Source organism: Streptomyces sp. NPDC031497, assembly GCF_055580905.1.
On record NZ_JBVIKO010000002.1, the window covers coordinates 115,344 to 341,168 of the forward strand.

Annotated in this window: 197 protein-coding genes, 3 tRNA genes and 6 pseudogenes (2 of these 206 running past the window's edge); 100 read left to right on the top strand and 106 right to left on the bottom strand. The window is 71.4% G+C overall.

The window, feature by feature from the left end:
• The 6 genes from ACZ5K7_RS03800 to ACZ5K7_RS03825 all read left to right on the top strand — a co-directional run.
• Window positions 1-329, top strand: partial view of a carbohydrate ABC transporter permease gene (locus ACZ5K7_RS03800; RefSeq protein ID WP_468910066.1) — the end only. The gene continues 568 nt to the left of window position 1, outside the view; the window shows 329 of its 897 coding nt (coding positions 569-897); its start codon lies off the left edge, out of view; its stop codon occupies window positions 327-329.
• Window positions 330-335: 6 nt separating this feature from the next.
• Window positions 336-1,604: a 6-phospho-beta-glucosidase gene (locus ACZ5K7_RS03805; RefSeq protein WP_351690967.1), complete on the top strand. Its 1,269-nt coding sequence runs from the start codon at window positions 336-338 to the stop codon at window positions 1,602-1,604.
• A complete protein-coding gene (locus ACZ5K7_RS03810) occupies window positions 1,595-2,566 on the top strand; it encodes an N-acetylglucosamine kinase (protein ID WP_468910069.1) in 972 nt (323 codons plus the stop codon). The genes ACZ5K7_RS03805 and ACZ5K7_RS03810 overlap by 10 nt, the downstream gene beginning before the upstream one ends.
• Before the next feature lie 264 nt (window positions 2,567-2,830).
• Complete coding sequence (locus tag ACZ5K7_RS03815) at window positions 2,831-4,243, top strand: hypothetical protein (RefSeq protein ID WP_450971623.1); 1,413 nt, start codon at window positions 2,831-2,833, stop codon at window positions 4,241-4,243.
• A gap of 68 nt (window positions 4,244-4,311) precedes the next feature.
• Entirely contained in the window at window positions 4,312-5,298 is a 987-nt protein-coding gene (locus ACZ5K7_RS03820; RefSeq protein ID WP_351692791.1) for a glutamate ABC transporter substrate-binding protein, read from the top strand.
• Window positions 5,299-5,343: 45 nt separating this feature from the next.
• Window positions 5,344-6,672, top strand: coding sequence for a hypothetical protein (locus tag ACZ5K7_RS03825; protein ID WP_468910072.1), 1,329 nt, complete (start codon window positions 5,344-5,346; stop codon window positions 6,670-6,672).
• 7 nt (window positions 6,673-6,679) lie between these two features.
• Here the strand turns inward: ACZ5K7_RS03825 and ACZ5K7_RS03830 are convergent, their stop codons facing one another.
• Window positions 6,680-7,039 (bottom strand): hypothetical protein, encoded by a 360-nt coding sequence (locus ACZ5K7_RS03830; RefSeq protein WP_468910075.1) that lies wholly within the window; start codon window positions 7,037-7,039, stop codon window positions 6,680-6,682.
• 10 nt (window positions 7,040-7,049) lie between these two features.
• On the opposite strand from ACZ5K7_RS03830, the gene ACZ5K7_RS03835 reads away from it, so the two are divergent.
• The 4 genes from ACZ5K7_RS03835 to ACZ5K7_RS03850 all read left to right on the top strand — a co-directional run bounded on the left by ACZ5K7_RS03835 (window position 7,050) and on the right by ACZ5K7_RS03850 (window position 13,784).
• Window positions 7,050-9,182 carry a serine/threonine-protein kinase gene (locus tag ACZ5K7_RS03835; RefSeq protein WP_468910078.1) on the top strand — a complete coding sequence of 711 codons (2,133 nt, stop codon included), beginning with the start codon at window positions 7,050-7,052 and terminating at the stop codon, window positions 9,180-9,182.
• The gene (locus ACZ5K7_RS03840; RefSeq protein WP_468910081.1) at window positions 9,183-10,553 is read left to right on the top strand and encodes a PP2C family serine/threonine-protein phosphatase; all 1,371 of its coding nucleotides are present in this window, start codon (window positions 9,183-9,185) and stop codon (window positions 10,551-10,553) included.
• 138 nt (window positions 10,554-10,691) lie between these two features.
• On the top strand, window positions 10,692-12,032 hold the full coding sequence (locus ACZ5K7_RS03845) for a vWA domain-containing protein (protein WP_351690957.1): 1,341 nt from the start codon (window positions 10,692-10,694) through the stop codon (window positions 12,030-12,032).
• Window positions 12,033-12,098: 66 nt separating this feature from the next.
• Window positions 12,099-13,784, top strand: coding sequence for an FHA domain-containing protein (locus ACZ5K7_RS03850; RefSeq protein WP_468910085.1), 1,686 nt, complete (start codon window positions 12,099-12,101; stop codon window positions 13,782-13,784).
• A 97-nt stretch (window positions 13,785-13,881) separates the two neighbouring features.
• Here ACZ5K7_RS03850 and ACZ5K7_RS03855 read toward each other — a convergent pair whose 3' ends face one another.
• Window positions 13,882-14,910 carry a methyltransferase domain-containing protein gene (locus tag ACZ5K7_RS03855; protein WP_351690953.1) on the bottom strand — a complete coding sequence of 343 codons (1,029 nt, stop codon included), beginning with the start codon at window positions 14,908-14,910 and terminating at the stop codon, window positions 13,882-13,884.
• Window positions 14,911-14,989: 79 nt separating this feature from the next.
• Between ACZ5K7_RS03855 and ACZ5K7_RS03860 the strand changes: the two genes are divergently transcribed.
• Window positions 14,990-15,394, top strand: coding sequence for a globin (locus tag ACZ5K7_RS03860; protein ID WP_351690951.1), 405 nt, complete (start codon window positions 14,990-14,992; stop codon window positions 15,392-15,394).
• A gap of 33 nt (window positions 15,395-15,427) precedes the next feature.
• Here ACZ5K7_RS03860 and ACZ5K7_RS03865 read toward each other — a convergent pair whose 3' ends face one another.
• The 4 genes from ACZ5K7_RS03865 to ACZ5K7_RS03880 form a co-directional block, all read right to left on the bottom strand.
• Window positions 15,428-16,096 (bottom strand): DUF8010 domain-containing protein, encoded by a 669-nt coding sequence (locus tag ACZ5K7_RS03865; RefSeq protein ID WP_351690949.1) that lies wholly within the window; start codon window positions 16,094-16,096, stop codon window positions 15,428-15,430.
• The gene (locus tag ACZ5K7_RS03870; RefSeq protein WP_351690947.1) at window positions 16,093-16,503 is read right to left on the bottom strand and encodes an acyl-CoA thioesterase; all 411 of its coding nucleotides are present in this window, start codon (window positions 16,501-16,503) and stop codon (window positions 16,093-16,095) included. The genes ACZ5K7_RS03865 and ACZ5K7_RS03870 overlap by 4 nt, the downstream gene beginning before the upstream one ends.
• Window positions 16,504-16,509: 6 nt before the next feature.
• A complete protein-coding gene (ettA, locus tag ACZ5K7_RS03875) occupies window positions 16,510-18,174 on the bottom strand; it encodes an energy-dependent translational throttle protein EttA (protein ID WP_351690945.1) in 1,665 nt (554 codons plus the stop codon).
• A 147-nt stretch (window positions 18,175-18,321) separates the two neighbouring features.
• Window positions 18,322-18,462, bottom strand: coding sequence for a hypothetical protein (locus ACZ5K7_RS03880; RefSeq protein WP_468910091.1), 141 nt, complete (start codon window positions 18,460-18,462; stop codon window positions 18,322-18,324).
• A gap of 135 nt (window positions 18,463-18,597) precedes the next feature.
• On the opposite strand from ACZ5K7_RS03880, the gene ACZ5K7_RS03885 reads away from it, so the two are divergent.
• A complete protein-coding gene (locus ACZ5K7_RS03885) occupies window positions 18,598-18,846 on the top strand; it encodes an SCO4226 family nickel-binding protein (protein ID WP_351690943.1) in 249 nt (82 codons plus the stop codon).
• A gap of 134 nt (window positions 18,847-18,980) precedes the next feature.
• On the opposite strand, the gene ACZ5K7_RS03890 is transcribed toward ACZ5K7_RS03885, so the two are convergent.
• From ACZ5K7_RS03890 to ACZ5K7_RS03910, 5 genes are all read right to left on the bottom strand, one after another.
• Window positions 18,981-19,352 carry a hypothetical protein gene (locus ACZ5K7_RS03890; RefSeq protein WP_468910094.1) on the bottom strand — a complete coding sequence of 124 codons (372 nt, stop codon included), beginning with the start codon at window positions 19,350-19,352 and terminating at the stop codon, window positions 18,981-18,983.
• Between the two features lie 36 nt (window positions 19,353-19,388).
• On the bottom strand, window positions 19,389-20,780 hold the full coding sequence (locus ACZ5K7_RS03895) for a Cys-Gln thioester bond-forming surface protein (protein WP_468910097.1): 1,392 nt from the start codon (window positions 20,778-20,780) through the stop codon (window positions 19,389-19,391).
• A gap of 371 nt (window positions 20,781-21,151) precedes the next feature.
• Window positions 21,152-21,619 carry a single-stranded DNA-binding protein gene (locus ACZ5K7_RS03900; RefSeq protein ID WP_468910100.1) on the bottom strand — a complete coding sequence of 156 codons (468 nt, stop codon included), beginning with the start codon at window positions 21,617-21,619 and terminating at the stop codon, window positions 21,152-21,154.
• A 599-nt stretch (window positions 21,620-22,218) separates the two neighbouring features.
• Window positions 22,219-24,201, bottom strand: coding sequence for a YfjP family GTPase (locus ACZ5K7_RS03905; RefSeq protein ID WP_468910103.1), 1,983 nt, complete (start codon window positions 24,199-24,201; stop codon window positions 22,219-22,221).
• Window positions 24,202-24,723: 522 nt separating this feature from the next.
• Window positions 24,724-26,331 carry a dynamin family protein gene (locus tag ACZ5K7_RS03910; RefSeq protein ID WP_468910106.1) on the bottom strand — a complete coding sequence of 536 codons (1,608 nt, stop codon included), beginning with the start codon at window positions 26,329-26,331 and terminating at the stop codon, window positions 24,724-24,726.
• Between the two features lie 320 nt (window positions 26,332-26,651).
• Here ACZ5K7_RS03910 and ACZ5K7_RS03915 point away from each other — a divergent pair.
• A tRNA-Arg gene (locus ACZ5K7_RS03915) sits at window positions 26,652-26,724 on the top strand.
• Between the two features lie 172 nt (window positions 26,725-26,896).
• On the opposite strand, the gene ACZ5K7_RS03920 is transcribed toward ACZ5K7_RS03915, so the two are convergent.
• The 4 genes from ACZ5K7_RS03920 to ACZ5K7_RS03935 form a co-directional block, all read right to left on the bottom strand.
• Entirely contained in the window at window positions 26,897-27,586 is a 690-nt protein-coding gene (locus ACZ5K7_RS03920; protein WP_351690930.1) for a GAF and ANTAR domain-containing protein, read from the bottom strand.
• Between the two features lie 192 nt (window positions 27,587-27,778).
• Complete coding sequence (locus tag ACZ5K7_RS03925; protein ID WP_351690928.1) at window positions 27,779-28,699, bottom strand: MarR family winged helix-turn-helix transcriptional regulator; 921 nt, start codon at window positions 28,697-28,699, stop codon at window positions 27,779-27,781.
• Window positions 28,700-28,875: 176 nt separating this feature from the next.
• Entirely contained in the window at window positions 28,876-30,348 is a 1,473-nt protein-coding gene (locus tag ACZ5K7_RS03930; RefSeq protein ID WP_468910110.1) for an MFS transporter, read from the bottom strand.
• Window positions 30,349-30,405: 57 nt separating this feature from the next.
• Complete coding sequence (locus ACZ5K7_RS03935) at window positions 30,406-31,065, bottom strand: hemerythrin domain-containing protein (RefSeq protein ID WP_351690924.1); 660 nt, start codon at window positions 31,063-31,065, stop codon at window positions 30,406-30,408.
• Between the two features lie 261 nt (window positions 31,066-31,326).
• Here ACZ5K7_RS03935 and ACZ5K7_RS03940 point away from each other — a divergent pair, with 261 nt between their 5' ends.
• Together ACZ5K7_RS03940 and ACZ5K7_RS03945 are read left to right on the top strand one after the other, a co-directional pair.
• Complete coding sequence (locus tag ACZ5K7_RS03940) at window positions 31,327-31,563, top strand: hypothetical protein (RefSeq protein WP_468910114.1); 237 nt, start codon at window positions 31,327-31,329, stop codon at window positions 31,561-31,563.
• A 103-nt stretch (window positions 31,564-31,666) separates the two neighbouring features.
• A complete protein-coding gene (locus tag ACZ5K7_RS03945; protein WP_468910117.1) occupies window positions 31,667-31,981 on the top strand; it encodes a chaplin in 315 nt (104 codons plus the stop codon).
• Window positions 31,982-32,062: 81 nt separating this feature from the next.
• On the opposite strand, the gene ACZ5K7_RS03950 is transcribed toward ACZ5K7_RS03945, so the two are convergent.
• The 8 genes from ACZ5K7_RS03950 to ACZ5K7_RS03985 all read right to left on the bottom strand — a co-directional run bounded on the left by ACZ5K7_RS03950 (window position 32,063) and on the right by ACZ5K7_RS03985 (window position 37,397).
• Window positions 32,063-32,929: a tyrosinase family protein gene (locus ACZ5K7_RS03950; RefSeq protein WP_351690920.1), complete on the bottom strand. Its 867-nt coding sequence runs from the start codon at window positions 32,927-32,929 to the stop codon at window positions 32,063-32,065.
• Window positions 32,913-33,407, bottom strand: a complete 495-nt coding sequence (locus ACZ5K7_RS03955) for a tyrosinase family oxidase copper chaperone (RefSeq protein WP_351690918.1) — start codon at window positions 33,405-33,407, stop codon at window positions 32,913-32,915. The genes ACZ5K7_RS03950 and ACZ5K7_RS03955 overlap by 17 nt, the downstream gene beginning before the upstream one ends.
• 139 nt (window positions 33,408-33,546) lie before the next feature.
• The gene (locus ACZ5K7_RS03960) at window positions 33,547-34,071 is read right to left on the bottom strand and encodes a hypothetical protein (RefSeq protein WP_468910121.1); all 525 of its coding nucleotides are present in this window, start codon (window positions 34,069-34,071) and stop codon (window positions 33,547-33,549) included.
• A gap of 140 nt (window positions 34,072-34,211) precedes the next feature.
• Window positions 34,212-34,796, bottom strand: coding sequence for a vitamin K epoxide reductase family protein (locus tag ACZ5K7_RS03965; protein WP_351690914.1), 585 nt, complete (start codon window positions 34,794-34,796; stop codon window positions 34,212-34,214).
• Entirely contained in the window at window positions 34,796-35,296 is a 501-nt protein-coding gene (locus ACZ5K7_RS03970) for a DUF5949 family protein (protein WP_351690912.1), read from the bottom strand. The genes ACZ5K7_RS03965 and ACZ5K7_RS03970 overlap by 1 nt, the downstream gene beginning before the upstream one ends.
• Before the next feature lie 128 nt (window positions 35,297-35,424).
• Window positions 35,425-35,718, bottom strand: a complete 294-nt coding sequence (locus tag ACZ5K7_RS03975; RefSeq protein ID WP_351690910.1) for a hypothetical protein — start codon at window positions 35,716-35,718, stop codon at window positions 35,425-35,427.
• Between the two features lie 252 nt (window positions 35,719-35,970).
• Complete coding sequence (locus tag ACZ5K7_RS03980) at window positions 35,971-36,873, bottom strand: hypothetical protein (RefSeq protein WP_468910125.1); 903 nt, start codon at window positions 36,871-36,873, stop codon at window positions 35,971-35,973.
• A gap of 284 nt (window positions 36,874-37,157) precedes the next feature.
• A complete protein-coding gene (locus ACZ5K7_RS03985) occupies window positions 37,158-37,397 on the bottom strand; it encodes a chaplin (RefSeq protein WP_351690906.1) in 240 nt (79 codons plus the stop codon).
• A 267-nt stretch (window positions 37,398-37,664) separates the two neighbouring features.
• Here ACZ5K7_RS03985 and ACZ5K7_RS03990 point away from each other — a divergent pair, with 267 nt between their 5' ends.
• The 9 genes from ACZ5K7_RS03990 to ACZ5K7_RS04030 are packed head-to-tail and all read left to right on the top strand — an operon-like array spanning window position 37,665 to window position 48,034.
• On the top strand, window positions 37,665-38,765 hold the full coding sequence (locus ACZ5K7_RS03990; RefSeq protein ID WP_468910128.1) for a DUF3344 domain-containing protein: 1,101 nt from the start codon (window positions 37,665-37,667) through the stop codon (window positions 38,763-38,765).
• A 57-nt stretch (window positions 38,766-38,822) separates the two neighbouring features.
• Window positions 38,823-39,992, top strand: a complete 1,170-nt coding sequence (locus ACZ5K7_RS03995; RefSeq protein WP_468910131.1) for a glycosyltransferase — start codon at window positions 38,823-38,825, stop codon at window positions 39,990-39,992.
• Complete coding sequence (locus ACZ5K7_RS04000) at window positions 39,989-41,410, top strand: exopolysaccharide biosynthesis polyprenyl glycosylphosphotransferase (RefSeq protein WP_468910133.1); 1,422 nt, start codon at window positions 39,989-39,991, stop codon at window positions 41,408-41,410. The genes ACZ5K7_RS03995 and ACZ5K7_RS04000 overlap by 4 nt, the downstream gene beginning before the upstream one ends.
• Window positions 41,411-41,412: 2 nt before the next feature.
• Window positions 41,413-42,708, top strand: coding sequence for an O-antigen ligase family protein (locus ACZ5K7_RS04005; RefSeq protein ID WP_351690898.1), 1,296 nt, complete (start codon window positions 41,413-41,415; stop codon window positions 42,706-42,708).
• A complete protein-coding gene (gene murJ, locus ACZ5K7_RS04010; RefSeq protein ID WP_468910137.1) occupies window positions 42,705-44,393 on the top strand; it encodes a murein biosynthesis integral membrane protein MurJ in 1,689 nt (562 codons plus the stop codon). The genes ACZ5K7_RS04005 and murJ overlap by 4 nt, the downstream gene beginning before the upstream one ends.
• Window positions 44,377-45,132, top strand: coding sequence for a polysaccharide deacetylase family protein (locus tag ACZ5K7_RS04015; RefSeq protein ID WP_351690894.1), 756 nt, complete (start codon window positions 44,377-44,379; stop codon window positions 45,130-45,132). The genes murJ and ACZ5K7_RS04015 overlap by 17 nt, the downstream gene beginning before the upstream one ends.
• Complete coding sequence (locus ACZ5K7_RS04020) at window positions 45,133-46,272, top strand: glycosyltransferase (RefSeq protein WP_351690892.1); 1,140 nt, start codon at window positions 45,133-45,135, stop codon at window positions 46,270-46,272.
• Entirely contained in the window at window positions 46,269-46,916 is a 648-nt protein-coding gene (locus ACZ5K7_RS04025; RefSeq protein WP_351690890.1) for a YveK family protein, read from the top strand. Before ACZ5K7_RS04020 ends, ACZ5K7_RS04025 begins: the two co-directional genes overlap by 4 nt.
• On the top strand, window positions 46,913-48,034 hold the full coding sequence (locus tag ACZ5K7_RS04030) for a GNAT family N-acetyltransferase (protein ID WP_468910142.1): 1,122 nt from the start codon (window positions 46,913-46,915) through the stop codon (window positions 48,032-48,034). The genes ACZ5K7_RS04025 and ACZ5K7_RS04030 overlap by 4 nt, the downstream gene beginning before the upstream one ends.
• Here the strand turns inward: ACZ5K7_RS04030 and ACZ5K7_RS04035 are convergent.
• Window positions 48,031-49,353, bottom strand: coding sequence for a glycoside hydrolase family 26 protein (locus ACZ5K7_RS04035; protein ID WP_468910145.1), 1,323 nt, complete (start codon window positions 49,351-49,353; stop codon window positions 48,031-48,033). The genes ACZ5K7_RS04030 and ACZ5K7_RS04035 overlap by 4 nt on opposite strands.
• A gap of 174 nt (window positions 49,354-49,527) precedes the next feature.
• Here ACZ5K7_RS04035 and ACZ5K7_RS04040 point away from each other — a divergent pair, with 174 nt between their 5' ends.
• Both ACZ5K7_RS04040 and ACZ5K7_RS04045 read left to right on the top strand, forming a co-directional pair.
• Window positions 49,528-50,871, top strand: coding sequence for a carboxylate--amine ligase (locus ACZ5K7_RS04040; protein WP_351690884.1), 1,344 nt, complete (start codon window positions 49,528-49,530; stop codon window positions 50,869-50,871).
• Entirely contained in the window at window positions 50,871-52,127 is a 1,257-nt protein-coding gene (locus ACZ5K7_RS04045) for an FAD-dependent oxidoreductase (RefSeq protein WP_468910148.1), read from the top strand. Before ACZ5K7_RS04040 ends, ACZ5K7_RS04045 begins: the two co-directional genes overlap by 1 nt.
• A gap of 222 nt (window positions 52,128-52,349) precedes the next feature.
• Here ACZ5K7_RS04045 and ACZ5K7_RS04050 read toward each other — a convergent pair whose 3' ends face one another.
• From ACZ5K7_RS04050 to ACZ5K7_RS04060, 3 genes are all read right to left on the bottom strand, one after another.
• A complete protein-coding gene (locus ACZ5K7_RS04050) occupies window positions 52,350-53,021 on the bottom strand; it encodes a chaplin (RefSeq protein WP_450971631.1) in 672 nt (223 codons plus the stop codon).
• 148 nt (window positions 53,022-53,169) lie between these two features.
• A complete protein-coding gene (locus ACZ5K7_RS04055; RefSeq protein WP_450971632.1) occupies window positions 53,170-53,421 on the bottom strand; it encodes a chaplin in 252 nt (83 codons plus the stop codon).
• Between the two features lie 220 nt (window positions 53,422-53,641).
• Complete coding sequence (locus ACZ5K7_RS04060) at window positions 53,642-54,052, bottom strand: rodlin (protein ID WP_468910152.1); 411 nt, start codon at window positions 54,050-54,052, stop codon at window positions 53,642-53,644.
• Window positions 54,053-54,320: 268 nt separating this feature from the next.
• Here ACZ5K7_RS04060 and ACZ5K7_RS04065 point away from each other — a divergent pair, with 268 nt between their 5' ends.
• Both ACZ5K7_RS04065 and ACZ5K7_RS04070 read left to right on the top strand, forming a co-directional pair.
• On the top strand, window positions 54,321-54,731 hold the full coding sequence (locus tag ACZ5K7_RS04065; protein ID WP_351690876.1) for a rodlin: 411 nt from the start codon (window positions 54,321-54,323) through the stop codon (window positions 54,729-54,731).
• Window positions 54,732-54,963: 232 nt separating this feature from the next.
• On the top strand, window positions 54,964-55,371 hold the full coding sequence (locus ACZ5K7_RS04070; RefSeq protein ID WP_453031814.1) for a rodlin: 408 nt from the start codon (window positions 54,964-54,966) through the stop codon (window positions 55,369-55,371).
• Between the two features lie 71 nt (window positions 55,372-55,442).
• Here the strand turns inward: ACZ5K7_RS04070 and ACZ5K7_RS04075 are convergent, their stop codons facing one another.
• From ACZ5K7_RS04075 to iolC, 12 genes are all read right to left on the bottom strand, one after another.
• Window positions 55,443-57,377: an AMP-dependent synthetase/ligase gene (locus ACZ5K7_RS04075; protein ID WP_468910155.1), complete on the bottom strand. Its 1,935-nt coding sequence runs from the start codon at window positions 57,375-57,377 to the stop codon at window positions 55,443-55,445.
• A 67-nt stretch (window positions 57,378-57,444) separates the two neighbouring features.
• Window positions 57,445-58,581, bottom strand: coding sequence for an LLM class flavin-dependent oxidoreductase (locus tag ACZ5K7_RS04080; protein WP_351690870.1), 1,137 nt, complete (start codon window positions 58,579-58,581; stop codon window positions 57,445-57,447).
• A 148-nt stretch (window positions 58,582-58,729) separates the two neighbouring features.
• Window positions 58,730-59,461 carry a CE1759 family FMN reductase gene (locus ACZ5K7_RS04085; RefSeq protein ID WP_468910158.1) on the bottom strand — a complete coding sequence of 244 codons (732 nt, stop codon included), beginning with the start codon at window positions 59,459-59,461 and terminating at the stop codon, window positions 58,730-58,732.
• Window positions 59,462-59,643: 182 nt separating this feature from the next.
• Window positions 59,644-61,149 (bottom strand): vWA domain-containing protein, encoded by a 1,506-nt coding sequence (locus tag ACZ5K7_RS04090; RefSeq protein ID WP_468910161.1) that lies wholly within the window; start codon window positions 61,147-61,149, stop codon window positions 59,644-59,646.
• A gap of 165 nt (window positions 61,150-61,314) precedes the next feature.
• On the bottom strand, window positions 61,315-62,169 hold the full coding sequence (locus ACZ5K7_RS04095; RefSeq protein ID WP_351690865.1) for an ABC transporter permease: 855 nt from the start codon (window positions 62,167-62,169) through the stop codon (window positions 61,315-61,317).
• Entirely contained in the window at window positions 62,166-64,814 is a 2,649-nt protein-coding gene (locus ACZ5K7_RS04100; RefSeq protein ID WP_468910164.1) for a CocE/NonD family hydrolase, read from the bottom strand. The genes ACZ5K7_RS04095 and ACZ5K7_RS04100 overlap by 4 nt, the downstream gene beginning before the upstream one ends.
• A 486-nt stretch (window positions 64,815-65,300) precedes the next feature.
• On the bottom strand, window positions 65,301-66,698 hold the full coding sequence (locus ACZ5K7_RS04105) for an APC family permease (protein ID WP_468910167.1): 1,398 nt from the start codon (window positions 66,696-66,698) through the stop codon (window positions 65,301-65,303).
• Window positions 66,699-67,028: 330 nt separating this feature from the next.
• On the bottom strand, window positions 67,029-68,531 hold the full coding sequence (mmsA, locus tag ACZ5K7_RS04110; RefSeq protein WP_351690859.1) for a CoA-acylating methylmalonate-semialdehyde dehydrogenase: 1,503 nt from the start codon (window positions 68,529-68,531) through the stop codon (window positions 67,029-67,031).
• Window positions 68,528-70,417 carry a 3D-(3,5/4)-trihydroxycyclohexane-1,2-dione acylhydrolase (decyclizing) gene (iolD, locus tag ACZ5K7_RS04115; protein WP_468910171.1) on the bottom strand — a complete coding sequence of 630 codons (1,890 nt, stop codon included), beginning with the start codon at window positions 70,415-70,417 and terminating at the stop codon, window positions 68,528-68,530. The genes mmsA and iolD overlap by 4 nt, the downstream gene beginning before the upstream one ends.
• A complete protein-coding gene (gene iolB, locus ACZ5K7_RS04120) occupies window positions 70,414-71,238 on the bottom strand; it encodes a 5-deoxy-glucuronate isomerase (protein ID WP_450971635.1) in 825 nt (274 codons plus the stop codon). The genes iolD and iolB overlap by 4 nt, the downstream gene beginning before the upstream one ends.
• Before the next feature lie 7 nt (window positions 71,239-71,245).
• Entirely contained in the window at window positions 71,246-72,121 is an 876-nt protein-coding gene (locus ACZ5K7_RS04125; RefSeq protein ID WP_468910891.1) for a Cgl0159 family (beta/alpha)8-fold protein, read from the bottom strand.
• 59 nt (window positions 72,122-72,180) lie between these two features.
• The gene (gene iolC, locus ACZ5K7_RS04130; protein ID WP_351690853.1) at window positions 72,181-73,131 is read right to left on the bottom strand and encodes a 5-dehydro-2-deoxygluconokinase; all 951 of its coding nucleotides are present in this window, start codon (window positions 73,129-73,131) and stop codon (window positions 72,181-72,183) included.
• Window positions 73,132-73,519: 388 nt separating this feature from the next.
• On the opposite strand from iolC, the gene ACZ5K7_RS04135 reads away from it, so the two are divergent.
• The gene (locus ACZ5K7_RS04135) at window positions 73,520-73,720 is read left to right on the top strand and encodes a helix-turn-helix transcriptional regulator (protein ID WP_351690851.1); all 201 of its coding nucleotides are present in this window, start codon (window positions 73,520-73,522) and stop codon (window positions 73,718-73,720) included.
• A gap of 19 nt (window positions 73,721-73,739) precedes the next feature.
• Here ACZ5K7_RS04135 and ACZ5K7_RS04140 read toward each other — a convergent pair whose 3' ends face one another.
• Window positions 73,740-74,783: a zinc-binding dehydrogenase gene (locus tag ACZ5K7_RS04140; RefSeq protein WP_468910177.1), complete on the bottom strand. Its 1,044-nt coding sequence runs from the start codon at window positions 74,781-74,783 to the stop codon at window positions 73,740-73,742.
• 351 nt (window positions 74,784-75,134) lie between these two features.
• On the opposite strand from ACZ5K7_RS04140, the gene ACZ5K7_RS04145 reads away from it, so the two are divergent.
• The 3 genes from ACZ5K7_RS04145 (at window position 75,135) to ACZ5K7_RS04155 (ending at window position 78,811) form a co-directional block, all read left to right on the top strand.
• A complete protein-coding gene (locus tag ACZ5K7_RS04145) occupies window positions 75,135-76,085 on the top strand; it encodes a PrsW family intramembrane metalloprotease (RefSeq protein ID WP_468910180.1) in 951 nt (316 codons plus the stop codon).
• Between the two features lie 73 nt (window positions 76,086-76,158).
• A complete protein-coding gene (locus ACZ5K7_RS04150) occupies window positions 76,159-76,398 on the top strand; it encodes a heavy-metal-associated domain-containing protein (RefSeq protein ID WP_351690844.1) in 240 nt (79 codons plus the stop codon).
• A gap of 139 nt (window positions 76,399-76,537) precedes the next feature.
• On the top strand, window positions 76,538-78,811 hold the full coding sequence (locus tag ACZ5K7_RS04155; RefSeq protein WP_468910183.1) for a heavy metal translocating P-type ATPase: 2,274 nt from the start codon (window positions 76,538-76,540) through the stop codon (window positions 78,809-78,811).
• 655 nt (window positions 78,812-79,466) lie between these two features.
• On the opposite strand, the gene ACZ5K7_RS04160 is transcribed toward ACZ5K7_RS04155, so the two are convergent.
• The 5 genes from ACZ5K7_RS04160 to ACZ5K7_RS04180 form a co-directional block, all read right to left on the bottom strand.
• Entirely contained in the window at window positions 79,467-80,756 is a 1,290-nt protein-coding gene (locus ACZ5K7_RS04160) for a citrate synthase (protein ID WP_351690840.1), read from the bottom strand.
• 238 nt (window positions 80,757-80,994) lie between these two features.
• Complete coding sequence (gene recD2, locus ACZ5K7_RS04165) at window positions 80,995-83,253, bottom strand: SF1B family DNA helicase RecD2 (protein WP_468910188.1); 2,259 nt, start codon at window positions 83,251-83,253, stop codon at window positions 80,995-80,997.
• Window positions 83,254-83,362: 109 nt separating this feature from the next.
• Window positions 83,363-84,214, bottom strand: a complete 852-nt coding sequence (locus ACZ5K7_RS04170; protein ID WP_468910191.1) for a methyltransferase domain-containing protein — start codon at window positions 84,212-84,214, stop codon at window positions 83,363-83,365.
• Window positions 84,215-84,381: 167 nt separating this feature from the next.
• Complete coding sequence (locus ACZ5K7_RS04175) at window positions 84,382-84,576, bottom strand: DUF397 domain-containing protein (RefSeq protein ID WP_468910194.1); 195 nt, start codon at window positions 84,574-84,576, stop codon at window positions 84,382-84,384.
• Between the two features lie 8 nt (window positions 84,577-84,584).
• Window positions 84,585-85,436, bottom strand: a complete 852-nt coding sequence (locus ACZ5K7_RS04180; protein WP_468910196.1) for a helix-turn-helix domain-containing protein — start codon at window positions 85,434-85,436, stop codon at window positions 84,585-84,587.
• Between the two features lie 205 nt (window positions 85,437-85,641).
• Between ACZ5K7_RS04180 and ACZ5K7_RS04185 the strand changes: the two genes are divergently transcribed.
• Entirely contained in the window at window positions 85,642-86,046 is a 405-nt protein-coding gene (locus ACZ5K7_RS04185) for an ATP-binding protein (RefSeq protein WP_468910199.1), read from the top strand.
• A 144-nt stretch (window positions 86,047-86,190) separates the two neighbouring features.
• Here the strand turns inward: ACZ5K7_RS04185 and ACZ5K7_RS04190 are convergent.
• Window positions 86,191-87,328, bottom strand: a pseudogene (locus ACZ5K7_RS04190) (alpha/beta fold hydrolase).
• 203 nt (window positions 87,329-87,531) lie between these two features.
• Here ACZ5K7_RS04190 and ACZ5K7_RS04195 point away from each other — a divergent pair.
• The 8 genes from ACZ5K7_RS04195 to rbsD all read left to right on the top strand — a co-directional run bounded on the left by ACZ5K7_RS04195 (window position 87,532) and on the right by rbsD (window position 95,927).
• Window positions 87,532-87,669: an alpha/beta fold hydrolase gene (locus ACZ5K7_RS04195; RefSeq protein ID WP_351690830.1), complete on the top strand. Its 138-nt coding sequence runs from the start codon at window positions 87,532-87,534 to the stop codon at window positions 87,667-87,669.
• Between the two features lie 172 nt (window positions 87,670-87,841).
• Entirely contained in the window at window positions 87,842-88,624 is a 783-nt protein-coding gene (locus ACZ5K7_RS04200; protein ID WP_351690828.1) for a VOC family protein, read from the top strand.
• Between the two features lie 192 nt (window positions 88,625-88,816).
• Window positions 88,817-89,674: a PhzF family phenazine biosynthesis protein gene (locus ACZ5K7_RS04205; RefSeq protein WP_468910203.1), complete on the top strand. Its 858-nt coding sequence runs from the start codon at window positions 88,817-88,819 to the stop codon at window positions 89,672-89,674.
• 235 nt (window positions 89,675-89,909) lie between these two features.
• Complete coding sequence (locus tag ACZ5K7_RS04210; RefSeq protein WP_450973595.1) at window positions 89,910-90,995, top strand: LacI family DNA-binding transcriptional regulator; 1,086 nt, start codon at window positions 89,910-89,912, stop codon at window positions 90,993-90,995.
• Complete coding sequence (locus tag ACZ5K7_RS04215) at window positions 90,992-92,518, top strand: sugar ABC transporter ATP-binding protein (RefSeq protein ID WP_468910207.1); 1,527 nt, start codon at window positions 90,992-90,994, stop codon at window positions 92,516-92,518. Before ACZ5K7_RS04210 ends, ACZ5K7_RS04215 begins: the two co-directional genes overlap by 4 nt.
• Entirely contained in the window at window positions 92,508-94,454 is a 1,947-nt protein-coding gene (locus ACZ5K7_RS04220) for an ABC transporter permease/substrate-binding protein (protein ID WP_351690820.1), read from the top strand. Before ACZ5K7_RS04215 ends, ACZ5K7_RS04220 begins: the two co-directional genes overlap by 11 nt.
• A gap of 73 nt (window positions 94,455-94,527) precedes the next feature.
• Window positions 94,528-95,541 (top strand): ribokinase, encoded by a 1,014-nt coding sequence (locus ACZ5K7_RS04225; protein WP_468910211.1) that lies wholly within the window; start codon window positions 94,528-94,530, stop codon window positions 95,539-95,541.
• Window positions 95,538-95,927: a D-ribose pyranase gene (gene rbsD / locus ACZ5K7_RS04230; RefSeq protein WP_468910214.1), complete on the top strand. Its 390-nt coding sequence runs from the start codon at window positions 95,538-95,540 to the stop codon at window positions 95,925-95,927. The genes ACZ5K7_RS04225 and rbsD overlap by 4 nt, the downstream gene beginning before the upstream one ends.
• 95 nt (window positions 95,928-96,022) lie before the next feature.
• On the opposite strand, the gene ACZ5K7_RS04235 is transcribed toward rbsD, so the two are convergent.
• A complete protein-coding gene (locus ACZ5K7_RS04235) occupies window positions 96,023-96,469 on the bottom strand; it encodes a peptidase inhibitor family I36 protein (protein ID WP_468910217.1) in 447 nt (148 codons plus the stop codon).
• Window positions 96,470-96,608: 139 nt separating this feature from the next.
• Here ACZ5K7_RS04235 and ACZ5K7_RS04240 point away from each other — a divergent pair, with 139 nt between their 5' ends.
• Entirely contained in the window at window positions 96,609-97,592 is a 984-nt protein-coding gene (locus tag ACZ5K7_RS04240; protein ID WP_468910220.1) for an ArsR/SmtB family transcription factor, read from the top strand.
• A 423-nt stretch (window positions 97,593-98,015) separates the two neighbouring features.
• On the opposite strand, the gene ACZ5K7_RS04245 is transcribed toward ACZ5K7_RS04240, so the two are convergent.
• From ACZ5K7_RS04245 to ACZ5K7_RS04265, 5 genes and pseudogenes are all read right to left on the bottom strand, one after another.
• A complete protein-coding gene (locus ACZ5K7_RS04245; protein WP_468910917.1) occupies window positions 98,016-98,366 on the bottom strand; it encodes a hypothetical protein in 351 nt (116 codons plus the stop codon).
• A 233-nt stretch (window positions 98,367-98,599) separates the two neighbouring features.
• Window positions 98,600-98,722 (bottom strand): annotated as a pseudogene (locus tag ACZ5K7_RS04250) (DNA polymerase III subunit beta); the annotation flags it as partial.
• Between the two features lie 70 nt (window positions 98,723-98,792).
• Complete coding sequence (locus ACZ5K7_RS04255; RefSeq protein ID WP_351692779.1) at window positions 98,793-99,593, bottom strand: sugar phosphate isomerase/epimerase family protein; 801 nt, start codon at window positions 99,591-99,593, stop codon at window positions 98,793-98,795.
• Between the two features lie 32 nt (window positions 99,594-99,625).
• Window positions 99,626-100,777, bottom strand: a complete 1,152-nt coding sequence (locus ACZ5K7_RS04260) for a dihydrodipicolinate synthase family protein (RefSeq protein WP_468910222.1) — start codon at window positions 100,775-100,777, stop codon at window positions 99,626-99,628.
• Window positions 100,774-101,931 (bottom strand): Gfo/Idh/MocA family protein, encoded by a 1,158-nt coding sequence (locus tag ACZ5K7_RS04265; protein ID WP_351690808.1) that lies wholly within the window; start codon window positions 101,929-101,931, stop codon window positions 100,774-100,776. The genes ACZ5K7_RS04260 and ACZ5K7_RS04265 overlap by 4 nt, the downstream gene beginning before the upstream one ends.
• Before the next feature lie 227 nt (window positions 101,932-102,158).
• On the opposite strand from ACZ5K7_RS04265, the gene ACZ5K7_RS04270 reads away from it, so the two are divergent.
• A complete protein-coding gene (locus ACZ5K7_RS04270; protein WP_351690806.1) occupies window positions 102,159-103,205 on the top strand; it encodes a LacI family DNA-binding transcriptional regulator in 1,047 nt (348 codons plus the stop codon).
• Between the two features lie 245 nt (window positions 103,206-103,450).
• On the opposite strand, the gene ACZ5K7_RS04275 is transcribed toward ACZ5K7_RS04270, so the two are convergent.
• Together ACZ5K7_RS04275 and ACZ5K7_RS04280 are read right to left on the bottom strand one after the other, a co-directional pair.
• A complete protein-coding gene (locus ACZ5K7_RS04275) occupies window positions 103,451-104,695 on the bottom strand; it encodes an FAD-dependent monooxygenase (RefSeq protein WP_468910225.1) in 1,245 nt (414 codons plus the stop codon).
• A 131-nt stretch (window positions 104,696-104,826) separates the two neighbouring features.
• The gene (locus ACZ5K7_RS04280) at window positions 104,827-105,198 is read right to left on the bottom strand and encodes a hypothetical protein (RefSeq protein WP_351690803.1); all 372 of its coding nucleotides are present in this window, start codon (window positions 105,196-105,198) and stop codon (window positions 104,827-104,829) included.
• Window positions 105,199-105,580: 382 nt separating this feature from the next.
• Between ACZ5K7_RS04280 and ACZ5K7_RS04285 the strand changes: the two genes are divergently transcribed.
• Both ACZ5K7_RS04285 and ACZ5K7_RS04290 read left to right on the top strand, forming a co-directional pair.
• Window positions 105,581-106,516 (top strand): bifunctional helix-turn-helix transcriptional regulator/GNAT family N-acetyltransferase, encoded by a 936-nt coding sequence (locus tag ACZ5K7_RS04285; RefSeq protein ID WP_468910228.1) that lies wholly within the window; start codon window positions 105,581-105,583, stop codon window positions 106,514-106,516.
• 17 nt (window positions 106,517-106,533) lie between these two features.
• Window positions 106,534-107,334, top strand: coding sequence for a sugar phosphate isomerase/epimerase family protein (locus tag ACZ5K7_RS04290; RefSeq protein ID WP_351690798.1), 801 nt, complete (start codon window positions 106,534-106,536; stop codon window positions 107,332-107,334).
• A 71-nt stretch (window positions 107,335-107,405) separates the two neighbouring features.
• Here the strand turns inward: ACZ5K7_RS04290 and aroA are convergent, their stop codons facing one another.
• Complete coding sequence (gene aroA / locus ACZ5K7_RS04295; RefSeq protein WP_468910231.1) at window positions 107,406-108,665, bottom strand: 3-phosphoshikimate 1-carboxyvinyltransferase; 1,260 nt, start codon at window positions 108,663-108,665, stop codon at window positions 107,406-107,408.
• 443 nt (window positions 108,666-109,108) lie between these two features.
• Between aroA and ACZ5K7_RS04300 the strand changes: the two genes are divergently transcribed.
• The 3 genes from ACZ5K7_RS04300 to ACZ5K7_RS04310 all read left to right on the top strand — a co-directional run bounded on the left by ACZ5K7_RS04300 (window position 109,109) and on the right by ACZ5K7_RS04310 (window position 112,712).
• A complete protein-coding gene (locus ACZ5K7_RS04300) occupies window positions 109,109-110,932 on the top strand; it encodes a glycoside hydrolase family 3 protein (RefSeq protein ID WP_468910234.1) in 1,824 nt (607 codons plus the stop codon).
• A 101-nt stretch (window positions 110,933-111,033) separates the two neighbouring features.
• Window positions 111,034-111,651 (top strand): hypothetical protein, encoded by a 618-nt coding sequence (locus tag ACZ5K7_RS04305; RefSeq protein WP_468910237.1) that lies wholly within the window; start codon window positions 111,034-111,036, stop codon window positions 111,649-111,651.
• A gap of 53 nt (window positions 111,652-111,704) precedes the next feature.
• Window positions 111,705-112,712, top strand: a complete 1,008-nt coding sequence (locus tag ACZ5K7_RS04310) for a LacI family DNA-binding transcriptional regulator (protein WP_468910240.1) — start codon at window positions 111,705-111,707, stop codon at window positions 112,710-112,712.
• A gap of 149 nt (window positions 112,713-112,861) precedes the next feature.
• Here ACZ5K7_RS04310 and ACZ5K7_RS04315 read toward each other — a convergent pair whose 3' ends face one another.
• The 7 genes from ACZ5K7_RS04315 to ACZ5K7_RS04345 all read right to left on the bottom strand — a co-directional run bounded on the left by ACZ5K7_RS04315 (window position 112,862) and on the right by ACZ5K7_RS04345 (window position 121,637).
• On the bottom strand, window positions 112,862-113,674 hold the full coding sequence (locus ACZ5K7_RS04315) for a carbohydrate ABC transporter permease (RefSeq protein ID WP_468910242.1): 813 nt from the start codon (window positions 113,672-113,674) through the stop codon (window positions 112,862-112,864).
• A complete protein-coding gene (locus tag ACZ5K7_RS04320; RefSeq protein WP_468910245.1) occupies window positions 113,671-114,564 on the bottom strand; it encodes a carbohydrate ABC transporter permease in 894 nt (297 codons plus the stop codon). Before ACZ5K7_RS04320 ends, ACZ5K7_RS04315 begins: the two co-directional genes overlap by 4 nt.
• The gene (locus ACZ5K7_RS04325) at window positions 114,539-115,852 is read right to left on the bottom strand and encodes an ABC transporter substrate-binding protein (RefSeq protein WP_468910248.1); all 1,314 of its coding nucleotides are present in this window, start codon (window positions 115,850-115,852) and stop codon (window positions 114,539-114,541) included. The genes ACZ5K7_RS04320 and ACZ5K7_RS04325 overlap by 26 nt, the downstream gene beginning before the upstream one ends.
• A gap of 124 nt (window positions 115,853-115,976) precedes the next feature.
• A complete protein-coding gene (locus tag ACZ5K7_RS04330; RefSeq protein ID WP_351690747.1) occupies window positions 115,977-117,068 on the bottom strand; it encodes an LLM class flavin-dependent oxidoreductase in 1,092 nt (363 codons plus the stop codon).
• 124 nt (window positions 117,069-117,192) lie between these two features.
• Complete coding sequence (locus ACZ5K7_RS04335; RefSeq protein ID WP_350780434.1) at window positions 117,193-117,267, bottom strand: putative leader peptide; 75 nt, start codon at window positions 117,265-117,267, stop codon at window positions 117,193-117,195.
• Window positions 117,268-117,354: 87 nt separating this feature from the next.
• Entirely contained in the window at window positions 117,355-117,747 is a 393-nt protein-coding gene (locus tag ACZ5K7_RS04340; RefSeq protein WP_351690745.1) for a hypothetical protein, read from the bottom strand.
• Window positions 117,748-117,893: 146 nt separating this feature from the next.
• On the bottom strand, window positions 117,894-121,637 hold the full coding sequence (locus tag ACZ5K7_RS04345) for an ABC transporter ATP-binding protein (protein ID WP_468910253.1): 3,744 nt from the start codon (window positions 121,635-121,637) through the stop codon (window positions 117,894-117,896).
• 383 nt (window positions 121,638-122,020) lie between these two features.
• On the opposite strand from ACZ5K7_RS04345, the gene ACZ5K7_RS04350 reads away from it, so the two are divergent.
• The 6 genes from ACZ5K7_RS04350 (at window position 122,021) to ACZ5K7_RS04375 (ending at window position 129,847) form a co-directional block, all read left to right on the top strand.
• A complete protein-coding gene (locus tag ACZ5K7_RS04350; RefSeq protein ID WP_468910256.1) occupies window positions 122,021-123,736 on the top strand; it encodes an MOSC domain-containing protein in 1,716 nt (571 codons plus the stop codon).
• A gap of 126 nt (window positions 123,737-123,862) precedes the next feature.
• Window positions 123,863-124,708, top strand: coding sequence for a serine hydrolase (locus tag ACZ5K7_RS04355; RefSeq protein WP_468910258.1), 846 nt, complete (start codon window positions 123,863-123,865; stop codon window positions 124,706-124,708).
• Window positions 124,709-124,907: 199 nt separating this feature from the next.
• Window positions 124,908-125,945 (top strand): esterase-like activity of phytase family protein, encoded by a 1,038-nt coding sequence (locus ACZ5K7_RS04360; RefSeq protein ID WP_468910261.1) that lies wholly within the window; start codon window positions 124,908-124,910, stop codon window positions 125,943-125,945.
• Between the two features lie 118 nt (window positions 125,946-126,063).
• The gene (locus ACZ5K7_RS04365) at window positions 126,064-128,406 is read left to right on the top strand and encodes an ArnT family glycosyltransferase (RefSeq protein WP_468910264.1); all 2,343 of its coding nucleotides are present in this window, start codon (window positions 126,064-126,066) and stop codon (window positions 128,404-128,406) included.
• A gap of 137 nt (window positions 128,407-128,543) precedes the next feature.
• Window positions 128,544-129,350, top strand: coding sequence for an endonuclease I family protein (locus ACZ5K7_RS04370; RefSeq protein ID WP_351690734.1), 807 nt, complete (start codon window positions 128,544-128,546; stop codon window positions 129,348-129,350).
• Between the two features lie 140 nt (window positions 129,351-129,490).
• Window positions 129,491-129,847, top strand: coding sequence for a peptidase inhibitor family I36 protein (locus ACZ5K7_RS04375; RefSeq protein ID WP_468910267.1), 357 nt, complete (start codon window positions 129,491-129,493; stop codon window positions 129,845-129,847).
• 37 nt (window positions 129,848-129,884) lie between these two features.
• Here ACZ5K7_RS04375 and ACZ5K7_RS04380 read toward each other — a convergent pair whose 3' ends face one another.
• From ACZ5K7_RS04380 to ACZ5K7_RS04390, 3 genes are read right to left on the bottom strand one after another with little or no spacing between them, the layout of a single operon-like run.
• Entirely contained in the window at window positions 129,885-131,570 is a 1,686-nt protein-coding gene (locus ACZ5K7_RS04380) for a thiamine pyrophosphate-binding protein (RefSeq protein ID WP_468910269.1), read from the bottom strand.
• Window positions 131,567-132,535: an agmatinase gene (speB, locus tag ACZ5K7_RS04385; protein ID WP_351690728.1), complete on the bottom strand. Its 969-nt coding sequence runs from the start codon at window positions 132,533-132,535 to the stop codon at window positions 131,567-131,569. The genes ACZ5K7_RS04380 and speB overlap by 4 nt, the downstream gene beginning before the upstream one ends.
• A gap of 57 nt (window positions 132,536-132,592) precedes the next feature.
• Window positions 132,593-134,050, bottom strand: a complete 1,458-nt coding sequence (locus tag ACZ5K7_RS04390; RefSeq protein ID WP_468910274.1) for a sodium:solute symporter family protein — start codon at window positions 134,048-134,050, stop codon at window positions 132,593-132,595.
• Between the two features lie 124 nt (window positions 134,051-134,174).
• Between ACZ5K7_RS04390 and ACZ5K7_RS04395 the strand changes: the two genes are divergently transcribed.
• Both ACZ5K7_RS04395 and ACZ5K7_RS04400 read left to right on the top strand, forming a co-directional pair.
• On the top strand, window positions 134,175-135,722 hold the full coding sequence (locus ACZ5K7_RS04395) for a PucR family transcriptional regulator (RefSeq protein WP_468910277.1): 1,548 nt from the start codon (window positions 134,175-134,177) through the stop codon (window positions 135,720-135,722).
• A 65-nt stretch (window positions 135,723-135,787) separates the two neighbouring features.
• Window positions 135,788-136,576, top strand: coding sequence for a phosphatase (locus ACZ5K7_RS04400; protein WP_351690722.1), 789 nt, complete (start codon window positions 135,788-135,790; stop codon window positions 136,574-136,576).
• A gap of 103 nt (window positions 136,577-136,679) precedes the next feature.
• Here the strand turns inward: ACZ5K7_RS04400 and ACZ5K7_RS04405 are convergent, their stop codons facing one another.
• The 5 genes from ACZ5K7_RS04405 to ACZ5K7_RS04425 form a co-directional block, all read right to left on the bottom strand.
• Complete coding sequence (locus ACZ5K7_RS04405) at window positions 136,680-137,009, bottom strand: hypothetical protein (protein WP_351690720.1); 330 nt, start codon at window positions 137,007-137,009, stop codon at window positions 136,680-136,682.
• Between the two features lie 123 nt (window positions 137,010-137,132).
• Complete coding sequence (locus ACZ5K7_RS04410) at window positions 137,133-138,176, bottom strand: cation diffusion facilitator family transporter (protein WP_468910280.1); 1,044 nt, start codon at window positions 138,174-138,176, stop codon at window positions 137,133-137,135.
• A gap of 10 nt (window positions 138,177-138,186) precedes the next feature.
• Window positions 138,187-139,053 carry an acyl-CoA thioesterase gene (locus ACZ5K7_RS04415; RefSeq protein WP_351690716.1) on the bottom strand — a complete coding sequence of 289 codons (867 nt, stop codon included), beginning with the start codon at window positions 139,051-139,053 and terminating at the stop codon, window positions 138,187-138,189.
• A 35-nt stretch (window positions 139,054-139,088) separates the two neighbouring features.
• The gene (locus tag ACZ5K7_RS04420) at window positions 139,089-140,246 is read right to left on the bottom strand and encodes an acyl-CoA dehydrogenase family protein (RefSeq protein WP_351690714.1); all 1,158 of its coding nucleotides are present in this window, start codon (window positions 140,244-140,246) and stop codon (window positions 139,089-139,091) included.
• A gap of 114 nt (window positions 140,247-140,360) precedes the next feature.
• Entirely contained in the window at window positions 140,361-140,957 is a 597-nt protein-coding gene (locus tag ACZ5K7_RS04425; RefSeq protein WP_351690712.1) for an SACE_7040 family transcriptional regulator, read from the bottom strand.
• 87 nt (window positions 140,958-141,044) lie between these two features.
• Between ACZ5K7_RS04425 and ACZ5K7_RS04430 the strand changes: the two genes are divergently transcribed.
• The 5 genes from ACZ5K7_RS04430 to snpA all read left to right on the top strand — a co-directional run bounded on the left by ACZ5K7_RS04430 (window position 141,045) and on the right by snpA (window position 148,032).
• On the top strand, window positions 141,045-142,661 hold the full coding sequence (locus ACZ5K7_RS04430) for a carboxyl transferase domain-containing protein (RefSeq protein WP_468910286.1): 1,617 nt from the start codon (window positions 141,045-141,047) through the stop codon (window positions 142,659-142,661).
• Between the two features lie 11 nt (window positions 142,662-142,672).
• Entirely contained in the window at window positions 142,673-144,592 is a 1,920-nt protein-coding gene (locus tag ACZ5K7_RS04435) for an acetyl/propionyl/methylcrotonyl-CoA carboxylase subunit alpha (protein ID WP_468910288.1), read from the top strand.
• Window positions 144,589-145,536 carry a hydroxymethylglutaryl-CoA lyase gene (locus ACZ5K7_RS04440; RefSeq protein WP_351690706.1) on the top strand — a complete coding sequence of 316 codons (948 nt, stop codon included), beginning with the start codon at window positions 144,589-144,591 and terminating at the stop codon, window positions 145,534-145,536. Before ACZ5K7_RS04435 ends, ACZ5K7_RS04440 begins: the two co-directional genes overlap by 4 nt.
• A gap of 5 nt (window positions 145,537-145,541) precedes the next feature.
• Entirely contained in the window at window positions 145,542-146,702 is a 1,161-nt protein-coding gene (locus tag ACZ5K7_RS04445; protein WP_468910290.1) for an acyl-CoA dehydrogenase family protein, read from the top strand.
• A gap of 547 nt (window positions 146,703-147,249) precedes the next feature.
• Window positions 147,250-148,032 carry a snapalysin gene (gene snpA, locus ACZ5K7_RS04450; RefSeq protein ID WP_468910293.1) on the top strand — a complete coding sequence of 261 codons (783 nt, stop codon included), beginning with the start codon at window positions 147,250-147,252 and terminating at the stop codon, window positions 148,030-148,032.
• A 164-nt stretch (window positions 148,033-148,196) separates the two neighbouring features.
• Here snpA and ACZ5K7_RS04455 read toward each other — a convergent pair whose 3' ends face one another.
• The 3 genes and pseudogenes from ACZ5K7_RS04455 to ACZ5K7_RS04465 all read right to left on the bottom strand — a co-directional run bounded on the left by ACZ5K7_RS04455 (window position 148,197) and on the right by ACZ5K7_RS04465 (window position 150,148).
• Entirely contained in the window at window positions 148,197-148,721 is a 525-nt protein-coding gene (locus ACZ5K7_RS04455; protein WP_468910296.1) for a hypothetical protein, read from the bottom strand.
• A 53-nt stretch (window positions 148,722-148,774) separates the two neighbouring features.
• A pseudogene (locus ACZ5K7_RS04460) lies at window positions 148,775-149,779 on the bottom strand (IS5 family transposase).
• A gap of 81 nt (window positions 149,780-149,860) precedes the next feature.
• Window positions 149,861-150,148 (bottom strand): hypothetical protein, encoded by a 288-nt coding sequence (locus tag ACZ5K7_RS04465; RefSeq protein WP_468910298.1) that lies wholly within the window; start codon window positions 150,146-150,148, stop codon window positions 149,861-149,863.
• 939 nt (window positions 150,149-151,087) lie between these two features.
• On the opposite strand from ACZ5K7_RS04465, the pseudogene ACZ5K7_RS04470 reads away from it, so the two are divergent.
• Window positions 151,088-151,330, top strand: a pseudogene (locus ACZ5K7_RS04470) (IS481 family transposase); the annotation flags it as partial.
• A gap of 167 nt (window positions 151,331-151,497) precedes the next feature.
• Window positions 151,498-151,737 (top strand): annotated as a pseudogene (locus ACZ5K7_RS04475) (tyrosine-type recombinase/integrase); the annotation flags it as partial.
• Between the two features lie 644 nt (window positions 151,738-152,381).
• On the opposite strand, the gene ACZ5K7_RS04480 reads toward ACZ5K7_RS04475, so the two are convergent.
• Window positions 152,382-153,236: a tetratricopeptide repeat protein gene (locus ACZ5K7_RS04480; RefSeq protein WP_468910301.1), complete on the bottom strand. Its 855-nt coding sequence runs from the start codon at window positions 153,234-153,236 to the stop codon at window positions 152,382-152,384.
• A gap of 39 nt (window positions 153,237-153,275) precedes the next feature.
• Between ACZ5K7_RS04480 and ACZ5K7_RS04485 the strand changes: the two are divergent.
• The 3 genes and pseudogenes from ACZ5K7_RS04485 to ACZ5K7_RS04495 form a co-directional block, all read left to right on the top strand.
• Window positions 153,276-153,803, top strand: a pseudogene (locus ACZ5K7_RS04485) (DDE-type integrase/transposase/recombinase); the annotation flags it as partial.
• A complete protein-coding gene (locus ACZ5K7_RS04490; RefSeq protein ID WP_468910935.1) occupies window positions 153,798-154,112 on the top strand; it encodes a DUF6415 family natural product biosynthesis protein in 315 nt (104 codons plus the stop codon). The pseudogene ACZ5K7_RS04485 and the gene ACZ5K7_RS04490, both read left to right, overlap by 6 nt.
• Window positions 154,109-154,324 carry a hypothetical protein gene (locus ACZ5K7_RS04495; RefSeq protein ID WP_468910303.1) on the top strand — a complete coding sequence of 72 codons (216 nt, stop codon included), beginning with the start codon at window positions 154,109-154,111 and terminating at the stop codon, window positions 154,322-154,324. The genes ACZ5K7_RS04490 and ACZ5K7_RS04495 overlap by 4 nt, the downstream gene beginning before the upstream one ends.
• A gap of 79 nt (window positions 154,325-154,403) precedes the next feature.
• On the opposite strand, the gene ACZ5K7_RS04500 is transcribed toward ACZ5K7_RS04495, so the two are convergent.
• Entirely contained in the window at window positions 154,404-154,598 is a 195-nt protein-coding gene (locus tag ACZ5K7_RS04500) for a hypothetical protein (RefSeq protein ID WP_468910988.1), read from the bottom strand.
• Window positions 154,599-154,853: 255 nt separating this feature from the next.
• On the opposite strand from ACZ5K7_RS04500, the gene ACZ5K7_RS04505 reads away from it, so the two are divergent.
• Window positions 154,854-156,191 carry an NAD(P)/FAD-dependent oxidoreductase gene (locus ACZ5K7_RS04505; protein WP_468910305.1) on the top strand — a complete coding sequence of 446 codons (1,338 nt, stop codon included), beginning with the start codon at window positions 154,854-154,856 and terminating at the stop codon, window positions 156,189-156,191.
• Window positions 156,192-156,724: 533 nt separating this feature from the next.
• On the opposite strand, the gene ACZ5K7_RS04510 is transcribed toward ACZ5K7_RS04505, so the two are convergent.
• Window positions 156,725-157,078, bottom strand: coding sequence for a hypothetical protein (locus tag ACZ5K7_RS04510; RefSeq protein WP_468910991.1), 354 nt, complete (start codon window positions 157,076-157,078; stop codon window positions 156,725-156,727).
• Window positions 157,079-157,482: 404 nt separating this feature from the next.
• Between ACZ5K7_RS04510 and ACZ5K7_RS04515 the strand changes: the two genes are divergently transcribed.
• Window positions 157,483-157,707 carry a hypothetical protein gene (locus ACZ5K7_RS04515; RefSeq protein WP_468910308.1) on the top strand — a complete coding sequence of 75 codons (225 nt, stop codon included), beginning with the start codon at window positions 157,483-157,485 and terminating at the stop codon, window positions 157,705-157,707.
• Window positions 157,708-157,807: 100 nt separating this feature from the next.
• On the opposite strand, the gene ACZ5K7_RS04520 is transcribed toward ACZ5K7_RS04515, so the two are convergent.
• Together ACZ5K7_RS04520 and ACZ5K7_RS04525 are read right to left on the bottom strand one after the other, a co-directional pair.
• The gene (locus tag ACZ5K7_RS04520) at window positions 157,808-158,416 is read right to left on the bottom strand and encodes a YdeI/OmpD-associated family protein (RefSeq protein WP_450973766.1); all 609 of its coding nucleotides are present in this window, start codon (window positions 158,414-158,416) and stop codon (window positions 157,808-157,810) included.
• Window positions 158,417-158,815: 399 nt separating this feature from the next.
• Window positions 158,816-159,325 (bottom strand): winged helix-turn-helix transcriptional regulator, encoded by a 510-nt coding sequence (locus ACZ5K7_RS04525; protein ID WP_468910311.1) that lies wholly within the window; start codon window positions 159,323-159,325, stop codon window positions 158,816-158,818.
• A gap of 108 nt (window positions 159,326-159,433) precedes the next feature.
• Here ACZ5K7_RS04525 and ACZ5K7_RS04530 point away from each other — a divergent pair, with 108 nt between their 5' ends.
• On the top strand, window positions 159,434-160,219 hold the full coding sequence (locus ACZ5K7_RS04530; RefSeq protein WP_351700750.1) for an SDR family oxidoreductase: 786 nt from the start codon (window positions 159,434-159,436) through the stop codon (window positions 160,217-160,219).
• 25 nt (window positions 160,220-160,244) lie between these two features.
• Window positions 160,245-160,604: a nuclear transport factor 2-like protein gene (locus ACZ5K7_RS04535; RefSeq protein WP_468910315.1), complete on the top strand. Its 360-nt coding sequence runs from the start codon at window positions 160,245-160,247 to the stop codon at window positions 160,602-160,604.
• 251 nt (window positions 160,605-160,855) lie between these two features.
• Here the strand turns inward: ACZ5K7_RS04535 and ACZ5K7_RS04540 are convergent, their stop codons facing one another.
• From ACZ5K7_RS04540 to ACZ5K7_RS04550, 3 genes are read right to left on the bottom strand one after another with little or no spacing between them, the layout of a single operon-like run.
• Window positions 160,856-161,890, bottom strand: coding sequence for an SDR family oxidoreductase (locus ACZ5K7_RS04540; RefSeq protein WP_468910318.1), 1,035 nt, complete (start codon window positions 161,888-161,890; stop codon window positions 160,856-160,858).
• Between the two features lie 10 nt (window positions 161,891-161,900).
• On the bottom strand, window positions 161,901-162,623 hold the full coding sequence (locus ACZ5K7_RS04545) for a DUF998 domain-containing protein (protein ID WP_468910321.1): 723 nt from the start codon (window positions 162,621-162,623) through the stop codon (window positions 161,901-161,903).
• A complete protein-coding gene (locus ACZ5K7_RS04550) occupies window positions 162,620-163,669 on the bottom strand; it encodes an aldo/keto reductase (RefSeq protein ID WP_468910324.1) in 1,050 nt (349 codons plus the stop codon). Before ACZ5K7_RS04550 ends, ACZ5K7_RS04545 begins: the two co-directional genes overlap by 4 nt.
• 75 nt (window positions 163,670-163,744) lie before the next feature.
• Between ACZ5K7_RS04550 and ACZ5K7_RS04555 the strand changes: the two genes are divergently transcribed.
• Window positions 163,745-164,281 carry a TetR/AcrR family transcriptional regulator gene (locus ACZ5K7_RS04555; RefSeq protein WP_351700765.1) on the top strand — a complete coding sequence of 179 codons (537 nt, stop codon included), beginning with the start codon at window positions 163,745-163,747 and terminating at the stop codon, window positions 164,279-164,281.
• A gap of 146 nt (window positions 164,282-164,427) precedes the next feature.
• On the opposite strand, the gene ACZ5K7_RS04560 is transcribed toward ACZ5K7_RS04555, so the two are convergent.
• Window positions 164,428-164,889, bottom strand: a complete 462-nt coding sequence (locus ACZ5K7_RS04560) for a hypothetical protein (RefSeq protein ID WP_468910327.1) — start codon at window positions 164,887-164,889, stop codon at window positions 164,428-164,430.
• 269 nt (window positions 164,890-165,158) lie between these two features.
• Between ACZ5K7_RS04560 and ACZ5K7_RS04565 the strand changes: the two genes are divergently transcribed.
• From ACZ5K7_RS04565 to ACZ5K7_RS04590, 6 genes are all read left to right on the top strand, one after another.
• Complete coding sequence (locus ACZ5K7_RS04565; protein ID WP_468910329.1) at window positions 165,159-166,208, top strand: ABC transporter substrate-binding protein; 1,050 nt, start codon at window positions 165,159-165,161, stop codon at window positions 166,206-166,208.
• 50 nt (window positions 166,209-166,258) lie between these two features.
• Complete coding sequence (locus ACZ5K7_RS04570) at window positions 166,259-167,128, top strand: siderophore-interacting protein (protein ID WP_450973762.1); 870 nt, start codon at window positions 166,259-166,261, stop codon at window positions 167,126-167,128.
• A 126-nt stretch (window positions 167,129-167,254) separates the two neighbouring features.
• Complete coding sequence (gene desA, locus ACZ5K7_RS04575; protein WP_468910334.1) at window positions 167,255-168,697, top strand: lysine decarboxylase DesA; 1,443 nt, start codon at window positions 167,255-167,257, stop codon at window positions 168,695-168,697.
• Window positions 168,681-169,958 (top strand): lysine N(6)-hydroxylase/L-ornithine N(5)-oxygenase family protein, encoded by a 1,278-nt coding sequence (locus ACZ5K7_RS04580; RefSeq protein ID WP_468910336.1) that lies wholly within the window; start codon window positions 168,681-168,683, stop codon window positions 169,956-169,958. The genes desA and ACZ5K7_RS04580 overlap by 17 nt, the downstream gene beginning before the upstream one ends.
• On the top strand, window positions 169,955-170,500 hold the full coding sequence (locus tag ACZ5K7_RS04585) for a GNAT family N-acetyltransferase (protein ID WP_468910339.1): 546 nt from the start codon (window positions 169,955-169,957) through the stop codon (window positions 170,498-170,500). Before ACZ5K7_RS04580 ends, ACZ5K7_RS04585 begins: the two co-directional genes overlap by 4 nt.
• Window positions 170,497-172,266 (top strand): IucA/IucC family protein, encoded by a 1,770-nt coding sequence (locus ACZ5K7_RS04590; RefSeq protein WP_468910342.1) that lies wholly within the window; start codon window positions 170,497-170,499, stop codon window positions 172,264-172,266. The genes ACZ5K7_RS04585 and ACZ5K7_RS04590 overlap by 4 nt, the downstream gene beginning before the upstream one ends.
• 64 nt (window positions 172,267-172,330) lie before the next feature.
• On the opposite strand, the gene ACZ5K7_RS04595 is transcribed toward ACZ5K7_RS04590, so the two are convergent.
• Window positions 172,331-173,959: a beta-N-acetylhexosaminidase gene (locus tag ACZ5K7_RS04595; RefSeq protein ID WP_468910345.1), complete on the bottom strand. Its 1,629-nt coding sequence runs from the start codon at window positions 173,957-173,959 to the stop codon at window positions 172,331-172,333.
• Window positions 173,960-174,070: 111 nt separating this feature from the next.
• On the opposite strand from ACZ5K7_RS04595, the gene ACZ5K7_RS04600 reads away from it, so the two are divergent.
• Window positions 174,071-174,928 (top strand): DUF4429 domain-containing protein, encoded by an 858-nt coding sequence (locus ACZ5K7_RS04600; protein ID WP_468910348.1) that lies wholly within the window; start codon window positions 174,071-174,073, stop codon window positions 174,926-174,928.
• Window positions 174,929-175,017: 89 nt separating this feature from the next.
• Here the strand turns inward: ACZ5K7_RS04600 and ACZ5K7_RS04605 are convergent, their stop codons facing one another.
• On the bottom strand, window positions 175,018-176,583 hold the full coding sequence (locus ACZ5K7_RS04605; protein WP_351700795.1) for a purple acid phosphatase family protein: 1,566 nt from the start codon (window positions 176,581-176,583) through the stop codon (window positions 175,018-175,020).
• 165 nt (window positions 176,584-176,748) lie between these two features.
• Here ACZ5K7_RS04605 and ACZ5K7_RS04610 point away from each other — a divergent pair, with 165 nt between their 5' ends.
• Together ACZ5K7_RS04610 and glmS are read left to right on the top strand one after the other, a co-directional pair.
• The gene (locus tag ACZ5K7_RS04610; protein WP_468910352.1) at window positions 176,749-177,006 is read left to right on the top strand and encodes a hypothetical protein; all 258 of its coding nucleotides are present in this window, start codon (window positions 176,749-176,751) and stop codon (window positions 177,004-177,006) included.
• Window positions 177,007-177,026: 20 nt separating this feature from the next.
• A complete protein-coding gene (gene glmS / locus ACZ5K7_RS04615) occupies window positions 177,027-178,844 on the top strand; it encodes a glutamine--fructose-6-phosphate transaminase (isomerizing) (RefSeq protein ID WP_351700801.1) in 1,818 nt (605 codons plus the stop codon).
• 206 nt (window positions 178,845-179,050) lie between these two features.
• Here the strand turns inward: glmS and ACZ5K7_RS04620 are convergent, their stop codons facing one another.
• Together ACZ5K7_RS04620 and ACZ5K7_RS04625 are read right to left on the bottom strand one after the other, a co-directional pair.
• On the bottom strand, window positions 179,051-179,617 hold the full coding sequence (locus tag ACZ5K7_RS04620) for a GPR1/FUN34/YaaH family transporter (RefSeq protein ID WP_351700804.1): 567 nt from the start codon (window positions 179,615-179,617) through the stop codon (window positions 179,051-179,053).
• A 154-nt stretch (window positions 179,618-179,771) separates the two neighbouring features.
• A complete protein-coding gene (locus tag ACZ5K7_RS04625) occupies window positions 179,772-180,299 on the bottom strand; it encodes a universal stress protein (protein WP_351700807.1) in 528 nt (175 codons plus the stop codon).
• Between the two features lie 1,100 nt (window positions 180,300-181,399).
• On the opposite strand from ACZ5K7_RS04625, the gene ACZ5K7_RS04630 reads away from it, so the two are divergent.
• From ACZ5K7_RS04630 to ACZ5K7_RS04650, 5 genes are all read left to right on the top strand, one after another.
• Complete coding sequence (locus ACZ5K7_RS04630) at window positions 181,400-182,572, top strand: helix-turn-helix domain-containing protein (RefSeq protein ID WP_351700813.1); 1,173 nt, start codon at window positions 181,400-181,402, stop codon at window positions 182,570-182,572.
• Between the two features lie 233 nt (window positions 182,573-182,805).
• Entirely contained in the window at window positions 182,806-183,408 is a 603-nt protein-coding gene (orn, locus tag ACZ5K7_RS04635; protein ID WP_351700816.1) for an oligoribonuclease, read from the top strand.
• Window positions 183,409-183,522: 114 nt separating this feature from the next.
• Window positions 183,523-183,595, top strand: a tRNA-His gene (locus ACZ5K7_RS04640).
• 413 nt (window positions 183,596-184,008) lie between these two features.
• Window positions 184,009-184,584 (top strand): TetR/AcrR family transcriptional regulator, encoded by a 576-nt coding sequence (locus ACZ5K7_RS04645; protein ID WP_468910359.1) that lies wholly within the window; start codon window positions 184,009-184,011, stop codon window positions 184,582-184,584.
• Window positions 184,585-184,669: 85 nt separating this feature from the next.
• A complete protein-coding gene (locus ACZ5K7_RS04650) occupies window positions 184,670-185,464 on the top strand; it encodes an SDR family NAD(P)-dependent oxidoreductase (RefSeq protein ID WP_468910361.1) in 795 nt (264 codons plus the stop codon).
• Between the two features lie 125 nt (window positions 185,465-185,589).
• On the opposite strand, the gene ACZ5K7_RS04655 is transcribed toward ACZ5K7_RS04650, so the two are convergent.
• The 10 genes from ACZ5K7_RS04655 to ACZ5K7_RS04700 form a co-directional block, all read right to left on the bottom strand.
• Window positions 185,590-186,441, bottom strand: coding sequence for an endo alpha-1,4 polygalactosaminidase (locus ACZ5K7_RS04655; RefSeq protein ID WP_468910364.1), 852 nt, complete (start codon window positions 186,439-186,441; stop codon window positions 185,590-185,592).
• Entirely contained in the window at window positions 186,438-187,106 is a 669-nt protein-coding gene (locus ACZ5K7_RS04660) for a spherulation-specific family 4 protein (protein ID WP_468910367.1), read from the bottom strand. The genes ACZ5K7_RS04655 and ACZ5K7_RS04660 overlap by 4 nt, the downstream gene beginning before the upstream one ends.
• On the bottom strand, window positions 187,103-188,014 hold the full coding sequence (locus tag ACZ5K7_RS04665; RefSeq protein WP_351700831.1) for an NAD-dependent epimerase/dehydratase family protein: 912 nt from the start codon (window positions 188,012-188,014) through the stop codon (window positions 187,103-187,105). The genes ACZ5K7_RS04660 and ACZ5K7_RS04665 overlap by 4 nt, the downstream gene beginning before the upstream one ends.
• Window positions 188,015-188,018: 4 nt before the next feature.
• A complete protein-coding gene (locus ACZ5K7_RS04670; RefSeq protein ID WP_351700834.1) occupies window positions 188,019-188,732 on the bottom strand; it encodes a nucleotidyltransferase family protein in 714 nt (237 codons plus the stop codon).
• A 106-nt stretch (window positions 188,733-188,838) separates the two neighbouring features.
• Window positions 188,839-189,846, bottom strand: a complete 1,008-nt coding sequence (locus ACZ5K7_RS04675; protein ID WP_351700837.1) for an SDR family NAD(P)-dependent oxidoreductase — start codon at window positions 189,844-189,846, stop codon at window positions 188,839-188,841.
• Between the two features lie 118 nt (window positions 189,847-189,964).
• Window positions 189,965-191,314, bottom strand: a complete 1,350-nt coding sequence (locus tag ACZ5K7_RS04680) for a hypothetical protein (protein WP_468910372.1) — start codon at window positions 191,312-191,314, stop codon at window positions 189,965-189,967.
• Entirely contained in the window at window positions 191,311-192,933 is a 1,623-nt protein-coding gene (gene pelF / locus ACZ5K7_RS04685; protein ID WP_468910374.1) for a GT4 family glycosyltransferase PelF, read from the bottom strand. The genes ACZ5K7_RS04680 and pelF overlap by 4 nt, the downstream gene beginning before the upstream one ends.
• Before the next feature lie 116 nt (window positions 192,934-193,049).
• Window positions 193,050-195,233: a hypothetical protein gene (locus ACZ5K7_RS04690; RefSeq protein ID WP_468910377.1), complete on the bottom strand. Its 2,184-nt coding sequence runs from the start codon at window positions 195,231-195,233 to the stop codon at window positions 193,050-193,052.
• A 633-nt stretch (window positions 195,234-195,866) separates the two neighbouring features.
• Window positions 195,867-196,004, bottom strand: a complete 138-nt coding sequence (locus tag ACZ5K7_RS04695) for a hypothetical protein (protein WP_468910380.1) — start codon at window positions 196,002-196,004, stop codon at window positions 195,867-195,869.
• Window positions 196,005-196,094: 90 nt separating this feature from the next.
• Window positions 196,095-197,150 carry a LacI family DNA-binding transcriptional regulator gene (locus tag ACZ5K7_RS04700; RefSeq protein ID WP_351700847.1) on the bottom strand — a complete coding sequence of 352 codons (1,056 nt, stop codon included), beginning with the start codon at window positions 197,148-197,150 and terminating at the stop codon, window positions 196,095-196,097.
• Window positions 197,151-197,557: 407 nt separating this feature from the next.
• Here ACZ5K7_RS04700 and ACZ5K7_RS04705 point away from each other — a divergent pair, with 407 nt between their 5' ends.
• The 4 genes from ACZ5K7_RS04705 (at window position 197,558) to ACZ5K7_RS04720 (ending at window position 202,362) form a co-directional block, all read left to right on the top strand.
• The gene (locus tag ACZ5K7_RS04705) at window positions 197,558-198,883 is read left to right on the top strand and encodes an ABC transporter substrate-binding protein (protein WP_351700850.1); all 1,326 of its coding nucleotides are present in this window, start codon (window positions 197,558-197,560) and stop codon (window positions 198,881-198,883) included.
• Between the two features lie 5 nt (window positions 198,884-198,888).
• The gene (locus tag ACZ5K7_RS04710) at window positions 198,889-199,899 is read left to right on the top strand and encodes a carbohydrate ABC transporter permease (protein WP_351701548.1); all 1,011 of its coding nucleotides are present in this window, start codon (window positions 198,889-198,891) and stop codon (window positions 199,897-199,899) included.
• Window positions 199,900-199,909: 10 nt separating this feature from the next.
• On the top strand, window positions 199,910-200,812 hold the full coding sequence (locus ACZ5K7_RS04715) for a carbohydrate ABC transporter permease (RefSeq protein ID WP_351700853.1): 903 nt from the start codon (window positions 199,910-199,912) through the stop codon (window positions 200,810-200,812).
• Between the two features lie 131 nt (window positions 200,813-200,943).
• The gene (locus tag ACZ5K7_RS04720) at window positions 200,944-202,362 is read left to right on the top strand and encodes a GH1 family beta-glucosidase (protein ID WP_468910384.1); all 1,419 of its coding nucleotides are present in this window, start codon (window positions 200,944-200,946) and stop codon (window positions 202,360-202,362) included.
• A gap of 54 nt (window positions 202,363-202,416) precedes the next feature.
• On the opposite strand, the gene ACZ5K7_RS04725 is transcribed toward ACZ5K7_RS04720, so the two are convergent.
• The 3 genes from ACZ5K7_RS04725 to ACZ5K7_RS04735 form a co-directional block, all read right to left on the bottom strand.
• On the bottom strand, window positions 202,417-203,910 hold the full coding sequence (locus tag ACZ5K7_RS04725; RefSeq protein ID WP_468910387.1) for a glycoside hydrolase family 18 protein: 1,494 nt from the start codon (window positions 203,908-203,910) through the stop codon (window positions 202,417-202,419).
• Between the two features lie 130 nt (window positions 203,911-204,040).
• On the bottom strand, window positions 204,041-205,468 hold the full coding sequence (locus tag ACZ5K7_RS04730; RefSeq protein ID WP_351700862.1) for a sensor histidine kinase: 1,428 nt from the start codon (window positions 205,466-205,468) through the stop codon (window positions 204,041-204,043).
• Window positions 205,465-206,175, bottom strand: a complete 711-nt coding sequence (locus ACZ5K7_RS04735; RefSeq protein WP_351700865.1) for a response regulator transcription factor — start codon at window positions 206,173-206,175, stop codon at window positions 205,465-205,467. The genes ACZ5K7_RS04730 and ACZ5K7_RS04735 overlap by 4 nt, the downstream gene beginning before the upstream one ends.
• Window positions 206,176-206,273: 98 nt before the next feature.
• Here ACZ5K7_RS04735 and ACZ5K7_RS04740 point away from each other — a divergent pair, with 98 nt between their 5' ends.
• Window positions 206,274-206,804, top strand: a complete 531-nt coding sequence (locus ACZ5K7_RS04740) for a hypothetical protein (protein WP_468910391.1) — start codon at window positions 206,274-206,276, stop codon at window positions 206,802-206,804.
• 153 nt (window positions 206,805-206,957) lie between these two features.
• On the opposite strand, the gene ACZ5K7_RS04745 is transcribed toward ACZ5K7_RS04740, so the two are convergent.
• Both ACZ5K7_RS04745 and ACZ5K7_RS04750 read right to left on the bottom strand, forming a co-directional pair.
• On the bottom strand, window positions 206,958-209,570 hold the full coding sequence (locus tag ACZ5K7_RS04745; RefSeq protein WP_468910393.1) for an FUSC family protein: 2,613 nt from the start codon (window positions 209,568-209,570) through the stop codon (window positions 206,958-206,960).
• A gap of 228 nt (window positions 209,571-209,798) precedes the next feature.
• The gene (locus ACZ5K7_RS04750) at window positions 209,799-210,764 is read right to left on the bottom strand and encodes a zinc-binding dehydrogenase (RefSeq protein ID WP_351700874.1); all 966 of its coding nucleotides are present in this window, start codon (window positions 210,762-210,764) and stop codon (window positions 209,799-209,801) included.
• A gap of 210 nt (window positions 210,765-210,974) precedes the next feature.
• Here ACZ5K7_RS04750 and ACZ5K7_RS04755 point away from each other — a divergent pair, with 210 nt between their 5' ends.
• Window positions 210,975-211,406, top strand: a complete 432-nt coding sequence (locus ACZ5K7_RS04755; protein ID WP_351700877.1) for a MarR family winged helix-turn-helix transcriptional regulator — start codon at window positions 210,975-210,977, stop codon at window positions 211,404-211,406.
• Window positions 211,407-211,550: 144 nt separating this feature from the next.
• On the opposite strand, the gene ACZ5K7_RS04760 is transcribed toward ACZ5K7_RS04755, so the two are convergent.
• Both ACZ5K7_RS04760 and ACZ5K7_RS04765 read right to left on the bottom strand, forming a co-directional pair.
• Window positions 211,551-212,423 (bottom strand): spermidine synthase, encoded by an 873-nt coding sequence (locus tag ACZ5K7_RS04760; protein ID WP_468910398.1) that lies wholly within the window; start codon window positions 212,421-212,423, stop codon window positions 211,551-211,553.
• Window positions 212,424-212,459: 36 nt separating this feature from the next.
• The gene (locus ACZ5K7_RS04765) at window positions 212,460-212,864 is read right to left on the bottom strand and encodes a hypothetical protein (RefSeq protein WP_351700883.1); all 405 of its coding nucleotides are present in this window, start codon (window positions 212,862-212,864) and stop codon (window positions 212,460-212,462) included.
• A gap of 255 nt (window positions 212,865-213,119) precedes the next feature.
• Here ACZ5K7_RS04765 and ACZ5K7_RS04770 point away from each other — a divergent pair, with 255 nt between their 5' ends.
• Entirely contained in the window at window positions 213,120-214,580 is a 1,461-nt protein-coding gene (locus ACZ5K7_RS04770) for a hypothetical protein (RefSeq protein WP_351700886.1), read from the top strand.
• A 227-nt stretch (window positions 214,581-214,807) separates the two neighbouring features.
• Here ACZ5K7_RS04770 and ACZ5K7_RS04775 read toward each other — a convergent pair whose 3' ends face one another.
• The gene (locus tag ACZ5K7_RS04775; RefSeq protein WP_351700889.1) at window positions 214,808-215,404 is read right to left on the bottom strand and encodes a histidine phosphatase family protein; all 597 of its coding nucleotides are present in this window, start codon (window positions 215,402-215,404) and stop codon (window positions 214,808-214,810) included.
• Between the two features lie 211 nt (window positions 215,405-215,615).
• Here ACZ5K7_RS04775 and ACZ5K7_RS04780 point away from each other — a divergent pair, with 211 nt between their 5' ends.
• The 7 genes from ACZ5K7_RS04780 to ACZ5K7_RS04810 all read left to right on the top strand — a co-directional run bounded on the left by ACZ5K7_RS04780 (window position 215,616) and on the right by ACZ5K7_RS04810 (window position 222,005).
• Window positions 215,616-216,569 (top strand): phosphatase PAP2 family protein, encoded by a 954-nt coding sequence (locus ACZ5K7_RS04780; RefSeq protein ID WP_351700891.1) that lies wholly within the window; start codon window positions 215,616-215,618, stop codon window positions 216,567-216,569.
• On the top strand, window positions 216,466-217,647 hold the full coding sequence (locus tag ACZ5K7_RS04785) for a hypothetical protein (protein ID WP_468910403.1): 1,182 nt from the start codon (window positions 216,466-216,468) through the stop codon (window positions 217,645-217,647). The genes ACZ5K7_RS04780 and ACZ5K7_RS04785 overlap by 104 nt, the downstream gene beginning before the upstream one ends.
• A complete protein-coding gene (locus ACZ5K7_RS04790; protein WP_468910426.1) occupies window positions 217,638-219,227 on the top strand; it encodes a hypothetical protein in 1,590 nt (529 codons plus the stop codon). Before ACZ5K7_RS04785 ends, ACZ5K7_RS04790 begins: the two co-directional genes overlap by 10 nt.
• Window positions 219,224-220,564 carry an AAA domain-containing protein gene (locus ACZ5K7_RS04795; RefSeq protein WP_351700899.1) on the top strand — a complete coding sequence of 447 codons (1,341 nt, stop codon included), beginning with the start codon at window positions 219,224-219,226 and terminating at the stop codon, window positions 220,562-220,564. Before ACZ5K7_RS04790 ends, ACZ5K7_RS04795 begins: the two co-directional genes overlap by 4 nt.
• A gap of 263 nt (window positions 220,565-220,827) precedes the next feature.
• Window positions 220,828-221,193 (top strand): hypothetical protein, encoded by a 366-nt coding sequence (locus tag ACZ5K7_RS04800; protein WP_351700902.1) that lies wholly within the window; start codon window positions 220,828-220,830, stop codon window positions 221,191-221,193.
• A gap of 139 nt (window positions 221,194-221,332) precedes the next feature.
• Window positions 221,333-221,941: a bifunctional DNA primase/polymerase gene (locus ACZ5K7_RS04805; protein WP_450972514.1), complete on the top strand. Its 609-nt coding sequence runs from the start codon at window positions 221,333-221,335 to the stop codon at window positions 221,939-221,941.
• Window positions 221,932-222,005 (top strand) — tRNA-Lys (locus ACZ5K7_RS04810). Before ACZ5K7_RS04805 ends, ACZ5K7_RS04810 begins: the two co-directional genes overlap by 10 nt.
• 118 nt (window positions 222,006-222,123) lie before the next feature.
• Here ACZ5K7_RS04810 and ACZ5K7_RS04815 read toward each other — a convergent pair.
• Window positions 222,124-223,338, bottom strand: a complete 1,215-nt coding sequence (locus ACZ5K7_RS04815) for a M6 family metalloprotease domain-containing protein (RefSeq protein WP_468910940.1) — start codon at window positions 223,336-223,338, stop codon at window positions 222,124-222,126.
• Window positions 223,339-223,688: 350 nt separating this feature from the next.
• Here ACZ5K7_RS04815 and ACZ5K7_RS04820 point away from each other — a divergent pair, with 350 nt between their 5' ends.
• The gene (locus tag ACZ5K7_RS04820) at window positions 223,689-225,614 is read left to right on the top strand and encodes a putative bifunctional diguanylate cyclase/phosphodiesterase (protein WP_468910432.1); all 1,926 of its coding nucleotides are present in this window, start codon (window positions 223,689-223,691) and stop codon (window positions 225,612-225,614) included.
• Here ACZ5K7_RS04820 and ACZ5K7_RS04825 read toward each other — a convergent pair.
• A protein-coding gene (locus ACZ5K7_RS04825) for an LLM class flavin-dependent oxidoreductase (protein WP_468910434.1) crosses the window boundary here: on the bottom strand, window positions 225,584-225,825 show its end. The gene runs 883 nt beyond the window's last position; 242 of the gene's 1,125 nt are visible here — the last part of the coding sequence; its start codon lies beyond the right edge, outside the window — the gene reads right to left on this strand; the stop codon is at window positions 225,584-225,586. The two genes, ACZ5K7_RS04820 and ACZ5K7_RS04825, sit on opposite strands and share 31 nt — an antisense overlap.

Genomic DNA, 225,825 nt, shown 5'->3' on the forward strand with positions numbered 1-225,825 from the left:
TGGACGCGGCGAAGGTGGACGGCTGCGGGGATCTGCGGACCCTGCTGCGGGTGGTGGTCCCGATGGCGAAACCGGGAATCGCCGCCGTGGCCCTCTTCCAGTTCTTCTACGCCTGGAACGACTACTTCGGACCCCAGATCTACGCCTCGGAGAACCCGGGCGCCTGGACGCTGTCCTACGGCCTGGAGTCGTTCAAGGGCATGCATCACACCGACTGGAATCTCACCATGGCCGCGACCGTACTGGTCATGGCCCCCGTGATCCTCGTGTTCTTCTTCGCCCAGAAGGCGTTCGTCGAGGGCGTCACGCTCACCGGAGTGAAGGGTTAACCACGTATGAAACTCACTGTGGTCGGCGGAGGCTCGACCTACACCCCCGAACTCATCGACGGCTTCGCGCGGCTCAGGGACACCCTGCCCATCGAGGAACTGGTCCTGGTGGACCCGGCCGCCGAACGCCTGGAACTGGTGGGCGGACTGGCCCGCCGTATCTTCGCCAAGCAGGGCCACGACGGCCGTATCGTCACCACCTCCGACCTGGACGCCGGTGTCGAGGGCGCCGACGCGGTGCTGCTCCAGCTGCGCGTCGGCGGTCAGGCGGCCCGGCAGCAGGACGAGACCTGGCCGCTGGAGTGCGGCTGCATCGGCCAGGAGACGACCGGCGCCGGCGGCCTCGCCAAGGCCCTGCGGACCGTCCCCGTCGTCCTGGACATCGCCGAACGCGTCCGCCGGGCCAACCCGAACGCCTGGATCATCGACTTCACCAACCCGGTGGGGATCGTCACCCGCGCCCTGCTGCAGGCCGGGCACCGGGCGGTCGGGCTGTGCAACGTGGCGATCGGCTTCCAGCGGAAGTTCGCGAACCTGCTCGGTGTCACGCCGTCCGAGATCCACCTGGACCACCTCGGCCTCAACCACCTCACCTGGGAGACGGCGGTCCGCCTCGGCGGCCCCGAGGGCGAGAACGTGCTGCCCAAGCTGCTCGGGGAACACGGCGACGTCATCGCCGCCGACCTGAAGCTGCCGGCGGCCCTCCTCGACCGCCTGGGCGGTGTCATCCCGTCCTACTACCTGCGCTACTACTACGCGCACGACGAGGTCGTACGGGAGCTGCGCACCAAGCCGTCCCGCGCCGCCGAAGTGGCCGCGATGGAGAAGCAGCTGCTGGAGATGTACGGCGACCCGGCGCTCGACGAGAAGCCGGAGCTGCTCGCCAAGCGGGGCGGCGCGTACTACTCGGAGGCGGCGGTGGACCTGGCGGCGGCGCTGCTGGGCGGTGCCGGAAACCCCTACCAGGTGGTGAACACCTACAACGGCGGCACGCTCCCCTTCCTCCCCGACGACGCGGTGATCGAGGTGCAGGCGGCGGTCGGCGCGGGCGGACCCGTGCCGCTGTCCGTCCCGGACGCCGACCCGCTCTTCGCCGGCCTGGTGGCGAACGTGACGGCGTACGAGGAGCTGGCGCTGGAGGCGGCGCTGCGCGGCGGCCGCGACCGCGTCTACAAGGCCCTTCTCTCGCATCCCCTCGTCGGCCAGTACGAGTACGCCGAGGCCCTGACCGACCGACTGATCGCGCACAACCGGGAGCACCTCGCGTGGGCCTGACCGCAAGTGTCCTCGCCATCGACGCGGGCAACAGCAAGACCGACGTCGCGGTGGTGGCGGCGGACGGCGAGGTCCTCGCCACCGCCCGCGGCGGCGGCTTCCGGCCGCCGGTGGTGGGCGTGGAGCAGGCCGTGGACGAGGTGGCGGCGGCGGTCGCCGAGGCGTACACCGCCGCCGGCGTCACCTCGGTCGCCCATGTCTTCGCGTGCCTGGCCAACGCCGATCTGCCGGTGGAGGAGGAGCAGTTGGCGGCCGCGCTGGCCGCCCGCGAGTGGGGCGGTTCGGTGACCGTCCGCAACGACACCTTCGCGATCCTGCGGGCGGGCGTGGCCGAGCCCCGGGGCGTGGCCGTGGTGTGCGGGGCGGGCATCAACTGCGTCGGCATGCGCCCCGACGGCCGTACCGCCCGGTTCCCCGCGATAGGGCGTATCTCCGGTGACTGGGGCGGCGGTTGGGGACTGGCCGAGGAGGCGCTCTGGCACGCGGCGCGGGCGGAGGACGGCCGCGGCGGGCCGACGGCCCTGGCCGACACCCTCCCGGCGCACTTCGGGCTGACGTCCATGTACGCGCTGATCGAGGCGCTGCACCTGGAGCACGTCGAGTACGGCCGTCGGCACGAGCTGACGCCGGTGCTGTTCGCGACGGCGGCCGACGGCGACCCGATCGCCCGCTCGGTGGTGGACCGGCTGGCCCAGGAGGTCGCGACGATGGCCACGGTCGCCCTGACCCGCCTCGACCTGCTGGACGAGGAGACGCCGGTGCTGCTGGGAGGCGGCGTGCTGACGGGCGGTCACCCGCAACTGGACGACGGCGTACGGGAGCTGCTGACGGCGCGTGCGCCCAAGGCGGTACCGAGAGTGGTGACGGCGCGGCCGGTACTGGGGGCGGCGCTGCTGGGGCTGGACGCGGTGGGGGCGGGGGTGGCTGTGCAGGGGAGGGTGCGGTCGTACTTCGAGGGGTGACCCGGGGCCCGGGCGGGGGGGCAGCTGGATGGTTACGGCTGGGGCAGCGCCCCTTCAGGGGCGCGGGGAACTGCGCGTTCGGCCCCCACCCGCCCGCGCCCCGAACACAACCGGTTCACCCCTCCGGAACCGAACCGATTCCCCCGGCGTATTCATGGGCAGGGGTTCCGCTGCGATCGGATCAAGATCCAGTGACGGCCGGTGCCGAATGTCAGTCCGGGCAGCGATACTGGGCGGCGACCGGATGACCATGGGGGAGGTCAAGTGACACACCCGCCGACGAAGAGCGCGGCACCGCCAGGAGCAGGCACCGCCCTGCCCGCACAGCGGGCCGGCTCCCCCGCGCCCGAGGCAACGCCCCCGCGCCGCAGCGCCTTCGCGGAGGGCGTCGAGCAGGTGCGCGCCGCCGTCACCACCGAGCCCGGCCGGCTCCGGCTCATCGGCGCGATCCTGGCCGTCCTGATCGTCGCCTTCGGTGCCGTCACCGCCTGGCAGATGACCGACCGCGCGGCCGCCGCCGACGACGTGCTGCACCGCAGCCAGCCGCTCAGCTCGGGCGCGGCCGACATCTACCGTTCGCTGGCGGACGCCAACACCGCGGCCTCCAGCGGCTTCCTGGCGGGCGGCCAGGAAACGGCGGCCTCCCGCGCGCGGTACGAGAAGGACATCCAGACCGCCGCCGCCAAACTCGTCACCGCCGCCGCCAACTCCGAGCCCGGTTCCCCCTCCGAGGCGGCCGTGGCGAAACTGAACAAGCTGCTCCCTGAGTACAAGGGGCTCGTCGAGCGGGCCAGCGTCTACAACCGGCAGGGCTACCCGGTCGGCGGCGCCTATCTGCGATACGCGAACGAGAAGATGCAGAAGGAGATGCTCCCGGCGGCGGAGGATCTCTACACGAAGGAGAACGCGCGGCTGTCGTCCGACTACGCGGACGCGACCCCGTACCCGTGGGCGGCGATAGTCCTCGGCCTCCTCGCCCTCGCCGCGCTCGCCTGGGCCCAGTTGCGCCACTACCGCCGTACCAACCGGCTGCTCAACCACGGCCTGGTGGCGGCCTCCGCGGCCACCGTCGTCACGCTGTTGTGGCTGGTCGTCGGCCACACCTTCGCCCGCGCCGGCCTGGACGGCTCCTACGACCACGGCGTCCGCTCGCTGAACGTGCTGCACGACGCCCGGATCGCCTCCCTGAAGGCCCGCGGGAACGAGAACCTCAGCCTGGTCGCGCGGGGCGCGGAGACGGTCACGGTCGACGGCGAGACGTACGACGCGTACTACTACGACTTCGACCAGGACATGGCCGCCCTCGGCAAGGGCCTCACCCAGGCCGCGGCGCTCGCCGACGACTCGGCGGGCAGCAAGCCCGTGCAGGCGGCCGAGGGGAACATGAAGGTGTGGAAGGAGCGGCACGCCGACGCCCGCGCCGAGGACGAGAACGGCGACTACCAGGCGGCGCTGGACAAGGTGATCGGCGCCGACGGCGCGACCGCCGAGTGCTTCGACAGCGTCGACACGAACCTGAAGAACGCTCTGGCCCACGAGGAGTCCGAGTTCCAGGAGCGGGCAACCGACGGGCGGGACGCGATGTCCGGGCTGCCGATCGGTGCCGCCATGCTGGGTGTGGCGGCGGCGTCGGGCGCACTGTTCGGCATCGGGCGCAGGCTTTCGGAGTACCGGTGAGAGGGGGCGTGGCGGTGTTCGTGCAGAGGGTGCGGGCCTCCCTGCGCGGCTGGGGCGGAGTGGGCGCGATGGCGGTCGGCTGCGCTCTGGCGCTGGCGTTCGTCCTGCTGCTGCCTCTCACCCAGTCCGCCGGGGGGAGCGGTACGGGCGAGGGGCTCGGCGGTCCGGGACTGGCCACCGCCAGCCCGGCGAAGGCCGGCAACTGTGTCGACTCGCAGGCGCAGAACGAGACCTGGTCGCCGTCGAGCGCGGACGGTACGACGATCGACGCCATCAAGGCCCGGACCGGCGCCAAGCGGAAGCTGATCGTCGGTGTGGACCAGAACAGTTACCGCTGGGGCTACCGCAATCCGAACAACTCGGCCGCGGAGCTGGAGGGTTTCGACATCGACCTGGTGCACCGGATCGCCCAGGACATCCTCGGCGACCCGAACGCGGTGCAGTTCAAGGCGATCCCGACCAGCCAGCGGATAACGGCGATCCAGGACGGCCGCGTCGACATGGTCGTCCGCACGATGACCATCAACTGCAAACGGCTCGACGATGTCGCGTTCTCCGCGCCGTACTTCAAGACGGGGCAGCAGGTCCTCGCCCCCAAGTCGTCGACGATCACCGGCTACAACGACACACTGGCGCACAAGAAGATCTGCACGGCGACCGGTTCGACGGCGTACACGAAGCTGGACGCCGACAAGAAGTCCGGGAAGCTGGCCGCCTCGGCGGACATCTCCACCACCGTCGCCAACCAACTCGACTGCCTGGTGCGGCTGCAGCTCGGCGAGGTCGACGCGGTGGTCACCGACGGCGCGCTGGCCGCCAGCCAGGCCGCGCAGGATCCGACGGTCGAGCTGAAGGGCGCCGCCTTCACGACCGAGTACTACGGCGTGGCGATGAAGCAGGGTGCGACCGATCTGGTACGCCGGGTCAATCACATTCTGGTCGACTACCGGGACGACGGCTGGCAGGCGTCGTACGACAAGTGGCTGTCGGCGACACTGGGAGCGGACTCGGCGGCGTCGAAACCGCCCGTGCCGCAGTACCTGCGCACAAGCTGACCCGCATCCGAGGGCCGGTCCCGACAAGCAAGCGAGAGGTGATCGATGGGCGTCACGGACCCCGCCGGGCCGGTGATGGACCGGGACGAGGTGGACCGTGCGCTGGCGCGGCTCGGCGCGGAGCACGAGGCGATCGAGACCTCGCTGCTCGCCCTGCAGGACCACGCGGGCCGCAGGCTCCTCGAAGGCGCCGAGCTGACCGGGACCACCCGGGTGCGGTGGACGACCGCCGACGCGTCGATCACCCTGCTGTGGGCGTACTTCGACGCGTACACGGACGCGTTGCGCAGCGCCCGGGAGATCAGGGCGCGGCGCCGCTGGTCCAGCCGGGAGGACCTGGTGGAGCTGACCGAGCTGCTGCGCGGCGAGTCGGTGACGGTGGCGGGCAGCGCCACGGCGACGGCGAACGCGCCGACGCTGCTGTCGGCGGCCGGCCGGCTCAGCGAGCGCTTCTCGCTGGTGACCCTGGTCGACCGGATGAACGAGCTGTACGCGACCTCGCTGGACATGGTCGTCACCGCCGACGCGGTGTGGTCGGCGCTGCCCGCGCGGATCGATTTACTCGCCGCCGAGCTGCAGCGCACCCGCAAGCTGGCGCACTCCGTCGGGGTGCGTCCGGGCGAGCACCCGGCGGGTGACGACCTGGAGCGGATCACCCGCATACTGACGAAGCTGCGCGAGGACGTCGTGTCGGACCCGCTGGGCTTCTGGGTTCCGGCGCAGGGGAGTTCGGCGCCGGGCGGCGGCCGGCCGGACACCACGGTGTACGACCGGGAGGCGCGGGCGCTGGAGGAGGTGCGGCGGGAGATCGACGCCGTGCTGACGGTACGGCAGGACGCGGAGGCCCGGCTGATCAGGCTGCGGGACGTGCTGTCCCGTGCGGATCGCACCCTCGCCGAGGCGCGCACCGCGCGCGGCGAGGTGCTGGCGAAGATCGCGGCGACCGAGGTGCCGGTGGTCAGCGGCCCGCCGACCGTGCTCCAGGAGCAGCTGGCGGCGGCCGCCGAGTACCGCAGAACGGCCCAGTGGCACCGACTGTCGCCGCTCCTGGAGTCCCTGGAGCAGAAGGCGGAGGACGAACTGCTGCGCGCGCGTGAGTCGTTGACGGCGGTCACCGCGCCGCTGGCGGTACGCGCGGAGCTGCGCGGCCGGCTGGACGCGTACAAGGCGAAGGTGGCCCGGCACGGGCTGGCGGAGGATCCGTTCCTGATCGAGCGGTACGACGCGGCCCGGCGGATGTTGTGGAGCGCGCCCTGTGACCTGCGGGTGGCGGAGCAGGCGGTGCTGCGCTATCAGCAGGCGGCGGCCGAGGCGCTGGCCGCGCCGCGGGTGCCGCAGCAGAGCGGGCCCGAGGATCGTAGGGGAGAGCAGTAGCCATGAGTCAGGCGGGACAGGCGTGCCAGCGGCCGGGCTGCGAGGGGATGTACGAGGACGTCGGCGGCGGTGAGCTGTACTGCGACACCTGCGGTCTGGCCCCGGTCGTCTCGGCCAGCGGGATGGTCGGCTCGCCGCCCACCGGGATCACGGTCGGCGGCCGGTCCTCCGCGAGCAGCGGGAGTTCGCGCTCCAGCAGCCGCAGCTCGCGTACGTCGTCGCAGTCGTCGAAGTCGCGGCGCTCGGTCTCCGGGCGGCTCTCGCGGTCCCTGTCGGGCAAGTCGACGGACCGTTCGGTGTCGGTGCGCAGTTCCGGTTCGTCGGCGAGCGGGTCGGCGCGCAGCCGGCTGGGCGCGGGGCTGGTCACGGTCCCGCAGGTGCCGAAGCCGGACCCGCGCGAGATGGTCCTGGAGAACCCCGAGGTGCCCGAGCGGAAGCGGTTCTGCTCGCGCTCGGACTGCGGGGCGCCGGTGGGCCGGGGGCGGGGTGACCGGCCGGGCCGGACGGAGGGGTTCTGCACGAAGTGCGGCAACCCGTACTCGTTCGTGCCGAAGCTGAAGGCCGGGGACGTCGTGCACGGCCAGTACGAGGTCGTGGGCTGTATCGCACACGGTGGTCTGGGCTGGATCTACCTGGCCGTGGACCGGGCGGTGTCCGACCGCTGGGTGGTGCTCAAGGGCCTGCTCGACACCGGCGACCAGGACGCGATGGCCGCCGCGATCTCCGAGCGGCGGTTCCTCGCGGAGATCGAGCACGCCAACATCGTGCGGATCTACAACTTCGTGGAGCATCTGGACCAGCGCACCGGCTCCCTCGACGGCTACATCGTCATGGAGTACGTCGGCGGCAAGTCCCTCAAGGAGATCGCCAACGACCGGCGTACCCCGGAGGGCCGCCGGGATCCGCTGCCGGTGGAGCAGGCCTGCGCCTACGGCATCGAGGCGCTCGAAGCCCTCGGTCATCTGCACAGCCGCAACCTGCTGTACTGCGACTTCAAGGTCGACAACGCCATCCAGACCGAGGACCAGCTCAAGCTGATCGACATGGGCGCGGTGCGCCGCATGGACGACGACGAGTCGGCGATCTACGGCACGGTCGGCTACCAGGCCCCGGAGGTCGCCGAGGTCGGTCCGTCGGTCGCCTCCGACCTCTACACGGTCGGCCGCACCCTCGCGGTCCTCACCTTCGACTTCCAGGGGTACACGACCGTCTTCGTGGACTCGCTGCCCGACCCGGACAACATCGAGGTGTTCCGGCAGTACGAGTCGTTCTACCGGCTGCTGGTCCGGGCCACCGATCCCGACCCGGCCCGCCGGTTCGCCTCCGCGCAGGAGATGGCCGAGCAGCTGACGGGCGTGCTGCGCGAGGTCGTGTCGGTGCAGACCGGCAAGGCCCGGCCGGCGCTGTCGACGCTGTTCGGGCCCGAGGTCAAGGTCACGGACACGGAGCTGTTCCCGAAGCTGGCCGGGGACGTGTCCCGGCTCGGAGGGCGGGCGGTGGCCTCCAGAACGCTCGCGCTGGACCCGTCGGGAGCGGCCCCGGACCCGGCCGACCCCGCCCTGGTCAGGCCGATCGCCACGCCGGCCGCCGCACTCGCCCTGCCGGTCCCGCTGGTCGACCAGAGCGACCCGAACGCCGGGTTCCTGGCGGGCCTGATGATGACCTCGGCGCCGGGCGAGCTGCTCGGGGCGCTGGCCGCCGCGCCGGCGCAGACCGTGGAGACCCAGCTGCGCCAGGTCCGGGCCCGGCTGGAGAGCGGCGACCGGGATCCCGCCCTGGCCGCGCTGGGCGAGCTGGAGGAGGAGCGGCCCGACGACTGGCGGGTGGTCTGGTACCGGGGTGTGGCCGCCCTGGTCACCGGCGACTTCGAGGGCGCCGCGCTGTCCTTCGACGCGATCTACGACGCCTTCCCCGGCGAGACCGCGCCCAAGCTGGCGCTCGGCCTGTGCGCGGAGGTGCTCGGGCAGCTGGACAACGCGGCCGAGTACTACCGGCTGGTGTGGGCGACCGACCCGGGCTTCGTGAGCTCCGCCTTCGGCCTGGCCCGGGTGCAGCTGGCGGCCGGGGAGCGGCGCGGTGCGGTGCGTACGCTGGAGTCGGTGCCGGAGGCGTCGATCCACTACACGGCGGCCCGGGTGGCGGCCGTACGGGCGCGGCTGCGGCACCGGACCGCGACGCCCGACGACACGCCGTTCCTGGACGACCTGACGGCCGCCGCCGGGCAGATCGAGGCGCTGGACGCGTACGGTCTGGATCCGGCGCGGCGCGAGCAGTTGTCGGCGGAAGTCCTCGGCTGCGCGCTGGACTGGATACTCTCCGGAGGCCAGGACGCCCAGCCCGCCGCCGGCGGCGGTGGCCGGGTGCTGCTGGGCAGCGGTCTGGACGAGCGGGGCCTCCGCTTCGGCCTGGAGCGCTCGTACCGCACGCTGGCCAGACTGGCGACCGGCGGTGAGGAGAGGATCGACCTGGTGGAACGGGCCAACCGTTACCGCCCCCGGACGTGGGTGTAGTTGATGTCGCAGATGCCCCAGCAGGCCGCACCGGCGAAGTGCCCGAGCTGCGCGGAGCCGCTCGAATCGGGTGACCTGTTCTGTGGTGCGTGCGGGTACGACCTGTCGGCCGTGCCCGCCGAGCCGCAGGACCACCCGACCCTCACCATGGGCGCTTCCGGCGTGGCCTGGCCACCGCCCGAGCCGGACAACTCCGGGCCGCCGTCGGCTCCGCATCTGCCGACGGATCTGCCCGGCACGGACTCGGGCGGCAAGCCGCTGCCGGGTTCGCCGCCGCACGGCTCGCCGGTGTCGCCGGCCTCCGGGGTGCGTTTCGACCGGCCGCCGGAGCCCGACGACGACTACGCGCTCCAGGCGCCGGACCCGCGGGTGGCCGCCTCCGCCACGGAGACCGCCGAGACCGCCGGGACCGCCGGGACCGCCGAGAACACGGAGTCCGCCGAGACCACCGAGCTGCCGAAGGTCTGTGTGGCCTGCCGGGCGGGCCGGGTCGACGGCGACGGCTACTGCGAGAACTGCGGGCACGCCCAGCCGCGCGAGCGCGACCACATGGAGCAGGAGACGGGCCCGGTGGCCGCCGTCAGCGACCGCGGGCTGCGCCACCACCGCAACGAGGACGCGTTCACCGTCGGCCGTACCGCGCTGCCCGACGGCACCCCGGCGGTGCTCGCGGTCGTCTGCGACGGTGTCTCCTCGGCGACCCGCCCCGACGAGGCCTCGCTGGCCGCCTCCCGGGCCGCGATCGAGGCGCTGCTGGCCGCGCTGCCGCAGGGCACGCATCCGCAGGCGGCGATGCACGAGGCGATCGTCGTCGCCTCCCAGGCCGTCAACGCGCTCGCCGAGGAGCCTCCGGCGGCCCGCGAGCACAGCCCGCACCAGAACGCCCCGGCGTGCACGATCGTCGCCTCGATCGTCACCGCGGGGCTGCTGGTGGTCGGCTGGGTCGGCGACAGCCGCGCCTACTGGGTGCCGGTGGACCGCGGCGCACCGCCGGCCCGGCTCACCGAGGACGACTCCTGGGCGGCACAGATGGTGGCCGCGGGGCTGATGAGCGAGGCCGAGGCGTACGCCGACGAGCGCGCGCACGCGATCACCGGCTGGCTCGGCGCGGACGCCTACGAACTGGAGCCGCACACCGCTTCCTTCAAGCCGGACCGGCCTGGTGTGGTGGTGGTGTGCACGGACGGCCTGTGGAACTACGCGGAGTCGGCCGAGGAGATGTCCGAGGTCGTCCCCGCCGACGCGGCCCTGCGGCCGCTGCACGCGGCCCGGGTCCTGGTCGGCCACGCCCTGGACGGCGGGGGCCACGACAACGTAACAGTGGCGCTGCTCCCGTTCCCGGCGCCGCCGCAGGGGGCAGGATCCGCCTGAGGCCGCGCAAAACGGCCGTAAACGGGGATTCGGGAGCGGGCACGGGGCAGTACAGGGAAGCACCGGCGGACCGGAGGGGACCGGTCCGCACATCGTCAGCACCCACCACGCGTGGGGTGGAGGGGGACCAGAGCAGTCATGGCCAATTTCTCGAAGTCGAACGTGCCGCAGTTCTCGGTGGACGTGTACCAGAACGAGTACCTGCCGGACGGCGGCCGCGAGGTCAACGCGATCGTCACGGTGACCTCGACCGGCGGTGGCACCGTCGGGAGCGTGGTCGGGCCGTCGTACGCACCCGGGCAGGGGCCGGCCGCCGGGGTGGCGATCATGGTCGACTGCTCGGGCTCGATGGACTACCCGCCGACCAAGATGCGCAACGCCCGGGACGCCACGGCGGCCGCGATCGACACCCTGCGCGACGGTACCCACTTCGCGGTGATCGGCGGCACGCACGTCGCCAAGGAGGTCTACCCGGGCGAGGGCCGGCTCGCGGTGGCCGACCGCACCACCCGGGACCAGGCCAAGCAGGCGCTGCGCAGGCTGAGCGCGGGCGGCGGCACGGCGATCGGGACCTGGCTGCGGCTGGCCGACCGGTTGCTGTCCTCGGCGGACGTCGCGATCCGGCACGGCATCCTGCTGACCGACGGCCGCAACGAGCACGAGTCGCCGGAGGACCTCAAGGCCGCGCTGGACTCCTGTGCCGGACGGTTCACCTGTGACGCCCGTGGCGTGGGAACCGACTGGGAAGTGAAAGAAGTCACAGGGATAGCCTCCGCGCTCCTCGGCACCGCCGACATCGTCGCCGACCCCACGGGTCTGGCCGCGGACTTCACGCAGATGATGGAGACGGCGATGGGCAAGGAGGTCGCGGACGTCGCGCTGCGGCTGTGGACTCCGGTCGGCACGACCATCAAGTTCGTCAAGCAAGTGGCGCCCACGGTCGTGGAGTTGACCGACCGCCGCACCGAGGCCGGACCGCGTGCCGGGGACTATCCGACCGGCTCCTGGGGTGACGAGTCCCGGGACTACCACGTCTGCGTGGAGGTCCCGACGGCCGGTCTCGGCCAGGAAATGCTCGCCGCCCGGGTGTCTTTGGTGGTCCCGCAGTCCGACGGCAGCGTCCAGAACCTGGGCGCACAGGGGCTGGTCAGGGCGGTGTGGACGGACGACATGGTCGCCTCGACCTCCATCAACCCCCAAGTCGCCCACTACACCGGCCAGGCCGAACTGGCACAAGCCATCCAACAAGGGCTGGATCTCCGCAAAGCGGGCGATATGGATGGAGCAACGGCCAAACTGGGCCGGGCCGTTCAGCTCGCCAGCGCCTCCGGGAACGCGGATACTGCGAAACTGCTTGCGAAGGTGGTGGACGTGGTCGACGCCTCGACAGGTACTGTGCGATTGAAAGCGAAGGTTGCGGAGGCCGACGAGATGACTCTCGAAACACGGTCCACAAAGACTGTTCGTGTAAAGAAGTGACCTAGCAGCACACGCAGGCCACCCAGACAGGCTCAGGACGAACCTGACAGAGAGGGAACCACCGACATGCCGACCTGCCCGAACGGACACCAGTCGGGTTCCGACGACTGGTGCGAGGTGTGCGGTCACCGCATGGCCGGTGCCGTGCCCCCGCCGCCTCCGCCCCCGCCGACCGCCGGCGGCTACGGCTTTCCGCCCCCCGTGCCCGGCGCCCCGGCCGGCGGCCCCGCCGGTGGAGGCCGGCATCTGTCCGCCGTGCCGAACGCGCACGAGCCGGAGCTGTGCCCGCAGTGCCGTACGCCCCGGGAGGGCGGTGCGCCGTTCTGCGAGGAGTGCCGCTGGAACTTCCTGACCAACACGGCCACCTCGTACACCCCGGCCGCCCCGCGCCCGCCCGCGGGCGGCGGCCCGGCCGCGCCGACCTTCCGGCCGCCGACCCCGCCGTCGTACGGCGGCAACACCGACTCGTACGAGTACCAGGGCTCGCGTCCCTCCCAGATGAACCGTCCGGCCGAGCCGATCCCCTCCTTCGGCAGCGAGCCCTCGGGCCCGACCCCGTTCGCGAACGAACGCGGCGGTGGCCCGTCGGGCCCCCCGGCACCCCCGGCCTTCGGCGGCGACCGCGGCGGCCAGTCCGGCCCGCCCGCGTTCGGCGGCGACCGCGGCCAGTCAGGACCCCCGGCGTTCGGCGGCGACCCCTCGGCCCCGCCCGCTCCCCCGGCGTTCGGCGGCGACCGCGGCGGCCAGTCCGGGCCGCCCGGAGCCTCGGCCTTCGGCAACGAGCGCGGCCAGTCAGGACCGCCCGCCTTCGGGGGCGACCGCGGCCAGTCCGGGCCTTCGGGGTTCGGCGGCGACCGCGGTCAGTCCGGGCCGCCGCCCTTCGGTGGTGAGCGTGGTCCTTCGGCTCCGCCCCCGTCGTTCGGAGGCGCTCCGGGGCAGAACGCCGGCGGCCCGTCCGCGTTCGGCGGCGCCCCCGGGCCCGGCCAGGCCTCCGGCCCCTTCACCCGCGACCCCTCCGGCGGCCCGGCCGCCGGTCCCTTCGGCGGCGGGGACCCGTCCCGGCCGCCGGTCCCGCCGCCGCCCGGCGGTCCCGGCGGGACCACCGGTGGCGCTCCCGGGGCCTTCCAGCAGTCGGCCCCACCCGCGCCTCCCGGCTACCCGCAGGAGACCGGCAGGCCCCCGGCCGGCGGCCCGTCCTTCGGCGGCGCCGACGACGACTGGGTGATCTCCCCGCCGGCGGCCGGCCCCGGCGGCCCCGCCGCCGCGGGCGCCCGCTCCGGCGGCTACGGCTATCCGCAGCCCGCCGCCCCGGCCGGTCCCGGCTTCCCGCAGGCCCCGCAGGGCCCGGCGACCTGGACGGCGACGATCGGTCCGGACCGCGATTACTTCATGGCGATGATGCAGCGCTCGGGCCCGGAGGCGGCCGGCCTCAACCTGCCCGCGTACTCACCCGAGCAGCAGCGCACGCTCGCCGGCAACCAGGTCACCATCGGCCGCCGCCGGCACTCCACCGGTGACACCCCCGACATCGACCTGTCGGTGCCGCCGGAGGACCCGGGCGTCTCGCACCAGCACGCGGTCCTGGTCCAGCAGCCGGACGGCAGCTGGGCGGTCGTCGACCAGAACTCGACGAACGGCACGACGGTGAACGGCGGCGAGGAGCCCATCCAGCCGTTCGTCCCGGTGCCGTTGCGGGACGGGGACCGGGTGCATGTGGGGGCCTGGACGACGATCACGGTGCGACGGGGCTGAGCGGTAGCGCCCCTTGAGGGGCGCGGGGCCCTGTCGATATGCGGCCCTGCCGCGGGGCGCGACCGGCCCCCACTGCCCTGCGGCCGAAAAACACTGCTCAGACCGGGAGAGGCCAGACCCACGGCCCCTCCCGGTCGTCCAGCCACAGCCACTCCCCGTCGCCCTCCACCGTGACGCCGTACCGCTCGCGCCCGGGCATCCCCGCGCGCTGCCACACCTCGTAGGCCTCCCGAGGGCTGAGCACCCCCTGGGTCAGCTCCATCAAAAACCGGAACAGCTCGTCCTCGAGCGCCCAGGACGGCACCCCGCCCGCCTCCCCCGGCGCCGCCCGCTCCACCCCGCGCAACGGCACGAAGAACGCGGCCGACGGCAGGAACCGGCCCTCGGCCCACCCTCCGCCCCGCACGGCCAGCGCCAGCAGTCCCGTGGCCACCGGCGCGAGAATCCGCGCCCCCGCCGCGCACTGCGCGACCCACACCGGCGGCACGCTCGGCAGCGCACAGGTCGCGATGATCCGGTCGAACGGCGCCCGCTCTGGCACCCCCCGCGCCCCGTCCCCGGTGACGACGGCCGGCCGGTGACCGGCCGCGGCCAGATGCAGCCGCGCCGACTCGGTGATCTCCGGATCCACGTCCACCGTGGTGACGAGATCGTCGTCGCCGAGCCGATGGGCCAGCAGGGCCGCGTTGTACCCGGTCCCGGCGCCGATCTCCAGCACCCGGTCGCCGTCGGACACCCGCAGCGCGACCAGCATCCGCGCCATCAGCGAGGGCTGGCTGCTGGAGGACAGCAGCTCACCGTCGCGCAGCCGGGTGGCCAGCGGAACGTCCTCGTAGGCGCCGCGCACCCAGCGTTCCCGGGCCCCGGGATCGGCGCTCTCGCCCCACCGGCGCTCATAGCCGCGTGCCCCGGCGACGTAGTAGTACGGCACGAACAGATGCCGGGGCACCGCCTCGAAGGCCTCCCGCCACAGCGGCTCCGCCGTCCAGACCCCCTCGGCGTCGATCTCCCGCACCAGCTCGCCCCGCGCCACCGCGGCCAGCCCCTCGATGTCCGGGATCCCCGAGGTCGCGGAGATCTCCGGGGTCGCGGAGATCTCCGGGGTCTCGAAGTCGTGGGTGCCCATGTGCCCACACTAGAACCCGGCCCCCGCAGCGGGTCCTAAGCCTTGAGTCCTCGGTCACCGCGTCTGAGACCATGTACGGGTGAGAGAGATTCGGCGCGGCACGCTTCAGGAGAAGACCTTCTACGAGCAGGTCGGCGGGGAGGAGACCTTCCGTCGGCTGGTCCACCGTTTCTACGAGGGTGTCGCCGAGGACCCGCTCCTCAAGCCGATGTATCCGGAGGAGGACCTGGGCCCGGCCGAGGAACGGCTCACCCTGTTCCTCATCCAGTACTGGGGCGGCCCCACGACGTACAGCGACAACCGCGGCCACCCCCGGCTGCGGATGCGGCACGCCCCCTTCACCGTGGACCGGGCGGCGCACGACGCCTGGCTGCGGCACATGCGGGTGGCCGTGGACGAGCTGGGTCTGTCCGAGGAACACCGGGAGACCCTCTGGAACTACCTCACCTACGCGGCCGCCTCGATGGTGAACACCCCGGACTGACCCCGGGGCCCCGGACTGACCGCGGGTGCCGGCTCAGCGGACGCTGACGTCCAGCGCCCCGAGTCCCGCCCGCCGTACCGCGATCGACCCGAACGGCGTGCGCAGCCGCAGCCAGGCCCCCGCGGAGAACAGCTCGGCCTCGTCGGCCGGGCGCAGGAAGCGCAGCGACTGGGCCGCGTGCACGGCCCGTACCGGGAGCCGGGTGCCGCCCACGGGCCGGGACCAGATGTCCCGCCCGATCCGGTCGAGTTCGGCCCGGGTACGGGCCTCCGGTGCCAACTCCGCCGTACGGGCGCGGAATTCACCCACCGCGGCCGCCACCGTGGCCGCCAGCGCCCGCGGCGCGGGCAGGCCCGGCTCCGGCCGCCAGCCACCGCGCGGCGGCAGCACGCCCGCCCACGGTGGCCCGGTGACCGCCCCCGGTACTCCGGCCGTGGCGGCCCGCTCGTCCACCGACTCCAGCAACTCCCCCGCCGAGACGGTCACATCGAGCGCGACGTCGAGACCCTCCTCGTACGGCTTGGCGAGCCGCACCGCGCGGATCGCCAGCACCTCGAAGGACGGCGGCCGCCCGAAGACGGCCAGCGCGGTGCCGGCCGCCTGGAGGCGTACCGCGGCCGAACGGTCGTAGTGGAGCAGCCGGGAGAGGAAGGCCGCGAAATCCGCCGCCTCCCCGTCGTCGGCGAGATGGAGCACCGTCATGCGGCGACGGCCTCCTCCTTGTCGTCCCGGTACTCCTCCAGGAAGTCCCGCTCGTCGGCGGTGATCCTGCGCGGCCGGCCCGTCTCGAAGTCGAAGGGCACGACCACCGTGGAGGCCCGTACGTAGATCAGGTCGTCGTCCTTCACCTCGTAGGTGATGGTGAAGGAGGCGGCCCTGATCTCGGTGATCCACAGCTCGATGTCCACCGGGTGGTGCCGGTGGACGAGCTGCCGCTTGTAGTCGATCTCGTGGCGGGCCACCACCGACCCCTGCTTGAAATCCTTTTCCGGTCGGAACAGGAAGTCGATGCGGGCTTCCTCCAGGTAGCGGATGAAGACCGCGTTGTTGACATGACCGTACGCGTCCATGTCGGACCAGCGCAGGGGGCAGCGGTAGTGGTGACGCAAGTCCGATCAGCCCCGGGTCAGCTTCTTGTAGGTGGCGCGGTGCGGACGGGCGGCGTCCGGGCCGAGCCGCTCGATCTTGTTCTTCTCGTACGACTCGAAGTTGCCCTCGAACCAGAACCACTTGGACTCGCCCTCGTAGGCGAGGATGTGGGTGGCGACCCGGTCCAGGAACCAGCGGTCGTGGGAGACGACCACGGCGCAGCCCGGGAACTCCAGGAGCGCGTTCTCCAGGCTGGAGAGGGTCTCGACGTCGAGGTCGTTGGTCGGCTCGTCGAGGAGCAGCAGGTTGCCGCCCTGCTTGAGGGTGAGCGCGAGGTTGAGGCGGTTGCGCTCACCGCCGGAGAGGACGGCGGTCGGCTTCTGCTGGTCCGGGCCCTTGAAGCCGAACGCGGACACATAGGCCCGGCTGGGCATCTCGACCTGGCCGACGTTGATGTAGTCGAGGCCGTCGGACACGACCTCCCACAGCGTCTTCTTCGGGTCGAGGTTGGCGCGGCTCTGGTCGACGTAGGAGATCTTGACGGTCTCGCCGACCTTGATGTCACCGGCGTCCGGCGTCTCCAGGCCCTGGATCATCTTGAAGAGCGTGGTCTTGCCGGCGCCGTTCGGGCCGATCACGCCGACGATGCCGTTGCGCGGCAGAGTGAAGCTCAGCCCGTCGACCAGGACCTTCTCACCGAAGGCCTTGTTGAGCTTGTCGACCTCCACGACCACGCTGCCCAGCCGCGGGCCCGGCGGGATCTGGATCTCCTCGAAGTCCAGCTTCCGCATCTTGTCGGCCTCGGCGGCCATCTCCTCGTACCGCGCGAGACGGGCCTTGGACTTGGCCTGCCGCCCCTTGGCGTTGGAGCGCACCCACTCCAGCTCTTCCTTGAGGCGCTTCTGCCGCTTGGCGTCCTTCTGGCCCTCGACCTTGAGACGGGTCGCCTTGGTCTCCAGGTACGTGGAGTAGTTGCCCTCGTAGGGGTAGGCGCGGCCGCGGTCGAGCTCGAGGATCCACTCGGCGACGTTGTCCAGGAAGTACCGGTCGTGAGTGATCGCGACCACGGTTCCGGCGTACTTGGCGAGGTGCTGCTCCAGCCAGTTCACCGACTCGGCGTCGAGGTGGTTGGTGGGCTCGTCGAGGAGCAGCAGGTCGGGGGACTCGAGGAGGAGCTTGCACAGGGCCACGCGGCGCCGCTCACCACCGGAGAGGTTGGTGACGGGCCAGTCGCCGGGCGGGCAGCCCAGGGCGTCCATGGCCTGCTCCAGCTGGGCGTCGAGGTCCCAGGCGTTGGCGTGGTCCAGCTCCTCCTGGAGCTTGCCCATCTCGTCGAGCAGCGCGTCCGAGTAGTCGGTCGCCATCAGCTCGGCGATCTCGTTGAACCGGTCGAGCTTGCCCTTGACCTCGGCGACACCCTCCTGGACGTTCTCCAGGACGGTCTTGTCCTCGGTGAGGGTGGGCTCCTGCATCAGGATGCCGACGCTGTAACCGGGCGAGATGAAGGCGTCGCCGTTGGACGGCTGCTCCAGCCCCGCCATGATCTTCAGCACGGTCGACTTGCCGGCGCCGTTCGGACCGACAACGCCGATCTTCGCCCCCGGCAGGAAGCTCAGGGTGACGTTGTCGAGGATCACCTTGTCGCCGTGCGCTTTGCGCGCCTTGCGCATGGTGTAAATGAACTCAGCCAAGAGAAACCGTCCGGCAGCTTGAAACTGGCAGTGGGCAGATACACCCCATCTTGCCTGACGTCCAGCCTTGGGTGTTAACCCGTTTGGTCTGGCGCCGCTGACCTGCGGCTTTACTGGCGGCGACTGCGGCTCGTCTGTCACCGCCGGTCACCGTCGGTCGGCCTCGTGAGGCAGAGCCGGGATGGGCGCGCCGGCGGCAAGGTGTTCCCCCATCAGCCAGAGCATCTCGTACAGGTCCTCGGCGCCGGGATGCCGGTAGTCCTGGGACGCCTCTCCCCTCTGGTGCACCTCGCCGGCAACCCGCTGGCCAGGGCCTGCACAGTCGCCGTCATGGCCGCACGGGCACAGGATGGAAATGACGGAGCCGACGAGTGCGACTCGGCAATTCGCCGGGGCACGAGAGCTGGATGGAGGCGCGAAGTCATGCCCCAGTTCATGGACGTCCACCACGGGATGAACGGCATCACGGCCGACCAGCTGAAGCAGGCCCACGGGGCCGATCTTGCCATTGAACAGGAAGAAGGCGTCCACTTCGAGAAAGCCTGGGCGGACCCGGAGTCCGGCACGGTCTACTGCCTCTCTGAGGCCCCCTCGGCCGATGCGGTCCAGCGTATCCACGAACGTGCCGGTCATCGGGCCGACGAGATCCACCCGGTGCCCGTGACCGTGTGAACGCGGGTTCCCTCTGGCGCACCATCGGCGAAAGCCAAGGACCCCCGGTCTTGGGGACCGGGGGTCTTCTCGTGGGTGGGGCCGACAGGATTTGAACCCGTGGCCTCATCCTCTGTGGTGGTGGGGGGCGGGAGTCAGGGGCGGTCGGTGGGGCCGGAAACGGAAGGGGACTGGAGGGTGCGGTGCAGGAGCAGGGCCGTTGCCGTCAGAGCTCCTGCGACTCCGGCCGCGCGGAGGGCGTGCGAGGAGCGCCAGGACAGGACCGACCAGCGGGACTGCGCCGACAGGAGGGATCCCGTGCTCAGCCATGAGCCGGCCGAGATCAGGGACAGCGCCGAGCCGATCGAACCGACCGAGAGGGCGCTGCCGATCGAGCCGACGGACAGGGCCGAGCCGACCGACCCGATGGACAGTACGGATCCCACCGAGCCGATCGACAGCACCGAGTCCTGCGACCACAGGGACAGCACCGAGTCGGAGGCGGCGGCGCGGGGTGGCTTGGTCATGGAGCCATACTGCCCTGCGGGGCCTTTCGGCGGGGGTCAGTCGCCCGTCGGGTTCTCGCGGCGGCGGAGGATCACCAGGACCGCGCCGCCGATCACCACCAGGCCGATGGCGACGCCCGTGATCACGCCGGTCGCGGAGTCGCCGCCGGTCGCGGCGAGGTTGACGTCGGACGCGGTGCCGCCCACCGAGGCGGGGCTGGGCTCGCTGAGGGTCTGGGTGGTGAGGCCGCTCTCGACGGCCTGGGTCTTGCAGTCGAAGACGCCGGTGAAGCGCCGTTCGAGGCTGTTGGCGCCGGTGATCGTGAAGTCGTAGACCTGGTCCTCCTGGAGCGGGATGGTCACCGTCCGCGAGGTGTTCGCGGGGATGGTGTGCTCGGTGCCCATCAGCTCGAAGGTGAACGGCTGGTCGCCGGTGTTGGCCGCGGTGATGTCCACGCCGCCCGCGGCGCAGTTCTTCTCGGCCGACAGCGCCGGTATCGCGCCCTGCTCCGCCCAGGTCGCGTTCGCGGTCGCGGCGACCGTGGACTCGCTGGAGCCGGCCAGGATCTGGGTCTGACTGCGGCTCTCGGAGGTGAAGGCGCGGCCGACCGGGACGGTGGTCGACGCCTGGACGGCGAGTTCGGCGGACGCGTCCGTGGCGTCGTCGGGGACCTTGAAGTACAGCTGGGTGCCGTCCTGCGCCGTGGTGACCGGCTTGCCGGTCTTGTCGGTGATCCGTACGCCGGTCAGGGCCGCGTCGGCGGGCGGGACCACGGTGACGGTGCGCGCGTTGGTGTGGACCGTGACCGGGCCGAGCAGGCCGCCCGGCCGGCCGGAGACCGCGGGCGGGTCCAGGGTCAGCGAGGCCTGCGGCTCGGTCTGGCCGTGGGCGTTCTTCTCCAGGTAGTCGGCGAGCTTCTCGGCCTGCGGGTCGACGGCGTCGACGTCCGCACCGGCGTCCGGGTCGGAGTATCGCCAGATCGCCACCTGGGTGCCCGCCGCCGCGTCCTGCTCGGTGAGGCTGCCGGCTCCGGCCTTGCGGGCGAGCGCGGCGAGGTCGTTGACCTGCGGGTAGGAGTTCTGCAGGATCCAGCGGATCTTGCCGGCGTTCTTGTTGGCGCCCAGCGAGGTGCCGCTCCAGGCCGCCTCGTGGTACTTGGCGTCCCGCTGGGTGGGGTTGTGGAGGTCGACGCAGTACGTCTGGAGCATGCCGCCGCCGTCCACGGACATCTCGAACAGGCCCGCGGCCACCTGCTCGTCACCGCTGTCGCCGTGCACGACGGCCTCGCCGTAGGTCTTCAGGCCGCCTATGGTCGCCGTCGCCCCGCTCTGGCTCTGGGTGGTGCCGTCGTCGGCCGCGGCCCGGCCGGCACCGGTCAGCGCGACGGCGGCCACCAGCCCGGACGTCAGTGCCGCGGCGGCGAGGCGGGTCACGCCTCTCGCGGACACGGGCGTACCGGAGTGCCTGGCGGACGCACCGGGCGCCGAGGAACCAGAGAACGCAGCGAGCACAGAATTCCCCTTCGAGCAGGACCCCTTGAACGCGGGGGGTGGTCCCACCAGCAGAATCAGCGGCCCCAGGGGCCACGCCCGGCATCCTATGGATCAGTCGGACCGCCCATTCCCGGTGAGATGGTCGGATGAGCGATCCGATCCGTAATCGTTATCGCGGGACGCCGAATGAGCAGCGCCTATCGACAAATCCACCAGGTCGTCGCGGTGGGCACTTCGCAGTGCACCCGCCGATAGAGCGTCAAGAGGCGATCAATCGGCCGCAGTTCGGTCAGGCCGTGGCGAACGGCGTGCCGTCCGGAGCGACTTCACGTCACCGCCACCGGTTCCGGCTGCTGTTGCACGGCGGTGTCGGGGGACTCCGCCGGTGTCTCCCAGTCCGGCTCCGGCCGGGGTGGTGCCGGTGCAGCCGTCTCCGGCTTCCCGGCCCGCCGGAAGGCCGCCGTACCGCGGGCGAGGTCGTGGCCGATCGCCACCGCGTCGATGTCGGCGGAGGTCCACTGCTGGCCCTCCCGGGTCTCGGTGCGCACCTTCAGCCTCCCCTGCACGACGACCGGGTCGCCGACGGACAGCGAGGCCGCCGCGTTGGTGGCGAGCTGCCGGTTGGCCCACACCGTGAAGAAGTTGGTGTGGCCGTCCGTCCAGGTGCTCTTCTCGCGGTCCCAGTAGCGCGAGGTCACCGCCAGCCGGAAACGCGCCGACGGTCCCGCCGCCAGCTCCCGGTAGACCGGCTGCGTCGCCACGTTGCCCACCGCGCAGACCAACGTCTCGTTCATCACGAACCCCTCCCACGCCCGGCCGCCGGGGCCGGGGCGGATCCGCGTACGGGCGCGTCCCGTACGGCTGTGTCCACCGCGGCGGCCGCCCTCGTGGCGATCGCCGCGGGACCAGACTGCCGTGGCCGGGCCGGACCCGCCGGGCGCTGTGGACCACCGGCGGCCTGTGGAAAACCCCACCGCCCGGACGAGTGACCCACCTCCCCCACGGCGGACCTCACCCCGCCCGGCTCCCGCAGACGTCACCACACCCTGCGACCCCGGCCACGGGCCTCACCACTCTCCGGGCCCCACCGACATCACCACACCCTGCGACCCCGGCCACAGACCTCACCGCTCCCCAGGCCCCGCCGACATCAGCACACCCCCGACCCCGGTCGCAGGCCCCACCACTCCCCAGGCCCCACCGACATCAGCACACCCCCGACCCCGGCCGCAGGCCCCACCACTCCCCAGGCCCCACCACACCTCCGACCCCGGCGGTGGGCCTCACCACTGCGACCCCCGTGGTGGGCCTCGCCTCTCCGCCGCCCGTGGCGGGCCTCACCACACCGCCCGGCCTCGCCACGGGGCTCGCGACACCCATCTTCCCGCCGGCGTCACCCCACCCCGGCTCCCGCCCGCGTCACCCGGCCGTACTGCTCCCGTACCTCCCGGTAGCGCAGCAGTTCCGCCGCCACCGGGTCCAGTACCCGGGCCCGGCCGCACCCGGCCGCCGCTTCCCGCAGGCGGCGCTCGGCCTCCAGGCCGTACCGCCGGGCCGGTCCCCGTGCCGCCAGCCGGCAGCCCCACTCGACCAGCGGCCCGCCGACGATCCCGGCGACCATCAGCAGCACCGGCACGCCCAGGTTGGGCGCCATCACCCCGGTGATCTGCCCCACCAGCCACAGCCCGCCGACCACCTGGAGGAGCGTCATGGCGGCCTGCGCGAGCACCGCCACCGGCCACCAGCCCGGCCGCGGCGGTCGCCCCGGAGGCAGTCCGGCCTGTGCGGCCAGGTCGTCGAGAGCCTCCGACAGGCCCTGCGAGCCGCGTACGGCCGCCTCCCGCACCGCCTGCGCCCAGGGCGCGGGCAGTCCGGCCGAGGCCCGGTCGCAGACCGTGCGCACCGCCTGCTCGACGCGCTGCCGCGCGGTGGCCTCCTCCTCCGGCTGGGCCTGCTGGAGGCGTCCCGTGGGCTGCTCGCCGCGCCCCTGGTACCAGCGCCACAGCCGCAACCAGGGCGTGCCGCAGGCCCGGTTGGCGTTGCGCAGCCAGGCCCGTTCGGCGGCCTCGCCGGCGGCGGTGGCACCCACGGCGTCGGCCAGTCGCGCGGCGAAGTCGTCGCGCGCCTCCTCGCTGAGCCCGGCGCGGCGCCCGGTGGCGTAGACGTGCCGCAGCCGGGCCGCGGCGGCGTCCACGTCGGCGGCGACCCGGCGGGCCGCCGCGCCCCGCTCGGAGACGAACTGGCCGAGGCTTTCGCGCAGTTCGCCGACGCCGTCCCCGGTGAGCGCGGACAGCGCGAGCACGGTGGCGCCCGGTTCGCCGTACTCGCCGAGCGCGACGCCGTCCTCGTCGAGGACCCGGCGCAGATCGTCGAGGACCAGGTCGGCGGCCTCGCCGGGGAGCCGGTCGGTCTGGTTGAGGACGATGAACATGACCTCCGCGTGACCGGACAGGGGCCGCAGATAACGCTCGTGGAGCACCGCGTCGGCGTACTTCTCGGGGTCGACGACCCAGATCACCGCGTCCACCAGCTTCAGGATCCGGTCGACGTGGTCGCGGTGCTGGACCACGGCCGAGTCGTGGTCGGGCAGGTCGATCAGGACCAGCCCGCGCAGTTGCGCGTCCGCCTCCGGGTTGTGCACGGGGCGGCGGCGCAGCCGGCCCGGGATGCCGAGCCGGTCGATGAGGGCCGCGCCGCCGTCGCTCCAGCTGCACGCGATGGGCGCGGCGGTGGTGGGACGCCGTACGCCGGTCTCCGAGATGGCGACTCCGGCGAGCGCGTTGAACAGCTGCGACTTGCCGCTTCCGGTGGCGCCTGCGATGGCGACGACGGTGTGCTGGCCGGAGAGCCGGCGCCGGGCGGCGGCCTCGTCCAGGACCCGGCCGGCCTCGGAGAGGGTCTGGCTGTCGAGTCGGGTACGGGAGAGGCCGACGAGTTCGCGCAGCGCGTCGAGGCGGGAGCGCAGCTGTCCGTCGTACGCCAGCGGGGCGGGGGGCGGGGCGCCCGGACCCCGGGTCTCCAGGACGGGGACGGCCGGTTTCGCGGTCTCGCTGACCCGGCGGGCGATGAGGCCGTCGTCCCAGACGTCGTCGGCGGCTCCCGGGTCGTCCTCGCCCGGCTCCCGCTGCTCGCGTTGCTCCCGCTGTTCCCGCTGTTCCCGCTGTTCCCGCTGTTCCCGCTGTTCCCGCTGCTCGCGTTGCTCTCGCTGCTCTCGCTGCTCCTGCACGCGCGCGTGCGGCACGGTCTCGGTCTCGGCGGCTGCGCCCTCGGCCGGGTCGGCGGGCTCCGTGCCGGTCCCGTCCCGCCGGGCCCGGGGCCCGTCCGGTACGGAGTCCTTCGCGAGGCGCGCCCCGGGGGCGTTCGCGGCCTCCTGCACGCAGTCCGACGCGGAGCCCTTCCCCGAGCCCTTCGCCGAACCTTTCCCGGAGTCCCTCGTCGGGCTGTTCCCGAGGCCATTCCCCGACGCCGAACCTTTCCCGGAGTCCCTCGTCGGGCTGTTCCCGAGGCCATTCCCCGAGTCCCTCCCCAGGCCGTTCCCCGGGCTGTTCGCCAGGCCATTACCCGGGCCGTTCCCCGAGTCCCTCCCCTGGTCCTTGGCCGACTCCATTACGGTGCCCTTCGCGGTGTCCTTCACAGCGGCCCTCACCGGGTCCGGACCGGGGTCGTGGGCGGGTTCCGGTACGCGGTCCGGTACGCGGTCCGACGCGGGCTCGCGTCCGGGCCCCCGACCCGGCTCACGTCCGGCCTCCGGTGCGGAGTCCGCCGCGGTCGGGCCGCTTTCGAAGTCACCGGTGCGGTCACTGCCGCAGTCACTCGTGTACTCACCTGTGTAGTCACCGGTGTGATCCATGCGTTCCATGTGATCCGTGTGGTCGTGGTCAGTGACGGCGGTCACCGGTCACCTCTCCTTCTGGAGGACGGACAGGGCGGCGATGAGTTCGGCCTGGGGTTCGGGGTGGACGTCCAGGGCGTCCAGCGGGGCGAGGCGGCGCTCGCGTTCGGCGTGCATGACGCGGTCCACGTGCTCGCCGAGCAGCCGTCCCGCGCGGTCGCGCAGCCGCAGCGCGCCATGGGCGCCGATACGTTCGGCGAGCCGCTCCCCCGCCACCCGGGTGCGGCGCCCGCCGAGCAGCGCGGTGGCCACCAGGGCGGCGACCGCCTCGGAGTCCGGCGCGACACTGCGGTCGAGTTCGCGCACCTCGTCGTCGGCGTACTCCTCCAGCTCGCGCCGCCAGCGCCGGACGGCGATGCCGATGCGGTGCTCGGCGCTCTCGAGGGAGGGGTCGCGGTCGGTGAGTCCGGGGGCGGCGGAGGCGGGCTCGCGGCGCCAGGAGTCGTCGATGCGTTCGTCGGCGGCGGTCACCGCGCACAGCAGCAGCGCGGCGAGGCTCTCCACCAGGGCGTCCAGGAGTTCGCCGGCGGCGCAGTCGACGGGGAAGGCGCGCCAGCGCTTGAGGGCGTCACCGGCGAGCACGGCGCCGCTCTGGAGCCGGCCGCGCACGCGCGCGAGCTCGCTGTCGTAGGCCGACTCGACGGCGGAGGTCAGGCGCAGGGCCGCCGCGTACTGGGCGGCCGCAGCGCCGGCCAGCTCGGGCATCCGGGCCTTGAGGGAGTCGAGGACACCGTGGGCGGTACGGGCCAGGGTGTGATGGCGGGCGCCGGGATCCTGGGCCTGTTGCAGGAGCCAGGCGCGCAGCGGGGCGACGGCGGTGGCCGGGAGCAGTCCGCCGCCCCACGCGGACTCGGGCAGCTCGGGCACCGTGAACCGGGGCACGTCGCCGAGTCCCGCCTTGGTGAGGAGGGCGCCGTACTGGCGGGAGACCTCGGAGACGACCGTGTGCGGGACCCGGTCGAGGACGGTCACCAGGGTGGCGTCGTACTCCTTGGCGGTGCGCAGCAGATGCCAGGGGACGGCGTCGGCGTAGCGCGCGGCCGTCGTGACCATCACCCAGATGTCCGCGGCGCAGATGAGTTCGGCGGCGAGGACACGGTTGTCGACGACCAGGGAGTCGATGTCGGGGGCGTCGAGCAGGGCGAGTCCGCGCGGGAGGCTGTCGACAGTCTCCACGCGCAGCACGCGCTCGGGTTTCTCGCCGGGGAGGAAGGGGTCGTCGCCGGGTTCCTGGTTCGGTACCCACACGCGCGTGAGGTCGGGTAGCACGCGCATGCCGCTGAACCAGTGATGGTCCTCCGGATGACAGACCAGGACCGGCGTGCGGGTGGTCGGCCGCAGCACGCCCGCCTCACTGACCCGGCGGCCCACCAGAGAGTTGACGAGGGTCGACTTGCCGGCACCGGTCGATCCGCCCACGACGGCCAGAAGCGGCGCTTCGGGTTCTTTGAGCCGGGGCACCAGATAGTCGTCGAGTTGGGCGAGCAGTTCGTCGCGATTGGCACGCGCGCGTGCGGCCCCCGCCAGGGGCAACGGAAAGCGTGCGGCGGCGACACGGTCGCGCAGAGCGGAGAGTGTGTCGAGCAGCTGAGGCCGTACGTCCAAGGTCACCACATGCGAAGAATGCCCAATTTTAGGGGAATTCTGAAGCATATAGACATGTCTGCGCGCCGACAGAACACAACGGGCGGAAGGGACGACTGGGACGGAGGCACAGTCCAGGCATAACGAGTGCACAACACCCGGTGCGTCAGGCGCCAAAAGCGATGCACGATTCGTACCTGCCTGCGATTATCAGGACCGCTTCACTGAACCTCCACATTGAGCCACGGAGGCGAAGCAACCGGGACGAGGACCGGGGAGTTCTATCCTTGTCCCCGGCAACGTCACGGACCGGCCCGACAAGGGCAGGACGTACGAGGCCAGCACAGCCGGCCCCCGTAGCTCAGTGGATAGAGCAGGCGCCTTCTAAGCGCTTGGCCGCAGGTTCGAGTCCTGCCGGGGGCGCCCACTCCGCAGCCATCCGTTCCCCCGGGGAACCGCAGGTCAGATGCGCCTCCGGGGCCGTTCGGGCGGATTTTCGCCGATCACGGGCACGGGCGCCGCGGGCAGTCGAGAAAGGGCTTGTTGTCGACGTCGTACGCCGGCTCCCCGGACAGCCGCCCGCCCACACCGTCGGTCAGGACAGCGGGCCCTGTTCGCAGACCCGGCGGGCGACCTCGCGGAGCTTGATGTTGTTCTCCTGCGAGTAGCGGCGCAGCACGTCGAAGGCCTGTTCCTCGGTGAGGTGGTGGCAGCCCATCAGGATCCCCATGGCCTCGCCGATCAGGTGACGGGTGGCGACGGCCTGTTCCAGCTGGGCCTGGGTGCGGGCGCTGGAGAAGGCGACCGCCGCATGGGAGGCCAGCAGCCAGCCGGCCAGTTCACTGGCCTCGGTGAAGGCACCGGGCCGGCGGGAGTAGATGTTCAGCGCGCCGAGTTCCTCGTCCTCGGTGTAGAGCAGGAAACCCATCATGCTGCCCACGCCCAGCCGGTGGGCCCGGGGAGTGAATTCCGGCCAGCTGGGCTGCTCCTGGGTGAAGTCCCGGATGCGGTACACCCGCTCCCCGTTCTCGTCGCGGGCGACGTCGAAGCACGGCCCCTCGCCCAGCCGCTCCTGGAGCCGGTCGCTGTCGATGACCAGTTGCTCCGTGGGCGCGAGCGTCCGCACCTCCTTGCCGTGCACCACCAGGATGCCCGCCGCGTCGCAGCCCTCCACCAGCTCCGTGGCCGAATCGGTGATCCGGGCCAGGGTGGCGTCGACCGACTCCTGCGCCAGCAGGTCCCGCGCCAACGACGCCAGCCGCTCCGCGAACCCAGCCCAGTCCATCGCGTCCGCCGCCTCCCGGTCATCCCGCTCCCAGCATCGCACGCGGAGCGCGTCGGCCCCGGACCAACCGAGGGTGACATCGTTGTCAGAAGGTGCTCCCGGACCGAGGTGCTCCCGGACCGAGGTGCTCCCGGACCGAGGAACCGCGCTGCCGGGCATCTCGCGTGCAACGGCACAGGAGCGCCCGGAGGGTCAACCCCTGGCGGAAAGAGACGACTTGGCGTTCTCGGAGAAAGCGGGTCCGGAATGGGTCGGGGCGAGGAGTTTCAGCAGCAGCTCGCGCAGCTCCTCCTCGCCGCCGGGGCCGAGCAGGGCGGAGACCTCCCGGGCAAGTTCCGCGACGGCGCGGGTCACCACGGCGAGCTGCTCGCGGCCGAGTTCGGTCACTTCGAGGGCGTAGCGGCGGCGGTCGTGCGGATCGCGGCCGCGGCGCACCAGGCCCAGTTTGACGAGTTCGTCGACCAGTTGGGAGGCGGCGGGCCCGGTGATGGCGAGCAGCTCGGCGAGCCGCTGCTGGGAGATGGCCCCGAGGACGTCGAGGGCGGACAGCGGCCCGTAGTGGCGCACCCTGAGCCCGGTGCCGGCCAGCTTGTCGTCGCCGTGCTTGCGCAGCCGGTGATGGGCCTGCGCGACCAGGTACTCGGTGCCCTGCACGAGCGGCTGCGCGGACTCCGGCAGCAGCCGGGCCAGCAGCTCGTCGAGCCGGGCGGTCTCCTCGGGGGTGAGTACGGCGGTGAGCCTGGCGTCCCGCTCGGCGACCGCCCGCCGCCTGGCCTCCACGGCCTCCCGGCCCCGGTCGGTCAGGGAGAGCACGTACTGGCGCCGGTTGTCGGGGTTGCGGGTGCGCCGGACCTCGTCCCGGCCCTCGAGCCGGTCGATGACGCCGACCATGATGGTGCGGTTGATGCCGAGCCGCTCGGCGAGGTCGAGCTGGGACTCCCAGTCGTGGCCGGTGAGCGCGTCCAGGACCAGGAAGTCGCGGGAGTCGTTGTCGCCGCCGTCGCCGCTGGCGGCGAACTGCGCGTAGACCCGGCGCAGGAGGTAGCCGATGAAGCCGGTGAGCGCATCCGGGAGGACTCCGGGAATCTCCGCGGTCTCCTCCGTCCGGGTCACCGGACCTCGCTCACCGCCAGAATCGCCTGAACTCCGCAAGACAGCACCTCCTTTCCGAGTATATGCACCGGCTCGCACACCGTTCGGCTCGCTGCACCGCCCCGGGAACGCCCGGGACGGTCCCGGGGTGCCGGCGGCCCCGCCCGGGTGGACAGGGCGGGGCCGCCGGGGCCGGGTCACAGGGCGGCGGGAGCGGGCTCGCCGTCCTGCTGGGGCCGGGGGACCGTGCCCGGCAGGGTGATCAGGGCCACGATCAGGGCCAGCAGGTACAGGCCGCCGCCGAACAGGAACCCGTACGAGTAGCCGGTGGTCAGGGCGTGCGGGACGCTGCCCGGCAGCTCGTGGTCGGTGATGGCGGTGGCCGCCGCGGCCAGCGCGGCGAGGCCGATGGCGCCGCCGATCTGCTGGGCGGTGTTGACCAGGCCGGAGGCCGCGCCGGTGGCCTGCGGGGCGATCCCGCGGACGCTGACGATGGTGACGGCCACGAAGACCATGCCGAGGCCGAGACCGGCGACCAGCTGGGCCGGCAGCAGGGCCGCCCACGGGTTCTGGCCGGGCTCGATGAAGCTGAACCAGACCATGCCCGCGACACCGATCAGCAGACCGAGGGCGACGACGTTGCGCTCGGGCATCTTGGCGAGCAGCTGCGGGCCGAGACCGCCGGCCGCGATGCCCATGCCGAGGGCGAAGGGCAGGTAGGCGACGCCGGTGACCATCGGGGCGTAGCCCTTGACGATCTGCAGATAGAGGGTCAGGAAGTAGAAGGTGGCGAGCATGCCCGCGCCGACCAGGAACATGATCAGGTTGGCGCCGACCCGGCCCTTGTCGGCCAGCACACCGCTCGGGATCATCGGCGCCCGGCTGGAGCGCTGGACGGCCACGAAGGCGACGATCAGGACGAGTGCGATGCCGAGGCCGATCAGGGTGACGCCGTCGCCGAAGCCCTTGTCGCCGGCGCGGTTGATGGCGTAGACGAGCGAGCCGAAGCCGAGGGTCGCGGTGAGCGCGCCGGGCACGTCGACCTTGCCGCGCTCGCGCTCGCCCTCGACGAGGACGCTGGTGCCGAACAGGACGGCCAGGGCGATCGGGACGTTCACGAACATCACCCAGCGCCAGCTGAGGTACTCGGTGAGCGCGCCGCCGAGCAGCAGGCCGACGACCGAGCCGAGGCCGCCCATCGCGCCGTAGACGCCGAGCGCCTTGTTGCGGGCGGGGCCCGCCGGGAAGGTGGTGGCGAGCAGGGACAGGGCGGTGGGGGCGGCGATCGCGGCGCCCGCGCCCTGGATGACGCGGGCCGCGATCAGGAGTTCACCGCTCTGGGCCAGGCCGCCGAGCAGCGAGGCGGCGGTGAACAGGATCAGGCCGGTGCGGAAGACCCGGCGGCGGCCGAAGAGGTCGCCGGCGCGGCCGCCGGCCAGCAGCAGGCCGCCGAAGGCGAGCGCGTAGGCGGTCACGATCCAGCCGAGGCTGGACTCGCTCAGCCCCAGAGCGTTCTGCATGCTCGGCAGGGCGACGGCGACGATCGTGTTGTCGAGGACGAGCATGAGCTGGGCCGTGGCGATCACGAGTAACGCGAGTCCGGGCTTGCCGTCCTGCTGCGGCGGAGCCGCGGCCTTGGGGACGGCCTGAGTGCGGTCTTGCAGCGACATGGGATGTCTCCGTGTCTGTCTCAGGGTTGGGGGGCGAGCGGGGCCCTCGGGGTCCGGTCAGCGGGTGGTGGAGGCGGTCTTGGGGGTCCAGATGTCGAGGTCCTGGTAGGCCTTGCGCAGATCGCTCTCGTAGGCGTTGCGCAGCGGCTCGGGCAGGTTGCCGAGGAGCTTGGCGGCCTTCGCGGCGTCGACCTCGTCGAGCAGCCAGGGCAGGTAGCGGGCGGAGTCGTCGCCGACGCGGGTGCGCTGCTCGCCCGCGAAGGCCGCCCACTGCTCCTGGGAGAGCGTGATGTCCATCAGCTTCAGGGCGTCCCGCTCCTCGTGGTCGAGGTGACCGCCGAGCTGGGTGTAGAGGGTGTCGGTCAGGCCGGTCAGGCGCTCCAGGCCGGAGTCGCGGTCGGCCAGGGCCGCGTCGATGTCGGCGAGCAGCGGGTCGATGACGCCGTGCTCGGCCTCCATGTCGGCGAGCAGCGCCAGTTCGGAGTTCTGGCCGGCCAGCGCCGCCTCCATGACCGGCCAGATCTTCACGTCCTCGGAGGTGTGGTGGATGGTCAGGAACTTCTTGAAGAGCTCCCAGCCGACGGCGGTGCTCAGTACGTGCCGGGGGTCCTCGTCGACCCGCGCGGTGATCCGGGCTATCCGCTCCAGCTCGCGTCGCAGGGCGTCGTGGATCGCGAACATCATCGTCATGTCGAGGTTCTTGAAGTCCTGACTCATCGCTCTCTCCCTCACTGCCGCGTTGTCGTACCGTGAGAATATCGTCAACCTGCTTATCTATCAAGCTTCCAACTAGCAATCTGCCAACCATCAGGGCTGGAACTATTCGCCGGTCGGGGGCTGACGCCGCCGCCGTGCCCGAAGGCGCAGGTCAGCGGGGCTCGCAGGCTGCAGAGCGGGTTCGTCCTGGCCGATTCCGGCCTGTTCCTGCCCGAGGTCCTCGTCGACCTCCTTGCGGATACGGGTCAGCGCGGGGTGGTCATGGCGGTGGTGAGCAGCGCCATCAGCACCAGGACGGTGGCGCCTGCCGGGGACTGCGGCGCCCACGTGCCGGCGGCCGCATTTCGAGTACGGCCCCGGGCTTCCTTCGGGCGCGCCGACGGCCGTGTCTGCTACGCCAACCACACGACGAACTGGGGCCGGGCGGTGCGGAACATCCGGGTCTTCCTGGCGGGTTCCGCGGTACGGCGGCTGCCCCGACTCGGGCCCTTGGAGTGATCGTCCGGTGATCGGCGTGACCAGCCGCAGGTCGGGGCGTTGAACGGGGAGTGCGGCGGCTGGTCCTGCCGCCGCACTCCCCGAGCAACAAGAAGGAGAACTGATGTCTCGCATCGCGAAGGCTGCCGCCGTCGCTCTCGGCACCGGCGCAGTGGTGATCGGCGGAGCCGGCCTGGCTCTGGCCGACGCGGGCGCCCAGGGTGAGGCCGTCGGCTCCGCCGGCGTGGTGTCCGGGAACACCATCCAGGTCCCGGTCAACGTCCCGGTCAACGTGTGCGGCAACACCATCGACGTGATCGGTCTGCTGGACCCGGCGTTCGGCAACGCCTGCGTCAACGAAGGCCACCTCAAGGGCGGCGACAACAAGGGCGGCGACAACAAGGGCGGCTACGGCAAGAGCGGCGGCTACGGCAGCTGAGCCACCGCCAGCGGAGGAGCCCCGGCACCCTGGGTGCCGGGGCTCTTCCCGTGCCGGGACGCCTCCCGTGTCCGGGGCGGCTCAGGCGTACCGGTAGATCCGGCTCAGGTCCTCCAGCGACCCGGGGGTGACGTCCCACGGCGGCAGCTTCTCGCCGCGGGCGACGACCCGTCGGTGCTGCGGGTCGCCGCGGCCGGGCGGCCTGGCCGGCACATAGCGGTGCGCTCGGTGCCGGGCCTTCCAGCGCTCCCACTGCAGGTCGACGAAGGCGTGGTGGAACCAGAAGACGGGGTCGTTGACGGAGGCGCCGCCGAGCATCGCCCCACCGACCCAGCGGTGCACCCGGTTGTGGTTGCGCCAGGACGTGCTGCCGCTGCCGGACCCCCAGCCCTCCAGCTTGTTGCGGAAGCCACGCCTGACGGTCGAGTCCCAGGGGGCGACGTCGTACACCGGGTCGTCCAGCGCCTGGGCGAGCTGGGCCTTGGTGGGCAGGGCGATCGGGTCGCGGGCCCGGCCCAGATCCCGGGCGAGGAACTCGCCGTCGGTGACGCCCTCCTTGATGGTCCAGTGCCCGGCCGAATAGGCGAACGGCCCGGTCATCACCTGCTGGTCCCGGGCCCGGCCGTTCCCGCCGAGCAGGTCCCTGGTCCACGGGACGGAGGACGCCGTACGGTCCTTGGTCCAGTCCCAGTACGGCACGGTCACCGACCCGTCCACGCGGCGCAGGGCGCGCTCCAGTTCCAGCAGGAACCGGCGGTGCCAGGGCAGGAAGGAGGGGGCCATGTGGGCGGTGCGCAGCCCTCGCTCGCCGTCGGCGGTGTAGTGGTCGATGTGCATCCGCACGAACTCGTCGTACTCGCCCCGCCGTTTGACCTCCAGGAAGGCGTCGACGAGCCGTTTGCGCTCGCCGGCCGTCAGCCTGCCGACGTCCTTACGCACGTACGCCATGGTCGCCCCCCATGTGCAGATGTCCCCCGCCCATCGGCCCCGGGGCCAGGTCGCGCAGCCGCTGCCCGGGCCCGATCTCGTCGACGGCCGCCCGGGCCGCCTCCAGCGGGGTCGGGTACGAGCTGTAGTGGTCGACCATGCTCAGCCAGGTGCCGTCGGCCCGCCGCATCAGATGCAGCGGCCGGCCCGCCACGGTGACCTGCCACTCGAGCCCGTCGTCGGCCCGGCCCGCCACCGGCACCAGGACGCCGCGGATACGGCGGCCCCGGTAGGTCTCGTCGAAGGAGGTGCCCGCAGGACCGTCCGCCGGGGGCACCGGGCCGGAGGCGGCGACGACCGGGGCGAGCGCCAGGGCGGCCACGGAGGCGAGCAGCCCCCGGGTCACCTCGCGCCGCGTCGGCCCGCCCGCCCCGGCTCTGTCCGGCCGCCCGGCCCCCGGCTCCGCGCCCACCGCCACACCGCCTGCTCCGACGACCATGCTCACTCCTCGTACGGTTCACCGATCGCTGTCGGTACCGGTAACCGCCCGAGGGGCCGCCCGGTCACCGCCTCGCCGCCATCCGGCGCACGGCCGGGACCGGGGAGCGGCCGGTGTGGCGGCCGAACGCAGCGACGGGTCAGCGGCCGGGGCCGGCGCCCAGGTCGCCGCCGACGACCGTCTGCAGGGCCGGCGCGAGCACGCCGGCGTCGGGCACCTGCGGGGCCGGCATGCCGAGGTGCTGCGGGTCGGGCGCGGTGAGCGGGGCGACCAGCGCCAGGCCGGGAGTGAGGGTGCGCAGGCCGGAGGCCGGGGTGTCGACATCGATGTGGTCGTAGCCGTCGCCGAGGGGGTGCGGCAGCGGCGCCCTGAGGCCGACGCCGGGCAGCCCGCCGTTGAGCGGCACCTGCGGCAGCGTCCGGTCCGGGAGGAGCCGGCCCTGGACGTAGCGCGGTCCCTCGGGGACGCCGGGGATGAACAGCGGCAGCTCCATGCCGAGCTTGGGCATCTCCATGTTCAGGGACTTCTCGACGCCGTCCAGCGGCACGGGGACGGGCACCGTCGGGATGGCGGCGGCGGGCGTGGCGGCGGCGCCCACGGCGCCCACGGCGACCGCGACGCCCGTGACGACGGCGGCAACGGATCCTCGGGTGGTCGGCTTCATGTCGGGTACGGGTCCTTTCAGGAGCGGGAGGAGCGACGTCCGTACCGGGTAACGAGCCGAAAAACGGCATCAGTTCACATTTCGCCCGGGTGCAGCATTAGTCGGCTGTTCACTCATCAGCTCGTCCCGAAGTCCCTTGTTCAGCTCGTCCAGAAGTCCCACCAGCGGGTCAGGACCAGCATGCCGACGACCCCGATGTGCAGCAGCGGAAGTACCCAGGTGAATTCGCCGAGGAAGTCGCGCAGCCAGGCGGGCGCGGGCAGGAACCGATGGCGTACGGCGAAGGAGGTGACGTACCAGAACAGGAGGATGGTGGCGACCCAGGCCAGGCAGCACCACAGGCAGAGCGCGTTGATCCGGTACAGCGACTCGAACTGCAGCCAGGACACGAAACCGACGCCGAAGACACACCCCGCGTCGAAGGTCAGCCAGTACCAGGCGGGAAAGCGGGCGCCGGCCAGCAGGCTGATGCCGACACAGATCACGACGCCGTAGGCCACCAGGCCCAGCATCGGGTTGGGGAACCCGAACGCCGCCGCCTGGTCGCTCTTCATCACGCTGCCGCAGGACACCACCGGGTTCAGGCTGCACCCGGGGACGAAGCGCGGGTTCTCCAGCAGCTTGAACTTGTCGAGGGTGATGACCCAGGAGGCCAGCAGTCCGGCCGCCCCCGCGACCACCGTGAGCAGCGCGAACCCCCGGCCGGCGGCTGCGGTTCCCGGCATCAGCCGCGCAGGCTGCGGGCGGGCAGCACGATGTGCGCGGCGGCCGTCAGGGTCTCCTCGGCCCCGGCGAAGTCCTTGAGCGCCGCCGCCTCGACGGGCCTGCCGGGCACGCCCCCGGGCCACGGCCGGGTGGTGAACACCAGGTAGGCGTAGCCGCGTTCGTCGACGGCGGCGAGCCACTCCTCGGGCGCGGGGCACTGGGCGTTGAGCGGGGCCAGGTTGAGGACGGCCGTACCGGACTCGACCAGCAGGGTGACGGGCAGGCGGGGCCGGGCGGTGCCGTCGACGAGGTCGCCGCCGACCGGCAGTCCGTTGTTCTCCAGCAGCGCCTCGACGGCGGCCGAGGTGGCCTCCGCGCCGCCCGCGGCGTCGCCGAGGGAGTAGGCCAGCAGATAGGGCATGTCACTGCCGTCGGGAGCCTCGCCGCTCCAGGCCAGCACGGCGACCGTGCCGAGGTCGGCCGGGCGGAAGGGGCGGGTCGCGCTTGGGGTTGAGGTCACCGCGTGACCTTATCGACGGGCGGTGGGGCGGCCGGGCGCCCGCTCACCCGACCGGCGGACAGCCGGCGGTGCGGCCACACGAACGAGGGACGCCGGTACGGCGTCCCTCGAATCGTTCCCGCCCGGCCTCAGCCCTGCAGCGGCAGACCGCCGAGCAGCGGGCTGCGCTGCTGGTTGACGGCGCCGGTCGTCCGCTTGACCTTGTGGAGCACGGAGCGCTTGTTCTCGGTGTTGAGGGCGTCCGACTGGTGCTTCAGCGGCATCGCCTGGTCCAGGGTCAGGGGGCTCTTGGTGAGCGTGTTCACGGCGCCGTTGAGGCTGGTGGGCGTCAGGTCGGCGTTGTTGGAGGCGAACGCGGGCGCGGCGAAGCCGGCGAGGGCCACGGAACCGGCAACGACAGCGGCAGCCTTCAGAGACTTCATCGTGTTCCTTTCTTCGGCGACTTGCGGCGGCGCGAGCCACGCAACGGAAGCCACCAGGGGAAATGCTGACGCCGTGCCTAACGACGCCCCAGCAGCCCGGAAACCCCACGCCCGGAAGACATATGAGATCCCCGAGAGGTCCGGCGACCGAAGAGGGGCCGGTGAGGCCGGGCAGGCCGGGCAAGACCGTGAGGCCGGTCGGCCCGGTGAAGCCGGTCGGCACCGGCAGGCCCGTGAGGCCGGTCGGGTCGGTCAGTTCGGGGGCAGCGGGAGGGGGGTGGAGACCGGCAGGCTGGGCACGGCGGGCAGGCTCGGCAGGCTCGGCAGTCCCGGCAGGTTGGGCGCGGGCAGGCCGCTGCCGAGCAGGATCGCGGCGAGCAGGTTGACCAGGCCGGTCACGACGGCGGTGGCGGCCGGCAGCACCTGGCTGACGTCACCGGAGGTGGCGGCCTTGAGGAGGTTGTCGACCGCCGTCTGCAGGGCGGTCAGCGCGTCGCCGGTCAGGTCCTTGGCGGCGGGAGCGCCACCGAGGCCCTTGGCCTGGGCCGCGGCCGGCGCGGGGAACGCGACAGGCATGGCGGGGGCGCTCGGCACGGTCGGCGCCGACGGCAGGGCCGGGGTGGCGGGGGCGGTCGGATTCGCCGCGGGGGCGGTCGGGTTCGCGGTCGTGGCGGAGGGCGCGGCCGTCGTCGGGGCGGTCGGCTTCGCCGCAGGCGCCGTTGGGATCGCCGCAGGCGCCGTCGGGGTCGTCGCAGGGGCCGGGATCGCCGCATGCGCCGCCGGGGTCGTCGGTTTCGCCGCCGCCGGGGAGGCCGCGGACAACGGGGCCGCGGCCGGGGCCGCCGCCGTGACCTGGGCGATGGCCGCCTTCACGGCGTCGCCGAGCTGGGTGGCCTGAGCGGCGGTCAGCTGGCCGTTGTCCGCCGCGAGCACGGTGTTGAGCAGGTCGGTGACCGGCTTGAGCACGGTCCCGAGGTTGCCCAGCGACTTGACCTGGGCGAGCAGCGCGTCGGCCCCGGGGACGGGCGCCTGGGACTTCGCGTGGGTGCGCTCACGGGCCGAGTCGGCGGCGACGGCCGCCGGGCCGGTGATCCCGGCCAGAAGAAGGGCGCAGAGCGCGGTGGACGCGAGACGCCGTGCGGGCAGAGCACGCATGGGTGTTCCTTTCGATGTGCGTGGGACTTGCTGCCCACCGTGAGATCACCCGCGTCGGCCTGCAACAGCTCGACCGCCGACCGTCACCGACCGCTTTCCGTGCCGCCGGCATCGTCCCTGATGAGGTGCCCTGCCAGGCCGCCTCGCCCCTTCCGCCCCGACTCCGGCCGTTCGGGGGAACGCCCGAGCGAGGCACGCGCGGAAGCCGTGCCCACACGCACGAACCGGCCGGCCGCCCGCGGGTTGCGCGGGCAGCCGGCCGGCCGAAGGGAGAAGCCGCAGCGTCAGTCGTTGAGGCAGGTTTCGCCGAACGCGGGGTTCAGCAGGCCGATCACGTCAATCGTGTCGCCGCAGACGTTGACCGGCACGTGGATCGGAACCTCGATCACGTTGCCAGACACCAGGCCCGGGGAGTGGGCGGCGGCGCCGTTCGCGCCGCTGTCGGCCGCGGCCACGCCGACGGCGCCGGCGACGGCCGCGACGGCGGCGGTGGACAGGACCAGGCCCTTCGCGATACGCGACATGGAGAGGTGCTCCTTGGGGTCGAAACAAACATCCGGGCGGATGCCCAGCGCCGTGTCAACGCGCGGCACCGGCTCGGGTTGTGCCGCCAGAAGAGTGATCTCCCGGAAGACCCCTTCACCATTCCGACACACTTGCTCGGTTTCGACCGATTAGTGCGGAAAAAGGCTAGAGTTGCGCACCTCCTGACTTACCCGTATTGGCATCACATCGCACTCTTCCCCCTCTTCCCGCCTCCCCCCTCCCTTCCCGAAAGGGCGAAGCCGGTCATGCGCAATCCCCTGGGCCCGCCGCTGCGCCGTGCGTCGGTGAGCGCGCTCGCCCTAGCCGCGATCTGGGCACCGGGCACCGGCCGGGCGACCGCTCCGGCCGCCCCGCCCTCCCCCGAGGCCCCGCGCATCCCCTTCGCCGAGCGCTACCACGTGGTGCAGCGAGGCGGCTTCGCCCGCGCGGCCAACGCCTCCGTCAGCTGCCGTACGACACTCGGACTCCCGGCCGAACCGCTCTGCTCGGCGGCCCGGGAGGGCCGGGTCCCGGCGGTGAACGGGAACTTCGACATGTTCTACGTCGATGTCGACGACGACCCGAACACCTACAACTCCTCACGCGCCGAGCTCCGGCTGCCGGAGGGCTCCCGGGTGACGTACGCGCGGCTGTACTGGGGCGGCAATCTGCTGGCCGGCGAGCAGAAGCCGGCCAAGGACGACGCGCGGGTGCTGATCGCCGAACCCGGCGGCCAGTACAAGGAACTGCTCGCCGACACGGTCGTGGGCCACCGGGCGAAGGACGGCGCGGACGCCTTCCAGGCCTCGGCGGAGATCACCGACCTGGTCCGGTCGAGCGGCTCCGGACTGTGGACGGTCGGCCAGGTGAACGTGGCCATGGGCAGGTCCGGGGCCGGCGCCTGGGGTGGCTGGACGCTGCTGGTGGCGTACCAGAACCCGGCGGAGCCGCTGCGCACGCTCGCCCTCTGGGACGGCTTCGACTCCCTCGACCGGGCGGCCGGGATACGGCTGAACGGGCTACGTGTCCCGCGTGGCGCCGGCGGCCGGGTGGGTCTGGTGGCCTACAACGGCGACCGGGGCGGCACCGGTGACTCGCTCACATACTCCCTCGCCGGTCGTGCCCCCACCCCGCTCGGCGACTTCGCCGACCCGGCCGACGACGTACTCAACTCCACGATCAACGACCCCGACCGGGTACGCGCCCGGCGTGAGCCGGCGTACGACAACACGCTCGGCTACGACTCGGATGTGTTCGATCTCGGCACCGGTCTCGCGCAGGGCGGTGACCAGCTGACCTTTGAGCTCGTTTCCCAGCGCGACGCGGCGTGGGCGGGCGCGCTCTTCGCCGCCGTGGACGTGCAGTAGTGCGGCGCGTTTCCGCCCGCAGTCCCGAGCGCCCCCCGTGAGCGAGGAATACCGCGTATGCACCGATCAGCAACCGACCCTCGGCGACGGGTCCTGCACCTGGCGCAACCCGTCGAGGGCGGGGTGGCCCGGGTGGTCCTGGACCTGACGAAGGCCCAGCTCACAGCCGGTCTGCGGGTCACGGTGGCCTGCCCCGGTGGTGAACTGGCCGAGGCCGCGCGGGAACTGGGCGCCGAGGTGCGCGGGTGGCGCGCCGACCGCTCCCCGGGCGCCGGTCTCCGGGACGAGGTACGACGGCTCAGCCGGCTGCTCGACGAGGTGCGGCCGGAGCTGGTGCACACGCACAGCGCCAAGGCGGGCCTCGCCGGCCGCCTGGCCGTGCGCGGCCGTGTCCCGACCCTGTTCCAGCCGCACGCCTGGTCCTTCGAGGCGGTCGGCGGAGTCACCGCCGCGCTGGCGCTGCGGTGGGAGCGGTGGGGAGCGCGCTGGGCGCACCGGGTGGTGTGTGTCAGCGAGGCGGAGCGCGCGACCGGCGTGCGCGCCGGGATTCGCGCCCAGTACTCCGTCATCCCCAACGGCATCGACACCGAGCACTTCACCCCGGGAGCCCCGGGAGCCCCGGACGCCCCGGACAACCGGGGCCCGTCCGAGGCCGGGGCACCCCTGGTCGTCTGCGTCGGCCGGCTGTGCCCGCAGAAGGGCCAGGACGTGCTGCTGCGGGCCTGGCCCGAGGTACTGCGCCGGGTGCCGGGCGCCCGGCTGGCCCTGGTCGGCGACGGGCCGGACGGCGAGGCGCTGCGCCGGCTCGCCCCCTCCTCCGTCACGTTCGCCGGCGCCGTCGCGGACGCCCGCCCCTGGTACCGGGCCGCCGACCTGGTGGTGCTGCCCTCGCGCTGGGAGGGCATGGCGCTGGCCCCGCTGGAGGCGATGGCCTGCGGGCGGCCGGTGCTGGTCACCGATGTCGACGGCGCCCGCGAGAGCCTGCCGCCCGGGCACGCCGCGCACTGCCTGGTGCCGCCGGGGCGGCCCGGCGTGCTGGCCGGTGCCGTCGCCGGGCTGCTGCTCGACCCGGAGCTGCGCGCGTCGCTCGGCGACCGGGGGCGCCGGCACGTCCAGTCCACGCACGATGTGCGGCGCACGGCGGAGGCGGTCGCGGAGCTGTACCGCGAACTCCTCGGCGGGCGGCCGCTCATGTCCTTTGAGTGCAGGGAGTCCATCCACTCGTGACCGCGGAAAGCACCGTCCCCTCCCCCGGCCCGCAGCCACGGGAGCACGGACTCTCGCCCGTCTCGGTCCTGCCGGCCCGCACCGTCGGAGGCTTCCGGTTCCCGCCGCGGCGGCCGCCCGCGCGGCCCGCCTCCCCGGCGCCGCTGCTGGCCGCCGACCTGTGCGCCGCGCTGCTCGGCGCGGTCGCCCTCGACGAGGCCGTGGGCCGGCCCGTCCTGGTCGGTCTCCTGGTGTCCGGGGCGATACTGCTGCGCCCGCAGCCCACCGGGCGGGTGGCCGGGATCCTGGACGAACTCCCGGCGGTCTGCGGCCGGATCGCCGTCGTCTGGCTGGGCCTCGCCGCCGCCGTCGCCGCCTGGTACCCGGACCGCGCGCTGCCCGCCCGCACCCTGCTGCTGGGCTGCGTCCTGCACGCGGCGGCGGCCTGTGCCGGCCGCGGTCTGGTGCACTGGCGCCGCCGCCTGGCCCTGCTGCGCCACCCGCGCGCCGCCCTGGTCATCGGCCCCGCCGCCACCGCCCAGCGGGTCGCCGCCGCCGTGCTGCGCCACCCGGGCTTCGGCGTACGGCCGGTCGGTGTCGTCGCCGAGCATCCCGAGGGCCCCGAGGGGCTGCCCGTGCTGACCACCGGCGAGGAGGTCGAGCGGGCCCTCATCCAGAACGGGGTCCGGGCCGTCCTCACCGTCCACCCCGCCGTCCGTACCGAACAGGGCCCGCTGCTGCGGGCGCTGGCCGAGTCGGGCTGCGTGGTCTGGGAGGTCGACGCGGACTCACCGGCGTACGAGATGCGCGACCAGCTCGCCGGGTTCTCCTGCCGCCGCCTCGAGATGCGCTCGCGGCGCCGCGGCAGCGCCGGCAAGCGGGTCCTCGACATCGTCGTCTCCGGGTCGGCGCTGGTCCTGGTCAGTCCGCTGCTCCTGGTGTGCGCGGCGGTGCTGCGACTCACCGACGGACCCGGCGTGGTCTTCCGGCAGGAGCGCATCGGCCGCGACGGGCGCCCCTTCACCCTGCTGAAGCTGCGCACCCACCGCCCGGTCGACGCGCACGAGGCCGCGACGCGCTGGAGCGTGGCGGGCGAGAGCGAGATGAGCCCCTTCTGCCGGTTCCTGCGCCAGACGTCCCTGGACGAGCTGCTCCAGCTGTGGAACGTGCTCTGGGGCGACATGAGCCTGGTCGGCCCGCGCCCCGAACGGCCGTACTTCGTCGGCCAGTTCAGCCAGACCTACCCGGGCTACGCGGCCCGCCACCGGATGCGGACCGGTATCACCGGACTCGCCCAGATCCACGGGCTGCGCGGCGACACCTCCATCGAGGACCGGGCCCGCTTCGACAACGCCTACATCGACAACTGGTCGCTGTGGCAGGACATCTGCATCCTGCTGCGCACCGCGGCCGCGCTCGTGCGCTCGACGGGGAGCTGACGATGAGTTTCGCACTCTCCCCGGCCAGGCCCCTGCGGCTGCCGCCGGTCCTCGCCGCGGCCGCCGTGCTCGCGGTCCTCGCGCTGCCGCTCACCCCGGCCGGCGGTGACAGCGGGGCGGGACCGGCGGACGCGGTGTCCGCGCTGGTGGTGCTGTACGCCGCGGTGCGCACGGTACGGGAGCGGCGGCGGCCGCTGTCGGCGACGGCCGCGGTGGTGCTGGGCATGCCGGTGGTGGGCCTGGCCGTCGCGGCGGCCGGCGCGTCCTCCCCGGGGGCCGGGCTGACCGGCCTCGGCCGCTATCTCCAGGTGTTCGTCCTGGTCCCCGCCGCGGTCCTGCTGCTGATCCGGGACCGTGCCGACTTCCGGCTGCTGGCCTGGTCGTTCGTGGGGCTCGCGGGGTGGCAGGGCGCGGTCGGGGTGTACCAGTACCTCACCGGGACCGGGGCGTCGTACCAGGGCGAGGAGATCCGCGCGGTCGGCACGTTCGGGCCGCAGGACGTGATGGGCATGGCGACCGTGGTGTCGTTCGGCCTGGTCTGCGCGCTGGGGCTGGCGCTGGGCCGGTCACCGGTACGGCAGCGGGTGACGGCGGGCGTGTGCGCGCTCGGCCTGCTGCTGCCGCTGGCCGTGTCCTTCAGCCGGGGGGCCTGGATCGCGACGGTGCTCACCTGCGGTGTGCAGCTGGCGCTGGCCGGGCTGCGGCGGGCGCTGAAGGTGGCGGCGGTCGCGGTGGCCGCGGGCGTGGTGCTGGTGGGGGGCTTCGGGCTGGGTACGGCGATGCTCCAGGAGCGTCTCAGCAGCATCGGGCAGGTGACCGACGCGCCGGACCAGTCGGTGGTCGACCGCTACACGCTGTGGGCGGCGGCGACCGGCATGTGGCGCGAACACCCGGTCACCGGCGTCGGTTTGAAGAACTTCCCGGCGTACCGGGACGGGCATGCCTCGCTGGCGCTGTCCTCCGGGAGCGACACGGAGGGGGCGGGGGCCGCGTTCCGGAAGCAGCCGCTGCTGTCGCCGCACAACATGTACCTGCTGGTGCTGAGCGAGCAGGGGCTGCTCGGGGCGCTGGCGCTGACGGGCAGCTGGCTGGCGCTGCTGGCGTGCGGGCTGCGCGGGTGGTGGCGGGTCCGCGGCGGTGCCGGCCTCGACTGTGCGCTGGTGGGGTGCGGGCTGCTGATCTGGCAGCTGGTGGACTTCGCGTACGCGGACATCGGGGGGCCGTCGACCGTGCTGACGGCGGTGGTGTTCGGGGCGGTGGCCTGGTGGGCGTTGGTGGGGGCGGAGCGTTCGCCATGACGATGACGCCTTCCAGGACTACGGGCGTGCCCGGGTCGCGGGTCGACAGCGGGCCGGTGGCGGCCGAGCACGCCCACGCGGCGGAGCCGCAGACGTCACAGCCCCGCGCCCCTGACGGGGCGCCGCCCTCCCGCGGCGTGCTCGCCAAAGCCGCTCTGGTCACCGCCACCCTGTCCGTCGTCGGCTCGCTCCTCGGGCTCATCCGTGACCAGTCGCTCGCCCGGCTCTTCGGCGCCGGGCAGGACACCGACGCCTTCCTCGTCGCCTGGACCATTCCCGAGTTCGCCGCGACGCTGCTCATCGAGGACGGGCTCGCCTTCGCGCTGATCCCCGCCTTCAGCCTGGCCCTCGCCCGGCGGGCGCAGGGGGCTCCCGGCGACCCCGTGCGGGCGCTGGTCGCCGGGACCCTGCCGAGGCTGGCCCTCGCCTTCGCGGCCGTCGGCGCCCTTCTCATCGGGGGCGCCCCGCAGCTCGTCGAGGTGCTCGCGCCCGGTCTGCGCGATCCCGGGCTCGCCGTCGACTGCACCCGGCTGACCGCGACCTGCGTGCTGTCCTTCGGGCTGGCCGGGTACTGCAGCGCGGCCCTCCGCGCGCACCGGCGGTTCCTCGCGCCGGCCGCGATCTACGTCGCCTACAACGCCGGCATCATCACGGCGATGTTCGCCTTCGGCGGTGCCTGGGGGGTGCGGTCGGCCGCGTTCGGGGTGGCGGCGGGCGGCCTGCTGATGGTCGCCGTACAGCTTCCCTCGCTGCTCGGGCAGGTGCGGCGCAAGGTCAAGGCCGCCGTCGGCGACCCGGTCGCCGAGGCGGAGCCGCTGAACGTCGTCCTGATGGCCACCGTGCTGCTGTTCGCGCTGTGCCGGCAGTCGCAGGTGCTGATCGAGCGGTTCCTCGCCTCGCATCTGCACTCCGGGGCGATCTCGCACCTCAACTACGCGCAGAAGGTCGCGCAGATCCCGATGACGATGTCGATGATGCTGTGCACGGTCACCTTCCCGGTGGTGGCCCGGGCGCTGGCCGAGGGCGACATCGAGCGGGCCCGGCGCAGGGTGGAGCGGGACCTGTCGGTGGCCGCGAGCGTCGTCCTGCTCGGCACCGCCGTGGTCGTGGCGTGTGCGCCGCAGCTCGTCCATCTCCTGTTCCAGCGGGGGGCGTTCACCGCGGCGGACACCGCCGCCACCGCCGGGGTGATGCGCGTCTACGCGCTCGGGCTGCTCGGGCAGACCATGGTCGGGGTGCTGGTCCGCTCCTACTTCTCGGCGGGCCGCGCCACCTGGTACCCGGTCGGCGCCATGGCCGCCGGGATCGCCGTGACCTCCTGGCTCGGCGCCATGGCGGTGGGCCGGTACGGCGTCATCGGCATCGCCGCCGCCAACGCCACCGGTATCACCGTCACCGCCGTGCTCCTGCTGTCCGGCATGGGCCCGCGCAGTGTCCCGATCCGTGTCCGGCGGGTGCTGGCCGAGCTGAGCCGGCCGGTGCGGGCCGCCGTGGTCGCCACGGTCGTCGGCACCTTCGTCGCCGGACAGCCCGTGGACCCGCTCACCGGTCTGGCGGCCGGCATCACCGCCGTGACCGCGATCTTCGTCCTGCTCGGCTGGGCGCTGGACGCCCAGGGCTTCGCACCCGCACTCCGTTCCGTAGGCACCGTCACCCGAAGGCTCGCGCATGCCGTCTTCCATTGAGTCCGCCGAGAAGATCAGACACCTGGCGGGCCCGGTCCCCTGGGTCGCCATGTACCACTCCGTGGGCGACCGCTCGGACGATCCGTACCGCGTCACCGTCACCCCCGACCGGCTGGCCGCACAGCTGGGCTGGCTGCGCCGGCGGGGGCTGCGCGGGGTGTCGGTCGCCGAACTGCTCGCCGCCCGGGCCCGGGGCGAGGGGCGGCGGCTGGTCGGGCTGACCTTCGACGACGGCTACGCCGACTTCCTCGACCACGCCCTGCCGCTGCTCGACCGCTGGGGCTGCGGCGCCACCCTGTTCGTGCTGCCCGGGCGGCTCGGCAGCGACAACCGCTGGGACTCGCTCGGCCCGCGCAAGCCGCTGCTCACCGCCGACGGGATCCGGCGGGCGGCCGCGGCCGGCGTGGAGATCGGCTCGCACGGGCTCACCCATGTCGACCTGACGAAGGCCGACGCGGACACGCTCAGGGCCGAGACCGCCGACAGCCGGGCCCTCCTGGAGGAGCTGATCCAGGCCCCCGTGGACGGCTTCTGCTACCCCTACGGGACCGTCGACCAGCGGGTCGTCGACGCCGTACGGGACGCCGGGTACGGCTACGCCTGCGCCATCGACCCCGGCGACCTGAGCGGCGTCCACACCCTGCCCCGGGTGCACATCGGGCAGAACGACCACGCCCTGCGCCTCTTCCTGAAGTACCGGCTGCACCGGCTGCGCCGCCGTCCCGTCAAGGGGCTCTGAATGAGGGCCCTGCATGTCATCACGGGGTTGGGGGTCGGCGGGGCGGAGCAGCAACTGCGGCTGCTGCTGCGTCATCTGCCCGTCTCCTGCGACGTCGTCACGCTCACCAACCCCGGGCCGGTCGCGCGCGGGCTGGCCGCCGACGGGGTGCGGGTGGTCCATCTCGGGATGGCCGGGAACCGGGACCTGGCCGCGCTGCCCCGCCTGGTCCGGCTCATCCGCCGGGGCCGCTACGACCTCGTCCACACCCACCTGTACCGGGCCTGTCTCTACGGCCGGATCGCGGCGCGCCTCGCGGGCGTGCGGGCCGTCGTCGCCACCGAGCACTCGCTCGGCGACGCACAGCTGGAGGGGCGCCGGCTGACCGCCGGGGTACGGGCGTTGTACCTCGCGGGCGAACGGCTCGGCCGGTCCACGGTCGCCGTCTCCCCCACGGTCGCCCAGCGGCTGCGCGGGTGGGGGGTGCCGGGGCCGCGGATCGAGGTCGTACCGAACGGCATCGACCTGGAGCGGTTCCGCTTCGACCCGGACCGGCGGCAGCGCACCCGGGCCCGTCTCGGGATCCCGCAGGACGCCTTCGTGGTGGGCGGCATCGGGCGGCTGGCGCCCGGCAAGCGGTTCGACGTCCTGATCAGGGCACTCGCCCAACTCCCGCCGGACTGCCGCCTGTTGCTGGTCGGCGGGGGCGCGGAGGAGGGGGCGCTGCGCCGTACCGCCGAGGAGGCCGGGGTCGCCGGCCGGGTCCTGTTCGCCGGTGAACGGCCGTACGTCTCCGACAGTTCGGCCGACCCCGACCTCCCGTCCCTCGCCTCCGCCATGGACGTACTGGCCTCGCCCTCCGCGGAGGAGGCCTTCGGGCTCGCGGTGATCGAGGCGCTGGCCGCCGGGCTGCCCGTCCTCTACAGCTCCTGCCCCGCCGTCGAGGACCTGCCGCCCGCCGCCGCCCCCGGCGCCCGCCGTGTCGAGGGCGGTGCCCGTGCCTACGCCGAGGCGCTGGCCGCCGCCCGTGCCGCCGGGCCCGGCCCGCGCACCGCGCCGGAGGCCGCCCGTCACTACTGCATCACCCGCAGCGCCGCCCAGCTCATGGACGTCTACGCGGCCGCACTCGCCACCACCCCTCAGGGAGCCAGTACGCCATGACCGAGAACACCACCAGGGCAGCCCGCCCCTTCGCCCGCGCCCGCGCGGTCCCGCCCTGGTCGCTGCTGGCCGCCGGGGTCGCCGCCGGCGCCCTGCTGGGCGGCGCCTACGGCGTGCTCACGCCGCCCAGCTACACCGCGACCAGCTATGTCATCGCCGTCCCCGCCGACCGGTCCGACACCGTCACCGCGCAGGGCTTCGCGCAAGCCTACGGCCGGGTCGCCACCCAGCTCGCGGTGCTCGGGGACGCCCAGGTATGGGCCGGGGTGCCGGTGAACACACTGCGGAACAGCGTGCAGGCGGAGACCTCGCCGGACGCGCCGATGGTCGCCGTCTCGGCCACCTCCCCGCACGCCCTGCAGGCCGCCGACATGGCGAACGCGGTGGCCCGCTCGCTCACCCAGCACGCCAACGACACCAAGGGCGACACGCACGTCGAACTCCTCCAGTTCTCACGGGCGCTGAAGCCGACCGCGCCCACCTCGGCGTCCCCGAAGGTGACCGGTCTGGTGGGCGCCAGCGCGGGCGGGCTGCTGGCCGGGCTGGTGCTGCTGGTGCGGCCCCGGCGCCCCGAGGACGACAACGCCCCGCAGGCCTCCGTGCCGGGACCCGCCGTCGCCGCCGACGTGCACGGGCAGCTGTGACGGCGACGGCCTCCCCGACGCTCGCCGCGCACACCACCGAACTCGTCACCGACGAAGACGCCTTCGCCGGGCTGGCCCCCGCCTGGGGCCGTCTCTACCGGCGGTGCGGCACGGCCACCCCGTTCCAGAGCCACGCCTGGCTGCACTCCTGGTGGCGCTCGTACGGCGTCCCGGGCCGGCTCCGCCTGGTCCTGGTGCGGCACGGCGGTGAACTGGTCGGCGTGGCCCCGCTGATGCTGGCGCGTCGGCCGCTGCCCACGCTGGTGCCGCTGGGCGGGGCGATCTCGGACTACACGGACGTGCTGCTCGCCGACGCCGACGACGGCCGGGCGGCGGCCGCGCTCACCCAGGAACTCGCCCGGGCGGCGCGGACGGCGCTGATCGACTTCCGTGAGGTGCGTCCGGGCGGTGCGGTGGAGCGGGTGTACGACCGCTGGCACGGGCCGTGCCGGAAGGTGCCCGACTCGCTGTGCCTGGAGCTGCCGGCCGTGTCGATGGACGAGCTGGTCGCCCGGCTGCCCTCGAACAAGGCCCAGCAGCGGGTGCGCGCCAAGCTGCGCAAGCTGGGCTCGCTCGGGGTGCGCCGGGACGTCGTGGCGCCGGAGGGCGTCGACACCGCGCTCGGGCGGCTCCTCGACCTGCACCGGCTCCAGTGGCAGGGGCGGAAGGTGACGACGGAACACCTCCAGTCGCGGTTCCGGGAGCATCTGGTGCGCTCGGTGGGGCCGATGGTGCGTTCCGGGGACGCGGTGGTCACCGAGTTCCGGCTGGACGACGAGGTGGTCGCCGTCGATCTGACCCTGCTGTCGCCGAGCCTGGCCGGCGGCTACCTGTACGGGGCGCATCCGCAGTTGCGCGAGCGCAAGGCGGACGTGGCGGTGATGCTCCTGGACGCCTGCGCCCAGCACACCGGCGCCGGTGAGCGGGGCGCGCTGAGCCTGCTGCGGGGGAACGAACCGTACAAGCACCACTGGCGGCCCCAGCCGGTCGCCAACCAGCGGCTGCTGCTGGCCCGGCGCCGCACCGCACCGCTGCTGACGGCGGCGCTGTGCGACGCCGCCGCCCGGCAGCGGGTCAAGGAGGTGCGGCACCGATGGAAGGAACGGCGGCAGGACTAGGTCCGCGTGCGCGACCACCAGTCGAGGCGGACGCAGAGTTTCCCGCCGAGCCAGTACTCGATCCAGTCGCCCAGGTCCATCGGCGCGCAGCCGGCCGGGGGCGTGGTGCCCGGAGTGGGAGTGGGGGTCGGGTTCGGGGTCGAGACGTCCGGCGTGGGAGCCGGCGTCGGGGTCGCGGTGCCGGTCCGGCCGGAGAGGGCCGAGCGGTAGACCCGCGACGAGCGCGGGTTGTCCGAACACTGCCAGACACCGTGCGGGCAGTAGTCGGTCAGCGTGTTGTACAGCGGTCTGTGCTCGTCCATCCAGGTGAGCATCCGCCGCATGTATTCGGCGTTGTCACCGTTACGGAAGAGGCCCCATTCCGGATAGGAAATGGGTTTCCCGTGCGCCTTCGCGAAATCGACGTGCTGCTGAAGTCCGTAAGGCTCCCGCACCTGTTCGTCGAAGGAAAGACCGGTCGGCTGGTCGTAGGAATCCATGCCGACGACGTCGACCGTGTCGTCCCCGGGGTAGCACTCCGTCCACGGGACGGCGTCGCGGCCCCGGCTCGGCGTGAAGTCGAACCGGAATTTCTGGCCCGGCACCGCACGCATGGTGGTGACGATTCTCTTCCAGTATTTCTTCCAGGCCTCCGGGTCCGGCCCGCAACGATGGGTGTAGGTAGTGCCGTTCATCTCCCAGCCGAGCACGATGACCGTGTCCGGCACCTCCAGCTCCACCAGCCGTTCGGCCAGGGCCCGGAAGTGGTGATCGAACAGCCCGGCGGCGCCCTGCGCCAGCAGCGACCGGACCTCGGCGTCCCCGACGTGGTCCTCGTTGCGTTCCTGCATGGGCACGTTGAGGACGAGCATCCGGTCGTCCTGCTCCCGCCGCCAGTGTGCCCAGACGTCCAGGAAGCCGGGTGCGCCCTCGATGTCGGCCCAGCGGTTGCCGGGCAGATACGTGTGCGCGACCTTCAGCTCGGCACCGCCGAGCCAGCCGCTCAGCTGGGCCATGCGGGCCACGCCCAGCGGCCCGGAGTCCAGGAAGGCGCCGAAGGCCGGCGGTGCCGCCCTGGCGGGCGCGGACGCGGGGCCGACCGGTGCCGGTGCGACCGCCGAGGGACTGGCCGGGACCGGCAGGGGTGCCGCCGACGCCGGGACGGACGTCGTGGGTGTCGGAGCCGGAGTCGGGTCCGTGACCAGCGCCACCTCCGCACCCGCGGCGAATCCCGGGCCGGTCGCCAGGGTCGCCGAGGCGACGACGACCGCCGCCACCGCCGCGACCACAGCCCGCCGGTGCGACCGGGACCTCGGCCGCTTTCGCTGCTGTGGAGCCATGCCTGCTCCTTTCTCCACTAGTTCTCGTCCGTACTTTTCGTTCGTTCGCACATGCGCTGAGGAAGTACCACTTACTGACACTCAGTCATATCAATATGAATACCGCCAGTGCGGCTGCGGCTTTCGGGTGCGCCGAACGCCCGCACGGGTGAACCGAGGCAAAGGAAAAGGTCCGTGTCGCTGCTAGACATCCGGGTTCCCGCGGTTCTGCTGCGGATCGACCGGAATCCCTTTCACCACGGCACCCTCGGGGCCGTGCGCTCGCTCGGCAGAGCCGGCGTGGACGTCCACCTGGTCGCCGATTCCACCGGCAGCCCGGTCGGCAGGTCTCGCTTCGTACGGCAACTGCATCCGCCGCCGGCGCCGGGTGCGTCCGCCGCGGAGATCGTGGCCGTGCTGCGCCGGGTGGCGGCGCGGATCGCCCGTCCGGCGGTGCTGATCCCGATGGACGACGCGAGCGCGATCGCGGTCGGCCGGCTCCGCGAGGACCTCGCGCCCTCCTACCTGCTGCCGCATCAGCCCGCCCTGCTTCCCGAACGGGTCGCCGACAAGTTCGAGTTGGCCCAGGTGTGCGCGGCGGCCGGGATCCCGCACCCGGGGACCCTCGTCCCGGACAGCGCCGAGCAGGCAGCCGCCGCCGTCTGGCGGCTCGGGCTGCCGGTGGTCGCCAAGTGGAGCCGGCCCTGGCTGCTGCCGGCCGGGTCCGGGCTGCGCAGCACGGTCGTGGTGCGCTCGGCGCGGGAGGCGCGGGAGCTGTTCCTGCGGGCCGACGAGGCGGGCAGCCGTCTGCTGCTCCAGGAGTTCCTGCCGCCGGGCCCGGACCGCGACTGGTTCTTCCACGGCTACGCCGACCGCACCGGCGCGGTCCGCGCGGGCGGCCCCGGCCGCAAGCAGCGGGCCTGGCCGCGCGGGGCGGGCCTGACCGCGGTCGGCCTGTGGACGCCCAACCCGCAGGTCCAGGGGCTGGCCGAGCGGCTCACCGGCGAACTGGGCTTCCGGGGCATCTTCGACCTGGACTTCCGGCGCTGCGGCAGCACCGGCCGCTACCACCTCCTCGACTTCAACCCCCGTCCGGGCGCCCAGTTCCGGCTCTTCGCCGACAGCGCGGGCCTGGACGTCGTACGCGCCCTGCACCTGGATCTGACCCACCGCCCGCTGACCGCCGGGGCTCCGCTGGCCGGGCGGGCGTTCGTGGTGGAGAACTACGCGCCGCTGAGCGCGCTGCGGCCGGCCCCGCGCGGGCGCGAACTCGCCTGGAGCGCGCCGGACGACCGGGGGCCGGGCCTCGCCATGTGGGCGCTGTGGTGCCGGCATGTGGCCGGCCGGCTCCTCGGCCGGCTGCGCCCCGGCACGGCCCCGGTCCCGCCGCCGGCCTCCGTCGTGGTCCGCCAGGCCGGGGAGCCGGCCGGGGAGCGCTGCCCGGCCGCCCTGGACGAGGAACTCTCCGGAGTGTCCGGTGTCCCCAGCCTCTCCGGTCTGCCCGACCGGTCCGACGACGAGAAAGCGAGCAGCTGCTGATGTACGACCTGCTGGTGGTGGGAGCGGGCCCGTACGGCCTGTCCATCGCGTCCCACGCCGCGACGGCGGGGCTGAACGTGCGTGTCTTCGGCCGCCCGATGGCGTCCTGGCGCGACCACATGCCCCGCGGGATGTTCCTCAAGTCCGAACCCTGGGCCTCCAACCTGTCGGACCCCGAGGCGCGTTGGCGGCTGGACGTGTACTGCGCGGGCCGGGGGGTCGAGGCCCGGCACGGGCGGCCGATCCCGCTGGACATGTTCACCGAGTACGGCCTGTGGTTCGCCCGCAACGCCGCCCCGCCCGTCGACGAACGCACCGTCACCCGTATCGCTCCCCGCGCCGGCGGATTCGACGCGACGACGGAGGACGGCGAGACCCTGCACGGCCGGACCGTCGCCCTCGCCGTCGGCGTGCTGCCGTTCGTCGAGATCCCGTCCGCGCTGCGCGGCCTCTCCCCCGACCTGGTCTCACACAGCAGCCACCATGCCGACCTCGACCGTTTCCGGGGCCGGGACGTCACGGTGATCGGCGGCGGCCAGGCGGCCCTGGAGACCGCCGCGCTCCTCGCCGAACAGGGCAGCAGGGTACGGGTGCTGGTGCGCGCGGAGGAGCTGTACTGGAACGAGGTGCCGCCGCCCTGGGAGCGCCCCTGGTGGCAGTCGGCGCGCGCCCCGCACAGCGGTCTCGGTCCCGGCTGGCGCAACTGGTTCTACTCCGAGCGCCCCGGCCTGTACCGGCGGCTCGCGGAGCCGACCCGGGCGCGGATCGCGGCCACGGCCCTCGGCCCGGCCGGCGCCTGGTGGGTGCGGGAGCGGGTGGAGTCCGGGGTGGAGGTACTGCTCGGCCGCGAGGTGACGGCGGCCCGGGCCACCGCGGGCGGGGTGCGCCTGGACACGGAGACGCGCGGCGGCGGGGTGGGCACCCTGGAGACCGAACACGTCATCGCGGCCACGGGGTTCAGGGCGACCCGGGAGCGGCTCGGGCTCCTGGCCGACGACCTGCGTACGACGCTGGTGACGGGGGCCGACGGGGCGCCGGAGGTCGGCCGGGACTTCGAGTCGTCGTACCCCGGGCTGTTCCTGGCCGGTCTGATCACGGCCGCGGGCTTCGGCCCGGCGATGCGCTTCGTGCACGGCGCCGGCTTCACCGCGGGCACGCTGGTGCGCGGGGTACGGCGGCGGCTGCGCTCGGGTCCGGCCGACTGGGGCCTCGACGCGGACCACCTGGAACCGGCACCGGACACGGTGCGGAGCTGACGGACGCGGGTGCCGGAGCCTTCGGGAGGCATCCGGCACCCGGCGGGCCAGGGTCTGTCTGACCATTCCCGTCGTCGCCCGGAGGGCGGCCTCGCGGCGTCAGGTGCGTGCTCTCGGCGTGCCGGGCGTAGGCCCTCGTACTGGACGTACTCGGGTCTGCGCCCGGTGCGGCGAGAGTTCGTGCATGGCGTCGTGAGGCAGACGGGAATTGTCAGACAGGCACTAGGACCGGCGGGACGCGGATCGGCCTCGTCGGTACAGCGTCGTCCCGCCCGCGATCAGTGCGGCGCTGGCGGCCGAGGCGGCGAGCATGGCCTCACGGTCACTGCCGGTGTGCGGCAGGGAGGGCGGTGTTCCCTGGTGGTGTCCGCCACCGGGCGGAGGTGTCGCACTCGGCGACGGAGGCGTCCGGCTCGGCGGCGGAGGCGTCGGAGTCGGAGTCGCTGTCGGCGATGGAGGTGTCCGGCTCGGCGGTGGGGGTGTCGGAGTCGGAGTCGGCGGGGGCGGAGTCTCGCCGCAGGGGGGCGAGGTCTCTTCGCCGTAGGGGGGCGGGGTGGTGCCGGGCGAGCCCTCGGCGCCGTAGCCCGAGTCGCATTCCGTACTGCCGTAGCCCGAGATGTCGGCGCCCGAGTCGCCGTAGGACGTCTCGGGTGCGCGGTTGTCGGGGTGCTCGTCCGTATCCGGTTCGCTCGCACAGGAGTTGCCGAAGGCCGTGTTCAACGCGGCGGCCACGTCGACCGAGTTGCCGCACACGTTGACCGGCACGTTCACCGGGGCCTGGACGTTGTTGCCGGACACGACACCCGGTGAGCCGCCTGCGGTCCCGGTCGCGTCCGTGTCGGCGAGCGCGGGACTGGCGTACAGGGACAGCATGCCGGCCGCGGCGGCGGCCATGACCATTCCCCTGCTGAGGGTCTGTCGCAATCTCGTTGCCTTCCTGCTCAGAAGTGGAAAAACCGGCCTCGGAGCGCGGATGCGAAAGATCGACGGTCCGAGGCCGGCCGTGACACAGCCGGACGGCTGGTGCGCTGCGCTGACGTCGTCAGTCGTCGGCGCAGGCGCTGCCGAACGCGGGGTTCAGCAGCGCGATGACGTCAACGGTGTCGCCGCAGGCGTTGACCGGAACGTGGACCGGAACCTGGATCGTGTTGCCGGAGACAGCGCCCGGGGAACCGACGGCAGCAGCCTCGGCACCCGAGTCCGCGAAGGCCGGAACGGCAGCGCCCAGGGCCAGGATTACACCGGTGGCGACAGCAGCGGTCTTCTTCATGAACTTTCCCTTCTCTGCGGTCATGCCCATATGACGGCCGAAACCGAGCGAGCACAGCATGAACGGCTCGCATCATGACCGGCAGACTGTAGAACGAGAAATAGGCGGCCGAAGAAACTACGGAACGCGCGCCGTCAGGTAATTCACTCGAACGCCTTCACAGCAGGAATTGGTTGATCGCAGCGAAATCCGCTCGGGCGGCGTGTGTTCACACGCCGCCCGAGCGGATTCCACGAGACCGGGGTCACTTGTTGGCGACGCCGTTGGCGGAGAGAGCCGAGATGTCGTCCAGGATGTGCGAGAGCGGCTCGTCGCCCTTGGCCTGGGTGGAGTTCTCGGCGCACTGCTGGTTCTGCGGCGCGGACAGGACGTTGACGTCCTGGACGTCGATCGGGACGGCGCCGAGGATGGCCTGCACGTTCCCCTTGACGGGCAGACCGACGCACAGCTTGTTCAGGGAGCTCTGGACCAGCGTGGCCTGCGGGCTCATCTTGCCCTTGGTCACCTGGTTGCCGAACTTCTCGTGGGCTCCGTTGCCGCTGGCGGAGGTGGTGCCGTGGTCGTTGCCGGTGGCAAGCGCCTGGGGGGCTGCCGCCGCCGACACACCTACGACGGACGCGGCGACCGCCACCGCGGCCATTGCCTTCTTCAGCATTTCGTTATTTCCTTTCCCGGCTTCACGCCAAGACGGACGTTCCTGCCCGGCATCAACCGCCCGCGCCCGGAATGGTTGCGGCAGGCACGCGGTACGTCACCCGATCGGACCGGTGCCCCGTCCGGAATTCGCGTAGGAACCGCCCGACGGCGGGGTCGGAGAATGCCGGACCGTGGGCCATCGGGGTGAAGGGGAGCAACCAATGGGATCGCACGCAGTTGACCAGGGAGCTCCGGTCGACGGGGTGTCCTCAGAAGGGAATTGACAAGTGATCAAGAAGGTTCTGGCCGCCACCGCTGTCGCAGCCTCCGTTGTCGGCGCCACCGCTGCGGCCGCCTCGCCCGCCCTGGCCACCGGCAATGACCACGGCACCACCTCGGCGAGCGGCAACGGCGCCTCGCAGGCGTTCGGCAACTCCGCCACGTACGGCAACATGAGCCCCCAGCTGGCGCTGATCCAGGGCTCCTTCAACAAGCCGTGCATCGGCCTGCCCGTCAAGGGGAACGTGCAGGGCCTCCTCGGCGCCGTCCCGATCAACGTTCAGGACATCAACGTCCTGTCCGCGCCGCAGAACCAGCAGTGCGTCGAGAACTCCACCCAGGCCAAGGGCGACGAGCCGCTCTCGCACATCCTGGACGACATCGCGGCCCTGTCCTCGAACGGCACCGCCAACAAGTAGTCCCGACGCCTTCCGGGCCCCTGTCGGGGTGCTCTCGGCCGACGGGCCGCCGACTTCCCGGCGGCACGCCGGCCTGCGTCGTTTCCGGCGCACCCGCCCCCCGGCGGGGCGCTCGTCGCCTAATCGGACTGCGCTGCTCCAATGGGGGCAAAGCACGCAACCCGGGCGCGGTTTCGGGCGTTGACGATCACGCAGCTCCTCCCCGGAGTCCGCCTTTCGAAAGGGAATGAACATGAAGAAGCTGTGGGCAACCGCGGCCGTTGCCGCCACCGTCGCCGGTTTCGCGGCCACGGCCGCTCCGCAGGCCCTGGCCACCGGCAACGACAGCGGCACCACCTCGGCCAGCGGTAACGGCGCCAAGTCGGAGTTCGGCAACTCGGCCACGTTCGGCGACCAGAGCCCGCAGCTCTCGCTGGTCCAGGGGTCGTTGAACAAGCCGTGCGTCGGCCTGCCCGCCAAGCTGAACCTGCAGGGCCTCGTCGGCGCTGTCCCGATCAACGTCCAGGACATCAACGTCCTGTCCTCCCCGCAGAACCAGCAGTGCGTCGAGAACTCCACCCAGGCCAAGGGCGACGAGCCGCTCTCGCACATCCTGGACGACATCGCGGCCCTGTCCGCCAACGGCACCGCCAACAAGTAGTCCGGCAGACGTTCCGCGGGCGGCGGGCCACCGGTTCTTCCGGTGGCCCGCCGCCTTTTCGTGCCCTGGGCTCACTTTCGGTACAGCGCCTCGATCTCGTCGGCGTAGCGGGCGGCCACCGCGTGCCGCTTCACCTTGAGGGACGGGGTGAGCAGGCCGTTGTCCTCGGTGAAGTCGCCCTCGACCAGGGCGAAGGCACGGATCGACTCGGCGCGGGAGACGGCCGCGTTGGCGTGGTCGACCGCCTTCTGCACCTCGGCCCGCAGCCGGCCGTCGCGCACCAGCTCGGCGAGCGGGGTGTCCGGCGGCAGCTTCCGCACGGACATCCAGTGGGCGAGGGCTTCGGGGTCCAGGGTGATCAGCGCGGCGACGAAGGGCCGGTTGTCGCCGACGACCAGGCACTGGCCGACGGGCGCGCGGCTGCGCAGCCGGTCCTCCAGGACGGCCGGCGAGACGTTCTTGCCGCCGGAGGTGACCAGCAGGTCTTTCTTACGGCCGGTGATGGTGAGATAGCCGTCCTCGTCGAGCGTGCCGAGGTCGCCGGTCGCGAACCAGCCGTCGTCCGGGAGCACTTCGGCGGTCGCGGCCGGGTTGTTCCAGTACGACCCGAAGACCACCGGCCCCTTGATCAGCACTTCGCCGTCGTCGGCGATCCGGACGGCCGTCCCCGGGATCGGCTGCCCGACCGTGCCGGGGCGGGGCGCCAGTGGCGGCACGATCGTGGCGGCCGCGCTGGTCTCGGTCAGGCCGTAGCCCTCGTAGACGACGATCCCGGCCGCGTGGAAGAACAGGTTGAGGTTCCGGTCGAGCGGGGAGCCGCCGCTGATGGCGTACCGCATCCGGCCGCCGAGTTCCTTGCGGATACGGCGGTAGACCAGCAGGTCGTACAGGGCCCACGCGGCGTACAGGCCTGGGCCGGGGCCCTTTCCGGTGCCGAGGAACTTGTTCAGGTAGGCCTCGGCGAAGCGCACGCCGGTCCGTTCCGCCCGGTCGAAGGAGGCGCCCCGGCCGATCTTCTCGGCCGTCGCCCGCCCGGTGTCATGGATCTTCTCGAAGAGGTACGGCACCCCGACCAGGAACGTCGGCCGGAACTCCCGTAGCGCGGGCCGGAGTTCGTCCGGCTTCACGCTCGGGAAGTGGCCCATCTCGATCCGGCCCATCAGACAGGCGATCTGGAGCGTACGGCCCAGGATGTGGGCGAGCGGCAGGAACAGCAGGGTCGAGGCGGTCTGCCCGGTGACCGCCTGGAAGACGGGGTACAGCAGCTCGACCGTGTTGGCGGCCTCGGCGTGCAGGTTGGCGTGGGTGAGGACGCAGCCCTTGGGGCGGCCGGTGGTGCCGGAGGTGTAGCAGACGGTGGCGATCGAGTCGGGGGTGAGGGTGCCGCGGCGCTTGGCGACGTCCTCGTCGGGGATGTCCGCGCCGAGGGCGGTGAGTTCGGCGACCGCGCCGCCCGCCGCGGCAGCGGCTGATGTCTCCGTCAGTTCCCAGACGCGCGGGGGTCGGGGGTGCCGGGCGGTGCCGGTGGTGACGGTGGCGGTGTTCTCCGGGGTCTCGGTGACGACATGGCGGGCGCCGGAGTCCCGGACGATCCACTCCACCTGCTCCGCGGAGGAGGTGGGGTAGACCGGGACGGTCACCCCGCCGGCCGACCAGATGGCGAAGTCGAGGACCGTCCACTCGTAGCGGGTGCGGGACATCACGGCGACGCGGTCGCCCGCGGCAAGGCCTGCGCGGATCAACCCCTTTGCCACGGCGGTCACTTGAGCGGCGAAGGCGGCGGCCGTGACGGTGCCCTCACGGAGCCGGATCGCCGTGGCGCCGGGGTCCTCGGCCGCGTTGGTGTGGGGGAGGTCGGCGAGGGAGCCGGTCGCGAGCGGGGCGGCGAGGGGCGGTCGGCGCACCTCCCGTACGACGCCGGCCTCGTCCCTGATGACCCCGACCTCGCCCCGGGCGGCGAGGTCGGTACGTCGACGTGCTCGCTTGAGGTCGCTGCGTACGCCCATGGGGCGTCAACTTACCCGTAGGTAAGGATGCGTCAATGGGTCGGGACGGGTCGGGTTCCGCGTGCGATCAGCGCCGCGCCCGTTCGATCTTCGTGGCGGCGTCTGCGACGGTTCGGCCATGGGCGGCGGGGCGGCCGCCGTAGGGGTCTTCATCGCTCCACAGCGTCGTCGGGGCAGCCTTGCGGACCACCGGTATGACCTCACTGGCGAACCGTTCGAGCATGTTGAGCTGCTGCTCGTGCGGGATGAACGTCGGGAGGCTGAAGGACTGCAGATCGTGTCCGAACCCCTCGTGGAACCAGAGGATCTTCTCGGCGATCTGCTGCGGCGACCCGACCAGGACAGGGCCACGCTCGATGGCGTCATCGATGGTCGCGAACGTCATCTCGTTGCCGGGCGTGTGGTTCCCGGGCTGGTTGAAGTAGGCCACGATCCGCTCGTACGCCGGCCCGAAGGCCTCCCGCGCCTCCTGGGTCGTGTCGGCCAGGTAGAGGAAGCCCGCACCCGCGGCGACATAGGCGAACCTGGGATCGTGCCCGTGTCGGTCGTACTCCTTGCGGTAGTGGTCGATGAGTACGGTGTAGTTGTCGCGGGGCTGGATGGCGTTGGCGGAGAAGAGCGGGTCGCCCCACTTCGCCGCGAGGCTCGCCGAGGCCGTCGTGGTCGCCGACCCGTGCCACACGCGAGGGGCGCCGGCGAAGGGGCGCGGCAGGCTGGTGACCTCGTTCAGCGGTCCGCGAAAGCGACCCTGCCAGGTGAGGTTCTCCTCGCGCCACAGCCGGTGGAGCAGCTCGTACTTCTCCGCCAGCGCCTCCCACTGGTCGCCGTTCTCGATACCGAACATCGGCAGCTGACGCAGCTCGTTGCCCTTGCCGATGACGAGTTCGAGCCGGCCGCGGGAGAGCTGGTCGATCGTGGCGTAGTCCTCGGCGACGCGCAGCGGGTCGTGGATCGACAGGACCGAGACACCTGTCTGGATCCGGACCCGGCTGGTGGTCGCTGCGATCGCACCGAGCAGGACCGTGACGCCGCTGGAGAGGAAGTCGCCGGCGTGGCGTTCGCCCAGCGCGACCGCGTCGAACCCGAACTCCTCGGCGTAGCGTGCCGAGGTCAGCGCCTGGGAGTACCGCTCGTCGGTACGGATCTCACGCCCGGTCACCGGGTTCTTGAGGTGCGGCAGGATGTCGAGGACTTGAAACTTCATGAGAAAACCTCTGATTCTTTCGCTGGACTGTTTGTCGGGCGGGCACGAGGCAGTGCTGGTTCAGGTCCGCCCGCCGCCGATGACCAGCACCGTCACGCGGCCGTCGGCCTGCTCGGGCTCCGCCGGTCCCCGTGCCGGGGCGGGTACGTCAGCGTTCATCGGCCCTGTCACCGGCCGGGGGGCGTACGGTTCCACCGGCGGCCAGGCGCATGAGATCGGTGTCGAAGTCGACGTCTTCGGTGCCGTGTTCGGCGCGGGTGGCGGTGGCGCCGAACACGTGCCGGTAGCCCGCCCCGTTGCCGTCGGCGATGTCACGGCCGGCACCGCTGCGCAGGACGGCGGCGAGTTCGCCGGCCGCGCGGGCGATGCGTTTGCCGAGGTCGGTCGAGTCCCAGTCCTGCGGTGCGGCGTAGAGGGAGGTCGGCATCGGGAGCGTCCGGAGGAACGCGAACAGCGGCCGGAGGTGGCCGTCGACGACCATGCTGTGCCGGGCCGAGCCGCCGGTGGCGGCGAGGACGACCGGTTTGGCGATGAGCAGGTCGTTGTCGATCAGGTCGGTGAACGACTTGAACAGGCCACTGATCCCTGCCTTGTAGACGGGAGTGGCGGCGATGATCGCGTCCGACTCGGCCAGCTGTGCGTGGGCGTCCCGCACCTTCGGGTCGGGCATCCCCAAGACGATCGACCGTGCGATCTCGACGGCGAGCGGACCCAGATCGATCGAGCGCACGGTCGCGGCAATGCCGATGTCACGGAGGGCGTCGACGCTCTTCCGGGCGATCCGGTCGGCCAGCAGCCGGGTCGAGGACGGGTCACTCACCCCGGCATTGACGACCGTGATGGTGAGGACCTGCCGGGGGGCGACGGGCAGGTTGTTCATGCGATGTTCCCCGGGTCCGGCTTCGGGTGCGCCGTCGGGTCGGGCGAGATGTCACCGATGCCGAACACCCCGAACTGCATGCCGCCTCCTTGTTGATGCTTGACTCAGCAAGTATCAAAACAGCATGACGGCGCATGTATTCCCGGCCCGACCGACGTTCCGTGACCCCGGTGACGGGCGCGTCAGTCGTCCGCGTCCGAACGGCTCGCCTCCCCGATGGCGGTCGCCAAGCCGGACACGTCCTTGTCCTCGGTCGTTCGTGCCAGCGTCGCGGCCCGGGAGTGGAGGCTGCCGAGGCCGGGCTTCCCGGGAATGTCGTAGTCACCGCCCGCCAGCGCATCCGCGAAGTACGCCGCCACCGCCGTGACCTGGAAGCGTGGGGACGCCGCCCAGACCGAGTCGTGCAGCGCGCCGGTCTCCATCGCCCCCGTGTCCTCGTGCGGGGCGCGGGTCTCGGGGTCCAGCCAGCGGACCGTGGCGGTGGCCAGGTGGCCCTCCGCGCCCGGCCTGGTGCGGACCGCGTAGAGGGCCGTCACCGTGTGGCCGGGGCCCACCTCGCCGCCGTCCACCCGGTCGTCACGGAAGTCCTCGTCGGCGACCTTGCGGTCCTGGTAGCCGATCAGCCGGAAGTCGGCGACCGTGTGCGGGTCGAAGGCCACCTGGGCCTTGGCGTCGCGGGCCACCAGGTCGATGTTCTGCGGGAGTTGCTCGCAGAAGACCCGGGTCGCGGTGGCGGTGTCGGAGACGTACGTCGTGTGGCCGTCGCCCTTGTCGGCGAGGCGTTCCATGAGCGCGTCGCCGTAGTCGCTGCCGACGCCCACGCCGAACAGCGTGATGCCGTACTCGCGGCGGTCGCTGTCGATGCGCTTCAGGATGGCGTCGGGGTCGGTCTCGCCGTCGTTGGCGAGGGCGTCGGAGATCAGGACGACACGGTTGGTGGCGTCCTTGCGCAGGCCTTCGACGGCGGTGGCGTAGCCGGTCTTCACGCCCTCGCCGAGGTTGGTGGAGTAGAGGGCGTCGAGGCTGTCGACGGCGTCGTGGATCTCGCCGCGGTGGCCGGCGAGGCGGGTCATCGGCAGGACGGTCTCGGCGTGTTCGCTGAAGGCGACGATCGCGACCGAGTCGTCGTCGCGCAGCCGGTCGGTCATCGTGTCCAGGGACTTCTTGGCGAGGTCCAGCCGGCCCGGCTCGTCCATGGAGCCGGAGACGTCGATGACGAAGGTGAGGGCCGCGGGCGGGCGTTCGGCGGTGGCGTCGGCGGGCCGGGTGGCGAGGCCCACCCGGACCAGGGACCAGTTCGGGTCGGTGGTGCGGGCGCCGTCCACCGTGACCGTGAAGCCGTTGTGGTCGGGGGTGGGGTAGTCCTGGCGGAAGCTGTTGACGAACTCCTCGGCGCGGACGGTCGAGGGGGCGGGGCGCTCGCCGTCGGCGAGGGTACGGCGGGCGTAGCCGTAGGACGCGGTGTCGACGTCCAGGGCGAAGGTGGACAGGTAGTCGGAGGCCGGGGTGGTCGCGGAGTCCTCGTCCTGCGGCCGGCTGGGAGCCGGGGCCGGAAGGCCGTTGCTCTGTTTCGCGTCGTTGGACGAGTGGCTGCCGTCGCCCGCGCCGCAGGCCGTCAGCAGCAGGGCGGCCGTGGTGGTGAGGGCGAGCAGTGCCCCTCGGGTGCGTCGTATCCGGTAGTGCTCCATCTGGTGTGCCCCCTGTGCCGGTCGGAGTCGGCCTTCTGGCTCTCTGGCTCTGTCCCGACTCTGACGGCGTGAGGGGGTGGAACGTGCGACCCGAAGCGTTGCGGATGGATCTCGAACCGGGCACGGACCAGGGGTTTCGATGCCGGAGGGAGATCGTCCGGTGACCTAGGAGACCACGTCCTTGCGGGCGAAACCCCGGAAGGCCAGGGCGAACAGCACCAGGGCGTACGTTATGGAGATCGCGGTTCCCTGGATCATGCCGGACCACTCGGGATGCGGCTGTACGGCGTCCGCCCAGGCGAACTGCCAGTGCGCGGGCAGGAAGTCGCGCCAGTGGCCGAGGGCGGTGACCGCGTCCAGGACGTTGCCGACGATGGTCAGGCCGACCGCGCCGCCGACCGCGCCGAGGGGTGCGTCCGTCTTGGTGGAGAGCCAGAACGCCAGTCCCGCGGTGACCAGTTGGGACAGGAAGACGTACGCCACCACGACCGCGAGGCGCTGGGCCGCCGTGCCGGTGTCGAGTTCGCCGCCGGTCGGGATCTGGAGCGGTCCCCAGCCGTAGGCGGCGGTGCCGACGGCCAGGGCGACCAGCGGCAGCAGGACCATCGCGGCCAGGCTGAGGCCGAGGGCGACGACCAGCTTGGACCACAGCAGGCGGGCCCTGGGCACGGGTGCGGCGAGCAGATAGCGCAGGGAGGACCAGCTGGCCTCCGAGGCCACCGTGTCCCCGCAGAACAGGGCGACCGGGATGACGAGCAGGAACCCGGCCGACACGAACAGGTTGACCGCGGCGAAGTTGGCGCCGGACGCGGTGGCCGTGTCCAGCAGGGTGACCTGGCCGTTCCGCTCGCCCGGCTGGCCGCCGATCGCGAACGCGATCAGCAGGACGAACGGCAGTACGGCCAGGATCGCGCCCATCACCAGGGTGCGGCGGCGCTTCAGCTGGCGGACCAGCTCGACGCGCAGCGGCAGGGTGCGGCCCGCCTGATAGCCGGAGGCGACCTCGGTGAGCGTGCTCATGCGGAACCTCCGATCAGGGTCAGGAAGGCGTCTTCGAGACGGCGGTGGGGGCCCACGGACGCCACGGGCACGTCGAGCCGGACGAGTTCGGCGACCAGTCGCGGTGCGCTGCCGCCGGGCTCCATGCGCACCAGCAGTCCGTCGTCCGTGCGGGTCACCGAGGCGACGCCGGACAGCGCGGCCACCTTCTCCACCACGGGCTCCTCCACGGGCACGCCGGTGCCGACGAGCAGGGTGTCGCCGGAGCCGACGATCTCCGCGACCGGGCCGGCCTGTATCAGCCGGCCGCGGTCCATCACCACGAGGTGGGTGCAGGACTGCTCGACCTCGGCGAGGAGATGGCTGGAGACGATCACCGTACGGCCGGCGGCCGCGTACCGGATCATCACCTCGCGCATCTCGCGGATCTGCGGCGGGTCGAGGCCGTTGGTCGGTTCGTCGAGGATGAGCAGGTCCGGCAGGCCGAGCATGGCCTGGGCGATGGCGAGGCGCTGGCGCATGCCCTGCGAGTAGGTGCGGACCGCGCGGGCCAGTGCGTCGCCGAGTCCCGCGATCTCCAGGGCCTCCTCGATGTGGGAGTCGGCCGCCGGGCGGCCGGTGGCCTGCCAGTACAGCTCCAGGTTCTCCCGGCCGGAGAGGTGCGGCAGGAAGCCGGCGCCCTCCACGAAGGCGCCGACCCGGGAGAGGACGGGGGCGCCCGGACGGATGGCGTGGCCGAAGACCCGGATCTCGCCGTCGTCCGGCTTGATCAGGCCCATCAGCATGCGCAGGGTGGTGGTCTTGCCCGCGCCGTTCGGGCCGAGCAGGCCGAGGACCTGGCCCTTCTCGACGCGGAAGGACAGCTCCCGGACCGCGTACCGGTCAGTGGAGCCGGCGTAGCGCTTGCTCAGGTCCGTGATCTGCAGCGGGATCTCGGCGAGCTCGGGGTCCGGAGCCGGGGTGGCGGTACGGCGGCGGCCGGTGACCAGCAGCGCCAGGGCGGCGAGAGCTCCGGCCGCCGGCAGCCACCACACCCAGGAGGGCAGCGCCGCGGCGGCCGTGTCCACCTGGGGTGCCGTCGGCACGCCGAGGGCGCCCTTGAGGGAGACCGTGTACGTCGCCGGGGCGGTCGGGGAGGCGTAGCCGAGGTCGGTGGAGGCGAGGACCAGGCGCAGCCGGTGGCCCTTCTGCACCTCGTGGTCGATCGCCGGGAGGGTGATCGTGACGTCCTTGCCGGACCTGGCTCCCTCGACGCGGATCGGGGTGACCAGCTGGGAGGGCAGCACCTGCTGGGTGCCGTCCGGGCCGACGTCATACACCTTGCCGAACAGCACGGCGTCGTCGCTCGTCGAGGTGATGTGGACGGTGGCCGTGGGTGAGCCGGTGATCTGCACGTTGTCGGCGACGGGCGCCGAGTCGAAGCGGGCGTACTGGCCCGGGAAGTCCAGGGAGACGCCGACACCGAGGGAGGAGAGCTGGGCGAGGCCGCCGCCGGCGCCGAGGCCGGGCAGCGCGGAGACCGCGGGCGGGGTGGCGCCCGCCGGGTTCTCGACGCGCTGTGTGCCGCCCGTCAGGGCGATGGACTTCCGGTCGCCCTCCAGGCCGGGGTAGCTGTCCGCGGTCGCGCCCCGCAGCTGGGCGGTGCCGTCGGTGGAGTCGACGCCTCCGGTGCGGGTGATCCGGAAGGCCGGGCCGGTGTCGGTGGCCTTGTCGCCCTTCAGATAGCGGTCGAACCAGGAGGTGACCCGGCCCTCGACGCGGCTGGTCTCCAGGTCGCCGCCGTCGTGACCGCCGGCGATCCAGTCGACGTCGACGGGGGCGCCGTTGGCACGGATCGCCTTCGCGGCGGCGTCGGACTGGGCGAGGGTGAAGAGGGAGTCGGTCTGGCCCTGGAAGAGGAGGGTGGGCACCTTGATGCGGGTGCCGACGGCCGACGGTGAGCGCTCCTCCAGGAGCTTGACCGCGGCCGCGTCCGGCTTGCCCGACTCGGCGACCCGGTTGTACATCGCGCACAGCGCCGGCTCGAACCTGGCGCAGCCGCCGCCGGTGTTGAAGAAGATCCCGGCCCACAGCTTCTTGAACACGCCGTTCGGGAACAGGGCGTCCGCGAGGTTCCAGTAGGTGATCGACGGGGCGATCGCGTCCACGCGCTGGTCGTAGCCGGCGGCCAGGAGGGAGATCGCGCCGCCGTAGGAGCCGCCGGCCATGCCGACGCGGGGGTCGCCGGGCTTGTCGAGCTGGACCTGGGGCTGCTGCGCCAGCCAGTCGATGAGCCGGGAGACGTCGGCGACCTCGCCCTTCGGGTCGTTCAGGCCGATCCTGCCGGTCGACCTGCCGAAGCCGCGGGCGGACCAGGTGAGGACCGCGTATCCCTGGCGGGTGAGGTCCTCCGCCTCCTGGCGCATGTCGGCCTTGGAGCCGCCGAAGCCGTGGGCGAGGAGGACCGCGGGGCGTCGGCCGGTGCCGGGGGTGGTGAAGAACGAGGTGTCCAGCCGGACCCCGTCGACGGCCATGACCTTGTCGGACCGGTGCACCGGGGTCGGGTCGTCGGACGCGACGGCCGTCCAGGTGCCGGCGCCCACGAGCACCACGACGGCGGCCGCGGCGGACAGAAGTCGCCGCGGCCGCCGAAGCAGGGCTCGTAGGCCGGGGGGTCGAAGATCCATGCCCTCAACGGTACGGGCCCGGACTGACATCCGATGCCGACGCTGGGGTGAACCCCTGGCCATCCCCGAGGAGTACGGGCGCGTTGCCGCGTACTTCGGGTGCGGTACACCGGGACGCCGGGGCGACTTCGGGTGCGGGTGGGTGGGGGCCGTTCGCGCAGTTCCCCGCGCCCCTATCGGGCGCTTCGGTCCGTGCGGACAGTTACGCGCCGTCGTGGCTTGTCGCGCCCGCGCGGCGGTAGCCGCACATCGACACAGCCCCGCGCCCCTATCGGGCGCTTCGGTCCGTGCGGACAGTTGCGCGCCGTCGTGGCCACTCGCGCCCGCGCGGCGGTAGCCGCACATCGACACAGCCCCGCGCCCCTATCGGGCGCTTCGGTCCGTGCGGACAGTTGCACGCCGTCGTGGCTTGTCGCGCCCGCGCGGCGGTAGCCGCAAAACGACACAGCCCCGCGCCTCTGGCGGGGGGCTGCAGTCGCAATCTCTTCAGGACTGGACGTCCTCCGGGATCGAGACCACCCAGTGGGTTTCCTTGCGGGGGCGGAGGTAGAGGGCCCAGTAGAGGGTTGCCGCTGCTGTGATGCCGCCGGTCCACAGGAGGTAGGTGGTTTCCTGCTGGGTGAGGATGTAGGCGAGGACGGCGATGAGGATGATCGGCATCGCCGGCCACAGGGGCATGCGCCAGGCCGCGGTGTGCTTGTGGGCGCCCCGGCGGGCCAGCAGCGCGGCGACGGCGACCAGGAGGTACATGCCGGTCACCGACACGCCCGTCACGCCGTACAGGGTGTCCAGGTTGACGAAGCAGAGCAGGGCGCCGGGGACGCCGACGGCGAGGGTGGCCACCCAGGGGGAGCCGAAGCGGCCCAGGCGGGAGAGGGCGCTGTTGACCGGGGCCGGCCAGGCCTTGTCGCGGGCCGAGGCGAACAGGACGCGGGAGTTCTGGATGACCATGACGATGCCCGCGTTGATGATCGCGAGGGCCACGCAGAGGCTGACGAACGTGCCGACCGCGGAGTTCGACCAGGCGGTGACCATGGCGCTGATGTCGCCGCCGGTGAGGGCCTTGAGGTCGGTCGCGCCCATGGTGATCGCGGCGACCGGGACGAGGATGATCACCGTGGAGATCGCGAGGGTGGCGAGGACCGTGCGGGCGACGTTGCGGCGCGGGTTCTCCAGTTCCTCGGAGAGGTAGACCGCCGTGGAGAAGCCCTGGGTGACGAAGAGGGCGATGGCGAGCCCGGAGACCACCAGCATCGCCGTAACGGTGGTGGTGTGGCCGCCGGTGTCCGCCACCTGCATGGAGGTGAGGCTGCCGGCTCCGCGGTGGCTGTGGGAGAAGCCCAGCACGGCCACCACGCCCGCCGCGATGACCTCCAGAACCAGGAAGATGCCGGTGATCCAGGCGTTCGCGCGCAGGTCCAGGAGGCCGGCGAGGGTCGCGAGGAGCATCACGCCGGCGCCGGCCATGGCGGGGTCCAGGTGGACGATCGGGGCCAGGTAGTCGGCCGTGCCCATGGCGATCACCGGGGGCACGATCATCACGACGAGGAGGGAGAGGACGAAGACCAGCCAGCCGGCCAGGCGGCCCGCCATCGTGGACACCATCGCGTACTCGCCGCCCGCGCTCGGGATGAGCGTGCCCAGCTCCGAGTAGCAGAACGCCACGGCGATACAGAGGAGGGAGCCGATGGCGATCGTCAGGGCGGTGGCGGTGCCGAGGGAGCCGAACAGGTCGGGGACGACCACGAAGAGCGTCGAGGCGGGGGTCACGCAGGAGAGGGTCAGGAGGGTGCCGCCGACCACGCCGATGGAGCGCTTGAGCGTCTTGGGGCTGTCGGCCACCTCGGGGAGGGCGGTGTCGACGGGGCGGAGCGTGTCGGTCATGCGGCGGTTCCGATCGCGTCGTGCGGATGCCTCCGGCGGTTGGGCTGTGCTGCATGGAACCTCGACGAAAACCGCTGCGTCAATGGCTGTTTACCTTCGGATTCCGTACTCGTAAAGCGACCGGGGTCACATCACTTTCACAGGGCCGAGCACGCGAATAGGGCAATCATCAAGCCTTCCGATCGCATGACCTTGGTTTCGAAGGTCACCTATCAAGAGTGCTTAAGTCATCCGTTTCATCCCGTCCGCACGGGAACCGCAGCACCGCCGACAAAAAAAGTCGAGGCCGTCCGGTATCCGGACGGCCTCGACGGGGTCAGTCGGTCACTCTCAGTGGTTGCGCGGGAAGCCCAGGTCGACACCGGCCGGGGCCTCGGACGGGTCCGGCCAGCGGGTGGTGACGACCTTGCCGCGGGTGTAGAAGTGCGTGCCGTCGTTGCCGTAGATGTGGTGGTCGCCGAAGAGCGAGTCCTTCCAGCCGCCGAAGCTGTGGTAGCCGACGGGGACCGGGATCGGGACGTTCACACCGACCATGCCGGCCTCGATCTCCAGCTGGAAGCGGCGGGCCGCGCCGCCGTCCCGGGTGAAGATCGCGGTGCCGTTGCCGAACGGCGAGGCGTTGATGAGGGCCACACCGTCCTCGTAGGTGTCCACGCGCAGCACGCACAGCACCGGGCCGAAGATCTCGTCCTGGTAGGCCTTCGCGGTGGTGGGCACCTTGTCCAGCAGCGAGATGCCGATCCAGTGGCCGTCCTCGAAGCCGTCCACCGTGTAGCCGGTGCCGTCCAGGACGACCTCGCAGCCCTCGGCGGCCGCGCCGGTGACGTAGGACGCCACCTTGTCGCGGTGCACGGCCGTGATCAGCGGGCCCATCTCCGAGGTCGGGTCGTTGCCGGGACCGATCTTGATCTTCTCGGCGCGCTCGCGGATCTTCGCCACCAGCTCGTCGCCGATCGCGCCGACGGCGACGACGGCCGAGATGGCCATGCAGCGCTCGCCCGCCGAGCCGTAGGCCGCGGAGACGGCCGCGTCGGCCGCCGCGTCCAGGTCGGCGTCCGGGAGGACCAGCATGTGGTTCTTGGCGCCGCCCAGGGCCTGCACCCGCTTGTGGTTCGCGGAGGCGGTGGTGTGGATGTGGCGGGCGATCGGGGTCGAGCCGACGAAGGAGACGGCCTTGACGTCCGGGTGCTCCAGGAGACGGTCCACGGCCACCTTGTCGCCGTGCACGACGTTGAAGACGCCGTCGGGCAGCCCGGCCTCGGCCAGCAGCTCGGCGATCTTGACCGAGGCGGAGGGGTCCTTCTCCGACGGCTTGAGGACGAAGGTGTTGCCGGTCGCGATGGCGATCGGGAACATCCACATCGGGACCATCGCCGGGAAGTTGAACGGCGTGATGCCCGCGACCACACCCAGCGGCTGCCGGATCGAGGAGACGTCCACCCGGCTGGCGACCTGCGTCGACAGCTCGCCCTTCAGCTGCACGTTGATACCGCAGGCCAGGTCCACGATCTCCAGACCGCGCGCGACCTCGCCGAGCGCGTCCGAGTGCACCTTGCCGTGCTCGGCGGTGATCAGCTCGGCGATCGCGTCCCGGTTGGCGTCCAGCAGGGCACGGAAGCGGAACAGGATCTCCGTGCGCTTGGCCAGCGAGGACTGACCCCAGGTCGCGTAGGCGTCCTTGGCGGCGGCGACCGCGGCGTCGACCTCGTCGACGGACGCGAACGCGACCTTCGTGGTGACCGCGCCGGTGGCCGGGTCGGTGACCGGCCCGAAATTGCCCGACGTGCCGTCGACGGACTTGCCGCCGATCCAGTGGTTGACGATCTTCGTCATGACCGGTTACTCCTTCGCAGATGACGGCGTCGGGTGGAGACGTGCCGTTCGTACAGCTCACGTGCCTTGACCGCGGACGATCTGGTCGCGGTCTCGGCCACAGGTACATCCCACCAGGCCTGCGCGGGAGGCGGGCCCGACACAGTGTCGGCCGTTTCGGTCTCCACGTAGACACATGTGGGAGTGTCGGCGGCCCGCGCCTCGGCGAGCGCCGAGCGCAGGTCACGGACGGTCTTGGCGCGCAGGACGCGCATGCCGAGGCTGGCCGCGTTGGCGGCCAGGTCGACGGGGAGCGGGGCGCCGCTGAAGGTGCCGTCCGCCGTGGGGAAGCGGTAGGCGGTGCCGAACCGCTCGCCGCCCACCGACTCGGAGAGTCCGCCGATGGAGGCGTAACCGTGGTTCTGCACCAGCAGCACCTTGATGGCTGTCCCCTCCTGTACGGCGGTGACGATCTCGGTCGGCATCATCAGATACGTGCCGTCGCCGACCAGCGCCCACACGTTCCGCTCGGGCGCGGCGAGTTTCACCCCGATGGCGGCCGGTATCTCGTAGCCCATGCACGAGTAGCCGTACTCCAGGTGGTACTGGTCCCGTGACCGGGTCCGCCACATGCGGTGCAGGTCGCCGGGGAGCGAGCCGGCCGCGTTGATCACCACGTCCGTCTCGTCGACGAGCGCGTCCAGGGCGCCGAGGACCTGCGGCTGGGTCGGCCGGATGTCCGGTTCCTCGGCCTCGTAGCAGGCGTCGACGCGCTGTTCCCAGCGCTCCTTGTCCTCGGTGTACTCGGTGACGTAGGAGTCGGCGGTCCGGTGGCCGTCCAGGGCCTTCTTCAGCTCCGCGAGACCGCTGCGGGCGTCGGCGATCAGGGGCAGGCCGGACAGCTTGTGGCCGTCGTACGGGGCGATGTTGAGGTTGAGGAAGCGGACGTCCGGGTTCTCGAAGAGGGTGCCGGAGGCCGTGGTGAAGTCGGTGTAGCGGGTGCCGATCCCGATCACCAGGTCGGCGGTGCGGGCGAGTTCGTCGGCGGTGGCGGTGCCGGTGTGGCCGACGCCGCCGACGTCCTGGGGGTGGTCCCAGCGCAGCGAGCCCTTGCCGGCCTGCGTGGACGCCACCGGGATGCGGGTGGCCTCGGCGAACTCGGCGAGGACGGCTTCGGCGCGGCTGTGGTGGACCCCGCCGCCCGCGATGACCAGGGGACGGCGGGCGTTCCTGATCGCCCGTACGGCGTCGGCCAGTTCGGCGGGGTCGGCGCCCGGCCGTCGTACCGTCCACACCCGCTCCGCGAAGAACTCCTCCGGCCAGTCGTACGCCTCGGCCTGCACGTCCTGCGGGAGCGCGAGGGTCACGGCGCCGGTGTCGACGGGGTCGGTGAGCACCCGCATGGCGGCGAGGGCGGAGGGGATCAGCTGCTCGGGGCGGGTGATCCGGTCGAAGAACCTCGACACCGGGCGCAGGGTGTCGTTGACCGACACGTCGGCGGCGTACGGGACTTCGAGCTGCTGGAGGACCGGGTCGGCGGGGCGGGTCGCGAAGACGTCGCCGGGCAGCAGCAGGACCGGGAGGTGGTTGATGGTGGCGAGGGCGGCGCCGGTGACCAGGTTGGTGGCGCCGGGGCCGATGGAGGTGGTGACGGCGTGCGTGGCGAGACGGTTCGACTGACGCGCGTAGCCGACGGCCGCGTGCACCATCGCCTGTTCGTTGCGGCCCTGGTGGTACGGCATCTCGTCCGCGTACTCGACGAGCGCCTGGCCGAGGCCGGCCACGTTGCCGTGGCCGAAGATGCCCCAGGTGGCGCCGATCAGGCGGCGGCGCTCGCCGTCCCGTTCGGTGTACTGGGCGGCGAGGAAGCGGACAAGCGCTTGCGCGACGGTGAGCCGTATCGTCATCGATACCCCTCTGCGCTTTCTACGTGGGCCGGGTGGAAGCAGATCCGCCACTCCCGCGTCTCGCCCGGCCCCGCCATGACGTTCAGGTAGTACATGTCGTGCCCGGGCTGCGCGATCGACGGGCCGTGCCATCCGTCGGGGACCAGCACGACGTCGCCGGAGCGGACCTCGGCGAGGACGTCCGTACCGCCCTCACGGGAGGGGAATACGCGCTGATAGCCGAAACCGTTCGGTCCGTCGATCTCGAAGTAGTAGATCTCCTCCAGCTCCGACTCCTCGCCGGGCCGGTGCTCGTCGTGCTTGTGCGACGGGTACGAGGACCAGTTGCCGCCGGGGGTGATGACCTCGACGGCGATGAGCTGGTCGCAGTCGAAGGCGTCCGCGGAGGCGAAGTTGCGCACCTGGCGGGCGCTGGTGCCGCTGCCGCGGTCTTCGACGGGGACCTCCGGCGCGGGGCCGTAGCGGGCGGGGAGTCGTCGCTCGCACTTCGCTCCTGCCAGGGCGAAGCGGCCTCCCGCGCCGGAGGCGATCTGGACCTGGGCGTCCCGGGGCACGTAGACGAAGTCGGAGACTCCGGCGAACACGCTCTCCCGGCCCAGGATCTGGAACTCTGTTCCCTCCGTTCGCACCGTACAACCGCCTGCCAGCGGAAGCACGATCCACTCACTGTCCCCCGTGGTGAACAAGTGGCTACCGCCAGGCGCCAGTTCGACGATCCGCAGGCTGCTGTGCGTCCAGCCGGCCCGCTTCGGGTCGATGTCGAGCACGTACTGCGCGTTCGCGGTCGAACCCTTGCCCAGGTGCAGCTCGTTGGTCGTCATCGGGGCCTCACAGAAGTCCTACGGCGGTGTCCACGGCGGCGGCCACGTCGCCGTCCGCCGGGTACAGCAGCGAGCGGCCGACCACCAGGCCGCGCACGGTGGGGAGTTGGAGGGCGCTGCGCCACTTCTCGTAGGCGCCGTCCTGGTCATCGCCCACTTCGCCGCCGAGGAGCACGGCGGGCAGGGTGGACGTCTCCATGACCTGGGCCATGTCGTCGGGGTTCTCGGTGACCGGGAGCTTCAGCCAGGTGTAGGCCGAACTCCCGCCGAGGCCCGAGGCGATGGCGATGGACCGGGTGACCGCCTCGGCGGACAGGTCGTTCCTGACCTTGCCCTCGGGGGTGCGGCCGCTGATGAACGGCTCGACGAAGACCGGGAGCCGGCGCGCGGCCATGTCGTCGATGGCGCGGGCGGTGGACTCCAGGGTGGTCAGCGAGCCCGGGTCGTCGTAGTCGATCCGCAGCAGCAGCTTGCCGGCGTCGAACCCGAGGCGCTGTATGTCCTCGGCGCGGTGCCCGGTGAACCGGTCGTCGAGTTCGAAGCGGGCGCCCTGCAGGCCGCCGCGGTTCATCGAGCCCATGACGACCTTGCCGTCGAGGACGCCGAGCAGCAGCAGGTCGTCGAGGATGTCGGCGGTGGCGAGGACGCCGTCGACGCCGGGCCGGGACAGCGCCAGGCAGAGCCGCTCCAGCAGTTCCGCCCGGTTGGCCATGGCGAGCTTGTCGCCGCCCACGCCGAGGGCACCGCGGGCCGGGTGGTCGGCGGCGACGATCATCAGCCTGCCGTCCTCGTCGAGGAGCGGACGGCGGGTTCTTCGCGCGGCCGCCTCGGCGATGGCCTCGGGGTGGTGCGTGCGGGTGTGGACGAGGGCCGCGATGTCCACGCCCGGCTGCCTGGCGGGGGTCGCGCCGTCGTGGTGGGCGCCCGCGACGCGGCCGGCCCTCACAGGACCGCTCCGGCGGCGAGCGCGGCCGTGATCTCTTCGCCGGTCGGCATGGCGGAGGAGCACTCCAGTCGGGAGGCCACGATGGCGCCGGCCGCGTTGGCGTGCCGCATGATCTTCTCCAGGTCCCAGCCTTCGAGGAGGCCGTGGCAGAGGGAACCGCCGAAGGCGTCACCGGCGCCGAGCCCGTTGAGGACGTTCACCGGCAGCGGCGGTACCTCGGCGAAGGCGCCGTCCCGGTTGACGGCGAGGACGCCCTTGGGCCCCTGCTTGACGACGGCGATCTCGACCCCGGCGTCCAGGAGGGCCTGCGCGGCGGCCTGCGGCTCGCGCACGCCGGTCGCCACCTCGACCTCGTCGAGGTTGCCGACGGCGACGGTGGTGTGCTTGAGGGCCTCGGCGTAGAAGGGGCGGGCGGTGTCCGGGTCGCTCCAGAACATCGGCCGCCAGTCGAGGTCGAAGACGGTGGTCCCGGCCTTGGCGCGGTGGGCGAGGGCCGCGAGCGTCGCCGTACGGCTGGGCTCCTCGCTCAGGCCGGTGCCGGTGACCCAGAAGACGCGGGCGTCCCGGACGGCGTCGAGGTCCAGGTCGTGGGCGTCGATCTCCAGGTCCGGGGCCTTGGGCTGCCGGTAGAAGTACAGCGGGAAGTCGTCCGGCGGGAAGACCTCGCAGAAGGTGACCGGGGTGTTCAGTCCGGGCACGGCGGTGACCCAGCGGTCGTCCACCCCGAAGTCGCGCAGCGCCTCGTGCAGGTAGGCGCCGAAGGCGTCGTCCCCGGTGCGGGTGATGACGGCGGTGTTCCGGCCGAGGCGGGCGGCCGCCACGGCCACGTTCGTCGCCGACCCGCCGAGGAACTTGCCGAAGGACGACACCTGGGCGAGCGGGACACCGGTCTGGAGCGGATAGAGGTCCACCCCGATCCGCCCCATGGTGATCAGGTCGTACGCCATCGGTTTCCCTTCGTCACGGCTCTCCCCCGGTTTGTAGTCCCGGACAGGAGGTCGTGTCAATGGTTTGTCCTGACATTCGGACGAGAGTGCGCCGGCGGGCCGGACCCGGCGCGGCGGTTCCGGCCCGCTCCCGCCTCCCCGCGCATGTCAACTCGCCCCGCTGACGGACCCGCACGCACCTGTGCACCAGCTGTGTCACAAACACCCTCCTTGTGTCACACATGTCGCGCCTACGCGGGTTCTCGGTCACACCCGGCCCACAGCCGCTTGCCCACAGTCACTCTCCGTCGTTCACCGGGCACAGGCTTTGTGATCGCCAGCGCAGCGCCCGGCTCCCCCGACGACCGCCTCAGGTCGCCCCCGCGGTGCGCGCAGGGAGGTGCATCTCATGACCGACCGACGGCTCTGGTCCTACAAGGAGATCGCGGCACACATCCGGGTGCAGCCCGACACCGTCCGCTCCTACCGCAAGCACGGGCTGCTCCCGCCACCCGACCACGTCGAGGGCGGCAAGCCCTACTGGTACGCCGACACGGTCCGCGCCTGGGTCGCCTCCCGGCCGGGCAACAGAAACCGCAGAGAGGCCTGAACCGCGCCCGGCGGGAGGCTCAGGCCCACGGCTCGATGACCGTCACCCCCGCCCCCGGCGCCCCGCCCATCGCCGCCAGCGCCCGCGGGGCCGCGTCCAGGGTGATCGTCGAGGTCACCAGGAGGTCGGGACGGAGGGTGCCCGCGCGGACCAGTTCGAGCATGGCGGGGTAGGAGTGCGCCGCCATGCCGTGGCTGCCGAGGAGTTCCAGTTCCAGGGCGAGCGCACGGGCCATGGGTACGGGGGTGGTGCCGTCCGGGGACGGCAGCAGGCCCACCTGGACGTGACGGCCGCGGCGGCGCAGGGAGTTGACCGAGGCGACGGCGGTGGACGGTGAGCCGAGGGCGTCCAGGGAGAGGTGGCTGCCGCCGGCGGTCAGCTCGCGGACCGTCGCCGCCGGGTCGTCGCCGGCCGCCGCGTCCACGCAGTGTGCCGCGCCGAACCTCCTTGCCAGGGCCAGGGCTTGGGGCGACACGTCGACCGCGACCACCCGCGCCCCGGCCGCCGCCGCGATCATCACCGCCGACAGGCCCACGCCTCCGCAGCCGTACACCGACACCCACTCCCCCGCCGCGACCCTGCCGCGCCGCACCACCGCGCGGTACGCCGTCGCGAAGCGGCAGCCGAGGGAGGCGGCCGTCGCGTACGCCATGCCCTCCGGGATCGCCACCAGGTTCACGTCGGCGTGGTCCAGGGCCACGTACTGGGCGAAGGAGCCCCAGTGCGTGAAGCCGGGCTGGGTCTGGCGTTCGCAGACCTGCTGGTCGCCGGCGGCGCAGGACGGGCAGCCGCCGCAGGCGCAGACGAACGGGACGGTGACCCGGTCGCCGGGGCGATGGCCGGTCACCGCGGCGCCGACCTCCTCGACCACACCGGCGAGTTCATGGCCGGGCACGTGCGGAAGCGTGATGTCCGGGTCGTGGCCCGCCCAGCCGTGCCAGTCGCTCCGGCACAGGCCGGTGGCCTCGACCCGGACCACCACTCCGTGCGGGGCCGGCCGGGGGTCCGGCACGTCCCGCACCTCGGCGGGGCTGCCGTAGTGGTCGTAGACGACTGCTCGCATGGACGGGTGCTCCTTTCAGGGGCTCCGCGCAGGCTAAACGGCACGGGGGCGCGACGCAGCGCCGGTTCCGGCCCGGTCACCGCCGACGGGACGGCGACCGCGGGGCTGCCGCGTGCACGGCGGAGCCGCATATCGGCACAGCCGCACGCACGCCGGGCCGCCCGCCGACCGCCGTCGCCGGGTCCGCGCCGTGCGTGGCATCGACGGGGCCGGGGTGTGCCCCCACGCTCTTTTCGGACTGCGACATTCGGCGCATATGCCTAAAGTGCGGGTAACCGCCCCAGTCCCGACCCGCCGCCCGCACCCGCACCCGCACCCGCACCCGCAGGAGCACCCCAGGGGGAGCCCGCCGTGACCCACTCTCCGCCGCCCCGTCGGCCGCAGGCCCGTATCCCCGGTCCGCAGCAGCCGCCACCGCCGTACCCCCGTATCCGCACCGGCCTGTGGAAGCGCTGTCTCGGCGGCGGGCTCGCCCTGTGGGCGCTGACGGGGGTGGTGACGTACGCGACGAAGAACACCACGCTGCTGCCGACGCTCATCCTGCTCGGCAGCTTTCTCGTCCCGGTCGCCTTCGTGCTGTGGGCGTACGAGCGGCACGGCCGCGACCTCGGTGTCAGCGCGATCCTCGGCTGCTTCCTGACCGGCGGCACGCTCGGGGTGCTGGGCGCCTCGGTGATGGAGTCCTACCTCGTCCGCCCCTCCTGGGGGATGTTCGTCGCCGTCGGCCTGATCGAGGAGGCGGTGAAGCTCGGCGCGCTGATGTTCGTGCTGCGCCGGCTGCCCGGGATCCGGGGCATGCGAGCCGGGCTGGTGCTCGGCGCCGCCGTCGGCTTCGGCTTCGCGGCCCTGGAGAGCGCCGGCTACGCCTTCAACGCGGCGGTCTCCACCGAGGGCATCGACCTGCGGGCGCTGATCGAGACGGAGATACTGCGCGGGGTACTGGCCCCCTTCGGGCACGGCCTGTGGACGGCGATTGCGGGCGGTGTGCTGCTCTCCTGCCGCCGCCCGAACGGCCGCTTCCGCCTCACCACCCCGGTCGTGGGCACCTACCTCGGCGTCGCTCTGCTGCACGCCCTGTGGGACTCCACGCACGGCATCGCGATCTGGCTGGTGGCACAACTGGCGGGTACCGGACTGGACCGGCAGCTGTTCGCCGAGGGGTACATCCCGCACCCCACCACGGCACAGGAGCACCTCTTCACCCTGTTCTCGGTCGGCCTGCTGGTGCTCGTCTCGCTGCTCGGCATCGCCTGGGTGCGCTCACTGGCGCGCCGGGACCCCTCTTGGAGAAATACCCCCTAGGGGTATATTGTGAGAACAGTGGGGTTCCCTCGCGGGCCCCACCGGCCCCACACGCCTCCACGAGGAGAACGACATGACCGCCCAGACCGATACCCCGGGTTCCGTGACCGCCGTCTACAAGGTGACCGGCATGAGCTGCGGACACTGCGAGGGTTCCGTCTCCGCCGAGATCTCCGGGCTGCCCGGCGTCAGCTCGGTGACGGCCGTCGCGGCCAGCGGTGAGGTCACGGTCGTCTCCGCGGCCCCGCTCGAGGAGGAGGCGGTCCGCGCCGCCGTCGACGAGGCGGGCTTCGAGCTCGTCGGCCGCGTCTGACGTCGAAGCCGCGGCGGCCGGTACGCGCAGTACGAGCAGCACGAGCAGTACGTACGACGGAAACGTATCTCTCCGCCGGGCCGCGCCGACCAGCTGATACTGGATCCGCGCGGTCCGGTCCGTTGTCTGGAGTCCGGACATGACCAGCACCACCACCGCACAGACAGGGATAGCCGGGCCGGCCGTCGGCCCGACGGCCGAGGTCGAACTTCTCATCGGCGGGATGACCTGCGCCTCCTGCGCCGCCCGGGTCGAGAAGAAGCTCAACCGGATGGACGGCGTCACCGCCACCGTGAACTACGCGACCGAGAAGGCGAAGGTCACATACCCCGGGGGGGTTCAGGTCGCCGACCTGATCGCCACGGTCGTGAAGACCGGGTACACCGCCGAGGAGCCCGCGCCGCCGCAGCCGCGACCCGAGCCGGAGGCCGAGCCCGAGCGGGATCCCGAACTCGCCGCCCTCCGCCATCGCCTGCTCGTCTCCGTCCTGCTGGCCGCGCCGGTGGTGCTGCTCGCCATGGTTCCGGCGTGGCAGTTCGACAACTGGCAGTGGCTGTCCCTGACGCTCGCGGCGCCGGTCGTCGTCTGGGGCGGCCTGCCGTTCCACCGGGCCGCCTGGACCAACGCCCGGCACGGCGCGGCCACCATGGACACCCTGGTCTCCGTCGGCACGCTGGCCGCGTTCGGCTGGTCGCTGTGGGCGCTGTTCTTCGGCGACGCGGGCCTGCCCGGCATGCACGACGCGTTCCGGTTCACCGTCTCCCGGACGGACGGCGGCATGGGGGGCGCGTCCTCGATCTACCTCGAAGTCGCCTCCGGGGTCGTCGCGCTGATCCTGCTCGGCCGCTATCTGGAGGCCCGCTCCAAGCGGCGGGCGGGGGCGGCCCTGCGGGCGCTGCTGGAGCTGGGCGCCAAGGACGTGGCGGTGCTGCGGGCCGGGCGCGAGGTGCGGGTTCCGGTGGCGTCGCTGGCGGTCGGCGACCGGTTCGTCGTACGGCCCGGGGAGAAGATCGCGACCGACGGGACCGTGGTCGAGGGTGCCTCGGCGGTGGACGCGTCGATGCTGACCGGCGAGTCCGTGCCGGTGGACGTGACCGTGGGCGACGCCGTCACCGGGGCCACCGTGAACGCGGGCGGGCGGCTGGTCGTCGAGGCCGGCCGGGTCGGGGCCGACACCCAGCTCGCGCGGATGGCGCGGCTGGTGGAGGACGCGCAGAACGGCAAGGCCGAGGTGCAGCGGCTCGCCGACCGGATCTCCGCCGTCTTCGTCCCCGCCGTCATCCTGATCGCGCTCGCGACCTTCGGGGCCTGGCTCGGCGTCACCGGCGACACGGCCGCCGCGTTCACCGCCGCCGTCGCCGTGCTGATCATCGCCTGCCCGTGCGCCCTGGGCCTGGCCACGCCGACCGCGCTGATGGTCGGCACCGGGCGGGGCGCGCAGCTGGGCATCCTCATCAAGGGCCCGGAGGTGCTGGAGTCCACGCGCCGGGTCGACACCGTCGTCCTCGACAAGACCGGGACGGTGACCACCGGGCGGATGAGCCTCCTGGAGGTGTACGTCGCCGACGGCGCCGACAAGGACGAGGTGCTGCGGCTCGCGGGTGCGCTCGAACACGCCTCGGAGCATCCGGTGGCGCGGGCGATCGCCGCGGGGGCCGAGGAGAGGGTCGGAGCCCTGCCCGCGGCCGAGCGCTTCGAGAACGTGCCCGGCCGGGGCGTGCGCGGGCGCGTGGACGGCCGCGAGGTGGCCGTGGGGCGCCTCTTCGACGTCGTACCCGAGGAGTTGGCCGCCGCCCGGTCCCGGGCCGAGGAGGAGGGGCGTACGGCCGTCCTGGTCGGCTGGGACGGCCGGGCCCGCGGTGTCCTCGCCGTCGCGGACACGGTCCGGGAGACCAGCGCCGAGGCGGTACGCGAACTGCGCGCCCTCGGGCTGACGCCGGTGCTGCTGACCGGGGACAACCGGGCGGTGGCCGAGTCGGTCGCCCGGGCGGTCGGGATCGACTCCCGGGACGTGATCGCCGAGGTGCTGCCCGAGGAGAAGGTCGCCGCCGTACGACGGCTGCAGGGCGAGGGGCGCACGGTCGCCATGGTCGGCGACGGTGTCAACGACGCGGCCGCGCTGGCCACCGCCGACCTGGGGCTCGCTATGGGCACGGGGACGGACGCGGCGATCGAGGCCGGCGATCTGACCCTGGTGCGCGGCGATCTGCGGGTGGCGGCGGACGCGATCCGGCTCTCCCGGCGGACCCTCGCCACCATCAAGGGCAACCTCGTGTGGGCCTTCGGCTACAACGTGGCCGCGCTGCCCCTGGCCGCCGCCGGGCTGCTCAATCCGATGATCGCGGGGGCCGCGATGGCCTTCTCGTCCGTGTTCGTGGTGACCAACAGCCTGCGCCTGCGCACCTTCCGCTGAAAGTTACCGCCGGTTCGCGGCAGCGGATGCCGAAGTCCCCCTGGAGTCCAACGCGCACCTCACATAAGCTCTTCACAAGGCTCGTGCATCATCCTTACGCTTGAGCTCCGATCGCCGTATCGGGGCTCTTGCGCATCTAACGGACATATGCAAGAGACGCAGATCACAGTGATGCGAACGTAACCATCGAAGGGGTTCGAAGGTCTAAATTGGCGATGTCAGACCAGCGTCTTGGGGGGCGCTGACCTGGCATCTGGGGATGTCTTGGGGGACTTCCTCAGAGATGCGTTGCCGGGACACGTACGACGGGAAGCTTTGAGCGGCCCTTCCGTGCGGTACGGGTCCCGGCAGATCGCACCGCATCACTGGAGTACGACATGTAGTACGGCGAGTTCTGCTCGTTGTGCTCAAAGCAGCGAATTCAGGCGCTGCCATACCGAGCGCCCGGCCGGATCCCGTGGGGGGAATCCGCACCGGGACACGGGAAGGCGCCCTGGTCGCCGGCCCGTGGGGGGACCGGCGCTCCAGGGCGCCTTCTGCTATCCGTATATGCCTGCGGTTTCCCGCTGTGCCCGTGCGGCTGTGCCCGCCCGTGCGGCTCTGCGCCCGTGCGGCGGGGGCACCGATGAAGACGGCGCCCCCTGACCGGCTGGTGTCAGCGCTCCTCGACCGGCACGAAGTCGCGCTCGACGACCCCCGTGTAGATCTGGCGCGGGCGACCGATGCGGGAACCCGGCTCCTTGATCATTTCCTGCCACTGGGCGATCCAGCCCGGCAGCCGGCCGAGGGCGAACAGGACCGTGAACATCTCGGTCGGGAAGCCCATGGCGCGGTAGATCAGGCCGGTGTAGAAGTCGACGTTCGGGTAGAGGTTGCGCGAGACGAAGTAGTCGTCGGAGAGCGCGTGCTCCTCCAGCTTCAGCGCGATGTCCAGCAGCTCGTCGGACTTGCCGAGCGCGGAAAGGACGTCGTGCGCGGCGGACTTGATGATCTTGGCGCGCGGGTCGAAGGACTTGTAGACCCGGTGGCCGAAGCCCATCAGGCGGACGCCGTCCTCCTTGTTCTTCACCTTGCGGATGAAGGAGTCGACGTCACCGCCGTTGGCCTGGATGCCCTCCAGCATCTCCAGCACGGACTGGTTGGCACCACCGTGCAGCGGGCCCCACAGGGCGGAGATACCGGCCGAGATCGACGCGAACATGTTCGCCTGCGACGAGCCGACCAGACGGACCGTCGACGTCGAACAGTTCTGCTCGTGGTCGGCGTGCAGGATCAGCAGCTTGTCGAGCGCCGAGACGACGACCGGGTCCAGCTCGTAGTCCTGCGCCGGCACCGAGAACGTCATGCGCAGGAAGTTCTCCACGTAGGAGAGGTCGTTGCGCGGGTAGACGAACGGGTGGCCGACCGACTTCTTGTACGCGTACGCCGCGATCGTCGGAAGCTTGGCGAGCAGCCGGATGGTGGAGAGGTCGCGCTGCTTCGCATCGAACGGGTTGTGGCTGTCCTGGTAGAAGGTGGACAGCGCCGAGACGACCGACGACAGCATGGCCATCGGGTGGGCGTCGCGCGGGAAGCCCCGGTAGAAGTTCTTGACGTCCTCGTGCAGCAGGGTGTGCCGCGTGATCTCGTTCTTGAACGTGGTGAGCTCGTCGACGGTCGGCAGCTCACCGTTGATCAGCAGATACGCCACCTCCAGGAAGGTGGAGCGCTCCGCCAGCTGCTCGATCGGGTAGCCGCGGTACCGAAGGATGCCCGCCTCGCCGTCGAGGTAAGTAATGGCAGATTTGTAGGCGGCAGTGTTGCCGTATCCGCTGTCCAGGGTCACCAGACCGGTCTGGGCGCGGAGCTTCCCGATGTCGAAGCCCTTGTCGCCGACGGTGCTGTCGACCACCGGGTAGGTGTACTCGCCGTCGCCGTACCGCAGTACTACAGAGTTGTCGCTCACGTCTTCCCTCACCGACGTAGTGCCTCATCTTCGAGGTGCCCTGACTGTCTCTACCATCCCCCATTTGGCTCAGGAGAGTGCACTCGGGGTCGACCATCAGGCCTATCGACGGCACTCAGTGCCGCCAACCTGCTCATCCTGCCCCCTCGTCTCGCCATCTGGAAGTGCTCTGTGACCTTCACGACTCATTTGATCGATCATTTTTTGTGATGGTCCTCGGCACGTCACCTTCGATCCCCTACGAGCCGCCGCGGAGCCGGAAGTCCAGTGCCGTACAGCGCCGGCCTGCCGACACCGTGCGCACCGCCTGGCCGATCGCCTTGCGTGAACCGACGAGGACGACCAGTTGCCTGGCCCGGGTGACCGCCGTGTAGATGAGGTTCCGCTGGAGCATCATCCAGGCGCCGGTGGTGACCGGGATCACCACGGCGGGATATTCACTCCCCTGTGAACGGTGGATGGTCACCGCGTAGGCGTGGGCCAGTTCGTCCAGTTCGTCGAACTCGTACGGAACCTCCTCGTCCTCGTCGGTCAGCACCGTGAGGCGCTGGTCGACCGCGTCGAGCGAGGTGACCACGCCCACGGTGCCGTTGAAGACACCGTTCTTGCCCTTCTCGTAATTGTTGCGGATCTGGGTGACCTTGTCGCCGACCCGGAAGACCCGCCCGCCGAACCGCTTCTCGGCGAGGTCGGGCCGGCCGGGCGTGATGGCCTGCTGCAACAGACCGTTGAGCACGCCCGCGCCGGCCGGCCCCCGGTGCATCGGCGCGAGCACCTGCACGTCCCGCCGTGGATCGAGCCCGAACTTGGCCGGAATCCGGCGGGCGGCGACGTCGACGGTGAGCCTGCCCGCCTCCTCCGTCTCGTCCTCCACGAACAGGAAGAAGTCGTTCATGCCGTCGGTGACCGGCTGCTGCCCCGCGTTGATCCGGTGCGCGTTGGTGACCACCCCCGACTGCTGGGCCTGCCGGAAGACGCGGGTGAGGCGGACGGCGGGGAGGGGACTGTCCTCGGCGAGCAGATCGCGCAGTACTTCGCCCGCCCCGACACTGGGCAGCTGGTCGACGTCCCCGACGAACAGCAGGTGCGCACCGGGCGGTACGGCCTTCACCAGCTTGTTGGCGAGGAGCAGATCCAGCATCGACGCCTCGTCCACCACCACCAGGTCGGCGTCGAGCGGGCGGTCCCGGTCGTAGGCCGCGTCACCGCCGGGCTTCAGCTCCAGCAGGCGGTGCACGGTGGAGGCCTCGGCACCGGTCAGCTCGGCAAGCCGCTTGGCGGCCCGGCCGGTGGGGGCGGCGAGCACCACCTTGGCCCGCCTGGCCCGCGCCAGCTCCACGATCGACCTGACGGTGAACGACTTGCCGCAGCCCGGCCCGCCGGTCAGCACGGCGACCTTCTCGGTCAACGCCAGCTTGACGGCGGCCTCCTGCTCGGGGGCGAGGTCGGCGCCCGTCCGGTCCTTCAGCCAGGTGAGCGCCTTGTCCCAGGCGACGTCCCGGAACGACGGCATCCGGTCGTCGCCGGTCCGGAGCAGCCGCAACAACTGGGAGGCCAGCGCCACTTCGGCCCGGTGGAAGGGAACGAGGTAGACGGCGGTGACGGGTTCGGCGTCGGGGGCGGGGCCGGGCAGCTTCTCCCGTACGACGCCCGGGTCCTCCCCGTCCTCGGGCGGTGCGGCCAGCTCGGCCAGGCAGTCGATGACGAGCCCGGTGTCGACCTGGAGCAGCTTGACCGCGTCGGCGATCAGCCGCTCCTCCGGGAGATAGCAGTGCCCCTGGTCCGCGGACTGCGACAGGGCGTACTGCAACCCCGCCTTCACCCGCTCCGGACTGTCATGGGGAATCCCGACGGACTGGGCGATCTTGTCGGCGGTGAGGAACCCGATGCCCCAGACGTCGGCGGCGAGCCGGTACGGCTGGTTCTTCACGACGGAGATCGAGGCGTCGCCGTACTTCTTGTAGATGCGCACGGCGATCGAGGTGGACACCTCGACGGTCTGCAGGAAGAGCATGACCTCCTTGATCGCCTTCTGCTCCTCCCACGCGTCGGCGATCTTCTTGGTCCGCTTCGGGCCGAGCCCCGGCACCTCGATGAGCCGCTTCGGCTCCTCCTCGATGATCCGGAGGGTGTCCATGCCGAAGTGCTGGGTGATCCGGTCGGCGAAGACCGGCCCGATGCCCTTCACGAGACCCGAGCCGAGGTAACGCCGTATGCCCTGGACGGTGGCCGGCAGCACGGTCGTGTAGTTCTCGACGGTGAACTGCTTGCCGTACTGGGGGTGCGACCCCCAGCGCCCCTCCATCCGCAGCGACTCCCCCACCTGCGCGCCGAGCAGCGCACCGACGACGGTGAGGAGATCACCGGCGCCTCTGCCGGTGTCGACACGGGCGACGGTGTAGCCGTTCTCCTCGTTGGCGTAGGTGATCCGTTCGAGCACGCCTTCGACGGTGGCGAGCCGTCGTTCGCCGGTGGGGGTCCCCGTCTGCTGAGCCATGAACCGACGGTACCGGTGGGGACTGACAGGGGCGGCGGCGGTCGGCGGCTACGCGTGGGCGCTGATCACCCCGCCGACACGGTCCAGCGGGCGTGGGCGCCCGTCGTGGTCACCGTGGCCGGTAGGCGGTGACCAGTACGGAGACGGTGACCCGGTCCGGCAGGAGACCGTCCCCGGTCAGGTCCGCACCGTTCAAATGTCGCGCGCTCGGCGTCATACCCACCAGGTCCAGCGCCTGCCGCCGGGACAGGACCACGGGGTGCTCGACCCGCTCCGTGACGACGGCCTCGAAGCAGGGGGCCAGCGCCCGGTGCAGGCGCTGCTCCTTGGCCGGGTCGACGGTGATCGTTCCGGGCACCCTTCCGTGCAGCTCGACCAAGTGCCGCGTGGTGGGACGGACCACGATCAGCCGGCCGGCCGGGCGGAGCACTCGGCGGAACTCGGCCGGATTGCGCGGGGCGAACACGTCGAGCACCACGTCGGCCGCCCCGTCGGCGAGCGGGAAGCGACGGAAGACGTCCCAGGCCACCGCAGCGCCTCGGTCGTGGGCCCGGGCCGCCGAGCGCAGCGCGCGCACCGACGTGTCCAGGCCCAGCCCGTGGGCGCCGGGCAACCGGTCCAGAACACCGGCCAGGTAGTAGCCCGTTCCGCACCCGACGTCCACGACCGTGCCCCGCTGCGGGGCCGAGTCGGCCGCCAGGCGGGCCACGGCCTGCCGGATGCGGGCGTACCCGCCGGTGGCCAGGAAGCGGTCCCGGGCCCGGACCATGGCACCGTCGTCGCCGCTGGTGGCCCGGCCGCCCGTGAGGAGACCGGCGTAACCGTGCCGGGCGATGTCGAAGGAATGGCCCGCCGCACAGCGCAGTGCGCCGGGTTCTGGGTGCAGACGGCGCGCGCGGCACGTCGGGCAGCGCAGCAGGTCTAGGAATTGTTCGAGGGCAGGGGGAAGCAACACGGGCACGAGGCACTCCTGGCAGAGCCGAAGGGAAGGGACCGTGCCTGCACGCGCGTACGGAGACCGGCGCAACAGGCACACCAAGGAGGGCGACGCCGTCCGGCCTCGCCCTCAGCGCCTTCCGATCACAGGAAGCAGCAGTGCGGGGTGCTCATGAATGCCACGCCGGAAGTTTACGGGTGGGGGTGCATCTTCAGGGCGTCGAGGAAGGCCGCGAAGGCGGGGGTGGGGAAGGAGAGGGTGGCGCGAGCGGGAGTCTTGGAGTCGCGGACGGCTGTGTAGGTGGGGGTGGTGGCTATCTCCACGCAGTCGTCGCCCTCGCCATCGCCGGAATAGGACGACTTTCGCCACGCGTCACGGGCAGTCATTCGTTGCCTCACAGTTCCTTCGCCAGCTGCTGGATGAAGTCACGCGACCGTTCGGGGTCGAGCGCCATGGCCGTTACCTGCTGGAAGCGACCACGGTACGTGGCCAGTTGGCCCTCTGTATCGATGTACAGCGCGCCAGTGGGGCCGTCGCGGATCACTGTGTCCAGTTTGGTCACGCTGCCACCTACGTAGGTCATCGAACTGCTGCCCCAGGGAAAGCCCTCCCGGCTGAAGGGGACGACCCGCACGGTGATGTGGTCCGCTGCAGAGGCTTCCAGAATGTGGACGAGCTGGGATCGCGCTGCGGCCCGGGTGCCAACCATGATCCGCAGGGCTGCTTCGTGGATCACCGCATCGAACGGGATGGGCGACGGGCCTTCGATGATCACGCGCCGCGCCAGGCGATGGCGCACACGCAGCTCCAGATCCTCTTCGGGCAGTTCAGGAACTCTGGTGGTGTATAGGGCACGCGCGTAGTCGTCGGTCTGCAGTAGGCCCGGCACGAACAGGATGGCCACGTTGCGTTGGAACCGGGCGTGGTGATCCAGCTCAGAGAGGTCCAGGAACGGCCTGGACAGTCGACCCCGGTACTCCTCCCACCAGCCCCGCGTTCGATCCGTAGCCATCACGACGAGCGCATCGACGAACTCCTTGTCCGTGCAGGCGTATTGGGACGCCAGGCGCCGCACTCGCTGCTCGCTCACACCCGAGAGCCCGGATTCGATCTGGGTGATCTGGACGCGATTCGCACCGAGCAGCGCCGCCGCCTCGATGGCGGTGAGCCCCGCCGCCTCGCGAAGCCTGCGCAACTCGACCCCCAGGCGCACCTGGCGTGCGGTTGGTTCGCGCCTCAGAACCATCAATTGCTCCCCGGTTCAACATGCCCGCCAGTGCGGCCCGTTCGGAGTCAGATTACGCGATCGGCTTGCTCCGTCTTACATGAAAGCCGTACCGTCAGTGACGCACCGCTCACGCAGCGGAAGTGCACCGCTCCGTCCTGCCACGACGGCCGCGGCAACGCCACCGCGCGTGAAACTCCCCCACAACCACCGGAGTTGATGACGCATGCCCGAAGCCTGGGAGTACACGCTCACCATCCCCAACGACCTCCGTGCCGTCACCGTCAGCCGTCACACCCTCCGGCTGGTCCTCACCGCGCACGAGCTGACCCGCTTCCTCGACGTCGCCGAGCTGCTCGCGACCGAGTTGGTCTCCAACGCCGTACGGCATACGAAGGGGCCCGCGGCCCTGCGGGTGCGGTGGTCGCCGCCCGGGACGCTGCGGATCGGCGCGTGGGACGCGGACCCGGAACCGCCGGAGCCGCCCGTGCCGTTGGAGGGACTCGGGGAGGCGGAGGAGGGGCGGGGGCTGGCGCTGGTGCGGGCCTGCTCGGATCTGTGGGGCTGGCAGCCGCTGTCCAGGTTCGGCAACCGGGGCAAGTACGTGTGGTGCGAGCTGGCGGCCGCGTAATAGCGCGGGCGCAAGAGGTGGCGCGGCGTCAGGGCCTACGCCGGCCCCAGGCCAGGAGCTGGTCGAAGACGCGGCGGTCGCCGTCGAGTTTCAGGGAGTGCGCCCAGGGTCGCCGCCGTTGTCCAGGGCGATCGGGCTCGCCGTTCAGGACGGTGATGATGATCTCGCCGGGCCCTGGGAACGGTGTTGTTCGGCCCCGGGACGCCCGTCGAAGTGGTCCACGTCGACGACCGCCTGGGCGAAGGCGGTGGGTGCCTCCTGCGGCATGTCATGGCCGACGCCCTTGAGTGCGCGGTGCGCGTACTTGCCCGTGAACCGATCGCGGTACGACGCCCCGTTGCCGGGCGCGGTGAACGGGTCGAGTTCGGGGTCGATCGTGATCGTCGGCACTGAGATGACGGGGCGCGTGGCGAGTACCTTCTCGTACCGGTCGTACCGGCGTTCGCCGTCGGCGAGCCCCAGTCGCCAGCGGTAGTTGTGGATGACGATCGCCGCGTAGTCGGGATTGTCGAACGCGGTGGCCGTCCGCTCGAACGTGGCGTTGTCGAAGTGCCAGGTGGGAGAGACCTCGTCCCAGACGAGCCGGCACAGATCGTGCCGGAGTGTCCTGTCCTCCATGGCGAGGCGACCCCGCTCGGTGCTGAAGTAGTACTGGTACCACCAGGTGTGTTCGGCCTTGGGGGGGCAGCGGCTTCTTCTGTGCCTCGACGTTGGTGATGAGGTACCCGCTTACGGACACCAGGCCTTTGACGCGTTCGGGCCACAGGGCCGCGATGATGTCGGCGGTGCGTGACCCCCAGTCGAAGCCGGCGAGAAGGGCCTGCTGGATCTTCAGAGCATCCATCAGGGCGATGATGTCCAGGGCGATCGCCGACTGCTGGGCGTTGCGGACGGTTTTGGCGGACAGGAAGCGCGTGGTCCCGTGACCGCGCAGGTAAGGGACGACGACCCGGTAGCCCTGCGCGGCGAGCAGCGGGGCGACGTCCACGAAGCTGTGGATGTCGTAGGGCCAGCCGTGCAGGCAGATGACGACGGGACCGTGCGCGGGGCCCGTCTCGGCGTAGCCGATGTCCAGCACGCCCGCCTTGACGTGCTTCAACTTGCCGAAGGACGTATGAGTGCCCGGTGTGACCATGGGCACCGTAGGCGTCGGGGACACCGCCGGGGTCGGAGGGTCACCCTCCGCGTGGTGGGCGGACGCGGCCTTCGCGCTCGCCTGGAGTCCAGCCAGCGTGGCCGCGCCGGTGCCGACGGTCTTGTTGAACGTACGCCTGTTGATCATGAGAGGCCCTTCCCTCGCAGCCGTCATCACCGGTCGGGCAGGTGATCAATTGTTGCTTGTCTCCAGCCGGGTGGCACCTTCGACGGCCCGGCGGACAGGGCGAGATCAGCGACCGGCTTCCTCTCTGCTGATAGCCCCTGCCTTCCATCACAGGTCAGCGGTCCGCGCCGCGGGAACGGCGTCCGGCACGTGAGTGGTACGCAGTGGACCGGTCGGCCAGTTCCTGTGTCGCCGACGATGTCGAAGACGCGGTCATCCCGGACTGCGGACACCGGATCACCGAGGAGCAGCCGCAGGCGACGACGGACCTGGTCGTCGACTTCCTGCGCCGGGCGCGCTGACAGAGGGTCCCGGACGCCGTCAAGGACTCCGTCACGTACGGCACCGGCCTCGCGGGCCGGTGTCCGCCCGGCGGTGACCGTAACAACCCGGGCGTTCGGGTGGCGGGATCCGCGGCGGGCGGTGATGGTTGCGGCGGGGGACGTTTTCGCGCGCACGCAGGGAGAGCTGGAGATGCCCGAGATCACTACTCCGTACGCGACCGGCACCCCGTGCTGGGTCGACCTGATGGCGCAGGACCAGCAGGCCGCGCTGGACTTCTACCGCGACCTGTTCGGCTGGCAGGGCGAGGTCGGCCCGGGTGAGTTCGGCGGGTACGCGGTCTGCACGCTCCGGGGCAAGCCGGTGGCCGGGATCGGTCCGGCCATGGCGCCCGAGGGGCAGCCGGAGCCGCCGACCGTCTGGACCACCTACCTGGCCAGCACCGACGCGCCGGCCACCCAGGACGCGATCGTCTCGGCGGGCGGCACCCTGCTGGCCCCGGTGATGGACGTCGGCGGGCTCGGCCGGATGCTGATCGCCGCCGACCCGCAGGGCGCGGTGTTCGGGGTGTGGCAGCCGGGCGAGTTCCACGGCGCCGGGCTGGTCAACGAGCCGGGCACGCTGATCTGGAACGAGCTGAACACCAGCGACGTACTCGGCGCCACCGGCTTCTACGGCGAGTCCTTCGGCATCGAGATCCAGCCGATGGAGGGCGCCGACGGGGAGTACTGGTCGCTGAACGTAGGCGGCAAGGGCGTCGGCGGGGCCGCCCGGCTCGGGGACGACCGGCCCGGCGTTCCGCCGCACTGGCTGACGTACTTCGCGGTGGACGACGTCGACTCCACGGTGGACGCGCTGGTCAAGCGGAACGGAACGGTGCTGGCACCGCCGTTCGAGATGATGGCCGGCCGGATGTCGGTGGTCGCCGACCCGCAGGGCGCGACCTTCGCGGTCTTCAAGCCGAAGCCGATGTGAGACACCGTCAGCAGCGCAACCGCGCGCCGAAAACGCCGGGTTCGGCCCCCTTCCGCCTTCCTGCGGAAGGGGGCCTGCGGACGGGGGCGGGGTCGCGGGAACCGGGCACGCCGGACCGCCGGTCCGGCCACCGCGTCCAGCCCGGTGCGAAACAGCCGGAATAGCCGTGGGACCGCGCCGTGTTGCGCGGTCATGACAACGAATGCGCCGCACCCCGAGGTACTGCGATACACCGCCTTCTCCGGCCGCCCCGAGGGCGGGAACCCCGCCGGTGTCGTATTGGACGCCAGTGGCCTGGACGACGACGCCATGCTGGCGATCGCCGCCGACCTCGGATACTCGGAGTCCGCGTTCCTTACCGCGTCCTCGCAGGAACGGGCGTACACCATCCGCTACTTCAGCCCGAAGGCCGAGGTGCCGTTCTGCGGGCACGCCACCATCGCGACCGCGATCGCACTCGCCGAACGGATCGGCCCCGGGGAGCTGGTGTTCGCCACGCCCGCCGGCACCGTGCCGGTGACGGTGGCCGAGGAGGGCGGGACGGTCAGGGCCACCCTCACCAGCGTCGAGCCGCACGTCGAGGAGGTCGCCGACGCCGACCTCGCGGAGGCGCTCGCCGCGCTCGGCTGGCCGGCCGCCGATCTCGACCCGGCGTTCCCGCCCCGGATCGCGTTCGCCGGCGCCCGCCATCTCGTGCTCGCGGTGGCGACGCGGGCGCGCCTCGCGGATCTCGCGTACGACTTCGCGCGCCTGGAAGCGCTGATGCACCGCCTGGACCTGACCACGGTGCAGCTGGTGTGGCGGGAGTCGGCCACCGTCTTCCACGTCCGCGACCCGTTCCCCGTCGGAGGCGTCGTCGAGGACCCGGCGACCGGTGCCGCGGCCGCCGCGTTCGGTGCCTACGCCCGTGAGCTGGGCCTGGTCCCCGAGGACGCCGTCCTCACCCTGCACCAGGGCGAGGACCTGGGCCGCCCCGGCGAACTCACGGTGACACTGCACGCGGGTGACCCGCGCGTCCGGGTCAGCGGCACGGGAACCCGCATCGGCTGACGGGAGCCGAGCAGGCCGCCCAGGGGCTGGTACGCAGACGGCCGTCGGCGTACCAGCCCCTGGGCGCTCCGGCACCCTCCTGTAGGCCTCGCCCCGGCGCACCGAACCGGCCAGAGTCACGATTCGGTTTCGGCCATCTCCCACCCCTTGCCTCACCGCCGTGTAATCGATTCCAATCCTCGGTACGCAGTGCGTGTAATCGATTCCATGAGTTCCACGAGGAGGTGGAGCGGCGATGGCGAGTATCAAGGACGTGGCCGCCGCGGCGGGCGTTTCCGTCGCCACGGTGTCCCGTGTCCTGAACGACCATCCGTCGGTCAGCGCCGACGCCCGTACCCGCGTGCTGGCCGCCGTGGAGGCGCTGGGCTACCGCCCGAACGCCGTCGCCCGTTCCCTGCGCACCGACCAGACCCGCACCCTCGGCCTGGTCATCAGCGACGTACTCAACCCGTACTTCACGGAACTGGCCCGCTCGGTCGAGGAAGAGGCCCGCGCGCTCGGCTACAGCGTGATCATCGGCAACGCCGACGAGCGGCCGGAGCTGCAGGACCACCACGTGCGGACGCTGCTCGACCGCCGTATCGACGGGCTGCTCGTCTCCCCCACCGACGGCGGCTCGCCGCTGATGCTGGAGGCGGCGCGCGGCGGGACGCCGATGGTGTTCGTGGACCGGTGGATCCCGGGCGTCGACGTGCCCGTGGTGCGGGCGGACGGACAGGCCGCCATACGGGATCTCGTCGCACATCTGCACGGGCTGGGGCACCGGCGGCTCGCGATCATCGCGGGCCCCGCGGCCACCACCACCGGCAGTGAGCGTGTGCAGGCGTTCCGGGAGGCGCTCGCCGAGTACGGCGTCCCTCTCCCCGACGCCTACATAGGCCAGGGCGACTTCCAGGCCGAGAGCGGGCGGCGGGTCACCGAGGGCTTCCTCGACCTGCCCGAGCCGCCCGAGGTCGTCTTCGCCGCCGACAACCTGATGGCGCTCGGCGCGCTCGACGCCGTACGCGCGCGCGGCCTGCGGGTGCCGGACGACATCGCGCTCGCCGCGTTCGACGACATCCGGTGGTTCGTGCACACCGATCCGCCGGTCACGGCGATCGCCCAGCCGACCGGTGAACTGGGGCGTGCCGCCGTACGCGCGCTGATCGACCGTATCGAGGGGCGGCCTCCGCAGTCCGTCACCCTCCCCGCCCGGCTCGTCGTGCGCCGCTCGTGCGGCGCGAACCCCGACGGGAATCGCGGCGCGGGCCGCGACGCGAACCGTGGCGCGAACCAGACCCCTGTGCGGAACCAGACCCCTGTGCAAAGGAGCACGTCGTGAGCAACCCGGACGAGTTGCTGCGTATCGAGGGCATACGGAAGTCCTTCCCCGGAGTGGTCGCGCTCGACGGCGTCGACTTCGATCTGCGCCGGGGCGAGGTGCACGTACTCCTCGGTGAGAACGGCGCAGGCAAGAGCACCCTCATCAAGATGCTCTCCGGTGCCTACACGCCCGACGGGGGGCGGATCCTGGCCGGTGGCGAGGAGGTGCGCATCCATGGTGCGCAGGACTCCGAGCGCCTCGGGATCGCCACCATCTACCAGGAGTTCAACCTCGTACCCGATCTCACGGTCGCCGAGAACATCTTCCTGGGCCGGCAGCCGCGCCGCCTCGGGATGATCGACCGGAAGCGGATGGAGGCCGACGCCGAGGTCCTGCTGAAGCGGGTCGGCGTGAACGTGTCGCCGCGTGCGCGGGTGCGTGATCTCGGTATCGCCCGCCTCCAGATGGTCGAGATCGCCAAGGCGCTCAGCCTGGACGCGCGCGTGCTCATCATGGACGAGCCGACCGCCGTGCTCACCTCGGAGGAGGTGGACAAGCTCTTCGCGATCGTGCGGCAGCTGCGCGCGGACGGGGTCGGGATCGTCTTCATCACCCATCACCTGGAGGAGATCGCCGCGATCGGCGACCGGGTGACCGTCATCCGGGACGGGAAGTCGGTCGGGCAGGTGGCCGCCGACACCCCGCAGGACGAGCTGGTACGGCTCATGGTCGGACGGTCCATCGAGCAGCAGTACCCGCGCGAGCGGGCCGAGACCGGTGCCGCGCTGCTGTCCGTCAAGGGGCTGACCCGGGACGGCGTCTTCCACGACGTGAGCTTCGAGGTGCACGCCGGTGAGGTGGTCGGCATCGCGGGGCTCGTGGGTGCCGGCCGCACCGAGGTCGTGCGGGCCGTGTTCGGGGCCGATCCGTACGACAACGGGGCCGTGCGGGTCTCCGGTACGGCGCTGAAGCGGCACGACGTCAACGCGGCGATGGCCGCCGGGATCGGGCTCGTCCCCGAGGACCGCAAGGGGCAGGGGCTGGTGCTCGACGCCTCCGTCGAGGAGAACCTCGGCCTGGTGACGCTGCGCCGGGCGACCCGGGCCGGGATCGTCGACCTCAAGGGGCAGCATGTCGCCGCCGAGCGGATCGCCGGGCAGCTGGGCGTGCGGATGGCCGGGCTCGGTCAGCACGTGCGCACGCTCTCCGGCGGAAACCAGCAGAAGGTCGTCATCGGCAAGTGGCTCCTCGCCGAGACCAAGGTGCTGATCCTCGACGAGCCGACGCGCGGTATCGACGTCGGCGCCAAGGTCGAGATCTACCAGCTGATCAACGAGCTGACGGCCGCCGGAGCCGCCGTACTGATGATCTCCAGCGATCTGCCCGAGGTCCTCGGGATGAGCGACCGGGTGCTGGTGATGGCCCAGGGCCGGATCGCGGGCGAACTCTCCGCCGACCAGGCCACCCAGGACTCCGTGATGGCGCTCGCCGTCAGCACCCCCACCACCACAACCGACAAGGAGGCCGGACGTGGCCACTGACACCCTCAAGAGCGGGAACGCGGGCGCCGGTGGCGTCTCCGGCCTGCGCCGGCTGCTCCTCGACAACGGGGCTCTCACCGCGCTGATCGTCCTCGTCATCGCCATGTCGGCGCTGTCGGGGGACTTCCTCACCACCGACAACCTGCTGAACGTCGGCGTCCAGGCGGCCGTGACGGCCATCCTCGCCTTCGGCGCGACCTTCGTGATCGTCGCGGCGGGCATCGACCTGTCGGTGGGCTCGGTGGCGGCCCTGTCGGCCACCATGCTGGCGTGGAGCGCCACCTCGCACGGGGTACCGGTGTTCCTGGCCGTCCTGCTGGCCGTCGCCACCGGCATCGCCGCCGGACTCGTCAACGGCTTCCTCATCGCGTACGGCAAGCTGCCGCCGTTCATCGCCACCCTGGCCATGCTGTCGGTGGCCCGCGGCCTCTCGCTGGTGATCTCCGACGGCTCCCCCATCGCCTTCCCCGACTCGGTCTCGCACCTCGGTGACACGCTCGGCGGCTGGCTGCCGGTGCCGGTCCTCGTCATGGTCCTCATGGGGCTGATCGCGGCCTTCGTGCTGGGCCGGACGTACATCGGGCGCTCGATGTACGCGATCGGCGGCAACGAGGAGGCAGCCCGGCTCTCCGGGCTGCGGGTGAACAAGCAGAAGCTCGCCATCTACGCGCTGTCCGGGCTGTTCGCGGCCGTCGCCGGCATCGTGCTCGCCTCCCGGCTGTCCTCCGCGCAGCCGCAGGCCGCCAACGGCTACGAACTGGACGCCATCGCGGCGGTCGTGATCGGCGGCGCCTCGCTGGCCGGCGGCACCGGCAAGGCGTCCGGGACGCTGATCGGCGCGCTGATCCTGGCGGTGCTGCGCAACGGCCTCAACCTGCTGAACGTCTCCGCGTTCTGGCAGCAGGTCGTGATCGGTGTCGTCATCGCGCTCGCCGTGCTCCTGGACACCGTGCGCCGCAAGGCCGGGGCGACCCCGGTGGCCGCCGGTACCGGGGGCAACAAGGGCAAGCAGGCCGGGACGTACGCGCTCGCGGCCGTCGTCACCGTCGGACTCGTCGCCGCGACCTCCCTGCTGCACACCGGCTCCTCGTCCACCAACCCGAAGATGGGCCTGTCGCTGTCCACCCTGAACAACCCGTTCTTCGTGCAGATCCGGTCCGGTGCCCAGGCCGAGGCGAAGAAGCAGGGCGTGGACCTGACCGTCACGGACGCCCAGAACGACGCCTCGCAGCAGGCCAACCAGCTCCAGAACTTCACCAGTTCGGGACTGGGCGCGATCATCGTCAACCCGGTGGACTCGGACGCGGCGAGCAACTCCGTGAAGGCCGCCGACAAGGCCGGCATCCCGGTCATCGCCGTCGACCGGGGCGTCAACAACGCGAAGACCGACGCGCTGGTCGCCTCCGACAACGTGGCCGGCGGCGAGCTGGCCGCCAAGACGATCGGCGACAAGCTCGGCGGCCACGGCAAGATCGTGATCCTCCAGGGCCAGGCCGGCACCTCCGCCGCGCGGGAGCGGGCGCAGGGCTTCGCGAACGGCCTCAAGGCCTACCCCGGGATCCAGGTGGTGGCCCAGCAGCCGGCCGACTTCGACCGCACCAAGGGACTCGACGTGATGTCGAACCTGCTCCAGGCCCACCCCGACGTCCAGGGCGTCATCGCCGCCAACGACGAGATGGCCCTCGGCGCGATCAAGGCGCTCGGCTCCAAGGCCGGTACGTCGGTGTCCGTGGTCGGCTTCGACGGCACCCCGGACGGCCTGACCGCGGTCAAGAACGGCACGCTGTACGCGTCGGTCGCCCAGCAGCCGAGCCAGCTCGGGAAGATCGCCGTGGACAACGCGCTCAAGGCGATCCAGGACAAGAAGGTCGAGTCGACGATCAAGGTGCCGGTGAAGGTGGTCACCAAGGAGAACGTGGCCGGATTCACGGGCTGAGGTACCAAGGAGGCGGCCGGGCGGCACCTGTCGCGCCCGGCCGCCTCAACTCGTTCTCTTAGGGAGTCACTTCATGTACGACTACGACCTCCTGGTCGTGGGATCGGCCAACGCCGACCTGGTGATCGGGGTCGAGCGGCGGCCGGCCGCCGGTGAGACCGTGCTCGGCGGCGACCTCGCCACGCACCCCGGCGGCAAGGGCGCCAACCAGGCGGTGGCGGCCGCCCGGCTCGGCGCCCGCACCGCCCTGCTGGCCCGGGTCGGCGACGACGCGCACGGCAGGCTGCTGCTCGACTCGCAGCGGGCGGCCGGGGTGGACACGGTGGGCGTGCTGGTGGGCGGGGCGCCGACGGGCGTCGCGCTGATCACGGTGGACCCCTCCGGCGACAACAGCATCGTGGTCTCGCCGGGCGCGAACGGGCGGCTCGCACCGGCGGACATACGGGCCGCGGTCAGCCTCTTCCACACCTCCCGGGTGGTCTCCGCACAGCTGGAGATCCCGTTGGAGACGGTGGTGGAGGTGGTGCGGAACCTGGCTCCCGGCAGCCGGTTCGTGCTCAACCCGTCCCCGCCGCGGCCCCTTCCGGGTGAGGTCCTCGCGGCCTGCGACCCGCTGATCGTGAACGAGCACGAGGCGAAGGTGCTTCTCGGCGAGGGGTGCGTGAGCGAGGAACCGGCCGACTGGGCGCGGCTCCTGCTCGCCAAGGGCCCCAAGTCGGTGGTGGTGACGCTGGGCGCGGAGGGCGCGCTGGTCGCCGACGCGCACGGGGTCGGGTCCGTCCCGTCCGTGCAGGTGGACGCGGTGGACACCACGGGTGCCGGGGACGCGTTCACGGCGGCCCTTGCGGTACGGCTGGGGGCGGGCGCGTCGCTCGCCGAGGCGGCGGCGTACGCGGCCCGGGTCGGGGCGGCGGCGGTGACGAGGCGGGGCGCTCAGGACTCGTACCCGACGGCGGCGGAGGTCGAGGCGCTGGGCCGTGCTGTCCCGGGGGGTGCGGTGTCCGACAGCGGTTCCGCCGCGGGCCGGACTCCCGGCCGGGGGTCGGACAGCGTGCCCGGCTCTGGTGAGCGAGGCGAGGCGCTGTGAAGAAGGCGGGGATCCTCAACCGTCATCTCTCCGGTGCGCTCGCGGAGTTGGGGCACGGGCACGGGGTGCTGGTCTGCGATGCCGGGATGCCGATCCCGCAGGGGCCGCGGGTCGTGGACCTCGCCTTCCGGGCCGGGGTGCCGTCCTTCGCCGAGGTGCTGGAGGGGCTGCTGGCCGAGCTGGTCGTGGAGGGCGCGACGGCGGCGACCGAGATACGCGAGGCCAATCCGGCCGCCGCCAGGTTGCTGGACGGGCACTTTCCCGACCTGGCCCTGGTCCCGCACGAGCGGCTGAAGGAGCTGTCGGGGGGCGCCCGCCTGGTGGTCCGCACGGGCGAGGCCCGGCCGTACGCGAACGTGCTGCTGCGGTGCGGGGTGTTCTTCTAGAAGTCCGGCCCCGCGGGCAGAAGTCCGGCCCCGCGGGAACAGCACGGATCGGCGGGTCCCGGCACTCCGGGGCCCGCCGGTCCGTCGTCCGCCGATCAGCAGGAAGCCTCCCAGCGGTGCGAACGGAACTTGACGTTGAGGCTCGCCCAGGTGTCGCCGTGCTGCGCGATGCAGTAGCCGGTACCGGTGTAGTTCGCACCGGTGTACAGGATGACCCAGTTGTACGAGGACGACGTGCCGCTGTTCTTGGCGGACCCGACGACCTGGTTGTCGGCCCACGAGCACACGGTGGGAGTGTTGTACCAGTCCGCGTCGGCGTTCGCCCACGTGCACCGGCTGCCCGTACCGCCGGTGCCGGTCCAGACGCACAGATCACCGCTCGGACAGTCCCACGCCGCCTGCGTGGAGGCACTCGCGGCACTCGGTGCGATCAGGCCCAGGGCGGCCGTGGCGATAGTGAGCGACGCGGCGACGAAAGCCCTCCGGCCCCGACGAGGTGTGCGGCTGGACTTACGGTCGTGCTCCTGCTCGTACGAGGACATCCCGTGTCCTTTCTCGTGAATGGTGCCAACTCGCCTACGACTGGCGGGAACTCATGTTCCCGGCCCGTTATGCCGCTGTCATGCTCCTGCGAGTGCACTGACACATCGCAGGCGGCCGACGGGGCCCACGGAGATACGGATGCTGCGCTTTCATTTCACGTCCGAAGACCTCACCAAGGTCAGAGTGGCGACCGAGCCGCACGCGCTCTGGGAGATCGCGGTCAGTCTGCACCGGCTCCAGACCCGCGACGGCCGCTGGGCCTACGCGCCCTGGTTCCGTACCGCGCGTGCCTCGTTACGCCGGACCGGGCTCGAACGGACCGTGAAGACGTTCCTGTTGCCGCTCTTCCCGCGCGCCAGCTACTTCCCCGACTTCCTGACGCCACCGGAGGGCACCCAAGGGCTGGACGCCGGCCTCGAGGCCGTTCTGGCGACGCCGTACGAGCGGGTGGCGAGCGAGGTCGGCCTGCTCACCCGGGCCGTCGGCGCCCCGGCCTGGGCAGGCCGGCTCACCGAGCGGGAGATGCGCGAACAACTCGTGGGCGCCCTGCGCGCCTACCACCGTGCCGTGATCGCCCCTCACGAGGAGGCCATCCAGGAACGTCTGCACGCCGAGCGGGCCCGGCACGCCCACACCCTGTTCCACGGCGGGACCGAGGGCATGCTCACCGGACTGGGCCCCACGATCCGCTGGCGGCCGCCGGTCCTGGAGATCGATCCGTATCCGGACCACCGCGACGTCCACCTCGACGGGCAGGGGCTCCTCCTGATCCCCTCCCACTTCTGCTGGCACACACCCATCGCCCTGGCCGACCCCGGGCTCCCGTCCGTACTGCTCTACCCCCTCCACCACCTGCCGGCGACGACCTCGCAGGCCGGCTCCCCGCCGCTGAACGTGCTGCTCGGCCCCACCCGCGCCGCCATCCTGAGGGCCAGCGCGACAGGCTCCACCACCACCGAGGCCGCCCGCCGGGCCGGTGTGACACCTACGACGGCGAGCCATCACACCGCCGTGCTGCGCGACGCGGGCCTGATCACCAGCCACCGCCACGCCAACACGGTCCTGCACACCCTGACCCCGCTCGGCGCCGCCCTGCTGCGCACCGGCCCGCGCGGCCGCTGACCCCGGCCGGGGCCGGACATGCTTCGAGGGGGCCCGATCCGTCGATCGAACCCCCTCGGCTTACCCCCTCCGCGCCAGAACCCCCGCGATCCCCCCGGATCCCCCTCCGAAAGTTCTGACGCCCAGTACGACCGGCAGGGTGGGGGAAGGGTTGTACGCCGTTCCAAGATTTTCTTCCCCGGACCGCCGGCGGCGGCGACCCGGCCCGCGGGCGTGCCCTGGCTGCCGTGAGCGCGTCGATCAAGGACAATCTCAGGCAGCCGCGAAGACGGGTGGCCCACGGAATCCATAGGATTCGGCGGACGCGCCCCAACGACACCTGCCCCACCCCGGATCGGACGGGGTGGGGCAGGATCTCAGGGGCGCCGGTCAGGGGAAACCGACTCGGGTGTCACCGGCGCGGCCGGTGTGCCGTGGGTGAATTCAGCGGACCGTGACGGACACGTTCTTGGAGACCGTGCCGCCGTCCTTGACGCGCAGGACCTCGACACCCTTCTTGTCGAACTTCTCGGTGAGCTTGTAGGCCGCCTTGGAGATCTTCGCCGTCGCGGGCAGCGAGACCCACTTCCGGCCGTCCTTGACCTGGAGGGTCACCTTGCTGCCCGCCTTGAGGCCGGTGGCCTTGCCGGAGAAGGTGACGACGTCGCCCAGCCTGATGCTGGCGGCGCTCGCCTTGACGGTGAGGGCGGGAGCCGGGGCGGGGGCGGCGACGGCGGCGGTGGCACCGGCGGCGACGAGTGCGGCGGAGGCCGCGGCAACGGTGGCGATACGCATCTTCACAGGGAACTCCTTGGTTTTCAATTGCCTTTTCCAACCGCAATTCCTGGCCCTTTGCTCGCCCTTGCGGTCACCTCAAACCCTATAGACACGACCAGGCAGGACACGGTTCCTACCGAATGCGAAAAACCCGAACTGACAGGTTAAACACAGCAAATCGAAAAGGGCGGGCGACCGTGAACAGGGGATATAAAAAAGACCTGTGTGAAGAAGTCCTCACACAGGTACCGTCAGTTCTCCAACCGGACCGGCATCAGAAGCGAGAAGGCGCCCTCGTCCTCGGGCCGGCGGATCGCGATCGGCGCCGTGGGCGCGCCGACCTCCGGAATCAGTCGGTCACGGGCCCCGGCCGCCTGACCCCGGCCCTTCGGCAGGGGCGTGGCCTGCCCGTCGTCACGGGACGCGGGCAGGCCCACCGACTCGTCAGTCCGCAGTGTGCTCCACGAACCGGCTCGCCGTCTCCGCGAGCACCTCGCGGCCGTCCCGCGCCCACAGTCCGTCGTTGAACAGCTCGACCTCGATGGCGCCGGTGTAACCGGCCGCCTCCACGTACCCCTTCCACTCCCGCATGTCGATCGCGCCGTCCCCGATCTGGCCGCGGCCGTTGAGGACGCCCTCGGGCAACGGGGTGGTCCAGTCGGCGAGTTGGAAGGTGTGGATACGGCCGCCCGCCCCCGCCCGGGCGATCCCCGCGGGCGCCTGGTCGTCCCACCAGATGTGGTACGTGTCCACGGTGACGCCGACCTGGTGGGCGGGGAAGCGTTCCGCGAGGTCCAGGGCCTGGGCGAGGGTGGAGACCACGCAGCGGTCGGAGGCGTACATCGGGTGCAGTGGCTCGATGGCCAGCCGGACGCCGTGCTGTTCGGCGTACGGGCCGAGTTCGGCGAGCGCGTCCGCGATCCGCTCCCGTGCCCCGCGCAGGTCCCGGGAGCCCGCCGGCAGGCCGCCGGAGACCAGGACGAGGGTGTCGGTGCCGAGGGCCGCCGCCTCCTCGACCGCCCGCCGGTTGTCGGCGAGGGCCGCCGCCCGCGCCCCGGGGTCGATCGCCGTGAGGAAGCCGCCCCGGCACAGGGTGGTGACCGTCAGGCCCGCCTCGCGGACCAGCTTGGCGGTCGCGTCGACGCCGTACGACTGCACCGGCTCCCGCCACAGGCCGACGCCCGGCACGCCCAGCTCCAGGCAGGCGTCGGCGAGTTCGGGCAGTGACAGCTGCTTCACCGTCATCTGGTTGATCGAGAAGCGGGACAGGTCGCCGGTCACCGGGTCACTCCGTACAGGGCGAGGAGGGTCTTCATCCGGTCCTCGGCGAGCTTCGGGTCGGGGAACAGGCCCAGTCCGTCGGCGAGCTCGTAGGCGCGGGCGAAGTGCGGCAGGGAACGGGCCGACTGCAGCCCGCCGACCATGGTGAAGTGTGCCTGGTGGCCGGCGAGCCAGGCCAGGAACACCACGCCCGTCTTGTAGAAGCGGGTGGGGGTCTGGAAGAGGTGGCGGGAGAGTTCCACCGTCGGGTCGAGCAACGCGCGGAAGCCCGCCGTGTCGCCCGTGTCCAGGATCCGTACCGCCTGCGCCGCCAGCGGTCCCAGCGGGTCGAAGATGCCGAGCAGGGCGTGGCTGAAGCCCTGCTCGTCGCCGGCGATCAGCTCGGGGTAGTTGAAGTCGTCGCCGGTGTAGCAGCGGACGCCCTGCGGCAGCCGCCGCCTGAGGTCGATCTCCCGCTGCGCGTCCAGCAGGGAGACCTTGATGCCGTCGACCTTGTCGGGGTGGGCGGCGATGACCTCCAGGAACACCTCTGTCGCCGCGTCCAGGTCGGCCGAGCCCCAGTAGCCCGCCAGCGCCGGGTCGAACATCGGGCCGAGCCAGTGCAGGACCACCGGCTCGGCGGCCTGGCGCAGGAGGTGGCCGTAGACGTCCAGGTAGTCCTCGGGGCCGGAGGCGGTGGCGGCGAGCGCCCGGGAGGCCATCAGGATGGCCTGGGCGCCGGACTCCTCGACGAGCGCCAGCTGCTCCTCGTAGGCGGCCCTGATCCCGGCGAGCGTGCCGCCGGTGATCTGGTCGGTGCCGACCCCGCAGGCGATGCGGCCGCCGACCGCCTTCGCCTCGGCGGCGCTGCGGCGGATCAGCTCTGCCGCGCCCGCCCACTCCAGGCCCATGCCGCGCTGGGCGGTGTCCATCGCCTCGGCGACGCCCAGGCCGTGCGACCACAGGTGGCGGCGGAAGGCGAGGGTGGCGTCCCAGTCGACGGCGGCCGGCGAGTCCGGGGAGACGTCGGCGAACGGGTCGGCGACGACGTGGGCCGCCGAGAAGACCGTACGGGAGGTGAGGGGGGTGCCGGGGGTGACGGCGAGCGGCTCGGTGCGCGGCTCGTAGGTCCGCAGCGCCCCGTCGGCGCCCGGGAGCTGGATGGTCACAGCGCGATCTCCGGTACGTCGATGCGGCGGCCCTCGGCCGAGGACTTGAGGCCCAGCTCGGCGAGCTGTACACCGCGGGCGCCGGCCAGCAGGTCCCAGTGGTAGGGGGCGTCGGCGTAGACGTGCTTGAGGAAGAGCTCCCACTGGGCCTTGAAGCCGTTGTCGAACTCGCCGTTGTCCGGGACCTCCTGCCACTGGTCGCGGAAGACCTCGGTGGCCGGGATGTCCGGGTTCCACACCGGCTTGGGGGTCGCGCTGCGGTGCTGGGCGCGGCAGTTGCGCAGTCCGGCGACCGCGGAGCCCTCGGTGCCGTCGACCTGGAACTCGACCAGTTCGTCGCGGTTGACGCGGACCGCCCAGGAGGAGTTGATCTGGGCGATGGCGCCGCCGTCGAGTTCGAAGATGCCGTAGGCGGCGTCGTCGGCGGTGGCGTCGTAGGGCTTGCCGTTCTCGTCCCAGCGCTGCGGGATGTGGGTGGCGGTGAGGGCCTGGACGGACTTCACCCGGCCGAACAGCTCGTGCAGCACGTACTCCCAGTGCGGGAACATGTCGACGACGATGCCGCCGCCGTCCTCCGCGCGGTAGTTCCAGGACGGGCGCTGGGCGGGCTGCCAGTCGCCCTCGAAGACCCAGTAGCCGAACTCGCCGCGGACCGACAGGATCCGGCCGAAGAAGCCGCCGTCGATGAGCCGCTTCAGCTTCAGCAGGCCCGGCAGGAAGATCTTGTCCTGGACGACGCCATGCTTGATGCCCTTCGCGTCCGCCAGCCGGGCCAGCTCCAGGGCGCCCTCCAGGCCGGTCGCGGTCGGCTTCTCGGTGTAGATGTGCTTTCCGGCGGCGATGGCCTGCCGGAGGGCCTCCTCGCGGGCGGAGGTGACCTGGGAGTCGAAGTAGATGTCCACGGTCGGGTCGGCGAGCACGGACTCCAGGTCGGTGGAGATGTGCTCCTCGGACAGGCCGTGCCGGTCGGCGATGTCGCGGAGCGCGTGTTCCCGGCGCCCGACGAGGATCGGTTCCGGCCACAGCACGGTGCCGTCGCCGAGGTCGAGACCGCCCTGTTCGCGCAACGCGAGGATCGAGCGGACGAGGTGCTGGCGGTAGCCCATGCGTCCGGTCACGCCGTTCATGGCGATACGCACCGTCTTGCGTGTCACGTGTTTCCCTTCGTCCGCATGCGTCTCAGTAACGCAGCAAGCGCTTTCTATATGGTCTGAAGCTAGCCTTTGACCACTGGTCTGTACAAGACCGTGATGGGGTCGAGTTGTTCGAGGGGGCGAACAACAGGAGTGAATGGCCTTATGGTCTGCACGGCAAGGGGGCTTCCTTTGATCAGGCTGAGTACGACGGCGTACGAAGAGACGCGCGACCGGAGGATGACGAGATGACGGTGACCCTGGCGGACGTGGCGGCCCGCGCCCAGGTCTCGCCCGCGACGGTGTCGCGCGTACTGAACGGCAACTACCCCGTGGCGGCGTCCACGCGGGAGCGGGTGCTGCGGGCGGTGGACGAGCTGGACTATGTCCTCAACGGGCCGGCGAGCGCGCTCGCGGCCGCCACCTCCGACCTGGTCGGCATCCTCGTCAACGACATCGCCGACCCGTTCTTCGGGATCATGGCGAGCGCGATCCAGGCGGAGATCGGCGGCCCGGGCGGGCGCGCCGGCGGCGAGCGGCTGGCGGTGGTCTGCAACACCGGGGGTTCACCGGAGCGGGAACTGACCTACCTGACCCTGCTGCAACGGCAGCGGGCGGCGGCAGTCATCCTGACCGGCGGCGCGATGGAGAACGCGCCGCACGCGGCGGCGGTGGCGTCGAAACTGCGCAAGCTGGCCGACGCGGGGACCCGGGTGGTGCTGTGCGGACGGCCGCCGGCGCCGGAGACCGACGCGGTGGCCCTGACCTTCGACAACCGCGGCGGCGGCCGGCAACTGACCGAGCACCTCATCGGGCTCGGCCACCGGCGGCTGGGCTACATCGCGGGCCCGGAGGAGCGGACGACCACCCGGCACCGCCTGGAGGGCCACCGGGCCGCGCTGGCCGACGCGGGCATCGAGGAGGACCCGCGCTGGACCGTGCACGGGCGCTACGACCGGCGGGCGGGGTACGAGGCGACGCTCGAACTGCTGCGCCGCGACCCGTCGCTGACGGCGGTGGTGGCCGCGAACGACTCGGTGGCGCTGGGCGCGTGCGCGGCGCTACGGGAGTCGGGGCTGCGGATCCCGGCGGACGTGTCGGTGGCCGGCTTCGACGACCTGCCGTTCAGCATCGACGTGGTGCCGTCGCTGACGACGGTACGGCTGCCGCTGGCCGAGGCGGGGGCCCGCGCCGGCCGCATCGCCATGGGCCGCGAGGAGCCCCCGCCGGGGGGCATCGCGACGGTCCGGGGGGAGCTGATGGTGCGCGGGTCCTCGGGGGCGCCGCGGGGCTGAGCGGGGCGCGAGCCCGAGGCGGCCGTCGGCCTGAGGCAGCGGGTGCGTCCGACCCCGAGGGCGGCCGGCCGTGAGCCCGGGCAGGTGGATCGCGAGCCTGGACAGGTGGGCCGCGGGCCCGACGGAGTGGTTGCTCTGCGGCGGGTGGCCGTGGGCCGGCGCAGACGGATCGCGGGGCACTCGCCCAGCAGGAACGATTCCTCAGAGTGCTCGCGCGCAGTCGGCGGCAGCCCCCCGCACCGGTCTCAGCGGTCGCCCCGCAGGGACCGCCCCAGCAGCGGCAGCGGCGCCTCGCCCCTCTTCCGGTCCCGGTACCAGCGGTTCCCCGTGTCGTAGGCCCGTCGGGCCTGGCGTACCGGTTTCAGCTGCATGGCGAGGTGGGCCTGGTAGCGCCAGGGGGACTGCCGGCCCTGCCGGACCGCCATCGCGTAGGCGAAGTCGACCGGGTCACGGTCCAGGTAGTCGTCCAGCTGCTCGAACCAGGCCATGCTGGTGCGCGCCGCCGCCTGCACGGTGTGCAGTTCCGCGCGGCGGTGCTTGTCGTACTCGCGCAGCGCCACCCGCGGATCCGGGAACTCCTTCAGGGCGTAGGCCAGCACGATCGCGTCGATCATGGCGAGCCGGGTGCCGGAGCCCAGCGTGAAGTGGGTGGTGTGCGCGGAGTCGCCGGCCAGCACGACGGGCCGGCCGTCGCTGCCGTCGACCCAGGTCTCGTTGGTGATGTGCGTGAACCGCTGCCACTTCGCCGGCGCACCGCGTGATCTGCTGATCAGGGAGTGGCCGTCCAGGGCGCGGTGGAAGATCTTCTCCAGCAGCGGTACGGCGTCGTCCTCGTCGAGCGTGTCGAGACCGAGGCCCTGCCAGGTCTCGGGGGAGCACTCCACGATGCAGGTGCTGATCCCCTTGAACGACGGATAGGCGTGGAACCAGATCCAGCCGGCGTCGGTCTCCTCGAAGGCGAACACGAAGCTGTCGAACTGCCGGTCGGTACCGAGCCAGATGTAGGGATTGCGGCCGGTCTCCATGCGCGGGCCGAACCGCTCGGCGCGGCTCTGCCGGATCCGGCTGCCCGCCCCGTCGACGGCCAGGACCAGGTCGGCGTCGGGCAGGTCGGCGGGGTCGGCGAGGCGCTCGTGCCGTACGTCCACGCCGAGCGAGCGCGCGCGCCGGGCCAGGACGTCCAGGAGGGCCGCGCGGCCCATGCTGTAGCCGTAGCCGCCGAAGTGCGCGGTGCCGTCGTACCGGTTGCCGTGCACGCGGATGTCCTGCTGCTGCCAGAGCACGGAGCCGGCACTCACCGCCCGTGCGCTCTCGGGGTCGTTGCGGTGCAGGATGTCCAGCAGATCGCTCCAGTAGACGACACCCCAGCCGTACGTGGCCTCGGGCGGGTCCGCCTCCAGAACGATGATTTCGTGCCCGGCGTCCCGCAACTTCGCCGAGATCGAGAAGTACAGCCCGGCCGGGCCTCCACCCACACAGACGATCCTCATCCGGTCACCGCCTCCACGGCCGCCGGGCCCGGAGGCCCGCAGGGGTTTTGATGCATGGGTCCGGGTGCCCGAAGACCGGACACCCGGACCCACCCTTTGTTGTCAGTGAGCGTCAATCACTGTGGCTCGGCTCAGTCCCAGCCGCCGCCGCCCCAGCCACCGCCGCCCCAGCCGTCGCCCCAGCCGCCCCAGCCGCCGCCGCCCCAGCCGTCGCCCCAGCCGCCCCAGCCGCCGTGGCCTCCGCCCCAGCCGCCGCCGCCCCAGCCACCGCCGCCGTGACCGCCGCCGCCCCAGCCACCGCCGCCGTGGCCTCCGCCACCGCCGCCGTGACCGCCACCGCCGCCGTGGCCTCCGCCACCGCCGCCGTGGCCTCCGCCGCCGCCGTTGTCCTGGTAGGAGACAACGTGGTCAGGCGCCGAGTGGGTGGCCGCGCTGGCGACACCGGCTCCGGCGGCGAGCGCCAGGATGGGTGCCGAGATCGCAGCGATGGCGACCCTCTTCATACGTGTGGTGTGCGCGCGCATGATCGCCCCTCTCCGAGGGTGTGGTTGTGTTACGGCGGCCGCTCGAGGGCCGCCCTGCGTGCACTCCAGAGCCTGCGCGCAGCTCTGAGCGCGTCCGCCGCCCTTGATGCCGGTTCTCCGCACCGCACGGGCTCTCCGGCGGACCACGTCACGTCCCAGATAAAACGGACATTAGTGACGTTCGTGTATAAACCTACGGCGCGGGCGCGACGAAGTCAAAAGCAGGACCTGACCCAGATAAGCAAGAACAAGTAAAGCTCTCGGCGCGGCCGTTCAGACCGACGCCTTCCGGCCGGGCGGGGTGGCGGGATAGCCTCGGAGGCGCGGCATCTCTGACTCAGTCAACCATCGGGGTCCAGCCATGACCGTCCAGGACATCCGTGCCTTCAACCGCTTCTACACCAACGTCATCGGCGCCCTCGACTACGGCCGCCACCTCTACGCCCCCTACACCCTCACCGAGGCCCGGGTGCTGTACGAGCTCGCGCACTCCGCCGACACCGACGCGGCCGACCTGCGGGCCGATCTCGCGCTGGACGCCGGGTACTTGAGCCGGATCCTCAACAAATTCGAGGAGGCCGGGCTGATCGAGCGCTCCCCCTCGCACAAGGACCCGCGGCGGCGCCGCGTGTCGCTCACCGCGGACGGCCGGTCCGCCGCCGGGCTGCTCGACGAGCGGGCCCGGGAGACGGTCGGCTCGCTGCTGGGCGCCGTCGACCCCGGCGAGCGGCCCCGGCTCGCCGAGGCGATGCGCACCATCCGTACGATCCTCGGCGACGCGCACACCCCCGACGGCACCGGCGAGGTCGTGCTGCGCGAGCCGCACCCGGGCGACCTGGGCTGGATCGTGCAGCGCAACGCTGCCCTCTACGCCGCCGAGTACGGCTGGAACACCGACTACGAGGGCCTGGTCGCCCGGATCGTCGCCGACTACGCCGAGGACCACGACCCGCATCTGGAGCGGGTCTGGATCGCCGAGCGGTCGGGGCGGCCCGTGGGGTGCGTGATGTGCGTACGGGACGACGCCCCGGGCACCGCACGGCTGCGGCTGCTGCTCGTCGAGCCGGAGGCCCGGGGACTCGGCATCGGGGACCGGCTGGTCACCGCCGTGATCGGCTTCGCGCGCGGGGTCGGCTACCGGGACCTGGTGCTGTGGACCAACGACGTCCTGTCCGCCGCCCGCCGTATCTACCAGCGGCACGGCTTCGTCCTCGCCGCCGAGAAACCGCACCGCTCCTTCGGCAAGGATCTGGTCGGGCAGGACTGGCGGCTGGACCTGCACGGAACCGGTCGGTGAGAAGTAGGTTGGTGGACATGAGGTACGCCTTCTCCACCCTCGGGGTTCCCGGTCTGCCGGTGTCGGACGTGCTGGCGCTCGCCACCGCCCACGGCTACCACGGCGTCGAACTGCGCGCCCACCCGGAAGAGCCCGTGCATCCGGGCCTCGGCCCGGCCGCGCGGGCGGATGTGGCCGCCGAGTTCAAGGCGGCCGGGGTGGAGGTCCTGGGCGTCGCCGGGTACGCCCGCGTCGCGGCCCCCGGCGAGGACGCCCCGGTCCTCGACGAGATGCGCCAACTCCTGCAGCTGGCGCACGACTTGGGCGCCTCCTTCGTCCGTGTCTTCCCCGGCGCCGACCCGGCGCTGCCCGCCGCCGAGTCCGACGCGATCGCCGCCCGGCGGCTCGGCACGGTCGCCGAGGACGCCTCCGCGCTCGGTGTCCGGGTCCTGCTGGAGACGCACGACTCGCACCGCACCGGTGCCGCCGCGATCCGCGTCCTCGGCCCGGTCGGCCACCGCATGGTCGGCTCCCTCTGGGACGTCATGCACACCTGGCTGGGCGGCGAACAGCCCGCCGAGACCTACGCGGCCCTCGCCCCGCACCTCGGCTACGTCCAGGTCAAGGACATCGCCTCGGCCGAGGACACCACCCCGCTGCCGCTCGGCGCCGGGATACTGCCGCTCTCCGACTGCGTGGAGGTGCTCTCCCGGCACGGCTGGGACGGCTGGCTGTGCTGGGAGTACGAGAAGCGCTGGTACGAGGCGGCGGCCCCGCTGCCCGGCCTGCTCACGGCCGGCCGGAACCACCTGGCCCGCCTGCTCAACGAGTCGGCGTGAACGGAACGACCGGCCCCCGCGCGAGGTAGGCCCCGCGCCGAGGCCACGGCGTCCGGGTCACGGCGCCGAGGTCACCCGCCGGCGTACGGGATCCCCCACCCCGCGGCCAGCTCCCCGAACGCCTCGTGGAAGCCCGGGAACGTCTTCTTCACGCACCCCGGGTCGTCGAAGGAGATCCCCGGTGTGCGCAGGGCGGTCACCGCGAAGGACATGACGATGCGATGGTCGCCGAAGGTCTTGATCCCGGCCGGGGCGGGGGCGCCGGGCCGGATCTCGATCCAGTCCTCACCGGTGCCGACCCCGATCCCCAGCCGGCGCAGGTTCTCCGCGCAGGCGTCCAGCCGGTCGCACTCCTTCACCCGGGTGTTGCCCACGTCCTCGATCCGGACGGGGCCGTCCGCGAACGGGGCGATCGCCGCGAGGGTCGGCATGGTGTCGGAGATGTCCCGCATGTTCACGGTGAGACCGCGGAGCCGGCCCGTCCCGCGGACGGTCGTCCGGTCGGCGCCGACCTCCACGTCCGCGCCCATCCGGCGCAGTACGTCGACGAAACCCAGGTCGCCCTGGAGGGCGCCCCGCCCGAGCCCCGGGACGGTCACCTCGCGGCCCGTCACGGCCGCCGCGGCGAAGAAGTAACTGGCGGTGGAGGCGTCGGGCTCGACGGCGTAGGTGGTGGCCCGGTAGCCGCCGGGCGGCACCACGAAGGTGTCCCCCTTGTCCTCCTCCCGCGCCACCGCCACCCCGAACGACCGCATCATCGCGAGCGTGATCTCCACGTACGGCGCGGAGACCAGGTCCGTCACCCGGATCCGCAGCCCCTTGCGGGTGAGCGGGCCGAGCAGGAGCAGGGCGGTCAGGTACTGCGAGGACTGCCCGGCGTCGAGGGTGACCTCACCGCCCTCGACCCCGGCCGCCTCGATCCGCAGCGGGTGGTGGCCCTCCGCCTCCTCGTGGCGCAGGTCGACACCGAGGTCGCGCAGGGCGCGGGTGAGCGGCGCGAGGGGGCGGCGGCGCATCTGCGGGGAGGCGTCGAAGCGGTAGCTGCCGTGGCCGGCCGCTGCGAGGGTGGGCAGGAAGCGGGCGGTGGTGGCGCCGTCCCGGCAGTGGACCTCGGCCTCGGGCAGCGCGGGGCCCTGCGGGCGGCCGTCCACCTGCCAGGTGTCCGGGGTACGGCCGACGCGGTAGCCGAGCCGGGTGAGGCCCTCGGCGAAGCCCTCGGTGTCGTCGGAGCGGAGGGGGCGGACGAGGGTGGTGACTCCGTCGGCGGCGGCCGCGAGGAAGAGGGCGCGGGCGGTGACGGACTTGGAACCGGGGATCGCGACGAGGGGCATGCGGCCATGATCGCCTGCCGGGGGTTTTGAGCGGGGCGTATTTCCAAGGGGTCGAACCGGCAGTACGGAGCCTGCGAGCCGGTGGGGGCTGGTCGCGCAGTTCCCCGCGCCCTGGCGGGGCGCTTCACTCAGGCCCCTTCGACCCCTCCGCTCCCGACTTCTGGAAGACGGGAACCCGCCCCCCTCCCCGTCCGTCCAATGCGCAGGCTGTCGGAAGAGTCTCCGTGGTGCGGTGTCGGCCCTCGCTGCTGGCTGCGATCGTCGACCCACCCTCTCCGCCGCACCACGGCCGCCGGCCCGCCGCCATCGACGTGCCCCCCTCCAATGCGCCGATGGCGGCCCCTTTCTGGTTACTGTGCACTCACTTGACGGAAAGAAACTTCCCGAATATTGGTGTGCCTACGGAAGTTTCCTTCAGCCGGTTTCCACCGGAAGGAGCGCACGTGCCCTCCAGACGCACCGTCCTCGCCGCGACCGCGGGGGTCACCGCGGGACTGACCGTCGGCAACAGCGCTTACGCCTACGGCTCGGACGGCAAGCACACCGACGGCAGGAACAGCGCCGACAAGAAGCTCCGCTCGCTCATCTCCCGTATGACCCTTGAGGAGAAGGTCGGCCAGCTGTTCGTGATGCGGGTCTACGGCCACTCCGCCACCGCCCCCGACCAGGCCGACATCGATGCCAACCTCGAGGAGATCGGCGTCCGTACGGCCGCCGAACTGGTCGCCAGGTACCGCGTCGGCGGGATCATCTACTTCACCTGGGCGCACAACACCCGGGACCCGCGGCAGATCGCCGAACTGTCGAACGGGATCCAGCAGGCCTCCCTGGACCAGCCGCGCGGTCTTCCCGTGCTCATCGCCACCGACCAGGAGCACGGCGCCGTCTGCCGGATCGGCACGCCCGCGGCCCTCTTCCCGGGCGCGATGGCCATGGGAGCGGGCGGCTCGCGCGTCGACGCCCGTGCCCTCGGCCGGATCTCCGGCGCCGAACTGCGGGCGATGGGCATCCGGCAGGACTACTCCCCCGACGCCGACGTCAACGTGAACCCGGCCAACCCCATCATCGGCGTACGGTCCTTCGGTGCCGACCCGGACGCGGTCGGCGCGCTGGTCACCGCCGAGGTGCAGGGGTACCAGGACGCCGGGGTCGCGGCCACCGCCAAGCACTTCCCGGGCCACGGCGACACCGCCGTCGACAGCCACACCGGCTTCCCGGTCATCACGCACAGCCGGGAGCTGTGGGAGAAGCTGGACGCGGTCCCGTTCCGGGCGGCGGTCAAGGCGGGCATCGACTCGATCATGACCGCGCACATCCAGGTCCCGGCGCTGGACGACTCCGGCGACCCGGCGACCCTCTCCCACCCGGTCCTCACCGGCATCCTGCGCGGCGAACTCGGCTACGACGGGGTGGTGGTGACCGACTCGCTGGGCATGGAGGGGGTGCGCACCAAGTACGGCGACGACCGCGTGCCCGTGCTCGCCCTGAAGGCCGGGGTCGATCAGCTCCTCAACCCGCCCACCCTGGACGTGGCCTGGAACGCCGTCCTGAACGCCGTACGGGACGGGGAGCTGACCGAGGCGCGGCTGGACGAGTCGATCCTGCGGGTGCTGCGGCTGAAGTCCCGGCTGGGGCTGCTCGACCGGCCGTACGTCAACGCCAAGGACGTCGACCGGGTGGTGGGCACGGCCCGGCACCTCGCCGTCGCCGACCGGATCGCCGAGCGCACCACCACCCTGCTGGTCAACGAGGACGGGCTGCTGCCGCTGTCCCGCCGGACGCACGGCAGGGTGCTGGTGGTGGGCGCCGACCCGGCCTCCCCGTCCGGTACGACGGGGCCGCCCACCGGCGTGCTCGCCGCCGCCCTCACCGAACTCGGCTTCACCGCGACCGCGTCGGCCACCGGCACGGCACCCTCCGACGCGACGATCGACAAGGCGGTCGCGGCGGCCCAGGGGGTGGACGCGGTGGTCGTCGGGACGTACAACGTGACGGCGGGCAGCGGACAGCAGCGGCTGGTGGAGCAGTTGGTCGCGACCGGCCGGCCGGTGGTGGCGGTGGCCGTGCGCAACCCGTACGACATCGCCCAACTGCCCACCGTGCGGGCCTGTCTGGCGTCCTACGCCTGGACGGACGTCGAACTGCGGGCCGCGGCCCGGGTGATCGCCGGGCGGGTCGCGCCGCGCGGCAGGCTGCCGGTGCCGGTGCAGCGGGCGGACGATCCGGCGCAGGTGCTGTACCCGATCGGCCATGGGCTGACGTACTAGACGTACGTAATAGATCGGGCGTAACACCCTCAACAGGCGGAAAGCCTCCCGTACAGCTGGCGTGGGCCGTGATCGCGGGCCACGCTGGCAGGGGGGTTGGTATGTGGAGCAGACGTTTCGCGGGGGTGCTGGTGACGCTCGCCGTCGCCCTGTCGTCGGCCGGGTGCCGGCCGTCCTCGTCCGGGGAGCCGGCGGGCAGCGCGCGGTCGACGGCGAGTCCGGCGGTGTCCGGGTACGGCGCGCGGTTCCTCGCGGTCGACGAGTGCAGCTCGTTCGGGACCGCCAGTTTCACCGAGGTGCCCTGCGCCGGCGAACGGGCGGCGGCCCGGGTCGTCGCCCGGTACGACGGCACGGTCGCCGCCGGACCGGCGTGCCCGGCCACCACCGACTTCGTGCTGCACATCAGCGCCCAGCGCACAGGCGGCGACGTGGACGGTGACGGAACGATCCCGCAGGGCTATGCCTGTATGCGCAGCCTGGAGCCGCCGCACCCCGGCGACCCCGGCGGGGGCGGCGGACCGCGCACCATCGTCGGCGACTGCGTCTACGGCTCGGGCCACGGCCAGGTCCGGGAGACCGCCTGCGACGGCTCGGGCAAGCGGAAACCGCAGTACGAGGTGGTGCGGGCGGTGGCCTCGCGGGACCGGTGCCCGGCGTCGACGGCCCTGTACGTCCAGCTCGGCGGCGAACGGCCGGTGGGCTGCGCCCGCCGCGTGTGAACGCTCCGTGTCGGCCTCGGCCGCGGCCGGGTTTCTCCCCCTAAAGTGGGCCGATGCGTGCGGAGATCGGGCTCAAGGAGGTGGCCGAGCGGGCCGGGGTGTCCATGCGGACCGTGTCCAACGTGGTCCGGGACACCGGGCGTTTCTCGGAGGCCACCCGCGCCCGGGTGCTGCGCGCGGTGGAGGAGCTGGGCTACCGCCCCAACACGGCCGCCCGCCGACTGCGCACCGGCCGCAGCGGGGTCCTCCTGCTCGCGGTGCCCGAACTCTCCATGCCGTACTTCGCCGAACTCGCCGGGCACCTGCTGCGCGAGGCGGCCGGCCACGGCTGCACGCTCCTCGTGGAGGCGACCGGAGGCCGGGCGGAGGCCGAGCTGGAGATCGCCCTGGGCCGTACGGATCCCCTGGTCGACGGGGTGATCCTCAGCCCCCTCGCACTGGACGACGAGGCCGCGCGGGCGGCGGCAACCGAGCTGCCGTTGGTGCTGCTCGGGGAGCGGGTGCACGAGATGCCGTGCCCGCACGTCACCATCGACAACACGGCGGCCGCCCGGGAGGCGACGGCCCATCTGCTGGCCCGGGGACGCAGGCGGGCCGCGGTGATCGGACGGCAGACCGTGCCGTACGCGGCGACCTCCGCGACGCGGCTCGCGGGGTACCGGGAGGCTCTGGAGGCGGCGGCCCTGCGGTACGACGAAGCGCTCGCGCCCGCCGTGGCCGCATACGGGAGGGCCGACGGGGCCGCCGCGATGCGGACGCTGCTCGATCTGGCCGAGCCGCCGGACGCGGTGTTCTGTTTCGCCGACGCGATGGCGGAGGGAGCGTTGGCCGTCCTGCGGGAGCGGGGGCTTAGCGTGCCGGGGGACGTCGCTGTCGTGGGGTTCGACGACGTGGAGGCGGCGCGGTACGCGGCTCCGCCGCTGACGACCGTGGCGCCGGACAAACGGGAGCTGGCCCGGTTGGCGGTCGCCGCGCTGCTCCGGCGGATAGACGGGGTGCACGACGCGGGGCCGACCGTGCTGGTCGCGGGGCATCGGTTGGTGGTGCGGGAGAGTGGTTGAGTTTTGGGTGCGGGAGAGTGGTTGAGTTTTGGGTGCGGGAGAGTGGTTGAGTTTTGGGTGCGGGCCGGTGGAGCTGGTCGCGCCCACGCGGCGAAGCCGCATATCGATGCAGCCCCGCGTCTCTGACGGGGCGCTTCACATCGGGTTTCTCATCCCCTCACCGCCCCTGCTGTGAGCCCTGAGACGAAATGCTTCTGGAGCAGGACGTACACGATCACGACCGGTGCTGACGCGATGACCACCCCCGCGAACAGCAGCGGGTACTGCGTCAGGAACTCTCCCTGGAAGTTCAACAGGGCGAGGGGCAGGGTTCGGTGTTCCTGGGAGCGGATGAACAGGAGCGGATACAGCAGGTCGTTCCAGTCCATGACGAAGAGGAAGATGGCCGTCGTCGCCAGGGCCGGGCGGGTGAGCGGGAGGGCTATCGAGCGGAACGCGCGGAGCGGGCCCGCCCCGTCCAACTCGGCCGCCTCGTAGAGCTCTTCGGGAATCGACCGCAGGAAGCCGCCCAGGATGAACACCGCCGTCGGCAGGGTCATCGTCGTGTCGACGATCACCAGGCCGAGCAGGCTGTCGGTGAGGCCGAGGCGGTCGAAGAGGACGTACTGCGGGACGATCGCCGCCTGCGCGGGCACCGCGAGGCCCGCCACCAGGACGCCGAACACGAGCCAACTCACCCGGCCGGGCATCCGCGCGCAGAAGAACGCGGCCAGGCTCGCCACCGCGAGGGTCAGCACGACCGCCCCCGCCGTCACCACCGCGCTGTTGACGAAGGCGGTGCCGAGACCGCCCTCGTCCACCGCCTGCCGGTAGTTGTCGAGGGTGAGCGAACTCGGCGGCGACAGCGGGGAGTCGAAGAGCTGGGGCAGGGTCTTGAAGGTGCCGAACAGCACCACCAGGAGCGGGAGTAGGACGGCGGCGGCGCCCAGCGCGAGGACGGCGGGCCGCAGGGTCTTGCTCATCGGGTCGCCCTCCGTATCGTCCGCCGCTGCACCCAGGTGAGCAGCGCGATCAGCGCCATGAACACCAGGGACTGGGCGGCCGCGTAGCCGAACTGGTTGTTGGAGAAGGTCGTGTAGACACGGGTGGAGAGGATGTCCAGGGCGGGGCCCGGCGGGTTGCCGCCGAGGCCCAGGACCAGGTCGAAGGCCTTGAAGGACTGGACGGTGGTGTAGGCGACGACGATCCCGGTCGCGGGCGCCACCAGCGGCCAGGTGACGTACCGGAAGCGGGACCAGCGTCCGGCGCCGTCCAGCTCCGCCGCCTCGTACAACTCCCTGGGTATCGCCTGGAGTCCGGCGACGAAGACGACCATCATCTGGCCGGCGTGGAACCACACCTGGGTCAGCGCCAGCCAGAACACGGCCGTGTGCGGGTTGCCGAGGTAGACGGACTGGAAGGAGTCCAGTCCGACGGCGCGCAGGGCGGAGTTGAGAAGGCCGCCGTCGGGGTCGTAGACGAAGCGCCACACGAACGCGACCGACACCGAGGACAGCACGGTGGGGAGGAAGAAGACCGCCCGGAGCAGGGTCGAGGCACGGGTGGTCCGGACCAGGTAGAGGGCGAGCAGCAGGGCGAGGGCCGTCTGGGCGAGGACGACCGTGACGGTCAGCTTGAGGTTGTTCTCGGCCGCGTTGCGGAACGTGTCGTCGGCGGTGGCCAGTCGGGTGAAGTTGTGCAGGCCGACGTTGTGGTAGGCGGCGCTGTAGCCGTCCCAGTCGGTGAGGGCGTACTGGATCGCCTGGACGGTCGGGTAGGCGAAGAAGAACAGGTAGAGGGCGAGCGCGGGCACCGGGAAGAGCCACAGTGCCCGCGCCTGCCGCCTGCTACGACCGCTTCTGGTCGATGACACGCTGGGCCTCCTCGGCCGCCTGCGCCGGCTTCTTGCCGCCGACGACGGCGACGGCCGCGTTCTCCACGGCCGTGCGGATGTCGAGGTTCAGGAACTGGAAGCGGGGGGCGAGCAGGGTCTTCTTGGTCAGCCAGGGGGCCACGGCCTTGAGGTCGGTGTTGGTGTAGTCGACGCCCTGGACGGTGACGTGCTGGCCGGTGCCGTTGGCGTAGGTGCCCGCGTTCGCCGGGTCGCTGAGGAACTCCAGGAAGGCGTAGGCGGCCGGCTGGACGTCGGACGCGCTGTTCACGCCGAGGACGAAGGTGGTGTTGAAGACGCCCTGGTACTTGGCCTTCGCGGCGGTGGTGGTGATGGGCGCGACCAGGTCGAAGGGGAACTTCGCGCCGAGCGCGCGCACGCCCGCCATCTGGAAGGAGCCGACCGCCAGCAGGCCCGCCTTGCCCTGGGCGAAGAGCTGGGTGACGGCATCGGTGGTGGAGCCGGTGGCGCGGGCCTGGAAGTAGGGCTTCAACTCGCCGTACTGCTCCAGGGTCTTCACGAACCAGTCGTCGGTCGCCTTGTACTCGCCCGACTCGATCTTCGTGAACATGTCGTCGCTGGGGGCGTTGTTCATGACCATCGTGTTGAGCAGCTGGCCCGCGTTGGCCGCGTCGCCGCCTGGCCACGCGAGGGGGGTGTAGCCCTTGGCCTTGAGGTCGTCGAGGAGCCGGAGGAAGCCGTCCCAGTCGGCGGGGGCGGTGCTGTGGCCGGCCTTGTCGAGGGCGTCGGCGTTGGCCAGGGGCATGTTGAAGACCAGCTGGTACGGCAGACCGTACTGGACTCCCTTCGCCGCGCCCGGGGTTATCAGGCTCGCCTGGTACTTGGCGACGACGTCGGTGCCGGTGAGCGGGGTGTAGACGCCCGCCTTGACGATCTGCTCGAACTGGGCGCCCCGGAAGGCGGTGAACAGGTCGCCGGTCTTGGAGCCCTGGATGCGGCGCAGGGCGGTGGACTGGTAGTCGGCGGACGGGGAGATGTCCTGCTCGACACCGGCGTCCGGGTACTTCTTCACGAACGCCTTGATCAGGTCGGCGATCACCGCCTTGTCCTCTGCCCGCCAGTGGGCGAAGGAGACGGTGCCCTTGACCGCGCCGGAGGTGGCGAGGGCGGACGGGGAGGCGGTGCTCGCGCTGCCCGTGGACCCGCCGCCGGGCCCGGCGCAGGCGGCCAGGCCGAGACCGAGACCGGAGGCGGCGAAGAGACGGAGGGCACTTCTTCTGTCGAGGGCACGGGGCAGGGCACGGGACATGGAGAGGCTCTCTTTTCTGTGAGGGGGTGTCACCCGGGCGAGTGCGCGTCGGGTCGGTGACTGGGCGTCCGGCCGGTGACTGGGCGTCGGCTGAGTGACGGGGTGTCGGGTCGGTGAGAGGTACTTACGCGGCGGCGAGTTGACGGGCGAGCAGCGGCCGGACGCACTCGCCGAACCGGATCGCCTCCTCCAGATGCGGCTGCCCCGAGAGGATGAAGTGCTCGATGCCGAGGTCCGCGTACTCCTCGATGCGCTCGGCGACCTGCTCATGGCTGCCGACCAGGGCGGTCCCGGCGCCGGGCCGCACCAGCCCGAAACCCGCCCACAGGTTGGGGTGGATCTCCAGCCGGTCGGTCCGTCCCCCGCTCAGCGCGGCCATCGCCCGCTGCCCCGCCGAGTCCGAGCGGCTGAACCGCTCGTGCGCGGCCCTGATGGCGGCCGGGTCGAGGGAGGCGAGGATCCGGTCGGCTTCCGCCCAGGCCTCCCCGGCGGTGTCCCGGCTGATGACGTGCAGCCGGATGCCGTACGACAGTTCACGCCCCTCGGCGGCGGCCAGCTCCCGCACCCGGCCGATCTTCCGGGCGACCGCGGCCGGCGGCTCCCCCCAGGTGAGGTAGGTGTCCGCATGGCGGGCGGCGACGGGCAGCGCGGCCTCGGAGGAGCCGCCGAAGAAGACCGGCGGCCGTACCAGCGGTGGCCGGCGCAACCGCCCGCCGGCCACCCGGTAGTGGGCGCCCTCGAAGTCGTACGGCTCCCCGGACCAGGCGGTGTGCAGCAGCCGCAGGAACTCCTCGGTGCGGGCGTAGCGCTCGCCGTGGGAGAGGAAGTCGCCGTATCCGCGCTGCTCGTCGGCGTCGGAGCCGGTGACGACGTTGAGGAGCAGCCGGCCGCCGGACAGCCGTTGGTAGGTGGCGGTCATCTGGGCGGCGAGCGGGGGTGCGATCACGCCCGGCCGGAAGGCGACCAGGAACTTCAGCCGGCTGGTCTGGGGAATGATCGCGGCGGTGGTGAGCCAGGAGTCCTCGCAGTCGCTGCCGGTCGGGGTGAGCACGGCCTCGAAGCCGGCCGACTCGGCGGCGCGGGCGACCTGGGTGAGGTAGTCGAGGGTGGGCGGACGGGCGGTGGAACGGGACTGGAGGGAGTCGCGGGCGGTCACGCCGACCACGTCACGGTCGTCGCCGGTGGTGGGCAGGAACCAGTGCAGACGCACGGTCATGGGGGTCTCCAGGAAGGAGCGGAAGGAGCAGGTGCAACGTTGAATCACGCCGGTGACGGCAGGAAAGCCGAGGGCGGAGCGGGGAGAAGAGAGGAAGAGAGCGCCGGGAAAAGGGCGCGCGGGGTCAGCTACAGAGCGACGCGGCGACCCTGAGCAGGTCGACGTGGGCGCGCTTCACGAGCTCGACACCGGATTCCATGGGCCGGGACTATACACACCGGGGGTTACGGGCGAGACGGGAGTCTCACTGGGTGAACTGAGTGGGGGCGGGCGGCCGGTCACGGCGTCAGCAGAGGATCCATCCCGAGCTGACCGAGGAGCGGCCCACCGAGCCCTTGACCCAGACGCACCGGTGCCCGGCATGCACGGTCACCGGCCCGGCGTGGTACTGGTACTTGCCCTTGTCGACGACCGGACGGTTGCCGCGGGCCTGGACGCTGACGGACATCATGCGCTTGCCGCCGGGGTTCCTGGGGAGCGTGACCGCGCAGACGTAGCCGCCCTGCCGGTAGATGTGCACGATGCCGGTCGCGAAGGGCAGGGTCCGCACCTGGCGGCCGGCGCAGTTGCCCGCCGTCACGGCCTGGGCCTCGGCCGGTGCCACGAGGGCGAGCGCCCCGGAGGCGGCCAGCACGGCCACACCGAGCGCCAGCCACCGCCGTATCGCACCACTGTTCACAGTCGTCCCCTCCCGCACCGCACCGCAGCTGTGCCCCAGCCATGACCGTACTGATGTACGGACGCACGACATATGTCGGATGGTTGCACGACCGTCAGCGGCCCGATCACCCGCCCTGGATCACGGCAGGTCACGGCGTCGGCGGCTCAGCGGGTGGCGCCGACCGGCTCCTCCGGTTCCTCGGACTGGCCGATGAAGGTGCGCCACAGCTCGGCGTAACGGCCGTCGCGGGCGAGGAGTTCGTCGTGAGTGCCGTCCTCGGCGACCCGGCCGTGGTCCATGACCACCACCCGGTCGGCGCGGGCCGCGGTGGTCAGCCGGTGGGCCACCACCAGGGTGGTACGACGGCCCGCGAGGCGGTCGGTGGCAATGTTGACCTGGGCCTCCGTCGCCAGGTCGAGGGCCGCCGTCGCCTCGTCGAGGAGCAGGACGTCGGGATCGACGAGTTCCGCGCGGGCCAGGGCGATCAGCTGACGCTGGCCCGCCGAGAGGTTGCGGCCGCGCTCGGCCACCTCGTGGAGGTAGCCGCCGTCGAGGGTGGCGATCATCTCGTGGGCGCCGACCGCGCGGGCCGCCGCCTCCACCTCGGCGTCGGTGGCGTCCGGACGGCCGTAGGCGATGGCGTCCCGGACGGTCCCCTGGAAGAGGTACGCCTCCTGCGGAACGACCCCGAGGCGATGGCGGTACGAGGTGAGGTCGAGGGTGCGCAGATCCCTGCCGTCGACCGTCACCCGGCCGCCCGTCGGGTCGTAGAACCGCGCGACCAGCTTGACGAGGGTCGACTTGCCGGCGCCGGTCTCGCCGACGAAGGCGACCGTCTGCCCGGCGGGGATGGTCAGGTCGATGCCGCCGAGGGCCGCCTCGCCCTCGTCGGCGGCCCCGTACGCGAAGTGCACGCCCTCGAAGGCGATCTCGCCACGGAGCTCGGGCACCTCCAGCGGCTGCTCCGCCGCCCGCGTCGACGTCTGCTCGCGCAGCAGTTCCTGGATACGGCCGAGCGAGACGGTGGCCTGCTGGTAGCCGTCGAAGACCTGGGAGAGCTGCTGGACGGGTGCGAAGAACAGGTCGATGTAGAGGAGGTAGGCGACCAGGGCACCGGTGGTGAGGGTGGCCGCCTCCACCCGGTGGGCACCCGCCATCAGCACGCCGGCCGCGGCCACCGACGACAGCAGCTGGACGAACGGGAAGTAGACCGAAATCAGCCACTGGCCCCGGATACGGGCCCTGCGGTAGCTCTCGCTGCGCTCGGTGAAACGGCGTCCGCTGTCCCCCTCGCGCCGGAAGGCCTGCACGATCCTGAGGCCCGACACCGACTCCTGGAGGTCGGCGTTGACCACCGAAACCCGCTCACGGGCGAGTTCGTACGCCTTCACGCTGGCCCGGCGGAAGAAGAAGGTCGCGACGATCAGCGGGACCAGGGTGGCGAAGACGACCAGCGCGAGCTGTACGTCGATCACCAGCAGGACGACCATGATGCCGAAGAAGGTGACGACCGAGACGAAGGCGGTGACCAGCCCGGTCTGCAGGAAGGTCGAGAGCGCGTCGACGTCGGTCGTCATCCGGGTCATGATCCGGCCGGTCAGCTCCCGCTCGTAGTAGTCGAGGCCGAGCCGCTGGAGCTGGGCGAAGATCTTCAGCCGGAGCGAGTAGAGGACGCGTTCGCCGGTACGGCCGGTCATCCGGGTCTCGCCGATCTGGGCCGCCCACTGGGCCAGTACCGCGAACAGCCCGAGCAGCGAGGCCGCCCAGACCGCGCCGAGCGCCATCTTGGTGACGCCCTGGTCGATGCCGTGCCGGATCAGCACCGGCAGCAGCAGGCCCATGCCGGCGTCCACGGCGACCAGGGCGAGGCTGACGAGCAGGGGACGCCCGAAGCCGCGCAGCAGCCGGCGCAGACCGTAGGAGTCCTCGGGGCGTACGGCCCGGGCCTCGTCGATGCCGGGGGTGTCGGTGGCCGGGGGCAGCGCGTCGACCTGGGCGAGGAGTTCGGGGGTGGCCGGGGTGCCGGCGAGGGCGAGGTCCCTGGGCGTACGGTCGCCGGTCCACAGACGCGGGGTCACGCCTCGCTCGGCGTCGAACTCCGCGTCCAGTTCGTCCCGGAGCGTCGTGTCCTCGTGCGGGATCTCGGGGAGCGCGTGGCCCGGGGAGACCCCGCCCAGCTCGTCGGGGTCGGTGAGCAGCCGGCGGTAGAGGGCGGACCGCTCCTGGAGCTCCTCGTGGGTACCGACGGCGGCGAGCCGGCCGCCGTCCAGGACGGCGATGCGGTCGGCGAGGTTGAGGGTGGAGCGGCGGTGCGCGATCAGGAGGGTGGTGCGGCCGCGCATGACGTGTTTGAGCGCCTCGTGGATCTCGTGCTCCACACGGGCGTCGACGGCCGAGGTGGCGTCGTCGAGGACGAGCAGGCGGGGGTCGGTCAGCAGGGCGCGGGCGAGGGCGACGCGCTGGCGCTGGCCGCCGGAGAGGGTGAGGCCCTGCTCGCCGACCTTGGTGCCGTAGCCCTCGGGCAGCTCGGCGATGAAACGGTCCGCCTGGGCGGCGCGGGCGGCTTCCAGGATCTCCTCGTCGGTCGCGTCGGGGCGGCCGTAGGCGATGTTGTTCCGGACCGTGTCGGAGAAGAGGAAGGAGTCCTCCGGGACCAGGCCGATGGCTGCCCGCAGCGAGTCGAAGGTCAGCTCGCGGACGTCGTGGCCGCCGACCAGGACGGCGCCGTGGGTGACGTCGTAGAAGCGCGGCAGGAGCAGGGAGACCGTGGACTTGCCGGAGCCGGAGGAGCCGACGACGGCGAGGGTCTCGCCCGGCCGGATCTCGAAGCTGAGCCCCCGGAGCACGGGGCGCTCGTGGTCGTACCCGAAGGACACGTCGTCGAACTCGACGGTCGCGGGCGCGTCGGCCGGGAGGGTCTTCGTGCCCTCCTTCAGGGTCGGCTCGGTGTCGATCAGCTCCAGGACGCGTTCGGTGCCGGCGCGGGCCTGCTGGCCGACGGTGAGGACCACGGCCAGCATCCGGACCGGGCCGACCAGCTGGGCGAGGTAGGAGGAGAAGGCGACGAAGGTACCGAGGGTGATGTGACCGCGGACCGCCAGCCAGCCGCCGAGCGCCAGCATGGCGACCTGGCCGAGGGCCGGGACGGACTGCAGGGCCGGGGTGAACCTGCTGTTCAGCCGGATGGTGCGCAGCCGCCCGGCGAAGAGCCTGCGGCCGACCTCCCGGAGCTTGCCGGTCTCCTGGTCCTCCTGCCCGAAGCCCTTCACCACACGGACGCCGCTCACCGCGCCGTCGACCACGCCGGCGACGGCGGCGGCCTGGGCCTGGGCGTACCAGGTGGCGGGGTGGAGCTTGCTGCGGCTGCGCTTGGCGATCCAGTACAGGGCCGGGGCGACGGCGAGGGCGACCAGGGTGAGCGGCAGCGACAGCCAGGCCATGATGCCGAGGGAGATCAGGAAGAGGAGGACGTTGCCGATGGTCATGGGCAGCATGAAGAGCAGCCCCTGGATCAGCTGGAGGTCGCTCGTCGCCCGGCCGACCACCTGACCGGTGGACAGCTCGTCCTGCCGCCGTCCGTCGAGCCGGGTGATGGTGTCGTACATCTCGGTCCGCAGGTCGTGCTGGACGTCGAGGGCGAGCCGGCCGCCGTAGTAGCGGCGGACGAAGGTGGCCGCGTAGACGAGGACGGCGGCGCCGACCAGGGCGCCTGCCCAGGGCCCCATGGCCCGGCTGTGGCCACCGATCACGTCGTCGATGATCACCTTGGTGATGAGGGGTACGACGGCCAGTACGGCCATGCCGGCCAGCGAGGACCCGAGCGCGAGCACGACGTAGCCGGGATGCCGCCAGGCATACCCCGCCAGCCTGCGCGCCCAGCCCTGCCGCTCCCCCTGTTGCGCTGCCACGCGGGTGCCCTTCGTTCGCCCTGGTCTTCCGCATGGCCACAACACGAAAGGAACCGGATTTCATCCCTCCGCAACAATTCCCTGGCCGAGTCCGGGGACGACCAGGAGCGCCGGCGCCTTTCACGGACCCGCGTTCTTGCGCGATCCGCTTGCCGCCCGGTGATCACCTTGCCGCCCGGTGATCACCTTGCCTCCCGGTGATCACCGCGACGCGAGCTGATCCCGCTCGCCGCGAAGGCCGGCCTGCCGTCGACCCACCTCGCGATGGCCTTCGCGATCGCCCGCCCGGGCGTCACCGCGGTCCGGACGTCTCCTCCGTTCGCGGCGGCCCGGCGAAGGCAGCAGACTGGGGCCGCCCGGCCGGTCACCCGCAGGAGGTCGCCATGGGGACGTTGCTGTCCGTCAACGTGGGGCTGCCGAAGGATGTGCCCTGGCAGGGGCGGACCGTCCGTACCGGGGCGTGGAAATCACCCGTGTCCGGCCGTCGTATGGTGCGGCGGCTGAACGTCGAGGGGGACGGCCAGGGCGACCTGGCCGGGCACGGCGGCGAGATCCGGGCCGTGCTCGTCTACCAGCTGGACTCCTACCGGTACTGGCGCAAGCGGCTCGGCCGCGACGACCTGACCTTCGGGATCTTCGGGGAGAACTTCACCGTCGACGGCCTGCCCGACGACGAGGTGTGCATCGGCGACCGGTACCGGATCGGCGAGGCGGAGTTCGAGGTCACCCAGCCGCGCGTCACCTGCTATCGCGTCGGCATGCGCGTGGGCGAGCCCACCATGGCCGCCCTCCTGGTCGCCCACCACCGCCCCGGCTTCTACCTGCGGGTACTCACCGAGGGACACGTCCGGGCCGGCGACGAGATCACCCTCACCCGCAGGGGGCCGGGAGAGCTCAGCGTCGCCGACACCGACGCGCTGCTCTACCTCCCCGGCCGCGACCCCGCGAAGCTGCGCACCGCGCTGGACATCCCCGCCCTCAGCCCCGGATGGCAGCAGTCCTTCCGTGAGCTCGCCGCCGCCGGGCGGCCCGGGGACCAGCCGGGGTGGCCGGGCTTCCGGCCCCTGCGCGTCGCCCGTATCGTCCGCGAGACCGCCGACATCTCCTCCGTCTACCTCGACACCGTCGACGGCACCCCGCTGCCGGCCGCCCGCCCGGGCCAGTACCTCTCCGTCCGTCTCGCCGCCGGCACGGCCGCCCACGAGGTACGCAGCTACTCCCTGTCCTCGGCGCCGCCCGCGGCCGGCGGGTACCGGATCAGCGTCAAGCACGAGCCCCACGGGAAGGTCAGCGGCTACATCCACGCCGGGCTCCGCCCCGGGGACCTCGTGGACGTCGCCGCCCCGCGCGGCACGTTCGTCCTCGAGGAAGGCACCGGCCCGGTCGTCCTCGCCTCCGCCGGCATCGGTGTCACTCCCGTGCTCGCCATGCTCCACCGGCTCGCCGCGGCCCGGGACCCGCGTCCCCTCTGGTGGCTGCACACCGCCCACGACCGCGCCCACCACGCCTTCGCGGCCGAGGCCCGGGCCCTCCTCGCCCGGCTCCCGGACGCCCACGAACACCTCTACTACACGGCCGACGGCCCACGCCCCGGCGAGGACCGGGTCACCCGGGGGCGCCCGACCGCCGCGTCGCTCGCCGCCCTGGGGATCCCGGCCGACGCCGACGCCTATCTCTGCGGACCCACCGCCTTCATGGACGACTTCGGCGCCCTGATGCGCGACCACGGGCTGCGCCCCGAGCGGATCCACACGGAACGGTTCAGCGCGCTCACCGCCATCAACCCCGGCATCGCGCCCACCGCCGCGGTCCGGCCGCACCAGCCCTCCGGTCCCGCGGGCCCGGGCCCGCTCGTCACCTTCGCCCGCAGCGGTGTCACCACCCCGTGGTCACCCGCGCACGCCTCGCTCCTCGAACTCGCCGAAGCCTGCGACGTCCCCACCCGCTGGTCGTGCCGCACCGGCGTCTGCCACACCTGTGTCACCCCCCTGGTGACAGGCGACGTCGTCTACACCACCCCGCCGCTCGAACTCCCCGAGTCCGGCACCGTCCTCGTCTGCTGCAGCACACCGGCCACCGAGGCGGTCCTCGACCTCTGACCCAAACGGCACGGCCGCGTCCGCGAGCGGTGACCGGCACCTCCGCCGCCGGCGAGCCGGTAACGACTAGTCAAACCCTGCCCCGCCCGTACAACCATTCGGGCGAACTCGCGAGTCAATCCGGGTATGACACACCGGATATCGAGACGCGCCAGGGTGCTGGTGGCGATCGCAGGCGGGGCCGCGTTCACCGCGGGGGTGGCCGCGCCCGCCTCGGCAGCCGCTCCCACCGTCAGCTGTACGTCCGCGAAGGCGGGCCTGGCCGCGAAGCTGCAGAAGGACATCACCGCGGCGATGGCGAACCGCAAGGGGACCATCGCCGTCGGGCTCTACGACCGGTCCACGAAGACCACGTGCACGCTCCGTGCCACCACCCACTACGACTCGGCGAGCACCGTGAAGGTGACCGTGCTGGCCACGCTGCTGTGGGACGCCAAGAAACACAACCGCTACCTGACGACCACCGAGCAGACCCTGACCAAGGCCATGATCACCAAGTCGGACAACGACGCGACCACGAAACTGTGGAAGCAGCTCGGCCTGACGAAGATCAAGGGGTTCCTGACGGCCGCCGGGATGACCCAGACCACCCCGGGCGCCAACGGCTACTGGGGTCTCACCCAGATCGACGTCCACGACGAGCAGCGGCTGCTCACCATGATCACCGCCAAGAACACCGTCCTGAGCGACAATTCACGGGCGTACATCCAGAAGCTGATGGGGCAGGTCATCTCGTCCCAGCGCTGGGGCACCCCGTACGGCGTCCCGTCCGGGGTCTCCGTGCACGTCAAGAACGGCTGGCTGTCGCGCTCCACGCACGGCTGGCGGGTGCACAGCCTCGGCACCTTCAAGGGCGGCGGCCACGACTACATGATGACCGTGCTGACCCACGACAACAGCACCATGAACTACGGGATCACCACGATCCAGGGCATCGCGAAGGCCATCCACAAGGACCTGGCCGCGAGTTGAGCCCGCTCGGGTCATGACGGGAGCCCGCTCCGGCCATGACCCGGCCGTGGCCGTGCCGCGATCCGGCCCCGAGCCGGCAGGTGGGCCGGCCCTGACCGGACCGTGGCCGTGCCGCAGTCCGGCCCCCGAGCCGGCGGGTGACCCGACCTTTCATGAGCGGGTCTCCCGCTCTTCACCGATCCGCCTTACGGTGACGGCCATGCGCCTGCGAACCGTACTCGCCACCGTCACCGCCGGCCTGGCGGCGGCCACCTGTCTGTCCGCCGCCGGGCCCGCCGCCGCGTCGGCCAAGTCCGCTCCTGCCCAGGCCTGTTCGTCCACGGTCTCCCTCGACGGCTTCTCCGACGCCCTCGACAAGACGACCTTCCACCCTACCTTCGTCGGCAACTTCTCCGCGCTCGCCCTGGACCGGCACGGCTCCCTGGCCACCCTCTCCGACCGCTCCTCGCTCTTCGACCTGGACGCGAAGACGCTGGCGCCGAAGAAGGTCGTCCAGCTCGCCGACGAGAACGGCGCCGCGCTGGACTCCGAGGGTCTGGTCGTGGACCGCGACGGCACCCGGCTGGTCACCTCCGAGACCGAGCCGTCGATCCGCCGCTACTCGGTGGACAGCAGGATCCTGGACCGCCTCCCTGTGCCGTCCTCGCTGCTGGTCTCCCCCGCCGGGCGGGCCACCACCAACCAGACCTTCGAGGGCCTGACCCTCCTGAACGGCGGCCGCACCCTGGTGGCCTCCATGGAGTACGCCCTCTCCGGCGACACCGCAGGGATCGTCCGCTTCCAGACCTGGCAGCGCACCAAGGGCGACCACTTCAGGCTGTCGGCCCAGTACGCCTACCGCACCGACGACCCGATCCTCGGCGTCCCCGAGGTCCAGGCGCTGCCCGACGGCCGCCTGCTCGTCCTGGAACGCGGCTTCACCGCCGGCGTCGGCAACACCGTCCGCCTCTTCCTGGCCGACCCGCGGCACGCCACCGACACCAGCGGCATCACGAACCTCACCGGGCAGGCCGGCGTACGGCTGATCAGGAAGACCCTGCTCACGGACATCGCGACCTGCCCGACCCTGGGCGCCACGGCCAAGCAGCCGCAGCCCAACCCGCTCCTCGACAACATCGAGGGCATGGTGGTCACGGGCCGCTCCAAGGGCGCGTACAAGGTTCTCCTGGTCAGCGACGACAACCAGAACGCGGCCCAGACGACCCGCTTCTACCGCCTGTCGGTCCGCGCGCACTGAGCCGGGGGCTGCGGAGGGCGGTCGCACCGGCCGCCCTCTTACCCATATCTCATCCACCCACAGCCTGCGCCCAGGATCGGCACAGCCCTCACCCATCCGCCGTCTGCATGGTGGGCTGGTGACATCTGCCACCGATCCCATTCCCCCCACGACCGTGTCCCCCGACTGGGCGCCGCCCACGGCGACCCCCGCGGCTCCCCTGCCGGACAAGGCACCGCGCTGGTCGCTGCCCGCGCTGATCGCGATCATGATCCTGGCGACGGTGCTCTACTCCTGGAGCCTCTCCGGTTCCAACATGAACACCTTCTACAGCGGCGCCATCTGGGCCGGTACGAAGAGCTGGAAGGCCTGGTTCTTCGGTTCGCTGGACCCGGGCAACTTCCTGACCGTCGACAAACCGCCGTTCGCGACCATGGTCATGAGCCTGTCGTGCCGGATCTTCGGCTTCGGCACCTGGCAGATGATGGTGCCGCAGGTCGCGGCCGGTCTCGGCACGATCTGGATCCTGCACGCGAACGTGAAGCGGATCTGGGGCCACGGCGCGGCGACCGTCGCCGCGCTGGTGCTCGCGCTGACCCCGATCACCGTCGCGATCAACCGCGACAACAACCCCGACACGATCCTGGTCTTCCTGATGGTCGCGGGCGCGGCGCTCGCGTTCCGCGCCACCCGTGACGAGAAGCTGCTCCCGCTGCTCGGCTCGGCGGCCTGCTTCGGCCTCGCCTTCAACACCAAGCTGCTCGCGGGCTGGATCGCGCTCCCGGCCGTCTTCGCGCTCTACCTGTACGCGTCGAAGGCCCCCTGGGTGAAGCGGATCGTCAACCTGGCGCTCGCCGCGGTGGTCCTGGCCGTGTCCAGCTTCTGGTGGGCGATCGCCGTCTCCCTGGTCCCGGCCTCCGACCGCCCGTACATCGGCGGCTCCACGGACGGCTCGGCCTGGGACCTGATCATGGGGTACGACGGTCTCGGCCGCGTCTTCGGCGGCGAGGGCAACGGCGCCGGGGGCGGCGGCGGAGGCGGCGGCTTCTCCGGCTCCGCCGGTCTCGGCCGGATGTTCAACGACATCCTCGGCGGCCAGATCTCCTGGCTGCTGCCCTTCTCCGCGATCGCCCTGATCGGCGGCCTGGTGCTGTGCGGCCGCGCTCCCCGCACCGACCTGCGCCGGATGGCGCTGGTCCTGTGGGGCGGCTGGACCCTCCTGCACTACGTGATCTTCGCGACCGCGCAGGGCACCATGCACCCGTACTACACGACCGCGCTGGCCCCCGGCATCGCGGCGCTGTGCGGCGGCGGTGGCGTGATGCTGCTGCACGCGTTCCGCACCGACAAGCGGTGGATCTGGGTCCTGCCGGCTGCCTTCGGCGTCACCGGCATCTGGGCGATCGTCCTGCTCCGTCGCGCCTCCGGCTGGAACACCTGGCTGTGGCCGACGATCGGCGTCCTGACGGTGGCCGGCATCGTGGGCATGATCCTCTTCCGGTCCGGCAACCGGGCCCGGCTCCTCACGGCCTCGGTGGCGGCGGCCGTGATCGCGGCGCTGGCCGGTCCGACGGCATACGCGGCGGCGGACCCGTTCGGCGGCTCGGCCGGCGGTGGCATGGGCGGTACGAACCCGACGGCCGGCCCCTCGACGGGCAGCGGCGGCTTCGGCGGCGGTCCCGGCGGTGGCGGCGGCAACCGGGGCGGGTTCCCGGGCGGCGGCCAGGGCGGGCAGAACGCCGAGGCCGGCGGCGAGATGGGCGGCGGCTTCCCCGGCGGCACGAACGGCGAGGCGCCGGGCGGCGGTACGGGCGCGACCGGCGGCACCGGCGGTCCCGGCGGCGCCAACGGCCAGGCGCCCAGCGGCAACCAGCAGGGCGGCGGCTTCCCCGGCGGCACGAACGGCGAGCTGCCGGGCGGCGCGGCCGGTGGCACCGGTGGCACCGGCGAGGCGGGCGGCACCCCGCCGAACGGCACCGGCGAGGCAGCCGGCGGCACCGGCCAGCGCGGCGGCTTCGGCGGCGGTGGCATGGGCGGCGGTATGGGCGGCGGCGTGAGCAGCGACCTGATCGCCTACCTGAAGAAGCACATGGACGGCGCCACCTGGCTGCTCGCGGTCTCCAACTCCCAGTCCGCGGCCCAGATCGAGCTGAGCGCCGAGGAGCCCGTGATCTCCATGTGGGGCTTCACCGGAACCGACAAGGCGATGACCGTCGCCAAGCTGAAGGAACTGGTGAAGGCGGGCAAGCTGCACTACATCCAGGTCGGCGGCGGCGGTATGGGCATGGGCGGCAACAACACGCTCAGCTCCGAGGTGACCAGCTGGGTGCAGAAGAACGGGACGGCGGTGAAGGAGAGCGCGTACAGCAAGAGCACGACGGAGAGCTCTTCCTCGACCTCCAACTCGTCCTCTTCTTCGTCCTCTTCATCCTCTTCGTCCACCTCGACGCTCTACCGGCTCGACCCGTCGGACGTCAGCTGACGTAACCCGACACCGTAAGAGGCCCCCGACCACTCGGTCGGGGGCCTCTTTTTACGTCCCGTTCACCACAGCGTCCTCATGTTCATGTCACCCTCCTTCTTGCCGCCTCATCAACCCGCGTAGATGGGAAACTCTTTATGCTGGCGACACGCATACGGCACTGGAAGTCGGTGGCCCTGACGACCGCCGCCGTTCTGGTCGGCCTGACCGCCCCGGCGCTGACGGCGACTCCGGCCGCCGCGACGACCACCGCGTACGACTCGACGTACTACAAGAACGCGATCGGCAAGACCGGGACGAGCCTCAAGTCGTCCCTGCACACGATCATCAGCGCGAACGTCACCAAGCTGTCGTACTCGGCCCTGTGGGACGCCCTGAAGAAGACCGACCAGGACCCGAACAACAGCAGCAACGTGATCCTGCTGTACTCGGGCATCTCGCGCAGCAAGACCCTCAACGGCGGTGACAGCGGCGACTGGAACCGTGAGCACGTGTGGGCGATCTCGCACGGCGACCTCACCACCTCCACCGGCCCCGGCACGGACCTGCACCACATCCGTCCCGAGGACGTGGCGGTCAACGGCAAGCGCGGCAACCTCGACTTCGACGAGGGCGGCTCCACCTTCACCAACAGTGGCGGCAGCAAGGCCGACTCGGACTCCTTCGAGCCGCGCGACGCGGTCAAGGGCGACGTGGCCCGCATGATCCTCTACATGGCGGTCCGCTACGAGGGCGACGACGGCTTCGCGAACCTGGAGCCCGACGACAAGGTCGCCAACGGCTCCACCCCGTACATCGGCAAGCTCTCGGTCCTCAAGCAGTGGAACGACGAGGACCCGCCGGACTCCTTCGAGGAGAACCGCAACGACGTCATCTACAGCACCTACCAGCACAACCGGAACCCGTTCATCGACCACCCGGAGTGGGTCGAGGCGATCTGGTAGGACGGCGACAAGTCCTACTACTTCGCTCACACAGGTGAAGTCGATCTTGGGCTCGGGCGTGTCCGTGTGATCGCCCAGGAGCATGGGGGCGCCCCGGCAGTTCCGCCGAGGCGTCCCAACTCCCTTTTACGGAGAGCCCCGTGAAGCTTCGCACCTGGTCCCTCGCCGCCGCCCTCGCGCTGACCGCGCTGGTGGTGCCCGCGCAGAGCGCCGCCGCGCACGCGGCCGCCGCCCCGTCCTGTCCCGACGGCTCGGTGTGCTTCTGGAGCGGGGAGGGCTTCGGCGGCGACTACTGGGAGTGGACGGCCCGCAGCGGCTACCGCGACATGCCCCCCAACCTCCACGACCACGTCGGCTCCTTCGTCGCCTCCACCCGCGCCTGCCTCATCAACTGGTCCCCGACCGAGAAGCGCGACACCTTCAACGGCGACTGGCGCTCCCAGTACCTCGGCGACTTCGGCGGCCGCATCGACGGGGTGGGTGCGGGCGCCTGCTGATTCCCCCTAGGGGGTCCGGCCTGGACCAGCCCCAGCCCTAGCCCAGATGCGTCGGCGCGAACATCCGCAGTAGCGCCGGGAGTACGACCACCGAGGGGCCCGGTGCGGCCAGGGCCTTCGCCAGGTCCGTCTCCAGGGACTCCGGAGTGGTGCGGACGGCGGGGACGCCGAAGGACTCGGCGAGCGCCACGTAGTCGGGGCGGGTCAGTTCCGTCGCCGTGGGCTCGCCGAAGGCGTCGGTCATGTACTCGCGCAGGATGCCGTAGCCGCCGTCGTCCACGATGAGCCAGGTGACCGGGAGGTCGTGCTGCCTCGCCGTCGCCAGTTCCGCGATGGAGTAGAGGGCACCGCCGTCGCCGGACACCGCGAGGACCGGGCGGGTCGGGTCGGCCGCGGCCGCGCCGAGCGCCGCCGGGAAGCCGTAGCCGAGACCGCCGGCGCCCTGGGCCGAGTGCATGAGGTTGGTGCCCTGCGGGTCGAACGCCGACCACGCCCAGTAGGCCAGGATCGTCATGTCCCAGAAGGACGGGGACGTCCGTGGGAGGGCCCGGCGGACCGCCGCCAGCACGTCCTGTTCCAGGGTGAGTTCCTGGGCGGCGATGCGCTCCGAGACCCGGGACAGCAGGTCCCGTACCCGGTCGGCCACCGTGTCGTCCGCGCGCGGCGACACCGTCTCCAGCAGGGCCTGGAGCCCGAGCCGGGCGTCCGCGTGGATGCCGAGTGCCGGGTGGTTGGACTCCAGCTTGCCGAGGTCCGCCTCGATCTGGACGACGCGGCCCCGGGGCTTGAACGTGTGGTAGTTCGAGGAGAGTTCGCCCAGGCCCGAGCCGACGACCAGGAGGACGTCCGCGTCCTCCAGGAAGTCCGTGGTGTGGCGGTCCTCCAGCCAGGACTGGAGGGAGAGCGGGTGGTGCCAGGGGAAGGCGCCCTTGCCGCCGAAGGTGGTGACGACCGGGGCGTTCAGCGTCTCGGCCAGCTGCCGCAGCTTGCCCGAGGCGTCCGCCCGTACCACTCCGCCGCCCGCGATGATCACCGGGCGGGCCGCACGGGACAGCAGGTCGGCCGCCACCGCGGTCAGTTCGGGGCGCGGCGGCAGCTCGTCCGGGGTGGCGTCCATCGCCGTCACCACCGGGAGCGGGGTCGGGGCCAGCAGCACGTCCTGCGGGATCTCCACCCACACCGGGCCGTGCGGGGCGGAGAGGGCCGACTTCCAGGCCGCCGCGAGCGCGGAGGGGATCTGCGACTGGGTGCGGACGGTGTGGACCGACTTCACCACGCCCCGGAAGGAGGCCGACTGGTCCGGGAGTTCGTGGAGGTAGCCGTGCCGGCCGCCGCCGAGGCCGGCGGTGGGGATCTGGCTGCTGATCGCCAGCACGGGGGCCGAGGCCGAGGCCGCCTCCTGGAGGGCCGCCAGGGAGGTCAGCGCGCCCGGGCCGGTCGACAGCAGCAGCGGGGCCGCCTCGCCGGTGATCCTGCCGTACGCGTCCGCCGCGAAACCCGCGTTGTTCTCCACCCGCAGGCCGACATAGCGCAGCGAGGAGCGGTGCAGGGCGTCGAACATGCCGAGGGCGTGCTGGCCGGGCAGCCCGAAGACCGTCGTCGCGCCGAGCCCGGCCAGCGTCTCCACGACCAGGTCCCCGCCGTTGCGGCCGGCGGGCGGGTTCAGAGCGGCCGCTGTCTGCGCCTCGGTCGGGCGGAGTACCAGGTCGTGGTCGTGGGTCACTTCGAACGAGCCTCGGCAATCTGTCGGGTCATGATCGTGGTCAGTTCGTACGCCGTGTGCGAGGCCGCCACCGACGTGATCTCCGCGTGGTCGTACGCGGGGGCCACCTCGACGACGTCCGCCGAGACGAGGTTGCAGGAGGAGAGTCCGCGCAGGATCTCCAGCAGCTCCCTGGAAGTCATACCACCCGCTTCCGGCGTGCCGGTGCCGGGGGCGTGGGCGGGATCCAGACAGTCGATGTCGATCGAGATGTACAGCGGGCGGTCGCCGATGCGCTGGCGCAGCTGGTCGGCCACCTCGTCGGCGCCCCGGCGGTAGATGTCCGCCGAGGTCACGATGCCGAAGCCCATCTTCTCGTCGTCGGTCAGGTCCTGCTTGCCGTACAGCGGGCCGCGGGTGCCGACGTGCGAGAGGGCCGAGGTGTCGAGGATGCCCTCCTCGACCGCCCGCCGGAACGGGGTGCCGTGGGTGTACTCGGCGCCGAAGTAGGTGTCCCAGGTGTCCAGGTGGGCGTCGAAGTGGAGAAGGGCGACCGGGCCGTGCTTCTTCGCGACGCTTCGCAGCAGCGGGAGCGCGATGGTGTGGTCGCCGCCCAGGGTCATCAGCCGGGCGCCGGTGCCGAGCAGCTGGTCGGCGGCGGCCTCGATGGTCTCGACCGCCTCGTTGATGTTGAACGGGTTGACGGCGATGTCCCCGCCGTCCGCGACCTGTGCCAGGGCGAAGGGGGACGCGTCCTGCGCCGGGTTGTAGGGGCGCAGCAGCCGGGACGCCTCGCGGATGGCGTTGCCGCCGAAGCGGGCGCCCGGCCGGTACGAGACACCGGAGTCGAACGGCACGCCCACCACCGCGACGTCGGCGGTGCCGACCTCGTCGAGGCGGGGCAGCCGGGCGAAGGTCGCGGGACCGGCGTACCGCGGGACGCGGGAGGAGTCGACGGGGCCGCGGGGTGTCTCGTTGCTGCTCATGAGGTCATGCCTTCTTTCCTACGCTTCGTCGCGTATGTACTGCTTCTGTCTACGACTTTACTGGGCGGCCGGCACCGGTTCGGACACGAGTTCGGGAGCGGCACGGCCCGCGAGCCGGTCCCGCCAGTTGGCCAGCACGGCCGCGTCGGTCGGCCTGGTCGCCAGGGAGACGGCGACATACGCGGCCAGGGAGGCGAGGAGGCCGTAGTAGACGGGCTCGTTGGCGAGGATGCCGTAGCCCGCCATCAGGCCGATCACCGCGAGGCCGCCGACGGTCACCGCGGCCAGGGCACCCTGGACCGTGCCGCGCTTCCACAGCAGCCCGCCGAGGATCGGCACCAGCAGGCCGCCGACCAGCAGGTTGTAGGCCACGGTCAGCGCCTCGACGACGTTGTTGAGCGCGATGGCCGTGCCGATCACCCCGACGCCCATGATCAGGATGAAGACGCGGTTGCCCCGCACCTCGTCATGGTCACCGGACCTCGCCTTCCCCCGGATCCGCGACCAGATGTCGTTGTTGGCGACGGTCGCGCAGGCGATCAGCGCGCCGGAGGAGGTCGACATCACGGCGGCGAGCGCCGCCGCCAGCACCAACCCGCGCACACCGATGGGGAGTTCGTCCTTGACGATGGTCGCGAACGCGTCGTCCGGGCTGCCCAGCTTCGGGTACAGCACCTTGGCGGCCGTACCGATCACGGCACCGGCGAGGGCGTACACCAGGCAGTAGGTGCCGGCGACGGTGCCGCCCCACTTCGCCGTCCGGTCGCCCCGGGCCGTGAACACGCGCTGCCAGATGTCCTGGCCGATGAGCATCCCGAACGTGTAGATCAGCACGTAGGTGAAGATCGTCTCGCCGCCGATGCCCAGCGGGTCGAAGTACGTCGTCGGCAGCTTGGCCTTCATCTCGGCGAAGCCGCCGGCCTTGACCACCGCGATGGGCAGCAGCAGGAGCAGTACGCCGATGGTCTTCACCACGAACTGCACCATGTCCGTCAGCGTGATCGACCACATGCCGCCGAGCGTCGAGTAGGCGACGACGATCGAGCCGCCGATGACGATGGCGAGCGTCCGGTTCATGTCGAAGAGGACGTCGAAGATCGTGGCGTACGCGATGGTCGAGGTGACGGCGAGCATCAGGGTGTACGCCCACATCACGACGCCCGAGATCACGCCCGCCCGGCCGCCGTAGCGCAGGTCCAGCATCTCGGAGACCGTGTACACCTTGAGGCGGGCGATCCGGGCCGAGAAGAAGACCGAGAGGGCCAGCAGCCCGAGGCCGATGGTGAAGACCATCCAGGCGCCGGAGAGGCCGTACTGGTAGCCGAGGCCCACGCCGCCGATGGTGGAGGCGCCGCCCAGGACGATCGCGGCCATGGTGCCGGAGTACATGGCCGGACCCAGGCGGCGGCCCGCCACCAGGAAGTCGCTCTTGGACCTGGCGCGGCGCATGCCCCACCAGCCCATGGCCAGCATGCCGGCCAGATAGATCACGATCACTGCGTAGTCGACGGCCACAGGGCCCTCCTTCGCCGGGGGTCTCGCCGGTGGGTGACGGTCACCGACACTAGGTGGCCGGAAAGCGACTGCGAAGTGTACGTTTCATCCATTCGAGGCCCGCTGGACGGAGGGAACGCACACCATGCCGGATCCCGCTGTTCCCCCCACGCCCCCGGTGCCCCTCGCGGCCCTGCTGGCCCGTGAGGACCTCGCCCTGCGCCAGATCGCCGGGCCGTCCGACCCGTCCCTGGTAGTCCACTGGGCGCACACCTCGGAGATGGCCGACCCGTACCCCTACCTGCTGGGCGGGGAGCTGCTGCTGACCGCCGGGGTGCACATCCCGGACGCGGCCGGCTCGGGCACCTACTTCGACGACTACGTGTCCCGGATCGTGGCGGCGGGCGGCGCGGCCCTCGGCTTCGGGCTGGCCCCCGTCCACGACACGGTCCCGCGCGCGCTCGTCGCGGCCTGCGAGGCGTACGACCTCCCGCTCATCGAGGTCCCGCCGGGGACCACCTTCTCCGCTGTCGCCCGCGCGGTCTGGCAGCTGATGGCCCAGGCCCGCCTCGCCGAGCTGCGCCGGGTCACCGAGGCCCAGCAGAGCCTCGCGGCCGCCGCCGCCCGCCCCGACCCGGTGCCGTCGGTACTGCGGCAGCTGGCCCAGCGGGTGGGCGGCTGGACGGCCCTGTACGGCCCGGAGGGAGCGGAGCTCGCCTCGGCGGGGCGGGAGCCGGAGGCACCGGTACGCACCTCGCTGGCCGAGCTGACGGAGGTGGTACGACCGTCAGGCCCGGGCACCCCCACCTCGGCGACCCACGCCACGGCGGGCACCCACCTCGCGGCCTACACCCTCAGCACCGGCTTCGTCCTCGGGGTGGCCACCCCCGCCCGCGAACCGGGCGACCACACCATCGCCTCGGTGGCCACGGTCCTCCTCACCCTCCTCACCGGCGAACAGCACAGCGGCTCGGGCGCGGCCCGCAACGCGGCGCTCGTGCGACTGCTGCTGGGAGATACCGCGGAGGAGGTGGCGCCACTGATCGGAAGAGGGGACGCCTGGCTCGTTGTACATGCCTGCCCAGACGACCAACGGGACCGTCCCAACCTCTCAGGGGCGCGGGGCCCTGCCGATATGCGGCTCCGCCGCGGGGCGCGGCCGGCCACACCCCACCCGCACCCGCCCGACCTCCTGACCGCCACCGCACTGGGCGCCACACTCGGCTCGACTCTCATCGACCCCGTAGGGGACCTCGTCCAGCTCCTGGTCCCCGCCGACCGGCAACCCGAACCACAACCCGGCTGGACGCTGGGCGTCAGCGCCCCCGTCCCCGCACACCAACTCTCGGCCGCCGCCGCGCAAGCGGCCCGCGCACTGGCCCGCGCCCGAGCGACCCGCACCCCCCTGGTCCGGCACAGCACCCGCCCCGCACTGGACGACCTGATCCCGGCAGAGGAGGCCCACGCCCACGCCCGCGCCCTCCTCGGCCCCCTCGCCGAGCACCCCGCCCTCGTCGACACCCTCCGCACCTGGCTCTCCCTGCACGGCAGTTGGGACCGCACGGCGGTGGCACTCTCCGTCCACCGCAACACCGTGCGCCAGCGCATCGCCCGCTGCGCGGCCCTCCTCGGTGCCGAACTCGACGACCCGGACGTACGGATGGAGCTGTGGTTCGCCCTGCGGCAGGAGTGAGTGACGCACGTCCCAGCGAGCGATACGCAGGGGAATCGCGCTGCGCCCTGCCTCACAATGGAGCCATGCCGATACCCGGGACACCCAGCCGCGCCGAGCTCGTCGAGCACCTTGTGAAGACCCGTATCGCGGGCGATGTCGCCACGCCCCGCGAGAACAACCTGCTCCACTACCGCAAGCTGGCCAACGGCGAGCGCAACTGGTGGCTCGGACTGGAACTCGGCGACCGCTGGACCGACGAGCAGGACGTGCTGGCCGTGATGGCCGAGCGGGTCGGGGTGAACGACGACCCCGAGTACCGGTACGGCCAGGACACCATCGACCCCGAGCTGACCGTGGACGGCCTGAACCGGCTGGCGGCGCGGCTGCGCAAGGCGGCCGAGGGGCAGCAGCGGGTGCTGTTCGCGACCGGGCACCCGGGCGGCCTGCTGGACGTGCACCGGGCCACCGCCGCCGCGCTGCGCGCCGCCGGCTGCGAGATCGTGGTCGTCCCGGACGGGCTGCAGACGGACGAGGGATACGTCATGCAGTTCGCCGACGTGGCCGTCCTGGAGCACGGGGCGACGCTGTGGCACACCCACTCCGGTGATCCGATGAAGGCCATCCTGGCCGGCCTGGAGCGCGAGGACCGCCCGCGGCCCGACCTGGTCGTCGCCGACCACGGCTGGGCGGGGTACGCGGCGCAGGTGGGCCTGGACTCCGTCGGTTACGCCGACTGCAACGACCCGGCGCTGTTCCTCGCCGAGGCGGAGGGCACCCTCCAGGTGGCCGTACCGCTCGACGACCATGTGCTCAGCCCGCGGTACTACGACCCGATGACCGCGTACCTGCTGTCGGAGGCGGGGCTGGCGTAACCGCGCCGGACCGGGCGAGGTGCGGCCCCCGCGCACGGGAACCGCACCTCGTGGCCTGGCCTAGACCCTGAGTTGGCTTGGTGTCTGTTCGCGTGCGGTCGGCTCAGAACCCGAGCCCGCCGTAGCCGAACCCGCCGTAGCCGAAGCCACCGAAGCCACTGACGCCGTACCCGACGGTGGGGACGACCACGACGGGGACGACCGCGACGGGGGCGAAGCCGTAGCCGCCGTAGCCGAAGCCACCGTAACCACGGCAGTTGTTGAACCCGCCGCCGAACCGGGAGTTGCAGCCGAAGCCGCCGGTGACCACGCTCTGGTGAGTGGAGGCGGGGGCCGCCGAGGCGGTGCCCGCGGCGCCGATCGCGGCTCCACCGGCCAGCATCAGGCCGGCGGCGGACATCGCGGCGATGCGCCTCGCGCGCTGTACTCGCATGGGAAATACCTTTCTGCCGGACTTACGTCCGCTACGCGGCACGTCCGCTATGCGGCACATGCACTGTGCGGCATTTCACTCATAGAGCTTAATCTCGGACAAGTCGCCCGGCACTTCGGGCGCTCACCGCCCGTGATCGACCGAGGTCGCGGACCCCGGGGTGGGGTCCAGGTAGACCCGGCCGATCATGGGGATCGCGGCCCGCAGCCGCTGTTCGGCCCGTTCGCAGGCCCACTCGATCTGGGCCGCCGTCGACACGTCCCGGAAGTCCACCTTGGCCGCGACCAGCGCCTCGTTCGGGCCCTGCACCAGGGTGGTCAGCTCCAGTACGGCCACGATGTGCTCGGACTCCAGCAGCTCCGCCCGGATCCGCTCCCGCACGGCCTTCGGCAGCGGCCGGCCGATGAGGAACTCGGCGTTCGAGCGGCCCAGCACCCAGGCGACGTACAGCAGGAGCAGGCCGATGAGGAGGGAGGCGAGGCCGTCCCAGACGCCGGAGCCGGTGAGCTGTCCGCCGAGCAGGCCGCCGGCCGCGAGCACCAGGCCGACGAGCGCCGCCGAGTCCTCCATCACCACGGCCTTCACGGCGGTGTCGGGGGTGCGCCGGAGATATCTCTTGAACGACACCCGGAACCGGGCCGCCTCCCCGTACGCCTGCTTGAGCCCCGTACGCAGGGAGAACCCCTCCAGAACGAAGGCGACCGCGAGGACGATGTACGACACCAGCGGGTTGCCCAGCTCCTCGCCCGCGGTCAGGGTGTGGACGCCGTCGTAGAGGGAGAAGACCGCGCCGCCGACGAAGGTGGCGACGGCGGCCAGCATGGCCCAGATGTACCGCTCGGGGCCGTAGCCGAACGGGTGGTCCTCGTCGGCGGGTTTCTCGCTGCGCTTGAGTGCGGTGAGCAGCAGCAGCTCGGTGACCGTGTCGGCGACCGAGTGCGCCGCCTCGGAGAGCATCGCGCTGGACCCGCTGATCACCCCGGCGACCGCCTTGGCGAGGGCGATCCCGAGGTTGGCGACGGCGGCGACGATCACCGTGACGGTGCTCTCGCCGCCGCCCTGTTCGGCTCCGCCACCCTTTTCGGCCCCGCCGCTCTGTTCGGCTTCGCCATCTTGTTCGGCCACGGCGCTCTGGTCGGCTCCGCCACTCTGTTCGGCTTCGGACATGCCCCCAGTTCTACCTGGGGACGCGGACGACACCCTCCTGGATCACGGAAATTGCCAGTGAACCGTCCTGGGTGTAGATCCGGGCCTGGCCGAGCCCGCGGCCGCCGTACGCCGACGGGGACTCCTGGTCGTACAGCAGCCACTCGTCGGCGCGGAACGGCCGGTGGAACCACATGGCGTGGTCCAGCGAGGCGCCCACCACGTCCCCGACGGCCCAGCCGCCGCGGCCGTGCGCGAGCAGCACGGAGTCGAGCAGGGTCATGTCGGAGACGTACGTCGCGAGCACGACGTGCAGCAGGGGGTCGTCGTCGAGCTTGCCGGCGGTCCGGAACCACACCTGGCTGTGCGGCTCGCGCGGCTCGCCGAACTTCCCGTACGGCGGCTCCTCGACGTAGCGCAGGTCGATGGCCTCGCGGGCCTCGAGGAACTTCTCCACGACCGTGGACGGCAGATGGTCGTAGCCGCGCAGCCGCTCCGCCGAGGTGGGCAGGGTCTCCGGGTCGGGCGCGGGCGGCATCGGGGTCTGGTGGTCGAGGCCGTCCTCGTACACCTGGAAGGACGCCGAGAGGGCGAAGATCGGCCTGCCGTGCTGGACGGCGACCGCGCGCCGGGTGGTGAAGGAGCGGCCGTCGCGGATCCGCTCGACGTTGTAGACGATGGGCGCGCCCGGGTCGCCGGCGCGCAGGAAGTACGCGTGCAGCGAGTGGGCGTGCCGGTCCGCCGGGACCGTGCGCCCGGCGGCGACCAGCGCCTGGGCCGCGACCTGCCCGCCGAACACGCGCGGGACGACGGCGGACCGGGACTGGCCGCGGAAGATGTTCTCCTCGATCTGCTCCAGGTCGAGCAGATCGAGGAGATCGTTCAGTGCCTCGTTCATGGCACCTTTTCTACTGGCCGGTAATTGCGGGGACCTTACAGGCCCATGTCCTTCGCGATGATCGTCTTCATGATCTCGCTGGTGCCACCGTAGATGCGGTTGACGCGGTTGTCCGCGTACAGGCGGGCGATCGGGTACTCGTTCATGAAGCCGTAACCGCCGTGCAGCTGGAGGCAGCGGTCGATCACCCGGTGGGCGACCTCGGTGGTGAACAGCTTGGCGCTGGCGGCCTCGGCCGGGGTCAGCTCACCGGCGTCGAGGGCCTCCGTGGCACGGTCGACGACGGCCTCGGCCGCGTCCACCTCGGCCTGGCAGGCGGCCAGCTCGAACTTGGTGTTCTGGAAGGCGGCGACGGGCTGGCCGAAGACCACCCGCTCCTGCACGTACTGCTTGGCGAACCGGACGGCGGCCTTGGCCTGCGCGTAGGCGCCGAAGGCGATGCCCCAGCGCTCGGAGGCGAGGTTGTGGCCGAGGTAGTAGAAGCCCTTGTTCTCCTCGCCGAGAAGGTCCTCGACGGGCACCTTGACGTCGACGAACGCCAGCTCGGCGGTGTCGGAGGTCTTCAGGCCGAGCTTGTCGAGCTTGCGGCCGACCGAGTAGCCCTCGGCCTTGGTGTCGACCACGAAGAGGGAGATGCCGTGGCGGCGGTCCTCCTTGGTGGGCGCGGAGGTGCGGGCGCAGACGATCATGCGGTCGGCGTGCACACCGCCGGTGATGAAGGTCTTGGCGCCGTTGAGGACGTAGTGGGTGCCGTCCTCGGAGAGCTTGGCGGTGGTCTTCATGCCCGCGAGGTCGGAGCCGGTGCCCGGCTCGGTCATCGCGATGGCCCACATCTCCTCGCCGGAGACGAACTTCGGCAGGTACTTCTTCTTCTGCTCGTCGTTGGCGAGCAGCTTTATGTACGGCAGGCCGAGCAGCACGTGCACGCCGGAACCGCCGAAGGAGACACCGGCGCGGGCGGTCTCCTCGTACAGGACGGCCTCGAACTTGTAGGAGTCGATGCCGGCGCCGCCGTACTCCTCGTCGACGCGGATGCCGAAGACACCCAGCTCGGCGAGCTTGTAGTAGAAGTCGCGGGGCGCCTGACCGGCCGCGAACCACTCGTCGTACACGGGTACGACCTCGGCCTCGATGAAGGCGCGGAGGGTCTCCCGGAACGCCTCGTGATCCTCGTTGAACAACGTACGGCGCACGGCCGCCACCTCCAGGCACGGTTCATCTGTCTAAGCGCTTGCTCAGACTTCACCGTACCGGTGGGTAGGCGGGTGGGTCCAGGGCGCGAGCCGGGGGGACGGGGGTAACGCTCATCACGCCGCCGCGGCCTCGAACGCGCCCCTCGCCATCCGGTGCAGGAGCACCGCCGTCGTTCCGCGCCCCGGCAGGGCACCCGGCCGGCCCAGGTGTGGGGTCGAGTTCAGGAGGCCGAAGACCGAGTGGACCGCCGAGCGGGCCGCGGGTTCCGGCAGGGCGGGATAGACCTCGCGGAGGACCTCCACCCACAGTTCGACGTACTGGCGCTGGAGCTGGCGCACCAGCTTGCGGTCGCTGTCGCGCAGGCGGTCCAGCTCCCTGTCGTGCAGGGTGATCAGCGGGCGGTCGTCGAGGGCGAAGTCGATATGGCCCTCGATCAGGGAGTCCAGGACCGCCGACGGCGCGGTCTCCCCGTCGGCCTCCGCCAGCCGCCGCTTCGCGCCCGTCAGCAGCTGCCCGCTGATCCCCACCAGCAGCTCCGCGAGCATCGCGTCCTTGCCCGCGAAGTGCCGGTAGAGACCGGGCCCGCTGATGCCGACCGCGGCGCCTATCTCGTCCACGCCGACACCGTGGAAGCCGCGCTCGGCGAAGAGCCGGGCGGCCTCCTTGAGGATCTGCTCGCGGCGGGTCGGGGCATCGGTTCTCGTGACCATGAGGGCAATTCTAGACAGGGAGGTTAGCGGTCGTTAACCTGAGGGAAATGCGTTAACGCTCATTAACAAAGTGAGGGGATCGCGGGCATGGACCAGGCACCGGAGCTGACGAGCGCGGCAGACCCCGCCTCGGAGGCCTGGCGGGCCAACGAGGAGGCGCACCGCGTCCTCGTCGAGGAGCTGCGCGGCAGGCTCGCCGCGGCCGCGCTGGGCGGCGGCGAGAAGGCGCGGGCCCGGCACACCGCGCGCGGCAAGCTGCTGCCCAGGGACCGGGTGGACGCGCTGCTGGACCCCGGCTCGCCGTTCCTGGAGCTGGCCCCGCTGGCCGCCGAGGGGATGTACGAGGGGGCGGCCCCGGCGGCCGGCGTGATCGCCGGGATCGGGCGGGTCAGCGGGCGCGAGTGCGTGATCGTCGCCAACGACGCCACGGTCAAGGGCGGCACGTACTACCCGATGACCGTGAAGAAGCACCTGCGGGCCCAGGAGGTGGCCCTCGACAACCGGCTCCCCTGCCTCTACCTGGTGGACTCCGGCGGTGCCTTCCTGCCCATGCAGGACGAGGTCTTCCCGGACCGCGACCACTTCGGGCGGATCTTCTACAACCAGGCCCGGATGTCGGGGGCCGGGATCCCGCAGATCGCGGCCGTCCTCGGCTCGTGCACCGCCGGCGGCGCCTACGTCCCGGCGATGAGCGACGAGGCGGTCATCGTCCGCAACCAGGGCACGATCTTCCTCGGCGGCCCGCCGCTGGTGAAGGCCGCCACCGGTGAGGTCGTCACGGCGGAGGAGCTGGGCGGCGGCGAGGTGCACTCCCGCGTCTCCGGCGTCACCGACCACCTCGCCGAAAACGACGCGCACGCGCTGCGGATCGTCCGGAACATCGTCGCGACCCTCCCCGCCCGGCGCGACCTGCCCTGGGAGGCCGCCCCGGTCGTCGAGCCGAAGGTCGATCCCTACGGCCTCTACGGCGCCGTCCCGGTCGACTCCCGCACCCCCTACGACGTGCGCGAGATCATCGCCCGGATCGTCGACGGCTCCCGGTTCGCCGAGTTCAAGAGCGAGTTCGGGCAGACCCTGGTCACCGGCTTCGCCCGCATCCACGGCCATCCGGTCGGCATCATCGGCAACAACGGCATCCTCTTCTCCGAGTCCGCCCAGAAGGGCGCCCACTTCATCGAGCTGTGCGACCAGCGCGGCATCCCGCTGGTGTTCCTGCAGAACATCTCCGGCTTCATGGTGGGCAAGGACTACGAGGCCGGCGGCATCGCCAAGCACGGCGCCAAGATGGTCACGGCGGTGGCCTGCACCCGGGTCCCGAAGCTGACCGTCGTCGTCGGCGGCTCGTACGGCGCCGGGAACTACTCCATGTGCGGCCGGGCCTACTCCCCCCGCTTCCTGTGGATGTGGCCGAACGCCAAGATCTCGGTGATGGGCGGCGAACAGGCCGCGTCGGTCCTCGCCACGGTGAAGCGGGACCAGCTGGAGGCCCGGGGGGAGTCCTGGCCGGCCGAGGACGAGGAGGCCTTCAAGGCGCCCGTCCGCGCGCAGTACGAGCGCCAGGGCAACGCCTACTACGCGACCGCCCGGCTCTGGGACGACGGGGTCATCGACCCCCTCGACACCCGCCAGGTACTGGGCCTCGCTCTGACGGCCTGTGGCAACGCGCCGCTGGGTGAGCCCCAGTTCGGCGTCTTCCGGATGTGAGGAGGGGACTCGTGTTCGACACCGTACTCGTGGCCAACCGGGGCGAGATCGCCGTCCGGGTCATCCGTACGCTGCGGTCACTGGGCGTGCGCTCGGTGGCGGTGTACTCCGACGCCGACGCGGACGCCCGGCACGTCCGGGAGGCCGACACGGCGGTACGGCTCGGTCCGCCACCGGCGGGCGAGAGCTATCTGTCCGTGGAGCGGCTGCTGAAGGCGGCCGCCGTGAGCGGTGCCCAGGCGGTCCACCCCGGGTACGGCTTCCTCGCCGAGAACGCCGCCTTCGCGCGTGCCTGCGAGGAGGCGGGGCTGGTGTTCATCGGCCCGCCGGCCGACGCGATCGCGCTGATGGGCGACAAGATCCGCGCGAAGGAGACGGTGAGCGCGGCCGGGGTGCCGGTGGTACCGGGTGGCCGTGACCCCGAACTCGCCGACGCCGCCCGCGCGCTGGGCGCACCCGTGCTGCTCAAGCCGTCCGCGGGCGGCGGCGGCAAGGGCATGCGGCTGGTGCGGGACCTGACCCACCTTGACGAGGAGATCGCCGCCGCCCGCCGCGAGGCCATCGCCTCCTTCGGCGACGACACGCTCCTGGTGGAGCGGTGGGTCGACCGCCCCCGGCACATCGAGATCCAGGTGCTGGCCGACGGCCACGGGAACGTGGTGCACCTGGGCGAGCGCGAGTGCTCGCTCCAGCGCCGGCACCAGAAGGTGATCGAGGAGGCGCCGTCGGTCCTGCTGGACGAACAGACGCGCGCCGCGATGGGCGAGGCGGCGGTGCAGGCGGCGCGCTCGTGCGGGTACCGGGGCGCGGGCACGGTGGAGTTCATCGTGCCGGGCGGCGACCCTTCGTCGTACTACTTCATGGAGATGAACACCCGCCTCCAGGTGGAGCACCCGGTGACCGAGCTGGTCACGGGCCTGGACCTGGTGGAGTGGCAGCTGCGGGTGGCGGCCGGGGAGCGGCTCGGGTTCGCGCAGCAGGACGTCCGGCTGACCGGGCACGCGGTGGAGGCCCGGATCTGCGCCGAGGACCCGGCGCGCGGGTTCCTGCCCACCGGCGGCACGGTGCTGCTGCTGCACGAGCCCTCGGGCGACGGCGTCCGCACCGACTCCGGTCTCAGCGAGGGCACCGAGGTCGGCAGCCTCTACGACCCGATGCTGTCCAAGGTGATCGCGTACGGCCCCGACCGGGAGACCGCCCTGCGCAAGCTGCGCGGGGCCCTCGCGGGGACGGTCACGCTGGGCGTGGGAACCAACGCCGGGTTCCTGCGCCGACTCCTCGCCCATCCGGCGGTGGTGGCGGGCGAGCTGGACACCGGGCTGGTCGAGCGGGTGGTGGACGAGCTGGTCTCCACGGACGTACCGGACGAGGTGTACGAGGCGGCGGCGGCCGTACGGCTGGAGGCGCTGAAGCCCGTCGCCGGCGCGGGCTGGACGGACCCCTTCTCGGTGCCGAGCGGCTGGCGGCTCGGCGGCACCCCCAAGCCGGTCGGCTTCCACCTGCGGGTGCAGGACCCGGTGGAGTACGTCCCGCGCGGCACGCACTCCGTCGACCCCGACCGCGTGTCGGTCACCCTGGACGGCGTCCGCCACACCTTCCTCCACACCGCCGACTGGATCGGCCGGGACGGCGACGCCTGGCAGGTCCGCGACCACGACCCGGTCGCCGCGTCCCTGAACCGGGCCGCGCACGCCGGCGCCGACTCGCTCACCGCGCCCATGCCCGGCACGGTGACCGTGGTGAAGGTCGCCGTCGGGGATCAAGTGATCGCCGGTCAGAGCCTGTTGGTGGTGGAGGCGATGAAGATGGAGCACGTCATCTCCGCCCCGCACGCCGGCACGGTCGCCGAGCTGGATGTGAAACCGGGCGCCACGGTCGCCATGGACCAGGTGCTGGCCGTGATCGCCCCGCACGAGGAGGAGACCGTATGACCACCCCGGAGACCGGCCTCCCCATGGTCGTACCGGCGACCGATCTGCCCGCCCGCGTCCGCATCCACGAGGTCGGCGCACGCGACGGCCTGCAGAACGAGAAGTCGACCGTACCGACGTCGGTGAAGGCCGAGTTCGTCCACCGCCTGGCCGACGCGGGCCTGACGACGATCGAGGCGACCAGCTTCGTGCACCCCAAGTGGGTGCCCCAACTGGCCGACGCGGAGGACCTGTTCCCCCAGCTCGCGGACCTTCGGGGAGTCGCCCTCCCCGTCCTCGTCCCCAACCAGCGCGGCCTGGACCGCGCCCTGGCCCTCGGCGCCCGCCGGGTCGCCGTCTTCGCCAGCGCCACCGAGTCCTTCGCCAAGGCCAACCTCAACCGCACGGTGGACGAGTCCCTGGCCGTCTTCGACCCGGTCGTCCGGCAGGCGAAGGACGCCGGCGCCCATGTCCGCGGTTACGTCTCGATGTGCTTCGGCGACCCCTGGGAGGGCGCCGTCCCGCTCCACCAGGTGGTCAGGGTCTGCCGGGCGCTGCGCGACATGGGCTGTGACGAGCTGAGCCTCGGCGACACGATCGGGGTCGCGACCCCGGGCCATGTCCTGGAGTTGTTGTCCCTGCTCAACGAGGAAGGCGTGCCGACGAACGTCATCGGCGTGCACTTCCACGACACCTACGGCCAGGCGCTCGCGAACACCTACGCGGCCCTGGAACACGGCGTGACGACGGTCGACGCGTCCGCCGGCGGGCTCGGCGGCTGCCCGTACGCCAAGTCCGCCACCGGCAACCTCGCCACCGAGGACCTGGTCTGGATGCTCCAGGGCCTCGGCATCGAGACCGGAGTCGACCTCGGCAAACTCACCGCCACCAGCGTGTGGATGGCCGAACAACTGGGCCGACCCAGCCCGTCCCGTACCGTCCGCGCCCTCTCCCACCAGGAGTGACGACCATGGACCACCGCCTCTCCCCCGAACTGGACGAACTCCGCCGCACGGTGGAGGAGTTCGCCCACGATGTCGTGGCGCCGAAGATCGGCGACTTCTACGAGCGGCACGAGTTCCCGTACGAGATCGTCCGCGAGATGGGCCGCATGGGCCTGTTCGGACTGCCGTTCCCCGAGGAGTACGGCGGGATGGGCGGCGACTATCTCGCGCTCGGCATCGCCCTGGAGGAACTGGCCCGGGTCGACTCGTCGGTGGCGATCACGCTCGAGGCCGGGGTCTCCCTGGGCGCCATGCCCATCCACCTCTTCGGCACGGAGGACCAGAAGCGGGAATGGCTCCCCCGCCTCTGCTCCGGCGAGATCCTCGGCGCGTTCGGCCTCACCGAACCCGACGGCGGCAGTGACGCGGGCGCCACCCGCACCACCGCCCGCCTGGACCCGGCCACCGACGAGTGGGTGATCAACGGCACCAAGTGCTTCATCACCAACTCGGGCACGGACATCACGGGGCTGGTCACCGTCACCGCCGTCACCGGCCGCAAGCCCGACGGCAAGCCGCTGATCTCCGCGATCATCGTCCCCTCGGGCACCCCCGGCTTCACGGTCGCCGCGCCCTACTCCAAGGTCGGCTGGAACGCCTCGGACACCCGTGAGCTGTCCTTCGCCGACGTCCGGGTCCCCGCCGCCAACCTCCTCGGCAAGGAGGGCCGCGGCTACGCCGGGTTCCTGCGCATCCTCGACGAGGGCCGTATCGCCATCGCGGCCCTGGCAACCGGCCTGGCCCAGGGCTGCGTGGACGAGTCGGTGCGGTACGCGAAGGAACGGCACGCCTTCGGTCGGCCGATCGGCGCCAACCAGGCCATCCAGTTCAAGATCGCCGACATGGAGATGAAGGCCCACACGGCCCGCCTGGCCTGGCGCGACGCGGCCTCGCGCCTGATCGCCGGGGAACCCTTCAAGAAGGAGGCGGCCCTCGCCAAGCTCTACTCCTCCACCGTCGCCGTGGACAACGCCCGCGACGCCACCCAGGTCCACGGCGGCTACGGCTTCATGAACGAGTACCCGGTGGCCCGGATGTGGCGCGACTCCAAGATCCTGGAGATCGGGGAGGGCACGAGCGAGGTGCAGCGGATGCTGATCGCGAGGGAGCTGGGGCTGGTCGGCTGACCCTCGAGCAGGCATCCCGCACGGCACGAAAGCGCCCGTCCCGATGACCGGGGCGGGCGCTTCGGCGTGCGGGCCCGGGGGCGGCTCGGGGTCGGCGCGGCACAAAAGTAACGGAAGCGCATGTTCTATGACGTCGGTCACAGCACTGCGCCAATCAACCGGCGTACTTAGTAGACACGACGTGGCAGACATTTAAGCATTTGTCCGTCTTGGCCCTGATGTGGATTCCGGTACATGTCCCGGAATTCCGCCCGGCGGCCCCGCACGCCCGCCGCCCTGCGCCACAAGGCTTCTGACGCCGCGTCAGCCATCCCGCCCGCCGCCACATGCGGACGGGAGACCCGCGCGCCGCCCCGGCGAGGTCCTGGCACCTACTAGGCGGCATAGTCGACGGGGCCCTTTGCGCTCCCTGTAAAGCCGTTCTAAGAATGACGACTCACAGGACGTCGCCGCAGTTCGGAACCGGTGTTTCCCGCAGATTCGACCGCGCACCGGGCGCTCGGCGTCACCGAGTGAGTAGGAGCCCCCCCACATGATGTCGTCCCCAATGTCCGCGAGACTCCTCACTCTCGCTCTCGGCCTCGGTCTGGCCTCCAGCGCGCTGGGCGCGGCAGTGCCGGCGAGCGCCCGGACGGCCGCCGCCCCGTCCGCTTCCGCCGGTACCTCCGTGGCGCGGTACGACGGGTCGTCCGAGGAGGCCGCCGGGAACAAGGCGTTCTTCGAGGCCGTGCTCAAGTCGGTCGCCGAGAAGCGCGCCGCCCAGCCCGACGCGCAGGCGGTGACCATCACCTACGACGCCTCCCGGGCACCGAGCTTCCGTTCGCAGATAGCGAGCGCGGCCTCGATATGGAACAGCTCTGAGTCCAACGTCAAGCTCCAGGAGGCTTCGAGCGGCGCCGACTTCTCCTACTACGAGGGCAACGACCAGCGCGGGTCGTACGCCTCCACCAACGGTCACGGAGGCGGCTACATCTTCATCGACTACACCCAGAGCCGGCAGTACGACTCGGTCCGCGTCGTCACCCACGAGACCGGACACGTGCTGGGCCTGGCGGACGACTACAGCGGGCCGTGCAGTGAGCTGATGTCTGGCGGCGGCGCCGGCCCGTCCTGCACCAACCACTACCCGGACGCCGCCGAGCGCTCGCGTGTCGACCAGCTGTGGGCCACCGGAGGGGCGCAGGCCCCGGGCACGGCGAACCAGCCCGCCGAGCAGCCGAGCGCTACCCAGCCGAGCGCCGCACCGCCGGTACTGACCGTGCCGCCGGTACTGACCGTGGTGCCGGGAAGCGGTCCGGGGCGCCTGTTCCCCGGCATGCCCTGGAGTTGATCGCGTTCCCACGTGGGAGGCGGCTCGCTGCCGAGGACGGCTTCAGCCGGTGCTTCGTACGGCTGTCCTCGGAGGGCGTCCTCGGAGGGCGAAGCCGCTCGTGTGGTCGTGGGGTGGTGGGCGCCGTTCGGGGGCGTTCACCGGGGTTCACGGGCGGTAGACCATCAGGGGCAGGACAGGTCGTGGGGCAGTGCGCAGGCGTCGTCACGCAGATGCAGCCTGCGGAGATCCTGGACCAGGCCGATGGGAAAGGGATGCAGCATCCACTTGGCGCGATAGCCGGCCTCGCCATGCTCCGCGAGCACGTGCTGAGCGGCGTCGAGAACGGCGTGGGCGAACACCGGTCGCGGATGCGCCGACCTCCACACCACCGTGCCGTCGGAATCCGGTAGGTCAGGACTGACCGCGACGTCGGCGAACTCGTAGATGGTCACCTCGACCGATTCATCCGTCGCCCGGAGAACCCAGCGAAGTTCCTGCGGCTCGGCGTCGAAGAAGAACCGGGCCGTGCGCTGCCGCCCGTACACCCCGCCCGCGCCGGCCACGAGGTCCGCCAGCCCGTCGGTGCAGTAGCTGACGGTCAGCGACGCCTTCTGGGACCCCTCGGTCAGGTGACACCTCGCCCAACCATGGTCCCCCAGTTCCCACTTCAGCTGGAAGACAGCCTCTGGGGCCAGTTCTACCGACACTGTCACAGGTTACTGGCGACCATGGGTGCCTTAGGGCGCGTATCGAGTCGTGATCAACTGGTGGTCCGGGTGAGGTCTTTGATCCAGATCATCGAGGCTCCTAGGTGGAGGGCCGGCGAGGTAGCTGTCCGAGGTCTTGTCGTATCGGGTGGCGATGCCCCGCCAGGCCTTGAGTTTGTTGATCACGCGCTCGACGGTGTTCCTCTCCTTGTAGAGGGTGGCGTCGTGGCTGACGGGCCGCCCGCCCCCGGAACCCTTCTTCTTCCGGTTGGCGGCCTGGTCCTTCTTCTCCGGGATCACTGCCTTGATGCCGCGTTGGCGCAGGTGAGCCCGGTTGCCGCGGGACGAGTAGGCCTTGTCCCCGGCGACTGCGTCTGGCCGGGTGCGAGGTCGGCCGACGGGGCCACGGACCCGTAACTCCTTGAGCACCGGGATGAACGGTGGGCTGTCCGCGGCCTAGCCCGCGGTCAGCACGAACGCCAGCGGGCGGCACTTGCGGTCGGCGACCAGATGGACCTTGCTGGTCTGCCCGCCCCTGGAGCGTCCGAGGAGAGCAGCCTTCAGGCGGACTCTTTGCCGACGCCGTATGCGTCGTCGCTCCTCCCGCTCGGGATCTGTTTTGACGTCCTGCCCTCTTTTTTCTTCGAGGCTGCCCCTTTTGACCTGGCCTTCTCCTCCTCGGTGGCAGCCTTCTCCAATGCAGTGATGACGTCCTCGCCCAGGTGCATCCCGGCGGCATCCTGGTGTGCCCGCACGGTGGTGGAGTCGATACTGACCAGGGACAGGTCCACCTCGCCCCGCTTCGCCGCTTCCGCGATCAGGCCCTCCAGCAGGGCCTCGAAGACGCCGGCATCACGCCACTGCCGGAAGCGGTTGTGCACGGTCGACCAGGCGCCGAACTCCTGCGGCGTCTCCCGCCACTGCCCGCCGGTCCTGAACCGCCAGATCACACCCTCGAACTGCTGCCGGAGCCGCTCGGGGTACGGGCCGTACTCGCCGATCGGCAGATACGGCCCGATGAACTCCCACTCTGCGTCCCTCAGTTGCACTCGCGTCACACAAGAAGATCTACCGGACCAGACCCCGCCTCGAGAGCGGAGTCCGGAACCGCCACCGTCTGCCCTCGAGCCGAACTAGGCTCAGCCGAGACCGCGATGGGCGGCCCACAACATCCCGGCGCGGCCGGCCGCGTCGACAACCAGAGCCGCCAGTTCTGGTTCGTCGGGGACCGGGAACGAGACATATGCGCCACGACCACCGCCGACTGGTCGGCCATAGGCTTTCGCGGCGAGGTGACCGTCCGGGAGAAGCCGGATGTTGAGCGTGGTCAGTTGGAACTCTTCACCACGTCGAGTGTCCGTCCAGCGGAGCGCCTGCGGGATCGTGACGTTGATCGCCAGAGCACTCACTTCCAGGTCGCTGCTCATGGACGGATGCTCTCACGCGAGTCGCACAGGCAGCGGGCGAAGTAGACAGTTTGATCACGACTCGATACGCGCGCTAGTGGCCTGCGCTAGCTGGCTGCTGCCGCTGGTTGTCAGGAAGCCACCGCTTTAGGAGCGAGGTTGGGGGGGCGCAGGTCTGACCTGGGAATCCCTGCCTTGGGCGACGTGGGGAAGTACGCACCCTGGTGCACCTCGATTCCCCCGTGAGTCCCCGCCCGTTCTGGCACGGAAGTGGCACGCTCCGCGGCCCCCTCGAACCGGCATCGATCAAGGCTCTTGCTGCTCGCCCGCGGCAGTGTCATCCGCGGAACCTCTGCGGCCTCGCCTGGTTGCCCGAATTCGGTCGATGATGAGTCCCGCAATTGCAGCCAGGAAACCGATCGCCGCTACGCCGAAGCCCACCCGCAGTAGTGGCGGTCGTCCGTTACTCAAAGCGCGGAAGCCAGCCCAGGCCGCTCCGGCCATGAGCCCGAGACCCTGTATCCACCATCGCTCATCTCTGGCCTTTGTCATGTACTTAATCAACGCCATACGTGATGATCTCACTCGCGCCCACCCACCACTCACCCCAGCTCCCATCCCGTCTGCCGTCGACCCACACACCGTGGAGCGGGCGTGGTCCAGGGCGTCAAGGTGGAGCGTGCCACTGTACTAACGACCTGGACGCCCTGGACCACGACTGCTCGGCTCTGCCTGGGTCGATGGCGGACGGGATGGGAGCTCCCCGCGCACGCCACACTCGGCCGGCACTCGCGAACGGCGCCCCCGCCATCTCGGAGCCTGAGCGCCCCCGCCGGAGGCACGTCTGTGACCGGGGCACTCCGTGTCCAGGTCTCTACTCATGGGCCGTTGCGGGCCGTTTCGTCATTCCGGGGTCAGCGTCGCTGTGCGGCGACTGCGTGTGGGGGGGCGAGCCCCATGTGGCCGGCCGGACCGCCGCCGCATCCGGGCGTCGCGCCCGTGCGTGTGCAGCGGCGGGTCAGCACGGTGGGCACGGTCATGGTCTGCCGACAAGTCGTGTCCCTCGGCCGCCCGTACGCGGGGCAGACTGTAACCGTGCATGTGTCGGACACCACGATCAGCGTCGAACTGGGCGGCAAGGTGCGGGTGATCCGGCGCACGACTGACGTCCCGAACAAGCCCCACGGGGCTCCCTGCGTTGTCTGGGCCCACCGTAAGCATCAGGTGGGACCAGAACGTCAGGCATCACATGGGATCCGACACTGTCGAGCGGGGCTTGAAGCCGTATGCGCACGCTGGGAGTTCGGCGCCTTGGCGGTGCGCGAGTGGCAGGAAGAGCACTGGTCGGATCGTCCATGTGATGCGGGTGCTACCACCTCCGGCACACCGGGCACACGCTGTCCACGCGCTCCGGCGCCACTCTCAAGGACACGATGGTGCGTGCCGGGCAGTCGTCGGAGAAGGCCGCGTTGATCTACCAGCACTCCGACGACGAGCGACAAGAAGAGGTCGCCGCCGGCCTCGACGCCACCGTCCGGAAGGCTCGGGCGGCGGCAGCCGGGAAGGCGACCGACGAGCCTTCTGGCACGAATCTGGCACGCTGCGGCTGATCACCCCGCACAACAACAAGGCCCAGGTCTCTGACCTGGGCCTTGAGCATGGACGGGTGACGAGAATCGAACTCGCGCTCTCAGCTTGGGAAGCTGCGGGCACTTGGGGGCGGTCCAGGCGCTGGCCTGGGCGAACGGTCGGATCATGGCTCCGCCGGGCTGGGCTGCTTTTACCGTGAATCCCCGCTGTTCCCCGCTCGATCTGGTGCGCTTGTGGTGCGGGGGTGAGCGGAACAAGGCCGAGGGGCGCCACGTTGCAGGGTCGGTTGTCAGTGGCCCCGGCTAGGGTCTCAGACGCGCGGTCGGCTTCCGAGGTGTCCAGCTCTGTAGAGCAGCTGCATCCCCGTCTCTGTCTGGGGGCGGCCCGGGGCCAACCCGGGACCTAACCGACGGTCGGGCTTCGTCGATGGCCAAGAGTGAGACCTGTCAGCGCCGGCCGCGCACCAAACAGTGCTGTACGTCGACCGCGGTGCACGCTTTCCAACTGTGACGGTGGGGCGGTGGGCTGTGGACGGGGGCGTTCACCTGCGTTCATCGGCGGCTCGTCACCAGGCTGGGATGGGCTCCGGGTCTTGGTTGAACGCCGGTGAACCGGGCTGAATGAGACGGAAACTGAGACGGGCAGCGGCGGCGTTGGTGGACGCTCACCAGCCACGCTCGCGGGCCATGGTGATGAGCGTTTCGGCCTCGGAGGAGTGGTCGGCCAGTTCGCCGGCGCTGCGGATCTGCTCTTCGGTCATGCCGCGCTTCACCAACTGGATTGCTTCGTGGATCCCGTCTCCGTTGCCGCGGTCGAGCATGGCCAGGAACCACCGCACGGCCTGGACGGGGTCCGGCGCTGTTCCCAGACCGTCGCGATACCAGCAAGCGGCGGCGAACATCGCACCCGCGTGGCCCCGCTCCGCCGCATGCAAGTACCAGCTCAGCGCTTCGGCGTCCTCATCGATCGCAGCGAGGCGATCACCGAGCACGGCAGCGGCCTGTGTCACGCCCCCTTCGACTGCTTGGCGCAGCAAGCGCAGGCACTCGTCGTGGTCTCTCACTCGGGTATCGCCGTTGATGTGCATGCCCGCCAAGTTGAACGCGGCGTATGCGTCGCCGGCCTTCGCGGCCGCTGTGAAGAGGGCCTCGGCCTGGAATGCGTCTGCCTGGACTCCGCGGCCGGTGCGGTACAAGAAGCCCAAAGTCCGTTGGGCTGCCGGATGCCCGGCTCGTGCTGCGGCTGTTGCGTAGGTCAGCACCATCGGCAGAGCCGAATCGTCCACGAAGTCGAGCAGCGCTCCGGCCACCAGGGCCTGCGCGTCGACGTCCCCAGCATCGGCCAGAGCCTTCAGAGGCGCGATCCCCGTGACCACCAGGTTCGCCGATTCCACACTGCCGGCATTGGAACCAGCGATCCAGGCAGTGACAGCGGCTTTCCAATCTTCCGTGGCAGCGGCTTGCCGACCTCGCTCGATGAACTCGGCGGCTCTATCGGGAGGGACAGGAACATCGCTCATAGCGAGACATCCTGCCGCACGGCATGTCAGCACGGACCACGAGGACCGTGCAGGGTGACAGAGCGTCCGGGGCCGATGCAGTTGTGGCAGCTGGATGTGACGGGCGGGTTCTGGCTGGCCGACGGGCGTGAGCTGAAGCTGGTGACCGGGGTGGATGACCACTCCCGGTTCTGTGTGATCGCCTCGGTGGTGGAGCGGGCGACCGGCCGGGCGGTGTGCGCGGCCTTCGCCGGCGCGTTGACGGCCTTCGGCTGCCCGGAGGAGGTGCTGACCGACAACGGGAAGCAGTTCACCGGCCGGTTCGGGACACCGGGGCCGTCGACGGAGGTGCAGTTCGACCGGATCTGTCGACTGAACGGCATCAAGCACCGGCTGACCAAACCGAGATCGCCGACGACCACGGGCAAGATCGAGCGGTTCCATCAGTCACTGCGGCGTGAACTCTTCGACGAGCAGGGGCCGTTCGCTGACCTGCATGCGGCGCAGGCGCTCATCGACGGCTGGCGCGAGGAATACAACACGATGCGTCCGCATCAATTGGATCCCCTGAGCATCCCAGCGATGCGCGCCAGCACCCTGCTCGTGCTCGCCGCCGAGCGACCCGAGGACCACTTCGAGAGCACTGAGCTGGAGAGGATCGCGGGCGAGTTCCGTGAGCACATCCGGGCCCTCATCCCCATGGTCCGGGCCAGGGCCTGCGTTCTCCCTCAGACCCCTGCCGACCGCACCGCAGCGCTGGCATGCATCGACGAGGCGCAAGGCCAGCTGCACATGGGGAACGGCGACAACGACGCCGTGCGCGGCGCCGTCGCCGCCAGACTCGCCCGCTCCGTGAAATCGCTGTGCTGGCACTACGACCGGTTGGCCCCGCGGTGACGGCCTCGGCTCCCGGGGAGCCCAAGAGCCTGAATACGCGAAAGGCGGACGCCGCCAAGTCCGGGGCCCGCGCCACCGGTTGCTGCGCACTGGTCCATCCCGACGGCGGAGCGTCCTGCACCAGGCGGCCGAACGACGACCGTCGGCACATGGACTACTACAACGGCCGGAAGAAGCTCGGCGACGCCTACGGCATCGAGTGGGTCGAGTAGGTGTCCGGTCCCGGCGCAGCTGGCGTGCCGGGGCAGGAAGGGAGGCCGCTCCGACGCCCTGCATGGGACTCCTGGCAGGTCAGCCGCCCTTGATGAAACCGGGCCCGGTCGCCAGTACCTGGCCGACCCGCGAGCGGGCGATGACCCACTCCTGCCCTTCCCGCTCGACCACGGCCAACTCGGCCTGGGTGCGGTCGGTTTCTTCCCTCAGCCCATCCACGCGACGGCGAGCGGCGACCTCGCGCTGTTCCAGTAGCCCCACGACCGAAGGCATCCACGACCTCCACGGGAGCAACGAACACGACACGCCACCACTGCCACGGGAACGTCCGGCCTGTGCCCGACCAACGAAAACGCGGCCTCAGGTCCGGCAGGACAACAACTTCTGAGAGGCTGGTCCAATCAACAGAAGCGGGCTAGACGGGTGCCGTGATACCCGGTCGACCAGCCGGACGCATCGGTCTCGGCATGGCCGAGGCGCACCCAGCCGGGGGACGGGGCTGCCCACGGGGCATGGAGGGAAAGACATTTGAGCGGGGCAGACAGCTCAGCGACACCGCGCCATGCCGTCGTCGTCGGAGCCGGGCTGGCGGGTCTGCTGGCCGCCTCGGTACTCGCCGGCGCGGATTACAGCGTCACCATCGTCGAACGCGATCGTCTTCCAGCTGGACCCGACGCCCGGGCCGGGATACCTCAGGCCCACCACACCCATCTGCTGTTCGAGCAAGGCGAAACCGGGGTCGAGGAGCTGCTGCCCGGCATCCGGTCCGAGCTTCGTGAGGCCGGCGCCGTGTCGCTCGGGCTCCCCGGCGACCTGGAGTGGGTGGGCCCCGCGGGAGTGATTCCGCGCTTTCCCGCACGGCGCACCGTCCTCAGCTGCACGCGGCCTGTGCTCGACTGGACGGTGCGACGGAGGGTGTCGCAGGATCCGCGGATCTCGTTCCGCGAGGGCGTCCGTGCCATCGGACTGGAGACGTCGGCGGGTGCGGTCACCGGACTGCGACTGCGCCGCGGTGACACCAGTGAAGTGATCCCCGCCGCCCTGGTCGTGGATGCCTCGGGACGCTCGTCCGCGGCGCCCGCATGGCTGGTCGACGCCGGGTTCCCGGCGCCCGCCGAGGAAACGGTGGACGCCGCCATCGCCTACACCACGGGCCTCTTCCGGCGAACCGCCCCGGTGCCCGGGCTCGCCAGGGGCGTGTACCTGCAGGTGTCAGGCACGAGTCTGCCTCGCTTCGGCATCGCGCTGCCGGTGGAGGGCGACCGGTGGATCGTCGCGGTCGGCGGCCTGCGCGGACACGAACCCCCCACGGATCAGGAAGGCTTTGCCGAGTTCGCCGCCACCCTCGCGTCACCTGCCCTTGCCGGGTTCCTCGCGAGTGCTGTCCCTGACTCGCCGCTGCGCGGCTTCCGCCCGCCGGGGAGCAGACGCCGACTTTTCGACCGGACCGCCCGCAGGCCCGAGGGGTTTGTCGTGGTCGGCGACGCCATGTGCACCTTCAACCCCGTCTACGGGCAGGGGATGACGGTCGCGGTGCGCCAGGCGCTGGCGCTACGTGGCGTTCTCACGGACCATGGCACGGGCCCCGGCTTCACCAGGCGTGTGCAACGTGCTGTCGCGGCGGAGGCCACCGGTCCGTGGAAGATCGCAGAGGCCGAGGACCTCCGGCATCCCGGGACCACGGGCGGGCACCGGACACCGCTGCACCGGCTCCAACACGCCTACCTCGACCGTGTCCAACGGGCGGCGACCGCCGACGCGACGGCCAATTACGCCCTCCTGGACGTCCTGGCGCTCTGTGCCCCGCCGACACGGCTCTTCGCTCCGTCGGTCCTCCTCTCGGTCTTGCGACACGGCGGACGCTGAGCACTCCCACCGGACCGCGGCAGACGCCGAGGCGGAGGACCAGGGGCCTCCGCCTCGGCGAAGGCGGTGGTGAGGGCGAGGGTGAGGGTGAGGGCGATATGCCTGGTCGTCTTCCAGCCGAGGCGCCGTCCCGCTCCCTCGCGGCACGCCGGACATCCTTGCGCTCGCCCGTCTCCGCAGGACTTACGTGGCCGAGTTGCGTGGCCGGGCCTGTCGCAGGGGCCGCGGACTGTCCGGCGCGGACTGTCCGGCCGCCCGCTGGCCGCCGAGCAGCCCCAGGCCCGGTTCACCGCCTCCAACGCCGGCTGACCCACCGCGCCGACCGTCGCCAAGAACGACAGGGCCTCCGAACGGCCCTCTCGCCCATTGCTCACCGGCAGGAACGGCCGCAGCCGTTCCCACTCCGCAGCCCGTCCCACTCCGCAGCCGTTCCCACTCCGCAGCCGTTCCCACTCCGCATCCGTCAGATCACCCCGCCCCAAGCCCACAACAACGACTCAGGTACAGAGCGGTCGCATGATCGCGGACAGCTCCTAGTTGTCGAACCAGACCACCAGACGGACGTTCTCGGCCCCGTGTCGCTTGGCAAGCACGGCCATGACCGACCAGACATCACCCCAGTCCTCGTCACGCACGACCTGGCGCCGGGTGAGACGGGTCTCAGCCGCGGACGGCCCCGCACTTGATTCCGTGCCGTCCCAGTCAGCCTCTTCCAGTTCGGCCCAACTGATCCACGACGTGCTGTGCGAGTCCTCCCGTTCCGACTCGAAGGCCGCCCGCGGACGCTCCCGGGGCGGGCCGCCGGGCCGCTCCTTTTGCAGGTCCCCTCTTTTCGACGCCCCGGCGGCGTGCTGGTGAGCTCGGCACACGGTGGAGTCGACATTCACGTCGGAAACCTCGTCACACCACGATGGCAATGATCAAGGTTCGCCGTCACGGGCCATGCCCGGCCGTGCGGCCGCCCGTGGCCTCGAGGGTGGCACAAATAATCGAACACGTGCTTGAATCTGGCCATGCGACGGTTTCCCGCCGACCTTGCCCAGGCGCAGCAGGATTGGAGCGCCACCTACCAGCAGCTCGCCCGGCAGCCAGGTCGCACCGAGTTGCGTCGGCGCCTGTACAGGCTGTCGGCTCAGCTGTACTTCCATGCCTATTGGCAGCAACGTCGCCCAAGCCCCGCCGCATGGCGGGACCTCCGCGACCTGGGACGGTCAGACCGGAACATGAATGAGCGGCATCAGCAATGACGACCTGGAATGCGGGTCCGCATGTCCCGGATGATCCTGAAGGCATGCCCGGACCGATACGTGTGACCGTGCATCCGCCGTCGCCCACGGGGGGCCGCCGCGTGCGCGTGGACGGTGTGATCCTCGGGCTGGCTCACCATGCGGTCGACGTCGCGGAGTTCCTCCGCCGGGCCGGCCTGGAGATCGACCCGGCGGAGGTGGCCGAGTCACCGTGGATCGACTGGCGCGGAGTGGGACCTGAACGCTGGGGGCCGGAAACGATCAGTTAGACCGCCCCGCGGCTTCCGCCGACGGAACTCACCACGCTCGCCCAGGCCGCAGGCGCGCCGGGACCCCAAGGCACTACACGGCTGCGGTCCCTCTCCATGACTACGGGTGCAGCTTCTCGCCCTTCGCCAGCATCGCTACGTACTTCTCTATCCGGCGCGCCCGGGTCTCGGGCTTCTTGGCGTCTTGGACCCGATACAGGATCGCGTAGCGGTTCTGCCGGTCCAGTGTCTCGAAGAACTCCGCCGCGGCCGGGTCGGCGGTCAGGGCCGCCATGAGGTCGTCCGGCACCGTGGCGGTCTTCGCGCCGTCGTAGGCCGCCTCCCAGCGGCCGTCCGCCTTGGCGCGGTCGACCTCGGCCTGCCCCGGGGGACGCATCCGGCCCTGCTCGATCAGGGCGGCCACCTTGTCCCGGTTGACCTTGGACCACTTGCTGCGCGGCTTACGCGGGGTGAACCGCTGGAGCCACCACTGGTCGTCGAACTTGGCCTTCTGGCCGTCGATCCAGCCGTAGCAGAGTGCCACGTCGAGCGCCTGGGCGTAGTCCAGCGCGACGATTCCAGGGCCCTTCTTGCGAAGCTTGAGCCAGATGCCGGACGAGACGGCGTGGTTCTCGCCGAGCCATGCCTGGAATGCCTCGGCGGATTCGAATGCGACGGTCTCCAAGTCCTGAGTCACCCCAGCAGCGAACCACACCCGGCCGATTGCCATGACGCATTCGGGCACGGCCCCGGATGCGGGATGCCCCTGGACCTGCGTGATCATCTCTGTTCTCGACGCAGAACGATCACGCATGAGCCACGGGCTTGATCAACCGTACGACGTTGCTGCTCGACCTCGACGGGGTGTCCGTCGCGCGGGTTGAACGGCCGGCCGACAGAAGGCGCCGAGTTCACCTCGTCACGGCCGACGAGACAGCCAGGGTCTGGCCGGCCTGCGGGGTGTTGGCGACGATTTTTGAAACCCCCATGCCCAGGGCATTCCCGCCATCAAACCCTGGGGAGGACAGGCAGGCGTGATGTCGGCGATGAGTCGTCGCTGCCTGGTGGATCGGGTACGGCCCGTGTTCCCGGCCCGGCGCAAGTCTGTCCGGGGCTTGTCCGGGTAGTCTTACGCCCCTTCCGCGGGGATCGCCGGCCGTGTTACGTAGCGGCTGCGCATCGCGTCGCTCGCTGCGGGACCTGCGGTGAAGACATAGGTGCCGCTGTCGTCGAGTCGGCGGCCGGTCTTGGCGTCGACGACGACGGGATCGACCTCCTCGCCGCTGCGCGCGTCGATGAGGATCATGCTGCGCTCGGCCGGTGTGAGACGGGAGTTGCCCCATGCGGCCAGGGCGACGATCACCGGACGCAGGGAGCGCCCGAGTTCGGTGAGGACGTACTCGTGGCGCACGGGGTTGGTCTGGTAGGGCCGACGCTCCAGGAGTCCGTCGGCGACGAGGGTTTTCAGCCGGGTGGTGAGCATGCTGGAGGAGATGCCCAGGCTCTCCTGGAACTGGTCGAAGCGGGTGTAGCCGTCGAAGGCGTCGTGGAGGATCAGCAGCGTCCACCACTCGCCGACGTGTTCCACCGTCGTGGACAGTGGGCACTCCCGGTCCTCCAGCCTGATCCGGCTTGCCATGGTGGCCATCCCCTCAGTTACTGCTAAAGTCGAAGTTAGTCACTTCTATTTTAGCAGTAATGACGGGAGTGGTGCCTTCTGCGCCCGCACCCGGGAACGGAGCACTCCGTGACCACGTACATCAGCGAATCCCTCGAAGGCCGACGCGCCCTGGTCACCGGCGGCACCAAGGGCACCGGAGCCGCCATCGCCCGACGGCTCGCCGAGGCGGGCGCGACCGTGCTGGTCACCGCCCGCACCCGCCCCGACGACGCCGAGGAGAAGGCGTTCATCACCGCCGACCTGTCCACCGCCCAGGGCGCCGCGCACGTCGCCGCCGAGGTGGACGCCCGCCTGGGAGGCGTTGACATCCTGGTCAACACCCTCGGCGGTTCCGAGGCACCGGCCGGAGGGTTCGCGGCGCTCGGCGAGGACGACTGGGCCAGGGAGCTGAACACGAACCTGCTGGCCGCCGTCCGCCTGGACCGCGCACTCCTGCCGCACATGATCGCCACGGGCAAGGGCGCGGTCGTGCACGTCACCTCGATCCAGCGCCGCATGCCGCTGTGGAACGGCACCCTGGCCTACGCCGCCGCCAAGGCCGCCCTGACCACCTACAGCAAGGGCCTGGCCAACCAGGTCGCCCCGCACGGCGTCCGCGTCAACACCGTCTCGCCCGGCTTCGTCCAGACCTCGGCCGCCGACAACCTCGTCGCCCGGATCGCCCACGACGCGGACATCACCCAGGAAGCGGCGCTGGGCCGGCTCATGGACTCCCTGGGCGGCATCCCGCTCGGCCGTCCCAACCGGCCCGAGGAGGTCGCCGAGCTCGTCGCCTTCCTCGTCTCCGACCGCGCCTCGGCCATCGTCGGCGCCGAACACGTCATCGACGGCGGCACCACCCCCACCGTCTGAACCCGCCACCACCCCAAGGATCGTCATGCACGACAACCAGCCCCGAACCAGCACCCCGGACACCCTGCCCGAGGTGATCACCCGCTACCTGACAGCGCACCGCGCCCACGACACCGCCACCGCGATCACGGCGTTCACCGGCGAAGCCACAGTGATCGACGACGGCAACACCTACGAGGGCATTGAGGCGATCGGGAAGTGGCTCGACCGATCGGCCACCGAATTCACCTACACCATCCACCTCACCGGCGCCCAGCAGACCGACGCGACCCACTACATCGCCACCCACCACCTCGAAGGCAACTTCCCCGGCGGCACCATCGATCTGCGCTACCAGTTCACACTCCGCGACGACCTCATCGAACGCCTCGTCATCGAGCCCTGAGTCCGTTCACCTGCTGCCGCCTGCGCGACAAGCCCCACCCACCTGGACCGCCCGTCCCAGCCGTCGTGCCAAGCCAGCCACCCGACCACCGGGCCGGCCCTCACATTCGGCATCCACCCGCAGATCAGCACGCGCATGCGTGAGGAATCAAGGCGAGCAACTCCGAGGCCATACCTCAGCACAGGGCGAGGTTCTGTCCGGCCGCGACGCCACGCTGCACCCGGCCGACGGAGGACTGCCGCGTCGGTCGGCTACGATCCGGTCTTTGTCCCGATGCCGTGGGCGAGGAGGCTCTCGGCGGTGTCCTCGATGGTGTCGTCGATGGGGCGCGCTCGCCATCCGAGGAGCTTCTCCGCCTTGGTGCTTGTGGCGTCGAGATCCCGGCCGAGCTGGTGCTTGAGCAGTCGCAGTTCCGGGTTCACGAGGCCCAGTGTGCGGGCGAGCCACACGGGCAGTTCACGGGTCGGGGCCTTCGCGGCGCGCTCACCGAGGCGGTCGTGCAGGATGCGCGCTATGTCGATGACGCGCAGGCTGTGCCCGGCGATTGCCAGGAAGCGTTCGCCGGCGGCTGCCGGATCGGTCATCGCGCGCAGGTGCAGATCCGCGACGTCGCGTACGTCGACGAAGCCCATCCCGAAGGGAGGGCACGCGGGAACCTGTCCTTCGAGCATTCTGCGGACCAGTCGCAGGGATGGCGGGTCGTCCAGGCCGAGCAGGGGGCCAAGGACCCCCACGGGGTGGACCGCTGCCAGTTCCAGACCGCCGCCTTCGTCCTGGATGAACTGCCAGGCGGCGCGTTCGGCGAGTGTCTTGGAGCGCTGGTAGGGCGGGATCTCGCTGTCGACGTTCGTCCAGTCCTCCTCGGTGAACGGGGTCGAGCGCGGGGGGTGCCCGATCCCGATGGCGCCAAAGGCGCTGGTCAGGACGACCCGGCGCACACCGGCGTCGCGGGCGGCGCGCAGCACCCGCAGGACGCCCTCGCGTGCCGGGACCACCAGGTCGTCGTCGTTCGCCGGCGTATGACGCAGCGTCGGCGAGGCGACGTGCAGGACGAACTCGCAGCCGGCGACGGCGGCATCCCAGCCCTCGGGCTGTTCGAGGTCGGCGCGTACGACCGTGAGACGGTCGTCGTCGAACGGTGTGGCCGCGTGCAGCCAGGACCGTAGTGCCGGTTCGCGCCGCAGGTCGCGGACCGTGGTGCGGACGGTGTGCCCGGCATCCAGCAGGGCCTGGATGCACCAGCTTCCGATGAAGCCGGTTCCTCCGGTGACCAGTACCTGTGTCATCTGTCTCTCCTCAGCTCTCGGCTCGTGCGGTAAGGGGTGCCGGCGGGTGCGTCGCACGGTGGTGGCGCTGGGTGGCGGCCACGCTGCTTCCGAGGAGGGCGTGGCCGATCATGATCGGGTAGATGACGGCGCGTTCGAACAGGCCGATGTTCCACATCCAGCCGGTGAACACGTCGGTCATGAAGAGGGGGAACGCGATCAGTCCGGCGGTGCCGAGCGCGGTGCTCGCGATCGAGCGGCCCCTGGTGAGGCCGATGCGGGTTCCGCTGGTTCCGACGGCGATCGCCATGATGTTGCCGGCGAGCATGACGCCCTGCGCGCCGAAGGTGTGGAAGGCGATCAGGCCGTTGTCGACGTTGGCGTTGGAGCCCTGGAAGATGCCGACGAGTGAGACTCCGACGCCGGCGAGGACGGCGAGGCTCGTGATGATGATCGGGCGGGCGCCCTTGCGCGGGTCGAACACGAGGAACGTGCCGATGATCAGGAGGGTGCCGTAGATCACCCAGCCGGTGTCCATGACGGCACCGAGGGGGGAGTTGGCGACCTGTCCGAACGCGGTCTGCGGCGGCCCGGTCAGGCCGAGGTGGCTGACCCAGTTGTACAGGGGCGAGTACGGCGGGTCCTGCCATGCGGCGGCGGTGATGAACTCGGCGCCCCAGGACACGAGCGGGCCGAGAAGGAGGAGGAGGGCTCCGGCGCGGGCAGCGGCGCCGGAGCGGACGATGGGGTTCATGCGAGAGACATTCCGGGCACGCGCTTGCGGATGGCCTCCATCTCGGCTTCGTCCGAGACGCCCTGCCAGTCGTGGCGGGGGGTGTACGGGGCTTCCAGGGCGCGCACTTCGTCGTCGGTGAGCTCGATGTCGAGGGAGGCCACGGCCTCGTCGATCTGCCGGACCGAACCGGCGCCGACCAGCGGCGCGGTGACGACCGGCTGGCGTCGCAGCCAGGCGAGCGCCACCTGTGCGCGGCTGACGCCGTGTGCGGTGGCGACCTTCCCGACGGCGTCGATGATCGCGTGGTTGGATGCCTCCTCGGCCGGCGAGTAGAGCAGGTCCGCGTAGGCGCCGTCCGTCTCGGAGCGCACCGTCGAGCGGGCGTCGTCCCACGCGCGGGTGAGGCGGCCGCGGGCCAGCGGCGACCAGATGATCGTGCCCACGCCCTCGTCCAGGCACAGCGGGATCATCTCGCGCTCCTCCTCACGGGCGAGGAGGTTGTAGTGGTCCTGCATCGACACGAACCGTGCCCAGCCGTTCTCCTTCTGCAGGCGCAGCGCCTTCGCGAACTCCCACGCGTACATGGACGAGGCACCCAGGTAGCGGACCTTGCCGGCCTTCACGAGGTCGCTGAGCGCTTCGAGGGTCTCCTCCCAAGGGGTGGAGTGGTCGTTGCGGTGGATCTGGTAGAGGTCGATGTAGTCGGTACCCAGGCGGCGCAGCGAATGGTCGACCTCGGTCATGATCGCCTTGCGCGACAGTCCCCGTCCGTTGGGTCCCAGCCGCATCGGATGGCGCAACTTGGTCGCGATCACCACGGCATCACGGTCGGCGAAGTCCTTGAGCGCCCGGCCGAGGATCTCCTCACTGGAACCGTTGGAGTACATGTTCGCGGTGTCGAAGAAGTTGATCCCCGCCTCCAGCGCGTGCTTGATGAGCGGACGCGCGTCCTGTTCGCCCTTCGACCAGACGGGGTGCCCGCGGTCGGGCTCGCCGTAGGTCATCGCGCCGATCGCGATCGGGGACACGTCGAGGCCGGTCATGCCGAGCTTGATGTAATGCATGACGCTCCTTAAAGTATGTGGAGAGCTCTCCGGATAACGTAGTGGAGAGCTCTCCACTTAGCAAGGTGAGGTCCTGTGGTCCGTTCAGACGCCCGTGAGAACAGGGCGCGCATCCTCGCCGCCGCACGTGAAGCGCTCGCGGCGGACGGCAGTACGTCGATGAACCAGATCGGCCAGCGCGCGGGAGTGGGCGCGGGCACCCTGTACCGCAACTTCCCCACCCGTGAGTCGCTGGTCCTGGCCGTCTACCAGGACGAAGTGGCACGCATCACCGGCACCGTGCCCGACCTGCTGGCCCAGATGCCGCCACTGGAAGCGCTCCGCCACTGGACGACCGACCTAGTCGAGGCCATGCGCAGAAAACACGGCCTCGGCGACGCCCTCGGCCCGGGCGCGCACCAGGCGATCAGCGAGCAGAGCTACGGGCCGGTCATCGCCGCGATCACCCAGCTCCTCGACGCCGGCAAGAAGGACGAAAGCATCCGCCCGGACGCCGACCCGGGCGACTTCCTCCAACTCACCGGCGCCTTGTGGCGCGCCGCGTCCAGCCCCGAGGACCGGGCACCCCACATGCTCGCGCTCATCCTCGACGGACTCAGCACGCGCCGGTAGACACCGCGCACCCGACCAGGCCCGTCAAGTGAACGATGTGCAGCCCCGTTCGCGCCGGCGACCGGCGCGCGTTCGGCCAGGAGATCGTCGGGCCACGACCTGTGGAGATCGCCTCACCATCGGCGCCCCCGGCAACGCAGCGTCTCCTACTCACCGTCCACCTGCTCCGGCACACTTCGCGGGTACCCCGCCTCCACCGCGCGGCGGTACCAGTCCTGCGCCTCGTCCTCCTCACCACGTCGGCTCAGGCCGTACGCCAGATTCGCCATGGCCGGCGGAAATCCGCACTCCGCCGCGCGCCGGTAGACCGCGTGGGCGCCATCCTGATCGCCCGCGCGATCGAGGGCGAGTGCGAGGTTGAACAGCTGAAGCCCGGCCCTGCGAGGGGCCAGCCTGGACAGATACTGCCGTTCGGCAGTCTCCAGTCCCTCCCGCCGATAGGCATTGAGCAGGAGGTGCGTGGCGCCTCTCGTACCCAGCGGGGTGGAGGCCCAGGCAAACGGCAGACCGATACAGATCGCCAGCGCCGCGATCGTCCACGACGCCCAAGTCGGCATGCCGATCGCCGAATGACTCCACCCCGTGACGGCTCCGAGGACGAGCACCACCGGAACTCCCACGGAGACCACGAAGAGGGACGCGAGCGAGCGTCTGCTCCAGCCATACATCACCGCACAAGGTGAGCACGCCGGCCAGCGCGCATCAAGGGTCGGTCACGCAACGGCAAGGACACACATTCGTCCGGGAGTTGGAGAAGACGCGAGCCGGCCTCGGGCGCCAGGCGTCAAGGGCGGCCCTGGACAAGATCTGAGGTTAGGCTAACCTAATCAACGACTTGTCCGGCGGTGTTTCCGCACATCCGAAAGCAGCCACACCTATGTCCAACGTCAGAGCAGCCCACCTCACTCGCCGCGGCATCCTCGCCGCCGGTGGCGCCCTCGGCCTCGGTGCCGTGCTCGCCGCCTGCGGGGACGACGACGCGAAAAGCGGTGGTACCTCCGACAAGGAGACGACGGCCGCCAAGTCCGGCCCCTGGACGTTCAAGGACGACCGCGGGACCACGGTGAAGCTGGACAAGGTGCCGACGGACATCGTCGCCTTCGTCGGCGTCGCCGCCGCGCTGTACGACTACGGCATCGACGTCAAGGGCGTCTTCGGCCCCACGAAGACCAAGGACGGCAAGGCCGACGTCCAGGCCGGCGACATGGACATCAGCAAGGTGACCGTCCTCGGCAACACCTGGGGCCAGTTCAACGTCGAGAAGTACGCGGCCCTCGCGCCCGAGGTCCTCATCACCACGATGTTCGATGGCGCCGGCACCCTCTGGTACGTCCCGGACGACTCCAAGGACAAGATCGCCAAGCTCGCCCCGAGCGTCGGCATCTCGGCCTACGACCGCCAGCTGACCGTCCCGCTCCAGCGCGTCTGGGCCCTCGCCGAGTCACTCGGCGCGGACATGACGGCCACCAAGGTCACGGACGCCAAGAAGCGCTTCGAGGAGGCGTCCTCCCGGCTGCGCGCCGCCGCCAAGGCGCACCCCGACATCAAGGTGCTGGCCGGCTCGGCCGCCCAGGACCTGTTCTACGTCTCCGGCTCCAACCTCTCGGTGGACCTGGAGTACTTCAAGGCCCTCGGCGTGAACTTCGTCGAGCCGTCGGCGTCCGTGCTGAAGAAGAGCGGCGGCTGGTACGAGGACCTGAGCTGGGAGAACGTCGACAAGTACAAGGCCGACGTGATCATGATGGACGACCGCTCGGCGACCATCCAGCCGGCCGACATCACCCAGGCCACCTGGAAGAAGCTCCCCGCGGTCAAGGCCGGCCAGGTCATCGCCCGCTCCCCCGAGCCGATCTTCTCCTACGACAAGTGCGTCGCGATGGTGGAGAACCTCGCCCAGGCGCTGGAGACGGCGAAGAAGGTCAGCTGACCTCCGGTCCCGCGTACGCCCACACAACTTCCTGAGTCTCAGGAGCTCATATGACGACGGCCGTAGCCGCCCCGTTCCGTTTCTTCTCCCTCCAGGTCGTACGGACGAGGCGGCTCGGCCCGTCTCTGGTCCGGGTCACCTTCGCCGGCGCCGATCTGGCGTACTTCCACTCCGACGGACGCGACCAGTCCCTCTCCCTGTTCATCCCGGCCGAGGGCCGCACCGAGCCCGCCGTACCTGTCGAGCTGGGCGACGGATGGTGGCAGGGCTGGCGCGAACTCCCCGACGACGTACGGGCGGTGATGCGCTCGTACACGCTCCGGGAGCTGCGCCGCGACCCGGACGAGATCGACATCGACTTCGTGCTGCACGGGGTCGAACCGGGGGCCTCCCCCACTCTCGGCTCCGCTCGAGCGGGGGGACCCCCATCCCCCGCCGGGCCCGCTTCCCGGTGGGCCTCCCGGGCCGCCGCCGGGGACCGGGTGATCCTGCTCGGCCCGGCGGTCGCCGACAACCGGGCCATCCGCTTCCGGCCGCCCGAGGACACCGATCTGGTGCTGGTCTGGGGCGACGAGACCGCCGTACCCGCGGCGACCGCCATCCTCGAGTCCCTCCCCGCCGGCACCCGGGTCCGCGCCTGGCTGGAGGTGCCGCGCGCCGGGGACATCCAGGACGTGGCGACACGCGCCGACGCCGAGATCAACTGGGTGGTGGGCGACACCGCCGAGGCGGCGATCCGGGGCGCCCGACTGCCCGCCGGGGAGCGCCCGTACGTCTGGATCGCCGGTGAGTCCGGGCGGGTCAAGGAGCTGCGCCGGCACTTCGTCGGGGAGCGGGGGGTGGACCGGCGCCGGGTCACCTTCGTCGGCTACTGGCGGCAGGGCCTGACGGAGGAGCAACTCCGGGAAGCCGGCGAGTAGTTACGAGGCCGACGTGACGGCCGTCACGGGAGGGGCAGCTTTTCCGTCGTGTTACTTAGGTTAGGCTAACCTAAGTGGAGCCGATCGCTCCCCTCCCCCGCACGGAACGTCCCGGAGGCCCCCCTCATGCGCTCGCACCTGCTCAATGACCTGACCGCGGAGCAGTACCGCCGCTCCGTGACCGAAGGAGTAGAGCGGGTGGCGGCCAAACTCGCCACCACCGAACGGCCGTTCACGGGTGTCACCGTCGACGCCCTATCCCCTCTCATCGACGGCATCGACCTCGACCGGCCGCTGCACGACACCACCGCGGTCCTGGACGAGCTGGAGGACGTCTACCTCCGGGACGCCGTCTACTTCCACCACCCCCGCTACCTCGCCCACCTCAACTGCCCGGTGGTCATCCCGGCGGTGCTCGGCGAGGCGGTGCTGACCGCCGTCAACTCCTCCCTGGACACCTGGGACCAGTCGGCCGGCGGCACCCTCATCGAGCGGAAACTGATCGACTGGACGACCGCCCGCATCGGCCTCGGCGAGGCCGCCGACGGTGTGTTCACCTCGGGTGGCACCCAGTCCAACCTCCAGGCGCTGCTGCTGGCCCGCGAGGAAGCAAAGACCGACTCCCTGGCGAAACTGCGGATCTTCGCCTCCGAGGTCAGCCACTTCAGCGTGAAGAAGTCGGCGAAACTGCTCGGCCTCGGCCAGGACGCGGTGGTCTCCGTCCCCGTCGGCCACGACAAGCGGATGCAGACCGTCGCCCTCGCCCGCGAGCTGGAACGCTGCAAGAGCGACGGCCTGGTGCCCATGGCGGTCGTCGCCACCGCCGGCACCACCGACTTCGGCTCCATCGACCCGCTGCCGGAGATCGCCGAACTGTGCGAGCAGTACGGCGTCTGGATGCACGTGGACGCGGCCTACGGCTGCGGCCTGCTCGCCTCCCTGAAGCACCGGGACCGGATCGCCGGGATCGAGCGCGCCGACTCGGTCACCGTCGACTACCACAAGTCCTTCTTCCAGCCGGTCAGTTCGTCCGCCGTGCTGGTCCGGGACGCCGCGACCCTGCGCCACGCCACCTACCACGCGGAGTACCTCAACCCGCGCCGGATGGTCGAGGAGCGCATCCCCAACCAGGTCGACAAGTCCCTGCAGACCACCCGCCGCTTCGACGCCCTCAAGCTGTGGATGACGCTGCGCACCATGGGCGCCGACGGCATCGGCCGGCTCTTCGACGAGGTCTGCGACCTGGCCGCGGAGGGCTGGCGGCTGCTCGCCGCCGACCCCCGCTTCGACGTCGTCGTCCAGCCGTCCCTGTCCACCCTGGTCTTCCGATGCATCCCGGCGGCCATCACCGACCCGGCCGAGATCGACCGCGCCAACCTGTACGCCCGCAAGGCCCTGTTCGCCTCCGGCGACGCGGTGGTCGCGGGCACCAAGGTCGGCGGCCGCCACTACCTCAAGTTCACCCTGCTCAACCCCGAGACCACGACGGCCGACATCACCGCCGTCCTCGATCTGATCGCCGGCCACGCCGAGCAGTACCTGGGAGAGTCCCTTGACCGCGCGTCCTGAAAACCCGACCAGAACCCATGACTTCGTGGGGATCGGGCTCGGGCCCTTCAACCTCGGCCTCGCCTGCCTGACCGAGCCGATCGCCGAACTCGACGGCGTCTTCCTGGACTCGAAGCCCGACTTCGAGTGGCACGCCGGCATGTTCCTGGACGGCGCGCACCTCCAGACGCCGTTCATGTCGGACCTGGTCACGCTGGCCGACCCCACCTCGCCGTACTCCTTCCTCAACTACCTGAAGGAGAAGGGCCGGCTGTACTCGTTCTACATCCGCGAGAACTTCTATCCGCTGCGGGTGGAATACGACGACTACTGCCGCTGGGCCGCGAACAAACTGACCAACGTCCGCTTCAACACCACGGTGACGGACGTCCGGTACGAGGACGGGCGCTACGTCGTCTCCACGGCCGCCGGTGACAGCTACCGCGCCCGCCGGCTGGTCCTCGGCACCGGCACCCCGCCGTACATCCCGCAGGCCTGCCAGGGCTTGGGCGGAGACTTCATCCACAACTCGCGGTACCTGAGGCACAAGCAGGAACTCCAGTCCAAGGAGTCGATCACGCTGGTCGGCAGCGGCCAGTCCGCCGCCGAGATCTACTACGACCTGCTCAGCGAGATCGACGTCCACGGCTACCGGCTGAACTGGGTCACCCGCTCCCCGCGCTTCTTCCCCCTGGAATACACCAAGCTCACGCTGGAGATGACCAGCCCCGAATACATCGACTACTACCACGCCCTGCCCGAGGCGACCCGCTACCGGCTGACCGCCGAGCAGAAGGGCCTGTTCAAGGGGATCGACGGCGACCTGATCAACGAGATCTTCGACCTGCTCTACCAGAAGAACCTCGGCGGCCCGGTCCCCACCCGGCTGCTCACCAACTCCAGCCTGAACGCGGCCGCGTACGACAACGGGACGTACACGCTGAAGCTCCGCCAGGAGGAGCAGGGCAAGGACTACGAGATCGAGACCCAGGGCCTGGTCCTGGCCACCGGCTACCGGTACGCCGAGCCCGAGTTCCTGCAGCCCGTCCGGGACCGGCTGCGCTACGACTCGCACGGCAACTTCGACGTGGCCCGCAACTACGCGATCGACGTCACCGGCCGGGGCGTCTTCCTGCAGAACGCCGGCGTCCACACCCACAGCATCACCAGCCCCGACCTGGGCATGGGCCCCTACCGGAACGCGTACATCATCCGCGAGCTGCTCGGCTCGGAGCACTACCCGGTGGAGAAGACGATCGCCTTCCAGGAGTTCGCAGTATGACCACGATGACGATGAGCTTCACCTTCCGCCCCCTGGACCCCCTCAAGGACGCCGAGCTGCTGCACCGCTGGGTGACGCACCCCAAGGCGGCCTACTGGATGATGCGGGACGCGAGACTGGAGGACGTCGAGCGGGCGTACATGGAGATCGCGGCCGACGAGCACCATCACGCGCTGCTGGGCCTCGGCGAGGACGGCGGGCCCGCCTTCCTCATGGAGTACTACGACCCCGTCCACCGCGAGTTGGTCGGGCTGTACGAGCCCGAGCCGGGGGACGTCGGGATGCACTTCCTGACCCCGGCGACCGACACGCCCGTGCACGGGTTCACCAAGGCCGTCATCACCGCCGTGGTGGCGCACCTCTTCGAGGATCCCGCGGCCCGCCGGATCGTCGTCGAGCCGGACGTGCACAACACGGCCGTGCACGCGCTGAACGAGGCCGTCGGGTTCGTGCCCGTGGGCGAGATCGAGAAGCCGGAGAAGAAGGCGTTGCTGAGTTTCTGCACCCGGGAGCGGTTCGAGAAGGCGGTGGCCGCCGTATGACGCTCGCCGACGCCGTGGCCCACCTCTCCCCCGAGCGCTGGGAGAAGGCCAACCGGCTCCTGATACGCAAGGCGCTCGCGGAGTTCGCCCACGAGCGCCTGATCACCCCGCAGGAGGAGGGGGCCGGTTACGTCGTCCGCAGCGACGACGGGCTCACCCGGTACCGCTTCACCGCCGTCCGCCGGGCCCTGGACCACTGGCAGGTGGACGCCGACTCCATCAGCCGGGTCCGCGACGGCGCCGAACTCCCGCTCGCCGCCCTGGACTTCTTCATCGAGCTGAAGGACTCGCTGGGTCTGAGCGACGAGATCCTGCCGGTCTACCTGGAGGAGATCTCCTCCACCCTCTCCGGCACCTGCTACAAGCTCACCAAGCCGCAGATCCCGGCCGCCGAGCTGGCACGGGCCGGCTTCCAGGCGATCGAGACCGGGATGACCGAGGGCCACCCCTGTTTCGTCGCCAACAACGGCCGGCTCGGCTTCGGCGTCCACGAGTACCTCTCGTACGCCCCGGAGACCGCGAGCCCGGTCCGGCTGGTCTGGCTGGCGGCGCACACCTCGCGCGCCGCGTTCACGGCGGGCGTCGGCATCGAGTACGAGTCCTTCGTACGTGACGAGCTGGGCGAGGAGACCGTGGAGCGCTTCCACGGCGTCCTGCGCGAGAAGGGCCTGGACCCCGCCGACTACCTCTTCATCCCGGTCCACCCCTGGCAGTGGTGGAACAAGCTCACCGTCACCTTCGCCGCCGAGGTGGCACGCGGGTACCTCGTCTGCCTGGGCGAGGGTGACGACGAGTACCTGGCCCAGCAGTCCATCCGGACCTTCTTCAACAGCAGCCACCCCGGGAAGCACTACGTCAAGACCGCCCTGTCGGTCCTCAACATGGGCTTCATGCGCGGTCTTTCGGCCGCCTACATGGAGGCCACCCCGGCGATCAACGACTGGCTGGCCCAGCTCATCGACAACGACCCGGTGCTCAAGTCCACCGGCCTGTCGATCATCCGGGAGCGGGCGGCCGTGGGCTACCGGCACCTGGAGTACGAGCAGGCGACCGACCGCTACTCGCCGTACCGGAAGATGCTGGCCGCGCTCTGGCGGGAGAGCCCGGTGCCGTCCCTCCAGGAGGGCGAGTCGCTCGCGACGATGGCCTCCCTGGTCCATGTGGACCACGAGGGCGCGTCCTTCGCCGCCGCGCTGGTCGAGCGGAGCGGGCTGACGCCGAAGGAGTGGCTGCGGGCCTATCTGAAGGCCTACTTCACCCCGCTCCTGCACAGCTTCTACGCCTACGACCTGGTGTTCATGCCGCACGGCGAGAACGTCATCCTGGTCCTGAAGGACGGCGTGGTGCAGCGGGCGGTCTTCAAGGACATCGCCGAGGAGATCGCGGTCATGGACCCGGACGCGGTGCTGCCGCCGGCGGTCGAGCGGCTGCGCGTCGAGGTCCCCGAGGACAAGAAGCTGCTGTCCGTCTTCACGGACGTCTTCGACTGCTTCTTCCGCTTCCTCGCCGCGAACCTCGCGGCCGAAGGGGTCCTGACGGAGGACGACTTCTGGCGGACGGTCGCCGAGGTCACCCGTGAGTACCAGGCGTCGGCGCCCGAACTCGCCGACAGGTTCGCCCAGTACGACATGTTCGCGCCCGAGTTCGCGCTGTCCTGCCTCAACCGGCTCCAGCTGCGCGACAACAGGCAGATGGTGGACCTGGCGGACCCGTCGGGCGCCCTCCAGCTGGTCGGAACCCTGAGAAATCCCGTCGCGGGGTTCTGATCCGGGCGGACGGGCTCCCCCGAGTACGGTCCTCGGGGGAGCCCGTCGGTCTTTCCGGTTCAGCTCACTTCGCAGGCCAGGGCACCTGTGGTGAGCGGTAGTAGCCGATGCCGAGGGCGTCCCAGCGGGGCGCCTGCGCGGCGAGCCGTACCTTGTAGGCGTCCCAGTCGTGCGTGGCCGCGGGCGACCAGCCCAGCTCGGCCACCCCCGGCAGCCGCGGGAAGGCCATGTAGTCGATGTCGGCGCCGGTCACGATGGTCTCGGTCCACAGCGGCGCCTCGACTCCGCGGATCGCCGAACCCGGCGCTCCGGCGAGGTAGTCGCCCGGATCCCAGTCGTAGGACCGCTTCACCTCCACCAGGCCGGCCCAGTCCTGGCCGAGCGGGGTGTCCGCGTCGTACTTCATGTCGAGGTAGACCCGGTCGGCGGGCGAGAGGATCAGCCCGGTGCCGTGCTGGGCGGCCTTGACCACCTCGGCCTTCTCGTCCGCGCTGGTGTCGTCCAGCCCCCAGTACTGGGCGATCGCGCCCTTGGCCGGATGCGCGCCGGTCAGCTGGTGCCAGCCGATCACCGTCTTGCCGTACTCCGCGACGAGCGGCTGCACCCGGTCCATGAACGCCACGTAGTCCTCGTGGGCGGTGGAGTGCGCCTCGTCGCCGCCGATGTGGAGGTAGCGGCCGGGGGTGAGGGCGGCCAGCTCACGGATCACGTCGGCCGCGAAGTCGTACGTCACCTGCTTGCCGGCGCACAGCGAGCTGAAGCCGACCTCCGTGCCGGTGTACAGCGGCGGTGCGGTGCCGTCGCAGTTGAGGTCGGCGTAGGAGGCGAGGGCCGCGTTGGTGTGGCCGGGCATGTCGATCTCGGGGACGACTTCGAGGTAGCGGGAGGCCGCGTAGCGGACGATCTCCCGGTAGTCGGCCTTGGTGTAGTGGCCGCCCTGGCCGCCGCCGACCTGGGTGGAGCCGCCGTAGGCCGCCAGGCGGGGCCAGGAGTCGATGGCGATCCGCCAGCCCTGGTCGTCGCTGAGGTGCAGATGCAGCTCGTTGATCTTGTAGAGGGCCAGCTCGTCGATGTACCGCTTGACCTGGGCCACGGTGAAGAAGTGCCGGGAGACGTCGAGCATGGCGCCCCGGTAGGCGTAGCGGGGGCGGTCGGTGATGGTGCCGCCCGCGACCAGCCAGGGGCCGGGCTGCACGGTGTCCTTCTCGACGGCCGCCGGGAGCAGCTGACGCAGGGTCTGGACGCCGTGGAAGAGGCCGGCGGGTTCGGCGGCGGTGAGGGTGACGCCGTCGCGGCCGCTGTCGAGACGGTAGCCCTCGGCGCCGAACGGTCCGGTGGCCAGCCGGAGTCGGATACCCGAGGTGCCGTGCGTGGTCAGCGGCAGCCGGTAGCCGGTGGACGGGCGCAGCAGGTCCGCCAGGTACTCGGCGATCCGGCGCACCTCCCCGGAGCCGTCGACGCGGATCGCCGTGTCACGGGTGATGCGGTACGGCGCTCCGCCCGTGCTGACCGAGGCGGGCGCCGGGACGACCCGGTCGAGCGGGGCCGGGACGGACCGCGGCGTCGCCGGGGTGGCGCCGACCGTGAAGGCGCCGGCCGCCGCGACCAGCAGCAGGGCCCCCAGGACGCGGGCCATACGGGGGGCGGGGGAGGTGCGGGAAGTTCCGGGAGTCGTTCTGTGGTGCCGTCTCACATGCGCTCCCTTCTCGGCTGTGACTCGGTGAAGGAGTCACCAGAGAGGATTCACCAGAGACCGGGATTGGTCGAGACCATCCGGCCGTACTTCCGGTGGAACAATCCCCGCATGGCGGAAATCATCCAGAAGGACGGTGTCTGGGCCTTCGACGGAGACGCCCTGCGGCTGACTCCCGGGCGGGACAGGAACGTCAGTGTGCTGCGCCGGACGCTGGGTGAACTGGTGGTCCCGCTGGGCGCGTTGGCGGGCATCTCGTTCGAGCAGGGCCGCCGGTCGGGGCGGCTGAGGCTGCGGCTGCGGGACGGCGCCGATCCGCTGCTGCACGCCACCGGCGGCCGGCTCGCCGAGATCCACGACCCCTACCAGCTGACCGTGGAGCCGGACCGGTACGGCGTCGCCGAGTACTTCACGGACGAGGTGCGCGACGCGCTGCTGCTGGAGCAGGTCCCGGGCACGCCGGTGACCGGGTATCTGCTGCCGGGTCCGCGGCTGCCGCTGTCGGTCTCCGCCGGGGACGGCACGGCGGGCTTCGACGGCGAGCGGGTGCGGCTGGAGTGGAACTGGAAGACGGAGGACACGAAGGCGGCCGCCGGCCCCCGCACGCTGGCCCTGTCGGACATCCTGGCCGTGGAGTGGCAGCCCTCCGCCGGGCTGGAGAACGGCCATCTGCGGTTCCGGGTGCGCGGCGCTCCGGCCAAGGTGCGGGCCAAGTACGACCCCCACGCGGTGGAGCTGTGGGGGTTCAAGCGGGATCCGCTGATGGCGCTGGTCGCGGCGGCGGTGCAGGCGCGGCTGCCGCATCCGTCGGCGGCCCTGCCGGAGGTGTCCCGGACGGCCGAGGAGCCCGAGGCCGATCACGACGCGCTGCTGCGGCGGCTGCGTGAGCTGGGTGAGCTGCATCGCGGGGGCGTGCTCACGGACGAGGAGTTCGCGTTGGCCAAACAGGCGGTGCTGAAGAGGATGTGATGCCGTGGAGCACGCGAAAAGGGCGGAGCGGGTGATCCTCATACGGCCCGAGGACCACCCGCCCATGCCTTACCTGACCCGGTACGGCCTTACTTGGCCTTGCGGGCCACCGTGAAGTGGTCGATGCGGTCGCCGGTCTCGGCGATGCCCGACACCTTCAGCTTGGCGTACTGACCGCGCGGCGCCGGCTCGACGTCCACGCGCAGGAACGAGTAGTTGAGGTAGCGCACCCGGGACCAGGTGACGGTCTCGTTGACCTTGCCGTCCTTGGTGTTGATGAAGGAGGCGACGGAGTCGACCTCGTTCAGGTGCCCCTCGTAGGAGTCCGGCGCGGTGAACGCGTACAGGCTGCGGCCCGCGGCGCCCGCCGTGACGTAGACGACACCCTCGGTCTCGGAGTAGGCCGTCTCGCCGATCGGGAGCTTCTTGACGACCTTGTCGCCCTTGATGACGTCGGTGCGCTCGTACTGGTGGTTGTGGCCGTTGATGACCAGGTCCACCGTGTACTTCTCGAACAGCGGCACCCACTCCTGTCGCACGCCCCCCTCCGAGGCGTGCGCCGTGGAGGTGCAGTAGGCGCAGTGGTGGAAGAACACGACGATGAAGTCGATGTCCTTCGAGGCGCGGAACTTCTTCAGCTGCGCCTCGAACCACTTGGTCTGCGTGCCGCCCGAGATGCCGAGGTTGGCCGGGATCTCGAAGGAGACGTCGTTCGGGTCCAGCGAGATGATCGCCGTGTTGCCGTGGACGAAGGAGTAGACGCCCGGCAGGTTCTTCTTGTCCGGCCCGTTGTCGGGCAGGGAGAAGCGGGCCTCCTCGCCGCCGTAGCCGTTCGGCGAGTACCAGGCCTCCATGTCGTGGTTGCCGTACGACACCATCCACGGCACGGACTTGGCGACCGACTCGGTCTGGGCCAGGAACTGGTCCCACACGCGGGAGTCGAAACCGGTGTCGGCGGTCTTGCCGGCGCCGGCCGGGTCGGCGTAGGCGATGTCGCCGGCGTGCAGGTGGAAGCTGGGGTTCTGGCCGAGGATCAGGCTGTCGTTGGCCAGGCCGTGGTAGCTGACGCCCTGGTCACCGAAGGCCGTGAAGGTGAACGGCTCCTTGTGCGAGGGCGCGGTGGTGAAGGTGCCTATGGTGCTGGCGAACTGCGGCGAGGCCGGGTCGAAGCCCTCGTGGCCGACGCCGTAGAAGTAGGTGCGGCCCGGCTTGAGGTTGGCCAGCTTGGCGTGCACGTAGTACTGGGTGTGGTCGCCGCTGGCGCCGATGCCGGCCGGGGTGTACAGGGTGCGGATCTCGGCGTCGATCTTGACCGAGAGGTGCGAGGCGTGGGTGCCGATGCGGACGAACGGCTTCTTGACCGCGACCGGGACCTGCCAGGAGATCGTCATCTCCGTGCTGGCGTCGTTGCCGTAGGCCAGGTGACGGCCGAACGGCGCCACGAAGGCACCGTCGACGTACTGGGTGGCGGGGGCGGAGGACTGGGTGGGGACGGCCGCCTGGGCGGTGCCACCCAGCACGAACGAGCCGCCCGTGACGGCGCCGACAGTCACGGCGCCGCCTCTGATCATCGACCGCCGGGAGAATTTGGCGCGGAGGTACTCGTGCTGCTCGGCCATGCTCATGCGCTCGGCCAGCTTGTCGGGTACGCCCATACGAGGAATGTCCATGGCGTCTGAAACTCGTCTCCACAAACGACGTGGCGCAAGACACAGGATGGACAGGCTGCGAACAGAACCCCATAAGAGATTCAACAGGCCGCTGCCCGGAATCGGGCAGGATTCTTGCTAAACCGACGTTCCGTACTCCAGGATCTACGGGTGCACGACGAACTTGTTGATCATCTGACGCGGTCCACGCCCCTGGGCCGGGGCGAGGCGCTGCGGGTGATACAGGACGTGCTCGCCTACTTCGACGAGACGGCCGGGGACTACGTCCGGCGCCGCCACCGCGAACTGCAGGCGGAAGGCCTGGTGAACGCGGAGATCTTCGGACGGATCGAGGCGGATCTGAAGTACAGGGCGGTCGCCCCGCCGGAGCTCACCCTCCGGCAGCTGCGCCGCATGGTCTACGGCTGAGGAATACGGAACACCTATATATGTGCGGAATTGTCGGATACATCGGTAAGCGTGATGTCGCTCCCCTGCTCCTGGAGGGGCTGCAGCGGCTGGAATACCGCGGCTACGACTCGGCGGGCATCGTCGTCACCTCCCCGAAGGCGGCCGGCCTGAAGATGGTCAAGGCCAAGGGCCGGGTCCGGGACCTGGAGGCCAAGGTCCCGGCGCGCTTCAAGGGCACCACCGGTATCGCCCACACCCGCTGGGCCACCCACGGCGCCCCCTCCGACGTGAACGCCCACCCGCACATGTCCGCCGACCAGAAGGTCGCCCTCGTCCACAACGGCATCATCGACAACGCCGCCGACCTGCGCCGCAAGCTGGAGGCGGACGGCGTCGAGTTCCTCTCCGAGACCGACACCGAGGTCCTCGTCCACCTGATCGCCCGCTCCCAGGCGGAGACCCTGGAGGAGCGGGTCCGCCAGGCGCTGCGCCTGATCGAGGGCACCTACGGCATCGCGGTGATGCACGCCGACTTCCCCGAGCGCATCGTGGTGGCCCGCAACGGCTCCCCGGTCGTCCTCGGCATCGGCGACAAGGAGATGTTCGTCGCCTCCGACATCGCGGCCCTGGTGACCCACACCCGCCAGATAGTGACCCTGGACGACGGCGAGATGGCCACCCTCAAGGCCGACGACTTCCGGACATACACCACCGAGGGCACCCGGACGACGGCCGAGCCGACCACCGTGGAGTGGGAGGCCGAGTCGTACGACATGGGCGGCCACGACACCTACATGCACAAGGAGATCTCCGAGCAGCCCGACGCGGTCGACCGCGTGCTGCGCGGCCGGATCGACGACCGCTTCTCCACCGTGCACCTCGGCGGCCTCAACCTGGACGCCCGGGACGCGCGGGCCGTGCGCCGGGTGAAGATCCTCGGCTGCGGCACCTCGTACCACGCGGGCATGATCGGCGCCCAGATGATCGAGGAGCTGGCCCGGATCCCCGCGGACGCCGAGCCGGCCTCCGAGTTCCGCTACCGCAACCCGGTGGTCGACCCCGACACCCTGTACATCGCGGTCTCCCAGTCCGGTGAGACCTACGACGTGCTCGCCGCCGTCCAGGAGCTGAAGCGCAAGGGCGCGCGGGTGCTGGGCGTGGTGAACGTGGTCGGCTCGGCGATCGCCCGCGAGGCGGACGGCGGCATGTACGTGCACGCGGGCCCCGAGGTCTGCGTGGTGTCGACCAAGTGCTTCACCAACACGACGGTCGCCTTCGCGCTCCTCGCCCTGCATCTGGGCCGCACCCGCGACCTCTCGGTCCGGGACGGCAAGCGGGTCATCGAGGGCCTGCGCAAGCTGCCCGCGCAGATCGCCGAGATCCTCGACCAGGAGGCGGAGATCGAGAAGCTGGCGAAGGAGTACGCCGACGCCCGCTCGATGCTCTTCATCGGCCGCGTCCGGGGCTACCCGGTGGCCCGTGAGGCCTCCCTGAAGCTCAAGGAGGTCTCCTACATCCACGCGGAGGCCTACCCGGCGTCCGAGCTGAAGCACGGCCCGCTGGCCCTGATCGAGCCGGCCCTGCCCACGGTGGCGATCGTCCCCGACGACGACCTGCTGGAGAAGAACCGTGCGGCCCTGGAGGAGATCAAGGCCCGCAGCGGCAAGATCCTGGCGGTGGCCCACCAGCACCAGGAGAAGGCGGACCGCACGATCGTCGTCCCGAAGAACGAGGACGAGCTCGACCCCATCCTGATGGGCATCCCCCTCCAACTCCTCGCGTACCACACGGCGAAGGCGCTGGGCCGCGACATCGACAAGCCGCGGAACCTCGCGAAGTCCGTGACGGTGGAGTAGCGCCGCGTTCGACTGCGCGGGTGCGTCGTGGTTGCTCGCGCAGTTCCCCGCGCCCCCAAAGGGGCGCGGGGAACTGCGCGACAAGCCCCCACCGCCCCGCGGAGGCCGACGAAACCGAACGGACCCCCACGTGTGCCGTCAGGCCACGAAGGGGTCCGCTCATTGGATCGCCGGGGACGCCCAACTCCCCGGCGTCGGCTGCCCTATCAGCCGGTGGCCGTCACCCCCCGGCCGGCAGCCCGCCTCGGAAGGACCGTCGGCCAGTGCGCGAGCGCGGCCGTCGCGGCATACCAGGCCACCGCCCCCGCCGCCACGGCGACCCAGCCGCCCACCTTGACCAGCGAGGAGCTGTCGGCGAAGTTCGCGACAGCGAGCAGCAGCATCGACAGGAACAGCAGCGCGTGCAGGGCCTGTCCGAGCGTGTCGCCGCCCGCGAGGGTCAACGACAGCGCCACGAGGGCGAAGAGGAGCAGGAAGAGCCCGGCCGCGTTGGCCGAGGCGTTGGAGCCGGACGAGACGGCCCAGGTGAACCAGAGGGCACCGAGGGCCACATAACCCGTGCCGTTCACGGTGTCACGGTCACGGAAGGCCAGCAGGCCGACGAGGAAGAGGGCGACTCCGCCCACATAGTGGGCGACTGACACGGCGTCGGACGTGGTGACATCGTCGATCACGCCGGTGGTGCCGAGGCCGAACGCCAACAGGGTGATCCCCAGGGCGAGTCGGCCGGCCACGGTAGTGGTTCCGCTTCCCGCAGAGACGTCGTTGTCCACGGCGGGCTCCCTTCATGCTTTGTGCAGTTGTGCGCGGTGACCGGTATATGCCCTTCACAAGGGCACAAACACCTCTACGCACGAGTAGATTTACGCACGGCACAAAGGGGGCCGGACCGTACCCACGGCGCATCTCACCAGGGAGAACGGGGAGTTACGGAATGACAACGACAGGCCGCTTGGCCCGCTTGGCGAGTCTGCCCGCGACAGAGCCGAAGATCCGCCCGACGATCCCGTGGGTCGACCCCACGACGATCGCGTCGGCCTCGTACTCCCGCCCCACCTCTTCGAGTTCGTGGCAGATGTCTCCGCCGCGCTCGACGAGGATCCAGGGCACCTCCGCCAGATAGTCGGCGCAGGCGAGTTCGAGACCGAGCACCTCGGTGCGGTGGTCCGGTACGTCGACGAAGACGGGTGGCTCGCAGCCGGCCCACACGGTGGTCGGCAGTCGGTTGGCGACGTGGACGATGATCAGCCCTGCGCTGGAGCGGTGTGCCATCCCGATCGCATAGGCGAGGGCGCGCTCACTGGAGGTGGAACCGTCGAAGCCGACGACCACTCCGTGTTTGAAGGCGGGATCGCAGGAAGGGCGTGGCTCTTCCGCCGCCAGCGCATCGGCCGCCGTGGGGTCGGCGACCGGCCGCTTGCGGTCCGCTGGATCGAAGAATTCGTGACCGGCCATGGCTGTCTCGGCGTTGTGATCCTTTGTGGGAGGGACGACAGTGTGCGGCGGAGCTGTGTCCGGGAAACATCTTCCCAACCCCATACCCCCAAGGGTACGGCGGCACGCCTCCTCAGCCCAGATCCCGCGCACTCTCCGTAGGGGACCGTCCCCGGAGTCGGTTAGGGGTTCCAGGGAGCATGCACGAGCCGCGCCCGTAACGCAATGGTTGCTGCCCCGTACAGGCGGTTTGCGCAGGATTCGGACAGGAGCAGGGTCCACGCACGGTGACCGACCGCTCGAACACGCGTTGAACCCGGCGGCAGCACCACCAGGGGGCCGGCAGGAGCACAACACCGCCAGGGAGACCAGGGAGATACGCACATGTCCGGACCGCGCCCGAAACCCAACCCGCACTCCGCCCAGGACAGCGCGGGTGACGTCGTCCGCTGGGCCGCGTTCTCCTGTGTCCTCGTCCCCGTGGTGCTGCTCTGGTACGGCACCTCGCTGGCCGGCACCGCCGGCACCGCCCTCGGTCTCGCCGCCGTCACCGCCGTCTGCCGGTACCTGCTGCGCCGCTCGGAGCGCGGTACGCCATCACCTCACAGAGCACCCCATGGGACATCCCACGGCACACACCGCGGAGCACCGCACCGGGCGCCGCACCGGGCACCCCGCGGAGCAGTCCGTGGAGCGGCCCGTGGAGGCGGACGTCACACTAGGGGCACTCCACCGGTCGACTGACCGGTTTCCGCGCACGGGAACGCTTCTTTTCGGCCAACTTCCCGACCCTGTGCAAGTGGCGCCCCGACCACCCCCCAACCCCCGTTCCACCTGCACGGAAAGGGTCCAGGGGACCCTTCGCACCCTACGCGGTTTGGCCACAGCCACGAGGCGTACTTCCCTGCACGGCCCGTGAGTGCAACGCTTCGTGATCGAATGCTTCACGCCAAGTTGTCATGTCGACAATCTACGGCGTGTCGAACTGGTCAACGCGACACCGCGGAAACCAGTAGATTCGATCTTGACGTCTTACGGCGGGGGACTCGTGCAGGACCGAGGGGAAACGTGCAGGAGCGACACAACCGAGGAGCCGCGACCACCGAGGGGGGCTTAGCAGGATGAGCCACGACTCCACTGCCGCGCCGGAAGCCGCGGCCCGGAAACTCTCCGGGCGACGCCGCAAGGAGATCGTCGCGGTGCTGCTGTTCAGCGGCGGCCCCATCTTCGAGAGTTCCATACCGCTGTCGGTGTTCGGCATAGACCGCCAGGACGCCGGAGTACCGCGCTACCGACTGCTGGTGTGCGGTGGCGAGGAAGGCCCGCTGCGGACCACAGGGGGCCTGGAACTCACCGCGCCACATGGCCTGGAGGCGATCTCGCGCGCCGGCACGGTCGTCGTACCGGCCTGGCGTTCGATCACCGCGCCACCACCCGAAGAAGCGCTGGACGCGCTGCGCCGCGCCCATGAAGAAGGGGCCCGCATAGTCGGGCTGTGCACCGGCGCGTTCGTGCTGGCCGCCGCCGGACTGCTGGACGGCCGCCCGGCCACCACCCACTGGATGTACGCGCCGACGCTGGCCAAGCGCTATCCGTCGGTGCACGTCGACCCACGTGAACTCTTCGTGGACGACGGCGACGTCCTGACGTCCGCCGGTACGGCGGCCGGAATCGACCTCTGTCTCCACATCGTGCGGACGGACCACGGCAACGAGGCGGCCGGTGCGCTCGCCCGGCGCCTGGTGGTCCCCCCGCGCCGCTCGGGCGGTCAGGAGCGCTACCTCGATCGATCTTTACCAGAGGAGATCGGCGCCGACCCGCTCGCCGAGGTCGTCGCCTGGGCGCTGGAGCACCTCCACGAGCAGTTCGACGTGGAGACGCTGGCCGCGCGCGCGTACATGTCGCGCCGCACCTTCGACCGCCGTTTCCGCTCGCTGACGGGGTCGGCCCCGCTCCAGTGGCTGATCACGCAACGGGTCCTGCAGGCGCAGCGCCTGCTGGAGACGTCGGACTACTCGGTGGACGAGGTGGCGGGCCGCTGCGGCTTCCGCTCCCCCGTCGCCCTGCGCGGCCACTTCCGCCGCCAGCTGGGTTCGTCCCCGGCGGCGTACCGGGCCGCGTACCGGGCACGCCGTCCGCAGTCCGACCGCCCCGACACCCCGGAACCGGCACCGCTGCCGCCGACGGGCCCGCTGACGGTCCAGTACCCCGAGGGGGTACTCCCGATGCAGACCCGCAGGACAGCGGCGGTAGGCCTGTCGGCCAGCCTCCCGGGCCCCCGCACGGGCAGCTGACCCTCCCCCCGCCCACCCGACACCCTCGGGTGGGCGGGCCCAAGCCCCCTCGCCCACCCACCACCCGACTCGGTAGGGCAAGGGGCGAGGCAGAAAACAAGACCACCCGGCTGCCGCCACAGCCCGTCCGGCGTTTGAGGACGACGCCGGGGGCCGGTGAAGCGGCAGCCTTCGGAGGCGTCCGTGCTGTACCGGGGGCACCCAAACGCCGACGTCAGCTTTAGGGTGGTCGCATGAACGATCGCATGGTGTGGATCGACTGCGAGATGACCGGCCTCTCGCTGTCCGACGACGCGCTCATCGAGGTGGCCGCACTGGTCACCGACTCCGAGCTGAACGTGCTCGGCGAGGGCGTGGACATCGTCATCCGTCCGCCGGCCAAGGCACTGGAGACGATGCCGGAGGTGGTGCGGCAGATGCACACCTCGTCCGGCCTGCTCGACGAGCTGGCCGGCGGCACGACGCTCACCGAGGCCGAGGAGCAGGTCCTGGCCTATGTACGGGAGCACGTGAAGGAGCCCGGCAAGGCCCCGCTGTGCGGCAACTCCGTCGGCACCGACCGCGGCTTCCTGTCCCGGGACATGCCGGCCCTGGAGGGATACCTCCACTACCGGATCGTCGACGTGTCCAGCGTCAAGGAGCTGGCCCGGCGCTGGTATCCGCGGGCGTACTTCAACAGCCCGGAGAAGAACGGCAACCACCGCGCCCTCGCCGACATCCGCGAGTCGATCGCCGAACTGCGCTACTACCGCGAGGCCATCTTCGTACCCCAGCCCGGCCCGGACTCGGACACCGCGAAGACGATCGCGGCCAAGCACGTCCTGCCTGCGGAATAGGCGTTCGGGAGGCCCCCGCGGGCACTCCCGTAAAGCCGTGCGCGAGCACCCCTTCGGACCCTGTACACTTTTTCTCGGCCGGTCGGAGAAACCACAGAATCACCGCCGGTCGTGGTGGGTGTAGCTCAGCTGGTAGAGCACCTGGTTGTGGTCCAGGATGTCGCGGGTTCGAGTCCCGTCACTCACCCTTGCATGAGAGGCCCCTGATCTGCGGAAACGCAGATCAGGGGCCTCTTTCCGTCACCCGGTTTGACCGAACAGCGGCGCCCGGCACTGCGGTGAACAAGTCTCGTCCATGACGGCGCAGCGTTACCGGACGAGTCACCGGCGGAACCCATGGCTGCCTCAACTCCCGCCCACATCATGCGGGTTGTGCTCGGCCTCACGGGACGCGAACGCGTACGACGGCGGCGCCGATGCCGCGGTCCCGCCGGGGGGGGTGCGTCCTGCCGGCGACCCCAGCGCTCCCTCCGGTGGACGTCGTGATCTTCCGGCAGCGGACCGGCACCCTCACCGACAAGCGACCAAGGCCCACCCCGCACACCTGGCGCACCCTCCATTGTGGATTGACTATTCCACAAAGCGCGCTACGCTCTCCCCATGGCACGCATCAGGGAATTCGACACGGACCAGGCGATAGACCGCGCCATGGACCTGTTCTGGCGCCGAGGCTATGCCGAGACCTCCCTACAGGACCTGTTGAAGGAACTGTCGATAGGCAGCGGCAGCTTCTACGCGGCCTTCGGCTCGAAGGAACAGCTCTACATCCGCTCCCTCGACCGCTACATCTCCCTCCAGGGCGGCGAGCTGGAGACGACCCTCGACGAGACGCCCGGGATCCGGTTCGCGGTCCGCAAGGCGCTCACCTCCCTGATCGAGGCGGACCTGGCCGACCCCACACGTGGCTGCCTCGTGGTCAACACCGCCACGGAGTGCGGCGACCAGCCCTTGGCCGCGGACCGCGTCAACACCGCGATCCGGCAGATCGAGTCCTCGCTCGCCGGCGCCCTGGAGCGGGCACAGGCGCGTGGGGAGATCTCCCCCGAGAAGAACCCGGGTGAACTGGCCAGGTTCCTGACCACGTTCATCCAGGGGATCCGCATCGTCGGCGGAGCACGCATGGGGAGGGAGTTCATGGAGGACGCCCTGTCCACGGCGATGCGCGTACTGGACTGACACACCGCGGAAAACCCGCACAGCGCCCACATCCGCGGTTCGTCCTACCTTAATTATGTATTGATCAATCCAGAAAGGGACCGTCATGGAACTGCACCTCAAGGACAAGGTCGCCGTCGTCACCGGAGCCAGCAAGGGCATCGGCCTGGCCGTGGTCGAGAAGCTGGCCCACGAGGGCGTCAAGGTCGTGGCCGGCAGCCGCTCCTCCACTCCCGAGCTGGACGCCCTGGCGGCCGATCACGACGTCACGATCGTGCCGGTCGACCTGTCCACCAGAGAGGGGGCGGAGACCCTGATCCAGCAGGCCGTCGAGCGCCACCAGCGCCTGGACATCCTGGTCAACAACCTCGGTGCCGCCGAACCCCGCGAGTCGTTCCTCACGGTCGACGACGCCGACTGGCAGCGGATCTTCGACCTGACCTTCTTCAGCGCCGTCCGCGCCAGCCGCGCCGCCCTCCCCCATCTGATCGCAGCGGGTGACGCCGCCATCGTGAACATCAGCTCGATCAACGCCCGGCTGCCTTTCCCCATGGTGGTCGACTACTCGGCGGCCAAGGCCGCACTGACCAACCTCAACAAGTCCCTGTCCGAGGAGTTCGCGCCTCAGGGCGTGCGCGTCAACGCCATCGCCCCGGGCCCGGTCCGCACGCCGTTCTGGACCGCGCCGGGCGGCTTCGCCGACGCCACCGCCGCGGCCGCCGGGACCACTGCGCAGGAAGCGCTGGACGTCGTCGTGCCGCAGAGCATGGGCATCACGTCCGGACGAATCAGCGAGGCACACGAGATCGCCGACCTCACCCTGTTCCTCGCCTCCCCCCTCGCCGCGAACATCACCGGAACGGAGACCCTCATCGACGGCGGCCAGACCAAGACGCTCTGAGGCCTGTGGACGGCACCCGCACCTGGCAGCGGCAGCGCGACCGCCGCGACCGACCCCGCTACCCGCACCGCCGCGCGCCTTCTCCGCGTCGATGAACCGGTACTTCGGCGGGATTCAGGCGGGGTTCAGCAGGGGCTGCGCCAGCGGCCCAGGGCGAGCTGTTTGCGCATGGAGTCGAGGCCGAGGCGCTTGGCGATCGGGCAGAACGTGTGCTTGGGCACGCTGTACTCCACGTGGAAGACGGCCTTGTCCGCCTTGATGAAGGGACTCAGCGACGGGCATTCGTGGAACTCCGCGCATTGCTCGTTGACCGCGAAATCGAAGTCACGGACCAGGTCGGGGATCTGTTCCAGGTCGTTCTTGAGGCCGACCGCCATGCCCCGTTCGTGGACGAGGTCCGCGATCATGCGGTTGTAGGCGAGCTGGTCGGCGGCGGTCAGTGGGAAGCCGGTGTCGTTGGTGTAGCCGTCCGCGAGGTCGGGCTCGACGGCGTCGAAGCCCTTCGCCCGGCACATGTCGAACCGTGCGGCCATGATGGGGCGCAGCAGCGAGCGTCGGCGGATGTCGAGCCAGCGCTCGCCGCTCCAGCCGTCGGAGCGGCCGAGGACGGAGGCGGGGAAGGCCTTGCGGTCGGGGCGGAAGGACTCCCAGGCGCCGGCGTTGACGTAGCAGATGACTTTACGGCCGCTGCTGTGGAGGCGTCGTACGACGGCGGCGCTGTTCGTGAAACCGTCGATGTCGTAGACGGGGACGGCTACGCGGGGGTCGACGCGGCCGCTGAGCTGCCACTGCCAGGCCGTGCCGGGGCGCGGTTGCCAGCGTGCGGCCGACGTGTGTTCGCCAGGGATCCGGTCGGGGGTGCGGTCCGGGACGGTGGCGCACCCGGTGAGCAGTCCCGTGAGCACTGCCGTGAGCACTGCCGCGAATAACAGGGACACGGCTGACAGCAGAAGTGGCGGGCGGGTTGCGAACCTCATGTGGTTCCCCTCCTCACGGCGGGGGGCAGGGCGGCCCAGGGATTCGCGCCCGCACCCGGTACCGCGCAGTGGACGCCGGCTCGGCGGATCCGTGCGGTGCGGGCGGCGAGGTCGCACAGGCCGTCGGGGATGCCGTGGATCAGATGACAGAAGCGGGCCGGCGGGTGCGCCGCGGTCCAGGAGGGCGCAGCCGAGGTGAGGTAGGTCTGCCAGTCCCCTTCGAAGGTGACCAGCAGATCGGCGATGGAGGCGTAGCCGGGGTCAGGGTGGATTCCGGGGTTGAGCGTGACGGTGCCGGCGCCGTGGTCGCGGGCCTCGTCGGCCAGCGCGCGGTAGTACGGCAGCAGGCCGGCTTCGGCGCCGGCCTGATCGAGAAAGACGCCGTCGGTTCCGTACCAGCTGATGTGGTGGCGCAGTTCGTGGAGCACCGTCTGGTGGGGACGGGTGCCGTAGGCGGTGTCGACGTATCCGAGGACGCGTATGCCCGCCGCACGCAGGGCCCCGGCGGCGGCGGCGAAGGCCGGGTCGCGGGTCGCGCCGGGGCCGTCGGCGACGTTGAGGACGACGCCGTACAGCCGCGACGGGACCCGCGTCAGGGCCTGCCACGCCGCCGGGTCCACAGCGGGGTGGACGTACAGCGGAACAAGCAGTCGGCCGTGTGTCATGCCGGGGTCGGGGGCGGGATCGGGGGCGTGCCGGTGCGCGAGGTCCACAGGTCGGCGAGCGAGGTGGCGAGGGTGCGTTCGGGGTGCCAGCCGAGAGCTGCGGCGGCGGCCGTGATGTCCGCCTGCTGCCAGGAGACAGCTGACGAGCGCTGGGAACCGGTGCCGTTCTCGTCGATCCGGCCGTGGAATCCGCTGATCCGGGCCAGGCCTTCCGCGACCTTGCGGACCCGGGTGGCGCTGCCGCCGGCGATGTTGAGGATGCGGGGCAGCGGGCCGGGGGCGGTGGTGGCGAGGACGGCGGCACGGGCCACGTCCCGTGCGTCGACGAAGTCGCGGTACGCGGACAGGTCACCGACCCGCACCGCGCCGTCCGGCCCGGCGCGCAGCAGTTCGTCGGCGAGCCGGCCGGGCAGGCTGGTGCCGGGCGAGCCCGGCCCGAGGGGGTTGAACACCCGTAGGACGACGGCGTCCAGTGCGGCCTCGGCGACGGTCAGCGAACCCGCCAGTTTGGTGGCCCCGTACGCGCCCTGCGGGCAGGTGGCGGAGTCCTCGCCGAGCGGCTGCCCGGCGTTCGCGCCGTACTCGCCCGCGGAACCGAGGTGGACCAGGCGTACCGGGAGGTCGGCCGCGGTCAGGGCCTCGCACAGCACGGCGGGCCCCCGGGCGTTGGTCTCCGCCAGCAGAAGCGGGCCGCCTCCGACGGCTCCGGCGCAGTTGACGACGGCGTCCGGGGCCAGCGCGTGCAGGTCGGCGGCGAGAGCGGGGACGGTGGCGGTGGTGAGGTCGACCCGCAGGTCGGCGCCCGGGGAGCGGCCGGCGCGGAGCACCCGGACGCCGGAGAGGGCGCGCAGCTGCTCCGTGATGTGCCGGCCCAGGAACCCGGTGGACCCCAGAACGAGGACGCGCATCAGGTCACGCACCCTTCAGCAGCAGGTCGCGATGGGTGGTGAACTCGGCGTTCGCACGGTCGTAGTCGTCCGGGCGGCCGATGTCCAGCCAGTAGCCGTCGAACTCGTGGGCGGCCGGAGGGGTGCCGTCGCGGAGCAGGTCGAGGACGAGTTCGTCGAAGCCGAGCGGCAGGCCGGGGGTGTAGCCGTCCAGGGTGGACCGGGAGAGCCCGTAGACGCCCATGGACACCCGGTAGTCCAGGGTCGGCTTCTCGGTGAAGCCGACGACCTGCTTGCTGTCGGTGGTCAGGACGCCGAAGTCGATCCTGACCTTGCGGCAGTACGTGGCGATGGTCAGCGGCGCGCCGCCGGCCTGGTGACCGCGCAGGACGGCGCGGAAGTCCAGGTCGGTGAGGATGTCGCCGTTCATGACCAGGAAGTGCTCCGGCAGCCGGTCGAGCATGGTCAGCAGCGGGCCCATGGTGCCCAGCGGGCTGTCCTCGGTCGAGTAGTCGACGCGCATACCCCATTGGGAGCCGTCGCCGACGTAGGCGCGGATGATGTGGCCGAGGTGGCCGATGGCGATGGTGCAGCTGGTGAATCCCGAGTTGACGAGCTGCCGCATCACGATTTCCAGGATGGCGTGCTGGTCGCCGATGGGGACGAGCGGCTTGGGCAGGGCGGTGGTGTACGGGCGCAGCCGGACACCCTTGCCTCCGGCCAGAATGACTGCGTGCATGGCGGACTCCGTTGTCGGACGGTGGTCGGTGGTCGATGGCCTGAGACGAGCCGTCAGAGGTCGACGAGGCGTCAGGGGTTGACAAGGCGTCAGAGGCTGACAGGCGTCAGACGTTGTAGATGGCGGTCTTGTAGCGGGCCAGGTTCGCCGGGTCGGAGAAGAACCGGACGGTCTGCTCCAACCCCTCCTGGAGGCTGTGGGCCGGTGCCCAGCCGGTCGCGGCGCGCAGCCGGGAGGCGTCGCAGACCAGCCTCATCACCTCGGACGCGGCGGGCCGGATGCGCTGCGCGTCCTCGCGGACCTCGAGCTCGGCGCCCATGAGCTTGCCGACCAGCGTCACCAGGTCGCCGACCGAGATCTCGCCGCCCGTACCGGCGTTGAACGTCCTGCCGACGACCGCCTCGGCGGGAGCGGTGCCCACCGCGAGGAACGCCTGGGCGGTGTCCTTGACGAACATGAAGTCCCGGGTGGGCCGCAGGTCGCCCAGGGCGATGGTCCGCTCTCCGGCCGCCACCTGCCCGATGACGGTCGGGATCACCGCCCGCATGGACTGGCGCGGCCCGAAGGTGTTGAACGGCCGCAGGGTGACCACCGGGATGCCGAAGCTGGCGTAGTAGCCGTCGGCCAGCCGGTCGCCGCCCGCCTTGGAGGCGGAGTACGGGGACTGGGTGTTGATCGGGTGGTCCTCGGTGATGGGGACGGTCTGCGCGGTGCCGTACGTCTCGCTGGTGGAGGTGTGCACCATCCTGGGGATGCCGAGCCGGCGTACGGCTTCCAGCACGTTGAGCGTCCCGGTGACGTTGGTGGCCACATAACTGTGCGGCGCCTGGTAGGAGTACGGGATCGCGATCAGCGCGGCCAGGTGGTAGACCGCCTCGGTGCCGGTGAGCAGGTGCTGCACGGACCCGGCGTCGCGTACGTCGCCGAGTACGACCTCCACACTGTCCATCACGTCCTGCGGCAGGGTCTCCAGCCAGCCGTACGACGAGAAGGAGTTGTACTGGGCCATGGCGCGTACCCGGTGTCCTGACGCGACGAGCGCCTCCACCAGGTGCGAGCCGATGAATCCCTCGGCACCGGTTACTGCGACGGTTGTGGGAGCGGACGAGGTCACGGATCTGTCTCCTCTGAAGGTGAAGGTGAGGGTGAACCTGAATCTGAATCGGTGCGGCCAGGGCGTCGGGGCGTCATGAGGTCACGGGGTCACGGGGTCACGGGTCACCGGGATCTGGTCAGCGGTGGGCCGTGGTCCGGCCCATCCGGGTGCACGCGACCGCCAGCAGCACCGCCGTCGCGCAGCCGCAGGCCGCCAACTCGGCGGTCGCCGGGCTGAGCAGAGCCGATACCCGGCCGGTCCCGCCCGACAGGGCCGCCTCCGCCACGGCGGCGGCGAGGCAGGCCACGGCGGACGGCCAGGCGATTCCGGCCGCCTGCAGCAGCAGGGCGACCCAGAGCGCCGCGCCGAGGGCGAGCAGCGGCAGCGGCGGCACCCCGGTGACCAGTGCCGGGGCGGCGAGCACCGCGAGGTACTCGGTGAGGCACAGGGCGAGCACGCCGGCCGCCCGGAGCCGGAAGCCCCGAGGAGTCCGGCTGTGCCGCAGGGCGGTGAGTGTCAGGCTCCGGTAGCGGTAGAGCAACCACTCGGCCACGCCCATGCTCAGCGTCAGCACGACGGCGGCCGGCCTGCCCGCCGCCGGGGCCATCAGCGTCAGCGCCCCGGCTGCGAGGCCGAACAGCCCGTAGGGGACAGAGGCGGTGAGCCGGGCCGTGCCCGGTACCGAGGAGCTTGTGGTGCGCAGCGACCGTACGATCTCCCGTACCGCCGCCAGCACCGAAGCCGCGACGGTGACCAGCAGCAGCACGGCGACCGGCACCGGGCCGGGGCGCCACAGCGGTACGCAGGCCGCCCCGGCCGCCGTCGGTACGAGCGCGATCAGCAGGTGCTGTTCGCGTCCCAGCACGAGCAGTACCGTGGCCGCCGCCAGATAGAGCGCCTCTCCCGCCGCGAAGGCCGGGACGGCGCCCGCCCCCGAGACGGCCAGTGCGGTCGCCGCCGCTGCCGTCACCCCGGCCGGGGCCCCGAACAGCAGGCACCGCGCGGCTGCCCGCCGGCCTCCCGCGGCGAGCCGTACGTAGGCACGGTGGGCCAGTGCCTGGTTCCAGGCCCAGGCCACGAGTGCCGAGGCGGCGAGCCCGGTGACCCGGCCGGGCAGCAGTCCTGCGCCCAGCAGGTAGGCCAGCCCCGGCAGGCCGAACAGCATCCCGCGCAACAGGCACTGCCACGGGCTGGTCCGCCATGGGTCGGGCCCCGGTCCGGGGTCCGGGAATCGGCGCGGCACCCGGGCGTACAGCTCCTCCGCGACGGCGAACAGGTCCCGTCGCGCGTAGCGGGTGGTGATCTGTTCGTGCGTCAGCCCGTCGGACTCCAGCACCGCGGCGATCTCGTCCGGGTGAACGGCGGCCCCGCACACGTCCGCCAGCCGTTCGGCGAGCCCGTCGAGCGGGTCGTCGGCCCAGGTCGGTGGCTGCGGCGGGGTCGGCAGGCGCAGCAGCAAGGTTCGGTCGTCGCCGGGCCGGTTCACCACTCACCTCCGGCCCGTCGGGCGTGCGGCGCCGGGTCCTCGGCCAGGCGCGTCCGGGTCTCGGAGAGGTGCGTCCGGGTCTCGGAAAGGCGCGTCCGGTCCTCGCCCGCTGCCAGCGCGCCGTAGATCTCCCGGAAGGAGTCGATGGTGTGCCGGAGTGTGAACTGTTCGATCACCCTCAGACGCGCGGCCTCGCCCATCCGGGCCCGGCGGGCGGGTGCGCGCAGCAGTTCCAGGGCTGCCCGTGCCATCGCCTCCGGTTCGCGCGGCGGTACGACGAGTCCGGCGTCGCCCACCGCCTCGCGAACCCCGCCGACGTCGGTGGAGACGGTGGCCCGGCCGCACGACATGGCCTCGATGAGGGTGAAGGGGAAACCCTCGCTGATGCTGGAGAGCATGACCACGGTGCCCGCCGCGTAGGCGTCGCGGATGTCCTCCACCCGGCCCTCGAAGGCCACCGCTTCGGCGATGCCCAGGTCCCGGCCGAGAGCCTGGCAGCGTTCCCGGTAGGCCTGGCCGCCGCTGGGTGTGCCGCCGAACAGCCGCAACCGCACCTGGGGCATCTCCCGGCGTACCAGGGCGAAGGCCCGGATCAGCGTTTCCAGGTCCTTGATGGGATCGACCCGCCCCGCCCAGGTCAGCGTGGGGGTCTCCGGTTCCGGACCGGCGGGGGGAAAGGCCCCGGGGTCCACACCGTTGTAGACGGTACGGATCTTGTCGGGCGCGGTGCCGCCCCGTTCCTCCCAGCGTCGGTTGTAGTGGCTTCCCGGCGTGATGAGCGCGGCGCGGGCGTAGGTCTCCTGTGCCAGCAGCCGGAAGAAGCCGAGCAGCAGTGCCTTCACCGGCCAGTGGTATCCGCCGGCGCCGTAACCGAGGTAGCGCTCACGCAGGTAGACGCCGTGTTCGGTGAGCAGCAGGGGCGTGCCGTGCAGGTGCCGGGCCAGCAGTCCGGGGAGGGCCGCCAGTCCGCCGCTGACGGCGTGGGTGATGCCGTGCCTGGGTGGGGCGGCCGCCAGTGGGCGCAGGGCGTGTTCCAGCAGGTCGGTCGCGGTCAGTACGTCGTGCATGGTCGGCCGGGCGGCGCGGGTGGGTAGGTGCGGACGGTTCCAGACGCCGGCCAGGGTGCGTATCGCGGCCTCGGTGCGCAGCGCCGCCGTCAGTTCCCCGTTCCCGGCCCGTGCCGCGAGGCCGTACAGCCCTTCGGCGAAACGCTCCCGGGTGCTGGGGCCGGCCTGGGAGCCGGAACCAGGGCCGGGATCGAGGCGGGGATCCAGGAGTGCCAGCAGGAACATCTCGTAGGTGTCGAGGAAGCCCCGCAGCCGCCGGCCGCGTGGTGCGCGGCCGGTCGGCGTCGGTCCCCAGGTGGGTATGGAGACCACCTTGCTGACGTGCGCGGGCGTTTCCCAGGTGAGGGTCTCGCGGCCGTCACTGGTGACCGCGAGTATCTGGAAGTCCACGTCGGGTATGCCGTGGACCAGCTGATCGCACCAGACACTCACTCCGCCGTGGCTGTGCGGGTAGGTGCCCTCGGTGAGCATCGTGACGCGGGTCGCGCCGGTGTTGAGGGCCGCGATGGCCCTGGCCGAGCCGGATGGCGGTATGTCGCCGAATGCCGGCATGGTGCGGTCGGTCCCTGTCAAGGTCCCCGTATCCCCGTATCCCCGTGTCCCGTGGCGCCCGTTGGGCCCGCCGGGACGGTTGTGCCCGTCGTGCAGGTCGTGCCCGTTGATCACAGTCAGCGCTTGCGGCGGACGGTGTCGCCGGGGCCTGCCGGGACCGGGCCGGCCACACCACTGGGCACACGCAGCGCGGGCGCCGGTGCGGCTGCCTTCGCGGTACCGGTGGCGGTGGCGGTGGGGGCCGCGGGCGTGGCCTGTGTGGTCAGTTGCAGGGTGATCGAGGCCTGCAGCAAGCCGGGGGTGGTCCAGCCGGACAGCTGCCCGGCGTAGGCGGTGCCGAAGGCGGTGCTGCCGAGCAGCTGCTTCTGGGTGGTGCCGGCGGGCATGGTCGCGCTGGTCTGGGTGCCGCTGGGCGAGCTGATGGTGACCGTGTTGCCGATCCGGTAGGCGGTGACCTGGTTGTTCTTCACCGCGGCGGCCCAGGCGGCGCGGTTCTTCAGCTCGGTCCCGATGTCCTTCAGCCGCAGGTTGACCAGCGGGGTGTTGGCGGCGTAGAGGCTGGTGTAGTCGCCCAGGATCTTGTCCAGCACCGGGTAGGCGATGCGGTCCTCGGCGAGGTTCGACTGGTGCATGTACACCGGCCGGGGGTCGTTGGAAAGCACGTGCCCGAGGGCGATGCGGCTCTCCAGCGGGACGATGTACGACGTGTAGCCGGTCTGGGGGTCCAGCGGGGCGCTCAGGCAGGTGGTGGTCGAGGAGCCCTCGCAGATGCCGCTGCCGCCGTCGGCCTTGCTGGTGTAGATGTAGTTGTACTCGTCCACTTCCTCGGTCGAGTGGCCCGCGTTGTAGTAGACGTTCATCGGGAAACGCGGCACGGTGAGGGCGGAGCCGATCTGGCGCTGCTGTGGGTCCCGGGAGTTGTCGCTGGCCAGCCACTTCACTCCGGTGGCGTTGAGGGACGGGGCCAGGTTGGGGTTGTCGTCGGGCTGCTGCGGCAGCACCTTCATCCCGGAGTGCTCACCGGTGACCAGTTCCGTGTTGTCGAGGGCGAGGCCCTTGCCGCCGGCCCAGGTGCGGTTCTGGGTGATCTGCGAGGTGATGTCGGCCTGGCTGACCCACTGGATCTTCCCGCTTGCGTCGGTGGAGCACTTCCACGGCACCACGCTGACGTCCTGGACACAGCCCAGGAACGGGTGCTGGTAGGTGTGGTTGACCCAGCGGAAGGCGCTCTTGTCGGCGATGAGCCGGTCCGCCGTCGGGTCGGCGCCACCGTGTTCCGCCTTGTAGTCCTCGCTGCCGCCGCCGTTGAACACCATGTCCAGAGTGAGTCCGTGGTCGGCGGACCACTGCTTGGCGTACTGGGCGTCCGCCGCCGTCATCCGGATCGGGTCGGGGGTGGCGCCCTCGCCCGGGGTGCAGTCCACGTCTCCGGGGGTGCAGTTGAGCGAGGTGTTCCACCGGTCGTCGCCGAGGAAGACATCGTCGACGTGGACCGCGAAGTAGTTGCGGTCGGCGCCCAGGTGGATGCCCTGGGTCAGCCACTCGACGATGCCTCGGGTGAGCAGCCGGTACTGCTCCTGGTACTGGTTGTAGACGAAGTTGACGACCAGTTCCCGGCGCCCGTCGTGGGCGTACTCGCCGACGAGCGAGCCGCGCGCGGAGCTGCCCGGGATCGGGGCGTCCACATAGCTGGTGAACGTGGCCCCGGCCTGCTGTTGGGCGAGCGGCACGGCCAGATAGCCGTAGCTCTCGGACACGTCGGGCGCGTTGTCCTCGAAGGGGACGTTCCCGCCGAGGTAGCCGAAGGGTCCGGCCTTCCCGGCGGACGTCACCTGGGCGGTGGTGCCGTCGAGCGAGCCGATGTACCCGGGCGCCTGCGCGTAGTTCAGCCCGACCTCGGGCCTGGCGTAGGTGTAGGCGTCGGCCTGCCGGATGCCGAAGGTCTGCTCGAAGGTCGCCAGGGCCGCCATCTCGGCGGAGCCGGCTCCGAACGGGTTGTCGTTCGGCAGCACGACGGCCTGGTACTTGGCCCTGGGACGGCCGCTGACGGTATCGCTGAGGAAGGCGGCGTTGATCTGCGGCCGCCCGCTGTCGGCCAGGTTGACCCTGGTGTACGGGGTACCTGCCGACTCGAGTTCGGCGGTGATGGCCCCGGTGGCCGGACCCCCGTCGTCGACGACGAGCACCTTCAGGTCGATCCTCGGCTCCAGCGTGGCTGCTTTCGCCGCTATGGGCGACGTGACGAGCGCGAGCGCGGCAGCGCTGCCGCACACACCGGATTTCAACAGCATGCGACGCATGATGAACTCCCCCCAGCGCCGCGGGTCAGCGCGGCGCGGCATAACAGTGGATTCAGATACCGATCAGATGCGGATCAGACAGTGATAGAAATTGCGCAGGCTTGCTTACTTGCGGGCACGACCGTGCCGGCAGTGAATACAACCGCGTATGCGTGAATCCCCCGATCCCCGCGCCCCCCATCGCCCAGAGGTATATCACCTCCCGGCCTGCCGTCGAGGCTTATCGCCTGTTACATCACAGACGCGCATGAGCCCGTCCGACGGAATCACGGAGCGTGCGATTATGCCCCGCCGCATGAGTGAACGATCAAGAATATACGCAGCTCAGGGCGCTCATTCGGCACGCAATCGAAGCGCCGGCAAAAGCGCCGGAACCCCACCCGGGACTTCGCCGACCGGCCACTAATAGGATCACCCGATGGTGCGATTCCAACGAGACGACCGTACGGATTATCCACGCATCCGCTAAACGACCCTGCACCCTGGATCCGGGCCAGATCCCTCAGGCGGTGCACCCCATCGACGGCGACGCGCCGAAGCGGGCGGCCGTCACACGCACGGCGAGGTCTGGACAAGACTTGTCTGCGCGGTCGCGGTCCTCGGGGGGCTTTACGTGGTAATGGCGGTCAACGACTAAGCCAGGGCGGCCAGCGCACAGCCCAGCGCTCCCGCGGTTCCGGCGATCGCCGCCCGGCCGAACCGCGCTGCCCGTCCGGACCTCCGGACCGCGTCCCGGTAGTCGCTGTCGTCGTACCAGTCGCGATCGGTCACGGGCACCCCCTGCTGGACGCCGAACAACGTGGCCGTCCCGGCCCGAAACGACAGCGGCCCGCCGACCGGGCGTGATCGTCCGGACAGATCCTACGAGGAGGCGCGTGTCACCAGCTCCGTCGGGAGCAGCGCGTGCCGGCGCTCCAGGCCCCGGGAGACGGCCGGGCGGCGGTCGGCGATCTCCGCGAGGAGGAGGTCGATCATCGCGCGGCCCATCTCCTCGATGGGCTGGCGGACGCTGGTGAGCGGCGGGTCCATGTGGCGGGCGATGGCCGAGTCGTCGTACCCGACCAGCGCCACGTCGTCGGGGATACGGCGGCCCAGCTCGCGCAGCACCTGGCGGGCGCCCGCCGCCATCACGTCCGAGCCGGCGAAGACGGCGTCCAGGTCGGGGCGCCGCTCCAGCAGCAGGGTCATGGCCCGACGGCCGCCCTCCTCGGTGAAGTCGCCGGGGACGACAAGGAGTTCGTCCACCTCCCGGCCCGCGTCCCGCAGGGCGTCGCGATAGCCGTCGACGCGGCACTGGGCGCCGTACACGTCCAGGCGGCCGGTGATGTGCGCGATCGTCCGGCGGCCGCCTGCCAGCAGGTGCTCGACGGCGGAGCGGCCGCCGCCGTAGTTGTCGGAGTCGACGGAGGTCAGCGTCTCGGCGGCGGAGCGCGGGCCGCTGATCACGGCGGGGATCTCCAGCTGGGCGAGGAGGTCGGGCAACGGGTCGTCGGCGTGCACGGACACAAGGAGGACGCCGTCCACCCGGTGGGCCGCGAGGTACTGGGCGAGCCGGTCCCGCTCCCGGTCGCTGCCGGCGAAGATCAGCAGCAACTGCATCTCGGTTTCGGAGAGTTCGGCGCCGACACCGCGGAGCATGTCCGAGAAGTAGGGTTCCGCGAAGAACCGGGTCTCCGGCTCGGGGACGACCAGGGCGATGGCGTCGGTACGGTTGGCCGCGAGGGCCCGGGCGGCGGTGTTCGGTACGTAGCCCAGTTCGGCGACCGCGGCCTCCACGGCGGCCCGGGTGGCGTCGCTGACCCGGGGCGAGCCGTTGATCACCCGCGACACGGTTCCCCGCCCCACCCCGGCCCGGGCGGCGACCTCTTCGAGGGTGGGCCGACCACCACTACGCCCCCGCGCTCCGTGGCTTGCCATGGGCTCCGCCCTTCTCACCGCGTTCTTGTTGCCGGCCTGGAATGTAACAGCCCCGCCTTTCGGGACGACCGCTCCCGGGGGCTGCCGCCACCAGCCCCGCTCCGGCCCGTACGCCCCCCACCTACGGACACCGGCCGGCCTTCAGGCGTCGTCGCCGCCCCGCCGCCCCCGGCCCCCAACCGCCGTTAGCTAACAGCCGGATAACCGAACACATCCCTCCGCGCCCGCTCCCTTGACACCCCGCCCCGAACCGACGACTCTTCAACACATCACCGGTGGGAGCGCTCCCACAGTACCTGACTCATACACATCCCGCACGTTCCCCGCCCGAGCCGCAGCGAGAAACACACGGGCCCAACAGTGCAGTTGGCCGGGGGGTCGGCACGTCAGGGCAACAGGAGGACGTAATGCGAGCACGTACCCGAACCGCCTCCCGCAAGGCGGTAATCCTGGCGGCCGTCGTGTCGCTGGGAGGAGCGTTGCTGGCCGGCTGTGCCGACGACAGTGGTGGCGGCAGTGACGACACCAGTGGCGGCGGCAAGGGCAAGACGACGATCACACTCGGCCTGTTCGGCACGTTCGGCTTCAAGGAGGCCGGGCTCTACAAGGAGTACGAGAAGCTCCACCCGAACATCACCATCAAGGACACCTCGGTCGAGCAGAACGCGAACTACTACCCGGCGCTGGTCAACCACCTGACCACCAACAGCGGTCTGATGGACGTCCAGGCGGTCGAAGTCAGCAACATCGCCGAGGTCACCAGCACCTTCGCCGACAAGCTGGAGGACCTGTCCAAGGTCAACGGCGTCTCGGAGAGCAACTGGCTGGACTGGAAGTGGAAGCAGGCCACGACCAGCGGCGGCCAGACCATCGGGCTCGGCACCGACGTCGGTCCGCTCGGCATCTGCTACCGCAAGGACCTCTTCCAGAAGGCCGGTCTGCCCACCGACCGCGACGCGGTGAGCAAGCTGTGGGCGGGCAGCTGGGACAAGTTCGTCCAGGTCGGCGAGAACTACAAGAAGAAGGCGCCCTCCGGAACCACCTTCATGGACTCCCCCGGTGGTCTCCTGAACGCGATCCTGTCCAGTGAGAGCACCAAGTTCTACGACTCCTCCGGCAAGATCATCTACAAGACGAACCCCGCCGTGAAGACCGCCTTCGACACGACCGCGAAGGCCGCGCAGGAAGGACTGGTCCAGGCGCAGACCCAGTTCCAGCCGTCCTGGAACAGCACGATCGCCAACAACAAGTTCGCGGCGATCTCCTGCCCGCCCTGGATGCTCGGCTACATCAAGGGCCAGTCGAAGGCGGACGCGGCCGGCAAGTGGGACGTGGCCCAGGCACCGAAGGCCGGCAACTGGGGCGGGTCCTTCCTGACCGTGCCCAAGAGCGGCAAGAACGTCGCGGAGGCCGAGAAGCTGGTCGCCTGGCTGACCGCACCCGAACAGCAGGCCAAGCTCTTCAGCGTGCAGGGCTCCTTCCCGAGCGCGCCGTCGACCTACACCTCGGCGGCGGTGACCGGCGCCAAGAACGACATGACCGGTGACGCCCCGATCGGCACGATCTTCGCCGAGGCCGCCAAGAGCAGCCCGGTGCAGGTCATCGGCCCGAAGGACCAGATCATCCAGGACGGTCTGGCCAACAACGGCGTCGTCCTCGTCACCAAGGGCAAGTCGGCCGCGGAGGCGTGGAACACAGCGGTCAAGACCATCGACAACAGCCTGGACAAGTGACCGCCATGGCCACCCGGCACGACACCGCCGCCCCCCTCGCGCAGGAGGGGGGCGCGGCCCCGGTCCACCCGCCCGCCGCTCCCACGGAGGCGGAGCTGCGGCGCCGCACCCGTCTCTCGCGCCGCTGGCAGCGGGACATCAAGTGGAGCCCGTACGGCTTCATCTCGCCGTTCTTCCTGCTCTTCGTCGCCTTCGGGCTCTTCCCGCTCATCTACACGGGCTGGGCCTCGCTGCACACGGTGGAGCTGACCGCGCCCACCGACATGCAGTGGGCCGGGCTGCACAACTACACCCGGATCTTCGGCGACGACTTCTTCTGGAACGCGGCCCGGAACACCCTGACCATCGGGATCATCTCGACGGTTCCGCAGCTGCTGATGGCGATGGGGCTCGCCCACCTCCTCAACTACAAGCTGCGTGCCTCGATCTTCTACCGGGTCGTGATGCTGGCGCCGTACGCCACGTCGATCGCGGCCGCCTCCCTGGTCTTCGTGCTGCTGTTCGGCCGCGACTACGGCATGATCAACTGGGCGCTGCACTTCTTCGGCGTCGGCCACATCGACTGGCAGAACGACAAGTGGCCGTCCCAGATAGCGGTGTCGACGATCGTGATCTGGCGCTGGACCGGCTACAACGCGCTGATCTACCTGGCCGCGATGCAGGCGATCCCGCAGGACCTGTACGAGTCGGCGGCCCTGGACGGCGCCTCGCGCTGGCAGCAGTTCTTCCATGTGACGCTGCCGCAGCTGCGTCCGACGATCCTGTTCACCTGTGTCGTCTCCACCATCGGGGCGAGCCAGCTGTTCGGCGAGCCGCTGATCTTCGACGCCAACAAGGGGGCTTCGGGCGGCGCGGAGCACCAGTTCCAGACGCTCGGCCTGTACCTGTACGAGCAGGGCTGGGTGAACCAGCACCTGGGCCGTGCCTCCGCCATCGCCTGGACGATGTTCCTGATCCTCATCGTGATCGGGCTCGTCAACTACGTCATCTCGCGCCGGCTGCGCGCCAGTAGTTAGGAGACCGGCCGTGACGACGACAACCCTGACCACCACCCCGTCCGACGCCGAGCCCAAGCGGGTGCGGCGCCCGAAGTCCGCGCGCGCCGGCGGCACCATGCACGCGGGCCCGATCGCCTACACGGTCCTCGTGCTGTTCTCCATCGGCTCGCTGTTCCCGCTGGTGTGGACGGCGATCGCCGCCTCCCGGAACAACAACCGGCTGGCGGAGACCCCGCCGCCGTTCTGGTTCGGCGGGAACCTCTTCCACAACCTCGACGTCGCCTGGACCGAGGCCAACCTCGGCAAGGCGTTCCTCAACACCACGATCGTGGCGGGGACTTCCGCGGTGACCATCGTCGCGTTGTCGACGATCGCCGGGTTCGCCTTCGCCAAGCTGCGCTTCCGGGGCCGTAACATCCTGATGCTGATGGTGATCGGCACGATGATGGTGCCGCCGCAGCTCAGCATCATCCCGCTCTACATGATGGTCGCCAAGCTGAACTGGGCGGACCAGTTGCAGGCGGTGATCTTCCCGTCCCTGGTGAGCGCGTTCGGCGTGTTCTTCATGCGGCAGTACCTCATCCAGGCGCTGCCGGACGAGCTGATCGAGGCGGCCCGAGTGGACGGCGCGAGCAGCTGGCGGGTGGTGTGGCACGTGGTGTTCCCGGCGGCGCGCCCGGCGATGGCGGTGCTCGGCATGCTGATGTTCGTCCAGGCCTGGAACGACTTCCTGTGGCCGTTCCTGGTCCTGACGCAGACCGGCAACCCGACCGTGCAGGTCGCCCTGGCGGGCCTGGGCCGCGGTTACACCCCCGACCAGTCCCTGATCATGGCGGGCGCGCTGCTGGGCACGCTGCCGTTGCTGCTCGTCTTCGCGATCTTCGGCAAGCAGATCGTGGGCGGCATCATGCAGGGCGCGGTGAAGGGCTGACCGCCCGCGGAACGAAGGGGGCCGGGTCACCGCCGTCCCGGCCCCTCCGCACCTCCCGCCACTCCCTCTGTCCCTTCGTCTACCCGTCGGTCTCCACGACCTCCTATGGGAGCGCTTCCATGCCTGAACCCATGACTTCCGTGACCTTTCCTCCCGCCTTCCTCTGGGGCGCCGCGACCTCCGCGTACCAGATCGAGGGGGCGGTGCGGGAGGACGGCCGCACCCCCTCGATCTGGGACACCTTCAGCCATACGCCGGGCAGGACGGCCGGCGGCGAGACCGGTGACATCGCTGTCGACCACTACCACCGCTACCGCGACGACGTGGCGCTGATGGCGGACCTGGGTCTGAACGCCTACCGGTTCTCGGTCTCCTGGTCGCGTGTCCAGCCGACCGGACGCGGCCCGGCGGTCCAGGTCGGCCTGGACTTCTACCGCCGGCTGGTCGACGAGCTGCTGGCCAAGGGCATCAAGCCCGCCGTCACCCTCTACCACTGGGACCTGCCGCAGGAGCTGGAGGACGCGGGCGGCTGGCCGGAGCGGGACACGGCGTACCGGTTCGCCGAGTACGCCCAGATCCTCGGCGAGGCGCTCGGCGACCGCGTAGAGCAGTGGATCACCCTCAACGAGCCCTGGTGCAGCGCCTTTCTGGGCTACGGCTCCGGGGTGCACGCCCCCGGCCGTACCGACCCGGCGGCCACCCTGCGCGCAGCCCACCACCTCAACCTCGCGCACGGCCTCGCCACGTCGGCGCTGCGTACGGCGATGCCGGCCCGCAACCAGATCGCGATCAGCCTCAACTCCTCCGTCGTACGGCCCCTTTCGCAGGACCCGGCCGACCTGGCGGCGGTCCGGACCATCGACGACCTGGCCAACGGCGTCTTCCACGGCCCGATCCTGCACGGCGCCTACCCCCGGTCGCTGTTCGCGGCGACGGCGTCGGTGACCGACTGGTCGTACGTCCTGGACGGCGACCTCGCCGCCATCCAGCAGCCGCTGGACGCCCTCGGGCTGAACTACTACACGCCCACCCTGGTGTCGGCGGCGTCCGGCTCGGTGACCGGCCCGCGGTCGGACGGCCACGGCGCGAGCGCCCACTCCCCCTGGCCGGGCGCCGACGACATCGCCTTCCACCAGACCCCCGGCGAGCGCACCGAGATGGGCTGGACCATCGACCCGAGCGGCCTGCACGACCTGATCATGCGGTACACCGCCGAGGCCCCGGGCCTGCCCCTCTACATCACCGAGAACGGCGCGGCCTACGACGACAAGCCCGACCCCGACGGCCGGGTCCACGACCCGGAGCGCATCGCCTATCTGCACGGCCACCTCTCGGCGGTGCGCCGCGCGATCACCGACGGCGCGGACGTGCGGGGCTACTACCTGTGGTCCCTGATGGACAACTTCGAGTGGGCGTACGGCTACGACAAGAGGTTCGGGGCGGTGTACGTCGACTACGCGACCCTCGCCCGCACCCCGAAGTCGAGCGCCCACTGGTACGCGGAGGCGGCCCGCACGGGAACCCTGCCGCCGGCCCGGCCGGCGGCCTGAGACCGGGGGCGCGGTCCAGGGGGTACCGCGCCCCTTCGCTTTCTCACGATCGAGTCAGCCGATCGTCGCGAACGCCTTCGAGAAGGCGTACTTGTCCTGGGTGATCGAGCTGCAGGTGGCGTCGGCGGTGGGCTTGGTGCCGCCCGCGCACTGCTGGTCGCGGGTGGCGGACCACATCGACAGGCCGCCGAGGCCCTTGGACTTGGCGAAGTCGACGAGCTGGGTGGCGTCGTCCACCTTGAAGACCTCGGTGGAGACGTCGTTGACGCCGATCATCGGGGTGACGGCGACCGCCTTCCAGGCGGCGGAGTCGGAGAGGCCGAGGACGCTCTTGACCTGGGCCTGGGTGGCGGTGGCGGCCTGGGTGGCGTAGGTGCCCATGTCGCCGTTGTACGAGGCGCCGTAGTCCATCGCCATGATGTTCACGGTGCTGATCTTCACGCCGTTGGCCTTGGCGTCGGCGAGCAGGTTCACCCCGTCCTGGGTGAGGCCCTCCGGCATGACCGGGAGGGTGAAGGAGACGTCCAGGTTCGGGTGGCTCGCCTGGAGCTTGGCGATGGCCTTCGCGCGGTTGGTGTTCGCCGTGGTGTTGGGCAGCGCGCCGCCCTCCACGTCGAAGTCGACCTTGGTCAGGTCGTAGGCGTCCACGGCCTTGCCGTACGCCGTCGCCAGCGCGTCCGCCGAGGAGCAGGTGGTCGCGAGTTCCGAACCGGAGGCGCCGCCGAAGGAGACCCGGACGTCACCGCCCTTGGCGCGCAGGGCGCCGATCTGGGAGGCCACGCCGTCACTGGCCAGGTCCGTCACCCCGCCCCACTTGGGCGTGCAGCCACCGCCGTCGGTGACGAAGGCGAGGTTGTAGTTCTTCACGCCGGTCGCGTCGGCGGCCGCGAGGAGGTCGAACGCCGGGTAGAGGGAAGTGTCGACGTACGGGGCGAAGCCGGCGGAGGCCGTGGTGCCGGTGCCGCTGCTCTGGGTGGGGGACGCGGTGGGGGTGGCCGTCGCGGTGGGGGTCGCCGACGCGGTGGGGGTGGAGGAGGCGGAGGCCGTCGGGGTCGCGGCTGTCGGGGTCGCGGTCGGCGTGGTGGACTGCGTCGGGCGGCCGCTGGGTTCCGGGGTCGCCGTGCCGTCCGCCGAACAGCTCGCGTTGTCGATACGGCAACCGGTCGGGTCCCCGCTGCCGTTGACCACGAAGCCGACGGTGACCGACTCGTCGGCCGCGAGGCCGTCCGTGTCCCACTTCGGCGGCTTCACGGTGACGTGCTGCCCGCTGACCGTGGACTCGGCGTTCCACAGCGAGCTGAGCTTTGCACCGGCCGGCAGGTCGAACTCCAGCGTCCAGTCCTTCTCCGTGGCACCGCTGTTGTTCGTCACGACGTACTGCGCGGTGTACCCGGTCGACCAGTCGCTGGTCTTGGTGTACGCGGCGCCGACCCCGGCCGCCTGCGCGATACCGGTGAACAGGAACGCCCCGCCCCCGACCACGGCCGCCGCGACCAGACCGCCTATCGCCTTGTTTCTGCCACTGATGCTGCGCCGGTGCGTGCTCATGCGCGTGCCTGCCTTCGCCTGCCGATTGGGGGGTGCGGCAGCACGCTAGCGACCGGGATTCGGACAAACGGCCTGATAGGGACGGGCGTTGGGGATCTTAGGGTGCGCTTAAGGAAGGGATCGGGACCGATTAAAGGTCGAGACCAATTTTCTTGGTCTCCCCGGTTCCTCTCCTGCCCGACTCCCCCGACTGCCTGCGCGAACGGCGTCTGCGCACCGACCCCCGATGCCCCTTCCGCTCCGGTGTCCCGCCGTCCAGCTGGATCCAGATCCGCACCTCGGTGCCCCCGAGCACCGACGAGCCGATCCGCACGTCCCCGCCCGTCGACTCGGCGAGCCGGCGCACGATGTCCAGGCCGAGCCCGGTCGACCCGGCCGCCCCGGAACCCCGCCCCCGGGCCATCGCCGCCTCCGGGTCCCGAATGCCCTGCCCGGCGTCGGAGACCAGCACGATGACCGCGTCGTCCCCGTTGTGCACGTCGACCGCGAAGGCGGTGCCCTCGGCGGTGTGCCGGAAGACGTTGCCGAGCAGCGCGTCCAGCGCGGCGGCCAGATCGGCGCGGGCCACGGGTATGCGTACCGGCCGGTCGACGCCGGCCACCCGCCACTTGCGGCCCTCGTCCTCCGCGAGCGCCGACCAGAACCCCATCCGCTCCCGCACCACCTCGGCCGCGTCGCATCCGGCGCCCGGCCCGGCGGCCGCCGTCTGCGGTTTGGCCTCCCGGGCGGTCCGGATGATGGTGTCGACCTCCCGCTCCAGCTGGGCGACGGCGGCCCGGGTCTGCTCGGCGGCCGGCCCGTCGCCGAGCGAGGCCGCGTTGAGCCGCAGCACGGTGAGCGGGGTGCGCAGCCGGTGCGACAGATCGGCGGCCAGCTCCCGCTCGTTCGCGAGCAGTTGGACGACCTGGTCGGCCATCGAGTTGAACGCGGCGGCCGCCAGCCGCAGTTCGGTCGGTCCTTCCTCGGGCACCCGCGAACCCAGCCTGCCCTCCCCCAGTTCGTGCGCGCCCTCCACCAGCCGCTGGGCGGGCCGCACCATCCGTACGCCCAGCCGGTCGGCGACGGCGACCGAGCCGACGACCAGCGCCAGGCCGACGGCGGCGAGCACCGCCCAGGCCGTGGAGACGCCGTTGGTCACCTCGGACTCGGGGACGTACACCTCGACGACCGCGATGGCACCGGAGCCGAGCGCCACGGGCTGCAGCAGGGTCGAGCCGCCCGCCACCCCGGTCGTGGAGGCACGCCCCAGCTTCCGCACGGTCGCGATGTCCCGGTCGGCGGCGCGCTGCCGCCCGATGTCGACGGCGGCACCGTCTCCGGACGCGGGTATGTGCACGGCCATGCCCCGGTCGGCGCCGGCCGCGGCCACCACCCGCTCCAGCTTGTCTCGGTCGGTGGTGATGGACAGGGCCGGGGCGACGGCGGCGGCCTCCCGCTCGGCGTTGGAGAACGCGCGGTCGCGGGCCAGCTCCTTGACGACCAGGCCGAGCGGAACGGCGAAGGCGACCACGACCATCGCGGTGACCGCCAGACAGACCTTGACCAGAGCCCATCTCATCCGACCGGCCTCGCTTCCCCGCCGGGCGGCTCCAGCTTCACGCCGACCCCCCGAAGCGTGTGCAGATACCGCGGCCGGGCCGCCGTCTCCCCCAACTTCCGCCGCAGCCACGACAGATGCACGTCGATGGTCTGGTCGTCCCCGTAGGACTGCTGCCACACCTCCGCCAGCAGCTCCTTGCGCGGTACGACGACTCCGGGCCGCCCGGCCAGAAACGCCAGCAGATCGAACTCACGCCGGGTGAGATCCAGCCGCACCCCGTCCAACTCGGCCTGCCGGCGCAGCGGGTCGACGGCCAGCCCGCCGACCCGCAGCACGCTCGACGGCGCCGCCTCGCCCCCGCCCGACCGCGCCCGGCGCAGCACGGCGGACATCCGCGCCGACAGATGCTCGACGGAGAACGGCTTGGTCAGGTAGTCGTCCGCACCGGCGTTGAGCAGCCGGACGATCTCCGTCTCGTCGTCCCGGGCGGTGGCGATGATCACCGGTACGTCGGTGATCCCGCGCAGCATCTTCAGGGCCTCGGAGCCGTCCAGGTCCGGCAGTCCGAGGTCCAGGACGACCACGTCGAAGCGGAAATGGGCGACCTCGCGCAGCGCCTCCAGTGCCGTACCGACGCTGCGCACGGTGTGCGAGGCGTCGGTGAGATGCCGGATCAGCGCCGAGCGTACGAACTGGTCGTCCTCGACCACGAGCACACTTGCCATGCGCCGCACCGTACGCCATGCGGCAGGCGCCGGTCGGAGCCTGTGGATAACTCGGGTCGAGTGCGCACGGCGGTACCCCTGAGGCAGTATGGCCCGCGATGCGCAGAGGACTCGTACACGTACTGGCTTGGCTGCTCGCCACGGGCGCGGCGGTCACGCTGTCGTGGTGGGGTGTCCACACGGTGATGGCCGGCACGGCCTACGACCCGCCGCGGGCGCTGCCCGTCACGGCGGCGGACGACGACCCGACGACGCAGGGCTCCAAGCCGCTGGCGCCGGCCACGTCCCGCCCACCGAGCCCCTCGCCCACCGCCTCCCGACGCCCGTCGGCGACTCCGGCCCCGACGCCCTCCCGCATCCCGACGCCCACCCCGACCCCGTCCACCGCCGCCGCGACCGCCGCGACCGGCGCGGTCAAGGCCTATGACACCGACGGCGGCCGGGCGGTCTTCGACCTGGGCGACACGAGCGCGACCCTCGTCTCGGCGACACCGGGAACGGGCTGGTCGATGCAGGTCTGGAAGACGGAGTCCTGGATCCGCATCGAGTTCAGCAGGAGCACGGACCGGGTGTCGGTGTTCTGCACCTGGCACGACGGCCCGCCGCAGGTGCAGGTCGAGACTTACTGAACGACCTGGTGGTGCTTCGTCATGCACGGCGCACGGCACCGGAGTCACCCGCGGGTTGCCCGCCCGTGACGCGATGGCGGCGACGGCGGTCTCCGGTGAGGTGCCGGAGTCGGCCGGCACGCCGGATGCGCCCCGGTCTGTCGCGAACGTCGATCAGCGGGCGGGGTCCAGTGCTATGTCATGGCTGATTTCTCGGCCGGCCCGCTCCACGAGCAGGAATTCGGCATGCGGGGCGTGCTGTGCGGCGGAGGCGATCAGTGTGTATCCGCCCGGGGGCAGTCCGGTGATCTGGTAGAGGCCGCTCTCCACTCTGGCCTGCGTCCAGCGGTTGCCCCGGTCGGCCACCACGGTGATCCATGCCTCGCAGCCGTCGGGGTGCAGCGGGCAGCGCAGCGCGCCGCTGACGGTCGCCGTGGCGGTGTTTCGGGAAGGGCCCGGCGTGGCGGTGACCGGCTGGACGACTGGCGCACCGGTTCTCCCGGCGGGACGGGACGGGCCCACGGCCCGTCCGGGTCCAGGGCGGCCGTGCCCGTGTGCGGCCGTCGCGACGTCCGGGATCGCCAGCCCGCGCATCAGGGCCAGCTCGGTGAGCACGCCCTCGATGTCCTCAAGCTCGGAGCGCAGGCTACCGGTGACCGACGGCTGCCGTTCGGGACGCACCGGTTCCGGCGCGGCGAGGGCGGAAGGGGCGGGCGGGCCGGGCTCCTGGCCGTCCAGGTCGTCCGCCACAGCCCGGGCTGCCGATGCCGCCCGGTGGGTGATGCCGGCCAGTTCCGTCAGGTCGTTTCCGCGGTGTGCCAGTACCGAACTGTCGTGCACGATGGTGCGACCGAGTTCGTGGGACAGATCCACCAGTCGCAGCGTCTCCGGGCATCGATGGTTGGCGGTGCCGAGGAGTGTCCTGACCAGCGGGCGGATCGTCGCGGTCGCGGCGTGGAAGCCGGCGTCGAGGACGCGGGTGTCGGTCCGCGCGCCGCTCCCGGCGGTCGGCCCGTCGGGCGCGAGGAGGCCGTCGAGTATCCGCGCCAGCGCACGCAGATAGCCGGCCAGACCGACCTGGGCCGCGTGTGTCGTGCGCAGCGGCAGCACGACCAGCCCGACGACGATCGCGCACGCCGCTCCCAGGGCGGTCTCCTCGACACGCGTGGCCAGCAGCGAGGAAGTCAGTTCGCCGGCCTGCGCGTAGAACTGCGCGACCCCCAGGGTGGCCGCGCCGACGACGAGGGCGTAGTTGATCCTGCCGAAGTACGACATCAGGAACGCCGCCAGGACGACCACGGCCATCGATGCCACCGGCTGTGTCCCGGTCAGCCGGGCAAGGCCGTCACCGGCCACCACGCCTGCCAACGTGCCGAGGACGCGGAACACGGACTTGCGCAACTGTTCGCGGTCACTGGAGGAACCGAGGAACGTGACGTACACCGAGACGACAGCCCACAGCAGGTGCGACGGGCTGAGCATGTCGCCGAAGAAGACCGCCAGACCGAGCGCGACGGCCAGTTGCAGCGAGACCCGCGTGCTCACGGTCAGTGAGATCCGGTCCACCCGTGCGGTGCCCTGTTTGGACGATGCCGTCGCGTTCACGATCCCCGAACCCGGCAGCCAACCGCCGATCAGGTGCACCGCGGGACGGGGTTCCTGTTGCGCAGAAGGGTCCGCGTCGGTGCTGCCGATGGCGGACACCAGCGCGCAGGCCGCCTCGTGGTAACGCTCGGCGATCTCTCCGGCACCCCCGGCCGCGCCGGCACCGAGGTCCTCGCGGCTCCCGGAGCGCGGCACGGGGTCGGCCGGCCGGTAGCGCTCGAAACGGTGCGCGGCCGTTTCGAGAGCGGCGAGATCCAGCTCACGCGCGGCCGTGACGACCGCTCGGGCCTCAGCCCGTGCCTCGCGGCTCAGCTGACGGTGCGCATGTCGTTGCGCGAGCCGTGCCAGGGTGACCACGGCGCGCTCGTGTTCGAACAGTGAGCGACGTCGGTCCCCGGCAACCGTGTCGTTGCCGTCGGCCGGGGCGGTGACCAACTGGGTGTCGAGCACCAGCGCGGTCTCATTGAGACGCACGACCAGTCGCCGCAGCCGTCGCGCGAGCCGGTGATCGGCGGGGGTGTGCACGGGCGTGTCCATCAACGCACCGGTCACAGCGAGAACCCGACGGGCACGGGCGCGGTAGGAGCGCTGCATTCGCGCCGTCGCATGCGCGTAGCCCGGTACCAACGCCAGACCGACGACGAAGGTCGCCGCGCCGGCCACACCGATGACGGCCCCGGGCCACGCGAGCTGGTCGACGCCGATCTGGCCGCCGGCGAGGAAACCGATCAGATAGCCGACGTGGATCGGGAACCCGGTCGCGAACGCACGTGCCCCGTAGCGTCGGAACCAGGCGCCGACGGCCGGAACGGCGACCAGCAGGACCAGTCCCACGAGCCGATGGGGGTGTACGGCTATCGCCAGGGACAGGCCCGCCCACATGCCGAGGCAGGCGATCAGCGTCGTCAGCGCACGCGCGCGCACGGTCCGCTCGCCCACGACGAACGACGCCGTCAGCGCAACCGACGCGCCGAGTATCGACACAAGCAGCGGGGCCGAATGATTGATGACCCCAGCCCCTGGGGCCGATGCGGCCACTTCGAACATGTGGAAGCGGGCATCGAGCAGCGCGGAGGCCCCGATCGCCGCCAGAACAGCGATCGCCCCGTTTGTCGCCGTCCGGACGCGCTCGCCGCCCGGGTCGGACCCGAGATAACGATCGACGGCGTCGATCATCGCCATGGCCGACCTACCGAAGTCAGCGGATGCACGTGGTTCTCCTCATGATGGTCAGTCGTGGCCCGGAGCGGCTCGCCGCCGATCACATGGCGGCCGTTTACCGCACACTACATACATGAAGCCTTCAAGCAAAGTACTTGAAGGCCTCATGTATCTGAATGGACGGACGTCACAGTCGGGAGGGCGGGACGCGCGGAGTTCGGCGGTCCCGGGGTCGCTGTTCAGCAGGGGTCACGGAATGAGCAGCAGCTTGCCGACGGTCTCCTGGGATTCGAGATCACGGTGCGCCTGGGCGGCATCCTCCAAGGGATACGTCCGGTCGATCAGGACATCGAGCGTGCCGTCGCCGATCCACCGCATCACCTGGGAGGCACGCTGCCGCCATTGACCGGTCGACTCGTGGGGGGCGTCACCCCGGACGTGGACCAGGTGAACGCCGTCGGGCTGCTCCCACAGATCCAGCGGCGGAATGGCTCCCCCCGCGCGCCCGTAGTGGACGAAGACACCCTTGTGGCGCAGCGACGAGACGCTGACGTCGAACAGGCTCCTGCCCGTGCCGTCGAACGCGAAGTCCACGCCCTCACCGTTGGTGAGCTCCCGGATGGCAGCACCCAGGTCCGCGGTCTCGTCACGGACCAGCACCTTCCAGGCGCCCGCCTCCGCGGCCGAGCGGGCCTTGTGGGCGCGGGAGACCGTGGCGATCACACGCGCGCCGCGGGCGGTGATCAACTGCGTCAGCATGCGGCCGACACCGCTGGCGGCGGAGTGCACCAGCGCCACCGTGCCGCCGGGAACGGGAACGGCGTCGTGGCACAGGTGCTGTGCCGTCAGCCCCTGCATCAGCCCGCCCGCGGCGGCCTCGAAGGTCACGTCGTCGGGAATCGGGACGAGGCGCTCGTGCGGAACCGCCACCATGTCGGCGTAGCTGCCGAGCACGAACTGCCAGGCGACCCGGTCGCCGATCCTGGCCGTGGAGTCCGCGCCGACGGCGACGACCACGCCGGCGCCGTCGGCGCCCGGAGACACCGGCGGTACGACACCTTCCACCAGGCCGCGACGCAGGTAGCTGTCCATGAGATTGACGCCGGCGGCCCTGACCTCGACGAGCACCTCGCTCGGGGACAGCTCGGGGACGGGCCGCTCCTCGACGCGAAGAACGTCGGGTGATCCGAAAGCGGGAACGGAAATGACGCGCAAGGCAGGTCCTCCTCGTTCAGATGGCGGCGCGACGCACCGCGAGGCTCTGTGAGGCTGTAGGCTACATACATGAAGACCTCATGCAAAATGGTCCGAGTACGCATGATGTCTTCATGTAATCCTGCTTGAGTGGAACCATTCTTCTGCGCCTTCCGGCACCCGGTTACCATGGTTCTTCGACCAGCAAGGGGACGTGAGGACAGCCAACCCATGGGAACCAGGCAGGCACAGGACACCAGCGCCCAGCTGGCGGCCGTCCAGCAGCTGATGCGGCTGCTCGTCGCGACCTACGCGCACGAGATGGACTCCCACGCCGGCGAACTCGGCCTCACCCGGACCCAGGCCATCCTTCTCGGAACCGCCGCCCAGCCCGGTTCCATCCGTGAACTGGCCCAGCGCATGGGCTGCGACCCGTCCAACCTCACGGGGGTGGTGCAGCGACTGCGCGAACGCGACCTCATCGCCGTCGAACCCGACCCCGACGACCTTCGCGCCAAGCGCATCTCACTCACCACCGCGGGCGCCGATACCGTCAGCCGGCTCAACGAGGGCACGGCCCGGCTTCTCACCGCGATCGGCACGGCCACTCCCACCCAGCTGGCCACCTTCGAAAAGCTGCTCCGACGCGTGCTCGACCAATAGCCGGGCGAGTGGGGCACGGTGAGGCCCGCCGCACCGTGCGGTCCTGGCCTGCCGGCTCCTGGGAGGTCATCCCCTTCCCCGCGCGGTGTCGACCACGCGGCTACCGCGGCGGGTACGCACCCGCCCCCCCACCGGCCGTCAGCCTCAGCGGAAGACCGAGGGCGGCGGAGCGGGCGAAGCCACCGCCGCGTCGTCGGTCACGGCAACCGCCCCGCCGGCGAAGTCCCTCACCCCCCGCCCGTGTTCGACCCGCCCAGGGTGCGGATCAGAAGCACTACGCCGAGTCAGCTCGCCGACGGGCAACGGCACATCGGCCGCCACCAGCACCGCGTTGCCGAACCGCTTCCCCCGCCACAACGCCGCGTCCGCCACCACCGCGATCTCCGCGAACCGCGCCCCCGCCGTGGCGATCTGCCCCCTGAGGTGCGCGAGCGGCGGCCCGTCCGCGAGGTTCGCCGCGTAGGCACCGCCCGGCCGCAGGACTCTCCGGACCTCGTCCAGGAACTCCGTGGACGTCAGGTGCGCCGGCGTGCGCGCCCCGCTGAACACATCCGCTATGACCAGGTCCGCCCACCCCTCCGACACCTTGGCCAGCCCTTCCCGGGCGTCCAGGGACCGCACCCGTATCCGCGCGTTCGGATCCAGCGGCAGCTCCCGCCGGACCAGTTGGACGAGGGCCGCGTCCCGTTCGACGATCTGCTGCGTGGACCGGGGCCGGGTCGCCGCGACGTACCGCGCCAGCGTGAACGCCCCGCCCCCGAGGTGCAGCACCTGTACCGGTCTGCCCGGCGGTGCGACCAGGTCGATCACATGGCCGAGGCGGCGCTGGTACTCGAAGGAGAGGTACGCGGGATCGTCGAGGTCGACGTGTGACTGCGGGGCGCCGTCGATGAGCAGGGTCCAGGCACGGCCGCGCTCGGGGTCGGGTATGAGCTGGGCGAGGCCGCAGTCGACGGTCTCGACAACGGCCTCGGCGGCGGCAGCCGACCGGCGCCGTGAATTCCTGGACTTGCCCATTCCGCCATTTTCGCAGGCAGCGGCCGTACCGGAAATTCAGCAGCAGCTGTCCGCGGCCTTGATCAGCCTCGCCGCCTCCCCGAGCGCCCGGCGCAGCACCGCCGGGTCCGTCGCGAGGTCGGCCTCACCGGGCGGCAGCAGCCAGTCGGAGCCCTCGACCGGCGGCTCGGGGTTGAGCCGCAGTCCGCGCCCGTCGGTGCCGGTGCAGGTGCTGCCGGGGACGTCCCAGCCCGCCGCCGTACCGGCCGGCACCACGAAGCCGAGGGTGTCGCCCCCGTCGTCGTGAAGCACAGGCCCCACCCCCTCCCCGGTCCCCCGGCGCAGGATGTCGACCGCCTCCAGGCCCTGCCGGGCCGGCACCGTCACGAGGTCGCATCCCGCATCGTCTGCCGCCGAAGTCGTCGACGGCGTACAAGGATCGTTGCTCTGGCTGGTCTCCATCCCGGCCTCCACCGCGCAGCCCTCTTGCAGTCCATGACGTCCAACGCGCCACCGCGTCAACGGCTACGGCGGAAGTCAGCCGCAAAGGATGGCAGTTCATGGCAGATCGTGCATGAGATATCCGGTTTGTAGCCAAACACAGCGTCACGAGTCCGACACAGCAGGTACGTTCTTGCCCGCCGGAACCAAGGGTCCACTCGGACAACTCACCACGAGTCCGGCATGGTTCGACGGTTCGCACGAGAGGACCCGGCCATGGCGTCGTCAACCACGACCCCGTCGCAGCCCGATCGGCCGGTACGGCCGAACCTCGCCTTCCGGCAACTGCGCGGCCGGCACTCGCCGGCCGAGTTCGCCGCGCTGGTTCGGCGTGCCGCCCGCGAGATCGGCGAGCGGGTGAGCTGTGACGCGCGCTACATCGGCCGGGTCGAGGCGGGTGAGATCCGCTGCCCGAACTACGCGTACGAACGGGTGTTCCTGCATATGTTCCCCGGTCGCACGCTCGCCGACCTCGGCTTCGCGCCCCGCTCCTCCGTCCGCGGACGCGGGGCACGGCCGCCCGAGGACACGCCCCTCGCACTCGTGAGAGGTGAGACGCAAAGCGCCGTCGAGCCGTATGACCCGCCGGACGAGTTTCAACCGCCGGACACGTATCACCCGCAGGACACGTACGAGACGCACGACAACTACGAGGAGAGCGACGTGCTGCGTCGCCTATTCATGACCGGCGGGGGCGCCACAGTGGCCGCCGCCACGCTGGGCCCGCTGGGGTCCACCATCGACGCCGTGGCGGTGGACCGGCCGGTCCACCGTGCCGGGTCCTCGCACGCGGCCGCCCTGGAGGAGGCCGTACGCCGGATCCGTCTGCTCGACGACCGGCACGGCGCGGACGGACTGTACCGGCGCGCGGCGGCTCCGCTGCGCGCGGCGTACGCGCTGCTGGACGCCGGCGCGACCCGGCAGACGACCGCCGACCGTCTGCACTCGGGCGCCGGTGAACTGGCCATCTCGGTGGGCTGGCTGGCCCACGACTCCGGCCGCTTCGACGACGCCCGCTCGCACTACGCGGAGGCGCTGGCGACGGCGCGGATGACCGGTGACCCGGGGCTGGAGGCGCACGCCTTCTGCAACACGGCGTTCCTCGCGCGGGACGCGGGGCGGCCGAGGGAAGCGGTGCGCGCGGCGCAGGCCGCGCAGCGGGTCGGCCGGCCGCTGGGCTCGGCCCGCCTGATGTCCCTGCTCGCGCTGCGCGAGGCGGGCGGCTGGGCGGGGCTCGCCGACCGCACCGGCTGCGAGCAGGCCCTGGTCCGGGCGCAGGCCCTCTTCGAGCGAGGCCACTCGGACGCCGACCCCGAGTGGATGAGCTTCTACGGAGAGGCCGAGCTGGAGGGCCTTGAGGCGCAGTGCTGGTCCACGCTGGGCGACTGGCGGCGGGCCTCACGGCATGCGCGCAGGGCCGCCGAGCTGCAGGATCCGCACTTCACGAGGAACATCGCGCTGTACACGGCAGAGCTCGCGGACGACCTCGCCCGTGGAGGGCGTCCCGACGAGGCGGCGATGGCGGGGCTGAGGGTGCTGGACCTGCTGGGCCAGGTCCAGTCGTCCCGGATCCAGGGGATGCTGGCGGGCACGGCGCGGGTGCTGTTGCCGCATCGGCGGGCGAGCGGGGTCCAGGAGTTCCTGGACCGGCACGCGTCGACACCGAGGGTTGTGTAGCGCCGGGATTCGAGTGCGGGTGCGTGGGGGCTGGTCGCGCAGTTCCCCGCGCCCCTGACGGGGCGCTTCGCCCGCCGTCTCCCCCCAGCTGCGGGCAGTCGTGCCGCTGGGGCGATGGGAGTCCCCGCTCGCGCGGAGTCGAGAGTGGGGGAGGTGGGCGCTGGGGGTACCCCCTCTGGGGGAGGCACCCTGCAAGCGCCGGTAAGCGACCCCGCCCCCGCGCACCGTCAGCCGGCCAGGTGTCCCAAGTCGTTCCAGCTCTCGATCGCGGGCTCCCCGTAAGCCCACCCCAGCACCGACAGCGACGTGGGGTTCAAGCGGATCCGCGCCGCGAAGTCCAGCGGCAGGCCCAGCCACCGCGCCCCGATCGACCGCAGGATGTGCCCGTGGGCGAACACCAGCACGTCCCGGTCGGCCGAGCGGGCCCAGGCGACGGTCTCGTCCGCCCGCGCGGTCACCTCCGCCAGGGACTCGCCCCCGGGCACCCCGTCCCGCCAGATCAGCCAGCCCGGCCGGGCCGCCTGGATCTCGGCCGGGGTCAGGCCCTCGTACGCCCCGTAGTCCCACTCCATCAGCGTGTCCCACCGCTCGGCCCGCTCGCCGAACCCGGCGAGTTCGCACGTCTCACGCGCGCGTGCCAGCGGGCTGGTGCGTATCTCGGCGTCCGCGAGACCGTCGTACGGCGGCCGGTGCAGCCGCTCGCCCAGCAGCTTGGCGCCCCGCCGGCCCTCCTCCAGGAGCGGTACGTCGGTCCTGCCGGTGTGCTTGCCGGACAGCGACCACTCCGTCTGTCCGTGCCGGGCCAGCAGGATGCGCGGTGCCATGACGGGTGAACCTTTCGGGAGAAATTCGGAAGCGGGACACCTCCATCATCACCCACCCTGGGAACGCGCCGGGAACGGGCAACCCGGCGGGCGGTCTCCGCGTCTTTGAGGGCTGAGCGCCCTGCATGGGCGGGATTGCGCGCAACGTAAAGTGTCACGGTCGGCCAGCCGGGTGCCGCGCAGACAGGGACGAGAAGGGGGAGGCAGTCGGATGCCGCAGACCGAGAAAACGGGCACCGAGGTGGCTGCGCCGACCCGACTGCGCTGGTGGACCGAGTTGCCGCTGATCCTGCTGGTGTACAGCTGCTACACGGCCGGCCGCCTGCTCGCGCGCGGCGACACCTCGACCGCCGTCGACCACGGCCTGGCGATCCTGCGCATCGAGAAGGCCCTGCACCTCAACGCCGAGCACCCGCTCAACCGCCTGTTCACGCGGGAGGCGTGGCTCGGCATACCCGCGGACTTCTGGTACGCCTCGCTGCACTACCTGGTCACCCCGCTGATCCTGGTGTTCCTGTTCCGCAAGCGCGCCGAGATCTACCGGCGGGCCCGCACCTGGCTGATGACGTCCACGTTCATAGGCCTGATCGGCTTCACCCTGCTGCCCACCTGCCCGCCCCGGCTGCTCGACGCGAAGTACGGCTTCGTCGACACGATGGCGCAGTACAGCTCGTACGGCTGGTGGGGCGGCGACGCCAGCGCCCCGCGCGGCCTCGGCGGCATGACCAACCAGTACGCGGCGATGCCGAGCTTGCACTGCGGCTGGGCGCTGTGGTGCGGGGTCATGCTGTGGCGCCACGGCGGCAACCGCCTGACCAGGGTCCTCGGCGTGGCCTACCCGCTGCTGACCGCGATCGTGGTCATGGGTACCGCCAACCACTACTTCCTGGACGCGGTCGCGGGCGTGTTCGTGATGGGCGTCGGCTACCTGCTCACGCCGTATGTGACGCGGGCGGCGGCCTTCGTCCGGGTCCGGGTGACCCGGGGCACCTCACTGGTCGCAGCACGCTCCGGCGGCACGGTTTCCCCGATTGTCAGTGGCGGATGCCAGACTTCGCCGGGTGAGCGCATTCCATCGCAGCGCGAGTCCCGGCTCGCCTCCGGAGCCGAACCGGACGCCTCCCCCACCGACGCGGGGGACGGCGCTCCGGCACCGGCTCGCTGAGCTGCGCGGCCCCGACGTCCCCGCCAAGGCCCTCGACGCGCGCGCCCTCGCGGCACTCGCCGCGAACCCGGGGTGCCGAAGGCGGGCGATCCTGGACGGCGCCGGGGTGGACAAGACCGCGCTGGCGAGCGCCCTCGGCGCACCGTCGGCCTTCGGCCAGTCGCAGTTCGCGCTGACCCGGGGCAACGCCTTCGAGGCGAAGGTGAAGGCGGACGGCGGTGCGGAGTTGCTGCGGCTGGTGCGCAAGCACCTCGATCCGGGCGCCGAGCCGGCCGAGCGGGCCGCCGTGCCCGACCTGTCCGCGATCGGCCCCGAGGGGCGGACGGCCCGTACGGCACTGGCACTGCGCGAGGCGGGCGAGGCGGGCGGCTGGGTGCTCCTCGACCATCCGATGCTGGCCCTCCAGGTGGCCGGTTCCCCGGCGTTCCTGGAGCCGGACGCGGTGGTCGTGCACCCCGACGGCAGCTGGACGGTCGTGGAGATCAAGTCCTTCCCGATGCTGGACGGTTCGGCGGACCCGGCGAAAGTCGGGGCGGCGGCCCGGCAGGCGGCGGTGTACGTGCTGGCCCTCGAAGAGGTCGCCGCCCGGCTCGACCCCGCCCCGCGGGTGCGGCACGACGTGCTGCTGGTCTGCCCCAAGGACTTCTCCAACCTGCCCACCGCCGCCGCCGTCGACGTCCGCAAGCAGCGCGCGGTCACCGCCCGCCAGCTGGCTCGGCTCACCCGCATCCAGGACATCGCCGACACCCTCCCGGAGGGCACCTGCTTCGCCCCCGGCCTGCCCGCCGAGCAGCTGACGGCGGCCGTCGAAGCGGTCCCGGCGGCCTACGCGCCCGAGTGCCTGTCCGCCTGCGAACTGGCCTTCCACTGCCGGCAGCGCTCCCGCGCGGCCGACGAGGTCACCACACTCGGCCGCGCGGTCCGGGCCGAGCTGGGCGGGCTGACCACCGTCGAGGACGTCCTGTCGGCGGCGCGCGGCGACAGCGGCGACCCGGACGATCCGGCGGTGGCGGCCCTGCGCCGTGCGGCGGCCCTGCGCGCCGAAGCGCTGAGCGCCCAGGGGGCCGTGTGTCCCTGATCACCACCCTCGCCCGTCTCGAAGCCGTGAGCACGGGCACCGCGCAGCCCGCCGCGACCGTCCGCCACCGGCACCTGTCCGGGCACCCCCTCGTCTTCGTGCCGCTCACCACCTCGGGTGAGGCGGGTGCGCCCCTCGGCGCCCTGGTCGGCACCGACCGGGACGCCCCGCGCCTGCTGGTCGTACCGCAGCCCCGCGACCGTGACCTGCGGTTCGCGTTCCTCGCCGAACTCGCCGACGTCGTCCTGCCGTACCTGGACTCCTACGCCGGCTCGGTCGAGGCCGCCGAGCGCACCGAGACCGACCCGGAGACCGGCAAGCGGGTCAAGGTCGAGGTGGAACTGTGCGCGGACGCACCCCAGTTGATCGTCCCGGGCCGCGCGGGCGTCGAGTACGTACGGCTGCTGGGGCGGTCGATGCGTTTCCGGCGCACGGCGGAGCAGGACCCGGAGGCGCCCTACCCGGCTCCGCCCCGGGTGCCGTTGCTCGGCCGCTGGCTCACCCACTTCGGCGAGCGCGCCCGCGTCCCCGGCTCCTCCCTCCTGCTCGCCATGACGGACCTGCTCTCCCGGCACTGGGCGACCGGGCAGTCCGGCGTCGAGGACCAGCACCTGGGCGCACTGCTCGCCTGGATCAGCCCGCCGGACGGCAGCACGGGCGCGGCGGCGGCGCGCGTGGCCGAGCTGGCCCGGGACGGGGAGGGGCAGTTGCTGTGCCCGCCGGCCGGGCCGGCCACCGACCCGGCGTTCGACAACAAGCTGCTGGCCCCCGCCTTCGAGCGGTACGACCGCGCCCGTACCGCCCTGGCCGGTGCCGAGGACGGCCTCCAGGCCGACGCCCGGCTCGCGATCCTCACCGCCGCCGAGCGGGAGATCCGCGACCTCGTCGCCAGCCGGACCCGGCCCACCTGGGACGCGGTCTGGCACGGGCTCGACCTGCTGCACCGGCTGCCGGAGGGCGCCAGGGTCGAGGAACGGTGGACCCGCGACCGCTGGTCGTTCACCGGCCACCGGGACCGGGTGCTGGCCGGCGAGCCGCCGCAGCCGCGCCGCGACGACGCGGTCACCGCCGCCAACAAGCTGGCCGGCCGCGAGCGCGAACAGGCCCGGCTGGAGGCCCAGGAGGCGCTGGACGACCCGCTGGTGATGGCGGGGCGGCGGCTGACCGGGGAGGCGTTCGCGGGTGAGGTCCTCGATGTCGTCATGGCCTACAGCGAGGGCAAGCGGCCCAGCCCGCGCCCGCTGGTGACCCTGCGCACGGAGGACCGGCCGCATCTCGGGGAGCGCGCGAAGGCGTACCGCTCGCTGGGCGGCAAACCGCAGTCCATGGAGTTCGTCGGGTACGAGGCCGAGGGGGTCCTGGTGCTCCGGGTCCTGGACAAGATGGGCCGGGGCAAGGAGCCGGAGGTGGGGTCGGTCCCGGAGAAGGGCGACCGGCTCACCTTCACCCTGTTCGAACACGAGCAGCGTGGCGGGGCGAAGCTGCCCGACCCGGAGGCGACCCCGTGGACCCACGGCGGGCCGCCGGGCGAGGCCGCGTCGGAGGCGGCCGACACGGTGACCGAGGAGGACGTGCTGTGACGGCCGACGTCGATTTCGACCCGGGTGCGGCCGCCACCCGCGCCACCGACGCGATCCTCCACGACACCCTGCACGGCACCGACCGGGGTGTGGTCGTGGACTCCCCGCCGGGTGCCGGCAAGTCCACGCTGGTGGTCCGGGCGGCCCTCGAACTCGCCGCCGCGGGCCGCCCCCTGATGGTGGTCGCGCAGACGAACGCGCAGGTCGACGACCTGGTCCTCCGGCTCGCCGAGCAGAACCCGGAGCTGCCCGTGGGCCGGCTGCACAGCAGTGACGCCGACCCGTACGACAAGGCGCTGGACGACCTGCCGAACGTCCGCAAGTCGGCGAAGGCGGCCGACCTGCGGGAGGCGCCGGTAGTGCTGTCCACCGCCGCGAAGTGGGCGCACGTCACGGTGGACGAGCCCTGGCGGCACGCGATCGTCGACGAGGCCTACCAGATGCGCTCGGACTCGCTGCTGGCCGTCGCCGGGCTGTTCGAACGGGCCCTGTTCGTGGGCGACCCCGGCCAGCTGGACCCGTTCGCGACGGTGGGCAGCGAGCAGTGGGCGGGCCTGTCGTACGACCCCTCGGCGTCGGCCGTCTCCACCCTCCTCGCCCACAACCCGGGCCTCCCGCAGCACCGCCTGCCGGTCTCCTGGCGCCTCCCCGCCTCCGCCGCCCCGCTCGTCTCCGGCGCGTTCTACCCGTACACCCCGTTCCGCAGCGGCACCGGCCACGGCGACCGGCGGCTGGCCTTCGCCGTCGCCTCCGACGGCTCCGGACCCGACCGGGTGATCGACGAGGCGGCTCAGTCCGGCTGGGGCCTGCTGGAACTGCCCGCCCGGCACACCCCGCGCACCGACCCGGAGGCGGTCCGGGCGGTGGCGACGGTGGTACGACGACTCCTCGACCGGGGCGGAGCGGCCGTCTCCGAGCGCTCGCCCGATCCGTCCCCGCTCACCGCCGACCGGATCGCCGTCGGCACGGCCCACCGGGACCAGGCGGCAGCGGTCCGCGCGGCCCTGGCGGAGCTGGGCGTGACGGACGTCACCGTCGACACCGCGAATCGCCTCCAGGGCCGCGAGTACGACGTGACGGTCGTCCTCCACCCGCTCTCCGGCCGCCCCGACGCCACCGCCTTCCACCTGGAGACGGGCCGCCTGTGCGTCCTGGCCTCCCGGCACCGCCAGGCCTGCATCGTGATCTGCCGCGCCGGCGTGACCGACCTCCTGGACGACTACCCGTCGACAGAACCGGTCCAACTGGGAACCCTCGTCAAGTTCCCGGACGGCTGGGAGGCCAACCACGCGGTCCTGGCCCACCTGGCCGAACACCGGGTCACCTGGCGCCCCTGACGAACGCCCCGCTCACCGCCCCCTCCGCCGGACGGAGTCCGGCACGCCGCCGCAGGCGGCCGACAAACACAGCCCCGACGGCCGGGAGGCCAACCACGCCGTACTGGCCCACCTGGCCGAACACCGGGTCAACCGGCGCCCCTGACGAACGCGTCGGTGAGCGCAGCGTCACCCGGCGGCCTTGGGGTGGGCTTGCGCGGGCGCGAGAGAATGGACGGTGGCCATCGAACCGTAGGCACCGAACCGTACGAGGAGGACCAGACATGGCGGAGCAAACGCCGCGTCGGAACGAACCGCGGCTACGCCCCGCGCACCTGCTCTTCGAGCCGGTCGCAGCGGTCGCCGACCCTGAGCACTTCTTCGGCCTGGAGTCGATCGACGACCCCGGGGCGCTGCTGGCGCGCGCGACCGAGCTGACCCAGGCGTTCCGTGTGGCCACCGACCGCGCGGTGGAGTTCCAGGCCATGGCCGCCGCCCAGCTCGCCGACCCGCGCCGCTTCGACCGTCTGACCCCGGCCGACATCGCCGCGCGGGCCGAGTGGACCGAGGACTACGCGAAGAAGATGGTCGAGTTCGGCCGGGACCTGCTGAAGGGCAGCGAGGACGCCGAGCCGGCGGAGCCCGTCTAGCGGTTCCGCGGCGCAGGAGCACCGCAGGCGGCATATGCCAGGCGGGTGCCAGGCGGGCAAGATACCCCCTCCGGCCCATCCCGTCCCGGTTTTCCGCAACTCACCGCGAGCGTCGGCTCACGATAGGTATCAATTCCCTATGAGCAGCAACCCGTACGAGACGCCCCTGCACGGCCCCGGCGACCGTTCCGACGCCGCCGGGGTCACCTCCGACGGAGCCGCGTGGCTCGCCTCCGCAGGAACGTATCCGCGGAGCACGCTCGCCCTGTGGGAGGAGCGGCCGGACGCCCCGGTCGTCCTGCCCTGCGGCTCGGTGTTCGACGTGGTGAACGCCCCGGCGGTGTTCGGCCGCCGCATGCTGGACCGGCTGTGGGACGAGGGGCCGGGTTCCGGGCCGGTCGCGGCGTTCCGGGGCCGCATGCTCCTGTTCGCCGCCCCCGGCACCGCCGCCCGGCTGCCGTCGCTGCTCGGCTGGGAGGAGTGGGGCGGCCGCGGCCAGGCCGTACCGCCGCTGCTGTGCCACGGCACCGGCGACGCGGTGACCGTCCCCGCACTGAACGGCGACCGCTCCCCCGCCCCGGCCGGCGCGCGCTGGCTGGTCGGTCCGGACACCCGGCACCCCTGGCTCCCCGGACCGGAAATCCTGCTCTGGGCCGCGGTGCGGGCGGCCCGCTCGGCCGTACGGATATCGATTTTTCCTCCCGCCGATCAGGATGCTAAGGTCTACGACGTCAGCAGGCGCCGCTAGCTCAGTTGGTTAGAGCAGCTGACTCTTAATCAGCGGGTCCGGGGTTCGAGTCCCTGGCGGCGCACGCGAAGTAGGCGAAAGGCCAAGCTCCTGTGAGCTTGGCCTTTCGTGTTCCCGACCCGCCGTGTTCCCGACCCGCCAGGTTCCCGACCCGCCGTCTTTCCGGCTCCGCCGCCCGCGTGTCAGGCCAGCTCCCCCGGCGTGATCTTCACGTTCCACGCGCCGGACGCCGTCCGCCCCTCCACCTCGACCCGCACGCCGTCCCCCGGGACGGTGAAACTCTCGCCGAGGGCGACCGGGGCGTCGGCCAGCGGCGGGTAGACGGAGCTCTCCCAGCAGGCCTCGGCGCGCGGATGGGCGTCGACCACCTCGATCGGGCCGCCGCCGGAGGCCGTCTCGTCACGGACCCGGTAGACGAGGATGCCCTGCCGACAGGCCGCGCTGTCGTTCCCGGACGCGCCCCGCGCCTCGAAGGCCAGCACGCTGTCGGGCCCGGTGCGGACCACCGCCAGCTTGGTGCCGTCGCCGAGCCCGAAGGCCGGCGCGCCCGCGGCGCCCTCCTCCGGCACCCCCGGTCCGGCCGACAGCGGCTCCAGGGTCAGCCGGGTCGGCCTGGTCCCCCGCACGCACACCACCTGGCGCGGATTCAGCCACCCGAGCTTCCACTTGTGCCAGGCGAAGAGGTCCGGGGACAGCCCGAACTGGCTGCCCATCAGATCCCAGTCGCCGACATAGGTGTCCCAGTCGCCCTTGCCGTCCACCGGGCGGTGGTAGAGGTCGGGGAGGTCGAAGACATGCCCGGTCTCATGGGCGAGAACCAGCCGGTCCGGCGGATGCCTCTCGAAGACGGTGACGACCCGGCGGAGGTCCCTGCCGTCGACGTGCACCGGGACGTCCAGGTTGACCACCTTCGTGGCATCGGAGTCGACGCCCGGCGCGTCCGGATCGGCCACCAGGTACACGACGTCGTAGCGCGAGAAGTCGACCTCGGGATCGGCCACCGCGAACGCGTCCCGCAGGTAGGCGGCCCGCAGCACCAGGTTCCAGTCGCGCTTCATGCCGTAGGCGACCGACGGCCGGGGCATCCGCAGCCAGTGCGTCAACGGGTGCGGCCGGATGGTGAACTTCCCGTATGAGGCCTGCTCGAAGTACCGGCTGGTGGCCGGGAAGTGGTCGGCGGCCAGCTCCGCGGGGGTGGTGCGCGGGGGCGCGTCCGGGAAGGAGAGGAACACCATCACGGCCGAGAGCGGGTGGGTGGGGCGGGTGTAGGCGGCGTTCCAGGTGTCGACGCCCTCGGAGTGGTGCGCGTCGGTGCGATGCAGGGCGCAGGGAGCCGTGGAGAACGGCTCGGCGGCCGACGGTCCGGTCAGGATCGTCGTCGCGACGAGCGCCGACATCGTGGTGAACACGGCGGCGGTGCTGCGCAGCAGGAGACGCGGCACGGAAGGACCTCCGGGGCGGTTCGCGGGACACCGCCACCCAGCCTGTGCGAGTTTGTCATCTTATGTCCTGTTTACCTGCACCAGAAGGGTGAGGAACCCGAACGGCCGACACCCCGGGAAACTCACGGAACGTCACAAGTGGCCAGGCGGCTCAAGAACCCGTCCAGGTGCGGGCAGAAACGATCTGTCAGAACCGGTGCTTCATCGTGGACACTGGACAGTGGCTGGAAGGCCCTCGGGCCAGCCTCTATGATCGGCACACTTTCCTGCACGGACAGAGATCGAGTGCACTGCGGGAGCGAGCGGTGAGCGGAACGTCCGAAGGGCCGACGCCCGCGGCAGACCTCGACCGGTCCGCCGTCACAGAGAGTGACAATATCAGTCGGAAGTCGTACAACGAGACGACCGACCCGAAGACAGGCGAGACAGCAGAGACAACACAGACAACACAGGCAACACGGACAGCAGCGCCGACAGGCGAGGCGCCGGATCCCAGGACATATGAGCACGCCTTCACGGCCGCCGCGCTACCCATGGCCGTCGTCGACCGCGACGGCCTGGTCAGCACCGCCAACGCGGCGTTCGCCACCCTGATCGGCGCCGACCCGGCCGGCCTGACCGGGCGGATCGCCGCGGATCTGGTGGACCTGGCCTCCGACGCCCGTATCTGGCACGCCTATCGCGAGGTACTGCGCGGCCGGCAGGCCAAGTTGCGCTGCACCCGCCGTCTCAAACACCCCGACGGGCACTCCCTCTGGGTGCAGGTCACCGTCTCCCCGTTGGCGCGGGACACCCCGGGCGTGCTGCTGTCGGTCTCCGACATCAGTGCGCGCCGCGAACTCCAGGCCCGGCTGCGGCACTTGCAGATGCATGACCCGGTGACCCGGCTGCCCAACCGGTCGTTGTTCTTCGAGCGCCTCTCGGCCGCGCTGGAGGCGGAGTCGTACGAGCAGGGCGGTACCGGCCGAATCGGCCTGTGCTACCTGGACCTTGACGGTTTCAAGGCGGTCAACGACACCCTCGGCCACCGGGTGGGCGACCGGCTGCTGGCCGCCGTCGCCGAACGGCTGACCCGGGTCGCCGGCGAGGCCGGCTTCGCGCGGGCCGGGGCGCCGCTGGTGGCCCGGCTCGGAGGCGACGAGTTCGCCCTGCTGGTCGAGGACTCGACGGGCACGGAACAGCTGGCCGATCTGGCCGAGTCGGCGCTGGCGGCTCTGCAGGCGCCGTTCGACCTGGCCGGCCAGCGGCTCTCCCTGTCTGCCTCGATCGGGGTGGTGGAGCGCCATGCGGCGGGTACGACGGCCACCGGTCTGATGCAGGCCGCCGACACGACCCTCTACTGGGCGAAGGCCGACGGCAAGTCCCGCTGGACGCTCTTCGACCCGGAGCGCAACGCCCACCTGGTCACCCGCCAGGCGCTCTCCTCCACCCTCCGCCCGGCCATCGAGCGCGGCGAGTTCGTGCTCGAGTACCAGCCGCTGGTGGGCATGGAGGACGGGCGGCTGAGCGGGGTCGAAGCCCTGGTCCGATGGAATCATCCGCAGTTCGGCACACTAGCGCCGAATCGGTTCATCGGATTGGCGGAGGAGGACGGCTCCATCGTCCCGCTCGGCCGCTGGGCCCTGACCACCGCCTGCCGGCAGGCCCGCCGGTGGCAGCTGGACCACCCCGGCGAGCCGCCGATCTTCGTGAGCGTGAACGTGGCCGTGCGCCAGGTCTGGGACTCCGACCTGGTCGCGGACGTGGCGGAGACCCTCGCCGAGACCGGCCTGGCGCCGCATCTGCTCCAGCTGGAGCTGACGGAGTCGGCGGTGATGGGCTCGGCGGGCCGCCCGCTGCAGGCTCTTCAGGCCCTCAGCGACATGGGCGTCCGCATCGCCATCGACGACTTCGGCACCGGCTACTCCAACCTCGCCTACCTCAGCCGGCTGCCGGTCTCCGTCCTCAAACTGGACGGTTCCTTCGTCCGGGGCTTCCAGTACGACGAGCCGGGCGACCGTCCGAACCCGGCCGACGAGGTCGTCGTGGAGGCGATGATCCAGCTGGCCCACCGGCTCGGCCTCACCGTCACCGCCGAATGCGTCGAGACCTCGGCGCAGGCCTCCCGGCTGCGGCACATCGGCTGCGACACCGGCCAGGGGTGGCTGTACTCCCGGCCGGTGACGCCGGACCGTATCTCCGAGCTGCTGGGCACCCGTACCTACGCGGACACCCCGGTCGGCAAGCCGTAGGCGTCGGCGATCAGTTCGTAGGAGCGCAGGCGCAGCTCGCCGCGGTGGGCGTGGGTGGTGAGCATCAGCTCGTCGGCGCCGGTGCGCTTCTGGAGGTCGTCGAGACCGGCGCGCACCTCGTCGGCGGTGCCGTGCACGATGTTGGCGGTCCAGGAGTGCACGAACTCCTCCTCCATCGGGGAGAACTCGTGCTTCTCGACGTCGTCCGGGT

What these genes read in the sequence shown, in the direction of transcription:
- ACZ5K7_RS04410 (WP_468910280.1), bottom strand. Translation starts at nt 138,176, where the DNA reads ATGTCCGAAGCCGAACAGAGTGGCGGAGCCGACCAGAGCGCCGTGGCC.
- ACZ5K7_RS04255 (WP_351692779.1), bottom strand. Translation starts at nt 99,593, where the DNA reads ATGACGGTGAAGCAGCTGTCACTGCCCGAACTCGCCGACGCCTGCCTG.
- murJ (WP_468910137.1), top strand. Translation starts at nt 42,705, where the DNA reads ATGACGATGACGCCTTCCAGGACTACGGGCGTGCCCGGGTCGCGGGTC.
- ACZ5K7_RS04350 (WP_468910256.1), top strand. Translation starts at nt 122,021, where the DNA reads ATGGGGACGTTGCTGTCCGTCAACGTGGGGCTGCCGAAGGATGTGCCC.
- ACZ5K7_RS04585 (WP_468910339.1), top strand. Translation starts at nt 169,955, where the DNA reads ATGACCACGATGACGATGAGCTTCACCTTCCGCCCCCTGGACCCCCTC.
- ACZ5K7_RS04070 (WP_453031814.1), top strand. Translation starts at nt 54,964, where the DNA reads ATGAAGAAGCTGTGGGCAACCGCGGCCGTTGCCGCCACCGTCGCCGGT.
- ACZ5K7_RS04135 (WP_351690851.1), top strand. Translation starts at nt 73,520, where the DNA reads ATGACCGACCGACGGCTCTGGTCCTACAAGGAGATCGCGGCACACATC.
- ACZ5K7_RS04430 (WP_468910286.1), top strand. Translation starts at nt 141,045, where the DNA reads ATGGACCAGGCACCGGAGCTGACGAGCGCGGCAGACCCCGCCTCGGAG.
- ACZ5K7_RS03975 (WP_351690910.1), bottom strand. Translation starts at nt 35,718, where the DNA reads ATGAAGTCTCTGAAGGCTGCCGCTGTCGTTGCCGGTTCCGTGGCCCTC.
- ACZ5K7_RS04425 (WP_351690712.1), bottom strand. Translation starts at nt 140,957, where the DNA reads ATGGTCACGAGAACCGATGCCCCGACCCGCCGCGAGCAGATCCTCAAG.
- ACZ5K7_RS04245 (WP_468910917.1), bottom strand. Translation starts at nt 98,366, where the DNA reads ATGCGTATCGCCACCGTTGCCGCGGCCTCCGCCGCACTCGTCGCCGCC.
- ACZ5K7_RS04645 (WP_468910359.1), top strand. Translation starts at nt 184,009, where the DNA reads ATGGCACGCATCAGGGAATTCGACACGGACCAGGCGATAGACCGCGCC.
- ACZ5K7_RS04325 (WP_468910248.1), bottom strand. Translation starts at nt 115,852, where the DNA reads ATGTCCCGTGCCCTGCCCCGTGCCCTCGACAGAAGAAGTGCCCTCCGT.
- ACZ5K7_RS04270 (WP_351690806.1), top strand. Translation starts at nt 102,159, where the DNA reads ATGACGGTGACCCTGGCGGACGTGGCGGCCCGCGCCCAGGTCTCGCCC.
- ACZ5K7_RS03920 (WP_351690930.1), bottom strand. Translation starts at nt 27,586, where the DNA reads ATGGACTGGGCTGGGTTCGCGGAGCGGCTGGCGTCGTTGGCGCGGGAC.
- ACZ5K7_RS04740 (WP_468910391.1), top strand. Translation starts at nt 206,274, where the DNA reads ATGCGCAGAGGACTCGTACACGTACTGGCTTGGCTGCTCGCCACGGGC.
- iolC (WP_351690853.1), bottom strand. Translation starts at nt 73,131, where the DNA reads ATGGCGTACGACCTGATCACCATGGGGCGGATCGGGGTGGACCTCTAT.
- ACZ5K7_RS03885 (WP_351690943.1), top strand. Translation starts at nt 18,598, where the DNA reads ATGCCCCAGTTCATGGACGTCCACCACGGGATGAACGGCATCACGGCC.
- ACZ5K7_RS04185 (WP_468910199.1), top strand. Translation starts at nt 85,642, where the DNA reads ATGCCCGAAGCCTGGGAGTACACGCTCACCATCCCCAACGACCTCCGT.
- ACZ5K7_RS04535 (WP_468910315.1), top strand. Translation starts at nt 160,245, where the DNA reads ATGCACGACAACCAGCCCCGAACCAGCACCCCGGACACCCTGCCCGAG.
- ACZ5K7_RS04565 (WP_468910329.1), top strand. Translation starts at nt 165,159, where the DNA reads ATGTCCAACGTCAGAGCAGCCCACCTCACTCGCCGCGGCATCCTCGCC.
- ACZ5K7_RS04205 (WP_468910203.1), top strand. Translation starts at nt 88,817, where the DNA reads ATGACAACGAATGCGCCGCACCCCGAGGTACTGCGATACACCGCCTTC.
- ACZ5K7_RS04665 (WP_351700831.1), bottom strand. Translation starts at nt 188,014, where the DNA reads ATGCGCGTCCTCGTTCTGGGGTCCACCGGGTTCCTGGGCCGGCACATC.
- ACZ5K7_RS04355 (WP_468910258.1), top strand. Translation starts at nt 123,863, where the DNA reads ATGACACACCGGATATCGAGACGCGCCAGGGTGCTGGTGGCGATCGCA.
- ACZ5K7_RS03945 (WP_468910117.1), top strand. Translation starts at nt 31,667, where the DNA reads ATGTCTCGCATCGCGAAGGCTGCCGCCGTCGCTCTCGGCACCGGCGCA.
- ACZ5K7_RS03985 (WP_351690906.1), bottom strand. Translation starts at nt 37,397, where the DNA reads ATGTCGCGTATCGCGAAGGGCCTGGTCCTGTCCACCGCCGCCGTCGCG.
- ACZ5K7_RS04445 (WP_468910290.1), top strand. Translation starts at nt 145,542, where the DNA reads ATGGACCACCGCCTCTCCCCCGAACTGGACGAACTCCGCCGCACGGTG.
- ACZ5K7_RS04590 (WP_468910342.1), top strand. Translation starts at nt 170,497, where the DNA reads ATGACGCTCGCCGACGCCGTGGCCCACCTCTCCCCCGAGCGCTGGGAG.
- ACZ5K7_RS04745 (WP_468910393.1), bottom strand. Translation starts at nt 209,570, where the DNA reads ATGGCGATGATCGACGCCGTCGATCGTTATCTCGGGTCCGACCCGGGC.
- ACZ5K7_RS03900 (WP_468910100.1), bottom strand. Translation starts at nt 21,619, where the DNA reads ATGAACGAGACGTTGGTCTGCGCGGTGGGCAACGTGGCGACGCAGCCG.
- ACZ5K7_RS04370 (WP_351690734.1), top strand. Translation starts at nt 128,544, where the DNA reads ATGCTGGCGACACGCATACGGCACTGGAAGTCGGTGGCCCTGACGACC.
- ACZ5K7_RS04780 (WP_351700891.1), top strand. Translation starts at nt 215,616, where the DNA reads ATGCCGCAGACCGAGAAAACGGGCACCGAGGTGGCTGCGCCGACCCGA.
- ACZ5K7_RS04760 (WP_468910398.1), bottom strand. Translation starts at nt 212,423, where the DNA reads ATGGGCAAGTCCAGGAATTCACGGCGCCGGTCGGCTGCCGCCGCCGAG.
- ACZ5K7_RS04305 (WP_468910237.1), top strand. Translation starts at nt 111,034, where the DNA reads ATGTGGAGCAGACGTTTCGCGGGGGTGCTGGTGACGCTCGCCGTCGCC.
- desA (WP_468910334.1), top strand. Translation starts at nt 167,255, where the DNA reads ATGCGCTCGCACCTGCTCAATGACCTGACCGCGGAGCAGTACCGCCGC.
- ACZ5K7_RS04075 (WP_468910155.1), bottom strand. Translation starts at nt 57,377, where the DNA reads ATGGGCGTACGCAGCGACCTCAAGCGAGCACGTCGACGTACCGACCTC.
- ACZ5K7_RS04800 (WP_351700902.1), top strand. Translation starts at nt 220,828, where the DNA reads ATGGCGGAGCAAACGCCGCGTCGGAACGAACCGCGGCTACGCCCCGCG.
- ACZ5K7_RS04210 (WP_450973595.1), top strand. Translation starts at nt 89,910, where the DNA reads ATGGCGAGTATCAAGGACGTGGCCGCCGCGGCGGGCGTTTCCGTCGCC.
- ACZ5K7_RS03955 (WP_351690918.1), bottom strand. Translation starts at nt 33,407, where the DNA reads ATGGTCGTCGGAGCAGGCGGTGTGGCGGTGGGCGCGGAGCCGGGGGCC.
- ACZ5K7_RS04240 (WP_468910220.1), top strand. Translation starts at nt 96,609, where the DNA reads ATGCTGCGCTTTCATTTCACGTCCGAAGACCTCACCAAGGTCAGAGTG.
- ACZ5K7_RS04520 (WP_450973766.1), bottom strand. Translation starts at nt 158,416, where the DNA reads ATGGCAATCGGCCGGGTGTGGTTCGCTGCTGGGGTGACTCAGGACTTG.
- ACZ5K7_RS04765 (WP_351700883.1), bottom strand. Translation starts at nt 212,864, where the DNA reads ATGGAGACCAGCCAGAGCAACGATCCTTGTACGCCGTCGACGACTTCG.
- ACZ5K7_RS04015 (WP_351690894.1), top strand. Translation starts at nt 44,377, where the DNA reads ATGCCGTCTTCCATTGAGTCCGCCGAGAAGATCAGACACCTGGCGGGC.
- ACZ5K7_RS04360 (WP_468910261.1), top strand. Translation starts at nt 124,908, where the DNA reads ATGCGCCTGCGAACCGTACTCGCCACCGTCACCGCCGGCCTGGCGGCG.
- ACZ5K7_RS04570 (WP_450973762.1), top strand. Translation starts at nt 166,259, where the DNA reads ATGACGACGGCCGTAGCCGCCCCGTTCCGTTTCTTCTCCCTCCAGGTC.
- ACZ5K7_RS04105 (WP_468910167.1), bottom strand. Translation starts at nt 66,698, where the DNA reads ATGACCGACACGCTCCGCCCCGTCGACACCGCCCTCCCCGAGGTGGCC.
- ACZ5K7_RS04050 (WP_450971631.1), bottom strand. Translation starts at nt 53,021, where the DNA reads ATGGCCGCCGCCGCGGCCGGCATGCTGTCCCTGTACGCCAGTCCCGCG.
- ACZ5K7_RS03845 (WP_351690957.1), top strand. Translation starts at nt 10,692, where the DNA reads ATGGCCAATTTCTCGAAGTCGAACGTGCCGCAGTTCTCGGTGGACGTG.
- ACZ5K7_RS04100 (WP_468910164.1), bottom strand. Translation starts at nt 64,814, where the DNA reads ATGGATCTTCGACCCCCCGGCCTACGAGCCCTGCTTCGGCGGCCGCGG.
- aroA (WP_468910231.1), bottom strand. Translation starts at nt 108,665, where the DNA reads ATGCCCCTCGTCGCGATCCCCGGTTCCAAGTCCGTCACCGCCCGCGCC.
- ACZ5K7_RS03825 (WP_468910072.1), top strand. Translation starts at nt 5,344, where the DNA reads ATGGGCGTCACGGACCCCGCCGGGCCGGTGATGGACCGGGACGAGGTG.
- ACZ5K7_RS04155 (WP_468910183.1), top strand. Translation starts at nt 76,538, where the DNA reads ATGACCAGCACCACCACCGCACAGACAGGGATAGCCGGGCCGGCCGTC.
- ACZ5K7_RS04700 (WP_351700847.1), bottom strand. Translation starts at nt 197,150, where the DNA reads ATGGCAAGCCACGGAGCGCGGGGGCGTAGTGGTGGTCGGCCCACCCTC.
- ACZ5K7_RS04285 (WP_468910228.1), top strand. Translation starts at nt 105,581, where the DNA reads ATGACCGTCCAGGACATCCGTGCCTTCAACCGCTTCTACACCAACGTC.
- ACZ5K7_RS04815 (WP_468910940.1), bottom strand. Translation starts at nt 223,338, where the DNA reads ATGTCGGCGCTCGTCGCGACGACGATCCTGACCGGACCGTCGGCCGCC.
- speB (WP_351690728.1), bottom strand. Translation starts at nt 132,535, where the DNA reads ATGAGCAGCAACGAGACACCCCGCGGCCCCGTCGACTCCTCCCGCGTC.
- ACZ5K7_RS04660 (WP_468910367.1), bottom strand. Translation starts at nt 187,106, where the DNA reads ATGACACACGGCCGACTGCTTGTTCCGCTGTACGTCCACCCCGCTGTG.
- ACZ5K7_RS04440 (WP_351690706.1), top strand. Translation starts at nt 144,589, where the DNA reads ATGACCACCCCGGAGACCGGCCTCCCCATGGTCGTACCGGCGACCGAT.
- ACZ5K7_RS04150 (WP_351690844.1), top strand. Translation starts at nt 76,159, where the DNA reads ATGACCGCCCAGACCGATACCCCGGGTTCCGTGACCGCCGTCTACAAG.
- ACZ5K7_RS03855 (WP_351690953.1), bottom strand. Translation starts at nt 14,910, where the DNA reads ATGGGCACCCACGACTTCGAGACCCCGGAGATCTCCGCGACCCCGGAG.
- ACZ5K7_RS03990 (WP_468910128.1), top strand. Translation starts at nt 37,665, where the DNA reads ATGCGCAATCCCCTGGGCCCGCCGCTGCGCCGTGCGTCGGTGAGCGCG.
- ACZ5K7_RS03980 (WP_468910125.1), bottom strand. Translation starts at nt 36,873, where the DNA reads ATGCGTGCTCTGCCCGCACGGCGTCTCGCGTCCACCGCGCTCTGCGCC.
- ACZ5K7_RS04055 (WP_450971632.1), bottom strand. Translation starts at nt 53,421, where the DNA reads ATGACCGCAGAGAAGGGAAAGTTCATGAAGAAGACCGCTGCTGTCGCC.
- ACZ5K7_RS03805 (WP_351690967.1), top strand. Translation starts at nt 336, where the DNA reads ATGAAACTCACTGTGGTCGGCGGAGGCTCGACCTACACCCCCGAACTC.
- orn (WP_351700816.1), top strand. Translation starts at nt 182,806, where the DNA reads ATGAACGATCGCATGGTGTGGATCGACTGCGAGATGACCGGCCTCTCG.
- ACZ5K7_RS04725 (WP_468910387.1), bottom strand. Translation starts at nt 203,910, where the DNA reads ATGAGCACGCACCGGCGCAGCATCAGTGGCAGAAACAAGGCGATAGGC.
- ACZ5K7_RS04630 (WP_351700813.1), top strand. Translation starts at nt 181,400, where the DNA reads ATGAGCCACGACTCCACTGCCGCGCCGGAAGCCGCGGCCCGGAAACTC.
- ACZ5K7_RS03890 (WP_468910094.1), bottom strand. Translation starts at nt 19,352, where the DNA reads ATGACCAAGCCACCCCGCGCCGCCGCCTCCGACTCGGTGCTGTCCCTG.
- ACZ5K7_RS04180 (WP_468910196.1), bottom strand. Translation starts at nt 85,436, where the DNA reads ATGGTTCTGAGGCGCGAACCAACCGCACGCCAGGTGCGCCTGGGGGTC.
- recD2 (WP_468910188.1), bottom strand. Translation starts at nt 83,253, where the DNA reads ATGGCTCAGCAGACGGGGACCCCCACCGGCGAACGACGGCTCGCCACC.
- ACZ5K7_RS04080 (WP_351690870.1), bottom strand. Translation starts at nt 58,581, where the DNA reads ATGAAGTTTCAAGTCCTCGACATCCTGCCGCACCTCAAGAACCCGGTG.
- ACZ5K7_RS04545 (WP_468910321.1), bottom strand. Translation starts at nt 162,623, where the DNA reads ATGAACCCCATCGTCCGCTCCGGCGCCGCTGCCCGCGCCGGAGCCCTC.
- ACZ5K7_RS04705 (WP_351700850.1), top strand. Translation starts at nt 197,558, where the DNA reads ATGCGAGCACGTACCCGAACCGCCTCCCGCAAGGCGGTAATCCTGGCG.
- ACZ5K7_RS04550 (WP_468910324.1), bottom strand. Translation starts at nt 163,669, where the DNA reads ATGCATTACATCAAGCTCGGCATGACCGGCCTCGACGTGTCCCCGATC.
- ACZ5K7_RS04600 (WP_468910348.1), top strand. Translation starts at nt 174,071, where the DNA reads ATGGCGGAAATCATCCAGAAGGACGGTGTCTGGGCCTTCGACGGAGAC.
- ACZ5K7_RS04755 (WP_351700877.1), top strand. Translation starts at nt 210,975, where the DNA reads ATGGGAACCAGGCAGGCACAGGACACCAGCGCCCAGCTGGCGGCCGTC.
- ACZ5K7_RS04085 (WP_468910158.1), bottom strand. Translation starts at nt 59,461, where the DNA reads ATGAACAACCTGCCCGTCGCCCCCCGGCAGGTCCTCACCATCACGGTC.
- ACZ5K7_RS04005 (WP_351690898.1), top strand. Translation starts at nt 41,413, where the DNA reads ATGAGTTTCGCACTCTCCCCGGCCAGGCCCCTGCGGCTGCCGCCGGTC.
- ACZ5K7_RS04650 (WP_468910361.1), top strand. Translation starts at nt 184,670, where the DNA reads ATGGAACTGCACCTCAAGGACAAGGTCGCCGTCGTCACCGGAGCCAGC.
- ACZ5K7_RS04035 (WP_468910145.1), bottom strand. Translation starts at nt 49,353, where the DNA reads ATGGCTCCACAGCAGCGAAAGCGGCCGAGGTCCCGGTCGCACCGGCGG.
- ACZ5K7_RS04670 (WP_351700834.1), bottom strand. Translation starts at nt 188,732, where the DNA reads ATGCACGCAGTCATTCTGGCCGGAGGCAAGGGTGTCCGGCTGCGCCCG.
- ACZ5K7_RS03950 (WP_351690920.1), bottom strand. Translation starts at nt 32,929, where the DNA reads ATGGCGTACGTGCGTAAGGACGTCGGCAGGCTGACGGCCGGCGAGCGC.
- ACZ5K7_RS04690 (WP_468910377.1), bottom strand. Translation starts at nt 195,233, where the DNA reads ATGCGTCGCATGCTGTTGAAATCCGGTGTGTGCGGCAGCGCTGCCGCG.
- ACZ5K7_RS04415 (WP_351690716.1), bottom strand. Translation starts at nt 139,053, where the DNA reads ATGAACGAGGCACTGAACGATCTCCTCGATCTGCTCGACCTGGAGCAG.
- ACZ5K7_RS04770 (WP_351700886.1), top strand. Translation starts at nt 213,120, where the DNA reads ATGGCGTCGTCAACCACGACCCCGTCGCAGCCCGATCGGCCGGTACGG.
- ACZ5K7_RS04200 (WP_351690828.1), top strand. Translation starts at nt 87,842, where the DNA reads ATGCCCGAGATCACTACTCCGTACGCGACCGGCACCCCGTGCTGGGTC.
- ACZ5K7_RS04235 (WP_468910217.1), bottom strand. Translation starts at nt 96,469, where the DNA reads ATGTCCTCGTACGAGCAGGAGCACGACCGTAAGTCCAGCCGCACACCT.
- ACZ5K7_RS03960 (WP_468910121.1), bottom strand. Translation starts at nt 34,071, where the DNA reads ATGAAGCCGACCACCCGAGGATCCGTTGCCGCCGTCGTCACGGGCGTC.
- ACZ5K7_RS04605 (WP_351700795.1), bottom strand. Translation starts at nt 176,583, where the DNA reads ATGGGCGTACCCGACAAGCTGGCCGAGCGCATGAGCATGGCCGAGCAG.
- ACZ5K7_RS03930 (WP_468910110.1), bottom strand. Translation starts at nt 30,348, where the DNA reads ATGTCGCTGCAAGACCGCACTCAGGCCGTCCCCAAGGCCGCGGCTCCG.
- ACZ5K7_RS04540 (WP_468910318.1), bottom strand. Translation starts at nt 161,890, where the DNA reads ATGACACAGGTACTGGTCACCGGAGGAACCGGCTTCATCGGAAGCTGG.
- ACZ5K7_RS04400 (WP_351690722.1), top strand. Translation starts at nt 135,788, where the DNA reads ATGCCGATACCCGGGACACCCAGCCGCGCCGAGCTCGTCGAGCACCTT.
- ACZ5K7_RS04330 (WP_351690747.1), bottom strand. Translation starts at nt 117,068, where the DNA reads ATGACCGTGCGTCTGCACTGGTTCCTGCCCACCACCGGCGACGACCGT.
- ACZ5K7_RS04175 (WP_468910194.1), bottom strand. Translation starts at nt 84,576, where the DNA reads ATGACTGCCCGTGACGCGTGGCGAAAGTCGTCCTATTCCGGCGATGGC.
- ACZ5K7_RS04025 (WP_351690890.1), top strand. Translation starts at nt 46,269, where the DNA reads ATGACCGAGAACACCACCAGGGCAGCCCGCCCCTTCGCCCGCGCCCGC.
- ACZ5K7_RS04020 (WP_351690892.1), top strand. Translation starts at nt 45,133, where the DNA reads ATGAGGGCCCTGCATGTCATCACGGGGTTGGGGGTCGGCGGGGCGGAG.
- mmsA (WP_351690859.1), bottom strand. Translation starts at nt 68,531, where the DNA reads ATGACGAAGATCGTCAACCACTGGATCGGCGGCAAGTCCGTCGACGGC.
- ACZ5K7_RS04480 (WP_468910301.1), bottom strand. Translation starts at nt 153,236, where the DNA reads ATGAGCGATGTTCCTGTCCCTCCCGATAGAGCCGCCGAGTTCATCGAG.
- snpA (WP_468910293.1), top strand. Translation starts at nt 147,250, where the DNA reads ATGTCCGCGAGACTCCTCACTCTCGCTCTCGGCCTCGGTCTGGCCTCC.
- iolB (WP_450971635.1), bottom strand. Translation starts at nt 71,238, where the DNA reads ATGACGACCAACGAGCTGCACCTGGGCAAGGGTTCGACCGCGAACGCG.
- ACZ5K7_RS03965 (WP_351690914.1), bottom strand. Translation starts at nt 34,796, where the DNA reads ATGCCGGGAACCGCAGCCGCCGGCCGGGGGTTCGCGCTGCTCACGGTG.
- ACZ5K7_RS04275 (WP_468910225.1), bottom strand. Translation starts at nt 104,695, where the DNA reads ATGAGGATCGTCTGTGTGGGTGGAGGCCCGGCCGGGCTGTACTTCTCG.
- ACZ5K7_RS04525 (WP_468910311.1), bottom strand. Translation starts at nt 159,325, where the DNA reads ATGGCAAGCCGGATCAGGCTGGAGGACCGGGAGTGCCCACTGTCCACG.
- ACZ5K7_RS04805 (WP_450972514.1), top strand. Translation starts at nt 221,333, where the DNA reads ATGAGCAGCAACCCGTACGAGACGCCCCTGCACGGCCCCGGCGACCGT.
- ACZ5K7_RS04710 (WP_351701548.1), top strand. Translation starts at nt 198,889, where the DNA reads ATGGCCACCCGGCACGACACCGCCGCCCCCCTCGCGCAGGAGGGGGGC.
- ACZ5K7_RS03865 (WP_351690949.1), bottom strand. Translation starts at nt 16,096, where the DNA reads ATGACGGTGCTCCATCTCGCCGACGACGGGGAGGCGGCGGATTTCGCG.
- ACZ5K7_RS04655 (WP_468910364.1), bottom strand. Translation starts at nt 186,441, where the DNA reads ATGAGGTTCGCAACCCGCCCGCCACTTCTGCTGTCAGCCGTGTCCCTG.
- ACZ5K7_RS04315 (WP_468910242.1), bottom strand. Translation starts at nt 113,674, where the DNA reads ATGAGCAAGACCCTGCGGCCCGCCGTCCTCGCGCTGGGCGCCGCCGCC.
- ACZ5K7_RS04720 (WP_468910384.1), top strand. Translation starts at nt 200,944, where the DNA reads ATGACTTCCGTGACCTTTCCTCCCGCCTTCCTCTGGGGCGCCGCGACC.
- ACZ5K7_RS04045 (WP_468910148.1), top strand. Translation starts at nt 50,871, where the DNA reads ATGTACGACCTGCTGGTGGTGGGAGCGGGCCCGTACGGCCTGTCCATC.
- ACZ5K7_RS04730 (WP_351700862.1), bottom strand. Translation starts at nt 205,468, where the DNA reads ATGAGATGGGCTCTGGTCAAGGTCTGTCTGGCGGTCACCGCGATGGTC.
- ACZ5K7_RS04465 (WP_468910298.1), bottom strand. Translation starts at nt 150,148, where the DNA reads ATGAGCAGCGACCTGGAAGTGAGTGCTCTGGCGATCAACGTCACGATC.
- ACZ5K7_RS03850 (WP_468910085.1), top strand. Translation starts at nt 12,099, where the DNA reads ATGCCGACCTGCCCGAACGGACACCAGTCGGGTTCCGACGACTGGTGC.
- ACZ5K7_RS03820 (WP_351692791.1), top strand. Translation starts at nt 4,312, where the DNA reads ATGGCGGTCGGCTGCGCTCTGGCGCTGGCGTTCGTCCTGCTGCTGCCT.
- ACZ5K7_RS04775 (WP_351700889.1), bottom strand. Translation starts at nt 215,404, where the DNA reads ATGGCACCGCGCATCCTGCTGGCCCGGCACGGACAGACGGAGTGGTCG.
- ACZ5K7_RS04060 (WP_468910152.1), bottom strand. Translation starts at nt 54,052, where the DNA reads ATGCTGAAGAAGGCAATGGCCGCGGTGGCGGTCGCCGCGTCCGTCGTA.
- ACZ5K7_RS04290 (WP_351690798.1), top strand. Translation starts at nt 106,534, where the DNA reads ATGAGGTACGCCTTCTCCACCCTCGGGGTTCCCGGTCTGCCGGTGTCG.
- ACZ5K7_RS04625 (WP_351700807.1), bottom strand. Translation starts at nt 180,299, where the DNA reads ATGGCCGGTCACGAATTCTTCGATCCAGCGGACCGCAAGCGGCCGGTC.
- ACZ5K7_RS04515 (WP_468910308.1), top strand. Translation starts at nt 157,483, where the DNA reads ATGCCCGGACCGATACGTGTGACCGTGCATCCGCCGTCGCCCACGGGG.
- ACZ5K7_RS04225 (WP_468910211.1), top strand. Translation starts at nt 94,528, where the DNA reads ATGTACGACTACGACCTCCTGGTCGTGGGATCGGCCAACGCCGACCTG.
- ACZ5K7_RS04095 (WP_351690865.1), bottom strand. Translation starts at nt 62,169, where the DNA reads ATGAGCACGCTCACCGAGGTCGCCTCCGGCTATCAGGCGGGCCGCACC.
- ACZ5K7_RS04310 (WP_468910240.1), top strand. Translation starts at nt 111,705, where the DNA reads ATGCGTGCGGAGATCGGGCTCAAGGAGGTGGCCGAGCGGGCCGGGGTG.
- ACZ5K7_RS04140 (WP_468910177.1), bottom strand. Translation starts at nt 74,783, where the DNA reads ATGCGAGCAGTCGTCTACGACCACTACGGCAGCCCCGCCGAGGTGCGG.
- ACZ5K7_RS04405 (WP_351690720.1), bottom strand. Translation starts at nt 137,009, where the DNA reads ATGCGAGTACAGCGCGCGAGGCGCATCGCCGCGATGTCCGCCGCCGGC.
- pelF (WP_468910374.1), bottom strand. Translation starts at nt 192,933, where the DNA reads ATGCCGGCATTCGGCGACATACCGCCATCCGGCTCGGCCAGGGCCATC.
- ACZ5K7_RS04280 (WP_351690803.1), bottom strand. Translation starts at nt 105,198, where the DNA reads ATGAAGAGGGTCGCCATCGCTGCGATCTCGGCACCCATCCTGGCGCTC.
- ACZ5K7_RS03995 (WP_468910131.1), top strand. Translation starts at nt 38,823, where the DNA reads ATGCACCGATCAGCAACCGACCCTCGGCGACGGGTCCTGCACCTGGCG.
- ACZ5K7_RS03940 (WP_468910114.1), top strand. Translation starts at nt 31,327, where the DNA reads ATGGCGGTGGTGAGCAGCGCCATCAGCACCAGGACGGTGGCGCCTGCC.
- ACZ5K7_RS04395 (WP_468910277.1), top strand. Translation starts at nt 134,175, where the DNA reads ATGCCGGATCCCGCTGTTCCCCCCACGCCCCCGGTGCCCCTCGCGGCC.
- glmS (WP_351700801.1), top strand. Translation starts at nt 177,027, where the DNA reads ATGTGCGGAATTGTCGGATACATCGGTAAGCGTGATGTCGCTCCCCTG.
- ACZ5K7_RS04735 (WP_351700865.1), bottom strand. Translation starts at nt 206,175, where the DNA reads ATGGCAAGTGTGCTCGTGGTCGAGGACGACCAGTTCGTACGCTCGGCG.
- iolD (WP_468910171.1), bottom strand. Translation starts at nt 70,417, where the DNA reads ATGACGATACGGCTCACCGTCGCGCAAGCGCTTGTCCGCTTCCTCGCC.
- ACZ5K7_RS04490 (WP_468910935.1), top strand. Translation starts at nt 153,798, where the DNA reads ATGCGCGCCAGCACCCTGCTCGTGCTCGCCGCCGAGCGACCCGAGGAC.
- ACZ5K7_RS03935 (WP_351690924.1), bottom strand. Translation starts at nt 31,065, where the DNA reads ATGAGTCAGGACTTCAAGAACCTCGACATGACGATGATGTTCGCGATC.
- ACZ5K7_RS04090 (WP_468910161.1), bottom strand. Translation starts at nt 61,149, where the DNA reads ATGGAGCACTACCGGATACGACGCACCCGAGGGGCACTGCTCGCCCTC.
- ACZ5K7_RS04500 (WP_468910988.1), bottom strand. Translation starts at nt 154,598, where the DNA reads ATGCCTTCGGTCGTGGGGCTACTGGAACAGCGCGAGGTCGCCGCTCGC.